At 70.1% G+C, this 228,811-nt stretch carries 198 protein-coding genes, 2 tRNA genes, 3 rRNA genes and 1 pseudogene (2 of these 204 running past the window's edge); 137 read left to right on the forward strand and 67 right to left on the reverse strand.

Annotated elements, in window-relative coordinates; translation table 11 throughout:
* Positions 1–429 carry the start of an ABC transporter permease gene (locus OG912_RS18525; protein WP_327710324.1) on the reverse strand. 1,200 nt of this gene lie to the left of the window's left edge, so only the first 429 of its 1,629 coding nucleotides appear in the window; the start codon lies at positions 427–429; its stop codon lies beyond the left edge, outside the window.
* Entirely contained in the window at positions 426–1,364 is a 939-nt protein-coding gene (locus OG912_RS18530) for an ABC transporter ATP-binding protein (protein ID WP_327710325.1), read from the reverse strand. The genes OG912_RS18525 and OG912_RS18530 overlap by 4 nt, the downstream gene beginning before the upstream one ends.
* A gap of 126 nt (positions 1,365–1,490) precedes the next feature.
* Here OG912_RS18530 and OG912_RS18535 point away from each other — a divergent pair, with 126 nt between their 5' ends.
* Positions 1,491–2,030 (forward strand): GbsR/MarR family transcriptional regulator, encoded by a 540-nt coding sequence (locus OG912_RS18535; protein ID WP_327710326.1) that lies wholly within the window; start codon positions 1,491–1,493, stop codon positions 2,028–2,030.
* A 128-nt stretch (positions 2,031–2,158) separates the two neighbouring features.
* Here the strand turns inward: OG912_RS18535 and OG912_RS18540 are convergent, their stop codons facing one another.
* Positions 2,159–3,019, reverse strand: coding sequence for a diacylglycerol kinase (locus tag OG912_RS18540; protein ID WP_327710327.1), 861 nt, complete (start codon positions 3,017–3,019; stop codon positions 2,159–2,161).
* Between the two features lie 186 nt (positions 3,020–3,205).
* Here OG912_RS18540 and OG912_RS18545 point away from each other — a divergent pair, with 186 nt between their 5' ends.
* Positions 3,206–4,489: an adenylosuccinate synthase gene (locus tag OG912_RS18545; protein WP_327710328.1), complete on the forward strand. Its 1,284-nt coding sequence runs from the start codon at positions 3,206–3,208 to the stop codon at positions 4,487–4,489.
* A gap of 63 nt (positions 4,490–4,552) precedes the next feature.
* Here OG912_RS18545 and OG912_RS18550 read toward each other — a convergent pair whose 3' ends face one another.
* On the reverse strand, positions 4,553–6,088 hold the full coding sequence (locus OG912_RS18550) for a substrate-binding domain-containing protein (protein ID WP_327710329.1): 1,536 nt from the start codon (positions 6,086–6,088) through the stop codon (positions 4,553–4,555).
* 239 nt (positions 6,089–6,327) lie between these two features.
* Here OG912_RS18550 and OG912_RS18555 point away from each other — a divergent pair, with 239 nt between their 5' ends.
* Together OG912_RS18555 and OG912_RS18560 are read left to right on the forward strand one after the other, a co-directional pair.
* Positions 6,328–7,206, forward strand: coding sequence for a glycoside hydrolase family 19 protein (locus OG912_RS18555; protein ID WP_327713469.1), 879 nt, complete (start codon positions 6,328–6,330; stop codon positions 7,204–7,206).
* 132 nt (positions 7,207–7,338) lie between these two features.
* Positions 7,339–8,232 (forward strand): glycoside hydrolase family 19 protein, encoded by an 894-nt coding sequence (locus tag OG912_RS18560; protein ID WP_327710330.1) that lies wholly within the window; start codon positions 7,339–7,341, stop codon positions 8,230–8,232.
* A gap of 93 nt (positions 8,233–8,325) precedes the next feature.
* Here the strand turns inward: OG912_RS18560 and OG912_RS18565 are convergent, their stop codons facing one another.
* The gene (locus OG912_RS18565; RefSeq protein ID WP_327713470.1) at positions 8,326–9,780 is read right to left on the reverse strand and encodes a helix-turn-helix domain-containing protein; all 1,455 of its coding nucleotides are present in this window, start codon (positions 9,778–9,780) and stop codon (positions 8,326–8,328) included.
* A 349-nt stretch (positions 9,781–10,129) separates the two neighbouring features.
* Between OG912_RS18565 and dnaN the strand changes: the two genes are divergently transcribed.
* Positions 10,130–11,254: a DNA polymerase III subunit beta gene (dnaN, locus tag OG912_RS18570; protein ID WP_327710331.1), complete on the forward strand. Its 1,125-nt coding sequence runs from the start codon at positions 10,130–10,132 to the stop codon at positions 11,252–11,254.
* Positions 11,255–11,369: 115 nt separating this feature from the next.
* Here dnaN and OG912_RS18575 read toward each other — a convergent pair whose 3' ends face one another.
* Entirely contained in the window at positions 11,370–13,355 is a 1,986-nt protein-coding gene (locus OG912_RS18575; protein ID WP_327710332.1) for an Ig-like domain repeat protein, read from the reverse strand.
* A gap of 281 nt (positions 13,356–13,636) precedes the next feature.
* A complete protein-coding gene (gene tnpA, locus OG912_RS18580) occupies positions 13,637–14,053 on the reverse strand; it encodes an IS200/IS605 family transposase (RefSeq protein ID WP_327710333.1) in 417 nt (138 codons plus the stop codon).
* A gap of 26 nt (positions 14,054–14,079) precedes the next feature.
* On the opposite strand from tnpA, the gene OG912_RS18585 reads away from it, so the two are divergent.
* Positions 14,080–15,297 carry an RNA-guided endonuclease InsQ/TnpB family protein gene (locus OG912_RS18585; RefSeq protein ID WP_327710334.1) on the forward strand — a complete coding sequence of 406 codons (1,218 nt, stop codon included), beginning with the start codon at positions 14,080–14,082 and terminating at the stop codon, positions 15,295–15,297.
* 98 nt (positions 15,298–15,395) lie between these two features.
* Here OG912_RS18585 and OG912_RS18590 read toward each other — a convergent pair whose 3' ends face one another.
* Positions 15,396–17,288 (reverse strand): serine/threonine-protein kinase, encoded by a 1,893-nt coding sequence (locus OG912_RS18590; protein WP_327710336.1) that lies wholly within the window; start codon positions 17,286–17,288, stop codon positions 15,396–15,398.
* A 323-nt stretch (positions 17,289–17,611) separates the two neighbouring features.
* On the opposite strand from OG912_RS18590, the gene OG912_RS18595 reads away from it, so the two are divergent.
* From OG912_RS18595 to OG912_RS18605, 3 genes are all read left to right on the forward strand, one after another.
* Positions 17,612–18,973, forward strand: a complete 1,362-nt coding sequence (locus OG912_RS18595) for an aspartate aminotransferase family protein (RefSeq protein WP_326737157.1) — start codon at positions 17,612–17,614, stop codon at positions 18,971–18,973.
* Between the two features lie 87 nt (positions 18,974–19,060).
* Positions 19,061–19,816, forward strand: a complete 756-nt coding sequence (locus tag OG912_RS18600) for a GntR family transcriptional regulator (protein ID WP_327710337.1) — start codon at positions 19,061–19,063, stop codon at positions 19,814–19,816.
* A 223-nt stretch (positions 19,817–20,039) separates the two neighbouring features.
* A complete protein-coding gene (locus tag OG912_RS18605; protein WP_327710338.1) occupies positions 20,040–20,690 on the forward strand; it encodes a hypothetical protein in 651 nt (216 codons plus the stop codon).
* A gap of 53 nt (positions 20,691–20,743) precedes the next feature.
* On the opposite strand, the gene OG912_RS18610 is transcribed toward OG912_RS18605, so the two are convergent.
* Positions 20,744–21,538 (reverse strand): SLATT domain-containing protein, encoded by a 795-nt coding sequence (locus tag OG912_RS18610; protein ID WP_327710339.1) that lies wholly within the window; start codon positions 21,536–21,538, stop codon positions 20,744–20,746.
* A gap of 378 nt (positions 21,539–21,916) precedes the next feature.
* Between OG912_RS18610 and OG912_RS18615 the strand changes: the two genes are divergently transcribed.
* The 9 genes from OG912_RS18615 (at position 21,917) to OG912_RS18655 (ending at position 31,422) form a co-directional block, all read left to right on the forward strand.
* On the forward strand, positions 21,917–22,252 hold the full coding sequence (locus tag OG912_RS18615; protein WP_326740667.1) for a YbaB/EbfC family nucleoid-associated protein: 336 nt from the start codon (positions 21,917–21,919) through the stop codon (positions 22,250–22,252).
* 141 nt (positions 22,253–22,393) lie between these two features.
* Positions 22,394–22,993 carry a recombination mediator RecR gene (gene recR / locus OG912_RS18620; RefSeq protein ID WP_266780167.1) on the forward strand — a complete coding sequence of 200 codons (600 nt, stop codon included), beginning with the start codon at positions 22,394–22,396 and terminating at the stop codon, positions 22,991–22,993.
* 101 nt (positions 22,994–23,094) lie between these two features.
* Entirely contained in the window at positions 23,095–23,754 is a 660-nt protein-coding gene (locus tag OG912_RS18625) for a DUF5063 domain-containing protein (RefSeq protein WP_326737153.1), read from the forward strand.
* 97 nt (positions 23,755–23,851) lie between these two features.
* On the forward strand, positions 23,852–24,442 hold the full coding sequence (locus OG912_RS18630) for a GNAT family N-acetyltransferase (protein WP_327710340.1): 591 nt from the start codon (positions 23,852–23,854) through the stop codon (positions 24,440–24,442).
* 149 nt (positions 24,443–24,591) lie between these two features.
* The gene (locus OG912_RS18635) at positions 24,592–26,679 is read left to right on the forward strand and encodes a LamG domain-containing protein (RefSeq protein ID WP_327710341.1); all 2,088 of its coding nucleotides are present in this window, start codon (positions 24,592–24,594) and stop codon (positions 26,677–26,679) included.
* Positions 26,680–26,898: 219 nt separating this feature from the next.
* Positions 26,899–28,170, forward strand: coding sequence for an aspartate kinase (locus tag OG912_RS18640; RefSeq protein ID WP_148019924.1), 1,272 nt, complete (start codon positions 26,899–26,901; stop codon positions 28,168–28,170).
* The gene (locus OG912_RS18645; protein ID WP_327710342.1) at positions 28,167–29,231 is read left to right on the forward strand and encodes an aspartate-semialdehyde dehydrogenase; all 1,065 of its coding nucleotides are present in this window, start codon (positions 28,167–28,169) and stop codon (positions 29,229–29,231) included. The genes OG912_RS18640 and OG912_RS18645 overlap by 4 nt, the downstream gene beginning before the upstream one ends.
* Positions 29,232–29,590: 359 nt before the next feature.
* Positions 29,591–30,166 carry a SigE family RNA polymerase sigma factor gene (locus OG912_RS18650; RefSeq protein WP_326740666.1) on the forward strand — a complete coding sequence of 192 codons (576 nt, stop codon included), beginning with the start codon at positions 29,591–29,593 and terminating at the stop codon, positions 30,164–30,166.
* A gap of 98 nt (positions 30,167–30,264) precedes the next feature.
* Positions 30,265–31,422 carry a hypothetical protein gene (locus tag OG912_RS18655; RefSeq protein WP_327710343.1) on the forward strand — a complete coding sequence of 386 codons (1,158 nt, stop codon included), beginning with the start codon at positions 30,265–30,267 and terminating at the stop codon, positions 31,420–31,422.
* Positions 31,423–31,530: 108 nt separating this feature from the next.
* Here OG912_RS18655 and OG912_RS18660 read toward each other — a convergent pair whose 3' ends face one another.
* Together OG912_RS18660 and OG912_RS18665 are read right to left on the reverse strand one after the other, a co-directional pair.
* The gene (locus tag OG912_RS18660) at positions 31,531–32,406 is read right to left on the reverse strand and encodes an SURF1 family protein (RefSeq protein ID WP_327710344.1); all 876 of its coding nucleotides are present in this window, start codon (positions 32,404–32,406) and stop codon (positions 31,531–31,533) included.
* Positions 32,407–32,500: 94 nt separating this feature from the next.
* On the reverse strand, positions 32,501–34,339 hold the full coding sequence (locus OG912_RS18665) for a S9 family peptidase (protein WP_327710346.1): 1,839 nt from the start codon (positions 34,337–34,339) through the stop codon (positions 32,501–32,503).
* A gap of 70 nt (positions 34,340–34,409) precedes the next feature.
* On the opposite strand from OG912_RS18665, the gene OG912_RS18670 reads away from it, so the two are divergent.
* Together OG912_RS18670 and OG912_RS18675 are read left to right on the forward strand one after the other, a co-directional pair.
* Entirely contained in the window at positions 34,410–35,258 is an 849-nt protein-coding gene (locus OG912_RS18670; RefSeq protein WP_327710347.1) for a class I SAM-dependent methyltransferase, read from the forward strand.
* 75 nt (positions 35,259–35,333) lie between these two features.
* Positions 35,334–35,735, forward strand: coding sequence for a nuclear transport factor 2 family protein (locus tag OG912_RS18675; protein ID WP_327710348.1), 402 nt, complete (start codon positions 35,334–35,336; stop codon positions 35,733–35,735).
* A gap of 198 nt (positions 35,736–35,933) precedes the next feature.
* Here the strand turns inward: OG912_RS18675 and OG912_RS18680 are convergent, their stop codons facing one another.
* Both OG912_RS18680 and OG912_RS18685 read right to left on the reverse strand, forming a co-directional pair.
* Entirely contained in the window at positions 35,934–36,728 is a 795-nt protein-coding gene (locus OG912_RS18680) for an SGNH/GDSL hydrolase family protein (RefSeq protein ID WP_326737144.1), read from the reverse strand.
* 311 nt (positions 36,729–37,039) lie between these two features.
* Positions 37,040–38,155, reverse strand: a complete 1,116-nt coding sequence (locus tag OG912_RS18685; RefSeq protein ID WP_327710349.1) for a cobalt-precorrin-5B (C(1))-methyltransferase — start codon at positions 38,153–38,155, stop codon at positions 37,040–37,042.
* Between the two features lie 11 nt (positions 38,156–38,166).
* Here OG912_RS18685 and OG912_RS18690 point away from each other — a divergent pair, with 11 nt between their 5' ends.
* Positions 38,167–38,922 (forward strand): cobalt-precorrin-6A reductase, encoded by a 756-nt coding sequence (locus tag OG912_RS18690; RefSeq protein WP_327710350.1) that lies wholly within the window; start codon positions 38,167–38,169, stop codon positions 38,920–38,922.
* Positions 38,923–38,934: 12 nt separating this feature from the next.
* Here OG912_RS18690 and OG912_RS18695 read toward each other — a convergent pair whose 3' ends face one another.
* Entirely contained in the window at positions 38,935–39,561 is a 627-nt protein-coding gene (locus OG912_RS18695) for a precorrin-8X methylmutase (protein WP_326737141.1), read from the reverse strand.
* A gap of 296 nt (positions 39,562–39,857) precedes the next feature.
* Here OG912_RS18695 and OG912_RS18700 point away from each other — a divergent pair, with 296 nt between their 5' ends.
* The 5 genes from OG912_RS18700 to OG912_RS18725 all read left to right on the forward strand — a co-directional run bounded on the left by OG912_RS18700 (position 39,858) and on the right by OG912_RS18725 (position 47,826).
* Positions 39,858–45,026, forward strand: coding sequence for a DUF5979 domain-containing protein (locus tag OG912_RS18700; protein WP_327710351.1), 5,169 nt, complete (start codon positions 39,858–39,860; stop codon positions 45,024–45,026).
* Positions 45,027–45,352: 326 nt separating this feature from the next.
* Positions 45,353–46,384 carry a LacI family DNA-binding transcriptional regulator gene (locus OG912_RS18710; RefSeq protein ID WP_327710352.1) on the forward strand — a complete coding sequence of 344 codons (1,032 nt, stop codon included), beginning with the start codon at positions 45,353–45,355 and terminating at the stop codon, positions 46,382–46,384.
* Between the two features lie 360 nt (positions 46,385–46,744).
* Positions 46,745–47,299 carry a hypothetical protein gene (locus tag OG912_RS18715; protein ID WP_327710353.1) on the forward strand — a complete coding sequence of 185 codons (555 nt, stop codon included), beginning with the start codon at positions 46,745–46,747 and terminating at the stop codon, positions 47,297–47,299.
* A gap of 73 nt (positions 47,300–47,372) precedes the next feature.
* Positions 47,373–47,501 carry a hypothetical protein gene (locus tag OG912_RS18720; protein WP_327710354.1) on the forward strand — a complete coding sequence of 43 codons (129 nt, stop codon included), beginning with the start codon at positions 47,373–47,375 and terminating at the stop codon, positions 47,499–47,501.
* Between the two features lie 67 nt (positions 47,502–47,568).
* Complete coding sequence (locus OG912_RS18725) at positions 47,569–47,826, forward strand: hypothetical protein (RefSeq protein WP_326737136.1); 258 nt, start codon at positions 47,569–47,571, stop codon at positions 47,824–47,826.
* A gap of 381 nt (positions 47,827–48,207) precedes the next feature.
* On the opposite strand, the gene OG912_RS18730 is transcribed toward OG912_RS18725, so the two are convergent.
* Both OG912_RS18730 and OG912_RS18735 read right to left on the reverse strand, forming a co-directional pair.
* Positions 48,208–48,281: transfer RNA gene (locus tag OG912_RS18730), tRNA-Pro, on the reverse strand.
* 93 nt (positions 48,282–48,374) lie between these two features.
* Positions 48,375–49,316, reverse strand: a complete 942-nt coding sequence (locus OG912_RS18735) for a metallophosphoesterase (RefSeq protein WP_327710355.1) — start codon at positions 49,314–49,316, stop codon at positions 48,375–48,377.
* Positions 49,317–49,395: 79 nt separating this feature from the next.
* Here OG912_RS18735 and OG912_RS18740 point away from each other — a divergent pair, with 79 nt between their 5' ends.
* A complete protein-coding gene (locus OG912_RS18740; protein ID WP_327710356.1) occupies positions 49,396–49,860 on the forward strand; it encodes a GatB/YqeY domain-containing protein in 465 nt (154 codons plus the stop codon).
* A gap of 93 nt (positions 49,861–49,953) precedes the next feature.
* Here OG912_RS18740 and OG912_RS18745 read toward each other — a convergent pair whose 3' ends face one another.
* A complete protein-coding gene (locus OG912_RS18745; protein WP_327710357.1) occupies positions 49,954–52,194 on the reverse strand; it encodes a transglycosylase domain-containing protein in 2,241 nt (746 codons plus the stop codon).
* A 398-nt stretch (positions 52,195–52,592) separates the two neighbouring features.
* Here OG912_RS18745 and OG912_RS18750 point away from each other — a divergent pair, with 398 nt between their 5' ends.
* Entirely contained in the window at positions 52,593–52,943 is a 351-nt protein-coding gene (locus OG912_RS18750) for a WhiB family transcriptional regulator (protein WP_018551136.1), read from the forward strand.
* A 30-nt stretch (positions 52,944–52,973) separates the two neighbouring features.
* On the opposite strand, the gene OG912_RS18755 is transcribed toward OG912_RS18750, so the two are convergent.
* Positions 52,974–54,476: an ArsA family ATPase gene (locus tag OG912_RS18755; RefSeq protein WP_327710358.1), complete on the reverse strand. Its 1,503-nt coding sequence runs from the start codon at positions 54,474–54,476 to the stop codon at positions 52,974–52,976.
* A complete protein-coding gene (locus tag OG912_RS18760; RefSeq protein WP_327710359.1) occupies positions 54,473–55,462 on the reverse strand; it encodes an ArsA family ATPase in 990 nt (329 codons plus the stop codon). Before OG912_RS18760 ends, OG912_RS18755 begins: the two co-directional genes overlap by 4 nt.
* 82 nt (positions 55,463–55,544) lie before the next feature.
* Between OG912_RS18760 and OG912_RS18765 the strand changes: the two genes are divergently transcribed.
* The 4 genes from OG912_RS18765 (at position 55,545) to OG912_RS18780 (ending at position 58,042) form a co-directional block, all read left to right on the forward strand.
* Positions 55,545–55,703, forward strand: a complete 159-nt coding sequence (locus OG912_RS18765) for a DUF4177 domain-containing protein (protein WP_095874066.1) — start codon at positions 55,545–55,547, stop codon at positions 55,701–55,703.
* Complete coding sequence (locus tag OG912_RS18770; protein WP_219573178.1) at positions 55,703–56,173, forward strand: RidA family protein; 471 nt, start codon at positions 55,703–55,705, stop codon at positions 56,171–56,173. The genes OG912_RS18765 and OG912_RS18770 overlap by 1 nt, the downstream gene beginning before the upstream one ends.
* 148 nt (positions 56,174–56,321) lie before the next feature.
* Entirely contained in the window at positions 56,322–57,215 is an 894-nt protein-coding gene (locus OG912_RS18775; protein ID WP_326737130.1) for an NUDIX hydrolase, read from the forward strand.
* Complete coding sequence (locus OG912_RS18780) at positions 57,212–58,042, forward strand: MBL fold metallo-hydrolase (protein WP_326737129.1); 831 nt, start codon at positions 57,212–57,214, stop codon at positions 58,040–58,042. Before OG912_RS18775 ends, OG912_RS18780 begins: the two co-directional genes overlap by 4 nt.
* Positions 58,043–58,119: 77 nt before the next feature.
* On the opposite strand, the gene OG912_RS18785 is transcribed toward OG912_RS18780, so the two are convergent.
* The gene (locus OG912_RS18785) at positions 58,120–58,794 is read right to left on the reverse strand and encodes a Crp/Fnr family transcriptional regulator (RefSeq protein WP_123460131.1); all 675 of its coding nucleotides are present in this window, start codon (positions 58,792–58,794) and stop codon (positions 58,120–58,122) included.
* Between the two features lie 516 nt (positions 58,795–59,310).
* Between OG912_RS18785 and OG912_RS18790 the strand changes: the two genes are divergently transcribed.
* The 5 genes from OG912_RS18790 (at position 59,311) to OG912_RS18810 (ending at position 64,968) form a co-directional block, all read left to right on the forward strand.
* Positions 59,311–60,306 carry a hypothetical protein gene (locus OG912_RS18790; RefSeq protein WP_327710360.1) on the forward strand — a complete coding sequence of 332 codons (996 nt, stop codon included), beginning with the start codon at positions 59,311–59,313 and terminating at the stop codon, positions 60,304–60,306.
* Between the two features lie 54 nt (positions 60,307–60,360).
* Positions 60,361–61,815 carry an MFS transporter gene (locus OG912_RS18795; RefSeq protein ID WP_327710361.1) on the forward strand — a complete coding sequence of 485 codons (1,455 nt, stop codon included), beginning with the start codon at positions 60,361–60,363 and terminating at the stop codon, positions 61,813–61,815.
* A 160-nt stretch (positions 61,816–61,975) separates the two neighbouring features.
* A complete protein-coding gene (nth, locus tag OG912_RS18800) occupies positions 61,976–62,809 on the forward strand; it encodes an endonuclease III (protein ID WP_327710362.1) in 834 nt (277 codons plus the stop codon).
* Positions 62,810–62,870: 61 nt separating this feature from the next.
* Entirely contained in the window at positions 62,871–63,674 is an 804-nt protein-coding gene (locus OG912_RS18805; RefSeq protein ID WP_443060988.1) for an NUDIX hydrolase, read from the forward strand.
* Between the two features lie 88 nt (positions 63,675–63,762).
* The gene (locus tag OG912_RS18810) at positions 63,763–64,968 is read left to right on the forward strand and encodes a MarP family serine protease (protein WP_326737124.1); all 1,206 of its coding nucleotides are present in this window, start codon (positions 63,763–63,765) and stop codon (positions 64,966–64,968) included.
* A 39-nt stretch (positions 64,969–65,007) separates the two neighbouring features.
* On the opposite strand, the gene OG912_RS18815 is transcribed toward OG912_RS18810, so the two are convergent.
* From OG912_RS18815 to OG912_RS18840, 6 genes are all read right to left on the reverse strand, one after another.
* Positions 65,008–65,211 (reverse strand): hypothetical protein, encoded by a 204-nt coding sequence (locus tag OG912_RS18815; RefSeq protein ID WP_327710364.1) that lies wholly within the window; start codon positions 65,209–65,211, stop codon positions 65,008–65,010.
* A 105-nt stretch (positions 65,212–65,316) separates the two neighbouring features.
* Complete coding sequence (locus OG912_RS18820; RefSeq protein ID WP_327710365.1) at positions 65,317–66,375, reverse strand: alpha/beta fold hydrolase; 1,059 nt, start codon at positions 66,373–66,375, stop codon at positions 65,317–65,319.
* A complete protein-coding gene (locus OG912_RS18825; RefSeq protein WP_326737121.1) occupies positions 66,372–66,902 on the reverse strand; it encodes a phage holin family protein in 531 nt (176 codons plus the stop codon). The genes OG912_RS18820 and OG912_RS18825 overlap by 4 nt, the downstream gene beginning before the upstream one ends.
* Before the next feature lie 39 nt (positions 66,903–66,941).
* On the reverse strand, positions 66,942–68,348 hold the full coding sequence (nhaA, locus tag OG912_RS18830; RefSeq protein ID WP_327710366.1) for a Na+/H+ antiporter NhaA: 1,407 nt from the start codon (positions 68,346–68,348) through the stop codon (positions 66,942–66,944).
* A 285-nt stretch (positions 68,349–68,633) separates the two neighbouring features.
* Complete coding sequence (gene acs / locus OG912_RS18835; RefSeq protein ID WP_327710367.1) at positions 68,634–70,631, reverse strand: acetate--CoA ligase; 1,998 nt, start codon at positions 70,629–70,631, stop codon at positions 68,634–68,636.
* Between the two features lie 222 nt (positions 70,632–70,853).
* Entirely contained in the window at positions 70,854–73,730 is a 2,877-nt protein-coding gene (locus OG912_RS18840; RefSeq protein ID WP_327710368.1) for a SulP family inorganic anion transporter, read from the reverse strand.
* 284 nt (positions 73,731–74,014) lie between these two features.
* Between OG912_RS18840 and OG912_RS18845 the strand changes: the two genes are divergently transcribed.
* Complete coding sequence (locus tag OG912_RS18845) at positions 74,015–75,358, forward strand: hypothetical protein (protein WP_327710369.1); 1,344 nt, start codon at positions 74,015–74,017, stop codon at positions 75,356–75,358.
* 250 nt (positions 75,359–75,608) lie between these two features.
* Here the strand turns inward: OG912_RS18845 and OG912_RS18850 are convergent, their stop codons facing one another.
* Complete coding sequence (locus OG912_RS18850) at positions 75,609–76,604, reverse strand: ATP-binding protein (protein WP_326737117.1); 996 nt, start codon at positions 76,602–76,604, stop codon at positions 75,609–75,611.
* A gap of 102 nt (positions 76,605–76,706) precedes the next feature.
* On the opposite strand from OG912_RS18850, the gene OG912_RS18855 reads away from it, so the two are divergent.
* Positions 76,707–77,531 carry an oxidoreductase gene (locus OG912_RS18855; RefSeq protein WP_327710370.1) on the forward strand — a complete coding sequence of 275 codons (825 nt, stop codon included), beginning with the start codon at positions 76,707–76,709 and terminating at the stop codon, positions 77,529–77,531.
* Between the two features lie 601 nt (positions 77,532–78,132).
* On the opposite strand, the gene OG912_RS18860 is transcribed toward OG912_RS18855, so the two are convergent.
* Positions 78,133–78,972 carry an HAD family hydrolase gene (locus tag OG912_RS18860; RefSeq protein ID WP_327710371.1) on the reverse strand — a complete coding sequence of 280 codons (840 nt, stop codon included), beginning with the start codon at positions 78,970–78,972 and terminating at the stop codon, positions 78,133–78,135.
* 564 nt (positions 78,973–79,536) lie between these two features.
* Here OG912_RS18860 and ssd point away from each other — a divergent pair.
* The 7 genes from ssd (at position 79,537) to OG912_RS18895 (ending at position 84,728) form a co-directional block, all read left to right on the forward strand.
* Entirely contained in the window at positions 79,537–80,601 is a 1,065-nt protein-coding gene (gene ssd / locus OG912_RS18865) for a septum site-determining protein Ssd (protein ID WP_327713471.1), read from the forward strand.
* Entirely contained in the window at positions 80,598–81,746 is a 1,149-nt protein-coding gene (locus tag OG912_RS18870; RefSeq protein WP_327710372.1) for a TadA family conjugal transfer-associated ATPase, read from the forward strand. The genes ssd and OG912_RS18870 overlap by 4 nt, the downstream gene beginning before the upstream one ends.
* A complete protein-coding gene (locus OG912_RS18875; RefSeq protein ID WP_443060989.1) occupies positions 81,743–82,624 on the forward strand; it encodes a type II secretion system F family protein in 882 nt (293 codons plus the stop codon). Before OG912_RS18870 ends, OG912_RS18875 begins: the two co-directional genes overlap by 4 nt.
* Complete coding sequence (locus OG912_RS18880) at positions 82,621–83,457, forward strand: type II secretion system F family protein (protein ID WP_327710374.1); 837 nt, start codon at positions 82,621–82,623, stop codon at positions 83,455–83,457. Before OG912_RS18875 ends, OG912_RS18880 begins: the two co-directional genes overlap by 4 nt.
* 101 nt (positions 83,458–83,558) lie before the next feature.
* Positions 83,559–83,756, forward strand: a complete 198-nt coding sequence (locus OG912_RS18885; RefSeq protein ID WP_326737111.1) for a DUF4244 domain-containing protein — start codon at positions 83,559–83,561, stop codon at positions 83,754–83,756.
* On the forward strand, positions 83,743–84,222 hold the full coding sequence (locus OG912_RS18890; RefSeq protein WP_443060990.1) for a TadE family type IV pilus minor pilin: 480 nt from the start codon (positions 83,743–83,745) through the stop codon (positions 84,220–84,222). The genes OG912_RS18885 and OG912_RS18890 overlap by 14 nt, the downstream gene beginning before the upstream one ends.
* Positions 84,219–84,728 (forward strand): Rv3654c family TadE-like protein, encoded by a 510-nt coding sequence (locus OG912_RS18895; protein WP_327710376.1) that lies wholly within the window; start codon positions 84,219–84,221, stop codon positions 84,726–84,728. The genes OG912_RS18890 and OG912_RS18895 overlap by 4 nt, the downstream gene beginning before the upstream one ends.
* Here OG912_RS18895 and OG912_RS18900 read toward each other — a convergent pair.
* A complete protein-coding gene (locus tag OG912_RS18900; RefSeq protein WP_327713472.1) occupies positions 84,625–87,237 on the reverse strand; it encodes a DEAD/DEAH box helicase in 2,613 nt (870 codons plus the stop codon). The two genes, OG912_RS18895 and OG912_RS18900, sit on opposite strands and share 104 nt — an antisense overlap.
* A gap of 105 nt (positions 87,238–87,342) precedes the next feature.
* Here OG912_RS18900 and OG912_RS18905 point away from each other — a divergent pair, with 105 nt between their 5' ends.
* From OG912_RS18905 to OG912_RS19010, 22 genes are all read left to right on the forward strand, one after another.
* Positions 87,343–87,696, forward strand: a complete 354-nt coding sequence (locus tag OG912_RS18905) for an STAS domain-containing protein (RefSeq protein WP_003967428.1) — start codon at positions 87,343–87,345, stop codon at positions 87,694–87,696.
* Between the two features lie 410 nt (positions 87,697–88,106).
* Entirely contained in the window at positions 88,107–88,580 is a 474-nt protein-coding gene (locus OG912_RS18910) for an ATP-binding protein (RefSeq protein ID WP_327710377.1), read from the forward strand.
* Positions 88,581–88,984: 404 nt separating this feature from the next.
* On the forward strand, positions 88,985–91,420 hold the full coding sequence (locus OG912_RS18915) for a sodium-translocating pyrophosphatase (RefSeq protein ID WP_326737107.1): 2,436 nt from the start codon (positions 88,985–88,987) through the stop codon (positions 91,418–91,420).
* A 279-nt stretch (positions 91,421–91,699) separates the two neighbouring features.
* Positions 91,700–92,344 (forward strand): small secreted protein, encoded by a 645-nt coding sequence (locus OG912_RS18920; RefSeq protein ID WP_327710378.1) that lies wholly within the window; start codon positions 91,700–91,702, stop codon positions 92,342–92,344.
* A gap of 153 nt (positions 92,345–92,497) precedes the next feature.
* Positions 92,498–94,033 carry a DUF7059 domain-containing protein gene (locus OG912_RS18925; RefSeq protein ID WP_327710379.1) on the forward strand — a complete coding sequence of 512 codons (1,536 nt, stop codon included), beginning with the start codon at positions 92,498–92,500 and terminating at the stop codon, positions 94,031–94,033.
* Positions 94,030–95,037: a helix-turn-helix domain-containing protein gene (locus tag OG912_RS18930; protein ID WP_327710380.1), complete on the forward strand. Its 1,008-nt coding sequence runs from the start codon at positions 94,030–94,032 to the stop codon at positions 95,035–95,037. The genes OG912_RS18925 and OG912_RS18930 overlap by 4 nt, the downstream gene beginning before the upstream one ends.
* A 110-nt stretch (positions 95,038–95,147) precedes the next feature.
* The gene (locus tag OG912_RS18935) at positions 95,148–96,272 is read left to right on the forward strand and encodes an ABC transporter ATP-binding protein (protein ID WP_327710381.1); all 1,125 of its coding nucleotides are present in this window, start codon (positions 95,148–95,150) and stop codon (positions 96,270–96,272) included.
* Positions 96,269–97,060, forward strand: a complete 792-nt coding sequence (locus OG912_RS18940) for an ABC transporter permease (protein WP_327710382.1) — start codon at positions 96,269–96,271, stop codon at positions 97,058–97,060. Before OG912_RS18935 ends, OG912_RS18940 begins: the two co-directional genes overlap by 4 nt.
* A gap of 72 nt (positions 97,061–97,132) precedes the next feature.
* The gene (locus tag OG912_RS18945; protein ID WP_327710383.1) at positions 97,133–97,987 is read left to right on the forward strand and encodes an ABC transporter permease; all 855 of its coding nucleotides are present in this window, start codon (positions 97,133–97,135) and stop codon (positions 97,985–97,987) included.
* 174 nt (positions 97,988–98,161) lie between these two features.
* Positions 98,162–98,359, forward strand: a complete 198-nt coding sequence (locus tag OG912_RS18950) for a hypothetical protein (RefSeq protein ID WP_326737100.1) — start codon at positions 98,162–98,164, stop codon at positions 98,357–98,359.
* 365 nt (positions 98,360–98,724) lie between these two features.
* Positions 98,725–101,595 carry a type I DNA topoisomerase gene (gene topA, locus OG912_RS18955; RefSeq protein WP_327710384.1) on the forward strand — a complete coding sequence of 957 codons (2,871 nt, stop codon included), beginning with the start codon at positions 98,725–98,727 and terminating at the stop codon, positions 101,593–101,595.
* Between the two features lie 497 nt (positions 101,596–102,092).
* Positions 102,093–105,377: a dTMP kinase gene (gene tmk / locus OG912_RS18960; protein ID WP_327710385.1), complete on the forward strand. Its 3,285-nt coding sequence runs from the start codon at positions 102,093–102,095 to the stop codon at positions 105,375–105,377.
* 260 nt (positions 105,378–105,637) lie between these two features.
* Positions 105,638–106,843 (forward strand): DNA polymerase III subunit delta', encoded by a 1,206-nt coding sequence (locus tag OG912_RS18965; RefSeq protein ID WP_326737097.1) that lies wholly within the window; start codon positions 105,638–105,640, stop codon positions 106,841–106,843.
* Between the two features lie 113 nt (positions 106,844–106,956).
* A complete protein-coding gene (locus tag OG912_RS18970; protein ID WP_327710386.1) occupies positions 106,957–108,507 on the forward strand; it encodes an alpha/beta hydrolase in 1,551 nt (516 codons plus the stop codon).
* A gap of 98 nt (positions 108,508–108,605) precedes the next feature.
* Positions 108,606–108,679 (forward strand) — tRNA-Thr (locus OG912_RS18975).
* A gap of 267 nt (positions 108,680–108,946) precedes the next feature.
* Entirely contained in the window at positions 108,947–109,144 is a 198-nt protein-coding gene (locus OG912_RS18980) for a hypothetical protein (protein ID WP_327710387.1), read from the forward strand.
* Positions 109,141–109,836, forward strand: a complete 696-nt coding sequence (locus tag OG912_RS18985) for a hypothetical protein (protein ID WP_327710388.1) — start codon at positions 109,141–109,143, stop codon at positions 109,834–109,836. The genes OG912_RS18980 and OG912_RS18985 overlap by 4 nt, the downstream gene beginning before the upstream one ends.
* Positions 109,837–110,353: 517 nt before the next feature.
* The gene (locus OG912_RS18990) at positions 110,354–111,349 is read left to right on the forward strand and encodes a SagB/ThcOx family dehydrogenase (RefSeq protein ID WP_327710390.1); all 996 of its coding nucleotides are present in this window, start codon (positions 110,354–110,356) and stop codon (positions 111,347–111,349) included.
* Positions 111,350–111,367: 18 nt separating this feature from the next.
* A complete protein-coding gene (locus OG912_RS18995; protein ID WP_327710391.1) occupies positions 111,368–112,642 on the forward strand; it encodes an MFS transporter in 1,275 nt (424 codons plus the stop codon).
* Positions 112,639–113,142 (forward strand): GNAT family N-acetyltransferase, encoded by a 504-nt coding sequence (locus OG912_RS19000; protein WP_327710392.1) that lies wholly within the window; start codon positions 112,639–112,641, stop codon positions 113,140–113,142. The genes OG912_RS18995 and OG912_RS19000 overlap by 4 nt, the downstream gene beginning before the upstream one ends.
* A gap of 615 nt (positions 113,143–113,757) precedes the next feature.
* Positions 113,758–114,549, forward strand: a complete 792-nt coding sequence (locus OG912_RS19005) for a TIGR03619 family F420-dependent LLM class oxidoreductase (RefSeq protein WP_443060991.1) — start codon at positions 113,758–113,760, stop codon at positions 114,547–114,549.
* Positions 114,550–114,878: 329 nt separating this feature from the next.
* Positions 114,879–115,163, forward strand: a complete 285-nt coding sequence (locus tag OG912_RS19010) for a hypothetical protein (protein WP_327710394.1) — start codon at positions 114,879–114,881, stop codon at positions 115,161–115,163.
* Positions 115,164–115,215: 52 nt separating this feature from the next.
* Here the strand turns inward: OG912_RS19010 and OG912_RS19015 are convergent, their stop codons facing one another.
* Positions 115,216–116,004 carry an SDR family oxidoreductase gene (locus OG912_RS19015; protein ID WP_327710395.1) on the reverse strand — a complete coding sequence of 263 codons (789 nt, stop codon included), beginning with the start codon at positions 116,002–116,004 and terminating at the stop codon, positions 115,216–115,218.
* Between the two features lie 64 nt (positions 116,005–116,068).
* On the opposite strand from OG912_RS19015, the gene OG912_RS19020 reads away from it, so the two are divergent.
* A complete protein-coding gene (locus OG912_RS19020; RefSeq protein ID WP_327710396.1) occupies positions 116,069–116,302 on the forward strand; it encodes a hypothetical protein in 234 nt (77 codons plus the stop codon).
* 25 nt (positions 116,303–116,327) lie between these two features.
* Here the strand turns inward: OG912_RS19020 and OG912_RS19025 are convergent, their stop codons facing one another.
* Complete coding sequence (locus tag OG912_RS19025; RefSeq protein ID WP_327710397.1) at positions 116,328–117,008, reverse strand: phosphotransferase; 681 nt, start codon at positions 117,006–117,008, stop codon at positions 116,328–116,330.
* 176 nt (positions 117,009–117,184) lie between these two features.
* Here OG912_RS19025 and OG912_RS19030 point away from each other — a divergent pair, with 176 nt between their 5' ends.
* Entirely contained in the window at positions 117,185–118,555 is a 1,371-nt protein-coding gene (locus tag OG912_RS19030; protein WP_327710398.1) for an alpha-lytic protease prodomain-containing protein, read from the forward strand.
* A 48-nt stretch (positions 118,556–118,603) separates the two neighbouring features.
* A complete protein-coding gene (locus tag OG912_RS19035; RefSeq protein WP_327710399.1) occupies positions 118,604–119,452 on the forward strand; it encodes a carbohydrate-binding protein in 849 nt (282 codons plus the stop codon).
* A gap of 110 nt (positions 119,453–119,562) precedes the next feature.
* Here the strand turns inward: OG912_RS19035 and OG912_RS19040 are convergent, their stop codons facing one another.
* Positions 119,563–121,272, reverse strand: coding sequence for a bifunctional 3'-5' exonuclease/DNA polymerase (locus OG912_RS19040; RefSeq protein WP_327710400.1), 1,710 nt, complete (start codon positions 121,270–121,272; stop codon positions 119,563–119,565).
* 115 nt (positions 121,273–121,387) lie between these two features.
* On the opposite strand from OG912_RS19040, the gene OG912_RS19045 reads away from it, so the two are divergent.
* From OG912_RS19045 to OG912_RS19055, 3 genes are all read left to right on the forward strand, one after another.
* Entirely contained in the window at positions 121,388–122,299 is a 912-nt protein-coding gene (locus OG912_RS19045; protein ID WP_326736981.1) for an NADP-dependent oxidoreductase, read from the forward strand.
* A 266-nt stretch (positions 122,300–122,565) separates the two neighbouring features.
* The gene (locus OG912_RS19050; RefSeq protein ID WP_327710401.1) at positions 122,566–123,744 is read left to right on the forward strand and encodes a DUF2786 domain-containing protein; all 1,179 of its coding nucleotides are present in this window, start codon (positions 122,566–122,568) and stop codon (positions 123,742–123,744) included.
* 150 nt (positions 123,745–123,894) lie between these two features.
* Positions 123,895–126,042 (forward strand): FUSC family protein, encoded by a 2,148-nt coding sequence (locus tag OG912_RS19055; protein WP_327710402.1) that lies wholly within the window; start codon positions 123,895–123,897, stop codon positions 126,040–126,042.
* Positions 126,043–126,075: 33 nt separating this feature from the next.
* Here OG912_RS19055 and OG912_RS19060 read toward each other — a convergent pair whose 3' ends face one another.
* Entirely contained in the window at positions 126,076–126,561 is a 486-nt protein-coding gene (locus OG912_RS19060) for a hypothetical protein (protein ID WP_327710403.1), read from the reverse strand.
* 251 nt (positions 126,562–126,812) lie between these two features.
* Between OG912_RS19060 and OG912_RS19065 the strand changes: the two genes are divergently transcribed.
* Positions 126,813–127,055, forward strand: a complete 243-nt coding sequence (locus OG912_RS19065) for a DUF397 domain-containing protein (protein ID WP_148019981.1) — start codon at positions 126,813–126,815, stop codon at positions 127,053–127,055.
* 107 nt (positions 127,056–127,162) lie between these two features.
* Here the strand turns inward: OG912_RS19065 and OG912_RS19070 are convergent, their stop codons facing one another.
* Positions 127,163–127,663, reverse strand: a complete 501-nt coding sequence (locus OG912_RS19070) for an ATP-binding protein (RefSeq protein WP_326736977.1) — start codon at positions 127,661–127,663, stop codon at positions 127,163–127,165.
* 332 nt (positions 127,664–127,995) lie between these two features.
* On the opposite strand from OG912_RS19070, the gene OG912_RS19075 reads away from it, so the two are divergent.
* From OG912_RS19075 to OG912_RS19085, 3 genes are read left to right on the forward strand one after another with little or no spacing between them, the layout of a single operon-like run.
* On the forward strand, positions 127,996–128,877 hold the full coding sequence (locus OG912_RS19075; protein ID WP_327710404.1) for a helix-turn-helix domain-containing protein: 882 nt from the start codon (positions 127,996–127,998) through the stop codon (positions 128,875–128,877).
* Positions 128,878–128,931: 54 nt separating this feature from the next.
* Positions 128,932–130,389 (forward strand): aldehyde dehydrogenase family protein, encoded by a 1,458-nt coding sequence (locus tag OG912_RS19080; RefSeq protein ID WP_327710405.1) that lies wholly within the window; start codon positions 128,932–128,934, stop codon positions 130,387–130,389.
* A gap of 49 nt (positions 130,390–130,438) precedes the next feature.
* Positions 130,439–131,074, forward strand: a complete 636-nt coding sequence (locus OG912_RS19085) for a PadR family transcriptional regulator (RefSeq protein WP_326736974.1) — start codon at positions 130,439–130,441, stop codon at positions 131,072–131,074.
* Between the two features lie 6 nt (positions 131,075–131,080).
* Here the strand turns inward: OG912_RS19085 and OG912_RS19090 are convergent, their stop codons facing one another.
* From OG912_RS19090 to OG912_RS19100, 3 genes are all read right to left on the reverse strand, one after another.
* Positions 131,081–132,505: a glutamate decarboxylase gene (locus tag OG912_RS19090; protein WP_327710406.1), complete on the reverse strand. Its 1,425-nt coding sequence runs from the start codon at positions 132,503–132,505 to the stop codon at positions 131,081–131,083.
* Between the two features lie 128 nt (positions 132,506–132,633).
* The gene (locus tag OG912_RS19095; protein WP_327710407.1) at positions 132,634–133,908 is read right to left on the reverse strand and encodes an ion channel protein; all 1,275 of its coding nucleotides are present in this window, start codon (positions 133,906–133,908) and stop codon (positions 132,634–132,636) included.
* Positions 133,909–134,083: 175 nt separating this feature from the next.
* Positions 134,084–134,449 carry a YbjQ family protein gene (locus OG912_RS19100; protein ID WP_327710408.1) on the reverse strand — a complete coding sequence of 122 codons (366 nt, stop codon included), beginning with the start codon at positions 134,447–134,449 and terminating at the stop codon, positions 134,084–134,086.
* 149 nt (positions 134,450–134,598) lie between these two features.
* Between OG912_RS19100 and OG912_RS19105 the strand changes: the two genes are divergently transcribed.
* Positions 134,599–135,312 (forward strand): DedA family protein, encoded by a 714-nt coding sequence (locus OG912_RS19105; protein ID WP_327710409.1) that lies wholly within the window; start codon positions 134,599–134,601, stop codon positions 135,310–135,312.
* Between the two features lie 33 nt (positions 135,313–135,345).
* Here the strand turns inward: OG912_RS19105 and OG912_RS19110 are convergent, their stop codons facing one another.
* A complete protein-coding gene (locus OG912_RS19110) occupies positions 135,346–137,043 on the reverse strand; it encodes a threonine/serine ThrE exporter family protein (protein ID WP_326736969.1) in 1,698 nt (565 codons plus the stop codon).
* Positions 137,044–137,210: 167 nt separating this feature from the next.
* A complete protein-coding gene (locus OG912_RS19115; RefSeq protein ID WP_123525235.1) occupies positions 137,211–137,705 on the reverse strand; it encodes an inorganic diphosphatase in 495 nt (164 codons plus the stop codon).
* A gap of 86 nt (positions 137,706–137,791) precedes the next feature.
* On the opposite strand from OG912_RS19115, the gene dacB reads away from it, so the two are divergent.
* From dacB to folE, 6 genes are all read left to right on the forward strand, one after another.
* Entirely contained in the window at positions 137,792–139,306 is a 1,515-nt protein-coding gene (gene dacB / locus OG912_RS19120) for a D-alanyl-D-alanine carboxypeptidase/D-alanyl-D-alanine endopeptidase (RefSeq protein WP_443060992.1), read from the forward strand.
* 49 nt (positions 139,307–139,355) lie between these two features.
* Complete coding sequence (locus tag OG912_RS19125) at positions 139,356–140,489, forward strand: zinc-dependent metalloprotease (RefSeq protein ID WP_327710411.1); 1,134 nt, start codon at positions 139,356–139,358, stop codon at positions 140,487–140,489.
* A 199-nt stretch (positions 140,490–140,688) separates the two neighbouring features.
* Positions 140,689–141,771, forward strand: coding sequence for a tRNA lysidine(34) synthetase TilS (tilS, locus tag OG912_RS19130; RefSeq protein WP_327710412.1), 1,083 nt, complete (start codon positions 140,689–140,691; stop codon positions 141,769–141,771).
* 99 nt (positions 141,772–141,870) lie between these two features.
* Positions 141,871–142,410: a hypoxanthine phosphoribosyltransferase gene (gene hpt, locus OG912_RS19135; protein WP_037777945.1), complete on the forward strand. Its 540-nt coding sequence runs from the start codon at positions 141,871–141,873 to the stop codon at positions 142,408–142,410.
* A gap of 196 nt (positions 142,411–142,606) precedes the next feature.
* On the forward strand, positions 142,607–144,631 hold the full coding sequence (ftsH, locus tag OG912_RS19140; RefSeq protein ID WP_326736965.1) for an ATP-dependent zinc metalloprotease FtsH: 2,025 nt from the start codon (positions 142,607–142,609) through the stop codon (positions 144,629–144,631).
* A 187-nt stretch (positions 144,632–144,818) separates the two neighbouring features.
* Positions 144,819–145,424 carry a GTP cyclohydrolase I FolE gene (gene folE / locus OG912_RS19145; RefSeq protein ID WP_327710414.1) on the forward strand — a complete coding sequence of 202 codons (606 nt, stop codon included), beginning with the start codon at positions 144,819–144,821 and terminating at the stop codon, positions 145,422–145,424.
* Positions 145,425–145,478: 54 nt separating this feature from the next.
* On the opposite strand, the gene OG912_RS19150 is transcribed toward folE, so the two are convergent.
* The 6 genes from OG912_RS19150 to OG912_RS19175 form a co-directional block, all read right to left on the reverse strand.
* Positions 145,479–145,961: a DUF3180 domain-containing protein gene (locus OG912_RS19150; RefSeq protein ID WP_326736963.1), complete on the reverse strand. Its 483-nt coding sequence runs from the start codon at positions 145,959–145,961 to the stop codon at positions 145,479–145,481.
* Between the two features lie 89 nt (positions 145,962–146,050).
* Positions 146,051–146,662 carry a 2-amino-4-hydroxy-6-hydroxymethyldihydropteridine diphosphokinase gene (folK, locus tag OG912_RS19155; protein ID WP_326736962.1) on the reverse strand — a complete coding sequence of 204 codons (612 nt, stop codon included), beginning with the start codon at positions 146,660–146,662 and terminating at the stop codon, positions 146,051–146,053.
* Positions 146,659–147,018 carry a dihydroneopterin aldolase gene (gene folB, locus OG912_RS19160; protein WP_326736961.1) on the reverse strand — a complete coding sequence of 120 codons (360 nt, stop codon included), beginning with the start codon at positions 147,016–147,018 and terminating at the stop codon, positions 146,659–146,661. The genes folK and folB overlap by 4 nt, the downstream gene beginning before the upstream one ends.
* Positions 147,019–147,229: 211 nt before the next feature.
* Positions 147,230–147,712 (reverse strand): nuclear transport factor 2 family protein, encoded by a 483-nt coding sequence (locus OG912_RS19165; protein ID WP_327710416.1) that lies wholly within the window; start codon positions 147,710–147,712, stop codon positions 147,230–147,232.
* Entirely contained in the window at positions 147,709–148,569 is an 861-nt protein-coding gene (gene folP / locus OG912_RS19170; RefSeq protein WP_443060993.1) for a dihydropteroate synthase, read from the reverse strand. Before folP ends, OG912_RS19165 begins: the two co-directional genes overlap by 4 nt.
* Positions 148,570–148,599: 30 nt before the next feature.
* Positions 148,600–150,441 (reverse strand): phosphatidylglycerol lysyltransferase domain-containing protein, encoded by a 1,842-nt coding sequence (locus OG912_RS19175; RefSeq protein ID WP_327710417.1) that lies wholly within the window; start codon positions 150,439–150,441, stop codon positions 148,600–148,602.
* A gap of 140 nt (positions 150,442–150,581) precedes the next feature.
* Between OG912_RS19175 and OG912_RS19180 the strand changes: the two genes are divergently transcribed.
* The gene (locus OG912_RS19180) at positions 150,582–151,703 is read left to right on the forward strand and encodes an alpha/beta hydrolase (RefSeq protein WP_327710418.1); all 1,122 of its coding nucleotides are present in this window, start codon (positions 150,582–150,584) and stop codon (positions 151,701–151,703) included.
* 24 nt (positions 151,704–151,727) lie between these two features.
* Here the strand turns inward: OG912_RS19180 and OG912_RS19185 are convergent, their stop codons facing one another.
* Positions 151,728–152,924, reverse strand: a complete 1,197-nt coding sequence (locus tag OG912_RS19185; RefSeq protein WP_327710419.1) for a betaine/proline/choline family ABC transporter ATP-binding protein — start codon at positions 152,922–152,924, stop codon at positions 151,728–151,730.
* 129 nt (positions 152,925–153,053) lie between these two features.
* On the opposite strand from OG912_RS19185, the gene OG912_RS19190 reads away from it, so the two are divergent.
* The 4 genes from OG912_RS19190 to OG912_RS19205 all read left to right on the forward strand — a co-directional run bounded on the left by OG912_RS19190 (position 153,054) and on the right by OG912_RS19205 (position 156,639).
* The gene (locus tag OG912_RS19190) at positions 153,054–153,767 is read left to right on the forward strand and encodes an ABC transporter permease (RefSeq protein WP_327710420.1); all 714 of its coding nucleotides are present in this window, start codon (positions 153,054–153,056) and stop codon (positions 153,765–153,767) included.
* Between the two features lie 4 nt (positions 153,768–153,771).
* Positions 153,772–154,446: an ABC transporter permease gene (locus OG912_RS19195; RefSeq protein ID WP_327710421.1), complete on the forward strand. Its 675-nt coding sequence runs from the start codon at positions 153,772–153,774 to the stop codon at positions 154,444–154,446.
* A gap of 70 nt (positions 154,447–154,516) precedes the next feature.
* A complete protein-coding gene (locus OG912_RS19200; RefSeq protein ID WP_327710422.1) occupies positions 154,517–155,503 on the forward strand; it encodes an ABC transporter substrate-binding protein in 987 nt (328 codons plus the stop codon).
* Positions 155,504–155,604: 101 nt separating this feature from the next.
* A complete protein-coding gene (locus OG912_RS19205) occupies positions 155,605–156,639 on the forward strand; it encodes a hypothetical protein (RefSeq protein WP_327710423.1) in 1,035 nt (344 codons plus the stop codon).
* A gap of 21 nt (positions 156,640–156,660) precedes the next feature.
* On the opposite strand, the gene OG912_RS19210 is transcribed toward OG912_RS19205, so the two are convergent.
* Together OG912_RS19210 and OG912_RS19215 are read right to left on the reverse strand one after the other, a co-directional pair.
* A complete protein-coding gene (locus tag OG912_RS19210) occupies positions 156,661–157,803 on the reverse strand; it encodes an NADH-quinone oxidoreductase subunit D (RefSeq protein WP_326736952.1) in 1,143 nt (380 codons plus the stop codon).
* A 57-nt stretch (positions 157,804–157,860) separates the two neighbouring features.
* Positions 157,861–158,862: an SAM-dependent methyltransferase gene (locus tag OG912_RS19215; RefSeq protein ID WP_327710424.1), complete on the reverse strand. Its 1,002-nt coding sequence runs from the start codon at positions 158,860–158,862 to the stop codon at positions 157,861–157,863.
* Between the two features lie 96 nt (positions 158,863–158,958).
* Here OG912_RS19215 and OG912_RS19220 point away from each other — a divergent pair, with 96 nt between their 5' ends.
* The 4 genes and pseudogenes from OG912_RS19220 to OG912_RS19235 form a co-directional block, all read left to right on the forward strand.
* Positions 158,959–160,173, forward strand: coding sequence for a sensor histidine kinase (locus OG912_RS19220; RefSeq protein WP_326736950.1), 1,215 nt, complete (start codon positions 158,959–158,961; stop codon positions 160,171–160,173).
* Positions 160,174–160,234: 61 nt separating this feature from the next.
* On the forward strand, positions 160,235–160,909 hold the full coding sequence (locus OG912_RS19225; protein WP_327710425.1) for a response regulator transcription factor: 675 nt from the start codon (positions 160,235–160,237) through the stop codon (positions 160,907–160,909).
* A 9-nt stretch (positions 160,910–160,918) separates the two neighbouring features.
* On the forward strand, positions 160,919–161,554 hold the full coding sequence (locus OG912_RS19230) for an AAA family ATPase (RefSeq protein WP_327713473.1): 636 nt from the start codon (positions 160,919–160,921) through the stop codon (positions 161,552–161,554).
* Positions 161,464–161,682, forward strand: a pseudogene (locus OG912_RS19235) (ATP-binding protein); the annotation flags it as partial. The gene OG912_RS19230 and the pseudogene OG912_RS19235, both read left to right, overlap by 91 nt.
* Before the next feature lie 15 nt (positions 161,683–161,697).
* Here OG912_RS19235 and OG912_RS19240 read toward each other — a convergent pair.
* Positions 161,698–162,816: a DUF5937 family protein gene (locus OG912_RS19240; protein ID WP_327710426.1), complete on the reverse strand. Its 1,119-nt coding sequence runs from the start codon at positions 162,814–162,816 to the stop codon at positions 161,698–161,700.
* A gap of 84 nt (positions 162,817–162,900) precedes the next feature.
* Positions 162,901–164,115: a threonine aldolase family protein gene (locus OG912_RS19245; RefSeq protein ID WP_327710427.1), complete on the reverse strand. Its 1,215-nt coding sequence runs from the start codon at positions 164,113–164,115 to the stop codon at positions 162,901–162,903.
* Positions 164,116–164,303: 188 nt separating this feature from the next.
* Here OG912_RS19245 and OG912_RS19250 point away from each other — a divergent pair, with 188 nt between their 5' ends.
* The 10 genes from OG912_RS19250 to OG912_RS19295 all read left to right on the forward strand — a co-directional run bounded on the left by OG912_RS19250 (position 164,304) and on the right by OG912_RS19295 (position 172,408).
* Positions 164,304–165,260 (forward strand): Rossmann-like and DUF2520 domain-containing protein, encoded by a 957-nt coding sequence (locus OG912_RS19250; RefSeq protein ID WP_327710428.1) that lies wholly within the window; start codon positions 164,304–164,306, stop codon positions 165,258–165,260.
* On the forward strand, positions 165,257–166,273 hold the full coding sequence (panC, locus tag OG912_RS19255; protein ID WP_327710429.1) for a pantoate--beta-alanine ligase: 1,017 nt from the start codon (positions 165,257–165,259) through the stop codon (positions 166,271–166,273). The genes OG912_RS19250 and panC overlap by 4 nt, the downstream gene beginning before the upstream one ends.
* Positions 166,270–168,009, forward strand: coding sequence for an L-aspartate oxidase (locus OG912_RS19260; RefSeq protein ID WP_327710431.1), 1,740 nt, complete (start codon positions 166,270–166,272; stop codon positions 168,007–168,009). Before panC ends, OG912_RS19260 begins: the two co-directional genes overlap by 4 nt.
* 2 nt (positions 168,010–168,011) lie before the next feature.
* Positions 168,012–169,055: a carboxylating nicotinate-nucleotide diphosphorylase gene (nadC, locus tag OG912_RS19265; protein ID WP_326736942.1), complete on the forward strand. Its 1,044-nt coding sequence runs from the start codon at positions 168,012–168,014 to the stop codon at positions 169,053–169,055.
* Positions 169,055–169,852: a type III pantothenate kinase gene (locus OG912_RS19270; protein WP_024493731.1), complete on the forward strand. Its 798-nt coding sequence runs from the start codon at positions 169,055–169,057 to the stop codon at positions 169,850–169,852. Before nadC ends, OG912_RS19270 begins: the two co-directional genes overlap by 1 nt.
* Before the next feature lie 137 nt (positions 169,853–169,989).
* Positions 169,990–170,565 (forward strand): hypothetical protein, encoded by a 576-nt coding sequence (locus tag OG912_RS19275; RefSeq protein WP_327713474.1) that lies wholly within the window; start codon positions 169,990–169,992, stop codon positions 170,563–170,565.
* A gap of 42 nt (positions 170,566–170,607) precedes the next feature.
* On the forward strand, positions 170,608–170,787 hold the full coding sequence (locus tag OG912_RS19280; RefSeq protein WP_326736941.1) for a hypothetical protein: 180 nt from the start codon (positions 170,608–170,610) through the stop codon (positions 170,785–170,787).
* 124 nt (positions 170,788–170,911) lie between these two features.
* Complete coding sequence (locus OG912_RS19285; protein ID WP_326736940.1) at positions 170,912–171,361, forward strand: BlaI/MecI/CopY family transcriptional regulator; 450 nt, start codon at positions 170,912–170,914, stop codon at positions 171,359–171,361.
* 9 nt (positions 171,362–171,370) lie between these two features.
* The gene (locus OG912_RS19290) at positions 171,371–171,928 is read left to right on the forward strand and encodes an amino-acid N-acetyltransferase (RefSeq protein ID WP_326736939.1); all 558 of its coding nucleotides are present in this window, start codon (positions 171,371–171,373) and stop codon (positions 171,926–171,928) included.
* Between the two features lie 144 nt (positions 171,929–172,072).
* Complete coding sequence (locus tag OG912_RS19295) at positions 172,073–172,408, forward strand: histone-like nucleoid-structuring protein Lsr2 (RefSeq protein ID WP_326736938.1); 336 nt, start codon at positions 172,073–172,075, stop codon at positions 172,406–172,408.
* Here OG912_RS19295 and OG912_RS19300 read toward each other — a convergent pair.
* Positions 172,387–173,007: an SCO3374 family protein gene (locus tag OG912_RS19300; protein ID WP_327710432.1), complete on the reverse strand. Its 621-nt coding sequence runs from the start codon at positions 173,005–173,007 to the stop codon at positions 172,387–172,389. The genes OG912_RS19295 and OG912_RS19300 overlap by 22 nt on opposite strands.
* Before the next feature lie 442 nt (positions 173,008–173,449).
* Between OG912_RS19300 and OG912_RS19305 the strand changes: the two genes are divergently transcribed.
* The 3 genes from OG912_RS19305 (at position 173,450) to OG912_RS19315 (ending at position 178,529) form a co-directional block, all read left to right on the forward strand.
* Positions 173,450–175,978 (forward strand): ATP-dependent Clp protease ATP-binding subunit, encoded by a 2,529-nt coding sequence (locus OG912_RS19305; RefSeq protein ID WP_326736936.1) that lies wholly within the window; start codon positions 173,450–173,452, stop codon positions 175,976–175,978.
* Between the two features lie 219 nt (positions 175,979–176,197).
* Positions 176,198–177,385, forward strand: coding sequence for an outer membrane protein assembly factor BamB family protein (locus OG912_RS19310; protein ID WP_327710433.1), 1,188 nt, complete (start codon positions 176,198–176,200; stop codon positions 177,383–177,385).
* Positions 177,386–177,803: 418 nt separating this feature from the next.
* Complete coding sequence (locus tag OG912_RS19315) at positions 177,804–178,529, forward strand: M23 family metallopeptidase (protein ID WP_327710435.1); 726 nt, start codon at positions 177,804–177,806, stop codon at positions 178,527–178,529.
* Positions 178,530–178,550: 21 nt separating this feature from the next.
* Here the strand turns inward: OG912_RS19315 and OG912_RS19320 are convergent, their stop codons facing one another.
* Entirely contained in the window at positions 178,551–179,135 is a 585-nt protein-coding gene (locus OG912_RS19320; RefSeq protein WP_327710436.1) for a TetR/AcrR family transcriptional regulator, read from the reverse strand.
* Positions 179,136–179,258: 123 nt separating this feature from the next.
* Here OG912_RS19320 and OG912_RS19325 point away from each other — a divergent pair, with 123 nt between their 5' ends.
* Positions 179,259–180,830 carry an MDR family MFS transporter gene (locus OG912_RS19325; protein ID WP_327710437.1) on the forward strand — a complete coding sequence of 524 codons (1,572 nt, stop codon included), beginning with the start codon at positions 179,259–179,261 and terminating at the stop codon, positions 180,828–180,830.
* A 77-nt stretch (positions 180,831–180,907) separates the two neighbouring features.
* Here the strand turns inward: OG912_RS19325 and cseC are convergent, their stop codons facing one another.
* From cseC to OG912_RS19350, 5 genes are all read right to left on the reverse strand, one after another.
* The gene (gene cseC, locus OG912_RS19330; protein ID WP_327710438.1) at positions 180,908–182,299 is read right to left on the reverse strand and encodes a two-component system sensor histidine kinase CseC; all 1,392 of its coding nucleotides are present in this window, start codon (positions 182,297–182,299) and stop codon (positions 180,908–180,910) included.
* Positions 182,296–183,000, reverse strand: a complete 705-nt coding sequence (cseB, locus tag OG912_RS19335; RefSeq protein WP_327710439.1) for a two-component system response regulator CseB — start codon at positions 182,998–183,000, stop codon at positions 182,296–182,298. The genes cseC and cseB overlap by 4 nt, the downstream gene beginning before the upstream one ends.
* Before the next feature lie 10 nt (positions 183,001–183,010).
* Positions 183,011–183,754 (reverse strand): hypothetical protein, encoded by a 744-nt coding sequence (locus tag OG912_RS19340; RefSeq protein ID WP_327710440.1) that lies wholly within the window; start codon positions 183,752–183,754, stop codon positions 183,011–183,013.
* On the reverse strand, positions 183,742–184,386 hold the full coding sequence (locus tag OG912_RS19345) for a SigE family RNA polymerase sigma factor (RefSeq protein ID WP_326736928.1): 645 nt from the start codon (positions 184,384–184,386) through the stop codon (positions 183,742–183,744). The genes OG912_RS19340 and OG912_RS19345 overlap by 13 nt, the downstream gene beginning before the upstream one ends.
* A gap of 219 nt (positions 184,387–184,605) precedes the next feature.
* A complete protein-coding gene (locus OG912_RS19350; protein WP_326736927.1) occupies positions 184,606–185,508 on the reverse strand; it encodes an A/G-specific adenine glycosylase in 903 nt (300 codons plus the stop codon).
* Between the two features lie 377 nt (positions 185,509–185,885).
* Here OG912_RS19350 and OG912_RS19355 point away from each other — a divergent pair, with 377 nt between their 5' ends.
* The gene (locus OG912_RS19355) at positions 185,886–186,683 is read left to right on the forward strand and encodes a hypothetical protein (RefSeq protein ID WP_327713475.1); all 798 of its coding nucleotides are present in this window, start codon (positions 185,886–185,888) and stop codon (positions 186,681–186,683) included.
* Between the two features lie 76 nt (positions 186,684–186,759).
* Here the strand turns inward: OG912_RS19355 and disA are convergent, their stop codons facing one another.
* On the reverse strand, positions 186,760–187,884 hold the full coding sequence (disA, locus tag OG912_RS19360) for a DNA integrity scanning diadenylate cyclase DisA (RefSeq protein ID WP_326736926.1): 1,125 nt from the start codon (positions 187,882–187,884) through the stop codon (positions 186,760–186,762).
* A gap of 123 nt (positions 187,885–188,007) precedes the next feature.
* Positions 188,008–189,420 carry a DNA repair protein RadA gene (gene radA / locus OG912_RS19365; protein WP_326736925.1) on the reverse strand — a complete coding sequence of 471 codons (1,413 nt, stop codon included), beginning with the start codon at positions 189,418–189,420 and terminating at the stop codon, positions 188,008–188,010.
* Positions 189,421–189,604: 184 nt separating this feature from the next.
* On the opposite strand from radA, the gene OG912_RS19370 reads away from it, so the two are divergent.
* Positions 189,605–191,551: a hypothetical protein gene (locus tag OG912_RS19370; protein ID WP_327710441.1), complete on the forward strand. Its 1,947-nt coding sequence runs from the start codon at positions 189,605–189,607 to the stop codon at positions 191,549–191,551.
* A gap of 14 nt (positions 191,552–191,565) precedes the next feature.
* Here OG912_RS19370 and OG912_RS19375 read toward each other — a convergent pair whose 3' ends face one another.
* On the reverse strand, positions 191,566–192,414 hold the full coding sequence (locus OG912_RS19375; RefSeq protein ID WP_327710442.1) for a hypothetical protein: 849 nt from the start codon (positions 192,412–192,414) through the stop codon (positions 191,566–191,568).
* Positions 192,415–192,499: 85 nt separating this feature from the next.
* Between OG912_RS19375 and OG912_RS19380 the strand changes: the two genes are divergently transcribed.
* The 9 genes from OG912_RS19380 to proC all read left to right on the forward strand — a co-directional run bounded on the left by OG912_RS19380 (position 192,500) and on the right by proC (position 201,113).
* Positions 192,500–193,450: a Ppx/GppA phosphatase family protein gene (locus OG912_RS19380; protein ID WP_327710443.1), complete on the forward strand. Its 951-nt coding sequence runs from the start codon at positions 192,500–192,502 to the stop codon at positions 193,448–193,450.
* 91 nt (positions 193,451–193,541) lie between these two features.
* Positions 193,542–194,366 (forward strand): sugar phosphate isomerase/epimerase family protein, encoded by an 825-nt coding sequence (locus tag OG912_RS19385; RefSeq protein WP_326736921.1) that lies wholly within the window; start codon positions 193,542–193,544, stop codon positions 194,364–194,366.
* Positions 194,363–195,046, forward strand: coding sequence for a TetR/AcrR family transcriptional regulator (locus OG912_RS19390; RefSeq protein WP_327710444.1), 684 nt, complete (start codon positions 194,363–194,365; stop codon positions 195,044–195,046). Before OG912_RS19385 ends, OG912_RS19390 begins: the two co-directional genes overlap by 4 nt.
* A 173-nt stretch (positions 195,047–195,219) precedes the next feature.
* The gene (gene ilvD / locus OG912_RS19395; RefSeq protein ID WP_327710445.1) at positions 195,220–197,070 is read left to right on the forward strand and encodes a dihydroxy-acid dehydratase; all 1,851 of its coding nucleotides are present in this window, start codon (positions 195,220–195,222) and stop codon (positions 197,068–197,070) included.
* 123 nt (positions 197,071–197,193) lie between these two features.
* Positions 197,194–197,766, forward strand: coding sequence for a hypothetical protein (locus tag OG912_RS19400; protein ID WP_327710446.1), 573 nt, complete (start codon positions 197,194–197,196; stop codon positions 197,764–197,766).
* A gap of 44 nt (positions 197,767–197,810) precedes the next feature.
* A complete protein-coding gene (locus OG912_RS19405; RefSeq protein WP_327710447.1) occupies positions 197,811–198,617 on the forward strand; it encodes a class I SAM-dependent methyltransferase in 807 nt (268 codons plus the stop codon).
* 80 nt (positions 198,618–198,697) lie between these two features.
* On the forward strand, positions 198,698–199,465 hold the full coding sequence (locus OG912_RS19410; RefSeq protein WP_326736917.1) for an ABC transporter ATP-binding protein: 768 nt from the start codon (positions 198,698–198,700) through the stop codon (positions 199,463–199,465).
* Positions 199,462–200,229, forward strand: a complete 768-nt coding sequence (locus OG912_RS19415) for an ABC transporter permease (protein ID WP_327710448.1) — start codon at positions 199,462–199,464, stop codon at positions 200,227–200,229. Before OG912_RS19410 ends, OG912_RS19415 begins: the two co-directional genes overlap by 4 nt.
* 74 nt (positions 200,230–200,303) lie before the next feature.
* Entirely contained in the window at positions 200,304–201,113 is an 810-nt protein-coding gene (gene proC, locus OG912_RS19420; protein ID WP_327710449.1) for a pyrroline-5-carboxylate reductase, read from the forward strand.
* Position 201,114: 1 nt separating this feature from the next.
* Here the strand turns inward: proC and OG912_RS19425 are convergent, their stop codons facing one another.
* On the reverse strand, positions 201,115–201,699 hold the full coding sequence (locus OG912_RS19425) for a cysteine hydrolase family protein (RefSeq protein ID WP_327710451.1): 585 nt from the start codon (positions 201,697–201,699) through the stop codon (positions 201,115–201,117).
* Between the two features lie 74 nt (positions 201,700–201,773).
* Here OG912_RS19425 and OG912_RS19430 point away from each other — a divergent pair, with 74 nt between their 5' ends.
* The 12 genes from OG912_RS19430 (at position 201,774) to OG912_RS19485 (ending at position 215,543) form a co-directional block, all read left to right on the forward strand.
* Positions 201,774–202,796 (forward strand): GlxA family transcriptional regulator, encoded by a 1,023-nt coding sequence (locus OG912_RS19430; protein ID WP_327710452.1) that lies wholly within the window; start codon positions 201,774–201,776, stop codon positions 202,794–202,796.
* Positions 202,797–203,448: 652 nt separating this feature from the next.
* A 16S ribosomal RNA gene (locus OG912_RS19435) occupies positions 203,449–204,974 on the forward strand.
* A 299-nt stretch (positions 204,975–205,273) separates the two neighbouring features.
* A 23S ribosomal RNA gene (locus OG912_RS19440) occupies positions 205,274–208,400 on the forward strand.
* A gap of 96 nt (positions 208,401–208,496) precedes the next feature.
* Positions 208,497–208,613: ribosomal RNA gene (rrf, locus tag OG912_RS19445) — 5S ribosomal RNA — on the forward strand.
* Together the 16S, 23S and 5S rRNA genes form the textbook arrangement of a ribosomal RNA operon.
* A gap of 73 nt (positions 208,614–208,686) precedes the next feature.
* Positions 208,687–209,331, forward strand: coding sequence for an HAD family hydrolase (locus OG912_RS19450; protein ID WP_326736911.1), 645 nt, complete (start codon positions 208,687–208,689; stop codon positions 209,329–209,331).
* Between the two features lie 42 nt (positions 209,332–209,373).
* Positions 209,374–210,576: an MFS transporter gene (locus OG912_RS19455; RefSeq protein ID WP_327710453.1), complete on the forward strand. Its 1,203-nt coding sequence runs from the start codon at positions 209,374–209,376 to the stop codon at positions 210,574–210,576.
* Positions 210,545–211,717 (forward strand): acetoin utilization protein AcuC, encoded by a 1,173-nt coding sequence (locus OG912_RS19460; protein WP_327710454.1) that lies wholly within the window; start codon positions 210,545–210,547, stop codon positions 211,715–211,717. Before OG912_RS19455 ends, OG912_RS19460 begins: the two co-directional genes overlap by 32 nt.
* Before the next feature lie 93 nt (positions 211,718–211,810).
* Positions 211,811–212,626 carry a phosphatase gene (locus OG912_RS19465; protein ID WP_327710455.1) on the forward strand — a complete coding sequence of 272 codons (816 nt, stop codon included), beginning with the start codon at positions 211,811–211,813 and terminating at the stop codon, positions 212,624–212,626.
* Between the two features lie 128 nt (positions 212,627–212,754).
* On the forward strand, positions 212,755–212,967 hold the full coding sequence (locus OG912_RS19470; protein ID WP_123460011.1) for a helix-turn-helix domain-containing protein: 213 nt from the start codon (positions 212,755–212,757) through the stop codon (positions 212,965–212,967).
* 110 nt (positions 212,968–213,077) lie between these two features.
* Positions 213,078–213,176 (forward strand): 30S ribosomal protein bS22, encoded by a 99-nt coding sequence (locus OG912_RS19475; protein ID WP_003948845.1) that lies wholly within the window; start codon positions 213,078–213,080, stop codon positions 213,174–213,176.
* 234 nt (positions 213,177–213,410) lie between these two features.
* Positions 213,411–214,499, forward strand: coding sequence for an NAD-dependent epimerase/dehydratase family protein (locus tag OG912_RS19480; RefSeq protein WP_327710456.1), 1,089 nt, complete (start codon positions 213,411–213,413; stop codon positions 214,497–214,499).
* A gap of 15 nt (positions 214,500–214,514) precedes the next feature.
* Positions 214,515–215,543 (forward strand): lysophospholipid acyltransferase family protein, encoded by a 1,029-nt coding sequence (locus OG912_RS19485; RefSeq protein WP_327710457.1) that lies wholly within the window; start codon positions 214,515–214,517, stop codon positions 215,541–215,543.
* A gap of 176 nt (positions 215,544–215,719) precedes the next feature.
* Here OG912_RS19485 and OG912_RS19490 read toward each other — a convergent pair whose 3' ends face one another.
* From OG912_RS19490 to OG912_RS19500, 3 genes are all read right to left on the reverse strand, one after another.
* Positions 215,720–216,925 (reverse strand): DUF5667 domain-containing protein, encoded by a 1,206-nt coding sequence (locus tag OG912_RS19490; protein WP_327710458.1) that lies wholly within the window; start codon positions 216,923–216,925, stop codon positions 215,720–215,722.
* Positions 216,926–217,311: 386 nt separating this feature from the next.
* Positions 217,312–218,088, reverse strand: coding sequence for an ECF subfamily RNA polymerase sigma factor, BldN family (locus OG912_RS19495; RefSeq protein ID WP_326736903.1), 777 nt, complete (start codon positions 218,086–218,088; stop codon positions 217,312–217,314).
* 354 nt (positions 218,089–218,442) lie between these two features.
* The gene (locus OG912_RS19500) at positions 218,443–219,408 is read right to left on the reverse strand and encodes an HAD family hydrolase (protein WP_326736902.1); all 966 of its coding nucleotides are present in this window, start codon (positions 219,406–219,408) and stop codon (positions 218,443–218,445) included.
* Positions 219,409–219,589: 181 nt separating this feature from the next.
* On the opposite strand from OG912_RS19500, the gene OG912_RS19505 reads away from it, so the two are divergent.
* From OG912_RS19505 to hemB, 6 genes are all read left to right on the forward strand, one after another.
* Complete coding sequence (locus tag OG912_RS19505) at positions 219,590–219,865, forward strand: glutaredoxin family protein (protein WP_326736901.1); 276 nt, start codon at positions 219,590–219,592, stop codon at positions 219,863–219,865.
* A 272-nt stretch (positions 219,866–220,137) separates the two neighbouring features.
* Complete coding sequence (locus tag OG912_RS19510; protein WP_326736900.1) at positions 220,138–220,911, forward strand: redox-sensing transcriptional repressor Rex; 774 nt, start codon at positions 220,138–220,140, stop codon at positions 220,909–220,911.
* Entirely contained in the window at positions 220,908–222,404 is a 1,497-nt protein-coding gene (locus OG912_RS19515) for a glutamyl-tRNA reductase (protein ID WP_327710459.1), read from the forward strand. Before OG912_RS19510 ends, OG912_RS19515 begins: the two co-directional genes overlap by 4 nt.
* Positions 222,401–223,387, forward strand: a complete 987-nt coding sequence (gene hemC, locus OG912_RS19520) for a hydroxymethylbilane synthase (RefSeq protein WP_327710460.1) — start codon at positions 222,401–222,403, stop codon at positions 223,385–223,387. Before OG912_RS19515 ends, hemC begins: the two co-directional genes overlap by 4 nt.
* Complete coding sequence (locus OG912_RS19525) at positions 223,384–225,051, forward strand: bifunctional uroporphyrinogen-III C-methyltransferase/uroporphyrinogen-III synthase (protein WP_326736897.1); 1,668 nt, start codon at positions 223,384–223,386, stop codon at positions 225,049–225,051. Before hemC ends, OG912_RS19525 begins: the two co-directional genes overlap by 4 nt.
* Positions 225,052–225,179: 128 nt before the next feature.
* A complete protein-coding gene (hemB, locus tag OG912_RS19530) occupies positions 225,180–226,178 on the forward strand; it encodes a porphobilinogen synthase (protein ID WP_327710461.1) in 999 nt (332 codons plus the stop codon).
* Between the two features lie 27 nt (positions 226,179–226,205).
* On the opposite strand, the gene OG912_RS19535 is transcribed toward hemB, so the two are convergent.
* The 3 genes from OG912_RS19535 to OG912_RS19545 all read right to left on the reverse strand — a co-directional run.
* On the reverse strand, positions 226,206–226,550 hold the full coding sequence (locus OG912_RS19535) for a hypothetical protein (protein ID WP_327710462.1): 345 nt from the start codon (positions 226,548–226,550) through the stop codon (positions 226,206–226,208).
* Positions 226,551–226,686: 136 nt separating this feature from the next.
* Positions 226,687–228,660, reverse strand: coding sequence for a transglycosylase domain-containing protein (locus OG912_RS19540; RefSeq protein WP_327710463.1), 1,974 nt, complete (start codon positions 228,658–228,660; stop codon positions 226,687–226,689).
* Positions 228,661–228,782: 122 nt separating this feature from the next.
* Positions 228,783–228,811 carry the 3' portion of a DUF4253 domain-containing protein gene (locus OG912_RS19545; RefSeq protein WP_327710464.1) on the reverse strand. The gene runs 760 nt beyond the window's last position, so 29 of the gene's 789 nt are visible here — the last part of the coding sequence; its start codon lies off the right edge, out of view — the gene reads right to left on this strand; the stop codon is at positions 228,783–228,785.

Consider the following 228,811-nt stretch of genomic DNA (forward strand, 5'->3'; position numbering starts at 1 on the left):
GAGCGGGGCCCGGCGGCCCACCATGGCGGAGGACAGCATCTCCTGACGGCCGGTCTCCTCTTCCTCCCGGGTGTGGCGCACGACGACGACCAGGCTCATCACCGCGGCCAGCGCGGCGCCGAAGGCGATCATGCGCCAGCTGACCAGCGCACCGACGGAGTCGCCGAACACGGGCCCGTACATCGCGCGCAGCGAGCTGTTGCCGTTCATCGAAGCGGCGAGCTCGGCACGGCTCCCGGCCGTGTCGTAGAGCGAGGAGATGGACGTCCCGACGGAGGAGAACGAGCCGCCGAGCACGATCACCCAGAGCGGCATGATGATCCGGTCGCGCCGCAGGGCGAGCCTCAGCAGGGCCCAGGTCCCGGCGAGCTGTCCGGTCCCGGCCCGGCGCCCGGTGCCGGCCGTCGCGGTCATGGTCAGGGCAGTCATCGCGCCGTCACCCCCGCGCCCTGCTCCGCGCTTTGTCCGCCATCCTGCTCCGCGTCCGCCGTGTAGTGCCGCAGGAAGAGCTCCTCCAGGGTGGGCGGCGTGCTGGTCAGGGACCGGACCCCGGAAGCGGAGAGCGACTTGAGGACGGCGTCCAGCTGATCCGTGTCGACCTGGAGCGTGACCCGACGCCCCTGGATGTCGAGGTCGTGCACCCCGGGCAGCCCGGCCAGTCCGTTGGGCTCGGCGGCCAGCTCGGCGGTGATGTTCGTACGCGTCAGATGGCGCATGCCGGCCAGTGAGCCGGTCTCCACGGTCCGCCCCTGCCGGATGATGCTGACCCGGTCGCAGAGCGACTCGACCTCGCTGAGGATGTGGCTGGAGAGCAGGACCGTCCGCCCGCGGTCGCGCTCCTCCGCGACGCAGCTCTGGAAGACCTCCTCCATCAGCGGGTCGAGCCCGCTGGTCGGTTCGTCCAGGATCAGCAGGTCCACATCGGAGGCGAACGCGGCGACCAGGGCCACCTTCTGCCGGTTGCCCTTCGAGTACGTCCGCCCCTTCTTCGTCGGGTCGAGCTCGAACCGGTCGACGAGGTCGGCACGCCGGGCGTCGTCGAGACCGCCGCGCAGCCGCCCGTACAGATCGATCACCTCGCCGCCGGAGAGGTTGCGCCACAGGGTGACGTCACCGGGGACGTAGGCCACCCGGCGGTGCAGGCCCACCGCATCGCGCCACGGGTCGCGGCCGAGCAGCTGGGCGGCGCCGGAGTCGGCCCGCAGCAGGCCCAGCAGGACCCGGATGGTGGTGGACTTCCCGGACCCGTTGGGCCCGAGGAAGCCATGGACCTCACCGGATTCGACGGTCAGGTCGAGCCCGTCCAACGCATGCGTCCGGCCGAAGGACTTGTGCAGTCCGGCCACGGTGATTGCCTTCGTCATGATTTTGAACGTACGCTACTTTCACAAATTTGTGAAGTTAAGGAAGCGTATAAAGTTGGAGGCATGGCGAGGGCCGGGGAATCGAGCCGGGGAATCAAACCGGGAACCAGGGGAGAAGACGGGTCGATGAGCAGCGAATCCGGAGAAGGCGCACGCGAGGTACGGGACGGGCGTGACCCGGAGGCGGTCGCGCGGTTCGTCGAGCGGTTCGCGTCCGAGATGACCGAGGCCGGGATGCAGCGGATGGCGTCCCGCGTCTTCGCCGCGCTCCTCGCGGACGACGACGCCTCCATGACCTCGGCCGAACTCGCCCTGGCCCTGCAGATCAGCCCCGCTGCCGTGTCCGGCGCGATCAACTACCTCACCCAGGTCAGCATGGTCGGCCGCGAACGTGAACCGGGCTCACGCCGCGACCGCTACCGCCTGCACAACGAGATCTGGTACACCACGTTCGCCAGTCGCGACCGGGTGCTCACCCGCTGGGAACAGACCCTCAGGGACGGGGCGCGCACGCTGGGGGAGCACACGCCGGCGGGCGCCCGGATCGCCGAGACGGCGGCGTTCTTCGAGTTCATGCAGTCGGAGCTGGGCGCCATGATGGACCGCTGGGAGGCCCACCGGAAAACCCTCGACCTCCCGACGGCCGACGGGTCCGCGAAGGCCTGACGGCGTCCGTCACCGACCCGGGCACGCCTGACGGCGCGCAGCGCCCCGGGCACGCCTGACGGCATCCGCCATCACGGGCCCGGCGCTGGGAGGGCTACTCGCCGTCACGGGCACCGGCACCGCGAGGGCTACTCCGCCACCACCGGCAGCATCAGCCCCCAGGCCCCCGCCCGCACCGTCCACGTCCGGGTCCGCACCGGACCGCCGACCTGTATGTCCGCCCGGTAGCGGAAGTCCGCGCCGGAGACCGTGACGGCTTTGGCCTCCGTGGTCACCGGATCCCCGTCCGGCGCGTGGATCGTCACCTCGGCGAGGCCGCCGCCGTCGCCGCAGCCCGAGGTCACCGTCACCGATTCGACCGGGCGGTCCAGATCGTTCAGCACGACACCGTCCGCCTCGACGCGCAGCCGGTGCGTGGCCGGCGCGGCAGCCGGCTCCGAGGGCGCGGGGCGCACCAGGGTGCGGACCAGGGAGCGGCAGGTGTCCCAGACCGCGGTGACGCCCGCGCGGTCCGACCGCGTGCCCGGGGCACCGCTCAGGGGCGGGATGCGCAGCGCGCCCAGGACGACGCCGTCGCTGTCGTCGACCAGCAGGTCCAGCCGGCGCACCGCCCCGTCCAGCGCCGTGCGCGCCGCCGCCACCGCGCCCTTCGGCACGCCGAGCGAATGCGCGAGTTCCAGCGCCGCAGCGGCGCCGACCGGGACGAGCGAAAGGGCGCTCATGGCTGGTTCTCGCTCCCGGTGGAGCAGGGTCACCGCGCGCCGCAGCGCCCGGTCGTCGCCTATCACCACCGGCCTTCGGGCACCCCGGCGGGACAGGGCCCGGGCGAACTCCTCGGGCCCGTCGGGGAGGCAGATCTTGGCGTGCGAACCGGCGCTCAACACGTCCTTTGCGATCCGGACGGACTCGCCGTCCATGCGGCGGGCAACCGGATCGATCACCACCAGCAGATGGGGCGCACCGTTACCGGGGGGCTGGGCAGCCGACACCTCGGTCCTTCCTCGGGTAGCATCTTGGTGCAAGAGCCCCTTGCGCTATTGCGCCAGGGGCTTCGTCTATTCCGGGGCACCCGGTTCGACGGTTCAGGCCTTGTCGTACAACGTCGTACGGCATGTACGACGTTTACGTACGCCCCCTGACCTTGGACATGCCCCGCCCGGAAGGGGTGTACGCCTGTGCCCGCACTTGTGCTGCTCGGTGCTCAGTGGGGTGACGAGGGCAAGGGGAAGGCCACCGACCTCCTCGGTGGATCCGTGGACTATGTGGTGCGCTACCAAGGCGGCAACAACGCCGGCCACACGGTGGTCGTCGGTGACCAGAAGTACGCACTTCATCTCCTCCCCTCCGGAATCCTGTCACCGGGGTGTACCCCGGTCATCGGTAACGGTGTCGTCGTCGACCCTGCGGTCCTGCTCTCCGAGCTGAGTGGGTTGAATGACCGCGGCGTGGACACGTCCAAGCTGCTGATCAGCGGTAACGCTCATTTGATCACCCCGTACAACGTCACGGTCGACAAGGTGACGGAACGGTTCCTCGGCAAGCGCAAGATCGGCACGACCGGCCGCGGTATCGGCCCGACGTACGCCGACAAGATCAACCGGGTCGGCATCCGCGTCCAGGACCTCTACGACGAGTCGATCCTGGAGCAGAAGGTCGAGGCGGCCCTGGAGCAGAAGAACCAGCTTCTGGCCAAGGTCTTCAACCGGCGCGCCATCGAGGCCGGCAAGGTCGTCGAGGACATGCTCCAGTACGCGGAGCAGATCAGGCCCTTCGTCGCCGACACGACGCTGATCCTGAACAACGCCATCGACGAGGGCAAGGTCGTCCTCTTCGAGGGCGGTCAGGGCACGCTGCTCGACGTCGACCACGGCACGTACCCCTTCGTCACCTCGTCGAACCCGACCGCGGGCGGCGCCTGCACCGGTTCCGGCGTGGGCCCGACGAAGATCAGCCGGGTCATCGGCATCCTCAAGGCGTACACCACGCGCGTCGGTGCCGGTCCGTTCCCGACGGAGCTGCTCGACGAGGACGGCGAGGCGCTGCGCAGGATCGGTGGCGAGCGCGGTGTCACCACCGGCCGTGACCGCCGCTGCGGCTGGTTCGACGCCCCGATCGCGCGGTACGCGACCCGGGTCAACGGCCTCACCGACTTCTTCCTCACCAAGCTGGACGTGCTGACCGGCTGGGAGCAGATCCCGGTGTGTGTGGCGTACGAGATCGACGGCAAGCGCGTCGAGGAGCTCCCGTACAACCAGACCGACTTCCACCACGCGAAGCCGATCTACGAGAAGCTGCCGGGCTGGTCCGAGGACATCACCAAGGCGAAGACCTTCGCCGACCTGCCGAAGAACGCGCAGGCGTACGTCAAGGCGCTGGAAGAGATGTCCGGCGCCCCGATCTCCGCCATCGGTGTCGGCCCCGGCCGCACCGAGACCATCGAGATCAACTCGTTCCTGTAGGCATACGGGAGCGGAGGAGGGCCGGGGCGGCACCAGCGCCCCGGCCCTCCGGCATGTCCGGGCTCAGTCCTCCCCGCAGATCCGCAGCCCTTCCGGAGTCGCGCACGGCAGATGGCCGTGGGTGCGGATGACGTCCTGCCCGCTGCCCCGGCTGAGGTAGGAGAGGAAGCCGGAGGCCAGCGAGTCGGCGGGCGGGCTGCCGTAGGTGTACGCGTACTCGATCTCCCGGTACGGATAGGTGCTCGTGCCGATCGTGTCGACGGACGGGGCGGCGCCGTCGATGGCGATCTGGTGCGCACCGGCCGGTTTGGTCCCCGTGCGCAGTTCGCTGTAGCCGATCGCGCCGTCGAGCCGGCCGACCTCGGTCAGGACCTGGTCGGTGGAGTCGAGTTCGCAGCGGATGACCGGGGCCTCGGGGTCGTCCTTCGTGGTGCAGTCGCGGGAGGACTGGGCCGGTTCGTTGCGGCCCAGGACGCGGCGCTGGAACACCTCGCGGGTACCGGAGTTGGCGTCCCGGCTGACCAGGAGGACGGGCAGGTCGGGGCCGCCGAGTTGTTTCCAGTTGCGGATGTCGCCGCGGTAGACGGCGCGGATGGTGCCGGTGGTCAGGTTCTTCAGCGGGACCTTGTCGTTGACGACCAGGCGGAAGAGCGAGACGGCGACGCGGTTCTCGCGCAGTTGCGGGAAGCCGCTCGGCTTGGGGCCGTCGGAGAGGGCCACGAGGGCGGGCGAGCCGGACTTCCCGGCCTTTGCGCCCCGTTCGGCCAGTTCTCTTATCCCGGCGGTGCTGCCGTGCGCGTCGACGGTGATCGTGGCGCCCTCGCACGCCCTGCCGTACTTCTCCGCCAGTTCGTCGAGGACGGGCTCGAAGGCGGTGGAGCCGGTCACGGTCAGCTCGCCGCGGGCGCAGCCGATCGGGGGCGGGGTGTCGTCCCGGACCAGGATGATGGAGGCCAGGGTGATGACGCAGACCGTCAGTGCCACGGTGATGAACCGGGCGGCCCGGCCGAACAGCGGGGGCTTCTCGTCCGGGCGGGCGGCGGTGTTCGGCCGCACCTCGCCGTCCCGGATGCCGCCGGTGATCCGGACGGGGCTGCCCACGCGTGAACCGGTGAGCAGGACCAGGAGTTTGAAGTGCTCGCCGCGGTTGAGCGGGACGCGCGGCAGCCGGATCAGGGAACCGCTGCCGCGGAGGCCCTCGGACGGGGTGAAGTGGTCCATGAGGTGGTCGGCGCCCGGGGAGTGGGTGACGGCGATGCCCCGGACCCGGCGTTCGGTGAACTCGACGACGAGTCCGTGGAGTTGTCCGTCCGGTCCGGTGTAGTCGCCGCGGTCGATGGACTGCGAGCCGTCGTTCTCGATGCGCAGCAGGACGAGGGTGGCGTCGGCCATGTCCGGGGTCTCGTCGAAGAGGCCGAGCCGCACGTTGGCCCGCGCCTGACTGACCTCGCTGCCGATGGGGGTGTCCATCTGCACCCGGTAGCCGATGCGTTTGCGGCGAGGGACGCGGCGCTCGTACCAGAGCACGCCCACGGAGGCGAGGACGCCCAGCACCGCGGTGAGTACGGCAACGATGTTCTCGGCGCTGAACCACTCCACGGCCCGTTCCCCCTCGGTTGCCGGACGTCTGTACGAGTGCGGGTCACCGTATGTGCCGTGGGGTGCGGGCGGCGGTGAGTACCTGCTCCCGTCGCCAGGTGTTCGCCCGCCGTTCGGCGACGAGGGCGCGACGATTGGTCCAGACCTTGACAGGTCCAGACCAATCGGGGTTGGGTGTCGGGATGCCCGGACGGTACGCCTGAGCCTGTCCGGGGCGCCTGTCGAAGGAGTGAGCAGCGCTGAACCGCATCAAGAGCCTTCTGACCGCACTGGGCGCCGTCGTCGCGACGGCGGCCTTCCTTCCTGCCCCCGCGAACGCCGCCGCACCCGTTGCCTCGGTCGCGTGTGCACCCCTCTGGAGCTCTTCGACCGCCTACGCGGCCGGCGGCACCGTCGCGCATCACGGCCGCAACTGGACGGCCAAGTGGTGGACGCAGAACGAGAATCCGGGGGCCACCACCGTCTGGTCCGACCGCGGCGCCTGTACGGGCGGGGTCTCCGACTTCGTCATCAGCGAGGCGGAGTTCGACGAGATCTTCCCGGACCGAGACCCCTTCTACACGTACCAGGGCCTGATCGACGCCCTGCACGCCTACCCGCGCTTCGCGAACACCGGAACCGAGGCGACCAGGAGCCGGGAGGCCGCCGCGTTCCTGACGCATGCCGACTTCGAATCGGTCGGCCTGCAGTACGTGAAGGAGATCAACGAGGCCAACTACTGGATCAAGTGCGACTACAGCCGGCCGTTCGGCTGCCCGGCCGGGCAGTCCGCGTACTACGGGCGCGGCCCGATCATGTTCAGCTGGAACTTCAACTACAAGGCCGCGGGCGACGCGCTCGGCCTCGATCTGCTGAACAACCCGTGGCTGGTGGAGCAGGATCCCTCGGTCGCCTGGCAGACCGCGCTCTGGTACTGGAACACCCAGAACGGCCCCGGGACCATGACCTCGCACGACGCCATGGTCGGCGGCGCGGGCTTCGGTGAGACGATCCGCTCGCTCAACGGCTCGCTGGAATGCAATGGCGGCAACCCCGCCTCGGTTCAGGCGCGGGTCGCCAAGTATGAGCGGATCACCGGCATCATCGGCACGAACCCCGGTTCCCGTCTTACCTGTTGACACGCGCGGGGGCGAAGGCTTCCTTATTAAGGTCTAGACCTTGACAGGTCCAGACCAACAACGCTTGAGTGTCGTCACCCCCCATGGCGGCGCACCGATGAGCTCGGTGCGCCGCGTCGAAGGAGTGATCACATGATCAAACGCATCATGGGCCTGCTCGCCGCGCTGGTCGCGGTCGTCGCGACGGTCGTCATCCTCCCCGCCACCACCGCCTCGGCGGCCGAGTGCGCGGCTGCCTGGAACTCCTCCTCCGTCTATACGGGCGGCGGCGCCGCCTCGTACAACGGGCACAACTGGACCGCCAAATGGTGGACCCAGAACGAGACCCCCGGCAGCTCCGACGTCTGGGCCGACCAGGGCAGTTGTGGAGGCGGCGGTACGGATCCGGGTGACCCGGGCTCCTCCGACGGCTTCGTCGTCAGCGAGGCGCAGTTCAACCAGATGTTCCCGGGCCGCAATTCCTTCTACACGTACAGCGGTCTGACCGCCGCCCTGAGCGCCTACCCGGGCTTCGCCAACACCGGCAGCGACACGGTGAAGAAGCAGGAGGCCGCGGCCTTCCTCGCCAACGTCAGTCATGAGACGGGCGGCCTGGTGTACGTGGTCGAGCAGAACACGGCCAACTACCCCCACTACTGCGACACCAGCCAGTCCTACGGCTGTCCGGCGGGCACGGCCGCGTACTACGGCCGTGGGCCGATCCAGCTCAGCTGGAACTTCAACTACAAGGCGGCCGGTGACGCGCTCGGCATCGACCTGCTGGGCAACCCCTACCTGGTCGAGCAGAACGCGTCCGTGGCCTGGAAGACCGGCCTCTGGTACTGGAACACCCAGAACGGCCCCGGCACCATGACGGCCCACAACGCCATGGTGAACGGCGCCGGCTTCGGCGAGACGATCCGCTCCATCAACGGCTCCCTGGAGTGCAACGGCGGCAACCCCGCCCAGGTCCAGAGCCGCATCGACAAGTACCAGGCCTTCGTGCAGATTCTCGGCACCACGGCCGGCTCGAACCTCAGCTGCTGACCGCTGAACTCCCCTGGAACGGGGGGTGTGTCGGGCCCGACGGCCCGGCGCACCCCCCGTTGCGGTCATCCGTCATCCGTCGTCCGTCATGCGTCATGCGTCGTCCGCGAGGTCCAGCGCCCGGAACGCCAGCCACAGGTCGTAGCGGGCGCTGGGCGTCCGCAGGAGTGAGCGCTGGAGTACGGTCTCCAGCCGGGTCAGCCGTTTGCGCGCCCCGGGCACGGAGATGCCCAGCGCCGCGGCGGCCGGGCCGAGTTGGGCCTCGCGTGCCAGCCAGGTGCGGAGTGTGGTGTACGGATCCGCACCCGGCTCGCCGAGCGGCCGCAGCTGCTGCATCGCCCACGAACGGACCGCCGGCAGGCGCAGGATCTCGTCCAGCGAGCGCACGGGCTCCGGCGCGGCCCCGGCCGGCCGGGCGGGCCGGGGCAGGGCGGGTGTGGCGCGGATGCGCAGGGCAAGGTCGAGCGCGGACTGGTCGGCGACCTTGTTCAGGTCCAGCTCCAGCAGCTCGCCGATCAGCCGCAGCCGCGCGGCCAGGGTGTTGCGGTGGATCTTCAGGTGGTCGGTCGCGTGCGAGGAGAACGCGAGCCAGGAGGCCAGCGTCGCCGCGAGTTCCTGGCTGCCCGGGTCCTGGCCGCGCCGCGGCAGATGGGCGAGCAGCGGGGCCAGCAGCGCGTCCGCCCACCGGGCGCCCTCGGCGCCGGCCACCAGGGCGGGTTCGGGCGCCGAGCCGAAGTGGGCGTACCGCTCCGGAAGGCCGCGGGCGACGGCGAGCGCGTGGAACGCCTGGCGGTACGCGGTCGCCGTGTCGGCCAGCGTCACGTCCTCGCTGACGCCGACGACGCAGTCGTCCACCACCGAGGCGACCTGCTGACCGAGCCGCCCGTCCGCCTGCCCGGGTGCCGCCGGGACGATGAGGATCAGATGGCGGGCGTACACCGGGCACCGCACGATCCAGGACCGCCCCCCGGAGAGGTCCGCGCAGACGCGGGCCACCTCGTCGCGGTCGCGGCCCCGGCACTCGACGACGCAGACCCGGACCGGGTCCGGCAGGCTGGGTTTCAGGGCGCCCGCCACCTGGTGAGCGATCGACAGCTGGCCGGTCATCAGTAGATGCAGCACCGCCTCCCGGCCGCGGGACTCCGCCAGATCGACGCGACGGCGTTTGCGTTCGACGGTCTCGGCCGCCCAGCACATGGCCAGCGGCAGGGCCGCGTCGGCGAGGAGCGTGGGCAGCCCCTCGGGCAGCGGGCGCCGGCCGACCACGGCGAGTACGGGCGCACGGACGTCGGGCGGCGCGTCCAGGGAGAACAGCAGGGCGGTGTGCGCCCCCTTTTCGAGGGAGAAGGAGCGGGCTCCGAGTGCGGTCAGCTCCTTGGCGCACTCGGTCGCGAGGGCGGCCGATGCGGCGCTCGCCGGATCGGGGACCCGGGCCACCCCGTGCAGGACGGTGCCGTCGCTGCCGAGCAGCCCCGCCCAGCCGTCCGCACGCCCCGACAGCCAGCGCAGCAGCTCCTGCGAGCCGCCCGACCGGGCCAGTCCGTGCATGCGCATGACGTCGTCCGCCCGCCTCGGTGCGTGCACCTTCGCGTCGCCCCCGTCCCCTGCCACCGGTGTTCCCGCCAAAAACCGGAGTGCAGCGTACCGGTTCGGCTGTGCGAACTGATACCTCTGCCCGAACACACCGTGCGAACTGATTCTTTCCCTCGTCTGCCCCGCGGCCTAGAGTCCGAACGCGGTTGCGGGCCTTTCGGGGGAGAGGCACGGGGGACGACGGCAGCGGCTCACGGGGGTGGCCGCTGTCGTCGGCCGCAGCCGCCTTCTTCGTGGCGTTGTCAGTGGTGCCCCTTAGCGTCGGAGACCGGAGACGGTCGGCGCACGAGGAGAGGTCACCACCATGGAGTTCCGGATCGAACGCGGCGAGCTCGCGGACGCGGTGGCCTGGGCGGCCCGGGTGCTGCCGACGCGGTCACCCGTTCCCGTGCTGGGCGGTCTGCTGCTGGAGGCGGCGGACGGCACGCTCTGCATTTCCGGCCTCGATTACGAGGCGTCCGCCCGCATCGAGGTACCGGCCGAGATCGTGCGGCCCGGCAAGGTGCTGGTCATGGGCCGCCGGCTGCTGGATGTGTGCCGGGTGTTGCCCGAGGGGGCGGTGGAGTGTGGGGTCGAGGGATCCCGGTTCACCGTGACGGGCAGCGGTGCCGGTTTCGGTCTGTCGGTGCTGCCGCTCGACGACTATCCGGCCCTGCCGCCGCTGCCCGGGGTGCTCGGGGCGGTGGACGGCCAGGAGTTCGCGGATGCGGTCGCCGATGTGTCGGTGGCGGCGGGCCGGGACGACACCCTGCCGACGCTCACCGGGATCCGGCTGGGGCTCGACGGGGACCGGATGACCCTGGCGGCCACGGACCGGTACCGCTTCGCGGTCCGCAGGCTGGCGTGGAAGCCCGCGGCGGCGGACGTCTCGGCCGATGTCGTCGTCTCGGCCCGCCGGCTCTCCGAGATCGCCCGCTCCTTCGGCCGGGCGGGCATGGTCAGCCTGGCGCTGGACAGCGGTTCGGCCGGCTTCGAGCTGGGCGGCATGCGGACCACGGTCCGGCTCCTGGACGGCCGACTGCCGCGCCACGACAAGCTGTTCGCGCTGGCGGACCCGGTCACGGCGGTGACCGAGCGCGAGCCGCTGGTGGAGGCCGTGAAGCGGGTCTCGGTGGTGGCGGACGGGGACAGCCCGCTCCAGTTCGCCTTCGTCGGCGACTCGGTGCTGCTCCAGGCCGGTTACGAGGACGATGTGGCATCCCAGCGACTGCCCGCCGAACTGACGGGGGCCCATGAGCTGACGGTCGCGTTCAACCCGTCGTATCTGATGGACGCGCTGTCCACGTTCGACACCCCGGTCGTCCGGTTCCAGCTGATGGGGCCCGGCCAGCGCGCCATGGTCACCGGGCATACGGACCGGGAGGCGGCGGCGGGCCCCCAGGAGCCGTCGCACCAACACCTGCTCATGTCGGTCAAGCCGCTGATGTAGGGGGCGGCCTCTTCCGCGCGGGCGGACGGCCGCGACCGCGGGGCCGGCCGAGTCGCGACACGACTGCGGGGCCGGGCTGTGTACGCCCGGCCCCGCAGTCGTTCGGCCTGCCTGGTTACTTGGTGAAGTAGAAGTACTTCCAGGCGCCGTGCGTCGTCGAGTTCACGTTGTCGCCCGACGCGTCGTTCACGTACGAGGCGCGGACACGCATCCGGTAACCCGTCTCATGCGTGCCGGTCAGCGTCACGATCGAGCCGGCGGTGCCGAGCGGGAAGTACTGCGAGCCCGCGTCGTACCACTTGCCCCCGTAGTAGAGCTCCAGCGAGAGCAGGTGGCTGCGGTTCTTGTAGTACGTCATCTTCGTGGTGAAGACCGGGTTGGTCGTCTTGTGGAAGTACGCGTACGAGGTGGAGCCGATCTTGACCGTCTTGTACTGCTTGGAGATGGTGGTCGAGACCGCCACCTTGGCGTACGCCGTGGAGGTGACCGTCTTGGGTGCGTAGCGGGCGTCACCCTTGAAGACGGCGGTGACGGTGGTGTCCCGCGTCATGTCGACCGTGGTGGACAGATTGCCCTTGGAGTCGACCGTGCCGGTCTTCGCCAGCTGCTTGGGCCTGTCATGTCCGAACGGATCCACCCACAGCTCGACGGCGCGGTTCTTGTACGTCGTGCCGAGGTGCGCCGTGAACGACACATCGGTGCCGTACGCGTACAGCCCCTTGTTGCGGTTCAGGGTCAGCGAGGAGGCCGCCCGGGAGACGGCGACCTTGTCGCTGCCCGACCCGGGGGAGTGGGTGGCGTCACCCGCGTACGACACCTTGTACGTGACCGTGCTGCCCGCGGGCGGCGTGTCGATGAAGTGGAACGCACCGTCCGGCTTCAGCTCCACCGGGGGCAGGACCTTGCCCGCGGGCGACTCCAGGTCGGTACGCGTCACCGTGGCCGTGGCACCCGCGGCGAACGGGGCGTTCGACTCCGCCCTGCCGGTGACCATGAGCTTCTTGCCGCGCTTCGTCTTCTCCGGGGCGTCGACCGTGACCGTGGTGACGGACCGGTTGGGGTCGGTGAGCACGCGCAGCGAGCGGTCACCGTAACTGTTCACGGTGACGGCGAACAGCCGGCTGGTGTCGGGCGCCCAGGCCAGGCCGGCCGGATCCAGGGTGTCCGCACCGCTGGAGTTCCCGGTGTTGGGGAAGTCGTACGTCCGGACCGGCTTGGCGGTGACGCCCTGCTTGTACACGTAGACATCCGGCTCGTACCAGCCGTCGATGCCGGCGGCGACCGTCCCGTCCGGGGCGATGTCGACAGCGTTGGGGTACGCGTCGGACGGGTACGAGATGTCGGGCGTGAGGTCGGAGGTCCGGTAGGCCTGGTGGTTGTACGGAGAGCCGCTGGCCACCACGAGCTGTGTGCCGTCCGGGCTCAGCGCGAGATCGCGCAGATTGGCCCCGGTGAACGTGGACGCGGTCCGCGTGGCCGTACCGGAGGACACGTCGTACGTGTCCAGTTCCGTCGGGCTCTGGCTCTCGACGCCGACTGCCAGCACGCCGGGTGCGCCGGGAGTGGAGGCCAGGGTCGGCGCCAGGTACCAGGTGCCGGCCGTCTCCTGGTCCACGTTCACGACCGGCTCGGGGCCGGTCAGGTCGAGCGAACCGATGTGGCCGGCGCCGGTCGGTCCGTATCCGAACCAGAGCTTGCCGCCCGCGAGCGCCGGGTACTTCGGGCCCGTGCCGATGCCGGTGTCGTACCGGGCCGACTCCGTGAGCGCCGCGGTGTCGATCGCGACGATGGCGTCGGCGCCCGGGACCGCGGCGTACACCGTGCCGGAATCGGCGGACAGGTCGAGCCCGGTCACTCCGGGAAGCGACGGGAGCGTCGCGACGAGCGCACCGTCGTAGTCGGTGACGAGGACCTTGCCGCCGGTCGGGTCGCTGATGAAGACGCGCTTGTGCACGCCGTCCGTGACGATGTCGCCGACGGATGCGGCAGGAAGAATCTTGCTGGAGTCGGCGGCGGCCGGGTTCGCCGCACCGCCGACCAGCACTACTGAGCTGAAGAGGACCGCGAGCGAGGTCGCGGTGGAGATTCTTCGCGTACGCATGATGATGACTTCTACCCCCACGGTGAAGGGGCCGCGTGACACCCGTAGACGGGACCGGGGTGCGGCCGAGGACCGTAGGGTATGCCATGAGCTTCACAGTAAGTGCACAATTCCCGGCCGGATGCGGCCGGTAACCGGCCGTCCGGACGGACCGGAGCCCGGCCGGCCCCGCCATGGCGATCCGGCGGCTGCCGTCGCTGCGGTGCTACCGGGACTAATCGCAATGCACCGGGCTTTATCCCGGTGGTGAAGCGATTCTCGGAACTGCTCTGACCCGCAGGTCACAGCGGACGATTCTGCTGCTCGATGTACTGACGGACGATCGACAGCGGGGCCCCGCCGACCGACCCGGCGAAGTACGAGCCGGACCACAGCCGTTGCGCCCGCCAGTAGTGCCGGACGAGTTCCGGGTGCTCCTGGCGGAGCCTGCGCGAGCTGACGCCCTTGAGGCTGTTGACCAGCTTGGACAGGGCTACCTTCGGTGGAAAGTTCACGAGCAAGTGCACGTGGTTGTTCTCGCCGTTGAACTCGACGATCTCGCACTCGAAGTCCTTCGCGACGTCCCGCATGATCTCTTCCATCCGGCGAAGGTGGGCGTCGGTGAAGACCTTGTGACGGAACTTCGTCACGAAAACCAAGTGGGCATGGAGGGCGAAAGTGCAGTGCCTGCCAGTACGGATGTTCTGATACTCAGCCATAGACCAATTGTCGTACGCTGATCATCATGCAGCTCAGGTACGCCTTCCGGATGTACCCGAACGGTCCGCAGCGCTCAGCGCTGGCCAGGGCGTTCGGGTGCTCGCGGGTGGTCTATAACGATGCGCTTCGCGCTCGTGAGACCGCCCGCATGGAAGGGCTGCCGTTCGTCACCTCGGCCGAGTTGTCGAAGCAGGTCACAGCGGCGAAGAAGGCCGGGGAACGGGCCTGGCTCAGCGAAGTCTCCGCCGTCGTACTCCAGCAGTCCCTTCGTGACCTGGACACCGCCTACCGGTACTTCTTCGACGGCCTCAAGGGCAAGCGCCCTCGCATGGGTGCACCCCGGTTCAAGAGCCGCAAGGACAACCGCCAGGCCGTACGGTTCACCGCCAACGCCCGCTGGAAGATCACGAACGGCGGCGGCCTGTCGTTGTCAAAGATCGGCGATGTCCGGGTGAAGTGGTCGCGCACGCTGCCGTCTGTTCCGTCCACGGTGACCGTGATCAAGGATGCCGCCGGCCGGTACTTCTGCTCGTTCGTGGTCGAGACCGGGACGGACGACACGTTGCCCGAGGTGGCCGGTCAGGCCGGTATCGACCTGGGGCTGACGCACTTCGCGATCCTCTCGGACGGCACGAAGATCGACAGCCCCCGCTTCTTGCGCCGGGCCGAGAAGAAGCTGAAGCGGGAACAGCGGCGCCTGTCCCGCAAGGCCAAGGGATCCAACAACCGCACGAAGGCCCGTATCAAGGTCGCCCGCGCTCACGCACGGGTGGCCGATGCGCGGCGCGAGTTCCATCACCAGCTCTCCACGAAGCTGATCCGCGAAAACCAAGCGGTCGCAGTGGAAGACCTGGCGGTCAAGGGGCTCGCCCGCACACGCATGGCCAAGTCCATCCATGATGCCGGATGGTCTGCATTCCTGACGATGCTGGAGTACAAGGCTGCCCGGTACGGGCGCACCCTCGTACGCATCGGACGCTTCGAGCCGACGTCTCAGGTGTGCTCGCAGTGCGGCGTCAAGGACGGCCCCAAGCCGCTGCACATCCGCGAGTGGGAGTGCTCGGCGTGCGGGGCCGTCCTCGACCGGGACATCAACGCGGCGGTCAACGTCGCCAAGGCTGCCGGACTGGCAGTGTCAGCCTGTCGAGCGCGGGTAAGACCGGGACTTGTCCCGGCGCAGCGCGAAGAAGCAGGAACCCGCCGAGACGGTCAGCCGACCGTGGTAGGAATCTCCTCCCTTTAGGGAGGGGAGCGGAAGTCAACTCCCGTACACCGCAGTCCTCACCGCGGTGGCCGTCCTGTGCGTGGGCGTCGGCCTCGTGGTGCGCAGTCTGCTCCGACTCAGCCCGACTTCGTGTACGTGAGCTTCTCGCCGGAGTCCGTGTTCACCCGGCTCAGGGTGCCGTCCGGGCGCAGGGTGAGGGTGGTGGCGCTGCCCGGGGTGCAGGACGTCATCGGTTCGCCCTGCGTCACCGCGGACGGGCCGAGGCTGACCGGTTCGCCGTCGGACGGCTCGGTCGCCAGGTCCGCCTCGAAGACGCAGTGGTAGGTGCCGCCGGTGTCCAGCGGTCCCTCTGCGGTGAGAGTGAGGACGGCCTCGCCCACCTGGCCCTGCTGGATGACCAGTTCGCGGGTGGAGTGGCCGGCGGCGTTGTCGATGCTGCCGGACCAGGTGCCCAGATACGCCTCCGGGACGGCTCCCTCGTCGTTGCCGTTCTGCCCGTCGTCCCCGTTCTGCCCGTCGTCGCTGGGCGACGGGTCCTGCGGGCCGTCGGGGGAGGGCGAGTGGGAGGAACCGTCCGACGGGGACGGGTCGGCCGGGCCTGCGGTGGATGCGCCGCGGTCGCTCATGAGCGCGTAGACGGACCCGCCCGCCCCGATGGCGACGAGTACCGCGATCGCGACGAGGGCGACCGTCGAACCGGCGCTCCGGCGGGCGGGGGCGGGGGCGGGCGGCTGGGCGCCGGCCGGGTGGGGCGGGCCGTACGGGGGCGTGGGGCCGAAGCCCGGCTGCTGCGGATAGCCGTACGCGTAGCCCTGGTTGGGGTTCTGCTGCTGCGGATAGCCGTACCCCTGGCCGGGGTGCGGCTGGGCGGGCAGTTGCGGATAGCCGTACGTGGGGGAGGGCGGACCGGGCGGTGGCGGTTCGGCCGGAGGGGCGGCGGGGGCGGGCGTGGGGGGCACGACCGCGGTGGGGAGCCAGGGGGCGCTGTCGGGCGCGGAGTGCTGCGGTGTGTTCCCGGGGTGCGCGGCGTCGAGGGGCGCGCTGTCCGGGGCCGCGTCGTCCGGCACCGCGTCCGTCGGGTCTTCCGAGTCCAGCAACCCCACGGCATGGCGGCCGAGTTGGGCGATGAGCGCGCCCGGCAGCCAGGGTTCCGCGCTGTCGCCCTCGTCCAGCCGCTCCAGGATCTCGTCCGTGGACGGACGGGCCCCGGGGTCCTTGCGGAGGCAGTCCTGGATCAGTTCCACGAGGTCGACCGGCACCCCGGTCAGGTCCGGTTCCTCCTGCGCGATCCGGAACAGCAGCGCGTGCACCCCGCTGGCTGCCGCACCGAACGGAAGCCGCCCTGTCGACGCGTACGCCAGCACCGACCCCAGGCAGAACACGTCGCACGCCATGGTCACGCGCTCGCCGCGCACCTGCTCGGGCGACATGAAGCCGGGCGAGCCGACCAGGGCGCCGGTGCGGGTGAGGCCGCCGTCGGTGACGGTGTCGAGGGCCCGGGCTATGCCGAAGTCGATGACGCGCGGGCCGTCGATCGTCAGCAGGATGTTGGACGGCTTGAGGTCGCGGTGGATGAGTCCCGCGGAGTGGATGGCCCGGAGGGCGTGGGCGAGACCGGCACCCAGTATGTGGACGGAGCGGTCGGGCAGCGGGCCGTACGCCCCGGGGGCCGGGCCCGCCGAGGTGCTCGCGCGCCCCGAGACGGTGGCCTGGAGGGAGGGGCCGGCGACGTAGCCGGTGGCGACCCACGGCACGGCGGCCTCGGTGTCGGCGTCCAGCACGGGGGCGGTCCAGGTGGAGCCGACCCGGCGGGCGGCCTGCACCTCCTTCCGGAACCGGTCGCGGAACTCCTGCTGTTCGGCGAGTTCCTCGCGGACCAGTTTGATGGCGACCACGCGTCCGCGGTCCGAGCGGGCCAGGTACACCTGGCCCATGCCACCGGCGCCGAGCCGGCCCAGCAGGCGGTAGGCGCCGATGCGTTGTGGATCGGTGGCCCCGAGCTTCTCCATGGTGTGCAGTCCTCCCCCGTACGGCGACACGCCGGACGGGGTCGAGAATAGCGGCGCGGTTTGCCCCGGCGGGTGCCGGTGCGCGGGGGAGGTCCGCCGGGCGCCTCGGGCGCGCGAGGGGCGCCGGGCGCCTCCGGGCCGGGCGGGTGCGGGGTGCGGGGCGTGTCCATGGCCTCGGACCATCGACCGGGCGATCCCGGGGACCGGCAGCGGCGTCGACGGCCCGGGGTCTCGCGAGGACCCGACACCCTGCCGAACCAGGCGGCCCACGCCATACAAGGTGGCCATACCCGCCGCCGCCCGCCGCCGCCTACGCTCGTCGCATGACCCCTCATCCCCCTGTCGACTCCGCCGCCGGCGCGGCCGTCAAGGCCGCCGACCGCGCGCACGTGTTCCACTCCTGGTCCGCCCAGGGCCTGATCGACCCGCTCGCCGTCGCCGGCGCCGAGGGGTCGTACTTCTGGGACTACGACGGCAACCGCTACCTGGACTTCACCAGCGGCCTCGTCTACACCAACATCGGGTACCAGCACCCCACCGTCGTCGCCGCGATCCAGGAGCAGGCGGCGAAGATGACCACCTTCGCGCCCGCCTTCGCGATCGAGTCGCGCTCCGAGGCCGCACGCCTCATCGCCGAGCGCACCCCCGGTGACCTGGACAAGATCTTCTTCACCAACGGCGGCGCCGAGGCCGTCGAGAACGCCGTCCGGATGGCCCGGCTGCACACCGGCCGTACGAAGGTGCTCTCCGCCTACCGCTCGTACCACGGCGCCACCTCCACCGCGATCAACCTGACCGGTGACCCGCGCCGCTGGGCGTCCGACAACGGCTCCGCGGGCGTCGTCCGTTTCTGGGCCCCGTTCCTCTACCGCTCGCCGTTCTACGCACAGACCGAGGCGGAGGAGTGCGCCCGCGCGCTCCAGCACCTGGAGGACACCCTCGCCTACGAGGGCCCGTCGACCATCGCCGCGATCATCCTGGAGACCATCCCGGGCACCGCCGGCATCATGACGCCGCCGCCCGGCTACCTCGCCGGCGTCCGCGAGATCTGCGACCGGTACGGCATCGTCTTCGTCCTCGACGAGGTCATGGCGGGCTTCGGGCGCACCGGCAAGTGGTTCGCCGCCGACCACTTCGACGTCACGCCCGACCTGATGACCTTCGCCAAGGGCGTCAACTCCGGTTACGTACCGCTCGGCGGCGTCGCCATCTCCGCCGAGATCGCCGCCACCTTCGAGACCCGCCCCTACCCCGGCGGCCTCACCTACTCCGGCCATCCGCTGGCCTGCGCCGCCGCCGTCGCCACCATCCACGTGATGGAGGACGAGAAGGTCATCGAGAACGCCGCCCACATCGGCGAGACGATCCTGGGCCCCGGTCTGCGCGAGCTCGCCGAGAACCACCCGTCGGTCGGCGAGGTCCGCGGCCTCGGCGCGTTCTGGGCGCTGGAGCTGGTCCGCAACAAGGAGACCCGCGAGCCGCTGGTCCCGTACAACGCGACGGGCGAGGCCAACGCGCCGATGGCGGCCTTCGGCGCGGCGGCGAAGAAGAACGGCCTGTGGCCCTTCATCAACATGAACCGCACCCACGCCGTTCCTGCCTGCAACGTCACCGAGGCCGAGGCCAAGGAGGGCCTGGCCGCTCTCGACGTGGCGCTGTCGGTGGCCGACGAGCACACCGCGTAGCGACGAGCACACCGCGTAACGCTGCCGCGCCCCTCCCTTTTCCCCTCGTCTAAGGTGACCCGAGGCCGAAACAGGGGAGGGGCGCCCATGCGCGCGAGCGGAGCGGTCACCCGCAGTACGCTGCGGCAGCAGATCGCGGACGCGTTGCGTGACGAGGTGCTGGCCGGGCGTTTGCTGCCGGGACGGGAGTTCACCGTCAAGCAGATCGCCGAGCAGTACGGCGTCTCCGCGACCCCCGTCCGCGAGGCGCTCTTCGATCTCTCCGCGCAGGGCCTGCTCGAATCCGACCAGCACCGCGGATTCCGGGTCCACGAGTTCACCGTCGCGGACTACCGCGCGATGGTGGAGGCCCGCACCCTGGTCATGGACGGGGTCATCCGCGACGTCTTCACGGGGGAGCTCCCCTCGCTGCCGGAGCAGGAGGCCTACCGGGACGCGCTCGTCTCCGTACGCCGCCGGGCCGAGGAGGCCTCCCGCGCGGCGCGCGGCGGCGATCTGGACATCCTCATCGGCTACGACCTGCGCTTCTGGCGCGAGCTGGGCGCGCTCGTCGGCAACAGCTACATCACCGACTTCCTCCACCGGCTGCGCGTCCAGGCCTGGGTGTTCGCCGTCCCGTACCTGCGCGGCGACACCGACGTACGCGACTGGCTGTGGAACGGGCACCCCGACCTCGTCACCGCGATCTCGCACCGCGACCGCGACGCCCTGCGCAGGGCCGTCGAGGACTACAACGGCCACGCCCTGACCTGGGCGGACCGGCTGGCGGCCGGAGACCCGGCCCATCCGGGACACGCACCGCGGCCGGACGGGCCGGCGGCCCAGGGGCGTCCGGGAACCTGACCGGTCCGGACAGACGGGCGGCAGAGGACGGACGGCAGACGGGCGGCAGACGGGCGGCAGACGGACGGGCGGCAGACGGGCGGCAGACGGACGGTCGGGCCGGACCGGTCGTGAACCGGTCGTGAACCGGTCGTGAGGGGCCACTGTCCGCGACGTCCCGACCGCATTACGCTGTCCCGACCATCGCACCACCGCACGCATCCCCGCATGAGAGCGAGACTTCGTGGCCTGTGACCTGTGGCTGGTCCCCCTCGTCGATGTGCTGTGCCACAGCCCCGACAACCCCTTCGCCGAAGAGATAGCCGTCTACGACAAAGCGCTCGGCGAGGCAGGGCTGCCGCCCGTGCCCGTCTACGCGTACATGCCCGGACTGACCGGTGACGTGGCCCCGGTCGCGGGCTTCGACTACGACGCGCTGCACTTCCTGCGCCGCGCCCACCTCCTCCGGCTCAGCGGCCTCGCCGTCACCCCCGTCGACGAACTGGGCGGCGACTACGAGCAGTTGCTGGAGATGTTCGAGCCGGCCGCCCAGCAGTCGCACCTGGTGTGGCACTACGACCACGCGGGCGCGTACGTCCCCGTGGACTTCGCCGTGCCGCTGTCCACCGACGCCCTGCTGGAGGGCGGCGGTCCGCTCGGTTCGGCGCACGGGCTGCTGCGGGAGCTGCAGTTCGTCGCCCCGTCCATCGGCATCGATCCGGCCAACCCGCCGCCCGCCCCGCTGCCGCCCGCCGCGCCCACCGCGCTGGAGGAACCGGCGCTGCCGATCCCCTACGACGACAACCCGTTCGCCCGGGAACGCCACGTCTGGCTCGGCCTGCACGCGGCGGTCACCCGCAGCCTCGCCCAGGGCTCGATGATCATTTTCAGCTGAGGGGCTGCCGGGCGCGGACCCCGCCGCTCCCCGCGGTGCTCACCGGTGACCGGTCACCGCGGGGACTCCGGCGGCCGCTGCCGCGGCATGTTCGGCCGGCCCATCGACTGCAGCGGAAACCTCCCCGGCTGCGCCCCCGGCTCCGTGCGCCCGCCGCCCGAACCGCCCGAGACCAGCGCCTGCATGCCCATCGGCGCGGGACCGGCCCGGAACTCCACCATCCAGTCCGCGGTCTCCGACCGTACGAGCTCCGTGATGTCCTCCGAGAAGCGCCGCAGCACCCCCAGGCACCGCTCGGCCGCCTCGCTCGCCGTCCCCTCGGCCGGGCCGAGCACCTCGCGCACGCACTCCGAAGCCCAGTCGAACTGGAGCACCTGGAGCCGTCGCTGTACGGCCTGTGCCGTGGCGAGATTCCTTATCCAGCCCGAGGTCAGCCCGAAGTACCGGTCGCACGCCATGCACGCGGCGCCCAGCAGCAGCGACAGATACCCCCAGCCGGCCGCGCCGTGCAGCGCGCCCGTCAGATCGAGCAGCGGCAGCGCGGCGCCCGCCACCGCCCCGGCCGCGGCCCCCATGCGCAGCGCCCTGGCGCCGCGCCGCTTCCACACCCGGTCGCCCAGATACCAGTCGGCGGTGCGCAGCGCATCGGCCTCGACCCAGCGGTACAGCTCGTCCAGCCGCTGGGCGGGTTCGCCCCAGTCGCCGAGCGGGAACGGCGTCCCGGTCAGGTCCCTGCCCTGCGCCTCACGGCTCCGAGCGCCGGAGCCCGCACCGGAGGAAGTGGCCGGACCGGGCACACCGGATTCGTTGCGGGGCGGCCCTTCGGGCTGCATCTCCGGCTGACTCACCGGGGTACTCCTCTGCATGCTGCATAGCGACGCGTGTTCTCGACCGCGTACTCGACGATGGGCGGATCTCTGCTCTCTGTGCACTCGCTGCTCACTGGCCCCGGTGCGACCCGCAGTCCCCCATGCGTAACCTTGCGTGACGGGAGATGTGCGTGCGTGTACCGGGACGCCCCCCTTCCTACCGCCGAATGGTGGGCCGTGGGGTCGAAATCGCGGTATTCCCGGGTGCACCGGGCTTCTGGTCAGGTATAGGAGTCCTGCCACCGCCCACCCGAACTCACTCGAAAGAGTTGCTCGCCAGTGGGTGGGGCGCGCTGCCCGGGGACCACGTAGGCTCGGCTTACCGAAACATTTGTCGTCGAAATGCCTGGAGTGACCGTGATTCCCGGTGGTGGTCAGCCCAACATGCAGCAGTTGCTGCAGCAGGCTCAGAAGATGCAGCAGGACCTCGCGGAGGCGCAGGAGGAGCTGGGCAGGACCGAGGTCGAGGGTCAGGCCGGCGGCGGCCTGGTGAAGGCGACGGTCACCGGCTCCGGCGAGCTGCGCGGCCTGGTGATCGACCCGAAGGCGGTGGACCCGGAGGACACCGAGACGCTCGCGGACCTCGTCGTGGCGGCGGTCCAGGCGGCGAACGAGAACGCCCAGCAGCTCCAGCAGCAGAAGCTGGGCCCGCTGGCCCAGGGCCTGGGCGGCATGCCAGGCCTCCCCTTCTGACCGCGGACGTACCGCTGACGAAGGGGTCCGTACCGCTGACGAAAGGGTCCGTACCGCTGACGACCGCGGACGTACCCAAGACCGTACGTACCCCCTACGGTACGTACACGACGAAGCCGACCCGGCCCGAAAGGCGTTCCGTTGTACGAAGGCGTGGTTCAGGACCTCATCGACGAGTTGGGCAGGCTGCCCGGCGTCGGTCCCAAGAGCGCGCAGCGGATCGCCTTCCACATCCTGCAGGCCGAGCCCACGGATGTGCGCCGTCTCGCCCATGCGCTGCTGGAGGTCAAGGACAAGGTCCGCTTCTGCGCGGTCTGCGGCAACGTGGCCCAGCAGGAGGAGTGCGGGATCTGCCGCGACCCGCGCCGCGACCGGACGGTCATCTGCGTGGTCGAGGAGCCGAAGGACGTCGTGGCGATCGAGCGGACCCGTGAGTTCCGGGGCCGCTACCACGTCCTGGGCGGGGCGATCAGCCCCATCGAGGGCGTCGGGCCGGACGATCTGCGCATCCGCGAGCTGCTGGCCCGTCTCGCCGACGGCTCCATCACCGAACTGATCCTGGCGACCGACCCCAACCTGGAGGGCGAGGCCACCGCGACGTACCTGGCGCGGATGGTCAAGCCGATGGGTCTGCGCGTCACCCGGCTGGCCAGCGGCCTGCCGGTGGGCGGCGACCTGGAGTACGCGGACGAGGTCACCCTCGGCCGCGCCTTCGAGGGGAGGCGTCTGCTCGATGTCTGATCGTCTTCCGGCCGTCGACCGGCGGTCTCACGGCGGCTTTACGTTCAGCGCAGCTATCTTCTACTCACCGTCTGCGACCGTGCCCACGGGAGGTCTCCTCGATGTCTGACGCCACGCTGAACACTGTCACGCAGGACCCCGACGACTTCGCGGTTCAGATCGCCGACCAGATCAAGACGTTCATCGTCGCGGTCACCGAGGTGTCTATGGTCGAGGAGCCGGAGGAGGCCGTCCCGGTCCTGCTCCTCCAGGTCTCCCAGCTCCTGCTGGCCGGCGGCCGGCTGGGCGCGTACGAGGACATCCTTCCCGACGAGCGCTACGAGCCGGACCTGGGCGCCGAGCCGGACGCGGACGGCCTGCGCGAGCGGTTCGCGGCCCTGCTGGCGCCGATCGATGTCTACTCCGAGGTCTTCGACCCGTACGAGCCCCGCAAGGCCCCGGTCCCGGCCCGCATCTCCGACGACCTGGCCGACCTGGTCACGGACCTGCGCCACGGCCTGGCCCACTACGAGGAGGACCGCACCACGGAGGCCCTGTGGTGGTGGCAGTTCTCCTACTTCTCCAACTGGGGCTCCACCGCCTCCGCCGCCCTGCGCGCACTCCAGTCCCTGATCGCCCACATCCGGCTGAACCAGCCCCTCCAGGAGCTCGACGGCCTGGACACCGACCAGGACGCGGGCGACGACGACCTGGCCGAGGAGGCGGGCCGCGTCATGGTCGAGGAGATCGCGGGCCCGCTGGGGCTGCGTCCGGTGAAGTAGCGGCTCCCGGGGCCCTGTCACAGCGGCTCACACAGCGGCTCCCGGGCGGTTCGAAAACAAGATCGCCGCGGGACCGCCCCGGATCTACCATCACCGGATGATTCAGGGCGAGCTGGTACGGCTCCGCGCGCTGCGCGCGGACGACGCGGAACATCATCTCCGGTGGCGCAACGACCCGGAGGTGGTGCACTGGGCCACGGGTGGCGACCCGATATTCGGTCCGGTCACGGCGGAGGCCGTCGGGCTCGCCTTCGACACGATGCTGCGGTTGATGCCGAGGGACTCGGCGGTCCTCACGGTCGAGGACCTCGGCAACGGCGCGGTGATCGGGATGGTGGACTACCGGGACCTGGACCCGTTCGCCGGGCTGGTCACGGTGGGCGTGACCATCGGCAGCCGGGACCACTGGGGCGGCGGGTACGGCTCGGAGGCGTTGAAGCTGCTGGTGGGGCACCTGTTCGGGGCGTTCGGGCTGCACCGGATCGAGCTCGACACCTGGAGCGGCAACGAGCGGGCCGTCCGTGCCTTCACCAAGGCGGGATTCCGCGAGGAGGGCCGGCGCCGGGAGACCGTACTGGTGGAGGGCAAGCGGTACGACACCGTGCTGTTCGGGATGTTGCGCGAGGAGTGGGCGGGTTCGGTCGCGCAGGGTTCGGGCCCACGAGAGGTGCGGGGAGCCGCCCGATAGCGACCCCTGCGGCGGTGAAAAAATGCCGGGCCCGTTGTCGGTGCCCGCTGTTAGCCTCCCCCAGCCCGTGATCACCACGGGCCTTGCAGGGGAGGGGACTCGAAAGCATGACAAGCGGGATAAGACGTAGGAGAGCCCGGTGGCTCGGAGTGCTGTCGGTCGGTGTGGCCGTCGTGCTGGCGGCGCCGAACGCGGCCGTGGCGGCGGACAATCTGCCGCCGCTCCAGCCGGTTGCCGCGGATCTGACGACGGGTTCGAAGCCGTGTGCCGCGGGAGTCGACCGGCCGTACGTGCCGGGGGCCCCGCGGGTGGCCGCGGTGCTGTCGGATCCGGTGGAGGATGACTTCGTCACCGGGGAGTTCGAGGCGTGGTGGACGGACGGGGACGGCGTCGAGCAGCGCCGGAGCTACCACCCCTCGACGCTGCTGCCGTCCGGTTCCACTGTGAGGTGGCAGCTTCCCTCGGACCTCCCGGCGTCGACGGTCATCTCATGGCGGGTGCGGGCCGATGACGGCGAGGCCGTTTCGCCGTGGAGCGCGGCCGATGCCAGTGGCGCAGCCTGCGAGTTCGTGATCGACGATGTGAGTCCGGAGAAGCCCACGGTCACTTCGGCCGAATACCCGGAGGACGTCTTCTGGTCGGACGGTGTCGGGGTCTACGGGACGTTCCACTTCGATTCTCCGTCGGACGACGTCGTCAGCTACACGTACGGCTTCGTCGGGGGTCCGTACGGGACGGTGCAGGCGGACGGGCCGGACGGTTCCGCGGAGATCCGCTTCATGCCGACGTCGAGAGCACCGGGCAGCCTTGAGGTCTCCGCGAACGACCGTTCAGGCCGTCGCAGTTCGACTACCTACTACCATTTCTACGTCCAGGCGGGCCGCTCCCCGGTCGGGCAGTGGACACTGGCCGACCCCGCGGGTTCCACGTCCGCCACACCCACGGCGGGGACCGCGGCCCGTGCCGGCACGGGAGTCACGTTCGGAGGCCCAGTGCCCTCGGGCACCTCGCTGACGTCCACGGCGACGCTCGACGGGACGGGACACGGCTTCCTGACGCCCGCCGCGCAGGTCGTCGACCCCGGGAAGACCTTCGCGGTCGGCGGCTGGGTACGGCCTGCGGCGCTGGACCACGACATGACGCTCGCCAGCCAGGACGCGGGCACCGCGCCCGGTTTCACGCTCGGAGCCCGTACCGGCGACGCTGAGCCGGTCTGGTCGTTCGGCATCGGCGGTACGCGCGTCAGCGGCGGCCGTCCCGAGGCCGGCGAGTGGGCCTATGTGCTCGGCCTGTACGACGCCGAGACGGGGCTGGCGCATCTGTACGTGAACGGCCAGGAGGCGGGCACCGCCACCGAGGCCGCACCCTCGACGGTCACCGGTGACTTCCAGATCGGCCGCGCACGCGGCAAGGCCGGCTATCGGGACCGCTGGCAGGGCGAGATCGGCGACGTCCGGACATACGACCGGGTCGTGGTCCCCGCCGAGGCCGCGGAGCTGGCCCTCCGCACCCCGCAGGAGCGGGGTCACTGGTCCCTGGAGACCGCGTCCGACGGTCTCAGCCCGGAGCTGCACGGTGGCGAGCCGCTGAAGCTCGCGGCCGGCGCTTCGGTCTACAACCTGCCTGCCGACGCGTGTGACCCGATTGCCGACCCGGAATGCGTGCCGCCCACCTATCCACTCGTCGATTCCGGGCAGCTGGATCTCGACGGGGCCGGCGGGTATGCCGCCACGGACAGCCCGGTCGTCGACACCGGTGACAGTTTCACCATCGGTGCGGTGGTCCAGTTCGCGGACCAGGAGCCCACTCGTCCTATGACGGTGCTCTCGCAGGGCGGGGAGCACGGTGACGCGTTCAAGGTGCGGTACGTGCCCTCTGCGCTGAGGTTCGAGCTTGTGATGAGCCATGCGGATGCGCAGGGAGCCGACGAGACGGTCGCCGGCATCATGGCGCTGGCGGACGACGGCGGATCGGGGGGACACCGCATCGCGGTCGTCCACGACGCCGCATTCGACCGGATCACGCTGTACGTGGACGGCCAGCCGAGTGAGGGCGTGGAATTCCGTTCGTCCTGGACGAGCACCGGCGGCCTCCAGGTGGGGCGCGGCCACACGGCTGACGGCTGGGGCGAGTACCTGCACGGATCGGTCGACGAGGTGCAGGCCTTCTCCGGGGCGCTGGGCGAGACCGCCGTCCACCAGCTCGGGCACGGCGCGGAGCCCTGCCTCACCTGCTGATCACGGCCTGATGTGGCCCAGCCCTCTCCGTGTGGGCTGGGCCACATAAGGGAGTGGGCGGGTGATCGGCGGGCAGCAGACTCCTACGAGCAGTTCGGGGCGACACGCCAATGATCACGTGGTGGGCGGGACATCTCAGCATGTGGTAGTAACGGGTCGTTTCCGGACTGCTCGTTAAACTGAGCCGACCGCGATAAATGGATTGAGCGAGGAGCGCACGTGGGCCTTGTCGTGCAGAAGTACGGAGGCTCCTCCGTAGCCGATGCCGAAGGCATCAAGCGGGTCGCCAAGCGAGTAGTCGACGCCAAGAAGAACGGCAACCAGGTGGTTGTCGTGGTGTCAGCGATGGGCGACACGACGGACGAGCTGATCGATCTCGCCGAGCAGGTATCTCCGATGCCGGCCGGGCGTGAGTTCGACATGCTGCTGACCGCCGGAGAGCGGATCTCCATGGCCCTGTTGGCGATGGCGATCAAAAACCTGGGCCACGAGGCCCAGTCGTTCACGGGCAGCCAGGCCGGTGTCATCACCGACTCGGTCCACAACAAAGCGCGCATCATCGATGTCACGCCGGGCCGCATCCGGACCTCGATCGACGAGGGCAACATCGCCATCGTCGCCGGGTTCCAGGGCGTCAGCCAGGAGGGCAAGAACATCACGACCCTCGGCCGCGGCGGTTCGGACACCACCGCGGTGGCGCTCGCGGCGGCGCTGGACGCCGAGGTCTGTGAGATCTACACCGATGTGGACGGTGTCTTCACCGCCGACCCGCGGGTCGTGAAGAAGGCCCGGAAGATCGACTGGATCTCCTTCGAGGACATGCTGGAACTGGCCGCGTCCGGTTCCAAGGTGCTGCTGCACCGCTGTGTGGAGTATGCACGCCGCTACAACATTCCGATCCACGTCCGTTCGTCCTTCTCGGGGCTGCGCGGGACCTGGGTCAGCAACGAGCCGCAAGGGGACCAGCAGGTGGAGCACGCCATCATCTCCGGAGTCGCCCATGACGTCTCCGAGGCCAAGGTCACGGTCGTCGGCGTGCCCGACAAGCCGGGCGAGGCCGCAGCGATCTTCCGCGCCATCGCGGACGCCGAGATCAACATGGACATGGTGGTGCAGAACGTCTCCGCCGCGTCGACCGGTCTGACCGACATCACCTTCACGCTCCCCAAGGCGGAGGGCCGCAAGGCCATCGACGCCCTGGAGCGCAGCAGGGCCGGCATCGGCTTCGAGTCGCTGCGCTACGACGACCAGATCGCCAAGATCTCCCTGGTCGGCGCGGGCATGAAGACCAATCCGGGCGTCACCGCGGGCTTCTTCGAGGCGCTGTCCGACGTCGGTGTGAACATCGAGCTGATCTCGACATCCGAGATCCGCATCTCGGTCGTCACCCGCGCCGACGACGTCAACGAGGCCGTGCGCGCCGTGCACACCGCCTTCGGCCTCGACAGCGACTCCGACGAGGCAGTCGTGTACGGGGGCACCGGCCGATGACCGCACGCCGCCCTTCGCTCGCGGTCGTCGGCGCGACCGGGGCGATCGGCGGCGTCATGCTCCAGATCCTCACGGAACACGCGGATGTCTGGGGCGAGGTGAAACTGATCGCCTCACCGCGTCTGGTCGGCCGCAAGCTGGTCGTGCGCGGTGAGGAGGTCGAGGTCCTCGGACTCACCGAGGACGTCTTCGACGACGTCGACGTGGCGCTCTTCCTGGTGCCCGACGAGGTCTCCGCGCGCTGGGCGCCGATCGCCGCGTCCAAGGGCGCCGTCGTCATCGACGACTCCGCCGCCTTCCGGATGGACGACGACGTCCCGCTCGTCGTCCCCGAGATCAACCCCCATGCCGTACGGATCAGGCCGCGCGGCATCGTCGCGAGCCCGAGCTGCACGACGCTGTCGCTGATCGTCGCGGTCGGCGCCCTGCACGCCGAGTTCGGGCTGCGGGAGCTCGTCGTCTCCTCCTACCAGGCGGTGAGCGGGGCGGGGCGCGACGGCGTCGCCGTGCTGCGTGAGCAGCTGTCGATGGTGGCCGGCACCGAACTCGGTACGAAGCCGGGCGACGTGCGCCGGATGGTGGGCGACACGGACGAAGGCCCGTTCGCCGCACCCGTCGCTCTCAACGTCGTGCCGTGGGCCGGTACGGACGCGGGCGACGGCTGGTCGTCCGAGGAGCTGGCGATCCGCGACGAGTGCCGCAAGATCCTTGATCTGCCCGCGCTGAGGGTCTCGGCGACCTGTGTCTACGTACCCGTGATCGCCACGCACTCGATGTCCGTGCACGCCCGCTTCGAGAACGAGGTCGCGGTCGACCGGGCCCACGAGATCCTGGCCACCGCACCGGGCGTCGTGCTGTACGACAACCCGGGAGCCGGAGATTTCCCCACCCCGTCCGATGTGGTGGGCACCGACCCGACCTGGGTCGGCCGGGTCCGTCGTTCACTGGACGACCCCAGGGCGCTGGAGCTCTTTCTCTGCGGCGACAACCTCCGCAAGGGGGCCGCGCTGAACGTGGCGCAGATCGCCGAAGCGGTGGCTTCCGAATTTCCTCGGTCCTGATCGAACCTGTTTTGTACGCTCTGTGAAAGCCCTGTGAGCAACTTGCTGGTCTGAACCTCTTGAGCTGGGGTATCGCGGTGGCAGACGATGACCTTTCGGCCCGTCGCAACCGCCGGCCGGGTGGCACGCGTCTCAGCGGTCACTTCCTGCGCGGCGTAGCGCATATTCGGGGCATTTGGGGAAGAGCGGGTACGTATGAAGGCATATCGCATGGTGTCAAACGCGGTGCCGTATGCGTACAACCCTGACGGGGGGAAACGTGTCCAACTGGCGTGGCAGAGGTTCTCGATATCACAGTGGTGGGCCCCCTGCGCGGCGCTTCGGTGCGACCGCTCAGACGGCCCCGCGCGTCCGGCGGTATGCCGGTGATCGCGCCCATGCCCGCAGCGCGGCCTGCGGGGCTGCCGTCGCAGCGCGAGGGCGCTGAGGAGGCCGTGGCAGCCGGAACCACCGTCGACCATCTCACCGAGACCTACCGCGCCCACTACCGTTCGCTGCTCGGCCTCGCCGCCCTGCTGCTGGACGACACGGCCTCCTGTGAGGACGTCGTGCAGGAGGCGTTCATCCGTGTTCATTCGGCGCGCAACCGGGTACGCGAGCCGGAGAAGACGCTCGCGTACCTGCGCCAGACCGTCGTCAACCTCTCCCGCTCCGCGCTGCGCCGCCGCATCCTGGGGCTGAAGCTGCTCTCCAAGCCGATGCCGGACATGGCGAGCGCGGAGGAGGGGGCGTACGACCAGCTGGAGCGGGACGCGCTGATCAAAGCGATGCGGGGGCTGCAACGACGCCAGCGGGAGGTGCTGGTGCTGCGCTACTTCGCAGACATGACCGAGGCGCAGGTCGCCGAGACGCTGGGGATATCCCTGGGCTCGGTGAAGGCGTACGGCTCCCGCGGTATCGCGGCGCTGCGCGTGGTGATGGAGGCGCAGGCATGAGCCGGCCCCATGACGACGATCACGAGCACGACAGTGGGAACGGAAACCGGCGTCCACCCGCGCGCGGACATCGAAATCACCGGACTGGAAACGGAATTGTGAACCTCGGGCCGGAGAACACCCCGCACACGGACCACGACGCAGGGGAGGGCGCGCACCCCGGTGGCGGCGCTGCCCCCTCCAGCGGGGTTTCCGGCCTCTTCGGTCCCGGGCCCCTCGGTGGTGAAGCTCTCGACGAGGCCGCGCTGCGCCGAATGATGCAGGGCGCCGTGCGGGACCTCGAACCGAGCGACGGCACCCTCGACCACCTGTTCCGCGCGGTGCCCGCACGGCGTGCGCGCCGTCGGCAGGCACTCGTCGGGGTGGCGGCGGCCGCGCTGCTCATCGGCACCGCGGTCCCCGCCTTCGTCCATGTCGCCAACTCCGAGGGCTCGACCACCGCCAGCCCCGCCATCGCCGGTCACGGCGAGCAGGCGCAGGGCGGCAGCGGCGAGGAACCCGGTGCGGTATCCGGCAACGGGGGCGGCACCGGCGGCGAGGGGCACCAGAGCGGTGCTCACGGCGTCCCGGACAGCACGGCCACTCCGTCGGACAGCAGCGGCCAGGACACGGACGAGAAGGTGGCCGGCGGTGCCTCGGACGGCCCGTCCGCCAGTGTGGAGGCCGCCACCATGCCGGCCTGCGCCCCCGACCAGCTCGGAGTCGCCTCCGCGAGCACCGGCACGGCCGGTGCCGACGGCACGGTGTACGGGAGTTTTCGCATCGCCAACGTGTCCGGCGAGAACTGCTCGGTGAGCAGCAGCGGCACGGTGGGCTTCGCGGCGACGGGTGCGGCCGACCCGACCAAGATCGTGGTCGTCCGGCACATCCAGGGGGATGCGGCGTCCGGACTGCCCGATCCTGCCCAGGAGGAGGCGACGGTGCTGCTAAAGCCGGCCATGACCTACGAGGTGCAGTTCGCCTGGGTGCCCCAGGACACCTGTCCGACCACGGGCGGTTCACCCTCCCCGACGCCTACGGACGGTGCGGCCGGCAGTACGGGGGTCGCGGCCGGGTCCACGACGGGCAGCGGAGCCTCGGACAGCGAGGCGGGTACCGAGACGCAGTTCGGCAGCGAGGAGGGCGACGGCACGGCACCGGGCGCCGTGTCCGTGCAGCACACGCCGGAACCGGGAGCGCCGGTCGCCGAGACGACGATCGCCAACGCCTGCGCGGGCACGATCTACCGGACGGGTGTGCTCGACCCCACTTCGTAGGAATAGGTGGGTGAGGCGGGGCCCGGCCCGGCGCGGGGGCCCCGATTCCAGGGAGCGCCGACGGGGCGGGCCGTTGGGACCGCCCCGTACTTCTCGGACCGCGGGCGGTCAGCCCGCGCGGGGGGCCTCGGTGTTCTCGGGGATGTCCTCGTCGGCGATCAGGCCGAGCTTCAGGTCCCGGGCGGCTTCGGCCTCGCGGCGGAGCAGCCGGAACCACATGAAGACCACGAACGCGGCGAAGACGAACCACTCACCGGTGTAGCCGAGGTTCTGGAACGCCTTCAGATCGAGCCCGCTGCCCTGGGCCGCGGCGGCCGGTACGGGACGCAGCTCACCGCTGCCCTTGCCCGGGGTGTCGGTGAGGGCGGCGTCGCCGGTCCCGGACGCGCCGGTCCCGGACGCACCCGTGCGGGCGTCGGTGTCCTGGAGCGTCACCCAGGCGTCGTAGACGTCGTACGGCACGAGGTTGACCAGGGAAGCGGCGCTGATCATGCCGACCTGGCCGTCGGGGAGTCCGCCCTTCGCGTCGACCCCGTCGGTGCCCGTGTTCTCCGAGGCCTGGAGGTCGCCGGTCACGGTGACCCGGCCGGTCGGCGCGGCCGGCACCTGGGTGTGTCCGGCCTTCCCGGGCAGCCAGCCGCGCACCACCGGCAGGGCCTTGCCGCTGTCGGTGCGCAGCATGTCCAGCACGTAGAAGCCGCTGCGGTCGTCCAGCTTCCGGCCGGGCACCAGGAACTGATCGGCGTACCGGCCGCTCGCGGTGGCGGGGCGGCCGGAGGTCACCGTGTCGACGGGCAGCAGCTCGTCGAGCGGCTCGGCGGCCATCGTGCCCGGCGCGGGCTGCTTCTCGGCGGCCTCGTGCGTCTGCACGCGGTCCTCGAAGCGGCCGAGCTGCCAGGTGCCCATGAACACGCAGAACGGGATGGCCAGCACGACGAAGAGGTTGATCCCCCACCATCGCGGGGTCAGCAGGAACCGGTACACCCCTCCACGGTACGGTCCCCGCTCCGGCCCGACGGAGCGGGGGCACCCGGGAAGCCCCTCTTTATCCGGCCCCTACGAGCCGTGCGCGCCGCGCCTACGCGCCGCCCCACGCGTCTCCCAAGTGGCGGCGCGCGAAGTCGAGCTCCAGACGGACCTGCTTGATCCGCTCCTCCACGACGAGCGAGCCGTGGCCCGCGTCGTACCGGTAGACCTCGTGCACGGCGTCGCGGCCCTTCAGCCGGTCGACGTAGTTCTCCACCTGGCGGATCGGGCAGCGCGGGTCGTTGACGCCCGCCGAGATGTAGACGGGCGCCCGCACGGCGTCGACGTACGTCAGGGGCGACGAGGCCTCGAACCGCTCGGGCACCTCTTCCGGACTCCCGCCCAGCAGGGTGCGGTCCATCGCCTTGAGGGCCTCCATCTCGTCGTGGTACGCCGTGACGTAGTCCGCGACCGGGACCGCGGCCAGGCCCATGGCCCAGTCGCCGGGCTGTGTGCCGAGGCCGAGCAGCGTCAGATAACCGCCCCAGGAGCCGCCGGCCAGGACCAGCTTCGCGGGGTCCGCGAGGCCGGACTTCACCGCCCATTCCCGCACCGCCGCGATGTCCTCCAGCTCGATCAGGCCGACCCGGTGCTTGAGCGCGTCCGTCCACGCCCGTCCGTAGCCCGTCGAGCCGCGGTAGTTGACCCGCACGACCGCATAGCCGTGGTCCACCCAGGCGGCGGGCCCGGCCGCGAAGGCATCGCTGTCGTGCCAGGTCGGTCCGCCGTGGATCTCGAACACGGTCGGGAACGGGCCCTCGGCCGGAGCGGCCGGGCGCTGGACGAGCGCATGGATGCGGCCCCCGGGCCCGTCCACCCACACGTCCTCGACCGGCACGGACACCGGGGCCTTCGCGCCGGGCGGATCGAGCACCACCGCACCGGTCGTGGAGCGCACGACGGGCGGCTCGGCGGCCGACGACCAGAGGTATTCCACCGTGCCGTCCGGCCGGGCCGTGGCACCCGAGACCGAACCGGCGGGCGTCTCCACCCGCACCAGGGCACCGCCGGCCGCGGCCGGCTCGTACCGCCAGAGCTCGCTGCGGGCCTCGAAGCCGTGCTCGACCAGCAGCGCGGAGCCGTCCGGATACCACTCGGCGCCGACATCGCCGGGCAGGTCGATGGCGAGGTCCGTCTGGGTGCCCGCCACCGGGTCCCAGATCATCGGCTCCCAGCGGCCGCGCCGCTGGTGCCCGACCAGCAGCCGGGTGTCACCGGCGACCGGTGCGAAGCCGAGGACCGCGAGGCCGAGCTCCTTCGTACCCCCCTCGGTGTCGTCCAGCTCCGCGACCGTGGTCCCGTCGGGGCGCACCACGCGCAGCGCGGAGTGCATCGCGTCGCCGTGCTCGGTGTGCTCCAGCGCGATCAGTGAGCCGTCGCGCGACAGGTCGCCGACCCCCGCCGACTCACGGTGGCGGTAGATCTCCACGGGCGCTGCCCCGGGCCGTACGACATGGACCGTCGTGCCGTCCTCGTCCGTCGAACGGCCGATCACCGCTGTCCCGTCCCGTCCGATCGCGAGCCCGGCCGGGTAGGAGGGATCGAGACCGGGAGCCGCGGGTTCGTCCCCCGCCGCCTCGTCGCCGGCGCGGAACGGCTGGCGCATCCACACCCCGAACTCGTCCCCGTCGGTGTCGCTGAACCACCACACCGCCTCGCCGTCCGGTGTCAGCACGCCGTCCGTCGTCCCGTTCGGCCGGTCCGTCACCTGGCGCTGCTCGCCCGTCGACCGGTCCCATGCGTAGAGCTCGTACGTCCCCGTCGCATTGGAGACGAACAGCGCGCGGTCCGGCGCATCCTCCGCCCAGTCGGGCAGCGACACCCGGGGGGCCCGGAAGCGCTGCTCCCACGCCGGAATGGAATCGCTCGTCGAACCAGTGGTCTCAGTCATGCCTCCATTCTGCGCCGGACGGCCGACAATCCGTTCGCGTCGTCCGCAGCCTGTGGATAACCTCGCCGGCATGCCTGTTCCGATACCTGCCGACTGGCGCGAGGCCAACCGCGCGATGTGGGATGAGCGTGTGCCCATCCACGCCGACAGCGACTTCTACGACCTCGACTCCTTCCGCGCGGGCAAGGACGCCCTGCGGGACTTCGAGCTGGCGGAGGTCGGGGACGTGACCGGCCGGACGCTGCTGCACCTGCAGTGCCACATCGGGGTCGACACCCTTTCCTGGGCCCGGCACGGCGCCGCGCAGGTCGTCGGCCTCGACTTCTCCGAACCGGCCGTCGAGACCGCCCGTGGGCTCGCCCGTGAGCTGGGCCTGGGCCCGGACCGGGCGGCGTTCGTCGCCGCTGACGTCCACGACGCGGCCGAGGCGGTGCCGGACTCCTCGTACGACATCGTCTACACGGGCATCGGTGCGCTGAACTGGCTGCCCGACATCGACCGCTGGGCCGAGACGGCGGCCTCGCTCGTCGCGCCCGGCGGGTTCCTCTACCTGGCGGAGTTCCATCCGCTCACCGACTGCCTCGACGACGAGACCGGTTCGACCGTCGTGCACGACTACTTCAGCCGCGACGCGTGGGTGGACGAGACGCCGGGCACGTACGCGGACTTCGACGCGCCGACTGTCCACAACCGCAGCGTCGAGTGGCAGCACCCGGTGGGGAGTGTGGTCTCCGCGCTGGCCGCGGCCGGTCTGCGGATCGAGTTCCTGCATGAGCACGACGCCTCGCTCTTCGCCCGCTTCCCGGTGCTGGAGCGCCGTTCGGACGGCTTCTACCGCTTCCCGGCGGAGCGGCCGCGGATTCCGCTGATGTACTCGATCAAGGCGACCCGGCCGGAGGAGCCGGGCAGGGGCCGGTAGCGCGGCGGAGCGGCCGGCGGGGGCCGTTCACCTGGGGCGGGACCGATTGTCAGTGCCGGGGTCCAGACTCGAACCATGACCACGACTGCTGATTCGAATGCTGATCTGCGTGCCACGGTCGAGAGTTACTGGACCGCGGCCGACCTCCGTGACTGGGACACCTTCGCGGCGACGCTCGCCGACGAGGTGGTGTACGACCTGCCGCAGACCCGCGAGCGCATTCGCGGCAAGGAGCGGTATCTGGTCTTCAACCGGGAGTACCCGGGGGACTGGCGGGTGCGCGTCGAGCGGATCGTGGCCGACCGGGCCGGGCGGCAGGCCGCCGTCCGGACGCTGTTCACGGACGGCGGGCAGGAGTCGTATGCCGTTCACTTCTTCACGTTCGACGCGCAGGGGCTGATCAGCGAGATCACCGACTTCTGGCCCGAACCGTACGAGCCCCCGGCAGGCCGGGAGCATCTCGTCGAGCGGTACTGAGCCGTGCGGTGCTGAGCCGTGCGGTGCTGAGCCGGGCGGTGCTGAGCCGTGCGGTGCTGAGCCGGGCGGTGCTGAGCCGGGCGGTGCTGAGCCGTGCGGCAGACGGTCGACGCCCGTACCTGAGCAGCACGGCGGCGCGGCACCGCTTCGGAGCCGGGAACTCCGGAGCGATGCCGCGCCGTTGCCTGCGTTCAGGCCCTACGCGACCGAGCGGAAGGCGGGCAGATAGCCGCCCGACTGCCCCGCGGCCTTGGGGTGGTACGAGTTGTACACCGGGATCGAGACGCTGTGGAGCCATGCGTCACCGGAGCACAGCTCGTGCCCGGTGAACTCGTCGACGACGCTGGAGAAGGTGAATCCGGCATTCGCCGCCTGCTTGGCGATGACGCCGTTCAGCACGTCGGACGCGTTGTTGATGGCGGTGCGTTCCTTCTCCGAGAGACCGGCGATGCAGCTGCCGCCGATCTTGTAGAAGCGCGGGTAGCCCAGCACCACGACATGTGCCTGCGGGGCCTTGGAGTGGATCGAGGTGTAGAGCGAACCCAGCCGGGACGGCAGCGTGTTGTTCATCTGCCCGACGGCCGCGTTCACGCCGGCGAGGCAGGCGGCCTCGCCGGACAGCACGCAGTCCTGCATGACGTCGGCGAACCCGACGTCGTTGCCGCCCGCGGTGACACTGACCAGCGAGGTCGACGAGCTCAGCGAGCCGAGCTGGCCGCTCGCCACGGAGCTCGTGGTGGCACCGGAACAGGCGACAAAGGCGAACGAGGAAGGGGAGTTCGCCGCCGCCCAGAGGTAGGGGTAGGCATTGGTGCTGCGGCGGCAGTCACCGCTGTCGGACAGATAGCTCCCGGCTCCGACACCGGACGAGTACGAGTCGCCCAGGGCGACATACCCGCCGGCGGCGGCCGAGGCCGGCTGGGCCATGCCGAGGGCAGCCGCGGCGGCGAGGAGCAGAGTGGATGCGGACGCCCAGAATCTCCGTACTGACATAGCTGTCGGCCCTCCGAAGTGTGGGGGGTGGGTGGGGGGTTGATGAGGCGTCACCTGTTGTAGCAGCTTCCGGTACCCGCCGGTAATGGTTGCGCGGGAACGTGCCGGAAATGCCCGAATGATCGTTCGGTAGCCGTAGCTCCGCGCGTAGATAAACCTGGAACTCGCCCTGAAACAAAGGTTTTACGACCACCTGCTCATCGCTTCACAGGTAATGGCACGAGAGCATTACAGAGCAGACGCCCCCGCCGAAGGCCGAAAGCCGAAAGCCGAAAGCCGAAAGCCGAGAGCCGAACACAGGGCGCGGGACCTCAGCGCACGCTGCTGCGCCCGACCACCACGCCGGCCCGGTCGATGCAGATGACGTCGACGGCGACCGGCGCGCCCCGCAGGACCGACAGCGCCTCGTCCCGTGCCGCCGAGGCCACCAGGTCCCCGAGCGGGACCCCGCGCGCCAGGCAGGAGCGGAGAGCCGCGAGTCCCGTGTTCGACGCGGCCACCTCGGCGGCCAGATCCTCGTCGGCCCCGCCCCGCCGGGCCAGGTCGGCCAGGAACGACGTGTCGACCTGGGAACGCCCCGAGTGCAGGTCGAGATGGCCGGCGGCGAGCTTCGACAGCTTGGCGAACCCCCCGCAGACGGTGAGCCGTTCCACCGGATGGCGGCGTACGTACTTGAGCACCGCGCCCGCGAAGTCCCCCATGTCCAGCAGGGCGATCTCCGGCAGCCCGTACTCGGCCACCACGGTCTTCTCCGAGGTGGAACCGGTGCAGCCCGCCACATGGGTCTGCCCGTCGGCCAGCGCCACGTCCACACCGCGGCGGATCGAATCGATCCACGCCGAGCAGGAGTACGGCACGACCACACCGGTCGTGCCGAGGATGGACAGGCCGCCCAGGATGCCCAGACGCGGATTCCAGGTGGAGCGGGCGATCTCCTCGCCGTCGTCCACGGAGAGCGTGATCTCCACATCCCCCGCGCCCCCGTGCGCCGTTGCGACCCTGCCGATGTGCTCCCGCATCATCCGGCGGGGCACCGGGTTGACGGCGGGCTCGCCGACGTCGAGCGGCAAGCCGGGCAGCGTGACCGTGCCCACCCCCGGTCCGGCCCTGAACACCACGCCCGAGCCGGGCGGCAGCACCCGCACGGTGGCCCGTACGAGAGCCCCGTGCGTGACGTCGGGATCGTCCCCCGCGTCCTTGACGATGCCGGCCGTGGCCCGCCCGTCGTGCAGTTCCTCCACCGCGAGCGCGAAGGCGGGGGTCTGGCCGCCGGGCAGGGTGATGGTCACCGGGTCGGGGAAGTCGCCGGTCAGCAGGGCCGTGTACGCGGCCGTGGTGGCGGCGGTCGCGCAGGCGCCGGTGGTCCAGCCGGGCCGCAGACCGGTGTGCTTGAGTTGGGCGCCGCGTCCGCCCGCCGCCTCACCCATGGAGGGATCCGATGCACGTCCTCGTACTCGGCGGCACGACGGAGGCCCGTCGGCTGGCCGAACTACTGGTGGCGGAGCTGCCCACGGGCGCCCGGGTGACGAGTTCGCTGGCCGGCCGGGTCACCGGACCGAGGCTGCCGCCCGGCGAGGTGCGCATCGGCGGTTTCGGCGGAGCCGAGGGCCTGGCCGCATGGCTGCGTACGCACCGGGTGGATGCGCTCATCGACGCCACCCATCCTTTCGCCGGGACCATCAGTTTCCACGCGGCCGCCGGTGCCGCTGCCGCCCATGTTCCCCTGCTCGCTCTGCGCCGTCCCGGCTGGGTGCCCGGCGCGGGCGACGACTGGCACCCGGCCGCCTCCCTGGAGGAGGCTGCGGCGGTGCTCCCCGCCCTGGGCCGGCGCGTGTTCCTCACGACGGGGCGCCTCGGCCTCGCCGCCTTCGCGGGGCTGGACGGCCTGTGGTTCCTGACGCGGTCGGTGGACGCACCCGCACCGCCGTACCCCGCGCGGATGGAGACGCTGCTCGACCGGGGCCCGTTCACCCTCGACGGGGAGCGCGAGCTGATCCGCCGCCATCGCATCGACGTCCTCGTCACGAAGGACAGCGGTGGCGCGGCCACCGCCCCCAAACTCGCCGCGGCCCGCGAGGCGCGGATCCCGGTGGTCGTGGTGCGACGGCCACCGGTCCCGGAAGGCGTGGCGGTGGCCGGCACCCCGGAGGAGGCCGTCACCCGGCTGCGCGACCACCTCGGCCACACGCCATGACCGGCCGGGTGTTCACTCCTCCTCGCTGGCGATCGCGTTGATGGCCGAGGCCGCCATCGCACTGCCGCCCCGCCGGCCCCGCACGATCAGGTGATCGAGCCCCGACGGGTGCGCGGCCAGGGCGTCCTTGGACTCGGCGGCACCCACGAATCCGACCGGCACACCGATGACGGCGGCGGGACGCGGTGCCCCCTCCTCGATCAGTTCGAGCAGCCGGAACAGCGCGGTGGGCGCGTTCCCGACGGCGACGACCGCACCGTCCAGCCGGTCGCGCCACAGCTCCAGCGCGGCGGCGCTGCGGGTCGTACCGAGCTCCGCCGCGAGACCGGGCACCGCCGGGTCGGAGAGGGTGCACACCACCTCGTTGTCCGCGGGCAGCCGCCGCCGGGTGATGCCACTGGCCACCATCGCCACGTCGCACAGGATCGGCGCACCGCCCCGCAGCGCCGCCCGGGCACGGCCGACCACGTCCGGGGTGAAGGCGAGATCGCGCACCAGGTCGACCATGCCGCAGGCGTGGATCATCCGGACCGCCACCTGGCTCACATCGGCCGGCAGTCCCGTCAGGTCCGCCTCTGCCCGGATGGTGGCGAAGGACTGGCGATAGATGGCCGGTCCGTCCTTCTCGTACTGGTGCACAGTGCTGTCGCTCTCTTCGTCTCTGCATCGGGGAACGGCCGTACGGGCTCGCCCGAGGCTACCCACCGTGCGGGTGATCCCCGCACGGCCGTCCCGATCACCCACATGGCGGAAATTCGTGACTGATCATCAGATCAACGGCGTGGCTGGCTCGGCCGTCCGAGTGTCACATGCCTACGTTCACTCACGGTAACTGTCTGGGGTCAGAGCCGACGGGGCTGTCGAGGACGGACGTCGGTGTGAAGGGAAGAGGCTGGTTCATGTCCGGACTGCGGCACAGGTTTGCCCGTCTACCTGTGGGAATCACAGCTGCACTGACCCTGTTGTTCGTCTCCCAGGGGGCCGCGATGCCGCTCGAGGCGGCGGCGGACGACCCCATGAGTTCCGTCGGGATCACCAAGACCAACAGCACGGGCGGTGATCCGCTGGAGCCCGGTGACGAGTTCATCTACACGCTCAACGGGCAGTGCTCGGGGCTGACGGTCGACTGCGTGGACTTCACCGTCACCGACACGCTGCCCGAGGGGCTGGACGTCACCAGCCTCCCGCAGTCCACCACCACCCGTGACGTCACGTACGACGAGTCGACGCGGAAGCTCACCGTCGTCTACAAACAGCCGCTGCAGAATCCCGAGGGCAAGACCGGTCTGCGGGCGGGGCAGGCGGGCGCCGTGGAGATCGGTATGCGGCTGCCTGCCGACACCCAGGCGGCGGACGGCACCACCATCAGCAACACCGCGGACGTCACGGCCGCCAACGCCGACCCGAAGTCATCGGCCTCCGATGTGACGGTCTCCATCCCGCGGGCGGTCAAGCCGGTGGCGACGAAGACCTGGGAGGACGGCTCCGCGGTCGCCGGCACCGGTGAGGAGTCGACGATCACGCTCGGGGTACGTAACAACTCCTCCTCGTCCGCCGAGGTCACCGAGCTGTCCGTGTCCGACACGAGTGCGGAGACCTTCGAGTACTTCGACTTCACCTCCGCCTCCGTGACCGCGTTTCCCAAGGGCGCCGACCAGGCGCACCTGGTGGTGACCACGGCCGACGGCGCCACGCACACCGGGGACGTCATCTCCTCGCCCGGCGAGCTGCCGCTGCCCGGTGGCGTCGCCGCGGGCGATGTCGTCGGGTTCGAGGTCGTGTTCACCAACAGCGGTGGTGACCCGCTGCCGTACGACGCGACCGGCGGCACCGTCGAGGTGGGGCTGAAGCTCCGCGAGACCAAGCGTTCGGACGGGTCGCCGCTGCGGCCCACCGACAAGATCACCGTCGACAACTGCGCGGTCCCGTCCGCCCAGGAGACCACCGACGGCAAGGTCGTCGGTACGCAGGCCTGCGACACGTACGACATCCTGCCGGACGTTCTCGTGCTCAACGGGTCCAAGAAGTTCTTCCCGGACTCCAACGGCAACTTCGCGCAGGACAACGGCGAACACGCCGTGATCGGCGTGGACTCCCCGGTCAGCATGATGGTCGACGTCAAGAACAACTCCCCGTTCCCGGTGAAGTCGATCACGATCACCGAGCCGGACGCGGACGCGGCCAGTGAGTTCGACAAGGTCGCGGTGAGCCAGGTCAGGCTGCGCCTCCCGGCAGGCGCCACCGAGGCGAAGCTGACCGTCACCTACGCCGACGGCACCAGCACCACGGACACGTACACCGAGAACCAGACCGTCGACGTGGCCAAGGACGGCACCTCCGTCACCAAGGTGGAGGTCGTGTACACCGGCGTCGACGGCGACGGGAACCCCACGATCGAGGCGGGCGCCGACGCGGGCCTGGACCTCCACGGCACGCTGACCGACGCCGTCACCGCGGACGACCTGCCCTCCGGCAGCAGCCCCGGCATCGCCAACTGCGCCGGGTTCAAGGGAGACGCCGGCCGCACCGACGGCAGCGGAACCGCGACGGGCACCGCATGCCAGGACCTGCCCATCGAGTCGCCGAACAGCTCCGGGTCCGGTTCCAAGACCGTCGACCAGACCGACGTGCCGCCCGGCCAGCCCATCCCGATGCATCTCAAGTTCAGCAACAACGGCAACAAGGCGCTGGTGGACCCGGTCCTCACCGACCCGCCCGCCGACGCGGACGGCAAGCCGACCGGCCCGAGCCCCTTCGACGTGCTGCAGATCGACTCCGTGTCGGTCTCCCCGTCCTCCGCCCCGGTCGCCATCGAGCTCTGGGACCCGACGGCGGGCGGCGGTGCGGGCGCCTGGGTCGCGTACGACGACTCCGACACCGCCCTGCTGCACCGGGCCACAGGCGTACGCGCCTCCTACGACGGGAACATGCCGCCCCAGTCCAGCTTCACGGTCGACCTCGTCACCGAGCGCCGCGAAGGCGTCGAGGACGGGGGGACGTTCAACAACTGCTACTCGATCTCCGCGGGCGGCGACTTCGTGGCCGGCGACCCGGTGTGCTCTCCCGAGCTCACCACCGGTCCCGCAGACGACTCGGCCTCCCTCAACAAGTCGATCAGCCCCGGTGAACTCCCCGAGTACGTCCCCGGACTGCCCCGGCAGCACGCGGACGCCTCGCTCACCGTGCGCAACACCGGCAACATGTCGGCCAAGTACCTGCAGATGACCGACCAGGACAGCGACTTCTTCGACGCCGTCGACCTCGTGTCGATCAAGTCGAACACGATGCCGGCCGGGGCCGACCGGGTGCAGATCGACGCCTACGTCGACGGAGCCTGGGTCAACGGCACACCTTCGGCCTCCGCCGCCCTGCCCTCGGGCGTGAACGCCGCGGACGTGACCGGCATCCGTGCCACGTACTCCTCGACCAGCGGATTCAACGACGGGTACACGATCACCCCGTGCGCCGAGACCGCCTGCTCCGGGGTGCTGGTTCTCGACGTCAGTCCGCGCCCGGCACTGCGTGACGGCGGCGGTCCCGTCCCCAGCCATCTGGAGGACACCCTGAGCGGCAGCTTCCTCACCAAGATCGAGGACGAGGACAAGCCCAAGGACATCGCCCCGGTCAGCGCCACCCTCGACCTGGTCAAGGGTGACCCGGTGCTGGACGTGAGCAAGACGCCCAACACCGCACTCGCGCCCGGCGAGGACGCGCCCTTCTACCTGAAGGTCACCAACACCGGTACGGCGAACGTCCCGAACCTCGTGGTGAAGGACGCGCTTCCTGAAGGCATCGCGTTCGTCGACACCTTCGAGGGCGACAACGGCGAGCCCTACAAGGTCATCGACACCAAGGTGCCCGACGGAACGCCTCCTGTCCCGACCCCCGTGTTCAACCAGACGACCGGTGACGGCCGTGTCTCGGCACTCAGCTGGGACTTCTCCAAGAACGCGGACGGCTCGGCATGGGTGCTGGCTCCCGGCGCCACCCTGACCATCGAGATCCACGTCCGGCTGGAGGCCGGCATCAACGCCGGTGACGTCGTCACCAACACGATGGGTGCCACCTCCTCCGACCAGGACATGACCTGCGAGGGCACCTCGCAGAACGACGGCTCCTTCGGGGACGGCCTGTACTGCGTCGCCGAGGCGACCCTGACCGCCAAGTCCGGCGCTGCCTTCATGGCTCGCAAGTGGGTCTCCGGCAACGACGAACTGGGCTGGTACAACACCCGCTCCGGCAAGGTCGTCGACGTGGGCGACGACTCCTGCCTGACCGCCACCGACGCCACCGGCCGCCGCTACACCGCCAACCCGTGCATCGCGCTGGTCGACCCCGGCGACCAGTACCACTACCTGATGCGCGTCCAGAACGCCGGCACGGAGTCCGGCACCGCCATGCGCATCGTCGACCGCTTCCCCGTCCAGGGCGACAAGGGCGTCATCCTCGACGAGCAGCGGGGCACCGCGTGGGACAAGCGGCCCACGCTCGCCTCCGAGCCGAAGCTGGACGGGCCGGGCACCATGGCCGTCGCCTACGAGAACGACGAGCCGCTGTGCACCGACGACCTCGACATGGGCGGCGCCGGTTCGAACGCGGAACAGTGCCCGTCCTCCACATGGGACGACGCCTACGGTGCCGCGGCGGTCGGCGCCCGGATGGAGCTCACGTTCAGCCCGGCGCTCGCCCCGGGCGGCACGGTCGACATCACGTACGCGATGGACACCCCGGTCGACGTCACCCACAACGGTGACCCGACGATCGCCTGGAACTCCTACGCGCACAACGAGACGACCGACCGGGCAGGATCCCCCCGGGTCCTCCAGGCCAACGAGCCCACCCAGGTCGGCGTCGCCCTCGCCTACGGCGGTCTGAAGCTGGTCAAGCAGCTCGGCGACCACCCCGACCAGCTGGACGGCCCGCTGAAGCGGATCCCGTTCCCGTACCACGTGACCTGCGTCATCGACCCGGAGGGCGGTGAGCCCCGTACGGTCCTCGACAAGGACTACCGGGTCTCCGTGAACAAGCCCGTCACCGTCGAGGACCTGCCGGCGGGTGCGCAGTGCTCGGTGTGGGAGACGTCCGCCCGCGGCGGCAGCGCCGACCACACCGCCGACAACCCCGTCGAGGTGACGATCGTGCCGGGCATCGGCACCGAGCCGGTGCAGACGGCGGAGATCACCAACACCTTCCGGTTCGGTGAGCTGACGCTCAAGAAGGACCTGGAGGGCGACGCGGCGGACTACGCCACGGACCGCACGTTCAAGGTCGATGTCTCCTGCACCCTGCCGGACGCGTCCGGTGCGGCCGGTGACCGTGTCCTGCACAAGACCTACGAGGTGAAGACGGGCGAGCCCGTCACCGTGAAGCCCCTGCCGGTCAACAGTCGTTGCTGGGCGGAGGAGGTGGACACGGGCGGCGCCGCCAAGGCGGTCGTCGACCACGGTTCGCCCGACAACCCGGCTGTGGTCACGGCAGAGGGACCGGAGGGCGAGGGGGCGGTCATCACCGTCACCAACACCTTCCCGGCCGCGAAGCTGACCGTCAGCAAGAAGGTGGTGAACGGCGGCTCGGGACCGTACGACTTCGGTCTCGCGTGCACCACGGACCAGGGCGACGTCGCCCTCGCGGCGGACGACAGCGCCTTCTCCCTGAAGGACGGCGATGAGCGCGAGATCAGCGTGCCCGAGGGCGCGGAGTGCACCGTGACCGAGCTGAACGTGCCCGAGGGGGACACGGTGACCGTCACCGCGTCCGACGACGGGACGGACGGCACGGTGGTCGTCGCCGGCGAGGCATCGGTCGACGTCACGAACACCTTCGAGAAGAAGCCGGACGGGGACGGCGGTGACAGCGGCGGCGGTGACCACGGTGGCGGTGACCACGGTGGCGGTGGCAACGGCGGTGGTGACCACAACGGTGGTGGTGCCAACGGTGGCGGCGACCAGCCGGGTCCCGACAACGGCGGCAAGCCGGAGCACGACAACGGCCACCTGGCCGACACCGGTGCCTGGACCTGGACCGTCCTCGGCATCCTGGCTGCCGCGCTGGCCCTCGTGGGCGGAGTGACGGCCCGCACGCTCAGCCGCAGGCGCGCCGGCTGAGCCGACGGCCCGCAGCACGGCAGGGCCCCGCACGAGAGCTCAAGGCTCTCGTGCGGGGCCCTTGCCATGCCCGCGCCTTCGCGGTCGGCGTACGCCGTCACCGTGGAAGCAGTGTCGGGCAGGGGCGATACAGTCGGCGTCGTGGTAAGTGCGCACACTCTGCTGAGAAACCTTCTCCTTCATGCCGACCGCCTCGCCCCGCACGCCGCGGCCGATCAGGGGCTGCGAACGCTGCTGCCCGGCGAGCAGGCCCGGCTCCGCGTGACCGGCGGCGGTTCCGCGGACGCGAAGAGGGCGCGGGCCGCCCTCTTGTGCGCGGACGCGAGGTGAACAGTCCCGCACGTGTGACGATCAAGGACGTTGCCGCCCGGGCGGGTGTGTCCAAGGGGGCCGTCTCGCTGGCGTTCAACCAGAAGCCGGGCGTCTCGGCTGCCACCCGCCAGAGGATCTTCGAGGCCGCGAAGGAGCTGGGCTGGGCGCCGAACCTCACCGCGCGCAGCCTCTCCAGCCAGCGGGTGGACATCATCGGCCTGGCCCTGTGCCGCCCCGCCCGGCTGCTGGGACTCGAACCGTTCTACATGGACTTCATCTCCGGTATCGAGAGCGTGCTGGCCGAGCGGTCGCACTCCTTGCTCCTGAGGCTGGTGCGGGATCTCGACGAGGAGACCGAGCAGTACAGGTCCTGGTGGCGGAGCCAGACGATCGCGGGCGCCATCCTGGTCGACTTCCACGAGGACGATCCGAGGGTTCCGTCGCTGGAGTCCATCGGGCTGCCGGCGGTGGCCGTCGGGCATCCGTCCCTCACCGGCTCGTTCCCCGCGGTGTGGACCGACGACGCCACGGCCGCGGCCGAGGCCGTCCGCTATCTGGCGGCGCTCGGACACCGGCGCATCGCCCGCGTCGGCGGTCCGGTCGGTCTCGGGCACAGCGCCATCCGGGCCACCGCCTTCGCGGCCACGATGCGGGAGCTGGGCCTTGAGGCAGGCCGGCAGATCGCGACGGGCTTCGACGGAAGCGAGGGGGCCAGGGCGACCCGGTCCCTGCTGATGTCGGCCGAGCGCCCCACGGCCATCGTCTACGACAACGACATCATGGCCGTCGCAGGAGCGGGAGTCGCCGCCGAGATGGGCTTCGTGGTCCCCGACGACCTGTCCCTGCTCGCCTGGGACGACTCGCAGCTGTGCCGGATCACGCACCCCACCCTGTCGGCCATGAGCCACGATGTGCACAACTTCGGAGCGCAGGTGGCCCGCACACTCTTCGCGGTCATAGAAGGCCGGCACACCGGATCCGTACAGGTACCGACCCCGTCCCTCACCCCGCGGGGTTCCACCGCGAAGGCGCCTTCCCGGAGTTGAGAGAAGCAGTGCCCCGCGCTGCTGCCGATATGGAACGGGGTGAAAGCCCGAACGGCTCCGAAGACGACCGAAAGGCAATCAGTGGCCTGATCCGCTGAGCGGATCAGGCGTCCGGGAAAACTTCTGCCATCACGGGATATGTACGGATCGCGGAGCCGTGACGTGCGTGCGAATGCCGTGAACGCGATGACTGATTCCTCCCATTCGGGCACCGCTGCGGCTGATTCAGCTCGATAGTCCCATTCAATGTCACATGCTGACCATTTCGCGACGGAAGTTTGGAATTCCTCGTGGCATGTGCATTCAATGCGATACTCTCCGCACGTCAGGATTACCTGACTGTCACTTGATGGGGGAAGAGTGAAGACTTCAGTAGGCTTTGCCGGAATCTGTGCCGTCCTGCTCGCTGCGACCGTGGCGGTGCCTGCCGCGTCGGCGGCCGACAGGTCCGAGCCGACGGGTAATACGTCGATTGCGACCGTGGATGTCAAGGGCGTTCAGGTCGACAAGCAGGCAAGTGACGCAACCAAGCAGATCGTTGCGGCCGATGCGAAGGTTGCCGCAGCCGCTGCCAACGTATGCGGAACCGGCTACACCATCTCCGTCAGTGCCGCCCGGTACGGCACGTACGGCACCACGTACACCTGGACCAACGGCAAGACGACAGGCAGCAGCTACTACGACAAGCCGATCTGCGCCGTGTTCTTCAACGACACCGGAGTCGCGCACTCCATGCGCCTCAAGCTGGCGGACAACTACACGGACACCGCCGACGTCGAGGACTCCGGAACGTTCAGCAGCTACGCCGGCCCCGTTTACCAGAACCGTGGCTATTGCGGCAAGGCGTACTCGTACATGAAGATCGGCACCAGCGTCGTCGTCGACAACTACCTCACCGTGGGTGCCTGTAACTGATGCAATTCCGCCGCACTGTGCTGCGCCCCGCCACCTGGGGCGCAGCACTGCTCATCACCGCGCTGGCCACCGGATGCTCGGACGGTACGAGTCCTTCGGCCGCCCCCTCGTCCTCTTCTGCTGCCCCTTCGTCGGCCCCTCCAGCCGCATCGAGCAGTACTCCGGGCAATTCGGGTACTCCGAGTACTCCGGCGACAACTGAGGCGAGTCCGGAACCGTCGCCGGTCATCAGTCACCAGGGCAAGACGAAGATCATTACGCTTGGTGATGTGGAGGTCCGGGTCACTCGCGGTGCGATCGGCTTCAATGTCGCCTGCAATGCCACCAATACCTATGACAGGACTCTCAACATCAGGGTCACCGTCAGCGTGGGAATCGGCGAGGACTGGGTGCGCGCCACTGAATTCGACTTCCCGAATGTGGCGGCAGGACAGACGGGCAGGGAGACCACTCTCGTAGGCGATTCCTACGAGGGTGAATTGCCGGACGAACCGAAGGTCTACATCGACTCGGTCATAAACTACTGAGAGATACGGCCGATGGCCGCCTGCGGCGAGGGTGCGGCCAGTAGGTGCTGGAGGCGTGGCGAGCCGCGGTTGATCCGTATTCGGCACCTCATGCTTTCAATTTGCCGAAAGTGCGCATTCTGTCCCGCGGATGCGGGCGGGGCCGAGGATCATGCGGCGGAGCCGGGCCATGGCCCGGCTCCGGTCGGCCATGGCCGAGGGTGAGGAACAGCCGGTTGCGGGCCTCGCCGTCCGAGACGCCGGTCCGCCGGTCCGGGCGGCGCGGATCTTGCCGGTCAGCCACAAGCGCGAGCACGGCCGCGAGCACCGAGCGATCTCCGGAAACGCAGGAAGGGCCTGATCCACTCAGTGGATCAGGCCCTTGACCTGGTCTTACGGCTGTCGGGGTGGCGGGATTTGAACCCACGACCTCTTCGTCCCGAACGAAGCGCGCTGCCAAGCTGCGCTACACCCCGATCGCCGCCGGTCTCCCGGCGACATCGATTACTTTAGCCCACCGGCGCCCGGAGACGAAATCCGCTTTTTGCCGATGGGGCGGGCGCCCCGGGTTACACGTCCCGCGCCGTCAACGTCAGCAGGGTCGCCTCCGGGGGGCAGGCGAAGCGGACCGGGGTGTAGCGGTTGGTGCCGCAGCCGGCCGAGACGTGGAGGTAGGCGCGGTGGCCCTCGGCCGTGTGGCTGGAGAGGCCCTTCACCCGGTCCGTGTCCAGGTCGCAGTTGGTGACCAGGGCGCCGTAGAAGGGGATGCACAGCTGGCCGCCATGGGTGTGGCCGGCCAGGATCAGCGGGTAGCCGTCCGCGGTGAAGGCGTCGAGGGAGCGCAGGTAGGGGGCGTGGACCACGCCGATGGAGAGGTCGGCGCCCGTCTCGGGGCCGCCCGAGACCTCGGCGTAGCGGTCACGCCGGATGTGCGGGTCGTCGAGGCCGGTGAAGGCCAGCTCCAGGCCGTCGAGCTTCAGACGGCCGCGTGCGTTGGACAGGTTCAGCCAGCCCGCGTCGTCGAAGGCGTCGCGCATCGGTTCCCACGGGTTGTGGACGACGCCGACCGCCGGGGCGTTCCCGTTGAGCCCGTGCTTGCCCGCCGCCTTGTCGAAGAGGTAGCGGGCGGGGTTGCGGAGCTTCGGGCCGTAGTAGTCGTTGGAGCCGAACACGTACACACCCGGGAACTCCATCAGCGGACCGAGCGCGTCGAGCAGTTCAGGGACCGCCTCCGGGTCGGAGAGGTTGTCGCCGGTGTTCACGACGAAGTCCGGGCGCAGCCCGGCCAGGGACTGCAGCCAGGCGCGCTTCTTGCGCTGGCCGCCGACCATGTGGACGTCGGAGACCTGCAGGACGCGCAACGGGCGTGCCCCGTGCGGGAGTACCGGGACGGTGACCCTTCGCAGACGGAACGAGCGGGCCTCGAATCCGGCTGCGTAGGCGAGACCGGCGGCGCCGGCCGCGGCGGTGACCGCCGTGATTTTCAGGGGTACTCCGTAGCGTGCGCGCATGCGCCCATCGTCGCAGACGGCGCGTGTCCACAGGAAAACCGGCGGGCGGCGGACACCCCGCACCTGCCACAATCACCCCATGACCACGCTCAAGTCCAAGCTCAAGGAAGACCTCACCACGGCCATGAAGGCGCGCGACGAGCTGACCTCGTCCACGCTCCGGCTGACCCTCACCGCGATCACCAAGGAGGAGGTCGGCGGAAAGACGGCCCGCGAACTCTCCGATGACGAGGTGCAGAAGGTGATCGCCAAGGAGGCCAAGAAGCGCCGCGAGGCGGCCGAGGCCTTCGCCAAGGGCGGCCGGACCGAGCAGGCCGAGCGGGAGAAGCGGGAGGGCGAGCTGCTCGACGCCTACCTCCCGCAGCAGCTGAGCGACGGCGAGCTGACCGCGATCGTGACGTCCGCCGTCGACGAGGCGAAGGCCGCCGGGGCCGAGGGGCCGCGTGCCATGGGCGCCGTCATGAAGATCGTGAACCCGAAGGTCGCGGGGCGCGCCGAGGGCGGCCGGGTGGCCGCCACGGTGAAGAAGCTCCTCGCGGGCTGAGTTCGCGCGGTTCAGCAGGCGGACATGAAGGTGGGGCGCCCCCGGCCGGGGGCGCCCCACCTTCATGTCCGGCGTACGCAGGGACCGGTCGGGTCAGGGGCCGTTGGTCCCGCCGTCGTTCTGACCGCGGCCGTTGCCGTCGTTTCCGCCGATCAGGCCCGGCGGAATGCTGATGCCGGGGAAGGGGGTGTCGTCGCCGGGCTTGTCGTCGCCCTGACCCGGCTTGTTCTTGTCCCGGTCCTTGTCCTTGTCCTCCTTCGGCTTCGCCCGCGGTACGTCGACCGGGGTGAAGGCCGGGGTTTCGGAGGCGTTCAGGGAACCGGTCATCGCCGTCCGCCAGATCGGACCGGGCAGACAGCCACCGCAGACGTCCTCGTAGTACTGGCCGCCGATGGTGATGTTGCTCATCGGGATCTGGTGGGCGCCGTCGCTGCCGACCCACACCGCCGTGGACAGGTTCGGCGTGTAGCCGACGAACCAGGCGTTGATGCGCTCGTCGGTCGTACCGGTCTTGCCCGCGTTGTCACGGTCGCTGAGACCGGCCGACTGTCCGGTGCCGTCCTCGACGACGCCCTTGAGCATCTGGTTGATGGTGTCGGCCGTGTGCTCGCTCATGGCACGGTTGCACGTCGACTTCGGTACGTCGATCTTCTTCCCGTTCGGCTTGGTCACCGACAGGATCGCGATCGGGGAGCAGTACGTGCCGCGATTGGCGAAGGTGGCGTAGACCGAGGCCATCGCCAGCGGCGTCGACTCCTGGCCGCCGAGGGTGGTGGCGGGGTTCTGCAGCAGCGGCTTGTTGTCGCCGCGGTTGTAGCCGACCTTCTTCGCCATCGTGAGGGTCTCGCAGAGGCCCGCCTTCTGCTCCAGCTTGGCGAAGTAGGTGTTGATCGACTTGCCCAGCGCGCTGGTCATGTCGAAGGTGCCCTTCTCCGACTCCATCTCGTTCTCGACGTTCCACGGGATGGTGTCCGCAGGCTCGTTCTCGCAGGTGCGGAAGCCGTCGGCGGGAAGAGTGATCTTGTAGTCCGTGGTGAAGCTCTGGGCCGGACTGATCCCCTTCTCCAGCGCGGCTGCCGCGGTGATCGGCTTGAAGGTCGATCCCACCTGGAAGCCGGCGTAGCTGCCGCCCATCTTGTGGTCGACGGAGAGGTTCAGCATGGTCTGGTGCTGGGACGCGTCCAGTCCGTAGGGACGGGACTGGGCCATCGCCATGATCTGACCGGTGCCGGGCTGTACCTGGACCACAGAGGCCGCGACCTTGTCGGTCTCGTCGACCCGGGAGGTGGCTGCCTCGTTGGAGGCGGCCTGGGAACGCGGGTCCAGCGTCGTCTTGATGGTCAGTCCGCCGGTCGCCCAGAGCTTGGCGCGGTCCTTCGCGGTCTTGCCGAAGGCCGGGTCGTTCATGACGACCTCGTATACGTAGGCGCAGAAGAAGCCGGAACCGCTGACCGCGGTGATGCAGCCGTTCTTCGGCCGCTTCACCTTCAGCTTGATCGGGGTCTCCTTGGCCTTGTCGGCCTCCTGCTGCGAGATGTCACCGACATCGGCCATCCGCTGGATCACGGTGTTGCGACGCTTGGTCGCCTCCTCCGTGTCGTTGACGGGGTCGTAGCGGCTGGGCGACTGCACGATGCCGGCCAGCATCGCAGCCTCCTCCAGCTTCAGGTCCTTGGCCGACTTGGAGAAGTACCGCTGGGAGGCCGCCTCGACGCCGTACGCCTGCTGGCCGAAGAAGGTGATGTTGAGGTAGTTCTCCAGGATCTTCTTCTTGCCGAGCTCTTCCTCGACCTGGATCGCGTACTTCAGCTCCTGGACCTTGCGGCCCAGCGTCTGCTGGGTGGCCTGCGCGACCTTGGTCGGGTCGTCGCCCGCCTCCTCGACGAAGACGTTCTTCACGTACTGCTGGGTGAGGGTCGACGCGCCCTGCGCGGTCCCGCCCGCCTGTACGTTGCGGTTCATCGCACGCAGGATGCCCTTGAGGTCGACCGCGCCGTGCTCGTAGAAGCGGGCGTCCTCGATCGCGATGATCGCCTTCTGCATGTACGGGGAGATCTTCGTCAACGGGACCACGGTGCGGTCCCGCGAGTACACCGTGGCGATCTGGCCGCCCTGGTTGTCCAGGATCGTGGTGCGCTGGCTCAGCGGCGGAGTCTTCAGGTTGGCCGGGATCTCGTCGAACCCGTCGACCGTCCCCTTGGCGGCGAGACCCAGTGCTCCGGCGGCCGGCAGCGCGATGCCCGCCAGGACCACTCCGGAGAGTGCGGCGACACCGAGGAACTTGGCGGCCTGCTGGGTCGTCGTGAGACCCCCGCCCGAGCGCTTCTTTGGCATGGGGGCAGCCTACGTTCTCATTCGCCGGACACACGTATATGCCTTGGCCTAAGCTGCTCTCAACTGTCACAGCAGTCCGGTTTTGTATCAACCCCCCTGCATGACCCTGTGCATGACCCGGCCACGAGTTCAGGCGCTCCCGAAATCGCCTCGTGTGTCATCGACCGTCCGTTATGACTCAGGTGGTCTGTCCCGATTCTGCCGGGATAGTCGCGCATGTCCTCACCTCACTCCCCTGGGTGATCTGCCGCATACGCATAGTCCGTTCGGGCCATTCAAGATTGGGCCCGAAGGGGGTGTTGTGCTGTCGCCACCTTCCGTAACGTCCTCAACTGGCAGCGGTGAATATGCCGCTACCGCCGTGGGGGAGCCTCGATTCGGGAGAGGACGGCGCCGGGATGGGCTGGGTAACCGACTGGAGTGCGCAGGCAGCCTGCCGCACTACCGATCCGGATGAACTGTTCGTACAAGGGGCAGCGCAGAACAGAGCCAAGGCGGTGTGCACCGGATGCCCGGTGAGGACCGAGTGCCTGGCCGATGCGCTGGACAATCGCGTCGAATTCGGCGTGTGGGGCGGAATGACCGAGCGGGAGCGTCGCGCACTGCTGCGTCGACGCCCGACGGTCACGTCCTGGCGCCGGCTGCTGGAGACCGCGCGCAGCGAGTACGAGCGGTCCACGGGCATCCTGCCCGTGGCGATCGGGCTGGAGGACGACGAACTGCACGAGACGTTCGCCGCCGTGGGGTAGACCCGGGCGGCAGGACGGACGACGGGGTGACTACGCAGCTCCGGCCGAGGCGGTACCGGTCGCGAGCCGGTCCCCGATGGCTCGCAGCCCTGCGAGGTCATGGACATCTCCGGGCAGCGCGGCCACCGCGGTCACGGCCACCTCGGGGTGCAGCGCGGTGAAGCGGTCGCGTGTGCGCTGTTCGCGCGCGACCACCTGCATCCGTTCGGCATGCAGACGCAGCAGACCGGCCGTCAGCTGTTCGACGGTTACGGCGTCTGCGGCCGGGGCGTTCGCGGCCACGGTGTCTGAGCTCGGGGCGTCTGCGATCGGGGCGTCTGCGATCGAGTCGGCTGTGGTCGAGTCGGCTGCTGCCGCGGCATCCGCGCCGGCATGGGCGTCAGGGATGTCGGCGGGCTCGTGTTCCGAGGCATGCTCGGACGGTTCGGGGGTGGCGGCTCCTGCGGTGTTCGGGGTCTGTGCGGAACCGGCCGCGGGGGATTCGGCGGGCTCACGAAGTCCAGCCTTCCCGGCCCCCTGATCCACAATGCCGTCGGCCTCAAGATTTTCCGCGGCGGCCAGCGCGCGCTCGGAGGAGAGCCGGGCGGCGTCACTGCCGTGGACCCGGTTGAGCACCAGGCCCGCCAGCGGCATGTCCTCCGCGGCCAGCCGCTCCACGAAGTACGCCGCTTCGCGGAGCGCGTCCCGCTCCGGCGTCGCGACGACGAGGAACGCCGTGCCGGGTGCCTGGAGGAGCTTGTACGTGGCATCGGCGCGGGTGCGGAACCCGCCGAACATGGTGTCCATCGCGGCGACGAAGGTCTGCACATCACGCAGGAACTGGCCGCCGAGCAGCTTGCCCAGCGTCCCGGTCATCATCGACATGCCCACGTTGAGGAACTTCATTCCGGCCCGGCCGCCCATTTTCGCCGGGGCCATCAGCAGCTTGATGAACTTGCCGTCCAGGAACGAGCCCAGCCGCTTCGGCGCGTCCAGGAAGTCCAGCGCGGATCGCGACGGCGGGGTGTCGACGACGATCAGGTCCCACTCGTCGCGCGCCCGCAGCTGACCGAGCTTCTCCATCGCCATGTACTCCTGCGTGCCCGCGAAACCGGCCGACAGGGACTGGTAGAAGGGGTTCTCCAGGATCGCGCGGGCCCGTTCCCCGTCCGCGTGCGCCTCGACGATCTCGTCGAAGGTCCGCTTCATGTCGAGCATCATGGCGTGCAGCTCGCCGGCGCCCTCGGTCCCGACACCCTTCACCCGGCGGGGGATGTTGTCCAGGGAGTCGATGCCCATGGACTGGGCGAGCCTGCGCGCCGGGTCGATCGTGAGGACGACGACCTTGCGCCCGCGCTCGGCCGCGCGTACGCCCAGGGCTGCCGCGGTCGTCGTCTTGCCGACGCCGCCCGAGCCGCAGCACACGACGATCCGGATGTCCGGGTCGTCGAGCAGGGCGTCGGTGTCCAGGGCGGGGGCCGTTGCGAGAGCCGCGGCCGTACCTGCGCCCGCGTCCGTACCGGTATCCGCTTCCGTGCCCGTGTCCGATGTCATGCACCCACCCCTTGTTCCGCCGCACCTTCGCCCGCGCCCTGCTTGCGCAGCTCCATCGCCAGCTCGTACAGCCCGGCCGGGTCCACGCCCTCGCCGATCAGCGGGAGTTCGTACCCCGGCAGTCCGAGCTCCGCCAGTACGGCGCGCTGCTCACGCTCCAGCTCCACCCGCTGGGCGTGCTCGGCCGCCTGCTCGACCAGGGGGCGCACGAGCCCTGCCGAGCCGGTCACGCCCGCCCGGGTGAGCGTCTTGGCGATCTCCTTGCGCCGCCCGCCCGCGGCGGTGCGCAGCGCGTCCTCGTCGAGCAGGTGCGGGCGCACCATGTTCACGATGACCCGGCCCACCGGCAGTTCGGCGGCCCGCAGGTCCGCGATGCCGTCGGCGGTCTCCTGGACCGGCATCTCCTCCAGGAGGGTCACCAGGTGCACCGCGGTCTCGGGGGACTTCAGCACCCTCATCACGGCCTGTGCCTGATTGTGTATCGGGCCGATCCGGGCGAGCCCGGCCACCTCGTCGTTCACGTTGAGGAAGCGGGTGATGCGCCCGGTCGGCGGGGCGTCCATGATCACGTAGTCGTAGACGAACCGGTTCCGCTTGTCCTTGCGGCGCACCGCCTCGCACGCCTTGCCCGTCAGCAGGACGTCCCGGACACCGGGCGCGATGGTGGTGGCGAAGTCGATCGCGCCGAGTTTCTTCAGCGCCCGGCCCGCGCTGCCGAGCTTGTAGAACATCTGGAGGTAGTCGAGGAGGGCGCGCTCGGCATCGATCGCGAGGGCGTACACCTCTCCGCCGCCGGGTGCGACGGCGATCTTGCGCTCCTCGTAGGGGAGCGAATCCGCCTCGAAGAGCTGGGCGATGCCCTGTCTGCCCTCGACCTCGACGAGGAGGGTGCGCCTGCCCTCGGTCGCGAGGGCGAGCGCGAGGGCGGCGGCGACCGTGGTCTTACCGGTACCGCCCTTGCCGCTGACGACCTGGAACCTGCTCACGTATTCGAGCCTAACCAGTCGCGCCGCAGGCTACGCACGAGGCTGCGCGTGCCAGGGATTGCCCAGGCATTACAGTCGGGCCATGACCAAGTGGGAATACGTGACCGTGCCTCTTCTCGTGCACGCGACCAAGCAGATTCTGGACACCTGGGGCGAGGACGGCTGGGAGCTGGTCCAGGTCGTTCCCGGCCCGAACAACCCCGAGCAGCTCGTGGCCTACCTGAAGCGGGAGAAGTCGTAGTGGCGGGCGCCGTCGAGGCGAAGCTCGCCGAACTCGGGCTGGCCCTGCCGGACGTCGTGCCGCCGCTCGCCTCGTACCAGCCGGCCGTGCAGTCCGGGGTGTACGTGTACACCTCGGGCCAGCTGCCGATGGTGGACGGCAAGCTCGCCGTCACCGGCAAGGTCGGTGCGGAGGTCACGCCCGACGAGGCCAAGGAGCTGGCGAAGACCTGCGCGCTCAATGCGCTGGCCGCCGTGAAGTCGGTCGCGGGCGACCTGGACCGGATCGCCCGTGTCGTGAAGGTCGTCGGATTCGTGGCCTCGGCCACGGACTTCACCGGCCAGCCCGCCGTGATCAACGGTGCGAGCGAACTGCTCGGCGCGGTGCTCGGCGACAAGGGTGTGCACGCCCGCAGCGCCGTCGGCGTCGCGGTGCTGCCACTGGACGCGCCGGTCGAGGTCGAGGTCCAGGTCGAGCTGACCGGAGCCTGAGCCGAAGCCGTACCGCTGCCGGGGTTCCGCCCCGCTTCCGTGGGGATCCCGTCCGGTCGTCATGACCGGGCGGGATCCTCTGTGTACGGGGCATGTACGGATCACCGCGCCCCTCGAACATCGACGCGGTTCCGGATAGCCTCCGGCCATGTCCAATGGTCAGTGGTACCCACCGGAATGGCCCGACCGGATCCGGGCCCTAGCCGCAGGCGAACTGACGGCAGCCACCCCCAGGCGGGCCGCCACCGTGATGCTGCTCCGGGACGCCGCCGCGGGTACCGGGGGCGGGCCCGCGGTCCACATGCTGCGCCGGCGCACCTCGATGGCCTTTGCCGGAGGGGCGTACGCCTATCCGGGTGGCGGTGTCGACCCGCGCGACGACGACCGCCTCGTCGGCTGGGCAGGACCCTCGCTGGAGGACTGGGCGAAGCGGCTCGGTGCCGGTACGCCGGCCGAGGCGCAGGCGATCGTCTGCGCGGCGGTCCGTGAGACGTACGAGGAGGCGGGCGTCCTGCTCGCGGGACCGACCGCCGGCACGGTCGTCACGGACACCACCGGTGCGGACTGGGAGGCCGACCGCGAGGCCCTGGTCGCGCGGGAGCTGTCGTTCGCCGAGTTCCTCGACCGGCGCGGGCTGGTGCTGCGCTCGGACCTGCTCGGCGCGTGGGCGCGCTGGATCACTCCGGAGTTCGAACCGCGCCGCTACGACACGTGGTTCTTCGTCGCCGCGCTCCCGGCCGGTCAGCGCACCCGCAACGCCTCGACGGAGGCCGACCGCACGGTGTGGATCGGTCCGGGCGAGGCCGCCGACGGATACGACCGCGGGGAGCTGACGATGATGCCGCCGACGGTTTCCACGCTGCGCGCGCTCAGGCCGTACGCCACCGCCGCGCAGGCGCTGGAGGCCGCATCGGGCCAGGACCTCACCCCCGTACTGGCACAGGCCCGTCTGGAGGGCGACGAGCTGGTGCTGAGCTGGCCGGGGCACGAGGAGTTCACCAAGCGCCTCCCCACGGGCGGTACGGGCGGTGGTTCCGCATGAGCGAGGCCGCAGCGCTGCCCGGACAGCCGCGCGGCGGGGTGCTGTCCGGGCCGGCCACGACCCGTACGGTCAACGTCCTCGCGCCCAACGCGTCGGCGATGACGCTGGACGGCACCAACACCTGGATCGTCGCCGAGCCCGACTCCGACCTCGCGGTGGTCATCGACCCGGGCCCGCTGGACGAGGCGCATCTGCGGGCTGTCGTCGACACCGCCGAGCGGGCGGGGCGCCGGATCGCGCTCACGCTCCTCACCCACGGGCATCCCGACCACGCGGAGGGCGCGGCCAGGTTCGCCGAGCTGACCCGTACGAAGGTGCGGGCCCTGGACCCGGAGCTGCGTCTCGGCGACGAGGGGCTGGGCACGGGGGACGTGATCACGACCGGTGGTCTGGAGATGTACGTGGTGCCGACCCCGGGCCACACCGCGGACTCGCTCTCCTTCCATCTGCCGGCCGACCGCGCGGTGCTGACGGGGGACACGGTCCTCGGGCGTGGGACGACGCTGGTGGCGCACCCGGACGGGCGGCTGGGGGACTACCTCGACTCGCTGCGGCGGCTGCGCTCGCTGACGGTCGACGACGGGGTGCACACGGTGCTGCCGGGACACGGCCCGGTGCTGGACGACGCGCAGGGCGCGGTCGAGTTCTACCTGGCCCACCGCGCGCACCGGCTGGCCCAGGTGGAGACGGCCGTGGAGTCCGGCTACCTGACGTCGTCCCAGGTGGTGGCGCATGTGTACGCGGACGTGGACCGGTCCCTGTGGCCTGCGGCGGAGCTGTCGGTGCGGGCGCAGCTGGAGTATCTGCGTGAGCACGGACTGATCTGACGGGCCCTGCCCCGGATACGTACGCGAGGGCCCCGCCGACATCGGCGGGGCCCTCGGGCGTTGCGTACGACGACGGGTCAGCGGGACCGCTTGGCCAGCCGCTCCACGTCCAGCAGGATCACGGCACGGGCTTCGAGCCGCAGCCAGCCGCGGCCGGCAAAGTCGGCGAGGGCCTTGTTGACCGTCTCGCGGGAGGCGCCGACCAGCTGGGCCAGCTCCTCCTGCGTCAGGTCGTGCACGACGTGGATGCCTTCCTCCGACTGGACGCCGAAGCGGCGCGACAGGTCGAGGAGGGCACGGGCGACACGGCCCGGCACGTCGGAGAAGACCAGGTCGGACATCTGGTCGTTGGTCTTGCGCAGGCGCCGGGCGACGGCGCGCAGCAGGGCCGTGGCCACCTCGGGGCGCACGTTCAGCCAGGGCTGAAGGTCGCCGTGGCCGAGACCGAGGAGCTTGACCTCGGTCAGCGCGGTCGCGGTGGCGGTACGGGGGCCCGGGTCGAAGAGCGACAGCTCACCGATCAGTTCGCCGGGGCCGAGGACCGCCAGCATGTTCTCGCGCCCGTCGGGGGAGGTGCGGTGGAGCTTCACCTTGCCCTCGGTGACCACATAGAGGCGGTCACCCGGGTCACCCTCGTGGAACAGCGCGTCGCCGCGCGCGAGGGTCACCTCACTCATCGAGGCGCGGAGCTCCGCGGCCTGCTCGTCATCGAGCGCCGCGAAAAGCGGGGCGCGCCGCAGAACGTCGTCCACGAGTTCTCTCCTTGTCGGCCTGTTCAGGGAACCGTGGTCCCCATCATGCCGGACGGTAAAACAGTGCGATCAATCACAAACCAGTTTGACGCACGCACGTGCCGGGGCGTGCGGCAGGGGGCCGATTGGGGGCCGATCGTCGCTGAGCGGGGTGGATGCCGGCGGCGGGCGCTGGGCCGGACGGGTGACCGGAACGCCGGTGGGAGCGCAGGTCAAGGGGGCTGACGGGGTATCGGCCGAGCGGAATTCCGCTGTGGGCGAACGGACCGCGAAGGGTCGGAGGAATGCCGCAAATGCCCCGGAGGGGGTGCGCGGGTCGGGCGGCCGTCGTCGCCGCCGGGGGTTTGGGGGGCCTTGCTGTCGAGTCGGGGCAGGCGTCGGCTCATATACCCCCACCCGGTACGTGGATTCCGGTTGACTGGATACCCCTAGGGGGTATCTACTGCGTGTGTCGCGACGCCCGCACGTTCCCTTCCGCACGTGTTCCCTTCCGTCCGATCCGCTGAGGAGTCCGCCATGAACACCGCACTGAAGATCACCGCCTTCACCGCCGGCCTCGCCACCGTCTTCGGAACCTCGTACGGCATCGGCCACGCCACCGGCGGCACGTCCCCGAAGCCGTCCACCGCCGCCCACGCGGGGCACACATCGGCCACCGCTCCTTCGGATCCGGCTCCCCCGGACGGCGACGGCGACGGCGCGTCGGGCGGCGCCGGTCACCTTCCCGGGGGCCTGCAGATCTCCGAGCGCGGCTACACGCTCAGCCTCGGCGACTCCTACGTCACCGCCGGCGCCCCCGTCGACCTGCGCTTCCGGATCCTCGGAGCGGACGGCAGTCCCGTCACCGCCTACCAGCCCGCGCACGGCAAGGAGTTGCACCTCATCGTCGCCCCGCGCGACCTCTCCACCTTCCAGCACCTGCATCCCACCCGCGCCGCCGAAGGCACCTGGCGCGCCACTGCCGCCGTGCCCGCCGCCGGCGAGTACCGCGTCTTCGCCGACTTCACCCCGGCCGGCGCCTCGCAGGGCCTCACCCTCGGCGCCGACCTGCACGCGGCCGGCGACCTGCGCCCCGTACCTCCGGCCGAGACGGGACGCACCGTCACCGTCGACGGCTACCGCGTCACCCTGACCGGCGACCTCACCCCCGGCCGCGCCACCCGTCTCAGCCTCGCCGTCGCCAAGGACGGCAGGCCCGTCACCGATCTCCAGCCCTACCTCGGCGCCTACGGCCACCTGGTCGCCCTGCGGGCCGGCGACCTCGCCTACCTGCACGTCCACCCGGACGGTGAGCCGGGTGACGCCGGCACCGAGCCCGGCCCGGACATCACCTTCACCACCACCGCGCCGAGCCGGGGCGGCTACCGCCTCTTCCTGGACTTCCGGCACGGGGGCGTGGTCCGCACCGCCGCCTTCACGGTCACGGCCGCCGACAGCCCGGCGAACGCAGCCGACCCGGCCACCCCGTCCGCGTCGGCGCCCGCGGAGCACGACGGCGACCACCAGCACTGAGGCGCCGCGCAGCCCGATCCGCTTCCCTCCCTTCCGGCATAGGAGTACACGGTCATGTCCGACCTCAACGCGCCAACCGCGCCTGCGCCCGCACCCAGACGCTGGACGGCACTCGCCCTGATCGCCCTCGCCCAGTTCGTGGTGATCATGGACACCTCGATCATCGGCGTGGCCCTGCCCGAGATGCAGAGGGATCTCGGCTTCTCGCAGGAGAACCTGTCCTGGGTCTTCAACGCCTACGTCGTCGCCTTCGGCGGACTGCTGCTGCTCGGCGGCCGCCTCTCCGATCTGTTCGGCGCCAAGCGGCTGTTCGTGGCCGGCTGGGTGGTGCTGGCCGTCGGGTCGGCGGTCGCCGGGCTGGCCGGCGAGGCCTGGACCGAACTGGTCGGCCGGGCCGTACAGGGCGCCGGTTCCGCGCTGATCGCACCCGCTGCGCTGACCCTTCTGATGACCCTGTTCGGCGGACGGCCCCAGGAGCTCACCAAGGCGTTCGCCCTGTACGGCGCGGCCGCGCCGGCCGGCGGCACCGCCGGCGTCTTCCTCGGCGGACTGATCACCCAGTACGCCAGCTGGCAGTGGGTCTTCTGGATCAACATCCCGGTCGCGCTCGGCGTCCTGCTCGTCACCCCCGGCGTGATGCCGGCCGCCGCCGCCCGCCGTGGCTCGGTCGACTGGCTCGGGGCCGTCACCGTCACCCTCGGCCTGGCCGTCACCGTCTACGGCGTGGTCCGCGCTCCGGAGACCGGGTGGGGCTCGGCGGACACCTGGCTCGTACTGGCCGGCGGCCTGTTGCTGATCGGCGCGTTCGTCGCCATCCAGGCCAGGCGTCGCGCACCGCTGATGCGACTCGGCATCTGGCGCAGCCCCGGCCTGGCCGGGGCCAACCTCGCCCAGCTGCTGATGGCGTCGGCATGGATCCCGATGTGGTTCTTCCTCAACCTCTACCTCCAGCAGGTGCTGGGACTCGAAGCGTTCGCCTCGGGCGCCGCGCTGCTGCCGATGACCGCCGCCATCATGCTGATGATGATCGTGCTGGCACCCCGGCTGATCGCCCGCTTCGGGCCGAAACCGCTCATCGTCACCGGGCTGCTGGCTCTGGCGGCCGGCATGGTCTGGCTCTCCTTCGTCCGGCCCGACGGCAGCTTCGTCGTGGACGTCCTGCCCGCCTCGCTGCTCGCCGCGGTCGGCATGTCGCTCGCCTTCATCCCCTCGCTGGGGACCGCGCTCGCCATCCCCGACCCGGCGGAGGGCGGCCTCGCCTCCGGCATCGTCAACACCAGCTACCAGGTCGGTTCGGCCCTCGGCCTCGCCGCGATGACCGCCGTAGCCGCCGCCAACGGGGCCGGCGAACTCGGCAACCCCCAGGCCCTCACCGACGGCTTCTCCGCGGCCTTCCTCGGTGCGGCCGCCCTGGCCCTCGCCGGGGCGCTCGCCTCCGCCCTCGCCCTGCGCACCCCGGATCGGGCCGCCGCAGCCCGTGTCGCCGGGGAACCTTCCTCCGTCGGCTGATCCCGGCAATCCTCAGGACGCCGCCCCGGAACCACGGGCCGGCGTCCTGACACATGCGGCCGGGACTCCCGGACCCGCGGTTGCGCACGGGACCTGCCGACATCGTGACCGGCTCATGAACCGGCCCCGTGGGTTCGCCCCGTCGGCGTAGCCTTCGTGCATGGCAGAGAGCAAGGTCCGGAAGCCCGCGGTCGAACCGGCGGTGAAGGCGGCTGCGAAGCCGAAGAAGCCGGAGTCGCACCTGGCGATGGTGCGGCGGGCGCGGAAGATCAACCGCGTCCTGGCGGAGACGTATCCGTACGCGCATCCGGAGCTGGACTTCGAGACGCCCTTCGAGCTGCTGGTGGCCACCGTGCTGTCGGCGCAGACGACGGACCTGCGGGTGAACCAGACGACGCCCGCGCTGTTCGCGAAGTACCCGACTCCGGAGGACATGGCGATGGCCGTCCCGGAGGAAATGGAAGAGATCATTCGGCCGACCGGCTTCTTCCGGGCGAAGACCAAGTCGCTGATAGGTCTCTCCGTTGCCCTCCGGGACCGTTTCGACGGCGAGGTGCCGGGGCGCCTGGCGGATCTCGTGACGCTGCCCGGGGTCGGCCGCAAGACCGCCAACGTCGTCCTCGGCAACGCCTTCGGTGTTCCGGGCATCACGGTCGACACGCACTTCGGCCGACTGGTCCGCCGCTGGAAGTGGACCGAGCAGGAGGATCCGGAGAAGGTCGAGGCCGAGGTCGCGGCGATCTTCCCCAAGAGCGAGTGGACGATGCTCTCGCACCGCGTCGTCTTCCACGGCCGCCGCATCTGTCACGCCCGCAAGCCCGCCTGCGGCGCCTGTCCGGTCGCCCCGCTCTGTCCCTCGTACGGTGAGGGCGAGACCGACCCGGAGAAGGCCCGGAAGCTCCTGAAGTACGAGATGGGGGGTCAGCCGGGGCAGCGGCTGAGTCCACCGGCGGACTACCCGGGCAGACCCGCCCCCGCCCTGGGCGCCGGCTGACACGGCGGACCGCGCCGGAACGAAATGCGTGAGGACAGGCGTTGTGAAGCGAGGGGTGCCTATGAAGACGCATGAACACAGCACGGACGCGGCCACCGCCGCGGCAGGGGCCGAGCCCGGTGCGGCGGCCGCACCGGGCGCGTCACACGACGCGCGCGAAGCCGCCCGCACCACCGCAGACGATGCCCGGGACGACGCCGCGATCGACGTCACGGCCGAGGGCCTGCCCGGCTGGCTGGACCCCGTCGCCCGAGCGGCGCGCACCATCGAGCCGCAGCAGCTCAGCCGCTTTCTGCCGCCCGCGAGCGGTGCCGGGCGGCAGTCCGCCGTGCTCGTCCTGTTCGGCGAGGGCGCACGCGGGCCGGAGCTGCTCCTGATGGAGCGCGCCGGAAGCCTGCGTTCCCACCCGGGCCAGCCGTCCTTCCCCGGCGGCTCCCTCGACCCGGCCGACGGCGACCAGGAGACGACAGGGCCGCTGCGGGCCGCGCTGCGCGAGGCGGAGGAGGAGACCGGTCTCGATCCGCACGGGGTGCAGATCTTCGGCGTGCTGCCCCGGCTCTACATCCCCGTGAGCAGCTTCGTGGTGACGCCCGTGCTCGGCTGGTGGCGTTCGCCCAGCCCGGTCGGGGTCGTCGATCCCGCCGAGACCGCCCGGGTCTTCACCGTTCCCGTGGCCGATCTCACTGATCCGGCCAACCGGGTGACCACGCGCCATCCCAGCGGCCATTGCGGCCCGGCATTTCTGGTCGAATCCGCACTCGTATGGGGGTTCACGGCCGGGGTGATCGACCGGATTCTGCACTTCGCGGGCTGGGAGCGCCCCTGGGACAGGGCCAAGCAGGTGCCGCTCGACTGGCGCGCATGACAGGCTGACTCCGTGCTCCGCTGCTCCGGGCCTTCCCGGTCACGGGGAGACGTACGGGCCCGGTGACGAATCTGCGAGGCAATAGACGGTGAACGTGCTGGACATCCTGCTGCTGGCCGGCGCCGTGTGGTTCGCGGTCATCGGCTACCGCCAGGGGTTCGTCGTCGGCATTCTGTCGGTGATCGGGTTCCTGGGCGGCGGTCTCGTCGCCGTCTATCTGCTGCCCATCCTGTGGGACCAGGTGACGGATGGCTCGGAGGTCTCGTCGACCGCGGCCATCGTCGCGGTCGTCATCGTGATCGTGTGCGCCTCGGTGGGCCAGGCCTTCACCACTCACCTGGGGAACAAGCTCCGCAGATACATCACGTGGTCGCCCGCGCGTGCCCTCGACGCGACGGGCGGCTCCCTCGTCAACGTCGTCGCGATGCTGCTGGTGGCCTGGCTGATCGGCTCCGCGCTGGCCGGTACGTCCCTGCCGACGCTGGGCAAGGAGGTCCGCAACTCCTCCGTCCTGCTCGGCATCTCCCGGGTCATGCCGCCCCAGGCCTCGACCTGGTTCACGGACTTCTCCTCGGTCCTCGCGCAGAACGGCTTCCCGCAGGTCTTCAGCCCGTTCGCCAATGAACCCATCACCGAGGTCAGGGCCCCCGACCCGGCCCTGGCCGGCAGCCCCGTCGCCGCCCGTGCCAAGGATTCGATCGTCAAGGTCGTCGGTACGGCCCCGAGCTGCGGCAAGGTCCTCGAAGGCACCGGATTCGTCTTCTCCGACCGCCGGGTGATGACCAACGCCCACGTCGTCGGCGGCGTCGACGAGCCGACCGTGCAGATCGGCGGCCAGGGACGGCTGTACGACGCGAAGGTCGTCCTCTACGACTGGCAGCGCGACATCGCCGTACTCGACGTGCCGGACCTCGACGCGAAGCCGCTGCGGTTCACCGACACCGACCACGATGCCGAGACCGGGAACAGCGCAATCGTCGCGGGGTTCCCGGAGAACGGCTCGTACGACGTACGCTCCGCGCGCGTCCGGGCCCGCATCGACGCGAGCGGGCCCGACATCTACCACCGGGGCACCGTCCGGCGCGATGTGTACTCGCTCTTCACGACGGTCCGTCAGGGCAATTCCGGCGGCCCGCTGCTGACGCCCGACGGCAAGGTGTACGGGGTCGTCTTCGCCAAATCGCTCGACGACCCCGACACCGGCTACGCCCTCACGGCCGACGAGATCCGCCAGGACATCACGCAGGGTCGTACGGCCAACCAGCAGGTCGACAGTCAGGGGTGCGCGCTCTAGGGGCCGAAGGTCCCGCCTGCGGGGTTGCGGGACCGTGGGTCATCCGCGCGGATGGCGCAGCCGCGCCGAGACCCAGCGGGCCCGGCGGCGGAGGATGCGCGGAATGCCGAGCCGGGGATCATGCAGAACATGCATAGTGTGCACCCGGCCCTGGAGGCCGCCCCCCTCATGAGTGCCCGGAGCCGCCGTGGCGGTCGAGCGACGATTGCGTGCTGTGTCACCGAAGTCGTGCGTCCAGCCCATACTCGGACGTCTGCCCGTGACGCATGGTCGGTAACCGCCCATCCGCCAGCCAATTGGCCTATGCGGCAGGCAAGTGGCTGTTCGTCGGACGCGTGTGCGCGTCGCCTAGCGATCGGGCTCGGAATCCTTGAGCCAGCTGATGAGTTCGGCGGAGAACCCGGCCGGATCCTCCTCGTGGGGGAAGTGCCCCAGACCGTCGAAAAGTCGCCAACGGTACGGCGCCTCGACGTATTCGCCGGACCCCGCCGAGCTCCGGGTTCGGACCGCCGGATCGAGTGAACCGTGCAGATGCAGGGTGGGCACCCGCACCGGCCGCTTCATGCGCCGGTTGAACTGGATGCCGTCCGGTCGAGCCAGCGAACGCACCATCCAGCGGTAGGGCTCGATCGAGCAGTGCGCGGTCGAGGGGATGGACATGGCGCGCCGGTAGACGTCCAGCGTCGCGTCGTCGGGGAACTCCGCCGTGCCCGGTCCGGCCCACTCGTGGATCAGCCGCCCCACCAACGCCGCATCGTCCGCCACGAGCTGACGCTCCGGCACCCACGGCCGCTGGAAGCCCCAGATGTACGAGCCCGCGCGCGACTGGGCGAAGTCGGAGAGCATCGAGGAGCGCCACCGGCGCGGATGCGGCATCGAGGAGACGACCAGCCGGCGCACCAGCTTCGGACGCATCACCGCGGCCGTCCAGGCCAGGTAGCCGCCCATGTCGTGGCCGACCAGCGCGGCGTCCGGCTCGCCGAGTGAGCGGATGACGCCGGTGATGTCGAGCGCCAGGTTGGCGGGGTCGTAACCGCGTGGCGTCCGGTCGCTGCCGCCCACTCCGCGCAGGTCCATCGCAACGGCCCGGAAGCCCGCGTCGGCGAGTGCCGGGAGCTGGTGGCGCCAGGTCCACCAGAACTGCGGAAAGCCGTGCAGGAGGAGGACCAGGGGCCCTTCCCCCATTTCGGCGATGTGGAAGCGGGCACCGTTGGCCGCGACGTCCCGGTGGGTCCAGGGGCCTTCGATGCGGACGGGGCCGCCGGCCGCGGCAGCGGGGCCCGACGGGCCACCTGGGGCCGGGGAGGCCGGGATGGGGGCGGGGCCCGCCGGACCGGCCGGCTTCTCGTGGCCTGCCCGGTCTTCCGGGCCCACAGGGCGGAATGCGCTGGAATCGGGGACCGTCATGTGGATGAGCGTGCCACAGCTGACGCCTTGTCCTGGACCGGACGGTTCTCGATGGCCTTGTCCGCAAGTGTGCTGCCGCCCACCGGCAGGATCGCGTCGGCGCCGACGGTCGCCCGCGGGTGCGGCTTGACGCCCTGCAGGACGGCGGCGGTCTGCTTGGCCGAGGCGATGGACTTCTCCGGCGGCTTGACCTTCTTGAACTTGGCGTAGCCGAAGAGTGCGAGCAGGATCCCCAGCAGGATGAACGCACCGCCCACGATCAGGAACGACCAGGCGAGCCCCAGTCCCAGGTTGTGGATTCCGTACGCGGCCGCGAAGCTCAGCACCGGGATGGCGAACAGAATCAGCACACCCGTGACGATGAACGCCACGCTGCCGATGACGCCGCGCTTGACGTCCTGTCGCACCTCGGCCTTGGCCAGGGCAATCTCGTCGTGCACCAGCGCCGACAGTTCGGCCGTCGCCGAGGCGACCAGCTGGCCGAGACTACGGTCGGCGCTGCCCGCGTAATTGCCGGGGTCGCTCATCCCTGACTCCCTCTCCTGTTCAACACATCCGATGTCAGATCATGCCGGACTGTCCGGCTTGCTGCTCGCTGCCCCCGCCAGTTGGGCAAGGCGGCGGTGCTCGGCCGCCTTCTTCTCGTACAGCGCGGCCATTCGCAGGTGGTACTCCGGATCGTCCTGCTCGTAGATGTCCGGGACCCCGGACGCGTCCTCGTCGAGTTCCTCGGCGTCGAACAGCTCCCGGTATCTGCGTACCCGCAGTTTGAGCAGTACACCGGAGAGTACGGCGGCAATCAGCGAACCGATGAGAACCGACGCCTTGATCTCGTTGATCATGTCGTCGTCGCCGACGAAGGCGAGCTCCCCGATCAGCAGCGAGACGGTGAAGCCGATGCCGGCGAGTGAGGCGACCGCGAATACATCGGCCCAGGCCAGGTCCTTGTTCAGCTCCGCCTTGGTGAACCGGGTGGCCAGCCACGTACCGCCGAAGATGCCGATGGTCTTGCCGGCGACGAGTCCCAGGACGACACCGAGCGTTTCGGGCCGGGTGAACACGCCGGCCAGCGCGCCGCCTGAGAGGGAGACCCCGGCGGAGAAGAGCGCGAAGAGCGGTACGGCGAAACCGGCGGACAGCGGGCGGACCAGGTGTTCGATGCGTTCGCCGGGGGAGTGGTCCTCGCCCTCGCGCCGGGTGCAGCGCAGCATCAGGCCCATGGCGACACCGGCGATGGTGGCGTGGACGCCGCTGTTGTACATCAGCCCCCAGATGACCAGGGCGAGCGGTACGTAGACGTACCAGCCGCGCACGTTCAGCCGCAGCAGCAGATAGAAGACGGCCAGACCGACGAAGGCGCCGATGAGAGCGATGAAGTCGATGTTCTCGGTGAAGAACACCGCGATGATCAGGATCGCGAAGAGGTCGTCGACGACGGCGAGGGTCAGCAGGAACGCGCGGAGCGCGGACGGCAGCGAGGTGCCGATGACGGCGAGGACGGCGAGCGCGAAGGCGATGTCGGTGGCCGTGGGGACGGCCCAGCCGTCCGTGGAGCCGTTGCCGATCACGTTCACCAGCGTGTAGACGACGGCCGGCACGGCCATTCCGCACAGCGCGGCGACGACCGGGAGCGCGGCCGCCTTCGGGTCGCGCAGCTCACCCGCGACGAGTTCGCGCTTGAGCTCGACACCCGCCACGAAGAAGAAGACCGCGAGCAGTCCGTCGGCCGCCCAGTGCGCCACGGAGAGATGGAGGCCGAGCGACCCGGGCCCGATGTGGAAATGGCTGACCGACGAGTAGCTCGATCCGAAGGTGTTCGCCCAGATGAGTGCGCCCACGGCGGCGACCAGCAGGATGACTCCGCCGACGGTCTCCGTGCGCAGGGCGTCGGTGAGGTAGTTGCGCTCGGGGAGCGGCAGGCGTCCCAGGAAGGTGCGACGCGGGGAGGGGGGTGCGGGGGTGGGCGTGGCCACGGGGGGAGACCTCCGGGTCGGTACGGCAGCGATGGCATGGCTGATGCACTTGCCGACCAGACTTCCCGGCACACCCTGTGGAGATTTCTTATCGTTTTATTGATCAGCTGCCACTGTACCCGGGGTGCGCGGGGCGGTGACCGGTGATCATCACCCTAAATGCCCGAAGGGCATCCGGCGCGTTGCCGGATGCCCTTCGGGGGGTGCACTGCTTCTCGGGTTCCTGAGGTGTCTCGGGTCCCTGGGGTCCCTGGGACCTCCGAGGATTCTGAGGTCCCTCGGGTCTCAGTCCTCGGAGGAGGACTGGGGCAGCTGGGTCTGGATGAGGTCCATGACCGAGGAGTCGGTCAGTGTGGTGACGTCGCCCAGGGCGCGGTTCTCGGCGACGTCGCGGAGGAGGCGTCGCATGATCTTGCCGGAGCGGGTCTTGGGGAGTTCGGCGACCGGCATGATCCGCTTGGGCTTGGCGATGGGGCCGAGGGTGGTGCCGACGTGGTTGCGGAGTTCCGCGACAAGGTCGTCGGAGGCGGTGGCGGTGCCGCGCAGGATGACGAACGCGACGATGGCCTGGCCGGTCGTCTCGTCGGCGGCGCCGACGACGGCGGCCTCGGCGACTGCCGGGTGCGACACGAGCGCGGATTCGACCTCGGTGGTCGAGATGTTGTGTCCGGACACGAGCATGACGTCGTCGACGCGGCCCAGCAGCCAGATGTCGCCGTCCTCGTCCTTCTTGGCGCCGTCGCCCGCGAAGTACTTGCCCTCGAAGCGGGACCAGTAGGTGTCGAGGAACCGCTGGTCGTCGCGCCAGATGGTGCGCAGCATGGAGGGCCACGGCTCGGTGAGGACGAGGTAGCCGCCTCCGCCGTCCGGTACCTCGCGGGCCTCGTCGTCGACGACAGTGGCGGAGATGCCCGGCAGGGCGCGCTGGGCGCTGCCCGGCTTGGTCTCGGTGACGCCGGGGAGCGGCGAGATCATCATCGCGCCGGTCTCGGTCTGCCACCAGGTGTCCACGATCGGGCACTTGTCGGCGCCGATGTGCTTGCGGTACCACATCCACGCCTCGGGGTTGATCGGCTCACCGACCGAACCCAGGACCCGGAGACTGCTCAGGTCGAACTTGGCGGGGATGTCGTCACCCCACTTCATGAACGTGCGGATCGCGGTCGGCGCGGTGTAGAGGATCGTGACGCCGTACTTCTGGACGATCTCCCAGAAGCGCCCCTGGTGCGGGGTGTCGGGCGTGCCCTCGTACATGACCTGCGTCGCACCGTTGGCCAGCGGCCCGTAGACGATGTAGGAGTGGCCGGTCACCCAGCCGATGTCGGCGGTGCACCAGTAGACATCGGTCTCGGGCTTCAGGTCGAAGACCGCATGGTGGGTGTAAGCGGCCTGGGTGAGGTAGCCGCCGGAGGTGTGCAGGATGCCCTTGGGCTTCCCGGTCGTGCCCGAGGTGTAGAGGATGAACAGCGGCTGCTCGGCCTCGAACGCCTCGGGGGTGTGCTCGGTGGACTGGCGCGCGGTGATCTCGTGCCACCAGACGTCGCGTCCCTCGGTCCACGCGGTGTCCTGGCCGGTGCGGCGGACGACGAGGACGTGCTCGACGCTGTCGATACGGGAGACGGCGTCGTCGACCGCGGGCTTGAGCGCGGAGGGCTTGCCGCGGCGGTAGCCGCCGTCGGAGGTGATGACGACCTTCGCGTCCGCGTCCTGGATGCGGGCGGCGATGGCGTCGGCGGAGAAGCCGCCGAAGACGACCGAGTGCGCGGCACCGATGCGGGCGCAGGCCAGCATCGCTACGGCGGCCTCGGGGATCATCGGCAGGTAGACGGCGACGCGGTCGCCCTTGCCGACACCGAGCTCGGTCAGCGCGTTCGCCGCGCGGGAGACCTCGTCCTTCAGCTCCGCGTAGGTGATGGCACGGCTGTCGCCGGGCTCGCCCTCGAAGTGGATGGCGACCCGGTCGCCGTTGCCCGCCTCGACGTGACGGTCCACGCAGTTGTACGCGACGTTGAGCTCGCCGTCCGCGAACCACTTCGCGAAGGGCGGGTTGCTCCAGTCGAGCGTCTCGGTCGGCTCGGTGGCCCAGGTCAGGCGGCGGGCCTGCTCGGCCCAGAAGCCCAGCCGGTCCGCCTTGGCCTGCTCGTACGCCTCCGCTGTGACGTTGGCGTTCGCGGCCAGATCGGCAGGCGGTGCGAACCGCCGCTCCTCACGAAGCAGATTGGCCAAGCTTTCGTTGCTCACGACATCTCCCAGTCCCAGGGTGTCCGTTGTGTCCCGGGGCATAGCTCATCAGGCCGGGGGCCGGGTGACAAGTGCCTACCGGGAATTGGTTTAGACCTGTGTCTTCGTGTATGGGGGCACGATCCCGCTTCCGCGGCGGGGTGATGCGGTGGTGCAGGTTCCTCGTGCGTGGTGCTGCTGCACAGTGGTGCGTGTGCGGTGTTGCGGTGGCGCGGTGTGCGGAAGCGGGACCACAAGGTCTCACGGGCCCGGAGGGGATGTGGTTCAGGCGCTGGTACGCGCCAGTTCGGCCGGATGGGATGGCCCAACCGGCTCAGCTGAAGGAAATGGATGGGACGGCCTGATCGGGTCGAACACCTCGTCGAGCCCGCTGCCGGCATTCGCGCCCTCTGTCAGCAGATACGACTGGGCCTCGGCCACATGGAAATACATGCCATGGAGTTGAAGGGTGCCTTCGGCGAGGCGTCGTGAAACCGACGTATGGGCCCGCAGATGGTCGAGCTGTTGGACGACGTTGGTGAGGCAGAGCTGCTCCACCGCATCGGCGGGCAGCCGGCCGGAGATCCGGGCCCAGGACCGGTCGCGCGAGGCCATCCGCTCCAGGCTGGGGAGCCCGTGCCGGAGCCAGCGCCAGAGAGCAGTCTCCGGGCCCTCCGGCCTGGTGCCCAGCAACGCGTTCATCGCGCCGCAGCCGGAGTGCCCGCAGATGGTGATCGACTCGACTCCCAGCACATCCACCGCGTACTCAATGGCCGCACCGACCGAGTGGTCGCCGGCCTCGGAATCGGGCGATGGCACGAGATTGCCGATGTTGCGGACCGTGAACAGGTCACCGGGACCGCTCGCCGTGATCATGCTCGTCACCAGCCGGGAATCCGCGCAGGTGATGAACAGCTGCGAGGGGCGCTGCCCCTCCTCGGCGAGTCTTGCCAGCTCCTCACGGACCAGCGGAGCCGTATTGCGCTGAAACGAACTGAGGCCGCTGACCAGCCGTTGACTGCCGGTCGGGCGCGGCCGGGCAGCCACATGATCCGGCGCGAACTCGCCCGCGCGATCCGGTGCGCGATCTGGTGCGTGGGCCGCTGCGTGGTCCGGTACGGGACCGGTCGTGTGTCCCTCGGCGTGACCGGGTGCCTCGGGGGCGAGGAGGGAGCCGGGCCGTGCCTCGGCGTCCGAGTCCTGGGCGTCCCGGTTTGTATGCACAGGTGTGGGCGCTGCTTGCCGTGCGCCTGTAGCGGGGTGGACGGGAACGGCGTCGGTCATGTCGGCCGCAGCCGCAGCGACATGAGTCACGGGCGTCGCTGCGCTCGTTCCCGTACCGCCGTCCGTACGTGTACCCGTACCCGTACCGCTGTCTGCATCCGCATACGTATGCGTACTCGCTCCCGGGCCGGCGACGGGCACATGCTCCGGCCGGTCGTGGCAGTGGTGGTTGCGCCAGGGGGTCCAGGGGCGGCAACAGGAATGCGCGGCAGAGGCGGGTTCGGCGATTCTGCCTCCGGACCTGCCGGTGAAGGCGACCCGGCCACCGTGGGCGGCATGAGCATTGCTCCAGTCATGGATCAGCTCGTATGCCGCGTGATCCATGAAGAAGCCGTCCAACTCGACGACCACGTCCGCGTCATGAGGCAGCTGGCCCAGCGCTCTGCTGAGACGGGGCACAGCGAGAAACGTCAACTGTCCCCGCACGATCACCAGATGCTTTCCATCACGGTCGGAAACGGTGATCCGGGTGCGGGCCAGCCGGTGCAGGGCGACGGCCACCGCCACGGCGATGCCGATCGCCACACCCTTGAGTACGCCGAAGAGCAGCACGCCGGTGATTGTCGCGCCGTACACCAGGAATTCCCGGTGCCTGTGAACGTTACGGATGTGGGCGAAGTTCACCATCTGGATGCCAACCACCATGACCAGCGCGCCGAGGGCGGCCAGCGGGATCCACTCCAGCGCGGTGACCAGCAGGCCGGTGGCGAGCAGGACCCAGACGCCGTGCAGCACGGTGGACGCGCGCCCGGTCGCTCCGGCCCGTACATTTGCCGAGCTTCGCACCGCGCCGCCGGAGACCGCCAGTCCGCCGAGCAGGCCGGATACGGCGTTGGCGATGCCCTGTGCGCGTAGCTCCCGGTCGAGGTCGGAGCGTTTGGCCCGGGGGGCGGCTGCGGCGGAACCCGTCTCGGAGGCATCGGCGGTGCGTCCGCCGGGATGACCGCTGTCGCTCTCGACGGCGGGCCCGGTCGACCGCTCGCGGTTCCGGTCGGCAGTCAGCTTGTCCACAGCGACAGCGGCGAGCAGCGATTCCAGACTGGCCACCAGCATCATCGTGAATACGGCGGTCGCCAGGCCGAGCACAGGTCCCTGGGGCATCTCAGGCAGTGCGTGCGAGCGCCAGGACGGCAGGTCGACCCGGGCGATCGAGGGCGCCGCGAGCGCGGCCACCGCAGTGGCCACGGCCACCGAGGCCAGGGCTGCCGGGACTCGCCGCATGATCCGTCCGGACCGTCCCGGGATTCGCGGCCACAGCACCAGGATCCCGACGGTGAGCGCGCCGATCAATGGTGCCGCCGGCCCTACGCGCTCCAACTGGGCGGGCAGATGAAGGGCGTTGGAGACGGCCGAGCTCTGCGGCGTACCGCCGAGCACGATGTGCAGTTGGGCGAGTGCGATCGCCACGCCGATGCCGGCGAGCGTGCCATGGACGATGGCGGGACTGACGGCCAGTGCGCTGCGCGCGGCCCGTAGAGAGCCCAGCACGATCTGCAGCAAACCTGCGCCGATGGTGATCGCACAGGTGGTGCGCCAGCCGTAGACCTGGATCAACTCGGCTGTCACCACGGTCAGTCCGGCGGACGGGCCGGAGACCTGCAAAGGGGTGCCGCCGAGCAGTCCGGCGACGATGCCGCCGACTGCGGCGGAGATGAGGCCTGCCTCCAGCGGGGCGTCCATGGCGACGGCCAGGCCGAGCGACATGGGGACGGCGAGCAGAAAGACAGTGATCGATGCGGACAGGTCGGCGCCAGCGATGCGGAATCGTCCGCCGCGGTGCGGCGGTGGCGGGCTGTGAGGGCGCTTGACTCCCGAGGATCGGGGAGGGCGCGAACTGCGGGATGAGTGGTCATGACGAGTGGGGACGCAGGCAGACATGTTTCCCGTCTCCTCCGGGGCAGCGCGGTCGCGGAACGTGGGGACGCGGCCGTGGGTCACGGCGTGCAGCGGCGGGATATCTCAACTCTCGGTAAACAGATCGTAATGGAGAGTAAAGATGCGTGTCCAGGATTAAGGGCAAATGGGCCATTCAAGCACCCGTTCCAGTGAATAGGCAGCTTTTCATGCGGCCTGTCGCCCGAATTTGTGTGCAGCGCGTGCGACTTTGACCGCGCCGTGTCGGCACTTCGGCGCAAGTTACCTGCAAGGAAGAGGGTGAGCGGATGATGGCCGCCACGAAGAGGTTCGCCTTGGGCGTCATCGCTGTTGCGCTGGTCGCGGGAGTGGCTGGCTGCACCGGGTCGGGTTCCGGTCCGGGCGGTTCTGGCCCCGGTGCCGCGAACGGCGCCGCAGGGGCCAAGAAGAAGGCGGCCGAAGCGGCCCCCAAGAGTGTGTTCCGGCTCATCGGCGACGGTTCGACCGCCTTCACGGGTGCCCAGCCGAAACAGCCGGCTGCGCGCCGCCTGGCACCTGGTCAGAAGCCCCCGCAGTTCGTGGTGTTCTCCTGGGACGGGGCAGGAGAGGACAGCCAGCGGCTCTTCTCGCACTTCCGCAAGGTGGGCAAGAAGTATCACGCGAACATGACGTACTTCCTCAGCGGCGTGTACCTGCTGCCGGAGGCGAAGCGCAAGCTCTATGACCCGCCGAAGCACAACGCGGGCAGTTCCGATATCGGCTTCAACGACACCGAGGGCATCCGGGACACCCTTGCCCAGGTCCGTGGTGCCTGGCTGGACGGCAACGAGATCGGCACCCACTTCAACGGCCACTTCTGCGGCAAGGACGGCGGTGTCGGCACCTGGTCCGTCGACGAGTGGAAGAGCGAGATCAGCCAGGCCAAGTCGTTTGTGAAGGGCTGGAAGAGCAACGATCCGGATCTCAAGGACGACAAGTCGCTGCCCTTCGACTACGACAAGGAACTGATCGGTGGCCGGACACCCTGCCTGGAGGGGCAGAAGAACATGGTTGCGGCGGCGCGCTCGATGGGCTTCCGCTACGACTCCAGCGGAGTCAACGACCAGGTCTGGCCGAAGAAGAAGGACGGCATCTGGGACCTCTCGATGCAGCTCGTGCCAGTGCCGGGGCGCGAGTTCGAGACCCTGTCGATGGACTACAACTTCATGTTCAACCAGTCCGGAACGACGCAGGGCGATCCGGACCAGCATGAATACTGGGGCGATCAGATGCGGGACGGCCTGATCCAGGCCTTCGATCGCGCGTACGACGGGAACCGTGCCCCTCTGATCATCGGCAACCACTTCGAGTCCTGGAACGGTGGCACGTACATGCGCGCCATCGAGGAGACGATCGAGACGGTGTGCACCAAGAAGGACGTGCGTTGTGTGTCGTTCAAGCAGCTTGCGGACTGGCTGGACGCGCAGGACCCGGCCACGCTCGCGAAGCTCGGCACGCTGAAGGTCGGCAAGGCGCCGACGACCAGTTGGGCGTCGTTTCTCGGCGGGGGAGTGAGCCCCGGCAGGGGCGAGGGCGAGGGCGAGGTGCAACGTCAGGGGCAGGCTGAGGCGAAGGCGCCCGCCGGATCTGCGGGGCACAAGGCCGACCGCTAGGGCCTCTCGCTTGGATCGTGCCAGGCTCGCAGTGCCCGGGATCCGGCCTGACCCAAACGAAGGACACCAGGTTGACCGTTGCGTCGACTGTTGAGCCGACCGCTATGCCGACAGCTATGCCGGCTGTTGGGTCGTCGGTCGTCGGGTCGTCGGGCCGACTGGGGCAGTGTCCCCTCGACTCATCCCGGAGCGGTCAATGCTCAGGGCCTGTCCGGCAGATCGAGACAGGACAGGCCCTGGCGGCGGACGCTCAGGCGGGCTGGGCGGCCCCGGCTCGCGCGTACCGCTCGTCGAGTACGAAGGCGGGGTCGATCTGGGCAGCCAGGTCGGCTCCCGTCTTCGCGTTGCCCCAGCTCTCCGCGTTCTTCAGATGGAAGTGCACCATCTGCCGCGTGTAGCGCTCCCAGTCCCGCTGTCCGTACGAGTCCTCCGCGGCGTTCTGAAGGAACTGGAGCGCCATCCGGTTGTCCGCCTCCAGCAGCTCGAAGCGGGCAGGGCGTCCCTTCTCCATGGCCCGCACCCAGTCGGAGTGTCCGATGGTGACCAGCAGATCGTCACCGACCTCGGCGCGCAGGAAGTCGAGGTCGTCCTCCCCTTGCACCTTGTTGCCGACAACCTTCAGCGCCACGCCGAAGTCCTGTGCGTACTCCTTGTACTGGCGGTAGACGGAGACGCCCTTGCGGGTTGGCTCGGCGACCAGAAACGTCATGTCGAAACGGGTGAACATGCCGGAGGCGAAGGAGTCCGAACCGGCGGTCATGTCGACCACGACGTACTCCTCGGGGCCGTCGACGAGGTGGTTGAGGCAGAGCTCGACCGCGCCGACCTTGGAGTGGTAGCAGGCCACCCCCAGATCGGATTCGGTGAACGGCCCCGTGACCATCAGCCGGATATCCCCGTCGTCGAGCCCGACTGTGCGGGCGCAGGCGTCGTAGACGGGGTTGTCCTCGCACACCCGTAGTAGCCGAGAGCCCTCGCCCGGCGGCGTTGTCTTGATCATCGTCTCGGCCGAAGCGATGCGAGGATTGCTGCCCCGCAGATACTCCTTGATCAGTGGCAGCTGCGCCCCCATGGCGGGCAGGGATGCTGCGTCCTTCTCGTCGAGGCCGAGTGCGGCCCCGAGATGCTGGTTGATGTCGGCGTCCACCGCGACGACGTGAGCTTCATTGGCGGCAAGGTGGCGGATGAAGAGCGAGGACAGCGTGGTCTTGCCGCTGCCGCCCTTCCCTACGAAAGCGATCTTCATGTTCACCTAGGGTAGTCGCATGATTGCGTTCCGCTGCCGAAGTTCGTGAAGAATGCCACTCGGGACCGGCAGGTGTGCAAGTGGCGCGTAGCCTCGCTACTTATGAGTACGACTTCCTCGGACCCGCTCGCCGCCCTGGGCGCCCTGCCAGGTGTGCCAGATGCGGTGGACTCCGTACGCAAGGCCGTCGACCGGGTCTATGGACACCGCGTCATGCGACGTCGCAGTAATGAGGTGACCGCCGAGGCGGCCCTCCGGGGTGCCCGCGGGTCGGCTGCGCTCTCCGGTGCTGACTGGAATCTTGAGGAGGTCCGCCGCCGCACCGACTTCAGCGGTGACGGTGAGGCGCACGTGATCGGGGCGGCGCTGCGATTGACGGCCGAGGCGGGTCAACTGCTCTCCATCTGGCGCCAGTCGCCCCTGCGAGTCCTCGCGCGACTTCACCTGGTGGCCGCCGGCGGCGCGGCACCCGAGGACGCGGTCGGACGGCCCCGGCTGGCGGGCGAGCCGGTGGACGAGCCGCTGATCGAGGCGCCCCTGCCGGACGCCGATGAGGTCGCGGGGCGACTTGAGGGGCTCAGTGGGCTCATTCTTTCGGGGAGTGCCGCTCCTGCCCTGGTGACGGCTGCCATCGTGCACGGCGAGTTGCTGGCTCTGCGCCCCTTCGGTTCGTACAACGGCCTGGTTGCGCGCACCGCTGAACGGATCGTGCTGATCGGAAGCGGGCTCGACCCCAAGTCGATTTGCCCGGCCGAGGTCGGCCATGCCGAACAGGGGCGGGCTGCTTACGTCGCTGCCTTTGAGGCGTATCTGTCGGGGACGCCGGATGGGATGGCCGCCTGGATCGCGCACTGCGGGCGGGCGGCGGAACTGGGCGTCAGGGAGTCGACGGCGGTATGTGAGGCGCTTCAGCGCGGAGCGGCGTAGGGGCGGCGACGTAGAGGCGTAACGGGTGGCTTGCCGGGGGTCGGCCTCCTGCTGGATCCCGTCGGCTTCGTCCGCTCGGCCGACCGGTGCGGGTTGCTTTTGCGTCCGGTGGCAAGGGTTGCGGCGGTACCGTCCTCGGTACCGCCGCTGGCACGTCCGCCCAGTTACCAAGCGTCCTCGATATATGCCCATCAGGTCGGGTGCTTTGCCCGTTCCTGGTGCGGCTGGCCCGTAATCGACGGGTCGACGTCGCGTGGGTGCCCGGCTTTCATGCGCGGTCCGTGGGGCCTTTTCTGCGTTACAGGTCATCCTCTCGGATGTCCTTGGTCTCGCGGGCCGTTGAGTCCTTTGTACTCCAGGGGCCGGTCGAGCGGAAGTGCTGGCCGGACTTCTTTACTTTTAGGTTCAATTACGGACGAATCGGTTCAAACGGGAAAGGGTGCGGTGGGGGTGTGGGGATGGGCTCGGCACCGGTGGGTGCGGTGCGCGGTGCCCGGCTCTTCCTCGGTGAGGGCCGGGGTGTGGCCTCCGCGCAGGTCGGCGAATTCGGCGGCCCCTGTGTGGGGCCCAGTCACGACGAGCCCAGTCACGACGAGCCCAGTTACGCCGACGTCATGGAGGCGCGACGGCGGGCGGTGTACCAGACGAGTCCGGCTGTGAGGGCTGCGGCTCCCACGGCCGCAGCGGCCATGAGTGCCGGCCGCGGTGGCATCGAGAGTGCGGGCAGGCGTTGCTTGAGTCGGACCGGTCGGTTGAAGACGAGAATCGGCCATTCACGCAGAGTCGCCTCGCGTCGCAGTGCGCGGTCCGGGTTGACCGCGTGCGGATGGCCGACGGATTCCAGCATCGGCACATCGGTGGCTGAATCGCTGTATGCGTAGCAGCGGGTGAGGTCGTAGCCCTCGGACACGGCAAGAGCCCTGATGGCCTCGGCCTTCGTCGGTCCGTAGGCGTAGTACTCCACCTCTCCGGTGAAGCATCCGTCATCGCCGACGACCATTCGGGTGGCGACGACGCGGTCGGCGCCCAACAGCTCACCGATCGGTTCCACGACTTCGGCGCCCGAGGTCGACACGATCACCACATCGCGGCCGGCGGTGTGATGCTCCTCGATGAGTGTCGCGGCTTCGTCGTAGATGATCGGGTCGATCAGGTCATGCAGGGTCTCGGCGACGATTTCCTTCACCTGCTGCACGTTCCAGCCCTTGCAGAGCGATGAGAGATATTCACGCATCCGCTCCATCTGGTCGTGATCTGCGCCCCCGGCAAGGAACACGAACTGTGCGTACGCGGTGCGCAGTACGGCTCGGCGGTTGATCAGTCCGCCTTGGTAGAAGGACTTGCTGAAGGTCAGCGTCGATGACTTCGCAATGACCGTCTTGTCCAGGTCAAAGAAGGCGGCCGTGCGCGGCAAGAAGCGGTTTTCCACAAGGCAGAGCATAGGGGCCCACCATTCGGCGTAAACCCCGGCGCGTGGGTTTGCCTGAGAAGGCTCTCGGGTACACCATGGAAGTCACGGATCGTTCGCGACCGTGCTAACCCGGTCCGACTCCTCCCCCCCCGAGTCGGCCGTGGGGACGACCCCCGCTCTCCCCCCCGGCGGGGGTCGTCGCATGTCCGGACGCGGTTCTGTCGCGGAATCAAGCATTTCTCCTCCTTCTCGGCCGTGATGGCCCGCCGCTGTGTCCGACTCTCACCAGCATGCATCGTCACGTTGCGTGATGGAAGGTGTGCTCTCGGAAGTCACCGGTGTGAGCGGCGGAGTTATTCACAACGGTGGAGTTGTCCACAGTTCTTGAGCAAGATCCACGCGATTTCCGGAAGCACTGCACCGTGATTCCACCCGTGAAGTCCACGGGTTCCGGAATCACCGTTTCTCGGAACGCGCCGAGAACGCCGCGAACCGCGGTGAAGGTGAGTGAAGAAGGGGGCGGAGATCGTGGCTGAATCCAGCGCACGGGATCGTCTGCCGGCCGCCGAGGCGCGGCAGGGCGGACCGCTGATCGTGACCGAGGATGTGGAACTGCTCGACGATCTGCTGAGGCTGTGCGCAGCCGCTGGGGCGGAGCCCGAGGTTCATCACACGCTGCCCGACCGTAGAGGGGGATGGGAGCAGGCGCCCATGGTTCTCGTGGGCGACGACGCGGCGGCGCGATGCCGCGGAGCGGCACGCAGGCGTGGCGTGATGCTCGTGGGACGCGACCAGGATGCCCCCGACGTGTGGCGCAGGGCGGTGGAGATCGGGGCCGAGTATGTGTTGCGTCTGCCCGATTCGGAGAACTGGCTGGTCGACCAGATCGCCAACGCGGCTGAGGGGTCCGGCCGGCCTGCGCTGACCGTCGGGGTGATCGGTGGCCGAGGCGGATCCGGTGCATCCACCCTGGCTTGTGCGCTGGCGGTGACGGCGGCGAGGACCGGGCGGCGGACCATGCTGATCGACGGCGATCCGCTCGGCGGCGGCATCGACGTGCTGCTCGGTGGGGAGCGGGTCGAGGGGATGAGGTGGCCTGATTTCGCCCATTCCAAGGGGCGGGTCGGTGGCGGGGCACTGGAGGAATCGTTGCCCGCGCTGCACGGGCTGCGAGTCCTCAGCTGGGGCCGTGACGACTGGGTGGTCATTCCGCCGCAGGCCATGCGGGCGGTCCTTGGCGCTGCGCGCAGGCTCGGCGGAGTGGTGGTGGTGGATCTGCCACGCCGGATCGACGAGGCGGTGGCCGAGGCGCTGGCGCAGCTGGACCTCGGGCTTCTGGTGGTGCCCGGGGAGCTGCGGGCGGTCGCTGCGGCGAAGCGGGTGGCGTCGATGGCCGGGATGGTGTTGGAGGACCTCCGCGTGGTGGCGCGCGGACCGTACGCATCCGGGCTCGACGAACAGTGGGTGGCGCACGCCATGGGGCTTCCACTCGCTGGTGAACTCCCGTTGGAGCCGGGGCTGCTTGCCGAACAGGACATGGGTGAGCCACCCGGTGGAAGCCCCCGTGGGTCCCTGGCCAGGTTCTGTTCGGCCTTCTGGGACCGGGCACTTGCGGGCGAGACGGCACGGGGACCGGCCACCAAGGGAGGTGTGTCATGACCGAGGCCCTGCTCGACGCGGTGCGGCAGCGGCTGGCGGAGAGTGGTGTGGCGCCGACGCCGGCTGGGGTGGCGGCCGCGCTGAGGGCCCAGGGGCGGTTGCTCGGGGACATCGAAGTGCTGGGTGCGGCAGACGAGTTGCGTGGCGAGCTGATCGGGACCGGCGTGCTGGAGCCGCTGCTTGCCGATCCAGCGGTCACGGATGTGCTGGTGTCCGCACCCGACCGAGTGTGGGTGGACCGGGGCCGCGGGCTCGAACTCACCTCGGTCGCCTTCGCAGACGCGGCGGCGGTCCGCAGGCTGGCGCAGCGGCTGGCGGCCGTTGCGGGAAGGCGCCTGGACGACGCCAGGCCTTGGGCGGACGCCCGCCTTCCGGACGGGACCCGGATGCATGCCGTGCTGCCGCCGGTCTCGGTCGGATCGACGTGCCTGTCGCTCCGGGTGGTCCGGCCCAAGGCCTTCTCGCTGCGGGAGCTCGTTGCGGCCGGGACGGTGCCGCCGGGCGGCGACCGGGTGTTGCGGGCTTTGGTGGAGGCCAGGGTCTCCTACCTCATCAGCGGAGGAACGGGAGCCGGAAAGACGACGCTCCTGTCCAGCATGCTGGGTGTGGTGGGGGAGCGGGAGCGGATCGTGCTCGCCGAGGACTCGGCCGAACTCCGGCCGGACCACCCGCACGTCGTGCGCCTCGAATCGCGCCCTGCGAATCAGGAGGGTGCCGGTCGGGTGACCCTCCGGGACCTGGTGCGGCAGGCCCTTCGTATGCGCCCCGACAGGCTGGTGGTCGGCGAGGTTCGGGGTGCCGAGGTCACCGAATTGCTGGCGGCCTTGAACACGGGTCATGAGGGCGGCTGCGGAACGGTTCACGCCAACGCCGCCGAACACGTTCCGGCCCGGTTGGAGGCGCTGGGGACTGCTGCGGGCCTGGACCGGAAGGCACTTCACAGCCAGCTGGCGGCGGCGTTGTCGGTGGTGGTCCATCTCGTACGGGACCGGGCCGGGCGGCGAAGGATCTCCGCGGTTCAGGTGCTGGAACGCGATGGAGCCGGGCTGGTGGTGACCGTGCCCGCGCTGCGCTGGGGGGCGGCCGGATTCGAGCGGGAGCGGGGCTGGGAGCGGCTGCGGGCGTTGATCGGGGGCGAGCGGTGAGTGGTGGTGATCCGACGGGCGTGCCGGAAGCGGCGTATGCGGCCGCGCTGTGCGCGGCAGCGGCTGCCGGGCTGGGGGCGGCCGGACGAAGTCAAGGCCGGCGGAGGGCGCGGGCTTTGTTCGGCGACGGAGTGAGGCATGCGCCTTTCCGGGAGAGCTGGGATACCGGTTTGAACCGGCTTTGCGGGTGGCTGAGGGGGCGGCGGGAGTGGTTGTGCCTGCCGGTGGCTCTGGTTCTGGCCGTCCTCGGTGGGTCCGTGCTGCCGGTGATTGCGGGGGCGGCCGCGGCTCCTGTGGTGCGGCGGTGGCTGCGGAGAAGGGAACTGCACAAGGAATGGGAGCGCCGGGCCGAGGGAGTGGTGGACCTGTGCGGCGCCGTGGTGGGCGAGCTGAGGGCCGGGCACGAGCCGGGGCAGGCACTGCTTGTCGCGGTGCACGGCACGGGCGTACTGGGTGCGGCAGGCCCCGGGGTGTCGGCCGCGGCGCGGTTCGGGGGAGATGTCCCGCGAGTGCTGGGGCAGGCGGCGTGCGAGCCGGGCCTGGAGGGGCTCGCAGGAGTGGCCGCCTGCTGGCGGGTGGCAGCGGATGGCGGTGCCGGTCTCGCGGCCGGTCTGGACCGGTTGGAGGGCGCGTTACGGGCCGAGCGGCGCCGGCGGGAGGAGCTGCGGGCCCAACTGGCCGGCGCCTGGTCGACGGTTGTGGTGCTGGCGCTGCTGCCGGTGCTGGGCCTGGGGCTGGGAGCGGCACTCGGGGCAGATCCGCTGAGGGTGTTGCTGCACAGTCCCGCTGGACTGGTCTGTCTGGTGATGGGCGGATCCCTGGAAACGGCCGGGCTGGTCTGGGCCGCCCGGATCGTCCGTAAGGGAGAAGTCGCATGAGCGCCCTGGCGGCTGAAGTTGTCCACAGGGTGGGGGTAGTGGGGCTGGTGCTGGGCGCGTGTGTCCAGTCGGCTCAGGTCCTGGCGCGACGCCGTACAGGGCAGCGGGTGCGGCGGCGAGGACTGACGCTCCTCGCTGTGTCTTCCGACGCTCCGACGCCCCTTGGCGGGCGGGTCGGCCTGCGTGCCAGCCGTATGCGGTGGCCGGTCTCCGGCGCCGACGCCAAGCAGTGGGCGGCGATGCTGGGCGCTCTTCTGGCGGGCTGGATTCTGGTGGGTGGCCCCGCCGGGTGGGCGGTCGGACTGGCGGCGGCCTGCGGTACGTGGAGGTGGCAGCGCTCGCGGCTCGGGCAGGCAGCGCGAGCCGCTGCAGATATGGCGGCGAGGGCGGCGGAGACCATGCGCCGACTTCCGCTGGCGGCAGATCTGTTGGCGGCGTGCATCTCGGCAGGGGCCGGCCCGCGCGAGGCCGCCGAGGCGGTCGGCGCGTCGCTGGGAGGGCCGGTCGGTGAGCAACTGGCGCGTACGGCGGCGGAGATCCGACTCGGCGGCGATCCCGCAGTGGCGTGGGGGAGATTCGGAGAGATACCGGGTGCTGCCGCGCTGGCGCGCTGTCTGGACCGGGCCGGGTCGACCGGCGCCCCTGCGGCGGAGCCGGTAACCAGGCTGGCCGAAGCGATGAGGGCCGAGCGTGCGAGTGCGGCGGTGGCGCGGGCGCAGCGGGCCGCGGTGCTGATCACTGCGCCTGTCGGGCTCTGCTTCCTTCCTGCCTTCCTCACCGTGGGCGTGGCGCCTGTGGTGATCGGGCTGGCGGGGGGACTGCTGCAGCCTTGATAGCCCAGAAGGACCAGAAGGACCAGAAGGACCAGAAGGACCAGAAGGACCAGAAGAAGGCTATTTATCCCAGAAGTATGGATTAACGGGGGTTCGGTGTGATGCGGAAAATGATGCGCTGGATGCGAACCGTGGCACGCAAGGTACGGGCAGACGCCGGAATGACGACGTCCGAATATGCGGTCGGAACGATTGCGGCCTGTGCGTTTGCCGCGGTGCTCTACAAGGTGGTCACCAGCCCGCCGGTCATGGCGCAATTGCAATCGCTGCTGAAGGACGCACTTGATGCGAAATTCTGATGGGGGAGCGGGGGCGGAAGGCTCAGGGGGAGGCGCCGGGCGGGAGAGACACGCCCGGGAGGGGGCGGGAGTGGTGGAGCGATGTGGTGACCGCGGGGCGGTGACGGCGGAGGCGGCCATGGCGATTCCAGTGCTGGTGATCTTCGCGCTCGCGCTGATGTGGGCGCTAATGGCTGCCTCGGCCCAGATCCGGTGTGTGGACGCGGCTCGTGCCGGCGCGCGGGCAGCAGCCCGCTCCGAACCGGAGGCACAGGTGAGGGAGGCCGCCCTTTCGGCGGCGCCCGACCGGGCCCGGGTGGATGTGGAGCGGGCCGGGGATCTGTGGCGGGTCGCCGTGGCGGCTCCGGCGCCCGGTCCCGGGCCGCTGGCCGTGACGCTGAGCTCGGAGGCCGTGGCGGCGGCCGAGGACGCGGTGGGGGCTGAGGGCGTGGCGGCGGCCGAGGACGCGGTGGGGGTGGCGCCATGACGTGGCCCGGCCCTCGGCGGCCGGCTCCGGGGCTGCGTCGGCTGGGTGTGTGCGGGAAGCGGCGGGATCGGGGGCTGGCGACCGTGTGGTCTGCGGTGACCGCGTCGGCGCTGTGCGCGGTCTTCGCGGTGGTTCTGGCTCTCGGGCAGGTGGTAGCGATCCGGCACCGTGCCGGGGGCGCGGCCGACCTGGCCGCGCTGGCCGCTGCCGACCGGGCTCTGGAGGGAGCCTCCGCTGCCTGCCGGTCGGCCCGGGAGGTGGCCGGGGCACAGGGAGCGGAGGTGGTGCGGTGCACCGTTCAGGGGGAGATCGCCGATGTGACGGCCAGGGTTCGGGGTGGGCCGTACGCGCCCGAGGTCAGGTCACGGGCGGGCCCGCCAGCAGCGGCGCCCACCCGGTCGCTCAGGCCTCCGGAGAACCTGGCTCCCCTGGAGAATCCGGTTCCTCCGGAGAATCCGCTTCCACCAGTGGGCCTGATTTCCCCCGAGCGCCGGACTGCTCCGTAGAGCCGGATTGCCACACAGGGCCTGACTCCGCAAGGCCTGACTCCTCCGAAGAGTCTGCCCCGTCTGCCCCGTGCGTCCGCCCCGGGCCGGGAGGGGCGGATCGGAGGAGTTCCGTGAGCAGGCGGACTGCGCCTCGCTTGTGCAGGGGTTCGTTGCCGTTGCCGCACTTGGGGGACTGGATGCACGAAGGGCAGCCCGCCTCGCACTCGCAGGATGCGATCGCCTGACGTGTGGCGGCCAGCCAGTCGTGGGCGGTGTGGAAGGCGCGTTCGGCGAAACCGGCGCCGCCGGGGTGGCCGTCGTACACGAAGACGGTCGGCAGCAGAGTGTCCGGATGCAGCGGTACGGACACTCCGCCGATGTCCCAGCGGTCGCAGGTGGCGAAGAGCGGGAGCATCCCGATCGACGCGTGTTCGGCGGCGTGCAGCGCGCCGCCAAGGATCTCCGGGTTGATCCGTGCCGAGTCGAGCTGGTCCTGGGTGACCGTCCACCATACGGCGCGGGTGCGCAGCGTACGGGGTGGAAGGTCCAGCTTGGTCTCGCCGAGTACCTCACCGGTGATCAGTCTGCGACGGAGGAAGGAGACGACCTGATTGGTCACTTCCACGGAGCCGTAGCAGAGCCGTCCGTCCCCCCAGGGGATCTCGGTGTCGGTCTCCAGGACGGTGATGGCCGTGGTGTCGCGGGCGGTCGTCGAGTACGGCGGACTGGCTTGCTCGACCAGCGCGACCGAGTCCTCCAGGTCCAGTTTCCGGACCAGATAGGTGCGGCCCTGGTGGAGGTGGACGCCGCCCTCGTGGACGGCGGTGTGCGCGGCGGACTCGTCGACGGTGCCCAGCAGCCTGCCGGTGCCCTCCTCGACGATCTGGACGGGACGGCCTCCCCCGCCCCGGATGTCGGTGAGGTCGGCGGCCCGTTCCCGCCGGGTCCAGTGCCAGCCCGAGGTCCGTCTGCGGAGCAGCTTCGCGGCCTCCAGTTGCGGCAGCAGCTCGGCCACGGCGGGACCGAAGAGGGCCAGGTCCGATTCGGTGAGCGGCAGCTCCGCGGCGGCGGCGCACAGATGGGGGGCCAGGACGTACGGGTTGTCCGGGTCGAGGACGGTCGACTCCACGGGCTGCTGGAACAGCGCTTCGGGATGGTGGACGAGGAAGGTGTCCAGCGGGTCGTCGCGGGCCACCAGGATGGCGAGGGCACCCTGGCCGGCCCGTCCCGCGCGGCCGGCCTGCTGCCACAGCGAAGCCCTGGTGCCTGGGTAACCCGCGATGACGACGGCGTCCAGGCCGGAGACGTCGATGCCGAGTTCGAGGGCGGTCGTGGCGGCCAGGCCGAGCAGGCTGCCGGAGTGCAGTGCGCGTTCCAGGGCGCGCCGTTCCTCGGGGAGGTAACCCCCGCGGTAGGCGGCGACCCGGGAGGGCAGAGAGCGGTCGATCTCGGCGAGGCGTTCCTTGGCGATGACGGAAATGAGCTCGGCGCCGCGCCGTGAGCGTACGAACGCGACGGAACGCACGCCCTGCACGGTCAGGTCGGTGAGCAGGTCGGCGGTCTCGGCCGTGGCGGTACGGCGCACGGGGGCGCCCTTCTCGCCGGACAGCTCGGTCAGGGGAGGTTCCCACAGGGCGAAGACCAGCTCGCCGCGCGGGGAGGCGTCGTCGGCGACCTCCGTGACAGTCAGGCCGGTGAGACGGCCTGCCGCGACGGAGGGCTCCGCAGAAGTGGCGGAGGCGAGGAGGAAGACCGGATCGGCGCCGTAGCGGGCGCACAGGCGGCGGAGCCGGCGCACCACCTGGGCGACGTGCGAGCCGAAAACACCCCGATAGGTGTGGCACTCGTCGATGACGACGTAGCGCAGAGCGCGCAGGAAGGAGGACCAGCGAGGGTGGGACGGGAGTATCCCGCGGTGCAGCATGTCGGGATTGGTGAGGACGTAGTTGGCGTACTGGCGTACCCATTCGCGTTCTTCGACCGGGGTGTCGCCGTCATACACAGCGGGCCGGATCGCGTGGCCCAGCGGAGCCGCGAGTTCCCTCACCGAGCGACGCTGGTCGGCCGCCAGGGCCTTGGTGGGGGCGAGGTAGAGGGCGGTCGCCCCACGGCCGTTGGGAGCCTCGGAGCCGTCCAGGAGGGCGCTGAGGACCGGGGCGAGGTAGGCCAGCGACTTGCCGGACGCCGTGCCGGTGGCGATCACGACCGACTCGCCGTCCAGCGCATGCTCCGCCGCGGCGGCCTGATGGGCCCAGGGATGGTCGATGCCGGCCTTCTGGATGGCGGCGATGACTTCCGGACGGATGCGATCGGGCCAGATGGCATGGGTTCCCGCACGCGGGGGCAAGTGCTCCGTATGAGTGATGCGCGCGGACCGGCCCGCCCCTGCGGCGAGCCGGTCGAGGACCACATCGGGAGAGGGGCGGGAACCCCCGTTCTCGGGCGGTCGACTGGGGCGGTGATTCTTGGCCATCGGCACCGAGTGTGTCACTGGCGAGACGGACAATGGTCCCAAGGCGTCGTGCATGGCTGCCCGTAAGTGATTGAATGCCATCGCGGCTGGCGATCCGTCCCCTGGCTCCGCCGGGGAGACCGAGGGGCGACCGCTCGATAGCAAGGTGCTGGAGGATCCGTGGACCTGTCCTTGTCGACTCGCAATGTGTCCGGCCCTGGTGGCGACCGTACGGTCGTCGAGGTCGGTGGCGAGATTGATGTGTATACCGCGCCCAAGCTGCGCGAGCAGTTGGTCGAGTTGGTGAATGACGGCAGCTACCACTTGGTTGTCGACATGGAAGGCGTCGACTTCCTCGACTCCACCGGCCTCGGCGTGCTCGTGGGCGGCTTGAAGCGTGTTCGGGCCCATGAGGGCTCGTTGCGACTGGTGTGCAACCAGGAGCGCATTCTCAAGATTTTCCGGATCACCGGTCTGACCAAGGTGTTCCCGATCCACACCACGGTCGATGAGGCCGTGGCGGCAACCGACTGACGTCACGTTCGCGGTCGGGCCGGCCTCAGGGCCGGTCCGGCGGCGGTCGGTGTGGCGCCGGTAGGCACCAGGACAGCCGAATCGGCGGTGGCCGGGAATCGGCGGCCGGTGGCTCGGCGGCTGGTGTGCGGCTGTTGTCCGGCGCTCTTCCGTCACTCGTTCGGCGGACTGCGGCTGACATTCATCTGCCGACCGGTGACCGGTCGCCATGCGATCGGATCAGCGGTTCGGCGATTGTCGGACGTGTCGCGCGCAGGTTGCGTGTCGGTTCCGCGTCGGCCGGATGGCCGGGGCGTCGTCGGCCCGGCGGGTCCGTCGGTCGGTCAGTGGTTTTCGCAGAATGAGTCAGGAGTACCGGGCCACGCGTCCGGCTCCTGTGGATGCACATACGTACGTTCGAGGGGGATCGCATGGCCACCGTTGAACTCCGCTTCAGCGCCCAGCCCGAACACGTCAGAACGGCCCGCCTCGTGGCGGCTGCCGTGGCGCGCCGGGCCGGGGTCGACGAGGCCGTGCTCGACGAGGTCAGACTCGCCGTGGGAGAGGCCTGCAGTCGGGCGGTCGGGCTGCACCGCAGCCACGGCATCACAGCGCCTGTCACGGTCGTCCTGATCGAGGAGGAGAAGTCCTTCTCCATCGAGGTCGGCGACGAGGTGCCCGGCCCGGGTGCCGACGGGGCCGTCCCCAGCGGTGTCTCCGGACGCCGCGACGCCGCGCCCGGTGTGGGACTGGACGAACCGGAACCGGACGCCGAGGGCGACGGCGAGGACGAGATGGGCCTCGCGGTCATCAGCGGCCTGGTCGACGACGTCGAGGTCAGGTCCGGTGCGGACGGCGGAGTGATCCGTATGAGCTGGCCGAAGACGCCGGCCACCGTGGTCTGAGCCGGTGGCAAAGCCGGGCATCGTGGTCTGAGCCGGTGGCGGACGTCGGCCATCGTGCGGCGAGTTGGCCGAAGGTGCCAGGCGTGGTGCCAGGCGTCCGGTCTTTGTTGAGGCGGCGTGAGTTCCGGGGTGGTTCGGTCACCCCGATGGCGTAGCCGGGGTGACCGAACCACCCCTGATCCAGATTCCGAGGCCCTGCTGAGCAGGGCCTTTTTTCGGTTCTGCCCGATGAGTGATCCTGCGGAAATGTATCTGCCCCATTACTGCATTCGGTCCAGGCAGAGAACTCGATCAATTGCCGTTCGGTGGATGGAGGTCAATTACATTTACCGCGCACTGTTTTGATCGTGTTCCGCTCCCTACAATCCGTCCACGTCTTGAGCGCTGAGCGTCAAGGAGGACGTATGGCGGGGTTCGGCACCACACCACTGGCAGAACTGACGCAGTTTTCCGCACTTTCCGACCCACCCACCACTCTCGCGGCCGCGGTACTCACCGATGACAACCGTGTCATCGTGATCGTCATCGCGGTCGTCGCTGTAGCCGCACTGGTAGTCGCCCGGCTGCTGGTGCGCCAGGTGCTGGCGGCGGGCGAGGGCACCGAGCGCATGAAGGAGATCGCGGCGGCGGTCCAGGAGGGCGCGAATGCCTATCTGGCCCGGCAGTTGCGCACCGTCGGCGCATTCGCCGTCGTGGTCTTCTTCCTGCTTCTGCTGCTTCCGGCCGACAACTGGTCGCAGCGCGCGGGCCGTTCGCTGTTCTTCCTGGTGGGTGCGCTTTTCTCGGCAGCCACCGGATACATCGGCATGAGGCTGGCCGTACGGAGCAATGTCCGAGTGGCGGCCGCCGCGCGTGAGGCGACCCCCGCGGAAGGCGAACCGGAAAAGGATCTCACCGAGGTTTCGCACAAAGCAATGAAGATCGCTTTCCGTACGGGCGGCGTGGTCGGCATGATCACCGTGGGGCTCGGGCTCCTCGGTGCCTCCTGCGTGGTCCTCGTCTACGCCGCCGACGCGCCCAAGGTGCTGGAGGGCTTCGGGCTCGGTGCGGCGCTGATCGCGATGTTCATGAGGGTGGGCGGAGGCATCTTCACCAAGGCCGCCGACGTAGGTGCCGACCTGGTCGGCAAGGTGGAACAGGGCATCCCCGAGGACGACCCCCGTAACGCCGCGACCATCGCCGACAACGTGGGTGACAACGTCGGGGACTGTGCGGGCATGGCTGCCGACCTCTTCGAGTCGTACGCGGTCACGCTGGTCGCCGCGCTCATCCTCGGCAAGGCCGCCTTCGGCGATTCGGGGCTGGCCTTTCCCCTGATCGTGCCGGCGATCGGTGTGGTCACCGCGATGATCGGTATCTTCGCGGTCGCCCCGCGACGCACCGACCGCAGCGGGATGACCGCCATCAACCGCGGATTCTTCATCTCCGCCGTCATCTCACTCGTACTGGTGGCCGTCGCGGTCTTCGTCTACCTGCCGTCCTCGTACGCGGAACTGGACGGGGTCACCGACGCGGCCATCACCTCGCACGGCGGGGACCCGCGGGTCTTCGCGCTGGTCGCGGTCGCCATCGGCATCGTGCTGGCAGCCCTGATCCAGCAGCTGACCGGCTACTTCACCGAGACCACCCGACGCCCTGTCAGGGACATCGGCAAGTCCTCACTGACCGGACCGGCCACCGTCGTGCTCGCCGGTATCTCCATCGGCCTGGAATCCGCCGTCTACACCGCGCTGCTGATCGGGCTCGGCGTCTACGGGGCGTTCCTGCTCGGCGGTACGTCGATCATGCTGGCTCTCTTCGCGGTGGCGCTGGCCGGTACGGGGCTGCTCACCACCGTCGGTGTCATCGTCGCGATGGACACCTTCGGCCCGGTCTCCGACAACGCGCAGGGCATCGCCGAGATGTCCGGCGACGTCACCGGCGCCGGAGCGCAGGTCCTCACCGACCTGGACGCCGTGGGCAACACCACCAAGGCCATCACCAAGGGCATCGCCATCGCCACCGCCGTCCTGGCGGCGGCGGCGCTCTTCGGCTCCTATCGTGACGCGATCGCCACCGCGGTCGACGACGTCGGCGCCTCGGCCGGGGAGATGGGGCTGAGCCTGGACATCTCCCAGCCCAACAACCTGGTCGGCCTGATCCTCGGAGCCGCGGTGGTCTTCCTCTTCTCCGGCCTCGCCATCAACGCGGTGTCCCGGTCCGCGGGCGCCGTGGTCTACGAGGTGCGGCGCCAGTTCCGCGAGCACCCCGGGATCATGGACTACACGGAGAAGCCGGAGTACGGGCGCGTCGTCGACATCTGCACCAAGGACGCGCTGCGTGAGCTGGCCACCCCCGGTCTGCTGGCGGTGCTGGCGCCGATCGCGGTCGGATTCACCTTCGGTGTCGGCGCACTCGGCTCGTATCTCGCAGGCGCGATCGGCACCGGGACGCTGATGGCCGTCTTCCTCGCCAACTCCGGCGGTGCCTGGGACAACGCCAAGAAGCTCGTCGAGGACGGTCACTACGGTGGCAAGGGCAGTGACGCCCATGCCGCGACCGTCATCGGTGACACGGTCGGCGATCCGTTCAAGGACACGGCCGGGCCGGCGATCAACCCCCTGCTCAAGGTGATGAACCTGGTGGCGCTGCTCATCGCACCCGCGGTAGTGCAGTTCAGCTACGGCGAGGACGCGAGCGCAGGAGTGCGTGCGGTGGTGGCGGTGCTGGCCATCGCGGTCATCGTCGGCGCGGTCTACGTCTCCAAGCGGCGGGGGATCGCGGTGGGGGACGAAGGCGATTCCGACGGCGGCGACGGGGAGGGTACGGCCAGGCCGGCCGACCCGGCGGCCGCTCAGTAAGCCGGATTCCGCACCGCGTACGCCGTCACTGGGCGACGCCTGATCAGGGCGCGGGCGGGCGAGGCATCCTGATGCCGCGTCCGCCCGTCGGTATGTCCGCACGAGTGGTGGATCGTTCGGGTGTTCCCATACTCCGGGGCCGTGCGGGTGAGTTGTATCTCCCTCATTTCCCTTGGTGCAAATGGCTGCAAAAGGCCATCCATCGGGCGCCCGGCACCCGGATGGGGGGCGCTCGGCGTGTAAGTTCCGGGGCCGAGAGCCTTGGAAGGGACCAATCCGGTGAACAAGAAGCTTGCGGCCGCGCTGTCCGGCGGTGCGGTACTGGTACTTACGCTGTCGGGCTGCAGCGACGACAGCGACAACAAGGTGAACGACTGGGCCAAGAAGGTCTGTGACCAGGTCCAGCCCCAGCTGCAGAAGATCGCGAACGCCAACGCCTCAATCCAGCAGCAGACCGCCGACAACAGCAAGCCCGCCGACGTCCAGAAGACCGACTCGGCCGCCTTCCAGCAGATCTCGCAGGCGTACAAGGCGCTGGGCACGGCCGTCGACTCGGCGGGTCCGCCGCCGGTCGACGACGGCGAGACGACGCAGAAGGAGGCCGTGAAGGAGCTCAACGCCTCCTCCGTGGCCTACGCGAATCTGCAGAAGAAGGTCGATGACCTGGATACGAAGGACCAGGCGAAGTTCGCCGACGGCCTCAAGGGCATCGCGGACGAGCTGAACAAGATCAGCACCAATGGTGACCAGGCGCTGAAGAAGCTCCAGTCCGGCGAGGTCGGTGCCGCGATGGCCAAGCAGCCGGGCTGCCAGAAGCCGAAGGCCTCGGCAGTGCCCTCGGCCGACTCCTCGAAGGACGCGAAGCCCTCGAAGGAGGCGACGCCGTCCAAGGAGGCGTCCGCCTCGCCCAGCAAGAAGTCGTAACCCGGCAGTTCCCGGCCTCGGCCGCGGGACCCTCACGAGCAGCTGTACGGCTGCCACAGCAGAGGTACGCCTGCCGTCCGGCCGGCGTACGAACGGCCCGGCGGCCCCTGGTGGGCCGACGGGCCGCTGCCGTTGTCAGTGGGAGCCCTCACAATGGGGCATGTGAGTATGACCAGCCTTCCCGCAGCAGACCACGCGACCCGGCTCCGCGAAGCCCTGCTCGCCGCCGCCTTCACCGCCGACGGGCTCCTCGACCTGCTCGGCGCACCCGCCTACGCCGCGCTCGCCCGCAGCGAGACGGTTCCGGCGCTGCGGGCCACCCGGGGTGACGCGCCGCTCGACACGCTCGTTCGCCTCTTCCTGCTCCAGCGCCCGGTCCCGGCCGGGCGGGCAGCCGCCGTGCTGCCGCTGGCGGAGTGCGTGGCGGACGGCTGGCTGACCGAGACGGACGGCGAGGTGCGGGCGACGGTCGACGTGCGGCCGTACAGCGGGCCGGAGGACCAGGACTGGTTCATCGTCTCCGACCTGGGCTGCGCAGTGGGCGGCGCGGGCGGGATCGGTTCGCACGAGGAGGGCGTCGTCCTCGGGATCGGCGGCGCTTCCACGACCCTCGCCGGGATCACCGTCCGCAGGCCCGTCGCCTCCGCCCTGGACGTCGGCACGGGCTCCGGCATCCAGGCCCTGCACGCCTCGCAGCACGGCACGCAGGTCACGGCCACCGACCTCAACCCACGGGCCCTCGACTTCACCCGGCTCACCCTCGCCCTGTCCGGCGCCGCCCCGGCCGACCTCCGCGAGGGGTCCCTGTACGAGCCCGTCGGCACCGAGACGTACGACCTCATCGTCTCCAACCCGCCCTTCGTCATCTCGCCCGGCGCCCGTCTCACCTACCGCGACGGCGGCATGGCGGGCGACGACCTGTGCCGGACCCTGGTGCAGCAGACCGGCGACCGGCTCAACGAGGGTGGCTACGCCCACTTCCTGGCCAACTGGCAGCACACCGAGGACGAGGAGTGGCAGGACAGGCTGCGGTCCTGGATCCCGTACGACTGCGACGCCTGGATCGTGCAGCGCGAGGTGCAGGACGTCACGCAGTACGCCGAGTTGTGGCTGCGTGACAGCGGCGACCACCGCACGGACCCCGCGGAGTACGCCGCGCGGTACGACGCCTGGCTGGACGAGTTCGAGGCCCACGGGGCGAAGGGCGTCGGCTTCGGCTGGATCACCCTGAGGAAGTCCGCTGCGGCTGCCGCCGGAGAACCCTCGATCGTGATCGAGGAGTGGCCGCACGCGGTGGAACAGCCGCTCGGACCGGCCGTCGAGGCGCACTTCGCCCGCCAGGACTACCTGCGGGAGCAGGACGACGCGGGGTTGCTGGCCGCGCACTTCACCCTGGCCGCCGAGGTCGTGCAGGAGCAGGTGGGGCTGCCGGGGGCCGAGGATCCCGAGCATGTGGTGCTGCGTCAGAACCGCGGTATGCGACGCGCGACGAAGGTCGACGCGGTCGGTGCCGGATTCGCGGGCGTGTGCGACGGATCGCTGCCCGCCGGGCGGATCCTGGACGCGATCGCCCAGTTGATGAACGAGGACCCGGTGCAGCTGCGCGACCGCACCCCGCAGGCCATCCGGCTCCTGGTCGAAGAGGGCTTCCTGGAGCCCCTGCCCCCGGCCGGGCGGATGGCCGGATGATCCGTATCGAGCTGGACGAGGCGTCGCTCGGCGCGACGCGGATCGCCATCAGCCCGCTGTGGGACGCGTTCTGCAGCCTGCATCTGGCCATGCCGCACCGCATCCCTTCCCGGCCCTACGAGGAGTGGGTGGCGCGCGCCCGCGAGGTGCTGCGGGAGGACGAGCGGACCGATGCGCTGCGGCTGTTGATCGACGGCCCGAACGGCTTCCCGGACTTCCTGCTGCCGCGTCCGGTCGGGGCCACTTCGGTCGAGGCGGAGCTGGAGACCGTCCGGGCGACGCCCGCCGATGTCGTACGGGCAGGAATCGCCGAGCACTATCCCGCGCTTGAGGACCACCCCCGCATCCGCCCGTACCTGGTGGACCCCGAGGCGGCCTGCTCGGCCCTCGCCGACGCGTACGCGGCGTACTGGGAAGGCGCGATGGCCGCGCACTGGCCCACCATGCGCCGGCTCGTCGAGGACGAGGTCCTCATCAGGGCCCGGACCTTCGCCACCGAAGGTATCGACGCGCTGTTCACCGGTCTGGAGAGCCGCGTCAAGTGGACGCCGCCGGTCCTTGAGCTGACGAAGCACATCGACGCGGAGTACTGGGCGGGTAAGCGCCGGCTGCTGCTCGTCCCGCTCGTCTTCGCCGAGGGCTGCCGGCTCTACTCCACCGACGACCCCGAGGTTCTGGCGGTCTCCTTCCAGGCCCGTGGCGCGGGTGCGCTGCGTGAGCGGCCGGTGGATCGCGCCGAGAGCGGTGACCGGCTCGGGCTGCTGCTGGGCCGGGGCCGTGCCTCGGTCCTGCGGCAGCTCGGCGGACCGCTCACCACGGCCGGGATAGCCGACCGGCTGGGTCTCGCGCCGAGCACGGTCTCGGAGCATCTGTCGGTCCTCGCCGAGACGGATGTCGTCACCCGGCACCGGATCGGCCGCAGCGTGTACTACCAGCTCACGGACACCGGCCGGGCCCTGCTCGCGCTGCTCTCCGGGGAGGACGTGCTGCGCGCGGTGTCCTGAGCGGGCATGCCGGTGGGGCGGCGGTTCAGTGCGGCGGGGGAGGCGAGGGACGATTCGGCGGCCCCCGAATTGATGGCGGGTGCGGTACGGCCGGGCCTAGCGTCCCCGCCATGCTTGCGATCGAGGCGAAGAACCTGCGCCGCACCTACACCAGCCGGACCGGCTTCCTGCGTCCGCGCCGCACCGAGACGGAAGCCGTGCGCGGGGTCACCTTCGAGGTGGCACGCGGCGAGCTCTTCGGACTCCTCGGCCCCAACGGCGCAGGCAAGACGACCACCATCAAGATGCTCAACACCCTGCTGCTGCCCACCTCGGGCACCGCCCGGGTCCTGGGCCACGACGTGGCGTCCGACCCCGTTGCCGTACGCCGCAGGATCGGCTACGTCTTCGGCGGCGACCGGGGCCTGTACGACCGGCTCTCCGCCCTCGACAATCTGCGCTACTTCGCCGAGTTGTACGCCGTCGAACCCCGGGAGCAGAAGCGGCGGATCGCCGAACTGCTCGATCTGGTGGGCCTCACCGGCCGGGAGAAGGAACGCGTCGAGGGGTACTCGCGGGGAATGCGGCAGCGGCTGCACATCGCGCGCGGACTTCTGCACCGGCCCGATGTCCTGTTCCTCGACGAACCGTCCATCGGTGTCGACCCGGTGGCGGCGCGCGACCTGCGGCGCACCGTCGCCGATCTGCGGGCCGGTGGCACCACCGTGCTGCTGACCACCCATTACATGGCCGAGGCGGATGAGCTGTGCGACCGGATCGCGGTCATCGCCGGCGGCACGATCCGTGCGCTGGGCACTCCGGACCGGCTCAAGTCCCGGGTCCAGGAGCGCGGCGTCCTGGAGATCGAGGCGTACGGGGCGGGCGAGGAGCACCTCGACCGGATCCGGGCGCTGGCAGGCGTGCACGGGGTGGCCGCCGAGGACCGGGGCAGCCGACAGGCCGTCATCGTGCAGACGGAACGCGGCGCGGAACTGCACGCGCAGGTGCTGGTGGCCCTCGACGGGGTGCGGGTCGGACGGGTCGTCACGCGTGAGCCCACGCTGGAGGACGCCTACATCGCGATCGTCGAGGAGGCGGAGAAGGGCGCCCCGATGGAGGGCCGGACCGACGCCCCGGTGGAGGAACGGAAGGACGTTCCGGTGGAGGGCCGGACGGACGCGGCCGTCGCACCGGCAGCGGCGGCCCAGGCTGCCGGGACGGTCCGGTCCACGACGGGCGACGGGGCCGCGGCGTGACCCCCGCCCGGGCCCTGCGCCTGATCGTCGTCGGCGTGCGGACCCACGTCTCGTACATGAGCCGTTCACCGATCGAAATCACCTTCGCCGTCCTCGTACCGCTGGTGTACGCGACCCTCGCCGTCTATCTCTTCCGCGCAGCCGACGACCCCGACCACCTGCTCACGGCGGCCGTCGGCGCCGGGCTGATGGGCATCTGGTCCTCGGTGCTCTTCGGTTCGGGCGGAGCCGTACAGAACCAGCGCTGGCTCGGCACGCTGGAGACCCTGGTCGCCTCTCCCACTCCGCTCTCTCTCGTACTGCTGCCGATCACCCTGGCCACCGCCGTCATCGGTACGTACGCCATGGGGGCGACGGTGATCTGGGGCGCCGTGCTCTTCGACGTGCCGCTCGACTTCGCGCACCCGCTGCTCTTCCTGATCGCCGTTCCGGTGTGTGTCCTGGCGCTCGGGATGATGGGGCTGTTGCTCGCCGCCACGTTCGTGCTGCTGCGCAACGCCAACGCGCTCGCCAACCCGCTCGACGCCCCCGTGTGGCTGCTGTCCGGGATGCTCGTGCCCGTCACCGTGCTGCCGGAGTGGACGCGTCCGGTTTCCTGGGCGCTGCCCACCACCTGGGGTTCGCGGGCGGTGCACGCGGCGACCTCGGGCGGGGCGGGAGCCGCTGAGGTGCTGGTTCCGATGGCCGTGGCCCTTGCCCTCGGCGCGGTGTACGCAGTGGTCGCCGTCCTGGTTCTGGGGCGGGTCGAACAGCGTGCGCGGGCCGCAGCCACCCTCTCCCTCGCCTGAAGCCGCTGAGCCGTTAAGCCGCTGAGCCGTCCGCCCCCAAGCGTTTTCGCCCCACAACAGGAGTTGCCCCACATGCCTGCGTACACACCGGTCCCGGCGTACACACCGGTCCCGGCCGCCGTAGCCCCCGGCCTGCGCCGGAGGACCGTTTCCGCTCTGCGGCTCGTCGTGATCGGTGGCGGCCTGTCCTACCGGGCCCTCTTCAACTGGACGACGCCGCCCATGTTCATCGGCACCCTGCTGGTCGGACCGCTGCTGCAACTGCTGTTCTTCGTCTTCCTGGGACGGCAGCTCCACGTCGCCGACGACCAGTTCTATCTGCTCGGCAACGCCGTCGTCTCCGCGTCGACCGCCTGCGTGTACGGCGGCACGATGGCGATCGCCAACGAACGCCGTTACGGGACACTCGGCGCCGTGCTGCTGAGCCCTCGGAACCGGGCTCCGCTCTGGTTCGGCCGCGCTCTGCCCTATGTACTGAACGGCCTTGTCATCAGCGTCTTCACGCTCTCTGCGGCCTGTCTGCTGCTCGGGCTCCGGATTCCGGTTGGAGCCTTGCCCGGGCTGGCCGCGGTCCTGCTCGCCGCTGCGGCGGGATGCTCCGCCTTCGGCCTGGCGCTGGGGGCGCTGGGGCTGCGGTTCCGTGATGTCTTCCTCATCTCGAACGTGGCCAGTTCCGGACTTCTGCTCCTGACCGGCGCGAACGTGCCGCGGGAGAACCTGCCGGAGTGGATGCGGGCCGTCGGGGACGTCCTGCCGATGACCCACGCGGCGGAAGCGGCACGCGAGTTGTCCGCAGGCGCAGGTCTCGACGGCCGGGGTATTGCCGCAGAGCTCGTGACGGGGGCGGGGTACGTCGTGCTCGCCGTCGTACTGCTGACGGTGTTCGAACGCGGCAGCAGGCGGCGAGCGACCCTCGACGTGATGTGAATTCGGCCATGGCCGCTGCCGCGCCTGCGCGCTGACGTGTCCACCGCGGCTCGGCTGTTCACCCGGCGTTCGCGTCGACGACGTTCCGCGGTGGGAGTCTCCCCCGGAACCGGGCGGCACCGGTACGGGCAGACCATCCCGGGCCGCGGCTGGGGGACAGGGAGGCGTACGGGTATGGAGAGCGGACCTGCTGTCTTCGCCGGAACGGTGTTCGCGCTGTTCGGCGCCGCATTGCTGCTGTGGACGGGGGCGCGCGTGCTGCATCGTGCGCCGGTGGCGCACGGGGTGAGCCCCGCCGTCTCCACCGCACTCGCCACCGTGTTCGGCGTACTTTTCCTCGTCCTCGGAGTGTGGTGCCTCACCCGCATCTGACATTCGTCCTCGTATCCGAGCCGGTATCCGAGCCCACATCTGCACCCGCATCCGAGCCTTCTGCGCCCCGGCCACCCGTACCCGCCCGGGAACACGCCCGGGCCGTCCGCCCCTCGCCCCCCGTACCCGCAGGGCAGCCACAGTGCCGCCGAAACCCGCAGGCAGCGGCCGTGCGCATGGCGGACGGAGCGGGCCGGGCGGCAGGAATGGCGGAAGTCGGGTTACCGTTCGAGTGGCCGTTGCGGGCTTTTGCCGTTTGACACGGGGGCGGGTTGTACCGTCACACTCCGCAGCGACAGCACTGTCGGCAGCGTCATCGCGCTGCCCTGATGCCCACCGAGCGTCGACCGGAGAGAAGAGCGAAGTTGTCCCCGACCAGCGAGACCGCACAGGGCGGCCGCCGACTCGTCATCGTCGAGTCGCCTGCCAAGGCGAAGACGATCAAGGGCTATCTCGGCCCCGGATACGTCGTCGAGGCGAGCGTCGGGCACATCCGCGACCTCCCGAACGGCGCCGCCGAGGTGCCGGACGAGTACACCGGCGAGGTGCGCCGCCTCGGCGTCGACGTGGAGAACGACTTCCAGCCGATCTACGTCGTCAATGCCGATAAGAAGGCCCAGGTCAGGAAGCTCAAGCAGCTGCTGGCCGAATCCGACGAACTCTTCCTCGCCACCGATGAGGACCGCGAGGGCGAAGCCATCGCGTGGCACCTGCAGGAAGTGCTCAAGCCCAAGGTCCCCGTCCACCGGATGGTCTTCCACGAGATCACCAAGGACGCGATCCGGGCCGCCGTCGCCAACCCGCGCGAGCTCAACCAGCGCATGGTCGACGCCCAGGAGACCCGCCGTATCCTCGACCGCCTCTACGGCTACGAGGTCTCGCCGGTCCTGTGGAAGAAGGTCATGCCGCGGCTGTCGGCGGGCCGTGTCCAGTCCGTCGCCACCCGCCTCGTCGTCGAGCGGGAGCGCGAGCGCATCGCCTTCCGTTCCGCCGAGTACTGGGACCTGACCGGCACGTTCGCGACCGGCCGCAGTGGTGACGCCTCCGACCCCTCGACGCTCACGGCCCGCCTCAGCGCGGTCGACGGGCGCCGGATCGCCCAGGGCCGCGACTTCGGTCCGGACGGGCAGCTCAAGGCCGGTTCCGCCCAGACCCTGCACCTGGACGAGACGAACGCCCGCGCCCTGGCTGCCGCGCTCGCCGACTCCACGTTCGCCGTACGATCCGTCGAGTCGAAGCCGTACCGCCGCTCCCCGTACGCCCCCTTCCGTACGACGACCCTCCAGCAGGAGGCGAGCCGGAAGCTGGGCTTCGGGGCCAAGGCCACCATGCAGGTCGCGCAGAAGCTGTACGAGAACGGCTTCATCACCTACATGCGTACCGACTCCACGACCCTCTCGGAGACCGCGATCACCGCGGCCCGGGCCCAGGTCACGCAGTTGTACGGGGCGAATTACCTGCCGGACAAGCCCCGCACGTACGCCGGCAAGGTCAAGAACGCGCAGGAGGCGCACGAGGCGATCCGCCCCTCCGGCGACCGCTTCCGCACTCCGGCCGAGACCGGTCTGACCGGCGACCAGTTCCGGCTCTACGAGCTGATCTGGAAGCGGACCGTCGCCTCTCAGATGAAGGACGCGGTCGGCAACTCCGTCACCGTCAAGATCGGCGGCCGGGCGAGCGACGGCCGGGACGCCGAGTTCTCCGCGTCCGGCAAGACGATCACCTTCCACGGCTTCATGAAGGCGTACGTCGAAGGCGCCGACGACCCGAACGCCGAGCTCGACGACCGCGAGCGCCGGCTGCCGCAGGTCGCCGAGGGCGACGCGCTGACCGCCGACGAGGTCACCGTCGACGGCCACGCGACCAAGCCGCCGGCCCGCTACACCGAGGCCTCGCTGGTCAAGGAGCTCGAAGAGCGCGAGATCGGCCGCCCGTCGACGTACGCCTCGATCATCGGGACGATCCTCGACCGCGGGTATGTGTTCAAGAAGGGCACGGCGCTGGTGCCGTCGTTCCTGTCGTTCGCCGTGGTCAACCTGCTGGAGAAGCACTTCGGCCGGCTCGTGGACTACGACTTCACGGCCCGTATGGAGGACGACCTCGACCGCATCGCGCGGGGCGAGGCCCAGTCCGTGCCGTGGCTGAAGCGCTTCTACTTCGGCGCACAGGCCGGGGACGATGCGGCCGGTGCCGGAAAGGCGTCCGACGCGGGCAACGGCGACGGCGACCACCTCGGCGGGCTCAAGGAGCTCGTCACCGACCTCGGCGCGATCGATGCCCGGGAGATCTCCTCGTTCCCCGTCGGCAACGACATCAAGCTGCGGGTCGGCCGGTACGGCCCGTACATCGAGCGCGGCGAGAAGGACTCCGAGGGCCACCAGCGCGCGGACGTCCCCGAGGAGCTGGCGCCCGACGAGCTGTCCGTCGAGTACGCGGAGGAGCTGCTGGCCAAGCCCAGCGGCGACTTCGAGCTCGGTGCGGACCCGGTCAGCGGGAACCAGATCATCGCCAAGGACGGGCGCTACGGCCCGTACGTCACCGAGGTGCTGCCCGAAGGCACCCCGAAGACCGGCAAGAACGCGGTGAAGCCGCGGACGGCCTCGTTGTTCAAGTCGATGTCGCTCGACACGGTGACACTGGCCGACGCTCTGAAGCTGATGTCGCTGCCGCGTGTGGTCGGCGAGGACGCCGAGGGTGTCGAGATCACCGCGCAGAACGGCCGCTACGGCCCGTACCTGAAGAAGGGCACGGACTCGCGGTCGCTGACCTCCGAGGACCAGCTCTTCGACATCACGCTCGACGAGGCCCTCGCCATCTACGCCCAGCCCAAGCAGCGCGGGCGGGCCGCCGCCAAGCCGCCGCTGAAGGAACTGGGCACGGACCCGGTGAGCGGTGCTCCGGTCGTCGTCAAGGACGGGCGCTTCGGCGCGTACGTCACCGACGGCGAGACGAACGCGACGCTGCGGAGCGACGACAGCGTCGAGGAGATCACGCCGGAGCGTGGTTACGAGCTGCTCGCCGAGAAGCGTGCCAAGGGGCCCGCCAAGAAGAAGACGGCGAAGAAGGCTCCGGCAAAGAAGGCGCCGGCCAAGAAGGCGACCGCGGCGAAGAAGACGGCCACGGCGGCCAAGAAGACTGCGGCGAAGAAGACGACTGCCGCGAAGAAGACGACCACTGCGGCGAAGAAGACTGCGGCGAAGAAGACGGCTTCTTCCTCGGCCTCCGCGGAGGACTGACCTTCCGGGGCCGCGACGGGTTCCTGAACGCCGGGTGGGCTGGACATGTATCCAGGCCACCCGGCGTTGCTGTGTTCCGGGGTGCCCGGCTGGGTGCGGGTGGGGCGCCTGCGGCGGGCCTTGTCCCCTGCCCGCCCCTTCCCGTGACCGGGGCTCCGCCCCGGACCCCGCTCCTCGAACGCCGGAGGGGCCGGAAGGGAACGCCGGAGGGGCTGGAAGTACCGAGGCGGGGCTGGGAGGCATGCGGGGAGGGGCGGGGGCGGGAAGTACGTGGGGGAGTGGCTGGGCGGTACGCCGGGGGCAGTACCCCGGCGCGGGGCTGTGGTGAGTGCCGGCTGGGCGGTACCCCTGGGGGCTGAGAGGGAGAGGTCCTGCGGGGGTCTGCAGGGTCCTGCGGTGTGGAAACCGTTCCGGGCGGCAGGCTGGATCGGTGAGTCTGCGGTCGTATGTTCGGACGCGGACTCCGGGCACTGCCTCGCTCCCGATAGGCTGGGCGGATGACGCGAGCCGAGCAGCCAACGGTCGTGAGCCCCACCTCCGACACACTTGCCGCAGACTCACGCGAGCGCGCCGTACGAGCCCTGTTGCGTGTTCCCCCGCTGAAGCGGTTGTGGAGCGCCCAGCTCGTCGGCAGTACCGGCGATGCACTCGCCCTTCTCGTGCTGGTGTTGCTGTCGCTGCAAGCGGCGGTCCTAGAGGGCTCATTCGGATCCGGATACCGCGGGGCGGCCTTCGCCGTCGCCGCCGTCTTCGGGGCCCGGATTATTTCCACCCTGCTCTTCGGAGCCGTACTCCTGGGGCCGCTGACGACCCTGACGGCCCCGGGAGGGCCGCTCGACCGGCGGTGGCTGATGATCGGCGCCGACGGGCTGCGGCTCGCGCTGCTGGTCATCGCGCCCCTGTGGATCGACTGGACGCCCGACAAGGCGCTCATGATGATCCTGATCACCGTCTTCGTCACCGGTGCGGGCGAACGCCTGTGGACGATCGCGAAGGACAGCGCCGCCCCCGCGCTGCTGCCCGCCCCGCCGATCGAGGGCGCCGCGGTGCGCCCGCTGCCGGACCACCTCGACGCGCTGCGCCGGCTCTCCCTGCGTACGGACTTCGCCGCTGTTCCCGCCGCCGCGGCCGTGCTGTTGGTGGCCACGCTGATCGGCAATCTGCTGGGCTCGGGCCTGGAGTGGTTCTCCTTCCACCAGGCGGCCCTCGGCTCGTACGTCGCGGCCGGACTGTTCTCCGCCTCCATCTCCACCCTGTACTTCCTGGAACTGCCCGGTACGCCGACGCCCCGTCCGCGCTCGCCCCTGGAGGGGCTGCGCCGGCCGTCCGCAGGCAGCGGACCGGACAAGGGCCGCACCGGCGCCGTCCCGCTGATCGTCGCGACCTGCGCCGCGGTAGCCGGAGCGATCGCGGCCGCGGCCGCCGTCGCCGTACTGCACGCCGCCGACCTCGGTGGCGGCCCCGCCACCTTCGCCCTGCTGATCCTCGCCCTGACCGGCGGTACGGGCGTCGGCATCCGCACCGCGCAGAAGGTGCTGCCGACCCTGTCGCGCCGGCGGCTGCTCTCCCTGGCCACCGCCGTCACCGGAGTCGCCCTCCTGGCGATGGGCCTGGTGCCGGACACGGCGACTGTCGTCCTGATCGCCGTACTCGCCGGATACACGGCGGGTGTCGCGGCGAACACCGGCCATGTGCTCGTCGACCAGGAGACCGAGGAGTTCCGCCGGGCCCGCACCACCGAGCACCTCCAGGCCGTCGTCCGGGTCCTGATCGCGCTCGGCGCGGTCGGCGGCCCGCTGGTGGCCGCCGCCATCGGCACCCAGCGCCTGACCGCGGGCGACTTCGTCTTCGCGCACGGCGGCGCCGCCTTCACCCTGATGCTGATCGGCGCCCTGCTGCTGCCGGTCGCCGCGATCGTCCTCGCGAAGACGGACGACCGTTCCGGAGTACCGCTGCGCCGCGATCTGCGCGAGGCGCTGCGCGGCGGCGACCCGGCGGTCGCCCCCGCCGCGACCGGCTTCTTCCTCGCCCTGGAGGGCGGTGACGGAGCAGGCAAGTCCACCCAGGTCGAGGCGCTCGCCGACTGGATCCGCGCCAAGGGCCACGAGGTCGTCGTCACCCGTGAACCCGGTGCGACCCCCGTCGGCAAGCGGCTGCGCTCGATCCTGCTCGACGTGTCGTCGGCGGGGCTCTCCAACCGGGCCGAGGCCCTGCTGTACGCAGCCGACCGCGCCGAACACGTCGACTCGGTCGTGCGTCCGGCGCTGGAGCGGGGCGCGATCGTCATCTCCGACCGCTACATCGACTCGTCCGTCGCCTACCAGGGTGCGGGCCGCGATCTCGCGCCGACGGAGATCGCCCGGATCTCGCGCTGGGCGACGAGCGGGCTCGTACCGCATCTGACGGTGCTTCTGGACGTCGACCCGCAGACCGCGAGGGAACGGTTCACCGAGGCGCCCGACCGGCTCGAGTCCGAGCCGCCCGAGTTCCACGCCCGGGTGCGCTCCGGCTTCCTGACGCTGGCCGCCGCCGATCCGACGCGTTACCTGGTGGTGGACGCCGGCCAGGAACCGGAGGCGATCACCACGGTCGTACGTCACCGGCTCGACCATCTCCTTCCGCTCTCCGAGGCCGAGATCAAGGCTCGGGAAGAGGCGCGCAAGGCCGCCGAGGAAGAGGCCAGGCGCCTCGCCGAGGAGGAGGCCGCGCGCAAGGCGGAGGAGGAGCGCCTGGAGCGCGAGCGGCAGGAGCAGCTCGCCAAGCTCCGTGCCGAGGAGGAGGAGCGCAAGCGCCGCGAGGAGGAGGAAGCGCGCCGCCGCGAGGCCGAACGGCAGGCGGAAGAGGCCCGGCAGCGTGCCGAGGAGGCCCGCCGGATCGCCGAGGAGGAGCGCGCCCGGATCGAGGCCGAGGACGCGGCCCGCGAGGCCGAGCAGGCACGGTTGCGCCGCCAGGCGGAGGAAGAGGCGCGGCTGCGGCAGGAAGCCGAGGCGAAGCGTCTGGAGAAGCAGCGCAAGGCCGAGGAGGCTCTGCTCCGGGCCGAGGCGGCTCGCAGGCAGGCGGAAGCCGATGCTGCTGTGGCAGCGGAGAGCGCCCGCGCTCGGGCGGCGGCCGCGCAGGCGGTAGCCGATGCCGAGGCGGCGGAGGCGGCTGCGGCCGCGAATGCGTCGCGTGCCCAGTCCTCGCGTGCCCAGTCCTCGCCGTCCGAGTCGGACAGTGAGCTGACGGTGCCGACCCCGATCGTCAACCCGAACGAGATCACGCAGCCGGTGCCGTCCCCGGTGGATCCGCAGTCCGGCTCCGGGCGGGCACGTAGCGCGTCGCCGTCCGCGCCCTGGCCTTCCGACGAGGCCGAGACGGCGATGATCCCGAAGATCTCCGACGCCTCCGGAACCCCCGGTGCGGCGGACGAGACGGCGGTGCTTCCGCCGGTACGGGACACGGGGCGGGACACGGGGCGGAACTCCGGCCGGAACTCCGGACGCGACGCCGACCCCGCGGACCGGGTGCCTCGTGGCATCTTCCGGGACGAGCACCCGGCGGGTTCCGTGCCGGAGGGCGAGAACGAGCGCACCCGTGAGCTGCCGCAGATCACCGACCCGCATGCGGACCCGGATGCGGACCGGAGCCGGCCGGAGTCGTCCGGACGGTCGCGGCGTCCGCGCCCGGACTGGGCGGAGGAGACCCCGCTGGACGACCTGCCCACGCTGGCGGACGAGCTGCTCGGCGACCACGACGACGAGGGCCCCGAACCCAAGGGCCGGGGACGCCGCCCGCGCCGCTGACCGGGTGTGCCGAGCCGATGGTCCTGCGCGAACGAACAGGCGCAGGACCATCGTCGTCCGGCCGCCGCGCTGCCGCCGTCCGTTCCCCGGGCGGCCGGAGCCCGTCCGCCGGTCTGCCGGGATTGTCAGACCCGTCCCCCACAATGGGAAGCCGGATCGACGAACGCCACGGCGACAGCCATGACGAGAACCACACAGGGCCGCGCCGCCGTTCCACGGAACGGCGGCGCGGCCGTACACCACCGGAAGGGCGGTGACCCATGTCCGTCTGGGACGACCTGGTCGGCCAGGACCGCGTGCAGGAGCAGCTCGGCGCCGCCGCCCGGGATGCCGACGCGCTGGTCACCGCCAATTCCACGGGGCAGCCGGTGCCACCCGGTTCGAGGATGACCCACGCCTGGCTGTTCACCGGCCCCCCGGGATCCGGCCGGTCCACTGCGGCACGGGCCTTCGCCGCCGCCCTGCAGTGCACCAGTCCGGACCGCGCTCTGGGCGGGGCGCCGGGCTGCGGTTTCTGCGACGGCTGTCACACGAGCCTCATCGGTACGCATGCCGATGTCGACGTGATCCGCACCGATCTGCTCTCCATCGGTGTGAAGGAGACCCGGGAGCTGGTCCGCCGCGCCCAGCTCTCGCCGGCCGTGGGGCGCTGGCAGGTCATCGTCATGGAGGACGCCGACCGCCTCACCGAGGGCGCGGGCAATGTGCTGCTGAAGGCGGTCGAGGAGCCCGCTCCGCGCACGGTGTGGCTGCTCTGCGCACCCTCGCTGGAGGACGTGCTGCCCACGATCCGGTCCCGCTGCCGCCACCTCACCCTCCGTACCCCGTCGGTCGAAGCCGTCGCCGATGTCCTGATCCGGCGCGACGGCATCGACCCGGAGCGGGCCGCGGCCGCCTCCCGCGCCACTCAGGGGCACATCGGCAGGGCCCGCCGCCTCGCCACCGACGAGCGGGCCCGTGCCCGCAGGGCTGCCGTCCTGAAGCTGCCGTTGCGCGTCGACGACATCGGCGGCTGTCTCAAGGCCGCGCAGGAGCTGATCGACACCGCCACGGATGACGCGAAGCAGGCGGCCGAGGATGTCGACGTCAAGGAGACGGAAGACATGAAGGCCGCGCTCGGTGCCTCCGCCGGGGGGCGGATGCCGCGGGGCACGGCAGGGGTGATGAAGGAGCTGGAGGACCGGCAGAAGCGCCGTAAGACCCGTACCCAGCGCGACAGCCTCGATCTGGCGCTCACCGAGCTGACCGGGTTCTACCGCGACGTGCTCGCCATGCAGCTGGGTTCCCGGATCGCCATCGCCAATGCCGACGCCCAGGACTCCCTCGACCGCATCGCCCGCTCGTCCACACCCGAGCGCACCTTGCGCCGGATCGAGGCCGTGACCGCCTGCCGCCGGGCGCTGGACCGCAATGTGGCCCCGCTGCTCGCGGTGGAGGCGATGACGATGGCGCTGCGAGCGGGCTGAAGCCGCCGGGCACGGCTGCACGGAGGTGACCGTCGCGCAGCCGGGCTGATCGCCGAATCACCCGAAAGAGCAGGGAAACGGGCGAGTCGCCGCCCGGCGGCTACGCTCCGGACATGCACACCAGGCGCCCGCTCCGCACCCTCGCCCTTGCGCTCGGCACTGCCGGCCTCCTCATCTCCGGCTGTAGCAGTGGGAGTTCGACGACAGGCGCCTCGTCGCCCGCGCAGGCGGCCTCGGCCTCGCCCTCCGCCGTACCGGCCGCGCTGAAGCCGTACTACGCCCAGCACCTGAGCTGGCGGGACTGCGGTGTGACCGGATTCCAGTGCACCACGATGAAGGCGCCGCTCGACTACGCGAAGCCGGACGGCGGCGAGATCAAGCTGGCGGTCTCCCGCAAGAAGGCCACAGGGCCCGGCAAGAAGATCGGCTCCCTCCTGGTCAATCCGGGAGGTCCCGGCGGATCGGCCATCGGTTATCTCCAGGGCTACGCCGCGATCGGCTACCCCGCCCAGGTGCGCGCCCGCTACGACATGGTCGCCATCGACCCGCGCGGGGTGGCGCGCAGCGAACCCGTCGAATGTCTCACCGGACCGCAGATGGACGCCTACACACAGGTCGACCAGACCCCTGACGACGCGGTCGAGGTCACGAAGCTGAGCGGCGCCTTCAAGAAGTTCGCCACGGGCTGCGAGCAGCGCTCGGGCGAGATCCTGCCGCACGTCTCCACCGTGGAGACGGCCCGCGACATGGACATCCTGCGCGCGCTGCTCGGGGACGATCAACTGCACTACGTCGGTGCCTCGTACGGCACCTTCCTGGGCGCGACGTACGCCGAGCTCTTCCCCGCGCGGGCCGGCCGGCTCGTCCTCGACGGCGCGATGGACCCCTCGCTGCCGTCGGTCGACATGAACCGCGACCAGACGGCAGGCTTCGAGACCGCGTTCCAGTCCTTCGCGGCGGACTGCGTGAAGAAGGCGGACTGCCCGCTCGGCACGGTGTCCGCCGCCGACGCGGCGACCAACCTGAAGAAGCTGTTCAGCGACCTCGACGCGAAGCCGATCGCCACGGGCGAGTCCCGCAAGCTCGGCGAGTCCCTCGCCACCACGGGCGTCATCGCCGCCATGTACGACGAGACGGCCTGGCCCCAGCTCCGCGAGGCGCTCACCGGTGCGAAGGCGGGTGACGGTTCGGGGCTGCTCTCCCTGGCGGACAGCTACTACGAGCGCGAGCCGAACGGTACGTACGCGAACCTCATGTACGCCAACGCGGCGGTGAACTGCCTGGACCTCCCGCCCGCCTTCACCACCTCCGAGGCGGTCACCCAGGCCCTGCCCACCTTCGAGAAGGCCTCGCCGGTCTTCGGGAAGGGCTTCGCCTGGGCCTCCCTGAACTGCGCCTACTGGCCGGTCCCCGCCACCGGCGCCCCGCACCCCATCAAGGCGGAGGGCGCCGCCCCGATCGTGGTCGTCGGCACCACCCGGGACCCGGCGACCCCGTACAAGTGGGCGCAGTCCCTCGCCGGCCAGCTCGCCTCGGGCACGCTGCTCACCTACGAGGGCGACGGGCACACGGCGTACGGCCGCGGCAGCGACTGCATCGACACGGCGATCAACACGTACCTCCTGGAGGGCACCGCGCCGGACGACGGCAAGAAGTGCTCCTGACCTGCGACTGAGGCGTGGAAACGGGGCGGTACGGAGCACCCCTCGAAACTGTGTAGACTTGGCGACGCTGCTGATCGCATCATGGTGCGACAGGGCGCGCCGCCTTAGCTCAGTTGGCCAGAGCAACGCACTCGTAATGCGTAGGTCTCGGGTTCGAATCCCGAAGGCGGCTCCGCTTAAGCCTCAGGACTCACTCGCCGTGACCTGGGGCTTTTGCTTTTTCCGGGGCGGAATCGGGCATGGAGAGCCGCACGGCGGGGACGCCGTGGAAGTGCTTGCGTGAGCGATGCGTGAGCGGATGGGCTTGGACGAGACACACCGCTGAGCGCTGTCGCTTGCGACTGGTACTCCTTCTCGTGCTGCCCCTGGTCGACTGCGATGTATTGGACCGGGCCGTCGGCAGCTGGCTGGCCGCGAGGCGTCCTCAGGCCGGCGGACGATGCTGCGAGCGATCTCGGTGGACGGCAAGTCCCTGCGCGGGACCGCCCATGCGCATGGCCGGAAGATCCACCTGTTGGCGGCCGTCGACCACACGACCGCTGTCGTCCTGGGGCAGGTCGACGTCGAGACCAGGACGAACGAGATCACCTGCTTCCAGCTCTGCTTGACGGCACCGAGCTGGCTGGAGCGGTCGTGACCAGCGACGCAATGCACACTCGGCGCGAACACGCCGAGTATCTGATCGGCCGGGACGTCCACTACATCGTGATCGTCAAGGGCAACCAGAAGAAGCTTCGCAAGCAGATGAAGTCCCGTCCCTGGAAGCAGATCCCGCTGCAGAACCGCACCACCGAGGAGGGGCACGGCCCAGGAGAGATCCGTCGGCTCAAGGTCTGCACCGTTGCCTCACAGCTTCGGACAGGCAACGCTTCCCGCGCCATGGCCACCTGGCGCAACCGCGCCATCGGAGCCCTCCGCCTCGCCGGCTGCCGCGGCATCGCTGCCGCCCTCAGGCAAAACGCCCGCGACGCCACCCGGCCACTACGCATCGGACATTCCATGATCAGAAAGCGGTCATACCCGCTTCATGCCAAGGCTCTGCCCGCAACCCGGCCATCGCGCCGGCTTGGTTCCGCCCTGGTCGGAACGGATACCCGCGCCGCGTCTGAAGAAATAGTAAAGCCCACTGCGCATCAGAGGCTTGGAGGAGTACGGCGTAGTGATCAATATGGGTCACTACTATTAGCTTTACCCCAAGTCGGATTCGCGTCGCCCGAGTGGAAATTTTCAGGCACATGTATATCGGCGAGTAAACGTTCCTCAAAATGGGCTTGTGGATATCGAGGCGGCCGGGTGATGATCACGGTGCCGGCAGGGGTCGGCGGTTAGATCCATAGGGGGTGAAATGCATGGAGGCCACCAACGAGACCCTCGTTGCCGTGGTGGAGAACGAGGGTGATTCCCTTCTCTGCTTCGACGACATTCCCGACTAAATCTGGATCACCAGTCGGCGTCGCTGCGAGGCAGGCGCCGACTGGTTTGCCTTCACTGTTGGCCATGAATAGGCCGCCGCGTAGTTCGTCGAGGCGGAGGTGCGCGGAAGCCTCGGATCCTCCTTTCATGACCAGCCCGGTCAAGCGGTAACCGCGCGGCGGTAGGGGTTCGCTGCCCGCCTCATGCATAGTCGACGCGAGGCGGCATGATTGACGGCGGTCGTACGGATCAACTCTCTTTTCGATAGCATCGAAGACGCCACTGTCTGCACATATTCGAGACCAAAACCGGGGACTAGGTAATAACCGCCATGCGGGTCCGTGTAGTTAATCCTGTATTCCTGAGTGTGGACGGGCCTGAGATATACGCCTCGTCCCCGATCGTATCCAAGCGCGTCCGCCTCCACTCCAGGATGGCGCAACTGGTGATGTCGGCCCGAGAGCCTGCGGATCTCGAATTGCTGACCGAAGGCGACCAGGCAGTGCGCGAGGCAGCACTGAACCTGCTTTCACTCGGATTTCTCGTCGAAGCAGACGACACGGAACGCCCGACAGTACCCCCGACCCCTTGGCGGGAGTGGGGAAACCTTGCATGGCAGTTCCATACATCAATCCGTAATGCCCCGTTCGTGCGGGGAGATGAAGAGAAGATACCCGAGTACTTCAAGCGGCTTGCGGAGAGGGGGGATAAGCCTCCCAACAGCAAGCCGCACGCAGACGATGAAGAAATCGTCTACCTGCCCCGCATCTGGGTCGACATGGACATCACCTTCAAGTCCGTGCTGGAAAAGAGAAGAACCCATCGCAGCTTCAACGACGAGCCCGTGGGTCTTGACGATTTCTCCACGCTGCTTCACTACACGTTCGGTCCGTTGAGGTTCATCGAATCCGGAAGTATGGGCGTGCTTCAGTTGCGTGCCAGCGCCTCGGGCGGCGCGCGCCACGAGGCGGAAGCCTACGTAGTGATCTTCAACGTGGCCGGGCTGCAGCCGGGCGTCTACCGTTACGACGCCATCCGTCACGGCCTGGCGCCGGTGGGCGCGGAAGTGCCGCGCGCGACGATCGAGCGACTGATCCACGAACAGACCATCGCTACCGGAGCGGCGTTCTGCGTCTTCACGACGGCGGTCGCCTCTCGGATGGCATGGAAGTACCCCCATCCGAGGGCCTACAAGATTCTCCTGCAGAATGTCGGCCACCTGTCGCAGGTCTTCTCCATGACCGCGGCAGCACTGGGACTGGGTGCGGCGTTGACCGGTGCCTTCCGTGATGACGAAGTCGAGGAACTCTGCAAGCTGGACCAGGTCGACGAGTTCCCAACTTTCTTCATGGCCTGCGGCGTACCTGTTCTGCAGGACGACGGCATGCCTATTCGCTACACGGCACCCCGCCGTCCCTCGAAGCAGTAGAAAACGAAAGCAGCAGACGTGGCCGCCGGCAAGTACTCCCTCCTCCCGCTGAAGCACGCGGCTTTCAAGAACGTCGCGGTCGGCCGCTTCATCAGCTTTCTAGGGAACGGGATCGCGCCTGTCGCGCTGGCCTTTGCCGTGCTCGACCTCACCGGCTCAGCAGCGCAACTCGGGCTTTTGGTCGCCGTGCGTGCCCTTGCCAGCACAGTCGTCATGCTCTACGGCGGTGTGCTGGCGGACAGGATGCCGCGGGCCCTCCTCATGCAAGGTTCAGCACTGGCGGCCGGAGGCGTCCAAGCCGCAGCCGGCATCTCCGTCGTCTGCGGCTTCTGCTCGATGCCACTGCTGACCACCCTGGCTGCCTTGAGTGGTGCCCTCTCAGCCCTGGCGATGCCCAGCAGTATGGCGGTCGTGGCACAGACCGTCCCGAAAGACCTGCTTCCGCAAGCCAATGCCCTGCTTCGCCTATCCACGAAGCTCGCCCTTGTCATCGGTTCGTCCGTTGGTGGCCTCCTCGTGGCAGCCTGTGGTTCCGGCTGGGGTCTGATCGTGGACGCCGCCACCTATGTTCTTGCCGCTTACCTCTTCAGCCGGGTGAAAGCATCGGGTCCGGTCAAGCTCCCCAAGCGAGGCACACTCGTATCGGACCTGCGCGAAGGGTGGTCCGAATTCGTCTCACACACCTGGCTGTGGATCGTCGTCCTGCAGGCCACCATCTGGCAGGCCGTGTGGGCGGGCGCAATCCAGGTCATCGGCCCCCTCATCGCCGTGAACCACATCGGCGAGGCGGCCTGGGGATTTGTCCTAGCCTCCTACGCTGCGGGAACCATTGTCGGCGGCTTGGTCGCCCTGCGCTGGAGACCCGAACGGGGAGTGGCGACAGGCGTCGCCATGACGGCAGTCAGCGGAGTCCTTCCTCTCACACTCGCCTTCAGCAGCCACCCGCCGGTGCTGATAGCCGCCGGCTTTCTCGCCGGCCTGTCGATGGAACAGGTCATGGTCGCCTCGAGCACGGCTGTTCAAAGCACCATCCCCCCAGCAAGGCTCGCCCGTGTCGCCTCGTTCCAGATCATCGGATCCTCGGCTGCGGTCCCTCTCGGGCAAGCACTCGCCGGACCACTGGCGAACAGCGTGGGAACGCGAAACCTTCTCATCGGCGGTGGGCTGATCATCGTCCTGGCCGCAACCTGCTCAGTCTCCAGCCGCAGCGTACGAGATGTGCGTACCACCCAAAGGCGGCAGGCAGTACCGGCGACCGTCAATGACAAGCCAGCCACCGAGAGGACACCATGACTGGCAACACCACTGGGCTCATCCTGATCCCGATGACGCTGCAGGACTACAGCGTCTATGTCCCTTACGTCGTCGCGGACTACGCAACCCGCACCATGGCCGCAGGTGTGGTGTCCCTCGAAGACGCGGAGGCCCGCGCCCACAAGGAGTTTTCCAGGCTCCTCCCCAACGGACTCGACACACCCGACAACATGCTCTGCACGATCGGCGTGGAAGAAGAAGAGAATCCCGTCGGGCGGCTCTGGTACGCGCTCCGCGGCGCGGGCGAAAGCCGCTATGCCATGATCCTCAATGTGGAAGTGGACGTTGAGTACCGCGGCCGTGGGTACGGCAAGGCAGTCATGCAGGCATGTGCGGTATCTGCTCGCGCACAGGGGGCCAGGAACCTGAGGATCAACCTGCTGGGCGAAGACATCGGCAACAAGAAGCTGTACGAGGCTCTCGGCATGACCGAGATGAGTGTGCTGATGAACTGGAACCTCACCACGGCCGACTCCTGACCGGCTTTGTTCACCTTCTCGTGGACACAGCCGCCGAGACGGGCTCATCGATCCACGCAAGGCAGCCATTTGAGGTTCCCCAGAGATGCCGAGGTGGGTGACAGAGGGGCAGATGGGTCCTATGAGAGGAACATCGACTATGGCTGCCCCCAGGAAGTACTCGCTGGAGTTGCGTGAGCGTGCGGTGCGGATGTATCGCACTTCGGATCCGAAACCGCAGATCAAGAACTCGCCGTCGACCTCGGCGTCCACCCCGAGGCTCTGCGTGGCTGGATTCGGCGGCCGAGGCGGATGCCGGAGCGTGATGACCGGCTGAGCACCGACGAACACGCCGAGTTGGTGGCCCTGCACAAGGAGAAGATCACCTGGTCGGTGAGAGGGAAGAAACTCGCTCGGCTTCCGACTTGGCCTTGCCCCAAGGGATTCTGACGCCAAGCCGGTGTGCGGCACCGGGTGGGTTCCGCTCAGCGGGATCGTGCGGGGAGACGCCGCCGGCTGCGGATAATCTCCCGCCGTCAACGGACTGTCGAAGGTGGTCTCACCCATGAAGTTCACGATCGCGATGGCCATGATTCCGCTGGACCAGCTCGTCCCGCTGGCGAGGACGGCCGAGGAGTGCGCATTTTCTGCCGTAGCGCTGCCGGACTCGGTGTTCTTCTCGGAGCGTGCCGCGGCGGAGACCCCTATACGTCCGACGGGCGGCGGATGTGGAACGAGGAGACTCCGTTCGACGACCCGCTGATCGCAGCCGCCGCGATGGGTGCCGTCACCGAGTCCCTCGTCTTCCGGACGAACGTGCTGAAGCTCGGCTCCCGTAACCCGCTGCTGCTGGCCAGGCAGGTCGGCACGGTCGCGAACCTCACCCGAGGACGGTTCGAGCTGGGTGTCGGGGTCGGCTGGGCGCCCGAGGAGTTCGAGTGGTGCGGGGTGCCGTACCGGCGCAGGGGTGCGCGGGTCGACGAGATGATCGAGGTGATCAGACTCGTCCTCGGTGGTGGCATGGTCGAGTACCACGGCGAGTTCTACGACTTCGACAGGCTCCGGATGAGTCCCGCTCCACAGCGCGAGATCCCCATCGTCGTCGGCGGCCACACGGAGGCGGCGCTGCGGCGGGCGGCCCGGATCGGCGACGGGTGGACCTCGGCGCTGATGCCGTTCGACGAGTTGGTCACGACCGTGGCGCGACTGCACGAGCTGCGCGCGGAGTTCGGTACCGCCGACCGGCCGTTCGATATCCAGGCGTCCGGCGCCGACCGTCAGGGAGTCGACGGCTATGCGCAGTTGGAGGCCACGGGTGTCACCAACGCTACGGTGATGCCCTGGGCGATGAAGGGGCTGGCGATGGACTGCCCGGTGGAGGCGAAGCAGGACGCCCTCAGGGAGTTCGCGGCCGAGTACATGGGGTGATCCGGGACGGCCGCGGTCCGGCGCTTCCGTCGGGCCGCGGGGCACCCGTACGTCCGGCGTGGGAGACACGCCGGACGCGGAGACGGAACCCGTAGTCAGTCCGACCCTTCGGCCGCATCCGGTCCGGTGATGCCCCGGGTGAGCGCGTCGGCGGTGAAGGCGATGAGGTCCGACGGATCGCCGGTGCGGGGCCCAGTTGTTGGCCGCAAGTTCCGGCCGCGGGCCAACGAAATCGTGGACTGGGGCCAGGACTTCTTCCAGAACGCCGGTGGCGATCCGACGATCTTCCACTCCACGGGTACTGGAAGCTCGCGCAGGATGAGGCGTGGGTGATCGAGACCGAGGTGCCGGACTGCGAATACTTCAACTTCGTACTGCAGAACTTCTGGGTGGAGTCCCTCGATTACCACCGCACCAACATCTACATCAACGACCACACGGCCGAACTCAACGACGACGGCACCCTGACCATCGTGGTGGCGGTGAAGGACCCGGGCCACGGCAACTGGATCGACACCGACGGACACCGTGAGGGCACCTTCGCGATGCGCTGGATCAAGGCCGACTCGCACCCGATCCCGACGTCGAAGGTCGTGAAGGTCATCGACGAGTAGGTCCTGCGGGCGCGGGGAGGAAGAGCCCTCCGGGTGCGGTCCGGGCGGCGGGTCAGGCCGATCCGCCGTTGCTCTTCAGCAGCTGGCCGTTGACCCACTGGCCCTGCGGCGAGCAGAGGAAGTCCACCAGGTGCGCGGTGTCCTGCGGGGTGCCGAGCCGGCCAAGCGGGGTGTCGCGTACGAGGATCGGGGACAGCTCCTCGTCGATCCATCCGGTGTCCACGGGCCCCGGGTTGATGACGTTGGCCGTGATCCCCAGGTGCGCCAGCTCGTGGGCGGCGGCCAGGGTGATGCGGTCCAGGGCGCCCTTGCTTGCGCCGTACGGGACGTTGCCGGCCGTGTGGTCGCTGGTGAGGGCGACGATCCGGCCGGACCCGGGTGCGGCACGGAAGCGGAGCCCGTACTCCCGGATCAGCAGCCAGGTGGCGCGGGCGTTTACGGCGAAGTGCCGGTCGAAGCTCTCGACGGTGGTGTCGAGGAGGCCGGAGTCGACCGACTCGGCATGGCTCAGGACGAGCGCGGTGACCGGCCCGATCCGGCGTTCGGCCTCGTCGAAGATGCGGGCCGGGGCGTCGGGGTCGACCAGGTCGGCCTCGATCGCGGCCGTGCGCGCGCCCCGGCCGACGAGGGATTCCGTGATGGCCTCGGACGCGCCCTGCTCCACGCCCCAGGCCATGCGCCGGTCGTACGGCGTCCAGTAGGTGAAGGCGATGTCCCAGCCGGAGGAGGCCAGTTGGCGGGCGATGCCCGCGCCGATGCCGATCGTGCGGCCGACGCCGGTGATGAGCGCGAGGGGGCGGGGCGGCACGGCGGGCTGAGTGCTCTGTTCGGCTGTGGTCACAGCGTGGAATCCTGCGTCATGGGTGCGCGTCCCGGCAATGCATTTGGAATGCCGGGGTGGCGGGGTGGCGGGGCGTCAGGAAGCCGTGGATGCCCTGCGGCGCAGCAGGGCGGCGCGCACTTGCGACGCCTCAGCCCCGCAGGTACGCCGGCACCCGGCGGTTCGTGGTGTCGTCCAGCGACAGGTCGAGCGTGCCGAGGATGCTGCCGAAGTGCTCCTGGCCGTGGTCTTCGCGGTGCTGCCCGCCTCGCTCGCGATGCGCACCAGGCCGGTCGAAATCGCCGGTGCGCGTGCGTAGTTCGGGTGGTCCGGCAGGCAGGGACTCAGCGTGAGAGTGAGGCGACCAGGGCCTCCGCATCGCCGATGAGTTCCAGTTCGGCCGGGCTCATCGTCGGATTGACCGCGCGGCGGGCCGCCGCGTCGGCGAGGTGGCGGGCCGGGATGCCGCCGTCCGCCGCGAGGCGCGGCATCAGCGCGGTGAGCAGCTCGCGTCCGCCGTCCGCCGCCGGGTTGTCCGGATCGACCGCCACCTGGGCCAGCATCAGCGCCGACATGGCCCGGTCCAGGGCGGGCGGGCCCTCCTCGGTGTTGCTCCAGTCGATCACCACCGGGCCGTCGGCCGTCAGGATCACGTTGTCCGGATGCAGGTCGAGGTGGAGGATCCGGTCCTCGGGATCCGGCGAGAGCCGGGCCGGGACGGTGTGCAGTTCGGCGAGCAGACGGGCGAGCAGGGCGGAGCCGTCGGCGGCGTCGATGTCGCCGCTGAGCAGGGACTCCAGCATGGTGGGACCGGTCAGCCGCTGCAGGACCAGATCGCCGGGTCCGGCCGACGGGGGCTGCGGGCCGAGCCGGGGCACCGGGTACCCCGAGGCCGATAGGTAGGACATGACAGGCAGTTCGGGGGCGGCGTCCAGCCCGCAACGGTAGCGGCGCAGGACCCATGCCTCGTCCAGTTCGTATACGTCGGCGTCACGTCCACTGCCCAGCAACTGGCCTATTCGCATGGGTGGAATCTACTCGTGACGGGCGCCCACGGGGAGACCGTTCGTGCGTGTCTCCCTGTATCGCCGCCGGTCACGACAGCCCCATAACGCGATGCGATGGGGTGGACGGGATCTCCTGGAGGTGATGTGTACGCGGCTACGTTGACGGCAATTCCCCCGAATCCAAGGAGAGTTCCATGGAGAGATCCATGCTCCGCAGGCGTGCACTGGCCGCGTGTGCCGCCACCGTGGCCGTCGGCGCGCTCGGGCTGGCCGGACTGACCGGCACCGCGTCCGCCGATCCTTCCCCCCGCCTGCCCGCCGCCGGGGCGGAGCAGCTTTCGCCCGGCCTGCTGAAGGCCATGCAGCGCGATCTCGGACTCACCGCCGACCAGGCGGGCGAACGGATCGGCAACGAGTCCCGTGCGGTGGCCGTGGCCGCCGGGCTGCAGGGTTCACTCGGCCATGGCTTCGCCGGGGCCCGGGTGAGCGGCGAGACGGCGGAGTTGACCGTCGCCACGACCGACGCGGCGGACACCGGCCGGATCGCGGAGGCCGGCGCCAGGCCCGTCGTCGTCGACCACAGCCTGGCCGAACTCACCGCCGCCAAGGCCGCCCTCGACCGGGTGGCGTTGCGCAGGGCGCCGAAGGACGTGCCCGCCTGGTACGTCGATGTCGCCACCAATCGCGTGGTCGTGCAGGCCGGCCGGGGCGCCGCCGCCGAGACCTTCCTCGCCGCGGCCGGTGTCGCCCACGATCTGGTGACGATCGTTCAATCCATGGACGTGCCACGGACGTTCGCCGATCTGCGCGGCGGTGACGCGTACTACATGAACGGTTCCGGGCGCTGCTCCATCGGCTTCCCCGTCAAGCGCGGCACCCAGGGCGGCTTCGTCAGCGCCGGGCACTGCGGAACCCCGGGTGTCAGCACGAGCGGTTACAACCAGCAGGCCCAGGGCTCCTTCCAGGGCTCCACCTTCCCCGGCCGCGACTACTCCTGGGTCGCCGCGAACACCAGCTGGACCCCGCGCCCGCTCGTGAACGGCTACGGCAACGGCGATGTGACGGTCACCGGGTCGACCGAGGCGCTGGAGGGGTCGTCGGTCTGCCGCTCCGGCTCCACGACCGGCTGGCACTGCGGCACGGTCCAGCAGCGCAACAGCAGCGTCACCTATCAGGAGGGCACCGTCTCCGGGGTGACCCGTACCAACGTATGTGCCGAACCGGGCGACTCCGGCGGCTCGTTCGTCTCCGGCAGCCAGGCCCAGGGCGTCACCTCCGGCGGCACCGGCAACTGCTCCCAGGGCGGTACGACGTACTTCCAGCCGGTGAACCCGGCGCTCCAGGCGTACGGACTGAACCTGGTCACCAGCGGCACCCCGACCGATCCGCCGACCGACCCGACGGATCCGCCGACCGATCCGGGCGGAACCTGGACGGCCGGCACGGCATACGCCGCCGGTGACGTCGTGACCTACGGCTCCGGCAGTTACCGCTGCCTCCAGGGACACCTGGCACAGCCCGGCTGGACACCCCCGAACGTCCCCGCGCTCTGGCAGGCCCTGTAGCCGGCCCGCTTCGCACGTGCCCTTCCCCACCACCCCGAGGAAGCAGCCATGACCCCCGACCCGACTGCCGGATCCGCCGGTGACCGGTCCATCAGCCGCAAGACCCTCCTCAAGGCCGCCCTGGTCGCGACCGCCGTCCCGCTGCTCGCCGGGGGCGGGGTCGCGCTGGCGCGGGACGCCGGTTCGGCCGGAGTGCCGCTCGCCCCGACGCCGGACTGCGACGACGGCGACGGCCCCACGCACGACCAGATGGAGGGCCCGTACTTCAAGCCCGACTCCCCGCTCCGCACCAGCCTGGTGACCGCCGGCACCCCCGGTGTCCCGCTCACGGTCAGCGGTTACGTCTTCGGCCGCGCGTGCCGGCCCGTCCCCGGAGTGCTGCTCGACTTCTGGCAGGCCGACACCAACGGCGCGTACGACATGAGCGGTTACGCCTTCCGAGGCCATCAGTTCACCGATCGGTCCGGCGCCTTCACGCTCACCACGGTCGTGGCGGGGCTGTATCCCGGCCGCACCCGGCACATCCACGTGAAGGCCCAGGCACCCGGCTCGGGCATCCTCACCACACAGCTGTACTTCCCGGGCGAACCCCGCAACAACACCGACACCCTGTACGACCCGGCGCTCCTGATGAACGTCCGGTCCGTGGGCTCGGGGAAGGAGGGGACCTTCGACTTCGTCCTCGACGTCGCCCAGGACCCGACGGACCCGACCGATCCCCCGACGGACCCGACCGACCCGCCGACCGGGCCGGGTGGCAGCTGGGCCGTCGGGACGCTCTACAACGCGGGCGACCGCGTCACGTACGGCGGGGGCACCTACCGCTGTCTGCAGGCTCACACCGCCCTGACCGGCTGGGAGCCGCCGAACGTCCCCGCGCTGTGGGAGCGCGGGTAGACGGGCGGACAGGCGGGGTACCACCGCTGCGCGCACACCCCGGGTCTCCTCCCGGGGTGTGCGCCGCGCCCGTCCCGTCGCGGGAGGGCTGAACAGGGTGACTGGTCAGGTCACTTCGCGTCCGCATACCGCTCCACCACCGCCGTGGTGAACGGGAAGCGCACCGGTGTCTCACCGAAGGCGGTCCGCCCGGCCAGTTCACCGGCCGCCCGGATCGCCTCCACGACGGTCCCGGCCTCCTCCTCGGGACAGTGCACGATCACCTCGTCGTGCTGGAAGAAGACCAGCTCGGCCCGGAGCCCGGCTGCCGCCATCGACTGCCGCAGCGCGGCGAGGAGCAGCAGCGCCCAGTCGGCGGCACTGCCCTGCACCACGAAGTTACGGGTGAAGCGGCCACGCGCACGGGCGTTGGAGGAGGCGTAACCCGGAGTGAACCCGCCGTCCGACCCTTCCGCACCGCCGGTCGCCGGATGCTCGTTCTCCTGCGGGATGCCGGCCTCCCCGTCGTCCCCGTGGCCCGCGGCGGGCGGGCTGGTCCGGCCCAGCCAGGTCCGTACGAGACGGCCCTCCTCGCCGGCCTTCGCGGCGTCGTCCACATAGGCGACCGCGTGCGGGAACCTCCGGCGCAGGGCCGCCAGATTCTTCAGGCCGTCCCCCGACGTCTGGCCGTAGACCGCGCCGAGCAGGGCGATCTTGGCGTGGTCGCGGTCGCCGTGGAAGGCGCGGTCGGAGAGCGCGGTGTAGAGGTCGCCGTCATGACCGGCCACCTCCATCAGGCCCCGGTCGCGGGAGATCGCGGCCAGCACCCGCGGCTCCATCTGGTCGGCGTCCGCGACGACGAGGCGCCAGCCCTCGTCGGCGACCACCGCCCGCCGGATCACCTTGGGGATCTGCAGCGCACCGCCGCCGTTGGTCGTCCAGCGGCCGCTGACCGTGCCGCCCGGCTGGTACTCGGGGCGGAAGCGGCCGTCGCGCACCCAGTCCTGGAGCCAGCTCCAGCCGTGGGCCGTCCAGATCCGGTACAGCTTCTTGTACTGGATGAGGGGCCGCACCGCCGGATGGTCCAGCTCCTCCAGCTCCCAGCGGCGGGTCGACCGCACCTTGATACCGGCCTGCGCGAAGGCCTTCACCACATCGGCGGGCAGATCCGGGCGGACCCGGCGGCCGAACGCGGCGGAGACCTCGTCCGCCAGCTCGGCCAGCTTCCGGGGCTCGCCGCCGCCCGCGTACCGCTCGCCGAGGAGCTCGTGCAGCAGCTCGCGGTGGACGTCGGCCCGCCAGGGCAGGCCCGAGCGGTTCATCTCGGCGGCGACCAGCATGCCGGCGGACTCGGCGGCCGTCAGCAGGCTCATCCGGCCCGGCCGGTCGGTGGCGTCGTGGCGGGCGAGCTGGTCCGCGTACACCCGGAGGAGGGCGTCGAACGGCAGGTCCGTCCCGGACTGCGGCTCGAACAGGGAGGACTGGGAGCCCGGTACGGCGGAGCGGGGCGGCGGGTCGGGCGGCACCGGGCCGTGCAGCAGACGGGCGTGGGCGGCAGCGGCGGAGCGGGGTTCGCCGAGCCGGCCCTCGTGCCCCAGCAGGAGGGATTCGGCGACCTCGATGTCGTAACACCGCGCGACCGGGACCCCGGCGGCCAGCAGCCGGGGGTAGACCTCGGCCGTCGAACGCCACACCCAGCGGGTGACATCGGGCCGGGAGCGGACGGCCTCGACCAGGTCCGGCTCGGTCACGACCGGGGCGGTGGGCCGGCCGGTGCGGTCCAGCGGGGCGAGGCGCGCGCCGCCGCTCTCCGTGACGGCCAGCGCCCAGCGTTCGGTCATATGGCCGAGTCTGGCACCCGGCACTGACAACGCAGCGTCGGGCGCGGGGCGGCACCGGCTGAAAGGATCGGAGGGCGGCTCATCCACCGCGGAGAACGAGGAGGCAGACGACACGATGGAAGCGATCGTTTTCGAGGAGTTCGGCGGGCCCGAGGTGCTGCATCCGGCCCGGGTCGAGGACCCGCATCCCGGTCCCGGGCAGGTGCGGGTGAAGGTCCGGGCCGCCGCGGTCAACCCGATGGACTACAAGATCCGGCGCGGCTGGATGGAGGACGTGTTCCCGACCTCGCTCCCGGCGATTCCCGGCGTCGAGTTCGCCGGGGTGGTCGATGTGACCGGTGAGGGAGTCACCGATGTGGCGGTGGGCGACGAGGTGCTGGGCTGGAGCGCCACCGGTTCCTACGCCGAGTACGCCCTGGCCGACGCCGCTCTCGTCGCCCGCAAGCCCGCGGAGCTGAGCTGGCCGGACGCGGCAGCCCTGACCATCGCGTCGAACACCGCGCAGCGCGTCCTGGACGAACTCGCCCTGGAGGCGGGGGAGACCCTGCTGCTGCACGGGGCGGCGGGAGCCGTCGGATCGGCCGCGGTCCAGCTGGCGGTGGCCCGTGGCGCGACCGTGATCGGCACGGCGTCCCCGGGCAACCACGACTACCTGCGGGTGCTCGGCGCCACTCCGGTGGAGTACGGGGACGGGCTGGTCGGCCGGGTGCGCGAGCTCGCTCCCCAGGGTGTGGACGCGGTCTTCGACGCGTCGGGGCGCGGCGCGCTGCCGGACTCCATCGAGCTGCGCGGCTCCACCACCGACCGGATCGTCACGATCGCCGACCCGGAGGCGGCGAAGTACGGCGTGTCCTTCTCCGGCGGTGGCTCCCGGTCCAGGGAACAGCTGGCCGAGCACGCCCGCCGCGCGGCCGACGGTGAGCTGAGGGTGCCCGTCGCCGAGACGTTCCCGCTCACCGAGGCGGCCAGGGCGCAGGAACTGAGCGAGGCGGGGCACGTACGGGGGAAGGTCGTCCTGCTGCCGTGACGGGAGGCGGGCCGGGATCCGGTGTGTGCGGGTGTTGCGGTCGGTGAAAGTTATCCACAGGGTGTGGATGAATTCTGTCGAGCCTGCCACGTGGATCCCGCCGGGCCCGCCATGTGGATCCTGCCGAGCCCGCCACGTGGATCTCGCCGAGCCCGCCACGTGTATCCCGCCGGGCCCGCCATGTGGATCCTGCCGGTCCAGCCGTGTGAGCCCCGTCGAGCCCGCCGCGTGAATTGCGCCGAGCCCGCCACGCCTACCCTGACCTCATGGAACCGGTGATCGACCAGGCCTTCGCGGCTGCCCTGTACTCGGACGGCGACGACGGCCTCGACACCGGCGCGTCCCTCCTCGCCGCCGACCCGGCGTCCGACGCGGAGCTGCTGCGCCGCGGCGAGGAGTTCGTCAGGCGCGCCTGGGGCCGTGGCTGGCTGCCCGCCGATCTCGTGCGCATCGTCCGCCGCGAACTCGACGAGCACGCGGCCGGTCTGGCCGCCGGGCTGATCGGCTCGGAGGTCCGGCGCTACGAGACGCTGCCGCCCCGCTGGCAGGGGCAGCTGGACGAGCTGCCCGCGGCGCCGCCGGCGGGGCGGCCGGACCGTTTCTCGTACTCCTCCGCAGTCCTGGGGCTCTACCGGCTGCTGCTCCGGCTGCCCGCGATCGAACCCGTAGGGCCCCCGCCCGGCGCCTTGCGCGACACCCTGCATCTGCCGCCCGCGCACGACGAGCCGCGCATGCTGACCCGGATCCGGGCGCTGCTGGCCAAGGCCGAGGCGACCGGATTTCCCGAAGAGGCCGAGGCGCTCACCACCAAGGCGCAGGAGCTGATGGCCCGGCACAGCATCGACGAGGCCCTGCTGGCGGCCCGTACGCACAGCGACAGCGTGCCGGGCGCCTGCCGGATCGGGGTGGACGCCCCGTACGAGACGGCCAAGGCGATCCTGCTCGACGCCGTCGCCTCGGCGAACCGCTGCCGGGCCGTGTGGAACGGCGACCTCGGCTTCTCGACCGTGATCGGATTCGAGCCGGACCTGGAGGCCGTGGAGCTGCTCCACACCTCTCTGCTGGTGCAGGGCACGGCGGCGATGACCCGGGCCGAAGCGGGCCAGCGGGCCGGCGGCCGGAAGCGGACCAAGACCTTCCGGCAGTCCTTCCTGATGGCCTACGCCCAGCGGCTGGGCCGCCGGCTGGCTGACGGCACCGCCCGCGCCACCGCCGAGGCCGACGCCGAGGAGGGCACGGCCGGTGCACCGTCCGCCGGGGCGGCGGGCCTGCTGCCCGTGCTGGCCGCCCGGGACGTGGCGGTCACGGACACCGCCGAGAAGATGTTCCCCGAGACCACGACCACCCGGGTCCGAGGTGCCACGGACCTGGACGGCTGGACCCATGGGACGGCCGCGGCGGACCGGGCCAGGATGGGCGGGCGCACGCCGGAGATCTCCGGCTGAGACCGGCGGCCTGCCCCGGTGGCCTCTCCGGGCCGGGTGGGTCCGGGGCGGGGGTGCTGCGGGTCCCGGCCGGGCTCGCAGCAGGTCCACGAGCCGGGAAGCCGGACCCGACAACTCGGGCATATCGGTAAATCCGGTTAGGCTCTGGGCATGAGCTGGCTCCGGGCGCTGAGGGAGACCGCCCGCTCGGGGCTGACGATCGAGAGGACGCGTCTCGAACCGCTGATCGCCATCCGCGGCGCGGCCGGTCTCGCCCTGGTGATCGGGGTGAGCCTCGCCCTCTTCGGGCCGGTGGTCGCCGCCAGCTCCGCGTTCGGCGCGTACCAGGCGGCGATCGCCACCTTCCAGCGCAGCTGGCGCCCCCGCCCGGTGCTCGCCCTGGTCTCCGGCTTCAGCCTCGGCGTATCGACGTTCCTCGGCTACGTCACCGGCTCCCATCTCTCGCTCTTCATGGTCCTGCTGGTGCTCTGGACCTTCCTTGCCGGGCTGGCCTGGGCGGCGGGTCCGACGGCCGGCATCATCGCCGCGTCCAACGTCGCGATCATGCTGGTGACGGTCACCCTGCCCACATCCGTCGCCGAGGCCGCCCTGCACGCCCTGATGATCACCTTCGGCGGGGTGGTCCAGGCCGCGCTGATCGTGATGTTCCCGGTCCGCAGATGGGGCGCCCAGCGAGACGCCCTGGCCGACGCGCTGGCCGCCGAGGCCGACTATGCCCGCAGGCTGCGCCACGACCCGGTCGCCCCCTTCGACCCGGTCCCCCTGATGGAGGCCCGCAGAGCCGCCGCCGTCACCGAGCGCCAGGCCCGCCGCCGCCCCGCCGAACTGCACGGCTCACGCGGGGCCGCCGAGCGCATCAGGCCGGTCCTCGCCTCACTCGCGGACCCGGCGATGGGCGTCCCGTCCGAGGGCCCCGAACGCGACCGGGTCCGCGAGCTCCTCGCCGCCGCCGGCTCCCTGCTCGACGCGGCCGCGCGGGCGATCCGCCACGGCGATCCGGTGCGGCTCCCCGGACCCGCCGTCGCCGCGCTGAAGACCCCCGACACCGGCGCGCTGTTCACCGGCCCCCCGCTCCGCGCGGCCGACCGGCTGGCCGCCCTGCTCTCCGACGTCATCGAGGCCGCCGAGGGCGACGGCACCAAGGAGGAGCGGGCCGAGGTCGAGGAGGCCGCCGACGCCATCGAGGCAGGGCGGGGCGGCAGGGTCCCCGCCGAGCACCACCGACGGCCCACCCTGCTGCGGCTGATCCCGGTGGTGCTCGGGTCGATGCGCCGCGAACTGCACCACGGCTCCCCGATCCTGCGGCACGCGATCCGGATCTCCGTCGTCGCCGCGGTCGGCTACCTGCTGGGTCTGGCACTGCCGTACGGGCACGGCTACTGGGTGCCGATGGCGGCCGTCATGGTGATGCGGCCGGAGTTCTCCCGGACGTACGAACGGTCCGTGGCGCGCTTCGGCGGCACCGTCGTCGGGGTCTTCGTCGCCAGCGTGATCGTCCAGGTCGCCGCCCCGCACGCGGGGCTGTCCGCCGTGCTTGCCGTGGCCTGCGCCCTGCTGATGTACCTGCTGATGCGCACCGGCTACGCCGTCGGCCAGGCCTGCGTCGCCGCGTATGTGGTCTTCCTGCTCGGCATGGCCGGCGACGACCTGTCGCAGACCGTCTTCGAGCGGGTCTTCCTGACCCTGCTCGGCGGTCTGCTCGCCATGATCTCGTACGCCGTCTACCCGGCCTGGGAGACCCCGCGGCTGCGCGGCCGGCTCGGCGACTGGCTGAAGGAGGACGGCCGTTACGCCGCCTCGGTCGTCGACCAGTACGCCGATCCGGCCGACCGCGGCCACGACGACGTCCGCCAGGCCCTGCTCGCCACCCGGAACGCCCGCGTCGCCTGGCAGGAGGCGGTGGCCACCGCGCAGCATGAACCGGTACGCCACCGCGGCCTGTCGCGCGCCGCCGCCGACGACACCCAGCACGCGCTCGCCCAGCTCGGCCGGGTCGCGATGCTGATGGAGGCGCACCTGCCGGAGGGCGGCGCCACTCCCGTACCAGCGGCTGCCCCGCTCGCCGAGGCGCTGCGCCGGGCCACCGAACAGGGGGCGAAAGCGGTGCGGGAGCGGCGCGTACCCGACTGGACGGCGGTGCGGGAGGCACTGGAGAAGTGGGACGAGGAGGAGCGGATGCGCGAAGGGAAGTCGGACCCCGTCGTGCGGAACGGGGCCGACCTCCTGCTCGAAGCCCTGGAGGAGTTCTCCCAGGGCCTGGACACCGGCTCGCGGTCCCGTGGATCCGACGACGACTGAGGCGGTGTCAGGATCCCGGCCGGGGCCCGCGGGTCATGGGGTCGGCAGGTCGGGCAGGCCCTCCAGGGAGTCGGCGTCGGTCTTGGCGAGCGTGTCCTTGGTGCCGCCGTCCCACGAGACGACGACGGTCTTTCCGTCGTTGGACTCGATGGCCCCCATGGTCCGGTCGGTGTCGCCGTCGGCACATGTCAGGGCCAGCATCGGCTTGTTGCCCATGTCCTTGGCGGTACCCGAGCAGACGTGGGATTCGGCGACGATCACGGCCTTCCCGGATGCGACGGAGAGCACGACGGCCTTGCCGTCGGTCTGCCCCGCCCAGGCGCCCTCCAGCGCCTTGAGGCCGCCGGTGGCGCCGTCCGCTCCGGAGCCGGAGTCGCTGCCGGCGGGTGCCGGGGTGGCGGAGGAGCCGGCTGCCTTGTCCGCGCCGTCCTTGTCACTGTCGCTGCTGCACCCGGTGAGGGCGAGCGCGGCCAGCAGTCCGGTGGCGACGACGGTGGCGGTACGTACGATTTTGTCCATGCTCAATTCCCCCTGGATGACGAATGACCGTCCAAGCTACCAGTGAGTCGCAACCGAGTCGGAGTGGTCAACTCCCGGAATCGGGAGCGGAACAGGCCGTTCGTTCGTCTTTCTCCTGCGGGGAGCTGTAACCGAGGGAACACCCCGCGTGCACGTGCATCTGCTCATGCATCCGCTCATGCATCAGAAAATGAACACAGCTATGATCCGAGACAGTTGACACTTGCACTTTGCAACTCGGGGAGCGTCCTGTGCACCACGTGTACAACGGCATGGCGGCCACAGAGCTTCGCGGAGTCGTATGGCAGAAGAGCAGGCACAGCAACTCCCAGGGATCCTGCGTGGAGTTCGCGAAGCTGCCCGGCGGCGATGTGGCGATGCGCAATTCGCGTCACCCCGACGGGCCGGCGCTCGTCTATACGCCTGCGGAGATAGAGGCGCTGCTGCTCGGCGTCAAGGACGGCGAGTTCGACCACCTCATAGCGGAGGCCTGAGCGCCTTCTGCGGGACATTCCGGAGCGTCATTCCTCGGCGACGCGGAGCAACCACGCCCGATCATGGACTTTCTGGCCGTGCGTCAGGCGGCCCTCCTGTCCGTGCGTCAGGCGGGGTCGGACAGCCGGAAGAGCGCCCAGACGACCTTTCCGCGCGGCGCCGGTCCGGAAGCGGCACTCTCCGTCGTCAATACGGGTGAAGGGTGCCAGCCCCAGCAGTCGCTGAAGGAGTCCACCAGGAACAGGCCACGGCCCGACTCCGCGGAGTCGGCGGCCTCGGCCGCGACGGGGCTCGCCTGGCTGGGATCGCGCACCGCGCACACCAGCCGCGAGGTCCAGCGCATCAGGTGCAGCCGGACGGGCGGGTCCTGGGGCTCGCGCGGGAGCTCGGCGGGCAGGGCGTGCCGCAGGGCGTTGGTGACCAACTCGGAGACGACGAGCGCGACATCGTCGAAGCGTTCGCTCAGACCCCAGCCGCTCAGGGTCGCCCGGGTGAACTGCCGTGCTCCACCGACGGCTTCGTAGCGGGCGGGCAGGGCGCAGGTGGCCGATCCGGAGACGTCGGAGGGATCGATGGGGGGGAGCCCCTGTCGTAAGGGCTCGAGCATCGTCGATCCATTCGTCCCCATGCGAGGCACTCCCGGGATTCGCGGCTGTATCGGTACTGCGGGTACACGGGTACAGCGGCACAACACGAACGAGCACGCAGGTGCGCGTGGCCCATGGTTCCGAATGCGCAGAGCAGATGCAAGGGCAGATGCACGTGCACGCGCCTGACCTGTCCGATACCGTGCCGGTTCTTGGTCATTTCTTCCTGTGTGGAGTTTCGGGACCTTCTGGAAGTCTTCCCATTTCCGTAATCGAATGAGTACGGGCTGAAGCGTTTTGATGGCAGAATCCGGCTCTTGGGGTTCGGGGGGACCCCGATGCCCAGGAAGCGATGGGGAGGGTTGGACCGGTGGCGGCAGGCGAGTCGAGTGGATCAGTGGTGCGGCGCATCCTGCTGGGCTCGCAGCTCAGGCGGTTGCGGGACTCGCGCGGCATCACCCGTGAGGCGGCCGGCTACTCCATCCGGGCTTCCGAATCGAAGATCAGCCGCATGGAGTTGGGACGGGTGAGCTTCAAGGCCAGGGACGTCGAGGACCTGCTCACGCTCTACGGAGTCACGGACGAGGCGGAGCGCGACTCCCTGCTCGGCCTGGCCCGGGAGGCCAACGTGGCGGGCTGGTGGCACAGTTACGGGGATGTGCTGCCCGGCTGGTTTCAGACCTACATCGGTCTGGAGGGTGCGGCCTCGCTCATCCGGATCTACGAAGTCCAGTTCGTGCACGGCCTGTTGCAGACCGAGGACTATGCGCACGCGGTCGTCTCGACGGGCATGCGCGGCGCCCCCGCCGCCGAGGTCGACCGCCGGGTCGCCCTGCGACTGGCGCGGCAGAAGGCCCTCGTCTCCGAACGGGCCCCCCGCTTCCATGCCGTACTCGACGAGGCTGCGCTGCGCCGCCCCTATGGCGGACGGGAAGTGATGCGCGCCCAATTGCGGCATCTGATCGAAATGTCGGAACAGCCGAACATTACGCTCCAGGTGATGCCGTTCAGTTTCGGCGGGCACGCGGGTGAGAGCGGCTCCTTTACGATGCTTCGATTCCCGGAATCCGATCTGTCGGACATTGTCTATTTGGAGCAGCTGACAAGTGCGCTCTATCTGGACAAGGCCGAAGAAGTCGCCCAGTACGAGAAGGCGATGGTTCGGCTTCACGAAGACAGTCCGGGTCCCGAGGAGAGCCGGGATCTCCTTCGTGGTCTTCTCCAACTCTCCTGATATGTCAGTACCATGACGTTCCGACAGGAGTCTGCACCTGCAGTAAGGGATCGCATGTCCTTCTTCCGCGAGCTGGCCGCCCAGTACATCGACGGTGAATGGCGCACCGGCACGGGCTCGTGGGACATCATCGATTTCAACCCCTACAACGGGGAAAAGCTCGCCGCCATCACCGTCGCCACCGCGGACGAGGTCGACCGCGCCTACCGCGCCGCCGAGCGCGCCCAGCGGGACTGGGCCGCCACAAGTCCGTACGAGCGCCGGGGCGTTCTGGAGCGGGCCGTGCGGATCACCGAGGAACTGGCCGACGACATCGTCGAGGCGGTCATCGACGAACTGGGCGGCACCCGGGCGAAGGCGCTGTACGAGCTGGGCGCCGCCCAGGACTTCCTGCGCGAGGCCGCCCACCAGGCGCTGCACCCCGAGGGGCGGATCCTGCCCTCCCCGGTGGACGGCAAGGAGAACCGTCTCTACCGGCTGCCGGTCGGCGTCATCGGCGTCATCAGCCCCTTCAACTTCCCCTTCCTGGTGACGATGAAGTCCGTCGCGCCGGCCCTGGCGCTCGGCAACGCGGTCGTCATCAAGCCCAACCAGAACGCGCCGGTGACCGGCGGCGGGCTGATCGCCAGGATCTTCGAGAAGGCCGGGCTGCCGGCCGGGCTGCTCAACGTCGTCGTCACCGACATCGCGGAGATAGGTGACGCGTTCATCGAGCACCCCGTCCCCAAGGTGATCTCCTTCGCCGGTTCGGACCGGGTGGGCCGCCATGTCGCCGCGACGGCGGGCGCCCTCTTCAAGCGCACCATTCTCGAACTCAGCGGCAACAGCGCCCTGGTGGTGCTCGACGACGCGGACATCGACTACGCCGTCGACTCCGCCGTCTTCAGCCGCTTCGTCTATCAGGGCCAGGTCTGCATGGCCGCCAACCGGATCCTGGTGGACCGCGCCGTCGCTCCCGAGTTCACCGGGAAGTTCGTCGCCCGGGTGGCCGCGCTCCGGACCGGTGACCCGCGTGACCCGCAGACGCAGATCGGCCCGGTCATCGACACCTTCCAGGCCGACGCGCTGACCGCCCTGGTCGACCAGGCGATCGCGGAGGGAGCCACGGCGCTGGTCCGGGGCCGCACCCGGGGCAACCTCGTCGAGCCCACCGTACTCACCGGGCTCCCGGACGGCTCCCCACTGCTCTCCCAGGAGATCTTCGGCCCGGTGGTGCTGCTGATCGAGTTCGACGGCGAGGAGGAGGCCGTACGGATCGCCGACGACAGCCCCTACGGACTCAGCGGCGCCGTGCACACCGCCGACGCCGAACGCGGGGTGCGCTTCGCCCAACGGATCGACAGCGGCATGTTCCACGTCAACGACGCCACCGTCCAGGACGATCCGCTGGTCGCCTTCGGCGGCGAGAAGAACTCCGGGACCGGCCGGCTGAACGGCGAGGCGACCGTGGAGGCGTTCACCACCCAGAAGTGGATATCGATCCAGCACGGCCGGAGTCCTTTCCCGCTCTGACCGGTGCACCACTACTCTCGTCAAAGTTGAGTAGAGAGGTGGGTGGGAGATGTCCGCGATCCGGTTGTTGGTCCTCTGCGCCGTGCGGCAGCACGGCCGGGCGCACGGCTATCAGATCCGCAACGACCTGGAGTACTGGGGCGCGCACGAGTGGTCGCACGCCAAGCCGGGATCGATCTACCACGCACTGAAGCAGATGGCGAAGCAGGGCGTCCTGCTCGCCCACGAGGTCGCCCCGAGCACGGTGGGCGGGCCGCCGCGTACCGAGTACGAGATCACCGAGCAGGGCAACGAGGAGTACTTCACGCTGCTGCGCGCGGCGCTGACCTCGTACGACCAGAAGCTGGACGTGCTGTCGGCCGGGCTGGGCGGGATCGTCGACCTGGAGCGGGCCGAGGCGGTGGCCCTGCTCAAGGAGCGGGTGGCCGGTCTCGCCCGGTGGCGGAGCTCCGTCACCGAGTACTACACGCCCGAGGCGGGGCCCGAGTCGATCGGTCACATCGGCGAGATCATGAACATGTGGGTGCACTCCGCGGACGCGGGGGCGGAGTGGACCCGGGGGCTGATCGAGCGCATCGAGGGCGGGGCGTACACCTTCGCGGGTGAGGGCGATCCGTTCGTCGGCGTGCTGGCCGAGGGCGAGAAGAACCCGTACGCGACCGGCGCCGCCGACGAGGACCGCTGACCGCCCTCAGTGGTGGAAGGAGGTCGCCGGGCCGTGCTCGGCGCTCAGCGGGTGGTCCTGGCCGCGCAGTTCGGGCAGCAGGAGCCGCAGGTCCTCCAGCAGCAGTTCCGCCAGGTCCGACGAGAAGCCGTTGCGGCACACGATCCGGAGCACGGAAAGGTCCTCCCGGTTGGCCGGGAAGGTGTACGCGGGCACCAGCCAGCCGCGCTCACGCAGTCGGCGCGACACGTCGAAGACGTCGTACGCCGTCACCTCCGGCTTGGTCGTCAGCGCGAAGACCGGTAGCTGGTCGCCCAGGGTGAGCAGCCGGAAGTCGCCGAGTTCCTCGATCTTCCTCGCCAGTCCCATGGCCACGTCCCGCGACGCCTGCTGTACGGCCCGGTATCCCTCCCGGCCCAGCCGCAGGAAGGTGTAGTACTGCGCCACGACCTGGGCGCCCGGCCGGGAGAAGTTCAGCGCGAAGGTCGGCATGTCGCCGCCCAGGTAGTTGACCCGGAAGACCAGCTCCTCGGGCAGTTCGGCGGGCGAGCGCCACAGCGCCCAGCCGACGCCCGGGTAGACCAGTCCGTACTTGTGCCCGGAGGTGTTGATCGAGGCGACCCGGGGGAGCCGGAAGTCCCACACCAGGTCCTCGTCCAGGAAGGGTGCCACCATCGCACCCGACGCCCCGTCGACGTGGACGGGGATGTCCAGGCCGGTGCGCTCCTGGAGGGCGTCGAGGGCCGCGCACAGCTCCGCGATGGGCTCGTAGCTGCCGTCGAAGGTGGAGCCGAGGATGCCGACCACGCCGATGGTGTTCTCGTCGCAGAGGTCGGCGGCGGCCTGCGGGTCGAGGTGGAAGCGGTCGCCCTCCATCGGGACGAGGCGCGGCTCGACCTCCCAGAACGTGCAGAACTTGTCCCAGCAGACCTGCACATTGACGCCCATGACCAGGTTGGGCCGGGCGGTCGCCGGATAGCGGTCGGCGTTCCTGGCCGCCCAGCGCCGTTTGAGCGCCATGGCGGCCAGCATGCAGGCCTCGCTCGACCCGGTCGTCGAACAGCCGACGGCCGTGGCGGGATCGGGGGCGTTCCACAGGTCGGCGAGCATCGCCACGCAGCGCCGTTCCAGTTCCGCGGTGCGCGGGTACTCGTCCTTGTCGATCATGTTCTTGTCGCGGCACTCGCCCATCAGCACGCCGGCCTGGGGTTCCATCCAGGTGGTGACGAAGGTGGCGAGGTTGAGCCGCGAATTGCCGTCGAGCATCAGCTCGTCATGGACGAGGCCGTAGGCGGTCGCGGGCGGCAGCGGTCCGTCCGGCAGCTTGTGCCGGGGCGGTGCGGACTCCATGCCGGCGGTGGGGTCGGCCTCCCCGAAGAACGGGTTGAGCGCGAGCTTGCGCTGTGCGTCGGACGGTTCGGTGGTGTGTGCGGAGCCCTTGTGGAGCGGCATCGCAGACCTGCCCTTCTCAGCTCTCAGCGACGAGACCGGATGAGTCCGGCGTTTCGGACGAATGTTGACGATACGGACAGTGGGGGCGTCCGGCGCGCCGGACGGGCGTCCGTGGTGCACCTTCCGGCTCAGCGCAGCGGCGTACCGTCCTCGCGCAGCTGCATCAGCGGCCGTCCGGTCACCAGCAGCCAGGCCGGCAGGGTGGCGACGCACAGCAGCGGGAGCAGGCTCATGTCGGAGGCCAGTACCGCCGCCGTGAACAGGCTCAGCCAGCCCTGCCGGGTGACGGCGAGCAGAATGCCGAGCACCCCGCACGTCACCGCGAGCGTCACCGGGATCCCGTCGACCAGGGCGTGGGCGCACAGGCCGAGCGCGACGCCGCAGAACACCGCGGGGAAGATCCGGCCGCCCCGGAAGCCGCAGGTCGCCGCGATCAGCAGGGCCGCGGTCTTCACCACCGCCATGCCCCCGAACTCGGCGGCCGACCAGCCGTCCGGATCGGCGGCGAGCGCCTTCACCTCGTCCAGCCCCTTGAACAGGGTGAGGTGTCCACCGAGGGCCCCGAGCAGCCCCAGCAGCAGCCCGCCCGCGGTCATGGCGAGGACCGGGTGCCCCAGGGCGCGGAAGGCGCGGTGCACATGGGGGAAGGCGTACACCGCCGCGAGTCCGAGCACGGCCCCGGCGGAGGCGATGACGACGGCGGAGAGCAGATCGCCCCAGTGGGCGCCCGGATAGTCGGGCAGGGAGAGGTCGAAGCTGGGGTGGGCGGCCAGGACCATGGTCAGTGCTCCCGCCGCCCCGGCCGCGAGCGGTCCGAAGAGCCGGTCCCAGAGTGCGCCCTTGCCGGGGGTGGCGGTGAGCGTCTCGGTGAGGATCAGTGCGGCGGCGACCGGGGTGCCGAAGAGTGCGCCGATGGTGCCCGCGGCGGCGAGCCCTAGCCACAGCTCGGCCGGGGCGCCCGGCACGAACCGGCGGCCCACCCAGTAGGCCAGTGCGATGTTGGCCGCGGTGATCGGATTCTCCGGCCCCAGGCTGACGCCGCCCGCCAGGGCCAGGACCGTCACCAGCAGCAGCCCCGGCACCACGCCCGGCGGCAGCGGCGGGTCGACCAGTCCCATGGTCGCCGGGTCGGGGCCGGCCCGGCCGGGCACCGCCCGGACGGCCAGGCCGGTCACCAGGCCGATCGAGGTGAGCATCACGATCATCCACAGCGAGGAGTACCGGCCGACCGACAGGGCGTCGGGCAGCGTCTCCCAGAGCACGTCCTGCAGCTGCTCGGCGAGCAGGCTGACGCCGAGCAGGACGAGCGCCGAGAGCACGCCGACGGCCAGCGCGGGCACGAGGAGCAGCAGCAGCCGGCGCGCGGGGGCCGGGCCGGCGGAGACAGCGGAATCGGTGGCCATCGGCTCACCATAGCGACGCAAAAGGCTTATAACCGCTCAAATGGTGCAGTGCGTGCGGTATTTCGGACGCGCACCTCACGGCACGTCGGGGCCGGGGCCCGGATGCGTATCCACCACACGGAAGCCCGGTGGGCGCAGCCGTGCGGGGGTGGGGTGCCCACCCCCGTCACGCCGTTCAGTTCCTGGTGATCACCGCGGCGGTTCCGTACGCACAGACCTCCGTGCCCACGTCGGCCGCCTCGCTCACGTCGAAGCGCATCATCAGCACCGCGTTCGCGCCGCGTGCCTTCGCCTGCTCGACCAGCCGTTCCATGGCCTGGTTGCGGGTCTCGACGAGCGTCTTGGTCAGCCCCTTCAGCTCGCCGCCGATCATGGATTTCAGCCCGGCGCCGATCTGGCTGCCGAGATGTCGGGAGCGCACGGTCAGGCCGAACACCTCGCCGATGACCTGCGTCACCTGATAGCCGGGTACGTCGTTGGTGGTGACGACCAGCACATCCGACTGTGCCGTCTGGCCGCCGCCGTAATCCTCAATGCCCATGGGGTGGCACCTCCTGGGACGAGTTTTGTCCCGGTTCACCCCGTGTGCATCTCCACGGGGGCCGGTGGAACCGGGAGGGACCTCGCGGCGTTGATAGCTTTGGGCGGCCACGCAGCCGCGCCATCGACCACATCCTGGAGCCCGGACCCTTGAATACGCTTGCGCTCGGACCCAGCTGGCTGGACCCGGACCATCTCATCGGGCAGTTCGGGCTGATCGGCGTGCTGGTCATCGTCTTCGCCGAGTCGGGGCTGCTGATCGGGTTCTTCCTGCCCGGTGACTCGCTCCTGTTCACCACGGGACTGCTGGTGACGACGGGCAAGCTGGACACCCCGTTGTGGCTGGTCTGCGTCCTGGTCGCCCTGGCGGCGATCATCGGCGACCAGGTGGGCTATCTCTTCGGCCGCAAGGTCGGCCCCTCGCTCTTCAACCGCCCGGACTCCCGCCTCTTCAAGCAGGAGAACGTCGAGAAGGCCCACGAGTTCTTCGAGAAGTACGGGCCGAAGTCGCTGATCCTGGCCCGCTTCGTGCCCGTCGTGCGGACGTTCACGCCGATCATCGCCGGTGTCAGCCGGATGAACTACCGCTCGTTCATCACGTTCAACATCATCGGCGGGGTCCTCTGGGGCGTCGGGGTGACGCTGCTCGGTGCGGCCCTGGGCAATGTCGAGTTCGTGCACCAGAACATCGAGGCCATGCTGGTCCTGATCGTGCTGATCTCGGTCGTCCCGATCGGCATCGAGTTCCTGCGCGCCCGCGGCAAGTCGAAGAAGGAAGCGGCCACGGACGAGCACGAGGACCAGGCCGCCGGTGGCAGCACGGCCGCCGGCCGCCGCGGCGGCGGCCGCCACGCCAAGCGCTGACACCGGCACCGCCTCGGAGTACAGCTCCCCGCGTCAGAAGCCGCGCGTCCGCTTGGCCGCGCGGCGGTTCGCTCCGCCGACCGCCCCCGGCACCCGCATGAACAGCCGGGAGATCTCGCTTCCCAGGTTCACCCCGATCGCGATGGCCAGCGCCGTCGCCACCGCGGTGGACAGCGAGGCGAGCCCCCGGTCCAGCTCGTTCTGCGCGACGCCCAGCAGACCGAAGTACGTGGCGGAGCCGGGCAGCAGCGGACCGATCGCGGCCGTGATGAACGGCAGCGACGAGGTGTAGCGGTAGCGCGAGAACAGCTGCCCGAACAGCCCGACGAGACCGGCCGCGGCGGCGGTGGCCGCCACCGGGGAGAGGCCGCCCGTCCGGGCCATCGCCCCGTAGATGACCCAGGCCACGCCCCCGTTGAGGGTCACCGCCAGCACCGTGGACCGCTCCTGCTGGAGCAGGATCGCGAAGGCCAGCGTCAGCACCATCGAGGCCAGGATCTGCACCACCGGCCGGTCATGGGAGATGAGCCGCGCCTCCGGGTCCAGCTCGGCGCCCAGCTGGAGACCCCCGTAGAGCGCCAGCAGCACCCCGGCGACGATCGCGATGAAGAAGTACATGACCTCCAGCAGTCGCGCCGACGCGGTGATGTAGTAGCCGGTCAGGCCGTCCTGCACACCCGCGACCAGCGCCCGCCCCGGCAGCAGCGCGAACAGTCCACCCGTGATCACCGCCGACGGCCGTACGTCCGACCAGTGGGTGAGGGTCAGTGCCACCCCCATCGCGGCGGGCGGCATCGCCGCCACGACGAACTGGTAGAACTCCGGCAGCCCGCGCCCGGCACACAGCCAGGCCAGCCGGTCACCGAGCATCGCCCCGAGCGCCGCGATCAGGAACACCAGCGGACCACCGCCGACCAGCACCGATGCCGCACCCGCCAGCCCACCGGCGGCCAGGGTGAGCACCCAGCCGGGGTACGGATGCCGGTTCCGGCGGATCTCCGCCAGGCGCCGGTAGGCCTCCTCCAGCGAGACCTCGCCCTCTTCGGTGGTGATGTCGTCGATGAGCCGGAAGACCGCGGCCAGCCGGGTGTAGTCGGTGCCGCGGCGGCGTACGGTACGGCTCGCCGTCACCGGGTCCTCGACCAGCGACGGCTGGTGCGAGATCGACAGCAGCGTGAAGGTGACGGTCGGTTCGCAGCGGTCGAGACCGTAGCTGCGGGTCACCGCGAACATCGCCGCCTCGACGTCCTCGGCCCCCTCACCGCCGGCGAGCAGCAGCTCCCCGATACGCAGGGTCAGGTCGAGTACGCGCGGCACCGCGGGGCCCGCGTCGTCGTGCTTCTGCACCGGCTCCGGTGCCGGGCGGTCGGCGACCGGCATCCGCAGCATCGTGCGCATCCGGTCCTGCCAAGGAGCCTCCTTGGTCAGCCGGATCATCGGGATGCCATGGGCCGGCGTGAAGGCGGGAGGGGAGTTCCGGGCGTCGTAGGTGCGTGGCGGGGCGAAGGCGGAGCCGATCGTGTCCGAACCGGAAACGGAACCTGATCCCGAGCCCGGCGCCGGCCCCTGTGGCTCAGGCGTCAGACCGGACGGCAGGGAGAACTCCGACGTCGGATGGTCGTCGTCCGACGGCGGCGCGGACCTCCCGACCCCGGCGGGCTGGGAGAAGGCGCTGCGCGCCTCGTCGGACTGGGGCTTCTGGTCATCGGGACCGCCCGGTTCCGCCACCACTCGACCTCGTTCCTCATCGACTGCGCGTCTTGGACCGACCGGCGATCGGGGCGGTCCCAGGCTGCGCTCCTGCCCAGTATGGCCACGCCCATGGGCGGTCACGCGAACGGGCGGCACACCCGTGAAGGTGTACCGCCCGTTCGCTGTTCAGAACCGCAAGCGGAACGTCAGTGCGCGCCGCCCTGCGCCTCAAGGCGCTTGTACGAGTTCTCGATCTCGGCCTCGGCCTCGACGCGGCCGACCCAGTCGGCGCCCTCGACGGACTTGCCGGGCTCCAGGTCCTTGTAGACCTCGAAGAAGTGCTGGATCTCCAGGCGGTCGAACTCCGACACGTGGTGGATGTCGCGCAGGTGCTCCACCCGGGGGTCGGAGGCCGGAACGCACAGCAGCTTGTCGTCGCCGCCGGCCTCGTCCGTCATCCGGAACATGCCGATCGCGCGGCACTTGATGAGGCAGCCGGGGAACGTCGGCTCCTCCAGAATGACCAGCGCGTCCAGCGGGTCGCCGTCCTCGCCGAGGGTGTTCTCGACGAAACCGTAGTCCGCCGGGTAGCTGGTCGAGGTGAAGAGTCGACGGTCCAGGCGGATCCGACCGGTCTCGTGGTCCACCTCGTACTTGTTCCGCGAACCCTTCGGGATCTCGATAACGACGTCGAACTCCACGGGTGGCTCCTCCATGATCAACACATACGACTGATGGTTAAGTGTCCCCCACGGAGTTGTGTGCTCGCGAAAGGGGCTGGTCAACGGTGGACGATCCGGTGAAAAGACCGTCGATCAATCCGTTGTCTCGCGTTGACAGGACGGCCCTCACGGACCGCCTGGGCATGCGCAACGGACTGAGCGACCGGCAGTTCACGGCAGTCTCCGCCGTCCTCGGCCTGGCGCTCGCAGCCGGCGCCGTCCTCGCCGCCGGTCCCTGGGACTCGGGTCAGCGTAAGGCCGAGCAGGACTGGGCGGCTGCCCGGGCCGGTACAGGTGGCGTACATCACGAGCCCGGCGCACCCTCCGGACCCGCCCCGGCGCCCAGCGCCCCGGCCGTACTCGCGGCGCTGGGCACCGGCACCGACCACGGCGACAACTCAGCGCCGGACGCCGCGGTTGCCCCGGACGGAGCAGCGGCCGGACTGAGTGCCGTGCTGGGCCCCCTGCTGAAGAACCCCGCGCTCGGCACCCGGCACAGCGCCGTCGTCATCGACACCGCCACCGGCAAGCGGCTGTACGGGCTGGGGGCCGACGCTCCCATGACGCCCGCGTCCACCGTCAAGATCGCCACCACGGTCGCGGCCCTGACCGCACTCGGCCCCGCCCACCGCATCCCCACGACCGTCGGGGCCTCCGCCGATCTGCGCACCGTGACGCTGGTCGGCGGCGGCGACCCCACCCTCGACCGGGCGGCCCTGCGCGCCCTGGCCGCCGACACGGCCCGCGCCCTCAAGGACGGCGGGGTCCGCTCGGTGCGGCTGCGGTACGACACCTCCGGCTACTCCGGACCCGCACTTCACCCGATCGGCCCCAACGAGAACATCGCTCCGGTGAGCGCCCTGATGATCGACGAGGGGCGGCTCGACGACACCTCCAGCGGACCCGCGCCGCGCAGCGAGGACCCGGCCCGCGACGCGGCGGACGCCTTCGGTGAACTGCTGGACGAGGCCGGGATCGACACCGGGGACGTTCCCGAGCCCGGCCGGGCGGCCGCGAAGTCCCGGCCCGTCGCCAAGCACCTCTCCGCCCCGCTGTCCGCGCTCGTCGAGCGGGCGCTGACCAACAGCGACAACGACATCGCCGAGGCACTCGCCCGGCAGACCGCGATCGCCACGGGCGAACCGGCCGACTTCAGCGGCGGGCGGCGGGCCGTCACCGCGCAGCTCAAGAAGCTGGGTCTGCCGCTGAAGGGCGTGGTCATCGCCGACGGCAGCGGGCTCAACCGCAAGGACAAGGTCACCGCCGCCCTGCTCGCCGGACTCCTCGCCCGCGCGGCCGACCAGGACCACGCGGAGCTGCGCCCGGTCCTCACGGGCCTTCCGGTGGCAGGCTTCAGCGGCACGCTGAGCGGCCGTTACACCACGAAATCAGGCGGCACCGGACTGATCCGCGCCAAGACCGGCACCCTCACGGGCGTCAACAGCCTCTCCGGAACGGTCGTCGACCCCCACGGCCGGCTGCTCGCCTTCGCCTTCCTCGCGTCGGGCACCACCGCCCCGTCCGAGGCGCAGTCGGCCCTCGACTCGCTCGCGACCGCACTGGCCGCGGGCAGGCGATGAGCGGCTCAACACCTCACCGCAACAAGGGCCGAGCACGTACGGTTGACGCATGACGAGCATCGGTGGTGCCGGGATGGTCGACTGGAATCTCGCGGTCGCGACCGCGACCCGGCTTGTGCGGCCGGGTCCCGAGATCAGCCGCGAGGAGGCCCGCGAGGTCGTCGCGGAGCTGCGCAGGCATGCCAAGGCGGCGGAGGAGCACGTCCGTTCCTTCACCCGGATGATCCCGGAAGGGACCGAGCCGGAGGACACCCCGGTCCTGGTCGTCGACCGGGCGGGCTGGATCAAGGCGAACGTCGCGGGCTTCCGGGAACTGCTCCGCCCCCTTTTGGAGAAGATGGAGGAGCGGCGCGGCGGCGGTACGGGCGGTGCCGTGCTCGGTGCGGTCGGCTCCAAGGTGACCGGCGTGGAGGTGGGGATGCTGCTGTCGTTCCTGGCCTCCCGGGTCCTCGGCCAGTACGAGACGTTCGCCCCCGCCACCCGCGAGCTCCCGGCCTCGGCCGACGGCGGAGGCCGGCTTCTGCTGGTCGCCCCGAACATCGTCCACGTCGAGCGGGAGCTGGAGGTCGACCCGCACGACTTCCGTCTCTGGGTAGCCCTCCACGAGGAGACGCACCGCACGCAGTTCACCGCGGTGCCCTGGCTCCGCGACCATCTGCAGGGCGAGATCCAGTCATTCCTCGACGAGACCGACGTCGACCCGATGACGGTGCTCGAACGGCTCCGCGAGGCCGCCCAGTCGCTGGCGGGCGGCCGGCCCGAGGGCGAGGAGGGCGAGGACGGCGGGCGCAGCCTCGTGGAAATCGTCCAGACGCCCGCCCAGCGCGAGATCCTCAGTCGGCTCACCGCGGTGATGTCCCTGCTGGAGGGACACGCCGACTACGTGATGGACGGTGTCGGCCCCGAGGTGGTGTCGTCCGTCGGTGAGATCCGGGAGAAGTTCCAGCAGCGCAGGGCGCGCGGCGCGAGCCGTCTCGACCAGGCGCTGCGCAAGCTCCTCGGGCTCGACGCCAAGCTGCGCCAGTACCGGGACGGCGAGCGGTTCGTGCGCGCCGTGGTCGACGAGGTCGGCATGGACGGCTTCAACCGGGTCTGGACCTCGCCCAACACCCTCCCGACCAAGGCGGAGATCGCCAAGCCGGAGGACTGGATCGCGCGGGTGCACCGTAAGGCAGAGTCATGATCACGGACGGTGCACAGGCCGGGGATCCGAGGGTAACGCGCCGGTAATCACCCATCCGAGGGACCGTAGGGGCATGGGAAGGCGTGCAATGCTCGATGAACGGGTTTGCTCTGTCACCATCGACGCACTCTGAGTGATGGCACTTTTCTTCGTCCCGGCACTCGGAGGCACCTCCAGAAGCTCACGAAGGGCACCGGACATGGGTCCCCATCCTGCGGTCGCGGCGATACGCCTGGCGGTCCGCCGCGTACTCCACGACGTACTCACCGAATTCGCCGATCAGACCGAACGCACCGCGCGCGCCCCGCACCCCGAGCTCGCCGAAGCCGGAGCGGGCAGGCGGCGCCCCGCGCTTCCCGAACGCACCGATACCCCCCTGGTACTGGTCGCATGCTCAGGCGGCGCCGATTCCATGGCGCTCGCCTCCGCCCTCGCCTTCGAGGCCCGCAAACTCGCCGTCCGGGCCGGCGGCATCACCGTCGACCACGGCCTCCAGAACGGCTCCGACACCCGCGCCACCGAGGTCGTCGGCCGCCTCACCGCCATGCACCTCGACCCGGTCGAGGCCGTCGCGGTGCGCGTCGGCCACGACGGCGGACCCGAGGCCGCCGCCCGTGACGCCCGCTACGCGGCCCTGGACGCCGCCGCCGAACGTCACGGCGCCACCGCCGTCCTGCTCGGCCACACCCGCGACGACCAGGCGGAGACGGTGCTGCTGGGGCTCGCCCGCGGTTCCGGCATCCGCTCCCTCTCCGGCATGGCCGCCGCATCCGGACCGGCCGGCCGCTACCGCCGCCCCTTCCTCCAGCTCGACCGGCAGACCGCCCGCACGGCGTGTCTGGCCCAGTCCCTGCCCGTCTGGGACGACCCGCACAACGTCGACCCCGCCTACACCCGCTCCCGGCTGCGCCACGAGGGCCTGCCCGCCCTGGAGAAGGCGCTGGGCAAAGGAGTCGTCGAGGCGCTGGCCCGTACGGCGCAGCTCTCCCGCGACGACGCCGACGCCCTGGACACCTGGGCCGCCGAGGCCGGACGTGACGTTCGCGACGACGCGGGCCGGCTGGAGTGCGCCAAGCTGCACGTCCTGCCGCCCGCGGTCCGCCGCCGCGTCCTGCGCCGTGCGGCCATAGAGGCGGGCTCTCCGGCAGGTTCCCTCTTCGCCCGGCACATCGAGGAAGTCGACCGCCTCATCACCGGCTGGCGCGGCCAGCAGGCCATCAACCTCCCCGGCCGCGTCGAAGCCCTGCGCCAGGGTGGCAGACTGGTGATTCGGCAGAGCTGACGCACAAGCGGCTGACATGCAGGCGAGCGGCCGCGCAGGTCCGGGACACCATCCCGGACCCGGCAGGCAAAGAAAGAGACGCGGGTGAACGAGAAGGACATGGGCACCGACCTTCAGTCGGTGCTCCTCACCAAGGAAGAGATCGACGCGAAGCTCGTCGAGCTGGCCGCGAAGATCGACGCGGAGTACGCGGGCAAGGACCTGCTCCTCGTCGGAGTCCTCAAGGGCGCGGTGATGGTCATGGCGGACCTGGCGCGCGCGCTGTCCACCCCCGTCACCATGGACTGGATGGCGGTGTCGTCGTACGGCGCGGGCACCCAGTCCTCCGGTGTCGTCCGGATCCTCAAGGACCTGGACACCGACATCAAGGGCAAGCACGTCCTGATCGTCGAGGACATCATCGACTCGGGCCTGACGCTGTCCTGGCTGATGTCGAACCTGGGCTCGCGTGAGCCCGCATCGCTGGAGATCTGCACCCTGCTGCGCAAGCCGGATGCGGCGAAGGTCGCGCTCGACTGCAAGTGGGTCGGCTTCGACATCCCCAACGAGTTCGTCGTCGGCTACGGGCTGGACTACGCGGAGAAGTACCGCAACCTCCCCTTCGTCGGCACCCTCGCCCCGCACGTGTACGGCGGCTGACGGCGGCGCCGGCGAACCCGCTCCGGCTCCGGGGAACCCTCACCGATTTCCCGCCGTTGAGCCTTCGAAGGCGGGTTTGACAGACGTCCTCGGCGGTCGTCGGTGACAATGCCGGTGTACCGTCCGAAGAACAGTCTTTACTCACAGCAGCATTTACCTACGGGCAGGAGGGACGGGGCGACTTCGCTCCGTATGGATGGACGTGAAGCGATACTTCCGTGGGCCGGTCATGTGGATCGTGCTGGCCGTCCTCGCCGTGGTCGTGTTGATGCAGGTCGTCGGCTCGGGTGGCGGCTACAAGACGGTGGACACCGGCAAGGTGATCCAGGCGATCAGTAAGAACCAGGTGGAGCAGGCCAAGCTGACCACCGGTGACGATCACATCATCAAGATCGAGCTGAAGGACGGCCAGAAACTCTCCGGCGAGTCCGGCAGCAAGTTCCAGTCGAGCTACATCGGCGACCAGGGCGTCCAGCTCGCCGACACGCTGCAGAAGAAGTTCGAGAGCGGTGACATCGACAAGGGCTACACCGTCTCGCCGTCGAAGCAGTCCCCGTTCGTCTCGATCCTCTTCTCGCTGCTGCCTTTCGTCCTCATCGTGGTCGTCTTCCTGTTTCTGATGAACCAGATGCAGGGTGGCGGCTCCAAGGTCATGCAGTTCGGCAAGTCCAAGGCCAAGCTGATCACCAAGGACACCCCGAAGACGACGTTCGCCGATGTGGCGGGGTCCGACGAGGCGGTCGAGGAGCTCTACGAGATCAAGGAGTTCCTCCAGGAGCCGGCGAAGTTCCAGGCCGTCGGCGCCAAGATCCCCAAGGGTGTCCTGCTGTACGGGCCTCCCGGTACGGGCAAGACGCTGCTCGCACGCGCCGTCGCCGGCGAGGCGGGCGTCCCGTTCTACTCGATCTCCGGTTCCGACTTCGTCGAGATGTTCGTCGGTGTCGGTGCCTCCCGTGTCCGTGACCTCTTCGAGCAGGCCAAGGCGAACGCCCCGGCGATCGTCTTCGTCGACGAGATCGACGCCGTCGGCCGGCACCGCGGTGCCGGTATGGGCGGCGGTCACGACGAGCGCGAGCAGACGCTGAACCAGCTGCTCGTGGAGATGGACGGCTTCGACGTGAAGGGCGGCGTCATCCTGATCGCCGCCACGAACCGTCCGGACATCCTCGACCCGGCGCTGCTGCGCCCGGGCCGTTTCGACCGGCAGATCGCGGTCGACCGGCCGGACATGCTGGGCCGTCTGGAGATCCTCAAGGTCCACCAGAAGGGCAAGCCGGTCGCACCGGACGTCGATCTCGGCGCCGTCGCCCGTCGTACGCCCGGCTTCACCGGTGCCGACCTGTCGAACGTGCTGAACGAGGCGGCGCTCCTGACGGCGCGCGGCAATCTGAAGCTGATCGACAACAACATGCTCGACGAGGCCATCGACCGCGTCGTGGCGGGTCCGCAGAAGCGGACCCGGATCATGTCCGAGAAGGAGAAGAAGATCACCGCGTACCACGAGGGCGGACACGCCCTGGTCGCGGCGGCCTCACCTCAGTCGGACCCGGTCCACAAGATCACGATCCTCTCCCGTGGCCGCGCCCTCGGTTACACGATGGTGCTCCCGGAGGAGGACAAGTACTCCACGACGCGCAACGAGATGCTCGACCAGCTGGCTTACATGCTGGGCGGGCGCGCGGCCGAGGAGCTGGTCTTCCACGACCCGACGACCGGCGCTGCGAACGACATCGAGAAGGCCACGGCAACGGCCCGCGCGATGGTCACGCAGTACGGCATGACGGAGCGGCTCGGCGCGATCAAGTTCGGCGGCGACAACACCGAACCCTTCGTGGGCCGCGAGATGGGCCACCAGCGCGACTACTCGGAAGAGGTCGCCGCGCTGGTCGACGAAGAGGTCAAGAAGCTCATCGAGACCGCGCACAACGATGCGTGGGAGATCCTCGTCGAGAACCGCGACGTTCTGGACGCCCTGGTTCTCCAGCTCCTTGAGAAGGAGACCCTCGGCAAGGCGGAGATCGCGGAGATCTTCGCTCCGATCGTCAAGCGACCGGCACGTCCGGCGTGGACCGGCTCCGCCCGGCGCACGCCGTCCACCCGGCCGCCGGTGCTCTCCCCGAAGGAGCTCGCCCTCACCAACGGCGCCACCACGGCGAACGGCTCGGTCACGGACACGGTTCCGGTGACCGAGGCGATCCCCGAGGAGCGTCCCGAGAGCTAGACACCGACCCCGGTGTGGCCCCTGTCACGGGGGCTTCACCGGGCCCGGAATGGATGCCGCGTCCCCCAGGTTTTAGCCTGTGGGGGCGCGGCTTTTCCCTTGGGCCCTGTCCGGCCCTGATCCGCCGGACAGGCGCCACACCTGCGCGGATGTCCACGCAGTGACAGTTCAGAGGAACGAGGCACAGATGACCGACCCGGTGACGCTGGACGGCCAGGGTTCGATCGGCGAGTTCGACGAGAAGCGGGCCGAGGCGGCCGTACGCGAGCTGCTCATCGCCGTCGGGGAGGACCCGGACCGGGAGGGGCTGCGAGAGACCCCGGGCCGGGTGGCGCGGGCGTACAAGGAGATATTCGCCGGCCTGTACCAGGAGCCCGAGGACGTCCTGACGACCACGTTCGACCTGGGTCACGACGAGATGGTGCTGGTCAAGGACATCGAAGTGTTCAGTACCTGTGAACACCACCTGGTGCCGTTCCGCGGAGTGGCGCACGTCGGGTACATCCCGGCGGCCAGCGGCAAGATCACCGGTCTGTCGAAGCTGGCCCGTCTGGTCGACGTCTACGCCCGCCGGCCGCAGGTCCAGGAGCGGCTCACCACGCAGATCGCCGAGTCCCTGATGGAGATCCTGGAGCCGCGCGGCGTCATCGTCGTCGTGGAGTGCGAGCACATGTGCATGTCGATGCGCGGGATCCGCAAGCCCGGGGCGAAGACGCTGACCTCGGCGGTCCGCGGACAGCTCCGCGACCCCGCGACGCGCGCCGAGGCCATGAGCCTGATCATGGCGCGCTGACGCACCGGCCCGGACAGGGCTGACGCACCGGCCCGGACAGGGGAGGGCGGCGTCCTACGCCGCCGCCGCGTTCTTGTTGTCGTCCTCGTCGTCCGGGAGCTTGCAGACGCGCTCCAGGAACAGGGCCGCCGCGATCACCGCGATGCCGGCCAGGACCGCGAAGCCCGCGTAGATGGCCTGATCGCGGCGGGCCGGCATGTCGAGGGAGCCGAGCAGGAAGACGCCGACGCCGCCGTACATCCCGGAGACCAGGGCGACGACGAGGGCGCTGGCCTGGCCGAAGACCACGGCACGGGCCGCCATCAGGGGCTCGACGCCCTTCGCGCCCGGCCGGCGCTCGCGCTGGGCGCGCAGCCGGGAGCGGAGGGAGAGCGCCGTCGCCAGCAGGACCACGGCGATCACCGCGAGCACGATGGGCGCGGCCAGCGGCACGCCGGGCAGGGTGCCGAGGGAGTCCCAGAGGCGGGCGCCGCCCCAGGACAGCACCCCGGCGGCGGCGAAGAGGCCGGCCAGTACTCCGAGCCGTAGTTGCTTCACCGGGTGAGCCGCCCTTCGCCGCCTGTGGATGTCAGGCCCGTGGTTGTTCCGGCCTGTGGATGTCCTGCTGTCTTCTTCGAGCCTAACGACTACTCGGGCAGCCGGAGTTCCAGGTCCGCCCGGGGCAGTACGCCGCCGCGTCCCACACCGGCCAGCAGGTCGGCGACCGGGCCGGCGCCGGGCAGCTGGGCCTCGGGATCCACGTCGTGCCACGGAGCGAGCACGAAGGCGCGCTCACGGGCCCGGGGGTGGGGGAGGGTGAGCTCCGGGTCGTCGGAGACGACGTCCGCGTACGCGACGATGTCCACGTCGATGGTGCGCGGCCCCCAGCGCTCCTCGCGGACCCGGTCGAAGGCCTCTTCGATGGCCTGGCCGCGCTCCAGGAGGGAGGACGGGGGGAGCGTCGTCTTCACGACGACGACCGCGTTGAAGTACGAGGGCTGGGAGCCGGGTTCGACGCCCCACGGCTCCGTCTCGTACACCGGGGAGACCGCCTTGACCCGAAGGCCGGGGGTGTCCTCCAGGGCGTCGATGGCGCCCTGGAGGGTCTCCAGGCGGTTGCCCAGGTTGGAGCCCAGGGAGATCACGGCGCGTTTGGGGTTGGAGAGGGTGATGTCCGCGGCGTCCACCTGCTCGACCACGGAGGCGGGAACCGGCTGTACGGTCGGGTCGCTCTGCCCCTCGGTAGAAAATGCAGTCATGCTCGGCTCCGGGTGATGGTGACGGTGACGTCGTCGAAGGGGACGGTGATGGGCGCATCCGGCTTGTGGACCACGACCTCCACCTCCTCGACGCCTTCGTGCTTGAGGCACTGCTGGGCGATGCGCTCCGCGAGCGTCTCGATCAGATCGACGGGTTCGCCCTGGACCACTGCGACGACCTCTTCGGCGACCACGCCGTAGTGCACGGTCTTCGTGAGGTCGTCGGCGGCTGCCGCGGGACGGGTGTCGAGGCCGAGCACCAGGTCCACGATGAACGTCTGTCCCTCTTCCCGTTCCCGGGGAAAGACGCCATGGTGCCCACGGGCCTTGAGGCCGCGCAGCGCGACACGATCCACGCGAATCACTCCTGCTGTTGTTGTCGAAGGGGTACGAACCACGTGCGGGTGGCTGCGTACCCTTTTCCGAATCTACCTGCGAGCGCCGACAGTCCTCCCCCGCGGGGGCTATGGACACGGCGGCACGGGGCTGGTAGCCGCTGATACCCCGCTGTGCCCCGTTCCAACCCCACCGAGCTGCCTTTCGGGCCTTCAACGGCCTTGTACCCACTCAGGAAGGGGAGTCCTCGTCCTCTTCCTCGCCGGTTTCGGCCAGTACGGGCGAGCCGTGGTGGGACCAGAGCTTCCAGCCGTCCGGAGTGCGGCGGAACACATTGGTCGCGACGACCAGTTGGCCGACGAGCGGCCCGAGCGAGCTGCCCTCCTCCGCGGGGCCGCCGCTGAGGATGTTCTCGGTGCAGGTCACCAGAGCGGTGTCGCCCGTCATGGAGACCCCGACATCCGTCAGGAAGAACTGGATGTACTCGGTGTTCGCCATGATCAGGGCGTAACTGCGCAGTACCTCGCCGCGTCCGGTGAGCACCGGCCAGCCGGGGTGGACGCAGGAGACGGTGAGGTCCTCCCCGGGCAGCCAGAGCCCGGTCAGCTCGTCCAGGTCGCCGCGCTCCATGGCCTCGTAGAACGCGGTGTTGGCCCGCTCGACCGCCTCGATGTCGTCGGCGGCGGAGGCCTGCTCGTCCTGCGGCTCGTTCACGCGGCTCCCTCGACCGCGCGGGCGACCCGGACGGCATCGGCGGTGGCCCGGACCTCGTGGACCCGGACGGCCCAGGCGCCGGCCCGGGCGGAGAGCGCGGAGACCGCGGCGGTGGCCGCGTCGCGCTCGCGGGCGGGCGGCGGGGCGGCCCCCTCACCGGCCAGCACATGGCCCAGGAACCGCTTGCGGGAGGCGGCGACCAGCAGCGGGCGGCCGAGGCCGTGCAGCGCGTCCAGGCGGGCGATGAGCGACAGGTCGTGGGCGGCGTCCTTGGCGAAGCCGAGGCCCGGGTCGATCACGATCCGTTCGGGGGCGACACCCCCGGCGACCACGGCGTCCATCCGGACCCGCAGCTCCTCGACGACCTCGGCGACGACGTCCCCGTACACCGCCCGGCTGTTCATGGACTCGCTGAACCCGCGCCAGTGCATGACGACGAACGGCACCGCGGCGGCGGCGACGACCGGGACCATGTCCGGGTCGGCGAGACCGCCGCTCACGTCGTTGACCAGGACCGCGCCCGCGGCGACGGCCTGCTCGGCGACCCGGGCCCGCATGGTGTCGACCGAGACCGTGACCCCTTCGGAGGTCAGGCCGCGGACCACCGGGACCACGCGCCGCAGCTCTTCCGACTCGTCCACCCGGCTCGCGCCGGGGCGGGTCGACTCACCGCCGACGTCGACCAGGTCGGCACCCTCGCCGACCAGGTCGAGGCCGTGCTTCACGGCGGCCGTGGTGTCGAACCAGCGACCTCCGTCGGAGAAGGAGTCCGGGGTCACGTTGACGACACCCATGACCGCGCAGCGGTCCCACTCCGGCAGGCCCTGCACCGAGCCTCGTCCATGCAACGTACTCATACGACCAGCCTAGGCCCGTCACGATGCCGGTCACGCCGGGCGGATGCCCTGTTCGCCGGTGGAGGCCCGTATGTGGGCGCAGGGGCGCGGGCCGCCCGCCCGCAGCCGGCGGGCCAGGGGGCGGGGGAGGGCGAAGCTCACGAAGCCCTCGGCCTGCATGGCGGCCAGCGAGATCCGGGGCAGGTCGCGGGCGGTGCGGTAGACCACGAACCGGGGCTCCCAGCGCGGCCGGAACTTGGCGTTGAACTTGTACAGGGACTCGATCTGGAACCAGCGCGAAAGGAAGACCAGCAGCCCGCGCCAGACCCGCAGCACCGGCCCGGCACCCAGCTTCTCGCCGCGGGCCAGGGCGGAGCGGAACATCGCGAAATTCAGCGAGACGCGGGTGATGCCGAGCCGGGGCGCGGCCTCCAGGGAGGCGACGATCAGCAGCTCGTTCATGCCCGGGTCGGCGGCGCGGTCGCGGCGCATCAGGTCCAGGGACATCCCGTCGGTGCCCCACGGGACGAAGTGGAGGACGGCCTTCAGATCGCCGTACGGGGAGTCGGCGTCCCGCTCCTCGGCCTGGTGGGCGGTGGCGACGAAGCAGTCGCGGTCGGCGCCGTCGCCGATCCGGCCGAGCGCCATGGAGAAGCCGCGCTCGTTGTCCGTGCCGCGCCAGTCGGCGGCGGCTCGCCGGATGCGGGCCAGTTCGGTCTCGCCGATGTCCGCCACGCGCCGGACCCGCGTCTCGTACCCGCCGCGCTCAATGCGTTTCACCATCTGGCGCACGTTGCGCATCGCGCGTCCGGCGAGCGAGAAATCCGCGACATCCACCACCGCCTCGTCGCCGAGTTCCAGGGCGTCGAGTCCGGTCTCGCGGGTCCAGACCTCGCCGCCGGTCTCGCTGCAACCCATCACGGCGGGGGTCCAGGAGTGCGCCCTGGCCTCGTCCATGAAGCGTTCGATGGCGCCGGGCCAGGCCTCCACGTCGCCGATCGGGTCGCCGCTGGCCAGCATCACCCCGGACACCACGCGGTAGCAGACGGCAGCCTTGCCGCTGGGCGAGAAGACCACGGCCTTGTCGCGGCGCAGCGCGAAGTGGCCCAGCGAGTCGCGGCCGCCGTGCCGCTCCAGCAGGCCGCGCAGCCGCGCCTCGTCGTCCTCGGTGAGACGGGCGGCCGGGTGCTCGGGGCGGAACGCGAGGTAGATCGTGGTGACGGCGGTCAGCAGCCCTAGCGCGCCCAGCGAGCAGCCCACGGTCCAGGAGGTGTCGCCGGCGTAGTCGACCGGGCCCTCGAAGCCGAACAGTCCGTACAGCACGTGCTGGAGCCGGTCGGCGATGCTGGGGTTCCCGACCAGGCGGCCCGGGTGGACGCTGACGATGACCAGGCCGAGGCCGAGCGAACCCGCGCCGAGCAGGACGAAGTTGGCCAGTGCCCTCCAACGGCTGCGCGGGTCGGGGAGCGCGGCGAATTCACTCCGGTGGCGTACCAGCAGGTAGCAGAGCGTCAGCGATACGACGGCGCCCAGGACCGAGTGCCGGTAGACGAACTGGGCCACCGCACCGGCCGGGAGCAGGACGACTGCGGCCCGCCAGGCCCGTCGCTTGTGCCGCTTCAGGCCGTGGGCCAGGAGCAGCAGCAGGACGCCGGCGCTCAGTGCGAGCGCGGCGGCGAAGGGGCCGAGGGCTCCGGGGAGCACCTCGGCGAGGGTGTGCATCCGGCTGTGCCGGAAGCGCGGGAAGACGCCCGCGGCGACGTCGATCAGGCCGACGGCGGCGCAGGCGGTGCCGACGAGGGCCGGCACGGTCTCGGGTCGCGGTCCGTATGCGAACTTGCGTACGCCCTTCGGAACCAATCCCGATTTATCCCCATCTAGCGTGACAGACATCGCTTCCCGTGGTTCCGCGAGAGATTCTTGGAGTCCGTCGGCCGGAGCCCTGCGGACGATGTGCGACCTCTAGGACGAGGCTTCCGGGCCATGGGTTCACCCATGAGCCGGAAATTTCCTGACAAGAAAGTTCAACCGCCATGGGCCTTACCGGTAACGCAGTTCTGATCCTGGCGATCGTGCTTGCCGTCGCGCTGTTCGCCGTCACGGTCTGGTTCTGGCCGAGGCTCGCCCGGCGCAGCGTCTCCGCGGTGTTCGGCAGGGTGGGTCTGCTGCTGGCCACCCAGGTGGCGGTCTTCGTCTCCGTCGGCCTGATGGCCAACAACTCGTTCCTCTTCTACGGCTCCTGGGCCGACCTGTTCGGCCAGAAGCAGGAGCTGGGCGTGGTGACCGACCACGCCCAGGGGACCCTGGCGGCGAAGAACATCGTCCGGGTGGGGACGCAGCGGCCCGACGTGCCGGGAGGCTCGCGGCCCGCCCTGGCCGGCCGGATCGACAAGGTCGTGATCGCGGGGCGGCACTCGGGGATAGAGACCTCGGCGTACGTATACCTGCCGCCGGAGTACTTCCAGGAGGCGTACGCCCGCCGGAAGTTCCCCGCGGTCGTGGTGCTCACCGGATACCCGGGCACCTCGGAGAACCTCATCAAGGGGCTCGCCTACCCCAAGACGTCGCTCGAACGGGTGCGGGCGGGCCGCTCCCAGCCGATGATCCTGGTGATGCTGCGACCGACCCTGGCCCCGCCGCGGGACACCGAGTGCGTGGACATAAAGGGTGGTCCGAAGACCGAGACGTTCTTCGCCGACGACCTGCCACGCGCGATCTCGGCCGGCTACCGGGTCGGGCGGCACGCCCGCAACTGGGGCATCATCGGCAACTCGACCGGTGGCTACTGCGCCCTGAAGATCGGCCTGCACCATCCGGCGCGCTACACGGCGAGCGCGGGACTCTCCGCGTACTACGAGGCGGCCGAGGACCCGACGACCGGTGACCTCTTCCACGGTGACCAGGGGGAGCGGGAACGTGCCGACCTGCTGTGGTCCCTGGACCACCTTCCGCAGCCGGACTCGTCCTTCCTGGTGACGACGTCACGCACGGGAGAGTCGAACTACGCCGACACACGGAAGTTCGTGGCCAAGGTGAAGCGGCCCGCCCAGGTCTCGTCGATCGTGCTCGACAGCGGCGGGCACAACTTCAACACCTGGCGCCGGGAGATCCCCGCGACCCTGGACTGGATGAGCAGCCGGCTCAGCGAGAACTGACCGGAGGCCTCGCGGCGGGCAGCCTCACTCCCCCGCGGTCTTCGCGACGCCCGCGACGCCCGCCACGCTCTCCACGGCCACCTCGGCGCGCGGTACGGCCCGGTCGTCCGCGTTGATGGAGCGGCGCAGCGCCTCGTGGAGGCGGGCCGGGGTGAGCACGCCCAGGAACCGGCCCTCGCTCTGCTCGTCGATGACCGCGATCCAGCCGGCGTCGTGCTGGAGCATGGTGGCGAACGCCTGCTTGAGCGGTGCGCCGACGGGCAGCCAGGCCTCCATCCGGCGGGCGTGCTCGCGGACCGTGCCCTTGGCGCCGGTGAGTGCGTCACCGGCCGGGATCCAGCCGTGAAGCTTGCCGTCGCCGTCCAGCACCACGGCCCAGCGCGCCCCGTCCGCGCGCAGCCGCTCGGTCGCCCTGTCCAGCGGGTCGTCGAGGTGGACGACCGGCGGCCGGTCGAGGTCGCTCTCCTCGACGGGGGTGACCGAGAGCCGCTTGAGCCCGCGGTCCGCGCCGACGAAGTCGGCGACGTAGTCGTTGGCGGGGGCGCCGAGCACGGTGGCCGGTGAGTCGAACTGCTCGATCGAGCCCTGTCCGTAGACGGCGATACGGTCGCCGAGCCGGACCGCCTCCTCGATGTCGTGCGTGACGAACAGCACGGTTTTGCGGACCTGGGCCTGGAGCCGCAGGAATTCGTTCTGCAGCCGTTCCCTGACCACCGGGTCGACCGCGCCGAAAGGCTCGTCCATCAGCAGTACCGGCGGATCCGCGGCCAAGGCCCTGGCCACGCCCACGCGTTGGCGCTGACCGCCGGACAGCTGTTCCGGATATCGGTCGCCATAAACGGAAGGATCGAGTCCGACCAGATCGAGGAGTTCCGCGGCGCGGGCACGGCCCTTTCCGCGTTTCCAGCCGAGGAGATGGGGGACGGTCGCGGTGTTCTCCAGCACCGTCCGGTGCGGAAACAGGCCGACCTGCTGGATCACATAGCCGATACGGCGCCGGAGTCGGACCGGATCGATGGTGGATATGTCGTCCCCGTCGAGGAATATCCGGCCCTCGCTCGGTTCGATCAGCCGGTTCACCATCTTCATGGTGGTCGTCTTGCCGCAGCCCGACGGTCCGACGAGCGTGACGAGTTCACCTTCGGCGACCTCGAAGGAAAGGTCGTCGACGGCGGTGGTGCCGTCCGCATACCGCTTGGTGACGTGCTCGAAACGGATCATGGTTCCCCATTGTGACGCGTGTTCTGTGAAGGACGTGTTGCTGGAATACAACGGCCTCGGCGATTGTCAGTGGTCGAGGATAGGCTCGCCGGACATCAGTACGAGAGGCGATCGGGAGGTGGGGGACGGATGGCCGGACAGAACTGCCTGGTGACGAACGACTGGATCTGCGGGGAGTACCTCCGCTCCCGCAGCCAGGAGTTGACCGATGCGACGGTGCAGCACATCTGGATCACCGCGGTATCGGTGGCGATCGGGGTCGCGGTCGCCTTTCCGCTGGCGCTGCTCGCCCGTCGCGGCCGGCACTTCGCCGGACCGGTTCTCGGACTGACGACGGTGCTCTACACGGTGCCTTCGCTCGCGATGTTCTCGCTCCTGCTGCCCCTGTTCGGGCTTTCCGCGGCGCTCGTGGTCACCGGGCTCGTGCTGTATTCGCTGACCATTCTCGTACGGAACATCCTGGCGGGTCTCCAGGCGGTTCCGCAGGAGGCGAAGGAAGCCGCCCGGGGCATGGGATACGGGCCGGTGCGTCTGCTCTGGGAGGTCGAACTCCCCCTTGCGATGCCCGCGTTGATGGCCGGGATACGGATCGCCACGGTGTCCACGATCGCGCTGACCACGGTCGGCTCGATCGTCGGCCGCGGCGGCCTGGGCAATCTCATCGAGGACGCCCTGCCGAGCTTCTTCAAGGCCCAGGTGCTGGCCGCCTCGGTGCTCTGTGTGCTGCTCGCGGTGGTCGCGGACGTGCTGCTGCTCGTCGTGCAGCGGCTGCTGACCCCGTGGACCCGAATACCGGCCACCCGCGATGCCGTGACCGCGGCCGGCCCGGCGAAGGCGGTCTGAGGTCATGGGAGTTCTCGGCGAAGCCTGGACCTGGCTCACCACCGGCGCCAACTGGTCGGGGGAGAGCGGGGTGGCCCACCGGCTCGGTGAGCATCTCTACGTCAGCGGGGTGGCGCTAGCCCTGTCCTGCGCCATCGCGCTGCCCATCGCGCTGTACCTGGGACACATCGGGAAGGGGGGCGCGCTGGCCGTCAACATCTCCAACGTGGGGCGCGCGATCCCGGTCTTCGCGGTGCTGGCCCTCTTCATGGTCTCGCCCCTGCGCAACGCGGGATACATACCGACGATCATCGCCCTGGTGCTGTTCGCCGTGCCGCCGCTGCTGACCAACGCCTACGTCGGGATGACGGAGGTGGACCGTGCGGTGGCGGAGGCCGCGCGGGGGATGGGCATGTCGGGCGGTCAGCTCTTCCTCCGTGTCGAACTCCCGCTGGCCTACCCGATGATCATGGCCGGGCTGCGTTCGGCCGCGGTACAGGTCGTGGCCACGGCGACGATCGCCGCGATGGTCGGCCAGGGCGGCCTCGGCCGCATCATCACCGCCGGATTCAACACGTACAACACCCCGCAGGTGGTCGCGGGCGCCCTGCTGGTCGCCGTGCTCGCCCTGCTGGTGGAGGCGGTACTGGTCGGCATCGACCGGCTGCTGTCACCGTTGCGCCGCCGCCGGACGGCATGAGCGTCCGGCCGGCTCACCCAACCGATCACGCCAGTCACCTATGGCCTCGTTGCCGTGGACGGAGAACATCATGAGCAGGACCTCGCGCATAGCCGGCGCGGTCATCGGCATCGTCGCGCTCGCGGGCTCGCTCGCCGCATGCGGTGGCGACAGCCTGGAGAAGGACAAGGACGGATCCGCCGCGTCCGCCGGGGACAACGACTCGGGGAAGAAGGGCTCACTGGTCGTCGGTGCCGCCGCCTTCACCGAGTCCAAGGTGCTCGCGGAGCTGTACGCCGGTGTGCTGTCCGACGCCGGATACAGCACGTCGATCACCACGGTGAAGAACCGCGAACTCTACGAACCCTCGCTGGAGAAGGGCGAGATCGACGTCGTCCCGGAATACGCGGCGACGATCGCGGAATTCCTCAACGCCAAGGTGAACGGGGCGAAGGCGGCCGAGTCCGAGCCGGTTGCCTCGGGCGACACCGCGGCCACCGTCGCCGCTCTGGAGAAGCTCGCGACTCCGCGCGGACTGAAGGTGCTGCCGGCCGGCAAGGCCGTCGACCAGAACGCCTTCGCGGTCACCAAGGAATTCGCCGACAAGAACAAGCTCAAGACCCTTTCGGATCTCGGCGCCTCCAAGATCAAGGTGAAGATCGCGGCGGGTGACGAGTGCGAGGTGCGGCCGTTCTGCGCACCCGGCCTGAAGAAGACGTACGGCATCGACGTCACCGGCATCGACCCCAAGGGGGTCGGCACCCCGCAGTCCAAGCAGGCGGTCAAGGACGGCAAGGACCAGCTGGTCCTCACCACCACGACGGACGCGGTGCTGGACACCTACGGCCTGGTCTTCCTGGATGACGACAAGAAGCTCCAGAACGCGGACAACGTGCTGCCCGTCCTCCATGCGAAGGACGCCGGTTCCCAGGACATCGCCGACGCACTCGGCAAGCTCACCGACGCACTCACCACGCAGGATCTGGCGGAGCTGAACCGCAAGGTCGACGCCGAGCGTGCCAAGCCCGCCGATGTCGCCAGGGAATACCTGGAGTCGAAAGGTCTGATCAAGAAGTAGCAAGGGCGGAACGAGCGATTCAGGGGCCGTCAGGTAACTGCCCGGGAACAGATTGCCGGGCGGCCCCCCAAGCGGCCCGTACGCACGGTAAATTTCGGGCCATGCCACGTGGACGCCACCGCCATTCGCCACCTCTGCACAGAATCCTTCCGCCTTCGGCCGTCGCCGGAGTCGCGGCCCTCTGTGCCGCGGGAGCCTGGCTGCTCGCCGAGCCGCTGGTCCTGCGCGGACTGGTCGCCGCCGCGGCGGCCGCCGCCGTGACCGGCGCGTATCTGATGCGCAGCTGGGACCGGGAGGCGGGCCGTCGCGTCGCGGAGCTGACGCGCGCCCGCGCGAGTGACGAATGGCGTGCCGAGGAACGCGTGGCGGAACTGGAAGCCGATCTGGAGGAGTCGCGCGAGCTGCGCGCCCGCCTGGAGACGAAGCTTCGCCGCAAGCGGGTGGAGCTCGCCGGACTGCGGGGCGAGCACGCCGCGCTGCTGCGGCGGTACGCCAACGCCGAGACCGAGCGCGCCAGCGTGCTGGAGAGCCGCCGACAGCTCGCGCTGGAGGCGGCCGCGCCGCCCCGCGAACTGCCCGCCGCGCGCAGCACCCCGACGCCGTCCGCGTATCTGCGTGCCGCCCAGGCCCTCGACGACCTCACGCGCAACGGCGCGCTCCAGGAGGCGCGGCGCACCGCCGAGCAGGCCAGGAAGCGCGATCTCGCGGAGCGCTCCAGGGAGCCGGAGGAGCCGCAGGGCAGGCACGCCGCGGCCGCCGGCTCGCAGGCGTCCGCCGGGCAGACGGGTGGAGAGCAGCACCGCCGCCCGCAGGCCGCCCTGCCCGCGACCAGGCAGTCCCCGGCGCTGCCCGCCCCGCGCCCGGTGCAGGCCGCCAGCGCGGTCGTTCCGTACGCGGCGTCCCGCCGTCACCTGGTGCCGCAGGGCAGCTTCGACTTCTTCGGTACGCAGAAGGCGCACGCCGCGATCGAGTCCGTACAGAACGAGGACCTCGCCGACGTGGTGGGCGAGGAGGCGCTGGCCGCGCACCGCACGGGGGCGGCCGAGAACCGGGCCGTCGGCAAGGTCATCGACCTGACCGCGCACGACGAGACCGAGCAGCTGGACGTGGCGGAGCTGCGCAGCGCGATCTCGTAGGACGGAACAGGCGGCAGCCGGTTACTTGTCGATGTCGCCGACGACGAAGAACAGCGAACCGAGAATCGCCACCATGTCGGCGACGAGCGTGCCCGGCAGCAGCTCGGTGAGCGCCTGGATGTTGTTGAACGAGGCGGAGCGGAGCTTCAGCCGGTACGGGGTCTTCTCGCCCTTGGACACCAGGTAGTAGCCGTTGACGCCGAGCGGGTTCTCGGTCCAGGCGTAGGTGTGGCCCTCGGGGGCCTTCAGCACCTTGGGCAGCCGCTGGTTGATCGGACCGGGCGCCAGATCGGCCATCCGGTCCAGGCAGGCGTCCGCCAGGTCCAGGGCGTTGTGCGTCTGGTCCAGCAGGCACTCGAACCGGGCCAGGCAGTCGCCCTCGGTACGGGTGACGACCTTCAGGGTGTCCTGGAGCTCCCCGTACGCGAGATACGGCTCGTCGCGCCGCAGGTCGAAGTCGACGCCCGAGGCGCGGGCGATCGGCCCGGACACCCCGTAGGCGTGCACCGCCTCGGCCGACAGCACCCCCACCCCGCGGGTACGGCCCCGGAAGATCTCGTTGCCCAGCACCAGCTTGTCGTAGACGTCCATCCGGGAGCGGACCGAGGCGACGGCGTCCCGGGCGCGGCCGAGCCAGCCCGCCGGGAGGTCCTCCTTGAGGCCGCCGACCCGGTTGAACATGTAGTGCATCCGGCCGCCGGAGACCTCCTCCATTACGGCCTGGAGCTCCTCGCGCTCCCGGAACGCGTAGAACACCGGGGTGATCCCGCCGAGTTCCAGCGGGTACGAACCGAGGAACATCAGGTGGTTGAGGACCCGGTTCAGCTCGGCGAGCAGGGTGCGCGTCCAGACCGCGCGCTCCGGCACCTCCATGGCGAGCATCCGCTCGACGGCCATCACGACGCCCAGCTCGTTGGAGAACGCCGACAGCCAGTCGTGGCGGTTGGCGAGCATCACGATCTGCCGGTAGTCGCGGGCCTCGAAGAGCTTCTCCGCGCCGCGGTGCATATAGCCGATGACCGGTTCGGCGTGCTGGATGCGTTCGCCGTCCAGGACGATGCGCAGACGGAGCACGCCGTGGGTGGAGGGGTGCTGGGGGCCGATGTTGAGCACCATGTCGGTGCTCTCCGCCGCGCCGCCGATGCCGACTGTCGTCTCCGTCATGGGGGACAGTATTGCCTGCGGCCCGGCTTCCCGGGGCTCCGCCCCGGACCCCGCTCCTCAATCGCCGGAGGGGCCGGACGGGGACGGGCCCGGGACCCGTTGCGTCAGCCAGCCGAAGTCGCCCAGGCCGCCCCGGGCCGTGAGCTCCGCCGCCTGGCCCGCGGACGCCAGGGCGCGCACGTATCCCGCCGGGTCGCCCGACGCCAGGGACAGCGGCGGGCGTTCACCACTGACGCCCAGCTGCCGCAGCGCCTCCCGCTGGCTGCGGATCTCCGCACCCGGGCCGCCCGCCGCCGCGCACGCGTCCAGGGCCACGTGCGAGGTGAGGTCGCAGCTGCCGTCCGGCACCGGGCGCACCTCCCGCCCCGCCCGGAAACCGGTCAGCGTGCCGAACGGCGGCCGCTCCTCCCGTACGTGGCAGTAGTCCACCGCCACCGCGAGCCCGGCGGTCAGCGTGGACACCGCGCCCGCCCACGCCTCGTCGCGCGGGCGGCCGATCTCGGCCCTGCTGCCCGGCCCCGCCGACGGCCACCAGCGGTGCAGCCATCGCGCGTCCGCCCCGCTCACCGGTTCACCCGGCCGCTCCGCGCCGTCCGCCGTCCGCACCAGGACGTACCGCTCGACGCCGTCCGCATCCGTCTCGGCGACCGGCACCGGCACGTTGTCCAGCCACTCGTTGGCGAACAGCAGCCCGCGCACCCCCTGCGGCGGCTCGGCGCACCACTCCACCCGCGGGTCCAGACCGGGCGGGCGGGCGGCGAGCTCGACGGCGTACGCCCGTACCGTGAGGCCGTCCCCGCCCTCGGCAGGCAGCGCGGCGAGCACCCCCGTCAACAGCTCTCCGCGCCCCGCCCCCAGATCCACCAGGTCCACATCCGAGGTCCCCAGTTCCGCGGCCGTCCTGACCAGCAGCCGGGCGACGGCCGCGGCGAACAGCGGGGAGGCGTGCACCGAGGTACGGAAATGCCCCGCAGGCCCTTCGGGGCTCCGGTAAAACCCCTCGTCCCCGTACAAAGCGGCCTCGGCCGCCTCCTGCCACCCACGCCACTCATCCGTCACGTTCCCAAGTCTCCACCTTGGGGAGTACGGTCTCCGGACCCGGATCGGCCCTTCGGCTGACCCCGGCACCCCTTGGCTTTCCCTACGCTGGGTCACGTGCAGCGCCTCTACGATTTCATCCGCAGACACCCGACGGGCGTCGACAGCTTCTGGGCCGTCTTCCTCCTCGGGATCTCCGGCATGACGATCGTGGTCGGCGGGGACGCGGACGGTGGCCGGGTACAGCGCATCGCCATAGTGCCGATCGTCATCGGCCTCTGCACCGTCGTCGCGCTGCGCCGGCGCGCACCCGAGAAGATGCTGCTGCTCGCCATCGCGATGGGCGTGGCCCAGCTGGTGATCGGGGTCAGACCCACCCTCGCGAACTTCGCCATGCTGGTGATCACCTTCACCGTGGCCACCGTCGGCGAACGCTGGGCGTCCCGGCTCTCCCTGGCCTGCAGCCTGTGCGCGGCGGGTGTCTCCCAGCTCCGCTGGCCGGAGCAGGAGGGGGCGCCGCGCGGCTGGGCGGAGTCGGTGTTCCTGGTCGTCGTGATGACGGTGCCGTTCGTCCTGGCCTGGGTGCTCGGTGACTCGATGCGGACCCGGCGGGCCTACTTCGACCAGCTGGAGGAGCGCGCCGCCCGGCTGGAGCGGGAGCGCGAGGCGCAGTCGAAGGTCGCGGTGGCGGCCGAGCGGGCCCGTATCGCCCGCGAACTCCACGACGTCGTCGCGCACAACGTATCCGTGATGGTGGTGCAGGCGGACGGTGCCGCCTATGTGATGGACGCGGCCCCCGACCAGGCCCGGCAGGCACTGGAGACGATCTCCAGCACCGGCCGGCAGGCGCTCGCGGAGATGCGGCGACTGCTGGGCGTGCTGCGCACGGGGGACACCCCGGAGACGGGGGAGTACGTCCCGCAGCCCGACGTCGACCAGATCGAGGACCTGATCGAGCACGTCAGGGCGGCCGGTCTGGCCGTCGACTTCAAGATCGAGGGCACCCCGCGCTCGCTGCCCAGCGGCGTCGAGCTGACGGCGTACCGCATCGTGCAGGAAGCCCTGACCAACACCCGCAAGCACGGCGGTCCGAACGCCGGGGCCAGCGTGCGACTGGTCTACTTCGACGACGGTCTCGGCCTGCTGGTGGAGGACGACGGCCGGGGTGCGGCGCACGAGCTGTACGAGGACGGCGGCGCCGACGGCGCGGGCCACGGCATGATCGGCATGCGCGAACGGGTCGGCATGGTCGGCGGCACGCTCGACGCCGGACCGCGCCCCGGCGGCGGATTCCGGATCAGCGCGCTGCTGCCGCTCAAGGCCGCGAACTAGGGACCCCAGGGTCTGTCGTACGCCGAAACCGACCGCAGAACGAACAGGAGACAGGGACCCCATGGCGATCCGCGTGATGCTCGTCGACGACCAGGCGCTGCTGCGCACCGGCTTCCGGATGGTGCTCGCCGCGCAGCCGGACATGGAGGTCGTCGCCGAGGCCGGCGACGGCGCGGAGGCGATCGAGAACCTCCGCTCCACCGCTGTCGACGTGGTGCTGATGGACGTACGCATGCCCCGGCTGGACGGCGTCGAGGCCACCCGCCGCATCTGCGCGCAGCCCGATGCGCCCAAGGTGCTCATCCTGACGACGTTCGACCTCGACGAGTACGCCTTCTCGGGGCTGAAGGCGGGGGCCAGCGGCTTCATGCTGAAGGACGTGCCGCCGGGCGAACTGCTCGCCGCGATCCGTTCCGTGCACAGCGGCGACGCCGTCGTCGCCCCGTCCACCACCCGCCGGCTGCTCGACCGCTTCTCCTCGATGCTGCCCAGCGGCACGTCCGAGCCCCAGCACAAGGACGTCGCCAAGCTCACCGAACGCGAACGCGAGGTGATGCTCCTGGTGGCCCAGGGCCTGTCGAACGGCGAGATCGCTGGGCGTCTGGTGCTCTCCGAGGCGACGGTGAAGACGCACGTCGGCCGCATCCTGACCAAGCTGCGCCTGCGTGACCGGGTGCAGGTCGTCGTGCTCGCGTACGAGACCGGGCTGGTGCGCGCCGGGGGCGGGGCGGGCTGACCGGTGGGCGTGCTCCTCTGGATCAACGGTCCCTTCGGCGGCGGCAAGACGCAAACGGCGTACGAGCTGCGGCGTCGGCTGCCCGGCAGCGTGGTCTGCGATCCGGAGCACGTCGGCTTCGGGCTGCACCGGACGCTGCCGCCCGCGCTGCGCGGGGACTTCCAGGATCTGCCGGCCTGGCGGCAGGGGGTGCGCGACATGCTGGATCTCGCCCTGCGCGGGCATCCGGGCACGGTCATCGCCCCCATGACCCTGGTCGACGCCGGCTACTTCGCGGAGATCGTCGGGCGGCTGCGGGAGGACGGGCACCCGGTGCACCACTTCGCCCTGCTCGCCGAGCGTGCGACGGTGCTGCGACGGCTGAGTGAGCGTGGGCTGGGGCGGGGCCCTCGGACCGACCGGCGCATGGGGGGCGGCGTCGCGGGTCTGGGCACGCGCATCTGCGGCGTTGTCGTCAATCAACAACGCTCCGCGTTGCCTCAATCCTCCGCCTTGCAGCTGCACGCACCCAGACCCGCTCCTTCTCCCGCCCCCCATGCGCCGGTCGGCCCGGGCGCGAGAGCTTCGCCGTCGCGAAACTGGACCACTGCCTGGAGCGGCTCGCGGGCCCGGAGTTCGCCGAGCACATCCGTACCGACCGGCTGACGGTCCCGCAGGTCGCCGACCGGATCGCCGCGTCGGCGGGTCTCACCCCGCTGCCGGACACGGACAGCGCGCTGCGGCACCGGGTGCGGCGGGCCTGGACGGGGATCAAGCACATCCGCCTCGACTGAGCGGGGGCGCCGGGCTCAGCGCAGGATCCCCTCCAGGAAGTCGCTGCCGAGCCGCGCCACCACGGTCAGGTCCAGCTGGTGCAGTACGTACCGGCCGCGGCGCCGCGTCGTGACCAGGCCGGCCTTCTTGAGCACCGTGAGATGGCGGGAGACCTCGGGAGAGGTGATCCCGTTCGTGTCGGCGAGCTCCCCGGTCGTGTACGGCGAGCGGGCGATGTTGCGGCACAGACGCATCCGCATCGGGTGGGCCAGGGCCTCCATCCGGAGCTGGAGCAGTTCCACCGAGGCGGGCGAGGGCAGCTCCGGCCGGTGCACGGGATAGTGGATCACCGGTCGCCAGCCCGGGGCGTGCAGCACCATCAGATGCGGCCAGCCGAAGCTGGTCGGGATGAGGGTGAGGCCCGCGCCGATGTCGGGGTCGGTGGCGTCGGTCGAGCCCTCGGTCAGCTTGTCGACGCTGATCCGCTTCCCGTCCTCGTCGACCGAGAGCGCGGGCGAGACCGCCCGCACGGCCTCGGCGAGCCCCTTGTGCCGCAGCAGATCCGTCTTGTGCCGCGCGTCGGCCGCCAGCTGGACCCGCACCCGCTGCCAGGTGTCCGCGAAGAACGCCTCGTCGCAGTCCTCGAGGAGGCGCCGGATCCAGCGGCGTACGGGGGCGGGGTCGGCCAGCAGCCGCTGGGTGAACTCCACCTGCTGCGGGCCGCGCGCCGCCGCCATGTCCAGGGCCCGCGCCCGCATGCCGGGATCGTGCAGGGGGGAGGCCGCGCCGGTCCCGTACAGGTTCGCGCAGGTGAACTCCAGGGCGGCGGAGACGAACCGCTCGTCGTCCAGCCGGTCCAGGATGTCCAGGTCCTCGGCGAGGTCGGCGCCCGTCCTGCCGTTGCCGCCGAGGACACCGGCGAACGGCATGAAGATGTCCGAGAACGTGTTCCGCCACAGGAAGTCGGCCTCGTGCAGCCGGTCGGCCAGGTCCGGCTCCAGAGACGTGGTGGTGGCCGTCGTCCAGCCGTGCAGCCCGGGGTGGTGTCCCGGCTCGGACAGCGCGTGCAGGGCGACCCCCAGCTCGACGAGGGGAGAGGTCTCGAAGACGACGCGGCCGGGGTCGAGCCCCGCGATGTCGATGGTTACGCTCACCCGTCCATGGTGCGGGGTGAACGGGGCGGTCCGGACCGCGATTGACGGACGGCGTCAATCGGCGGCCCGCCGGGTGTGCGCGCCCTACCGCCGGTCCACCCGCTTCAGGAACTCCGCCACTGCCGCACGGACGTCCGCCGCCGTCCACTCCAGCCCTGCCTCCGACACCGTGACCTCGGTGAACGACAGTCCGGGAGGGCCCGCGGCAGCCGGGTGCCACTTGCGGAAGAGGGCCACGCCCGTCTCCTCGGCCTGACGTACGGACGCCTCGCTCAGGGCGTCCGCCGGGTGGGGCAGCCAGACCTGGAACTGGTGCGTGTGCGGGGGTTCCGGGTGCACCCGGAACCACCCGGCACCGGCCTCCGTGAACCCTTCGGCCAGCGCCGCGGCCACCACCTTCGCGTGCGCCACGTACGACGGCAGCTTCGGCAGCTCCCGGTCCAGGCCGATCAGCGCGGCGAGCGCCGCCGGGAACTGCTGGAAGAGCTGACCCCCGTACCGGTGCCGCCAGGTGCGGGCCTCCTCGATCAGCGAGGCGGACCCGGCGAGCGCCGCCCCGGAGATTCCGCCGAGGGTCTTGTAGAACGACACGTACACACTGTCCGCGAGCGCCGCGATCTCCGGCAGTTCACGCCCGAAGCGGGAAGCGCACTCCCACAGCCGCGCCCCGTCGAAGTGCACCACCGCGTCGCGCTCGCGAGCCGCCGCCACCACGGCCTCCAGCTCCTCCCACGTGGGCAGGACGAAGCCGGCGTCACGCAGCGGCAGCTCCAGCATCAGGGTGCCGAACGGCTCCGCGAAGTCGCGGACCTCGTCGGCCGTGGGCAGCCGCGGCGCGGACGTCGGGTGGACGGTACGCAGTCCGCTGACCGCCGACAGGGCGCCGCGCTCGTGCACCTCGGGGTGGGCGAGCGGGTGCAGGGCCACCGTGGCGTTGCCGGTGCGGCCGGCCCAGCAGCGCAGCGCGACCTGCTGTGCCATCGTCCCGGTCGGGAAGAACGCGGCGGCCTCGGTGCCCAGCAGTCCGGCGATCCGCTGCTCCAGCTCGGCGACGACGCCGTCGCCGTAGATGTCCGCGGGCCGGTCCGGATCGGTGACCGTGGCCGCGCCCGCGGTCAGTGCCGCCAGCTGCTCGCCGAGCGAACGGTCCACCGGCGTCCGGGCCAGGATCCGGTCGGCCTGCCGCCACGCGCTGATGCGGCGCAGCCGCTGCGCGTCGGCATCCTCGTCCCCGTATCCGCGGGGGATCTGTGTCCCGTCCGCCGCCTCGTCGTGCACCTGCTCGTCTCTGTCTGCCATGGGACGATCATCACGCAGAACGCAGCCCCTGCCCACAGGGTATTGACGCCCCCGGCCCGCAAGGTGCCGCAGCGGTCCGGAGTTTCCCACAGCCTGTGGACAGCCGGGGGGTCGGACGAAACGCTGGCGTAGCATGCAGAGAAATCGTCCGGTACCCCCCGCGGACTGGAACGGAAGGCCACCGCCGCGTGAATGCAACTGCCCCCCAGGAGCCCCTCGACGCGAGGGACCGCCCCGCCCGGCTCACCGTCGGCGTCGTGGGCGCGGGCCGCGTCGGCCCCGCCCTCGCCGCAGCCCTGGCACTCGCCGGGCACCGCCCGGTCGCCGTGTCGGGCGTCTCCGACGCCTCGGTGCGCCGCGCCGCCACCCTGCTCCCGGACGTCCCCCTGGTGACGCCCGCCGAGGTCCTCGCGCGCGCGGAACTGGTCCTGCTGACGGTGCCCGACGACGCCCTGCCGGGTCTTGTCGAGGGCCTCGCGGAGACCGGCGCGGTCCGCCCCGGCCAGCTGATCGTCCACACCTCGGGCCGGTACGGGACGAAGGTGCTGGATCCCGCGCTGCGGGCCGGCGCCCTGCCGCTGGCCCTGCACCCGGCGATGACGTTCACCGGCACCTCCGTGGACGTCCAGCGGCTGGCCGGCTGCTCCTTCGGGGTGACGGCCCCCGAGCAGCTGCGGCTCGCCGCCGAGGCGCTGGTCATCGAGATGGGCGGCGAGCCCGAGTGGATCGCCGAGGAGGCCCGCCCGCTCTACCACGCGGCGCTCGCCCTGGGCGCGAACCACCTGGTCACCCTGGTGGCCCAGTCGATGGAGCTGCTGCGCACGGCCGGGGTCGCCGCCCCCGACCGGATGCTCGGCCCGCTCCTCGGCGCCGCCCTGGACAACGCCCTGCGCTCCGGTGACGCCGCCCTGACCGGCCCGGTCGCCCGGGGTGACGCGGGCACCGTCGCCGCGCACATCGGCGAGCTGCGCACCCATGCCCCGCAGACGGTGGCCGGTTACGTCGCGATGGCCCGCGCCACCGCCGACCGCGCACTCGCCCACGGCATGCTCAAGCCGGAGCTCGCCGAGGACCTGCTCGACGTCCTGGCCGACGGCTCGGGCGCCCCGGGCAGCGCCGGCACCGGACCGGAGGAATCCCGATGACCGCATCCGCCGCCACCCTGCTCCGTACCGCCGCCGAACTGACGGGGTACCCCCCCGAGGACGACCGGGCCGAGCGTGCCGTCGTCATGACGATGGGCGCTCTGCACGAGGGCCACGCCTCCCTGATACAAACCGCACGTGCGGTTGTCGGACCGGCCGGACAGGTCGTCGTCACCGTCTTCGTCAACCCGCTCCAGTTCGGCGAGAGCGCCGACCTCGACCGCTACCCGCGCACCCTGGACGCCGATCTCGCGGTGGCCGGCGCGGCCGGCGCCGACGTGGTCTTCGCGCCGTCCGTCGACGAGGTCTACCCCGGCGGCGAACCGCAGGTCCGGATCTCCGCGGGCCCGATGGGCGAGCGCCTCGAAGGCGCCTCCCGTCCCGGGCACTTCGACGGCATGCTCACCGTCGTCGCCAAGCTGCTCCACCTCACCCGCCCCGATGTCGCGTTCTTCGGGCAGAAGGACGCCCAGCAGCTGGCGCTGATCCGCCGCATGGTGCGCGATCTGAACTTCCCCGTGGAGATCGTGGGCGTGGAGACGGCCCGGGAGCCGGACGGCCTCGCGCTGTCCAGCCGCAACCGCTTCCTCGACCCGCACGAGCGCCACACCGCGCTCGCCCTGTCCCGCGCGCTGTTCGCGGCCCGTGACCGGCTCGCCGCCCAGCAGGCCCTGCACGCCCGCGCGCAGACCGCCGGGGCGACGGAGGGCCGGGCCGCCGGACTCACCCGGCTCGGCGAGGCCCGGCTGGCGGCCGACGCCCAGGCGGTCGCCCGGGCCCGGCCGGACGGCGGCCCCGCGGCCGTGCGCGCCGCCGCCCGCACGATCCTGGACGACGCGGCAGCCGAACAGCCCCCGCTCGACCTCGACTACCTGGCGCTCGTGGACCCGGCGGACTTCACCGAGATCCCCGACGACCGCACCGACGGCGACGCGATCCTCGCCATTGCCGGCCGGGTGGGCGCCACCCGCCTCATCGACAACATCCCGCTGACCTTCGGAGCCCCCGCGTGACCGGAATACGGCTGACCGCCCCCGCCCCCGGCTGGTCCATCGACGCCGATGTCGTGGTGGTCGGCTCCGGCGTGGCCGGACTCACCACCGCGCTGCGCTGCGCCGCCGCGGGCCTCGCCACCGTCGTCGTCACCAAGGCCCGGCTCGACGACGGCTCGACCCGCTGGGCCCAGGGCGGCGTCGCGGCCGCACTCGGTGAGGGCGACACCCCCGAGCAGCACCTGGACGACACCCTGGTCGCCGGCGCGGGCCTGTGCGACGAGGCGGCGGTACGCACCCTGGTCACCGAGGGCCCCGACGCCGTACGCCGGCTGATCGGCACCGGCGCCCAGTTCGACACCGCGGACGACGGCACCATCGCGCTGGGCCGCGAGGGCGGCCACCACCGCCGCCGCATCGCCCACGCGGGCGGCGACGCGACGGGCGCGGAGATCTCCCGCGCCCTGGTCGAAGCGGTCCGCGAAGCCGCCCTGCACACGGTCGAGAACGCCCTCGTGCTCGACCTGCTCACCGACGCCGAAGGCCGTACCGCGGGTGTCACCCTGCACGTCATGGGCGAGGGCCAGCACGACGGGGTCGGCGCGGTCAACGCCCCCGCGGTCATCCTCGCCACCGGCGGCATGGGCCAGGTCTTCTCCGCCACCACCAACCCGCCGGTCGCCACCGGCGACGGCGTGGCACTCGCGCTGCGGGCGGGCGCGGAGGTCTCGGACCTCGAATTCGTCCAGTTCCACCCCACGGTCCTCTTCCTCGGCGCCGGTGCCGAGGGCCAGCAGCCGCTCGTCTCGGAAGCGGTACGGGGCGAGGGCGCCCATCTCGTCGACGCACACGGCACGCGCTTCATGCTCGGGCAGCACGAACTGGCCGAGCTCGCCCCGCGCGACATCGTCGCCAAGGCCATCACCCGCCAGATGCAGCTGCACGGCACCGAGCACATGTACCTCGACGCCCGCCACTTCGGCGCCGAGATGTGGGAGCAGCACTTCCCCACCATCCTGGCGGCCTGCCGGGCCCATGGCATCGACCCGGTCACCGAACCGATCCCGATCGCCCCGGCCGCGCACCACGCCTCCGGCGGCATCCGCACCGACCTGCGGGGACGTACGACCGTGCCCGGCCTGTACGCCTGCGGCGAGGTCGCCTGCACCGGGGTGCACGGCGCGAACCGGCTGGCGTCCAACTCGCTCCTGGAAGGCCTCGTCTTCGCCGAGCGCATCGCGGCCGACATCGTCGCCCACCGGCCCCGGTCCTCCGCCGCCGCCGCCGTCGCCGACCACCCCGCGCCCTCCCCGCTGCTGCCTCCCGAGGCCCGGAGCACGATCCAGCGCATCATGACCCGCGGCGCCGGGGTCGTACGTTCCGCCGACAGCCTCGCCAGGGCCGCCGAGGAGCTGGAGGACCTGCACCGCAGCGCGTTCCTGAAGGCCGGGGCGGCCGAGCCCAAGGACGCGGTGCCCGGGGTCGAGGCATGGGAGGTCACCAACCTGCTCCTCGTCTCCCGGGTCCTGGTCGCCGCCGCCCGCCGCCGCGAGGAGACCCGCGGCTGCCACTGGCGCGAGGACCGGCCCGAGCGCGACGACGAGAACTGGCGCCATCACCTCGTCGTGCGGCTCACCCCCGACCGGCAGCTCGTCCTCCGTCGGACGGATACCGAGGCATTCGGGCCCGTACAGCCGTCCGGGGCACCAGACTGCGCAGCAACAGGAACCACCCACCCCACTCCCGAGGAGCCGTAACCGTGAGCACGCCCGAAGAGAATCCGCGCCCCACACCCGTGGACGTACCGCTGATCCAGATCGGCGCGCCCGCACCTGCCGCGGGCGGCTGCGGGGACGGCTGCGGCTGCGGCGGGGAGGACGGCTACGACCTGGACGCCCTGGAGTGCGGACTGGACCCCGCGCTCGCCCAGCTCCTCGCCGAGGCGGGCCTGGACCCGGTCACCGTCGAGGACGTCGCGCACGTCGCCATCGAGGAGGACCTCGACGGCGGGGTGGACGTCACGACCGTCGCCACCGTCTCCGAGGACGCCGTGGCCACCGGTGACTTCACCGCCCGCGAGGCGGGTGTCGTGGCCGGTCTGCGGGTCGCCGAGGCCGTTCTCTCCATCGTCTGTACGGACGAGTTCGAGGTCGAGCGGCACGTCGAGGACGGCGACCGTGTCGTCCCGGGCCAGAAGCTGCTGACCGTCACCACCCGCACCCGCGACCTGCTCACCGGCGAGCGCAGCGCGCTCAACCTGCTGTGCCGGCTCTCCGGTATCGCGACCGCCACCCGCGCCTGGGCCGATGTGCTGGAGGGCACGAAGGCCAAGGTCCGCGACACCCGCAAGACGACTCCGGGCCTGCGCGCCCTGGAGAAGTACGCGGTGCGCTGCGGCGGCGGCGTCAACCACCGCATGTCGCTGTCCGACGCCGCACTGGTCAAGGACAACCACGTGATCGCGGCAGGCGGGGTCGCCGAGGCGTTCAAGCGGGTCAGGGACGAGTTCCCGGACCTCGCGATCGAGGTCGAGGTCGACACGATGCAGCAGGTCACCGAGGTCCTGGACGCCGGTGCCGATCTGATCCTGCTGGACAACTTCACCCCGTCGCAGACGGCCGAGGCCGTCGCGCTCGTCGGCGGCCGCGCGGTCCTGGAGTCCTCGGGCCGGCTGTCCCTGGACTCCGCCCGCGCCTACGCCGAGGCCGGTGTGGACTACCTGGCCGTCGGCGCGCTGACCCACTCCTCGCCGATCCTCGACATCGGCCTGGACTTCCGCGACACCGACGGGGCCGGCGCCTGATGCTGCTCACCATCGACGTCGGCAACACCCACACGGTCCTCGGACTGTTCGACGGTGAGGAGATCGTCGAGCACTGGCGCATCTCCACCGATGCCCGCCGCACCGCCGACGAGCTGGCGGTGCTGCTCCAGGGCCTGATGGGCATGCACCCGCTGCTGGGCATGGAGCTGGGCGACGGCATCGAGGGCATCGCGATCTGCTCCACCGTGCCGGCCGTCCTGCACGAGCTGCGCGAGGTGACCCGCCGCTACTACGGCGACGTCCCCGCCGTCCTCGTCGAACCGGGCATCAAGACCGGTGTGCCGATCCTGATGGACAACCCGAAGGAGGTCGGCGCGGACCGCATCATCAACGCGGTCGCCGCCGTCGACCTGTACGGCGGCCCGGCGATCGTCGTCGACTTCGGCACGGCCACCACCTTCGACGCGGTCTCCGCCCGGGGCGAGTACACCGGCGGCGTCATCGCCCCCGGCATCGAGATCTCGGTCGAGGCGCTCGGGGTCAAGGGCGCCCAGCTGCGCAAGATCGAGCTGGCCCGGCCGCGCAGCGTGATCGGGAAGAACACCGTCGAGGCCATGCAGGCGGGCATCATCTACGGCTTCGCCGGCCAGGTCGACGGTGTCGTCGGACGCATGAAGAAGGAACTGGCGGCCGATCCGGACGACGTCACGGTCATCGCGACGGGCGGCCTTGCCCCGATGGTGCTGGGCGAGTCCTCCGTCATCGACGAGCACGAGCCCTGGCTCACGCTCATCGGGCTGCGCCTGGTGTACGAGCGCAACGTGTCGCGCCTGTAGCGACGCGGCCCTGACCGGGAGGTCCCCGGCGCGGTGGCTCATGGAGCCGCCGCGCCATCGACGGCCAGTTAAACGGATTTTGTCTATTTAGCACGTATTGTCGCGTTATGCCCACGCCCTACGGATCACGCGGCGGTATGGCGTTCAGCGCGGACGAGCTGCGAGTGCTCCGCCGTGCCCTCGCCATCGCCCTCCACCCCGCGCCCCTGCCCGACGAGGACGTCCAGGACTGCCTGCGGCTAGCGGGCGCAGTCGACGAGGCGGTCGGCGAGGCCGGACGGCTGCGCGCCTTCCTCCTCGCCGACCTCGTCCGCTACCGAAACGCCCTCCCCGGCTCCCTCAGCGGATATCTGGAGCGCCTCCAGGACGCGTTGGCCGCCGGGTACGACCCCCGCCCCGAGGATCTCGCCGCCCTGCGCGCCCTGCGTGGCGGAGCGGCCGCCGCAGCGCTTCTGGAGCGCTGTCAGGTGCTCGCGGAGCGCTCGGTGCGGGCCCGCCTCGCCGGACGCGCGGTGTCCGCGACGGCGCCCGCACCCCGCAGCCGGCTGCTCGCGCTGCCCGGCGGCCGCGCCGCGGAGCCGGAGAAGCCGACGACCCCGGTGGTCCCGGCCCGTCCGGCCCCGCCGTCCGAACGCCCGGCGCCGAAGCCCTCAGAGGTCTTCCCGCCCCGTCGCCGCCCGGTCCCGCCACCGCAGCAACGCGCCGCGGGGTAGGGCCTTTCACCGGGCGCGGCCGGGCTCGCTACTCTGGATGCCATGGACTACGTATCCGCGCTCGTGCCCCCTGTGGTGATGGCTGCCTTCTTCATCGGCCTGGTCGTGACGATCGTCAAGAGTCAGGGCGGACCGAACAAGGCCAAGGAGGACGCGGCCGTGGACGCGGCGATCAGCCGTGCGGAGTCCGCCCAGCAGGCGCCGCACGCCGGCGGGGTCTGACCTCCGGGTCCCGCGCTTCCCGCGCACCACACGCATACGAAGGGCGCACGGCTCCCGAGAGCCGTGCGCCCTTTGCTGTGTAAATAAACCGGCTATTCCAGACATCTGGCACTAAGGTGACGCTGTGCCCCGCCAATTGGGAGAGCTGGAAGACGCCGTGATGACGCGGGTCTGGCAATGGAACCGACCGGTAACCGTGCGGGAAGTCCTTGAAGACCTTCAGCAGGAGCGGTCCATCGCCTACACCACCGTCATGACGGTTATGGACAATCTCCATCAGAAGGGCTGGGTGCGCCGGGAAGTGGACGGCCGCGCATATCGATATACGGCGGTCTCGACCCGCGCCGCGTACTCGGCCGCACTGATGAACGAAGCCTGGTCGCAGAGTGACAACCCCGCAGCCGCCCTGGTCGCGTTCTTCGGCATGATGTCGGCCGAGCAGCGTGACGCCCTCAGGGACGCCATGCGGATCGTTCTGCCCACACTTCCCGAGGACGTCGCGCAGCCGGCCGGCGAAGGTTCCGGTGAAGGCGTCCAAGCGGCCGATGACGCGGAGCCGGACACCGGGCGATAGCGTCGGGGTATGTCCTCAGAGCTTCCGCATACCGATTTCCAGACCGATCCGTCTGTTATAAACCTCGCCATCACCGTCCGCCGCGCGAGGACGAGCGATGTTGCCTCGGTCCGGCGACTCCTCGACGGCTACGTGCGAGAAGGCATCCTGCTCGACAAAGCGACGGTGACGCTTTACGAGGACATCCAGGAGTTCTGGATCGCCGAACGCGACGAGGACGCCCGGGTCATCGGCTGCGGCGCACTGCACGTGATGTGGGAAGACCTGGCCGAAGTCCGTACTCTCGCTGTTGATCACAGCATCAAGGGCGCCGGAGTCGGGCATCAAGTGCTGGACAAGTTGTTGCAGACGGCCCGCTGGCTGGGTGTGCGACGGGTTTTCTGTCTCACCTTCGAAGTCGACTTCTTCGCGAAGCACGGCTTCGTGGAGATCGGCGAGACACCGGTCGACGGAGATGTCTACAGTGAGCTGCTGCGTTCCTATGACGAGGGAGTCGCGGAGTTCCTCGGTCTCGAACGAGTGAAGCCGAACACCTTGGGCAACAGTCGGATGCTTCTGCACCTGTGACCGCCGCAAGAAGCGCGATCCCTATGTCCGAATCGCGCACGTTTCCCGGCTTCTTGTGCTCCTGAACCTCTCCCGGGGGTTTGTGTTTTCCGGGGAAAAGCGGTTTCCTTTCCGCGTACTCCATTTTCGATGAAAGGAAATCCGGTGGCGCAGAAGGTTCAGGTCCTTCTTGTTGACGACCTCGACGGCGGCGAGGCGGACGAGACCGTGACGTTCGCTCTCGATGGCAAGACGTACGAGATTGACCTCACCACGGGCAACGCGGACAAGCTCCGTTCGCTTCTTGAGCCGTACGCGAAGAGCGGCCGGCGTACCGGTGGCCGCGCGGCGTCCGGACGCGGCAAGGGCCGTGCCGTTCCCGGCGGCAACAAGGACACCGCCGAGATCCGTAAGTGGGCGCGCGAGAACGGCCACAATGTGAATGACCGTGGCCGCGTTCCCGCGGACATCCGTGAGGCTTACGAGAAGGCCAACGGCTGATCAGCCGTTTCATCGGGGGACATCCCCGTCCGGGCACGCCTCAACCGGGCCCGGTGGCATTCCGTCGCCACGGCGTCCACGAGCCGGATGAGATCGGGAGCATCCCCACCCCTGCTCCCGAAGCCGGAGAGGGCCGGAAACACCGGTTCTCCCTCCTGCTCGTGCGTTGGACAGGGGGGCCGCAGCCATACGGCGGCCCCCGGCGGACCCGGCCGGCCAGGCGGCGGCGGTGCGGTGATCCGCCCGCCCGAGCCGACAGCGGTCAGTGCGAGGGCGACTCCGCCCCACTCCAGCCAGTCGAGCAGCCCGGGCAGCTCGTCGGCGCTTCCCGGCGCCACCAGCAGACTCATCCGCCGGCCCGTCAGCGCCACCGGACCGGTGCGACCCACTCGCCGCAGCGCCGCGTGGCCGGCGTCGGCGGGGACGACGAGCGCGTCGAACCGCAGCCCGGTCAGCAGCCGCACCGGTGCGCTGCCGGCCGTTGCCCAGCCGAGCTCCTGCTCGTACCACCGGGCGCAGGCGCTCCGTGACGCACCATCGGCACGGCTGCCCCGCTCTGCGGGGAACGCGGCGCGGGGCGGTGGGACGGTGAGGGTCATGACGAAAGAACTCCCGATCCGCGCCAAGGGTTACGCAGAGTCCATGATCGAATGCATAGTGTGTCCGGGTTAGGGGCGTACGGGCGCATTCGGGAGTACGAAGATGTTCGCCCGTAGCGGAGGGAACCCGCGTACGCCGCATGGACTGTCTGTAATTGCGGGTAAGACATCCCTAGTGGGAGGGGCGACACGCAAGCCACCGGACGTCTCACGTTCGCCATCGGCGTACTGGCGATAGGGGTATCTGCCTGGCCTGCGGGAACATCGTCTCGCACCATCGGGTTGGAGCAGTTGTCGGCGTTCGGGGCAGGAGATCCCCCCGGGAAGCAGGGCCGGGTGTCGGCAGTCGAAATGAGCGGTCCCCGCTTGCGGGACTAAGCTGCGGAAGGACAGGGAGGGGACCGACCCCTTACTGCCTGACCGCTCTGAGGAGCGATTAACGATGTTCGAGAGGTTCACCGACCGCGCGCGGCGGGTTGTCGTCCTGGCTCAGGAAGAAGCCCGGATGCTCAACCACAACTACATCGGCACCGAGCACATCCTCCTGGGCCTGATCCACGAGGGTGAGGGTGTCGCCGCTAAGGCCCTGGAGAGCCTCGGGATTTCGCTCGAGGCGGTCCGCCAGCAGGTGGAGGAGATCATCGGTCAGGGCCAGCAGGCCCCGTCCGGGCACATCCCCTTCACACCCCGAGCCAAGAAGGTCCTGGAGCTGTCGCTCCGCGAGGCCCTTCAGCTCGGCCACAACTACATCGGCACCGAGCACATCCTGCTCGGCCTGATCCGCGAGGGCGAGGGCGTCGCAGCCCAGGTCCTCGTGAAGCTGGGCGCCGACCTCAACCGGGTGCGCCAGCAGGTCATCCAGCTGCTGTCCGGCTACTCGGGCGGCAAGGAGGCGGCCACAGCGGGCGGCCCCGCGGAGGGCACGCCCTCCACGTCGCTGGTGCTCGACCAGTTCGGCCGGAATCTCACCCAGGCCGCTCGTGAATCCAAGCTCGACCCGGTCATCGGGCGCGAGAAGGAGATCGAGCGGGTCATGCAGGTGCTGTCCCGCCGTACGAAGAACAACCCGGTCCTCATCGGCGAGCCCGGCGTCGGCAAGACGGCGGTCGTCGAGGGCCTGGCGCAGGCCATCGTCAAGGGCGAGGTGCCCGAGACCCTCAAGGACAAGCACCTCTACACCCTCGACCTCGGTGCGCTGGTCGCCGGCTCCCGCTACCGCGGTGACTTCGAGGAGCGCCTGAAGAAGGTGCTCAAGGAGATCCGCACCCGCGGCGACATCATCCTGTTCATCGACGAGCTCCACACCCTGGTGGGTGCGGGTGCCGCCGAGGGCGCGATCGACGCGGCGAGCATCCTCAAGCCCATGCTGGCGCGAGGCGAGCTCCAGACCATCGGTGCCACCACGCTCGACGAGTACCGCAAGCACCTGGAGAAGGACGCCGCTCTCGAGCGCCGCTTCCAGCCCATCCAGGTCGCGGAGCCGTCGCTGCCGCACACCATCGAGATCCTCAAGGGTCTGCGCGACCGCTACGAGGCCCACCACCGCGTGTCCATCACGGACGAGGCGCTGGTCCAGGCCGCGACGCTGGCCGACCGCTACATCTCGGACCGCTTCCTGCCGGACAAGGCGATCGACCTGATCGACGAGGCCGGTTCCCGGATGCGCATCCGCCGGATGACCGCGCCGCCGGACCTCCGCGAGTTCGACGAGAAGATCGCGGGCGTGCGTCGCGACAAGGAGTCGGCCATCGACTCCCAGGACTTCGAGAAGGCGGCGTCTCTCCGCGACAAGGAGAAGCAGCTGCTGGCGGCGAAGGCCAAGCGCGAGAAGGAGTGGAAGGCCGGCGACATGGACGTCGTGGCCGAGGTCGACGGCGAGCTCATCGCCGAGGTCCTCGCCACCGCGACCGGCATCCCGGTCTTCAAGCTGACGGAGGAGGAGTCCTCCCGTCTGCTGCGCATGGAGGACGAGCTCCACAAGCGCGTCATCGGGCAGAAGGACGCCATCAAGGCCCTCTCGCAGGCGATCCGCCGTACGCGAGCCGGTCTGAAGGACCCGAAGCGCCCCGGTGGCTCGTTCATCTTCGCCGGTCCGTCCGGTGTGGGTAAGACCGAGCTGTCCAAGACGCTCGCCGAGTTCCTCTTCGGTGACGAGGACGCGCTGATCTCCCTCGACATGTCGGAGTTCAGCGAGAAGCACACGGTGTCCCGCCTCTTCGGCTCGCCCCCCGGCTACGTGGGGTACGAGGAGGGCGGCCAGCTCACCGAGAAGGTGCGCCGCAAGCCGTTCTCCGTCGTCCTCTTCGACGAGGTCGAGAAGGCCCACCCCGACATCTTCAACTCCCTGCTCCAGATCCTGGAGGACGGTCGCCTGACCGACTCCCAGGGCCGGGTCGTGGACTTCAAGAACACGGTCATCATCATGACGACCAACCTCGGGACCCGGGACATCTCCAAGGGCTTCAACCTGGGCTTCGCCGCCCAGGGCGACGTGAAGACGAACTACGAGCGGATGAAGATCAAGGTCAACGAAGAGCTCAAGCAGCACTTCCGGCCCGAGTTCCTCAACCGCGTCGACGACACGGTCGTCTTCCACCAGCTCACCGAGGAAGACATCATCCAGATCGTCGACCTCATGCTCGCCAAGGTGGACGAGCGTCTGCGGGACCGCGACATGGGCATCGAGCTGAGCCCGGCCGCCAAGTCCCTGCTGGCGAAGAAGGGCTACGACCCCGTGATGGGCGCCCGGCCGCTGCGCCGGACGATCCAGCGCGAGATCGAGGACATCCTCTCCGAGAAGATCCTCTTCGGTGAGCTGCGCCCCGGTCACATCGTGGTCGTCGGCACCGAGGGTGAGGGTGAGGAGCAGAAGTTCACCTTCCGCGGCGAGGAGAAGTCGGCTCTGCCCGACGTCCCCCCGATCGAGCAGGCGGCAGGCGGCGCCGGCCCGAACATGACGAAGGAAGCGTGAGCGGCGCCTAGCGTCCGAGCGTACGAAGGGGCGGCCCCGGACCGGTTCACACCGGTCCGGGGCCGCCCCTTTGCTGTTGCGTACACGGTGACGGGCATGTCACAGAGATGTCCCGGTCGGGTCCGTGCCGCGCAGGGGCGGAAAATCGCTGGCTAGTCTGGCCCGGCTCCGGACGCGTCGTCCGGGTGCGGACGAACAGCGAGGGGGACGAGGCGGATCATGCGCAGAAGCGACGTGTCACGCAGGCAGCTGGTGAAGCTGGCGGGAGCCGGGCTGGTGCTGCTGGGGGCCGGGGCATCGGCCTGCGGGCCGGAGGACGAGCCGGTCGCCACCGGACCGGACGGGCCGAGGCCCAGCACGCCGACGCCGGAGAGCAAGCCGAAGCCCTCCTGGCAGCACGCCTCGACGTACGACGGGCTGGCCTGGATCGACGCGGTCGCGGTCGTGGGCAACGTCGTCCTGGTCTCGGGCGATCCGCTGGTGGCCCGGGACATATCCACGGGCAAGGAGATCTGGTCCCGCGCCGAGGTCACCACTCCGGGCGCCACCATGCTCGTCGGCGACGGGACGCTCTACCTCCAGAGCGCCCGCTACGACGGGAACATCGTCGGGCTGGACGCGGAGACGGGCAAGGACACCTGGCGCAGCCACATGGGGAAGCAGTACTCCCAGCCCCGGCCCATCGCCGTGGACACGAACCGCCTCTACGTCGTCGCGGGAATCCTGGACGAGGAGTTCAGGACGCCGGAGAACGTGATCGCCGCGATCGACACCACCTCGGGCAAGGTCCTCTGGCGCGAGAAGCGTGACAAGGGCACGGAGGAGAACGGCATCACCGCGCGGGTGGCCGGCAGGCGTCTCGTCTACACGGACTTCCGGGAGAACCTCACGGTGCGCGACACCGTCACGGGCCACCAGATCTGGACGAAGAAGATCGGCCGGTCCAACAACCGCGGTTTCGTGGTCCACGACGGCCTCGCCATCCTCGCCAACGGGCAGCGGATGCGCGCCTTCGACCTGGCCGACGGCAAGGAACGCTGGTCCTTCAAGACCGAGGAGTTCAGCCGGTTCAACGATCCGGCGGTTCTGGACGGTGTCCTCTACGTCTCCGACAGCGCACACGGTCTCTGGGCGGCCGACCCCGCGACCGGGAAGGCGCACTGGCACGACAAGGGGAGCCTGGACGTAGCCGCCCCCTGGCAGTTCGCGAAGGTGGGCGACGTCCTCTACGGGGCGACGGAGTTCGACAAGGACGGCGGCATACAGGCCTACGACCCCAGCAACGGGAAGCTGCACTGGACGTACAACGACGGCAGCGGCGACCTTCAGCGGTGGTACCTGGCCGCAGGCAGCAACCAGCTGGTGGCTCTGCACGCGAAGAAGGTGACGGCTCTGCCCGCCGGGTAGCGCCCCCACACCCCGGGCCGAAGGTCCCGAAACGGACAGCCCTTGGTCCCACCGCCGGTGACAAGGCGCACAGCCCTTTCGGGGCCTACTAGGCGCGTTAGGAGGAAGCGCCCTGATCCCGGTCGGGACCTTCGGCCCGGTGCGCGGCGGGGCCTTCGAGGGTTTGGGGTGAACTGCCTGGATGGCGGGGCTGTGTCCGGTATGAACAGTTTGGAACTGGGGCTAAACCTGTCCTGGCGAAGACTTTCGGCAGCGGTCGAGGGGTGTGGGGCGGGCCCTGTGGCAGCGAATTCCCAGGCCTCCAGCTACGGCTTTTCTTCGTAGATGGGGGGTTTGAGTGCATCCGGGGTTGCGGGTTACCAAGGTATGGCCAGCCCGGCACGACGCCGGGTCCAGTCATCCCGGAGGTTCTCTGCTTATGTCGAAGCGCGTTACGTTCCAGACCCGCCGCCCGTCCGCTTCCCGTGTCCGTGGCGCCGTGCTGGCAGCCGGCCTGGGGACGTCGATGGTTCTCGGTGCGGGCGCTGCGTTCGCGGCCGGCACGGCGGGCACCACCGGTACTGCGAGCCTGGCGAGTGCGACCACCGCCGAGTCGGTCGCCCAGCAGGCGGCCGCGCAGGGCAAGGCGGCCGAGCACACCGCGGCGAAGAAGGCCGAGGCGTCCAAGAAGAAGGCCGCTGCCGCGAAGAAGAAGGCGGCCGCCAAGAAGAAGGCCGCCGCGAAGCTCCCGTGGGAGACCCCGGTCGACCACTACGAGCTGAGCGCCAGCTTCGGCAACGACGGCAGCCGCTGGGCGCACAAGCACTCCGGCCAGGACTTCGCCGTGCCGATCGGCACCAAGGTCGAGGCCGCGCACAACGGCACCATCGTGAAGGCCGGCCCCAACGGCGGCGGCGACGGTCCCGCGTACGGCAACGCCATCGTGATCAAGCACAGCAACGGCACGTACTCGCAGTACGCGCACCTCTCGAAGATCAAGGTGCACATCGGCGAGCACGTGAAGAAGGGCGAGAAGATCGCGCTCTCCGGCAACACCGGTAACTCCAGCGGTCCGCACCTGCACTTCGAGATCCGGACCACCCCGAACTACGGTTCGGCGGTCAACCCGGTCAACTACCTGCACAACCACGGCATCTCGGTCTGATCCGACCGCGACACCATCCCGCTACTGGGCGGAATCCGGGCCGTGGGCCCGGGTGACCAGTTCGACGGCGACTTCGAGGGCGGCCTTCCGCTTGTCCTCGGGGTCGCCGTCGACGTCTTTCAGCGCGAGCATGCCGGCGTGCAGGGTGAAGAGCGCACTGAAGCACCGCACCTGATCGGTGAGCGGTGCGTCGGGATCCTTGATCAGGTCCACCAGCGCCAGGACCCGGTCCTTGATCGTCACGCCGATGCTCAGGTCGCGCACGGTCGCCTGGTTCTCCTGCATGAAGCGGAAGAGCGGGGTGGCGCCGGCCAGGGCCTCGCTGTAGCGGCTGAGGATCTCCTTCTTCGTCTCCAGGGTGCGCGGCTGCGTCTCGCCCCAGGTGATCAGGTCCTCGACGGGTCGGTTGAGGTCCTCGAAGATGCTGACCAGGATGTCTTCCTTGGTCTTGAAGTGGTAGTAGAGCGCGGCCTTGGTGACATCGAGGTGCTCGGCGATCTCGCGCAGTGAGGTCTTCTCGTAGCCCTGCTCGGCGAAGAGGTTCAGGGCGACGTCCTGGATGCGCTGTCGGGTGTTGCCCCGGCGCGGCTGCGGCGTGCTGCCCATGGTGCTCTCCCAAAAACTTACTTGACGCCCGGCTAGTTACGGGGCTACCTTCCCCGAGTGTAGTCAACTAGCCGGGCGGCAAGTAAGGGCCCGGTGTACAGGGGAACCGGGGAGTTGGGGAACATGGCGGACCTGATGAAGGCGGCGGACGGAAAGGCGGAAGCACCGCCCGGACCGGCGGAGAAGCCCGCCCCGCGACAGCGCAGCGTGCGGGTGGTGGTGCTCGCCCTGATGATCGCCATGCTGCTGGCCATGCTCGACAACCTGATCGTCGGCACCGCGATGCCGACCATCGTGGGTGACCTCGGCGGTCTGGAGCACCTGTCCTGGGTCGTGACCGCCTACACCCTGGCCACCGCCGCCTCCACCCCCATCTGGGGCAAGCTCGGCGACATGTACGGGCGCAAGGGCATCTTCCTCACGTCCATCGTGATCTTCCTGATCGGCTCGGTCCTCAGCGGCATGTCCCAGGACATGGGTCAGCTGATCGGCTTCCGGGCGATCCAGGGTCTCGGCGCGGGCGGTCTGATGGTCGGCGTCATGGCGATCATCGGCGACCTCGTGCCGCCCCGCGAGCGCGGCAAGTACCAGGGCATGATGGCCGGCGTCATGGCGATCGCGATGATCGGCGGACCGCTGGTCGGCGGCACCATCACCGACCACCTCGGCTGGCGCTGGAGCTTCTACATCAACCTGCCGCTGGGCGCCGTCGCCCTGGCCATGATCACCATCGTGCTTCACCTGCCCAAGCGGGAACGCACCAAGGCGAAGGTCGACTACCTCGGTGCCGGGCTCCTGACGGTCGGCATCACCGCGATCGTCCTGGTGACCACCTGGGGCGGTTCGGAGTACGACTGGAACTCCGCGGTCATCATGGAGCTCATCGCCATAGGCGTCGCCGCACTGGCCGGCTTCCTGTTCGTCGAGACCAAGGCCGCCGAGCCGATCATCCCGCTGCACATCTTCCGCAACGCCAACTTCACGCTGATGTCCGTGGTCGGCTTCATGGCGGGCTTCGTGATGTTCGGCGCGGTGCTCTACCTGCCGCTGTTCCAGCAGTCCGTCCAGGGCGCGTCCGCGACCAACTCCGGACTGCTGCTCCTGCCGATGCTCCTGGCGATGATGATCGTCTCGCTGGTCGCCGGGCGGATCACCACCAGCAGCGGCCGGTACAAGATCTTCCCGATCGTGGGATCGGTCCTGATGGTCGCCGGACTCTTCCTGCTCTCGACGATGGACACGGACACCACCCGGTTCACCTCCGGCATCTACATGGCGGTGCTCGGTGCGGGCATGGGCTTCCTGATGCAGATCACGATGCTCGTCGCGCAGAACAGCGTCGAGATGAAGGACATGGGCGTCGCCTCGTCCTCCACCACCCTGTTCCGTACGCTCGGCAGCTCCTTCGGTGTCGCCATCATGGGCGCGCTGTTCACCGGCCGGGTGAGCGACGAGATGGCCGCCCGCGGTGGTGCGGGCGCCACCATGCACGGCGCCCAGCTGGACGCGGCGAGCCTGGCGAAGCTGCCGGTGCCGGTGCGCGAGGCGTACGAGTACGCGGTGGCGTCCGGCACCCACATCGCCTTCCTGGTGGGCGCCTCGGTCGGACTGGTCGCCCTGGTGGCGGCGCTGTTCGTCAAGGAGGTGCCGCTGCGGGGCACCGGACCGGAGAAGGCCCCGGTCGTGGAGGCCTGACCGTCCGCATCCGCAGACATGCCGAGGCCCCGGGGTGCGTGCACCCCGGGGCCTCGGCGCTGTCCTGCCCGGACGGCTCAGCGCTCGGGCCGACCGCCGCGCAGGTCCGCTTCGCCGCCCGCGGCCTTCCTGCCGCCGGGCGCCGGGCCGCGCTGTTCGCCCAACTGCAGCATGGGGAAGCTGCCGGTGTCCGTGGGTGCGTGCTCGGGCAGCCACAGGACGGCGATCGCCCCGCCGGCGCCCTCGGCCGCCCCCGCGGGAGCGGCGTTGCGGAAGGTGAGCCGGGCGCCGAGCACCCGCGCCTGACCGGCCGCGATCGTCAGCCCCAGTCCGTGCCCCTGCCCGGCCCGGTCGGTGGATCCGGTACGGAACCGGCTCGGCCCCTCCCGCAGCAGCGCCGCCGGGAACCCCGGACCGTGATCGCGGACCCGCACCACCCGGCCCTCGACGGTGACCTCCACGGGCGTGGAGCCGTGCTTGGCGGCATTGCCCAGCAGATTGAACAGAATGCGCTCCAGCCGCCGCGGATCGGTGCTGACCCACGACTCGTGGACCACCTGCACCCGCACCTCCGGGCCCAGCAGCGCCACCCGGCGGCTGACGAACTCGCCCAGCGCCAGCTGCTGCAGCTCGGCCCGCTCGGATGCGCTGTCCAGCCGCGCCACCTCCAGCACGTCCTCGACCAGCGTGCGCATCGCCTGCGCCCGGTCCCGTACGAGCTCCGACGGCCGTCCCGGCGGCAGCAGCTCGGCAGCCGTCAGCAGACCCGTCACGGGCGTGCGCAGTTCGTGCGCGATGTCCGCGGTGACCCGGCGCTCGGCCTCGATCCGTTCGTTCAGCGCGTCCGTCAGGGCGTCCACCGCGCCGGCCAGCTCATCGGTCTCGTCCCGCACGACCCCGCCGACGGCGTCCCCGACCCGTACATCGGTATGGCCCTGCGCCACCCTCCCCGCGGCGGCCGCCGCCTTGCGCAGCCGGCGCGAGAGCCGGCCGCCGATCAGCACGCCCAGCGCGGAGCCGCCGAGGACGACCGAGACCGAGCCGATGATCAGGGCCCGGTCGAGATCGCCCAGGATCGTGGTGGAGCGGTCGGCGAAACGGGTGTGCAGCGAGAGCACGTCGCCGCCGGGCAGCGGAACGGCCGCCCAGACGTCGGGTACCCCGCCGCTGTCCTCGACATGCGTCGCGCGCCGGTTGCGCCGGGTCTCCTGGCGCAGGCTCTTCGGCATCGTCGGATCGTTGAGCTTCGCGCCGAAGCGGGGATCGGCCTTCTTCGTCTTCGTCGCCTCGTACAGCAGCTGGGCGTAGGTCAGCCGTTCCAGCTGGACCTCGCGCGCGTTCTCCAGCATGGAGACCCTGGCGGCGTTGTGGACGACCAGGCTCAGCGCGACCGCGATCAGGGCGCCGACCGACGCGATCGCGATGCTGATCTTCCAGCGGACACCCGTCCGCAGGGCCGGGCGCCTCATGCCCTGAGTTTGTAGCCGAAGCCGCGGACCGTCTCGATCCGGTCCTGGCCGATCTTCGTGCGCAGCCGCTGCACATGGACGTCCACGACCCGGGTGTCCCCGCCCCAGCCGTAGTCCCAGACCCGCTCCAGCAGCTTGTCGCGGGAGAGCACCGTGCCGGGCGCGGACGAGAACTCCAGCAGCAGCCGCATCTCGGTCGGGGTCAGGCCCACCTGCTCGCCGCCCTTGCGGACTTCCATGCCCTCGGTGTCGACCTCCAGGTCGCCGAAGACCAGAACGCCGCCCTCGGGATGCGCCGCCGCCTCGCCGCCGCCCGCCCCGCTGCCCGAGGCATGGCCGAAGCGGCGGAGCACCGCCCGGATCCTGGCGACCAGGACCGCGCCGTCGAACGGCTTCGTGACGTAGTCGTCGGCGCCGGCCTCCAGGCCGAGCACCACGTCGATCGAGTCGGCCCGGGCCGACAGCATGATCACGGGCACCGTCGACTCGTCCCGGATGCGCCGGCAGAGGCTGACCCCGTCCAGGCCCGGCACCATCACGTCGAGCAGCGCGATGTCGGGCCGATCGGCCCGGAACGCCTCCAGGCCGCTGAGGCCGTCGGGCATCGCGGTGACCACGAAGCCGTCGCGCTCCAGCGCCAGCTGGGTGGCTTCGCGGATGACGTCGTCGTCCTCGACGAACAGGACATGGGTCTCGGCCATCGGACTGCTCTCAGTTCTTCGTCGGTTCCGTGGGCTCGGGGAAGTCCCCTTCTCCGGCTCCGACGGCTCTGTTGAAGTCGTTGTGCACCCGGTCCTGCTCGCTGAACCGGCTGCTTGCCCAGTGGTACGTGATCACTTCCTCGCCCGAGGGATAGGCGACCGCGTCCTTCTTCTCGTACACCTGCGTCGTCACCACCAGATCACCGCGGTCGATGGTTCCGTAGACGGCGGGCTGCTCGATGGTGAACACGTTCTCGTACGTGCCGTCGGACCGCGGCCGGTAGACATAGGTGCCCACACCGACGGAGTCGCCGCAGGTCATCACGTTCACCACCACGTCGGCGGAGGGGCCGTCGGTCAAGGAGCCGTACGAGGTGTCCACCGGGTACTCGTCACCGGTGCAGGGCCTGAGGTCGGTCCTGACCCGCTCGCTCACCTCGGCATCCGCCTTGAGCAGGGCCACCGCGTCGACCCGGGGCGTCGGCTTCGCCGTGGACGGGGTCATGGTGCTCGGCGTGACCTGGGCGACCGGCTGGGTACCCGCCGGGCCCTCGTCGCGCGTGCCCGTGCCGCCGGTGGAGCAGCTGACGGCGAACAGCGCGAAGACGGCGAGCCCGGCCAGTGCCGTGCTGCTCGCCGCCCAGCCGGTCAGCCGGCGTCCGCGCCCGGTACCGGCCCCGTCCCCCGTGGGTCCTCCGGTGACATCGCCGCCGCTTTCGCCGCCGCCCTCACCGCTGCCTGTCAGGCCGCGCACCGCTCCCGCCCCCGCTCGTCATGACGCCCCTCGCGGGGCGCCCCTGCCCGTGCCCGCGACCGCACCGGGTTCCGGGGCGCCGCGACGCGGACGTCCGCTCCCCGGTCCCCGTCCTCGCGGATGCGCTCCGCACGGCTCGCCGCTTCCCTGCTCTCCAGCTCCTGGCGCAGTCGCGCCAGGGCCCGGTGCAGCGTGCTCTTCACCGTACCGGCCGACATGCCGAGCGCAGCGGCCGTCTCCTCCGTGCTCATCTGCTCCCAGTGTCGCAGCACGACCACGCTGCGCTGCTTGGGAGCCAGCACGCCCAGGACGTCCATCAGCAGGGCGCGGTCGGCACGCTGCTCGGTGCCGTCCTCGACGCTGGCATCGGGGAGCTGCTCGGTGGGGACCTCGTCCAGCTTGCGCGCCCGCCACCACTCGGTGCGGGTGTTGATCATGACGCGACGCAGATAGGCGTCGGCCAGGGACTTGTCGGCGATGCCGTCCCAGCGGCCGTAGGTACGGGCCAGCGCGGTCTGCAGCAGGTCCTGTGCGTCCACGGGGTCGGGGACCAGCCGGCGCGCACTGCGCAGCAACGCGTCCTGCCGGGTACGTACGTACTCCTCGAAACCGAGCACCTCACCCTGCGCCATGACAACCGCCTCCGTCCCCGTGAAACCCCGTAGAACCACCGCCAGCCGCCTGGTCGTCGGGCTGACGTCGGTGACGCTACGGAGCAGTTGTCACGGGGCTGTGCGGAGCAGCCGTACGCCGACGCACGGCTGCCCATCGGTTGTGTAACAGCGCAGGAGGAGAGGGGCAAAGGACCCGGGGAAACGGAACGGGAAGCGGAACAGGGCCCGCCCGGTCCGTCAGGTCAGCGGCAGCCGGTACTGGCCGCCCGCGAGCGGTTCGACCAGGCCGTCGGCGACCAGGCCGTCCAGCGCACGGGCACGCTGCACCGGTTCCTCCCACACCGCGTCGAGCGCCGACTGCGGCACCGGGGTCACCGACTCGCGGAGCACCGCGAGGAGCCTGCCGCGCACCTGCCGGTCCGTACCGGCGTAGGTCTGGCCGCGGCGCGGCGGTCCCTGGTGTGCGGGCTTCCCGGCCAGCCGCCAGGCACACTGCCCGGCGATCGGGCAGCGCGAGCAGTCCTCGTTCTTCGCGGTGCAGACGAGGGCGCCGAGCTCCATCGTCGCGGCCGCCCACTGCGCCGCCTGCTCGTCCTCCTCCGGCAGCAGGGCGCGGGCGAGCTTGCGTTCGGCGGCGGTGGTCGCGTTCGGCGGGTACTGGATGCCGGTCGCGGCCCGGGCGAACACCCGGCGGACGTTCGTGTCGAGGACGGCGTGCCGCTGCCGGTAGGCGAACGAGGCCACGGCGGCCGCCGTGTACTCGCCGATCCCGGGCAGGGCGAGCAGCTGGGCGTGCTCGCTCGGCACGTCGCCGCCGTGCCGTTCCGTTATGGCCTGGGCAGCCCCGTGCAGGCGCAGGGCCCGCCGCGGGTAGCCGAGCCGGCCCCAGGCGCGGACCGCCTCGCCGGGCGGTTGTGCTGCGAGGTCGGCGGGTCGCGGCCAGCGGGCCAGCCACTGCTCGTACACCGGGAGGACCCGGTTGACGGGGGTCTGCTGCAGCATGAACTCACTCACCATCACACCCCAGGCGCCCGCTTCGGGGCGGCGCCAGGGCAGATCGCGGGCGTGCTGGTCGAACCACCCGATGACGGGAGTGTGGAGGGAGGTGGGGGGCGTCTGTGTCGCAGTTGTGGCAGTCATCGCATCGTCGATCCTGGCATGGAAGAGCAGACGGGCGTCAGGGGCACGGGGGTGTCGCCCCTCATAAGAGCCCTTGGAGTGATAGTGCCGCCCGTCTTTCCCTGCCCTGCCGGACCTGTGCTCCGGCAAGTGGCGGCACGCCCCGCGAGCCGTTGCGGCAACTGGCCCACGGATCGTCAATGGTCACTCAAAGTGGTTGTGTATTGACGCAGGGTGCCCATTGAGCAGGTCCGGAGCGGGAACGAGCCGTCCCGGGATGATGATCCGCAAAACTTGGAGGCCTGTGGCGGCGGGTGGGGCGGGAGTTGGCGCTGTTCTCTCGTACAGTTTGCGCCGTGGGATCTCTGCGTAATCCGATCGGGCCGCTTCCCTCCACCATCTACTGGCGACGGAGGGCAGTAGCGGCGACGCTGATTGCGCTGCTCGCGTTGCTGATCGTATGGGCCGTCACCTCCGGTGGCGGCAAGGGGAATCACGACGACTCGCGGGCCCCCGGCTCCGGTCCCGTCGACTCGATCACGCCGGGGCCCTCCGGTTCCGGCCCCGCGATCAGTGAACAGCCGGGCGGGCGCGACGAGTCGGGCGACACCGGCGGCAGCGGCGGGAGCAGCGGCGGGAGCAGTGGCGGAAGTTCGGACGCGGGCTCCGGCGCGGCGGGCTCCGGCGGTACGGGCGACGGCGCGGGCGACAACGGCAACGGCTCGGACACGGAAGCCGGTTCCGGATCGGGCGGCGGAACCGCGGGGCAGCAGGTCCCGGCCGGATCCGCACTTCCCGACTGTGTGCCCGGCGCACTGCGGCTGACCCTGAAGACAGACCTCCGCTACGGACCCGGCGAGAAGCCGAAGTTCCGGCTGATCGCCACCAACACCTCGTCCGCCGCGTGCAAGGCCGACTTCGGGCCGAAGGCCGCGGTGCTCACTGTCACCGAAGCGGGTGGTGACGACGAAGAGGTGTGGTCCTCCAAGGACTGCCCGCGCAACGCGGCCGCCGTGCTGCTGAAGGTGCCTGCGGGGGCGAGCGTCGAGCACGCCGTGGAGTGGGACCGCGCGAAGAGCGCCCCGAAGTGCGCGACACCGCCCGCGGGGGCTGCCGGCCCCGGTACGTATCTGGTCGAGGCCAAGGCCCCGGGCGAGCCCGTGCAGCGCGCCTCGTTCGTCCTCGCGAAGGACTGACGCGGCGCGGGGCACGCCGGGCGGGAGGCGGCCCCGGCCGCACATACTGCCTCCGCGTACCGCTTGGACGTACCGCTTACACGTACCGTTCGAGAATCGACGACTCGGCCAGCCGCGACAGCCCCTCGCGCACGCTGCGGGCCCGTGCCTCACCGACGCCGTCCACTGTCTGGAGATCGTCGACGCTTGCGGCGAGCAGCTTCTGCAGGCCGCCGAAGTGCTCCACCAGCCGGTCGATGATCGCCCCGGGCAGCCGCGGCACCTTCGCCAGCAGCCGGAAACCGCGCGGGGACACCGCCGAGTCGAGCGTCTCCGGGGAGCCGCTGTATCCCAGCGCCCTTGCCACGACCGGGAGTTCGAGCAGCTCGGTGTGGGAGAGCGCGTCCAGCTCGGTGAGCGCCTCCGCCACCGTGCGCGAGCGCTTCGCCGTCGGCTCCGGTACGTAGTCGCGCACGACCAGCTCGCGCTCCGGCTCCACTCCGGCGATCAACTCGTCCAGCTGGAGCGAGAGAAGCCGGCCGTCGGTCCCGAGCTCCACCACGTACTCGGCGATCTCGGTCGCGATCAGCCGGACCATCTCCAGCCGCTGGGCGACGGCCGTCACGTCCCGGACCGTCACCAGGTCCTCGATCTCCAGTGCGGAGAGCGTGCCCGCGACCTCGTCGAGCCGGAGCTTGTACCGCTCCAGCGTGGCGAGTGCCTGATTGGCCCGGGAGAGGATCGCGGCGGACTCCTCCAGGACCCGGCGCTCCCCGTCCACGTACAGCGCGATGAGGTGCATCGACTGCGAGACCGAGACGACCGGGAAGTTGCACTGCTTGGAGACCCGGTCCGCCGTGCGGTGACGGGTGCCCGTCTCCTCGGTGGAGATCGAGGCGTCCGGGACCAACTGGACACCGGCCCGCAGGATCTTGGTCATGTCCTTGTCGAGGATCAGTGCCCCGTCGAGCTTGGCGAGCTCACGCAGCCGGGTCGCGGTGAATTCCACGTCCAGCACGAAGCCGCCCGTGCACATCGACTCGACGGTTTTGTCCATGCCGAGCACGATCAGCCCGCCGGTGTTGCCACGGAGGATGCGCTCCAGGCCGTCCCGCAGGGCCCTTCCGGGCGCGACGGCGGTCAACGAGGCGCGCATCAGCGCCTCGTTACCGGTGCCTTGGCCGGACTTTCCGGGCGATGCTGCCCGGTCGCTGGCTGCCACTGCACTCCTCCGGTCACAGGTTTGCGGTGCCCTCAGGGCTTCCGTTCGGATCAGACCTGATCCGAACGAAGGACCCCATGTCCCTCATACCGTTCGTACGGACGGGCGAGACCAGGGCAAAGTCTACCGGCGTGCGCCGTCCTCCTGTGGGGCCTGTGCGCGAGAGCGGCGCGGGAGCACCCTCAGAGCGTCGCCCATGTTGGCGACTTCTGTGACCTTCATACCGGCCGGGACCTTCCCCGGATCGGTCGGAACCAGCGCGTGGGTGAAGCCCAGGCGGTGTGCCTCGGCCAGTCTGCGCTGGACCCCGGTGACCCGTCTGACCTCGCCCGCGAGACCCACCTCGCCGATCGCCACCAGGTTCTTCGGCAGCGGTGTGTCGCTTGCCGCGCTGGCCAGGGCGAGCGCGATCGCGAGATCCGCGGCCGGCTCGGAGAGCTTCACACCGCCGACCGTGGCGCTGTAGATGTCCCGCTTGCCGAGCGAGCTGATCTTGCCGCGCTGCTCCAGGACGGCCAGCATCATCGACACCCGGGACGTCTCAAGACCCGAGGTGGTGCGCCGGGGCGAGGGGATCTGGGAATCGACGGTGAGCGCCTGCACCTCGGCGACCAGCGGGCGCTTGCCCTCCAGGGTGACGGTCAGGCAGGTGCCGGGCACGGGCTCGTCCCGGCGGGTGAGGAAGAGGCCGGAGGGGTCGGCGAGGCCGGTGATGCCCTCGTCGTGGAGCTCGAAGCAGCCGACCTCGTCGGTCGCCCCGTAACGGTTCTTGACGCCGCGCACGAGCCGCAGCCGGGCATGCCGGTCGCCCTCGAAGGAGAGCACCACGTCGACCAGGTGCTCCAGCAGCCGGGGGCCGGCGATCGCGCCGTCCTTGGTGACGTGGCCGACCAGCAGGGTCGACATGCCGCGCTCCTTGGAGGCGCGGATCAGCGCTCCGGCGACCTCGCGGACCTGTGCCATGCCGCCGGGCGCGCCCTCGATCTCGGGTGAGGCGACGGTCTGTACGGAGTCCAGGACGAGCAGGGACGGCTTGACGGCGTCCAGATGGCCCAGGACCGCGGACAGGTCGGTCTCGGCGGCCAGATACAGATGGTCGTTGATCGCCCGGATCCGGTCGGCACGCATGCGGACCTGGCTGGCGGACTCCTCGGCGGTGACGTAGAGCGTGCGGTGCTCCTCGCTCGCCGCCTTGGCCGCCACATCCAGCAGCAGCGTCGACTTCCCGACGCCCGGCTCGCCCGCGAGCAGCACGACGGCACCCGGCACCAGCCCGCCGCCCAGCACCCGGTCCAGCTCGCCGACGCCCGTCGAGCGGGCGGTGGCCTGGCGGCTGTCGACCTGGCCGATGGGGAGCGCGGCGGTGGAGACCCGGCCTGCCGCCGTGGTCCGGACCGCAGGGGCTCCGCCGAACTCCTCGACCGTCCCCCACGCCTGGCACTCGAAGCAGCGGCCGAGCCACTTGGCGGTCGTCCAGCCGCATTCGGTGCAGCGGTAGGACGGCCGGTCCTTCGCGGATTTCGTACGGGCAGCCATGGCGCCACCGTATAGGTGAGGTCGGACAGTGCGGCCCGGCGCGGGGTGCGGGCGGGGGTCACACACTGCCGCCGTGGGCGGAATCGCGGATTCCTGTCCCTTATTGAGCGATACGTTCACCCGTAAGGGTTAAATGTCCTCAAGGGGTACGAGACGTATGCCCTGCCCTGCCTACGGTCGCAAGGTGACGAGCAGCAGGCTGGAGACCCCCACGAACACCCCCGGCGCACACCGGGGGCAGCACCGTGCGCCCCACTCCTCGCCGAAGCAGCCTCCCGCCCGTTACGAGCCGCATCTCGACGGCCTGTTCACGTACTGCCTCTCCGTGCTCTGCGACCACGACGCCGCCACCGAGGTGCTCGGCGGAGTGCTGGCACTGGCGGAGCGGCAGGGCGGCCGGTGCCCGGCGGACGAGGAGGAACGCAGAGCCTGGCTGTACGCACTGGCCAGGTGGATGTGTCTGCGCAGGCTCGGCGAGCAGAAGCAGGGCCGTCAGGCGCACCGCAGGCCCGACGGGGCGCAGGCGCGCAGGCAGCCGGTCAGGGGGCAGGACGCCCCTCGCGGTCCCGCCGTACCGGCAGCCCGAGCGGGACGGCGCGCGCCCGCGTCCGCGCACGCCTCGAAAGCCGCGGTCGCACCACCCCTCACGCCCTCCGCGCCCCGATCCGCCGTGCCGGCGTCCACGGTTCCGGCGTCCACGGTTCCGGCGCCCGCCATGTCCATCTCCGCGTCCGCATCCGTTTCCGTGGAGAGCCCGGCGGCCGCCGAGGCGCACCGCCGCGAGCTGGCCCAGCTGGCCTGGCCCGAGGCGGCGGGCACCACCCCCGAACAGCGTGAGGCGCTGGAGCTCGCGGTGCGCCACCGGCTCACCCCGCGCGCGGTCGCCGCCGTCCTCGGGCTGGAACCCGCGACCGCCCGGGAGCTCCTGGCCGCCGCCGCCTGCGAGGTGGAACGGACGAGGGCCGCCCTCGCCGTCGTCGAGAAGGGCAACTGCCCCGCGGTCGCCCGGCTCACCGGCGACCATCGCGTCCTGCTCTCCGCCACCCTGCGCCGCGAGCTCGTACGGCATGTGGACGACTGCCCGAGCTGCCGCCGCGCGGCCGAGCGGGCCGGCGCCCGGGACCCCTGGCCGGGGGCCGCGGTCACGCCCGTGGCCGCGCTGGCGGTCGTCGAGGCGCCGCGCCCCTCCGCCTATGTGGCGATGCTGCACGCCCAGAAGCATCAGAAGAATCGGTCCGCCACTCCCCGGTTCGACCGGGCGGGCTTCCCGATGGACCCGAAGGACCACGCCGCGCGCCGGGACCGGCTGCGGTCCAGGGTCATGACGACGACGGTCGTCGCCACGGTCGTCGCCGCCCCCGTGATCGCCCTGTGGTCCGCATACCGGGGCGCACCGCTCACCGGCGAGGGGCGCGACGGTTCGGCGGTCACCGCGACCGAGACGGACGACGGCCACGGGGCCGACGACCCGTACGACCACTACGAGAACGCGGGCAACGCCCGCCCCGAGCCCGGCCCCGGCTTCACGGACGGCGCCCGCCTCCCGGACGTCTCCGCCGAGGTCATCAGCGTGGGAACGGACCAGGACGGGGGAGGGTCCGCCGCGGGCCGCCTCACCGTCGAGGTCAGGTCGTCCGGCGGTGCGACGACGATCACGCTCACCGCGTCGAAGGCGGGCCCGGTCGTCTGGTCGGCCGGCACGGGCCAGTCCTGGCTGCGCCTGAGCAACACCTCGGGAACGCTCGCGGCGGGCGACAGCATCACGGTCCGCGTCCTCGTGGACCGCGCGCGCGAACCCGCCGGCTACTGGACCGCACGGGTCGCCGTCGCCCCCTCGGGGTCGGTCGTGTCGATGCACGGGTACGGGGGGCGCGCGCCGACCGGCACGCCCCGGCCGAGCGGGCCGTCCCGTCCGCACCCGCCCGTTCCGGAGGAACCGTCGCCGTCCTCCCCGGGCCCCGAACCGACACCCACGCCGACACCCACGCCGACGCCGACGCCCGACCCGACGGGCAGCACCCGGCCGCCGACGGACCCGGGCTCACCGAGCCCGTCCCCCGACCCGACGGACACCCCGCCGCCGACCGACCCGGGAGAGGGCGGCCCGAGCACCCCGCCGGCGGCGGACTGACGGGCCCCGGGGCCCTACGCCGGATTCACCGGGTCCGCCGGGTGCGGTGCCATCGGCAGCAGCGAGGAGAGCCGCTCCTCGCACAGCTCGACCAGCCGGTCGTACGCCTCCTTGCCCATCAGCTCCGTGAGCTCGGGCCGGTAGGACACGTACACCGGCTCCCCGGCACCGTGCGCCGACGTCGCCGACGTGCACCACCAGTGCAGGTCGTGGCCGCCCGGTCCCCAGCCCCGTCGGTCGTACTCACCGATCGTCACCTGGAGCACACGCGTGTCGTCGGGCCGGTCGATCCAGTCGTACGTACGCCGGACCGGAAGCTGCCAGCACACGTCCGGCTTGGTCTCCAGGGGCTCCTTGCCCTCACGCAGCGCCAGGATGTGCAGGGAACAGCCGGCCCCCGCGGCAAAGCCGGGACGGTTCTGGAAGATGCAGGACCCCTCCCAGCGCCGCGTCTGCCGCTCCCCGTCGTCATCGGTCTGGACCCAGCCCGTCTCCGTACCCACGTCGTGGAACTGCCACAGGTCCGGGGTGAGCCGGGCGACGTGACCGGCCACCCGCTTCTCGTCGTCCTCGTCCGAGAAGTGGGCGCCCAGGGTGCAGCACCCGTCGTCGGCGCGACCGGCCTGGATGCCCTGGCAGCCACTGCCGAAGATGCAGGTCCACCTGGACGTCAGCCAGGTCAGGTCACAGCGGAAGACCTGCTCGTCGTCGGCGGGGTCCGGGAACTCCACCCACGCCCGCGCGAAGTCGATCCCCGTCTCGTCGGACGCCTGGGGTCCCTCTGTCTGCGGCTGCTGCATCTCCTGCTTCGTCTTCTGTTTCTTCGTGGCTTTGCCCGGCTTCGCCTTTTTCGTCTTTGGCACGAGCCCAGAGTAAGTCGGACCGGCGCATGGGCGGGGCACCGTGCGCCGGTCCGCCCCCACCCGAAGCCGCAGTAGCGTTCTGCATATGAGACTCGGAGTCCTCGACGTGGGGTCGAACACGGTTCATCTGCTGGTGGTCGACGCGCACCCGGGCGCCCGCCCGCTGCCCGCGCACTCGCACAAGGCGGAGCTGCGCCTGGCCGAGCTCCTCGACGAGGACGGGGCGATCGGCCCGCTCGGCGTGGACCGGCTGGTGACGACGATCGCCGACGCGCTCCAGGCCGCCGAGGACAAGGGCTGCGAGGACGTGCTGGCGTTCGCGACCTCCGCGGTACGGGAAGCGAGCAACGCCGACAAGGTGCTGGCCCGGGTGCGCGACGAGACGGGCGTCGACCTCGCCGTCCTCAGCGGCACGGAGGAGGCCCGCCTCACCTTCCTCGCGGCCCGGCGCTGGTTCGGCTGGTCGGCGGGCAAGCTGCTGCTCCTGGACATCGGCGGCGGCTCGCTGGAGATCGCGTACGGCATCGACGAGGAACCCGACGCCGCCGTGTCGCTGCCGCTGGGCGCCGGCCGGCTCACGGCCGGCTGGCTGCCCGGCGATCCGCCGGACCCGGCGGAGGTGAAGGAGCTGCGCCGCCATGTACGGGCGCGGATCGCCCGCAGCGTCGGCGAGTTCACCCGCTTCGGCCGCCCCGACCATGTCGTGGCCACGTCCAAGACCTTCAAGCAGCTCGCCAGGATCGCGGGCGCCGCACGCTCCACCGAGGGTCTGTACGTGCAGCGCACCCTCAGCCGCAAGGCCCTGGAGGAGTGGGTGCCGAAGCTGGCGGCGATGACGGTCGAGGAGCGCGGGAACCTGCCCGGCGTCTCCGAGGGCCGGTCCGCCCAGCTGCTGGCGGGCGCGCTGGTCGCGGAGGGCGCGATGGACCTCCTGGGCGTCGAGGACCTGGAGATCTGCCCCTGGGCGCTGCGCGAGGGAGTGATCCTGCGACGCCTGGACCACCTGACGTCCACCGAGGACGTGGCCCTGAACTGACGGCTCCGCCCCGGCGCGTCACCGTCATGGCCCTTCTCACTTTCGGCCGGACGCCCTCGGCGACGCGCACCGCTGCCCGTACGCTGTCTGCGTGGCAGAACCAGTGGTGCGCATCCCGGATGCGAAGGTCGCCCTGTCGACGGCCTCGGTCTATCCGGAGTCGACGGCGACGGCCTTCGAGATCGCCGCGCGCCTGGGGTACGACGGCGTGGAGGTCATGGTCTGGACCGACCCCGTCAGCCAGGACATCGAGGCCCTGCGCCGGCTCTCGGACTACCACCAGGTGCCGATCCTGGCCGTTCACGCCCCCTGTCTGCTGATCACGCAGCGGGTCTGGTCCACCGATCCCTGGGTCAAGCTCCAGCGGGCCCGTGCCGCTGCGGAGAAGCTCGGCGCGTCGACCGTGGTGGTCCACCCGCCGTTCCGGTGGCAGCGCAACTACGCGCGTGACTTCGTCACCGGGATCTGGCGGATGGCGGACGAGACCGATGTGCGCTTCGCCGTCGAGAACATGTACCCGTGGCGCTACCGGGACCGCGAGATGCTCGCGTACGCCCCCGACTGGGACGTCACCAACGACGACTACCGACACTTCACGGTCGACCTGTCGCACACCTCGACCGCGCGTACGGACGGCATGGCCATGGTCGACCGGATGGGCGACCGGCTGGCCCACGTCCACCTGGCCGACGGCAAGGGTTCCGGCAAGGACGAGCACCTGGTGCCCGGCCGCGGCGACCAGCCCTGCGCCGAACTGCTGGAGCGGCTGGCCCGGACCGGCTTCGACGGCCATGTCGTCATCGAGGTCAACACCCGCCGGGCGATGTCCACCGCCGAACGCGAGGCCGACCTCGCCGAGGCGCTCGCCTTCACCCGGCTGCACCTCGCCTCCTCGGCGCAGGTGCCGCGCTCATGACCCCGGGCGGCGAAGCCCCGGTGCCCAGGCGCCGCGGCCGCCCCTCCCGCACGACGGCGACGGCCGGTCCGGATGCGCGCACCCGCATCCTGGAGGCCGCCCGCACCGAATTCGCCGACCGCGGCTACGACAAGACGTCGGTCCGCGGCATCGCGAAGGCGGCGGGCGTGGACCCCGCCCTGGTCCACCACTACTTCGGCACGAAGGACGAGGTCTTCGCCGCCGCGATCGAGCTCTCCTTCGAACCCGCGCTGGTGATCCCGGCCATTCTGGGCAGTGACAAGGAGGGCCTGGGGGAGCGGCTGGCCCGCTACTTCATCGCGGTCTGGGAGAACCCGGTGACCAGGACCCCGCTGCTGGCGGTCCTGCGGTCGGCCCTGACCAACGAGGCGGCGGCGAACGTGCTGCGCGGCTTCGTCCTGCGGCGACTGCTCGGACGGATCGCGGAACAGCTGGACGTACCCGACCCGACCTTCCGCGCCGAACTGGCCGCCTCGCACATGGTGGGCATCGCGATGCTGCGGTACGTGCTCCGGGCGGAGCCCCTGGCCTCGGCGCCCCCGGAGAAGATCATCGCGATGGTGGCCCCGACCCTCCAGCGCTACCTGACGGACAGCTCAAGCCCCAGCCCCTCCACCGATCCGGACGGCCCGGGCCGTTCAAGCCCCTCCGGCGATTGAGGAGCGGGGCCCGGGGCAGAGCCCCGAAACCCACCACGACCCGCACCCGCACCCCACCTCACCCCCGCCCACCCCCTGAGCACCCAATCCCGCATTCCGGACACCCTGTCCAGATCCTGGCACCGGAGGCGTACGCTCGAAGCCAGTCTTTTCTGTCGAAGGAGCGAGAGACGATGCCGCAGCTGAGGTCCCGCACTGTCACCCACGGCCGCAACATGGCGGGCGCGCGCGCCCTTATGCGCGCCTCGGGCGTAGCGAGCGAGGACATCGGCAAGCCGATCATCGCGGTCGCCAACTCGTTCACCGAGTTCGTCCCCGGCCACACCCACCTCGCCCCGGTCGGCCGGATCGTCTCCGAGGCGATCAAGGCGGCGGGCGCGGTTCCCCGCGAGTTCAACACGATCGCGGTGGACGACGGCATCGCCATGGGCCACGGCGGCATGCTCTACAGCCTGCCCTCCCGCGACCTCATCGCCGACTCCGTCGAGTACATGGTCGAGGCGCACTGCGCCGACGCGCTGATCTGCATCTCGAACTGCGACAAGATCACCCCGGGCATGCTGATGGCCGCCATGCGCCTCAACATCCCCACCGTCTTCGTCTCCGGCGGTCCGATGGAGGCCGGCAAGGCCACCCTCGTCGACGGCACGGTCCGCAAGCTCGACCTGGTCAACGCGATCAGTGACGCGGTCGACGAGAGCATCTCCGACGAGGACATCCTCCGTATCGAGGAGAACGCCTGCCCCACCTGCGGCAGCTGTTCCGGCATGTTCACCGCCAACTCGATGAACTGTCTGACCGAGGTCCTCGGCCTCTCCCTCCCCGGCAACGGCTCCGTCCTCGCCACGCACACCGCCCGCAAGGCGCTGTACGAGGACGCAGGCCGCACGGTCGTCGAGATCACCAAGCGCTACTACGAGCAGGACGACGAGACGGTCCTGCCGCGTGCCATCGGCACCCGCGCCGCGTTCGACAACGCGATGGCGCTGGACATCGCCATGGGCGGTTCGACCAACACGATCCTGCACCTGCTGGCCGCCGCCGAGGAGGCGGAGCTGGCGTACAACCTCGACGACATCAACGAGGTCTCGCGCCGGGTCCCGTGCCTCTCCAAGGTCGCCCCCAACGTGGCCCCCGGTGGTACGTACTACATGGAGGACGTCCACCGGGCCGGCGGCATCCCCGCCCTCCTCGGTGAGCTCCACCGAGGCGGCCATCTCAACGAGGACGTGCACTCGGTGCACTCCGACACGCTCGCCGAGTGGCTCAAGAACTGGGACATCCGCGGCGGCTCGCCGTCCCCCGAGGCCGTCGAGCTGTGGCACGCGGCCCCGGGCTGTGTCCGTTCCGCGACCGCCTTCTCGCAGTCCGAGCGGTGGGACACCCTCGACCTGGACGCGGCGGGCGGCTGCATCCGCGACGTGGCGCACGCGTACTCCAAGGACGGCGGCCTCGCGGTCCTCAAGGGCAACATCGCCGTGGACGGCTGCGTCGTGAAGACGGCCGGCGTCGACGAGTCGATCTGGACCTTCGAGGGTCCGGCGGTCGTCTGCGAGTCGCAGGAGGAGGCCGTCGACAAGATCCTCCGCAAGGAGATCACGCACGGCGACGTGGTCGTCATCCGTTACGAGGGCCCGCGCGGCGGTCCCGGCATGCAGGAGATGCTCTACCCCACGTCCTTCCTCAAGGGCCGCGGCCTCGGCAAGACCTGTGCGCTGATCACCGACGGCCGCTTCTCCGGCGGTACGTCGGGCCTGTCCATCGGCCACGCCTCGCCCGAGGCGGCGTCCGGCGGCGCGATCGCGCTGGTCGAGGACGGCGACCGGATCCGGATCGACATCCCGAACCGGTCGATCGAGCTCCTCGTCCCCGACGCCGAGCTGGCCACCCGCCGCGAGGCGCTGAACGGCGTGTACGCGCCGAAGAACCGCGAGCGCAAGGTCTCGGCGGCGCTGCGCGCCTACGCGGCCATGGCGACGAGCGCGGACCGCGGCGCCGTCCGCGACGTCTCCAAACTGGGCTGAGCCACACCGGTCCCGAGTCACCCCGGCTGCGGCCCCTCTCCGGAGGGGCCGCAGCCGCTTCCGGCTCGCGCCACCGCGCACGGGCTGTCCCGGTCCGGGGTCCGCTCCTGGATAATCGACCTCGTGAGCGAGAACAGCGACACCTCCGACGGCGCGGCCCCGGGCGCGGGCGAGTCCGGCACGGCGCCCACCGGTGCCCCCGCGACCGCCCCCGGCCCGCAGCCCGAGCCCATCCGCTTCTTCGGGACGACCTGGGTCGCCCACGACGGCAACTACGCGCTCCGCCGCGCCGGAGCCTCCCTCGGCTCGCTCGCCGCCGCGGTCGCCTCCTGCTTCGTGCTGCGCTTCGCCTTCCAGGGCCTGGAGATCGCCGACGTCGGCGGTTTCATCGGCCTGCTGGTCGTCCTGATGTTCGCCATCTGCAGCGCCGTCGCCTTCCGCAAGACGTGGGAGGGCTTCAGCCGCCGCCCGGCCGACCCGGGCCGCGAGGACACGCTGCGCGGCCTCAAGACCATCGGCTTCGTCGGCTCGCTCCTCGCGTACTTCTTCCGTACGTTCACCGAGGCACCGGGCGAGAAGCTCCGGCGCGCGGAGTACGAGGCGGCCCAGGCCCGGTTCGCGAAGCGCCGTTCGTCCCGGACAGGCAACCCGGCAGCCCGTAAGACGGCCAAGGCGAAGAAGGCCCGCCGCAAGTAGGGGGACCCCGTTCCGGGGCGGGACGCGGGCGGCACGATGGCCCCATGACCGCAACGGACTCCCCGGACACCACTCCGGAACACGCCCCGGACCCCGCAACCCCGCGCGCCCTGTCCTTCGACCGGGCGGCCGCCCAGTACGCCGAGGCCCGGCCCGGCTACCCGTCGGCCCTGTTCGACGCCGTCGAGGAGCTCGCCGGCCGCCCCCTGCGCGGCGCCCGAACCCTCGACGTGGGCGCGGGCACCGGCATCTCCACCCGCCGCCTCCATGACCGCGGCGCCCACGTCGTCGCCGTGGAGCCGGGCCCCGGCATGGCGGCGGAACTGCGCCGGTCCCTGCCCCGCGTCCCGCTGGTGCGGGGTGACGGCAACAGCCTCCCCTTCGCCACTGCCTCGGCCGACCTGATCACTTACGCCCAGTCGTGGCACTGGACCGACCGCGCCCGCTCCACCCCCGAGGCCCTGCGCGTCCTGCGGCCGGGCGGTGCGCTCGCCCTCTGGTGGAACGTCTCCGACCACACCGTCCCGTGGGTCGCCGACCAGGACGCCCGGCTGCGCCGCTTCTTCCGCGACGAGGCCGGTGCCGAGGACGAGAGCGCCCACGGCTCGCCCGCCCGCACCCGCGGTCTGCTGCCCGAGCTCGCCTTCGTACACCGTCGTATCCCCTGGACCCGGCGCATCCCGCTGACCGCCCACCTCGCCAACCTCGGCAGTCACTCCGCGTTCCTGGTCCTCGGCGCGGAACCCACCCGGCGCTTCCTCGCCGAAGAACGCGAGTACCTCGCGTCGCTCTTCCCGGACGGCACGGTCGAGGAGGCGTACATCGTCGACCTGAACGTGGCCGCCCGCTGACCGCACCGCACCGCACCGCACCGCGCCGCTGACGCGCGGTCCCTTGACGGCGGCGCCTGGCCGGGACCAGAATTCATCACATGATGAATTCTTCGGGCGTCGCCATCGAGGCCCGTGGCCTCACCGTCGTACGAGGCAGCCGCACCGTCCTGAAAGGACTCGACTTCACCGTCGAACCCGGCAGGATCACCGGACTCCTCGGCCCCTCCGGCTGCGGGAAATCCACCCTGATGCGGTCCGTCGTGGGCACCCAGGCCAAGGTCACCGGCACCCTCGACGTCCTGGGCAGCCCCGCGGGCCACCCCACCCTCCGCCCCCGCATCGGGTACGTCACCCAGGCCCCCTCCGTCTACACCGACCTCACCGTCCGGCAGAACCTCGACTACTTCGCGGCGATCCTCCAGCCGGGCCGCCGCCACCGGGACGCCCGCCGCGAGGCCGTGACCCGTGCCGTCACCGAAGTCGACCTGACCAGCCACGCCGACAACCTCGCGGGCACCCTCTCGGGCGGCCAGCGCACCAGGGTCTCCCTCGCGGTGGCGCTGCTCGGCACCCCCGAACTGCTGGTCCTCGACGAACCCACCGTCGGCCTCGACCCGGTGCTCCGACGCGACCTCTGGAAGCTCTTCCACCGCCTCGCCGCCGACCGCGGCACCACCGTGCTCGTCTCCTCCCACGTCATGGACGAGGCCGAGCGCTGTCACCGGCTGCTCCTGATGCGCGAAGGCGAGATCCTCGCCGACAACACCCCCGAGGCCCTGCGCACGGACTCCCGCACCGACACCGTCGAAGAAGCCTTCCTCCACCTGGTCGACGCGGCCGCCACCCGTCAGGAGAACGCCCGATGAGCACGACGACCGCCGGCACCTCACCCCTGAGCGCCGCCCGCACCCTCGCCACCGCGGCCCGCGTCCTGCGCCAGCTGACGCACGACCCGCGCACGATCGCACTCCTTCTGCTGATCCCGGTCGTGATGATCACGCTGCTGCGCTACGTCTTCGACGGGAGCCCGCAGACCTTCGACTCCATCGGCGCCTCGCTCCTCGGCATCTTCCCGCTGATCACGATGTTCCTGGTGACCTCGATCGCCACCCTGCGCGAACGCACCTCGGGGACCCTGGAGCGCCTCCTCGCCATGCCGCTCGGCAAGGGCGACCTGATCGCCGGCTACGCCCTCGCCTTCGGCGCTGTCGCCATCGTCCAGTCGCTCCTGGCCACGGGCCTCTCGGTCTGGGCCCTCGGCCTGGACGTCACCGGATCGCCCTGGCTGCTGCTCCTGGTCGCCCTGCTCGACGCACTGCTCGGCACGGCGCTCGGCCTGTTCGTCTCCGCCTTCGCGGCTTCCGAGTTCCAGGCCGTCCAGTTCATGCCGGCCGTGATCTTCCCGCAGCTCCTGCTCTGCGGACTCTTCATCGCCCGCGACCGGATGGCACCCGCCCTCGAAGCGATCTCGAACGTGCTGCCCATGTCGTACGCCGTCGACGGCATGAACGAGGTCCTCCACCACACCGCGATCACCGGAAACTTCGTCCGCGACATCGCGATCGTGGCCGGCTGCGCCCTCCTCGTCCTCACCCTCGGCGCAGCCACCCTCCGCCGCCGCACCGCCTGACGGGCCGGTGCGAGGATGACGGGGACGAGCACTGAGCACCGTGTACAGCGAGCACCGCCCGGAGGGTGAACCGCATGACCCAGACAGTTGCAGTCCTCGGCACCGGCAAGATCGGCGAGGCCCTGCTCAGCGGCATGATCCGGGCCGGCTGGCGCCCGGCGGACCTGCTGGTCACCACCCGCCGCCCCGAGCGTGCCGCGGAGCTCCACGACCGTTACGGCGTCGACGCGGTCACCAACGCCGAGGCGGCCAAGCGCGCCGACATCCTCATCCTGGCGGTCAAGCCCCAGGACATGGGCCGCCTCCTCGACGAGCTGACCCCCCACATCACCGCCGACCGCCTGGTCATCAGCGCCGCGGCCGGCATCACGACCGCGTTCATCGAGGAGCGCCTCACCACGGGCACCCCGGTGGTCCGTGTCATGCCGAACACCCCCGTCCTGGTGGACGAGGGCATGTCCGTCATCTCCGCGGGCAGCCACGCCACCACCGACCACCTCGCCACCACCGAGACGATCTTCGGAGGCGTCGGCAAGACCCTGCGTGTCCCCGAGTCCCAGCAGGACGCGGCCACCGCCCTCTCCGGCTCGGGCCCGGCCTACTTCTACTTCCTCGTCGAGGCCATGACGGACGCCGGCATCCTGCTCGGCCTGCCCCGCGCCCAGGCCCACGACCTCATCGTGCAGGCCGCCATCGGCGCCGCCGTGATGCTCCGCGACAGCGGAGAGCACCCGGTCAAGCTCCGCGAAGCCGTCACCAGCCCGGCCGGCACCACCATCAGCGCCATCCGCGAACTGGAGAACCACGGCGTACGCGCCGCCCTCATCGCCGCCCTGGAGGCGGCCCGCGACCGCAGCCGCGAGCTCGCCTCCGGCAACGGCTGACCTACTCCGCGGCAGCGATCAGCTCCGCACTGCGCACCACCGTCGCGAACCCACCGCCGTGCAGCGACACGGCGGTGGCCCGCGCCAGCTCTTCCGCGCCCAGCGTCCACCCCCACGGCCCCGCCCCGTCGAAGGTGTACGTCGCATCGAGCGCGAAGAACACCTCGTAACCCAGGTTCCCCGCCATCCGCGCCGTCGTCTCCGCGCACATATTGGTCTGGATCCCGGCCACCACGAGCTGGCGGATCCCAGCGGCACGCAGCCAGGCCCCCAGATCCGGCGTCCCGTAGAACGCCGAGTTCACGCTCTTCGTCAGAAACAACTCGGGCCCGCCGCCCTTCCCCCGCCGCTCCTCCACGTACGGCTTGAACGCGTTCCCCGGATATCCCACCCGCAACGGCGAATCGGGCTTGGGCGAGTCATGCCGTACGAAGACGACCGGCCGCCCGCTGGACTGCCAGGCATCGATCAGCCCGGCGATGTTCTCGTCCGCGGCGGGATTGTTCCGCGGCCCCCAGTACGCCTCCTCCTCGAACCCCTGCTGCACGTCCACCACGACCAGCGCTGTGTTCTCCGCGATCTCCATGGCCACGATCCTGCCGCCGGGAACCCCGACCGCCCAGAGGTCAGAAAGCCATCGACCGATGCTTTACTGCCACCATGGCCACGATCGACACGCCCCGCCCCGCCCCCACCCGGATCGCCCTCGTGTCCTTCCCCGGCGTCCGCGCGTTCGACGTCTCGGTCATCACGGAAGTCTGGGGCGTGGACCGCACGGACCGCGGCGTCCCGCCCTTCGTCCTGCACCGCACGGCGACAACCCCCGCCCCCATTCCCCTGCGCGGCGGACTCTCCCTGACCCCCGACCGCACGCTGAACTGGCTGGCCAGAGCCGACCTGATCGTCGTCCCCGGCCTTGACGACCATGTGACGCCGGCCCCGGAACCGGTCCTCGAAGCCCTGCGCCGCGCCCACGCCCGCGCCACACCGATCGCCGCCCTCTGCGGAGGCGCGTTCACCCTGGCCCAGGCGGGCCTCCTCGACGGCCGCCGGGCCGTCACCCACTGGAACCTCACCGACCTCCTGCGCACCCGCCACCCCGAGGTGACCGTCGTCCCGGACGCCCTGTTCGTCCACGACGACAACCTCTGGACGTCCGCCGGCACAGCAGCGGGCATCGACCTCTGTCTGCATCTCGTACGGAGGACCCATGGCGCCGAGACCGCGGCGACGATCGCGCGTTCGATGGTCACGGCCCCCTTCCGTACCGGTACACAGGCTCAGTTCATCGAGCACCCCACGCCGCACGCCGATCGCGACGCCGACACGCTCGCCGCCGTACGCACCTTCGCTCTGACCCGTCTGGCGGATCCGCACACCGTGGCAGAACTGGCAGCCCGGGCCGGCATGTCCTCCCGTTCCTTCGCCCGCCACTTCCAGGCCACGACCGGCACCACCCCACTGCGCTGGCTCATCACCCAGCGCATCGCCGCAGCTCAGAAGCTGCTGGAGCGCACGGACCTCCCCCTGCCCGAGGTGGCCCGCCGCACGGGCTTCGGCAGCGAGATCACCATGCGCCAGCACTTCGCCACCCACCTGGGCGTCAGCCCCCGCGACTACCGCCTCGCCTTCCACCGCACCCCGGCGAGGAGGGGGGTTGACACGCCCCCTCCGCATCCGTAGTGTGCTCCGAGTTGTCCGACGTGAGCGCCGACCCCGGTCGGTCCCCGGACAGCCATTCCGCAGTAACCACAACGAGCGAGCGACAGCAGTCGCCTGCCTCTGCGTGCGCATATGTGAAATGAGGAATCCGCGTTCGAAGGAACGTGACCCCGATTAGCGTCGGGGCCCTGGATTCCGCTAATGTCTCACTCGTCGGAACGGCCCAACAGCCGGGAAGACAAGCCCCGCTGACTGGGAATCAGGCCCGAAAGGATCTGATAGAGTCGGACTCGCCGGAAAGGGGAAGCGCGAAAGCGAAGAACTGGAAAGCGAAAATGCGAGGCCCGCTTCGACCGGGAATCGGACACGAAAGAGTCTGATAGAGTCGGAAACGCAAGACCGAAGGGAAGCGCCCGGAGGAAAGCCCCAGAAAATGTTCTGAGGGTGAGTACAAAGGAAGCGTCCGTTCCTTGAGAACTCAACAGCGTGCCAAAAGTCAACGCCAGATATGTTGATACCCCGACCTGCTTCGGCAGGTTCGAGGTTCCTTTGAAAGTCCTAACAGGCCTCTGGCCTGGTAGGCAATGCACACAGCGAGGATTCAGTGGACGACCGGTCATATTCCGACATGGTCGTTCCGCTCTCGTGGTGTCTACCCGATTACGGGAAAACATTCACGGAGAGTTTGATCCTGGCTCAGGACGAACGCTGGCGGCGTGCTTAACACATGCAAGTCGAACGATGAAGCCTTTCGGGGTGGATTAGTGGCGAACGGGTGAGTAACACGTGGGCAATCTGCCCTTCACTCTGGGACAAGCCCTGGAAACGGGGTCTAATACCGGATAACACTTTCCCTCTCATGGGGGAAGGTTAAAAGCTCCGGCGGTGAAGGATGAGCCCGCGGCCTATCAGCTAGTTGGTGGGGTAATGGCCTACCAAGGCGACGACGGGTAGCCGGCCTGAGAGGGCGACCGGCCACACTGGGACTGAGACACGGCCCAGACTCCTACGGGAGGCAGCAGTGGGGAATATTGCACAATGGGCGAAAGCCTGATGCAGCGACGCCGCGTGAGGGATGACGGCCTTCGGGTTGTAAACCTCTTTCAGCAGGGAAGAAGCGAAAGTGACGGTACCTGCAGAAGAAGCGCCGGCTAACTACGTGCCAGCAGCCGCGGTAATACGTAGGGCGCAAGCGTTGTCCGGAATTATTGGGCGTAAAGAGCTCGTAGGCGGCTTGTTGCGTCGGTTGTGAAAGCCCGGGGCTTAACCCCGGGTCTGCAGTCGATACGGGCAGGCTAGAGTGTGGTAGGGGAGATCGGAATTCCTGGTGTAGCGGTGAAATGCGCAGATATCAGGAGGAACACCGGTGGCGAAGGCGGATCTCTGGGCCATTACTGACGCTGAGGAGCGAAAGCGTGGGGAGCGAACAGGATTAGATACCCTGGTAGTCCACGCCGTAAACGTTGGGAACTAGGTGTTGGCGACATTCCACGTCGTCGGTGCCGCAGCTAACGCATTAAGTTCCCCGCCTGGGGAGTACGGCCGCAAGGCTAAAACTCAAAGGAATTGACGGGGGCCCGCACAAGCAGCGGAGCATGTGGCTTAATTCGACGCAACGCGAAGAACCTTACCAAGGCTTGACATATACCGGAAAGCATCAGAGATGGTGCCCCCCTTGTGGTCGGTATACAGGTGGTGCATGGCTGTCGTCAGCTCGTGTCGTGAGATGTTGGGTTAAGTCCCGCAACGAGCGCAACCCTTGTTCTGTGTTGCCAGCATGCCCTTCGGGGTGATGGGGACTCACAGGAGACTGCCGGGGTCAACTCGGAGGAAGGTGGGGACGACGTCAAGTCATCATGCCCCTTATGTCTTGGGCTGCACACGTGCTACAATGGCCGGTACAATGAGCTGCGATGCCGCGAGGCGGAGCGAATCTCAAAAAGCCGGTCTCAGTTCGGATTGGGGTCTGCAACTCGACCCCATGAAGTCGGAGTTGCTAGTAATCGCAGATCAGCATTGCTGCGGTGAATACGTTCCCGGGCCTTGTACACACCGCCCGTCACGTCACGAAAGTCGGTAACACCCGAAGCCGGTGGCCCAACCCCTTGTGGGAGGGAGCTGTCGAAGGTGGGACTGGCGATTGGGACGAAGTCGTAACAAGGTAGCCGTACCGGAAGGTGCGGCTGGATCACCTCCTTTCTAAGGAGCATCTAGATTCCGTAAGGAATCCAGAGCCACTACGCCGGCAAATGTTCGGCGGTGGTTAGCTCATGGGTGGAACGTTGACTATTCGGCACGGTTGGCTGGTTTTCGTAAGTACTGCTTCGGCGTGGAAAGCGTAAACGGGTTGATTGTGTCGGGCACGCTGTTGGGTATCTGAAGGTACGGCCGTAATGGTCGTCCTTCGGTTGCCGGCCCCAGTGAACTCATCCGGTAAGGGTGGGGTGATGGGTGGCTGGTCGTTGTTTGAGAACTGCACAGTGGACGCGAGCATCTGTGGCCAAGTTTTTAAGGGCGCACGGTGGATGCCTTGGCACTAGGAACCGATGAAGGACGTGGGAGGCCACGATAGTCCCCGGGGAGCTGTCAACCAAGCTTTGATCCGGGGGTTTCCGAATGGGGAAACCCGGCAGTCGTCATGGGCTGTCACCCACTGCTGAACACATAGGCAGTGTGGAGGGAACGAGGGGAAGTGAAACATCTCAGTACCCTCAGGAAGAGAAAACAACCGTGATTCCGGGAGTAGTGGCGAGCGAAACTGGATCAGGCCAAACCGTATGCGTGTGATACCCGGCAGGGGTTGCGCATGCGGGGTTGTGGGATCTCTTTTTCATGGTCTGCCGGCCGTGAGACGAGTCAGAAACCGTTGATGTAGGCGAAGGACATGCGAAAGGTCCGGCGTAGAGGGTAAGACCCCCGTAGCTGAAACATCAACGGCTCGTTTAAGAGACACCCAAGTAGCACGGGGCCCGAGAAATCCCGTGTGAATCTGGCGGGACCACCCGTTAAGCCTAAATATTCCCTAGTGACCGATAGCGGATAGTACCGTGAGGGAATGGTGAAAAGTACCGCGGGAGCGGAGTGAAATAGTACCTGAAACCGTGTGCCTACAAGCCGTGGGAGCGTCGCTGTATCGTGCTTGCACGATGCAGTCGTGACTGCGTGCCTTTTGAAGAATGAGCCTGCGAGTTTGCGGTGTGTTGCGAGGTTAACCCGTGTGGGGAAGCCGTAGCGAAAGCGAGTCCGAATAGGGCGATTTAGTAGCGCGCTCAAGACCCGAAGCGGAGTGATCTAGCCATGGGCAGGTTGAAGCGGAGGTAAGACTTCGTGGAGGACCGAACCCACCAGGGTTGAAAACCTGGGGGATGACCTGTGGTTAGGGGTGAAAGGCCAATCAAACTCCGTGATAGCTGGTTCTCCCCGAAATGCATTTAGGTGCAGCGTCGTGTGTTTCTTGCCGGAGGTAGAGCACTGGATAGGCGATGGGCCCTACCGGGTTACTGACCTTAGCCAAACTCCGAATGCCGGTAAGTGAGAGCACGGCAGTGAGACTGTGGGGGATAAGCTCCATGGTCGAGAGGGAAACAGCCCAGAGCATCGACTAAGGCCCCTAAGCGTACGCTAAGTGGGAAAGGATGTGGAGTCGCAGAGACAACCAGGAGGTTGGCTTAGAAGCAGCCACCCTTGAAAGAGTGCGTAATAGCTCACTGGTCAAGTGATTCCGCGCCGACAATGTAGCGGGGCTCAAGCGTACCGCCGAAGTCGTGTCATTCCAGCATGTACCCCCAACGGGGGCTGGGATGGGTAGGGGAGCGTCGTGTGCCGGGTGAAGCAGCCGCGGAAGCGAGTTGTGGACGGTTCACGAGTGAGAATGCAGGCATGAGTAGCGATACACACGTGAGAAACGTGTGCGCCGATTGACTAAGGGTTCCTGGGTCAAGCTGATCTGCCCAGGGTAAGTCGGGACCTAAGGCGAGGCCGACAGGCGTAGTCGATGGACAACCGGTTGATATTCCGGTACCCGCTTTGAAACGCCCAATACTGAATCAGGCGATGCTAAGTCCGTGAAGCCGGCCCGATCTCTTCGGAGTTGAGGGTAGTGGTGGAGCCGACGAACCAGACTTGTACTAGGTAAGCGATGGGGTGACGCAGGAAGGTAGTCCAGCCCGGGCGGTGGTAGTCCCGGGGTAAGGGTGTAGGCCGTGTGGTAGGTAAATCCGTCACACATTAAGGCTGAGACCTGATGCCGAGCCGATTGTGGTGAAGTGGATGATCCTATGCTGTCGAGAAAAGCCTCTAGCGAGTTTCATGGCGGCCCGTACCCTAAACCGACTCAGGTGGTCAGGTAGAGAATACCGAGGCGTTCGGGTGAACTATGGTTAAGGAACTCGGCAAAATGCCCCCGTAACTTCGGGAGAAGGGGGGCCATCACTGGTGATCCGATTTACTCGGTGAGCTGGGGGTGGCCGCAGAGACCAGCGAGAAGCGACTGTTTACTAAAAACACAGGTCCGTGCGAAGCCGTAAGGCGATGTATACGGACTGACGCCTGCCCGGTGCTGGAACGTTAAGGGGACCGGTTAGCTGACTTTCGGGTCGGCGAAGCTGAGAACTTAAGCGCCAGTAAACGGCGGTGGTAACTATAACCATCCTAAGGTAGCGAAATTCCTTGTCGGGTAAGTTCCGACCTGCACGAATGGCGTAACGACTTCTCGACTGTCTCAACCATAGGCCCGGTGAAATTGCACTACGAGTAAAGATGCTCGTTTCGCGCAGCAGGACGGAAAGACCCCGGGACCTTTACTATAGTTTGATATTGGTGTTCGGTTCGGCTTGTGTAGGATAGGTGGGAGACTTTGAAGCGGCCACGCCAGTGGTTGTGGAGTCGTCGTTGAAATACCACTCTGGTCGTGCTGGATGTCTAACCTGGGTCCGTGATCCGGATCAGGGACAGTGTCTGATGGGTAGTTTAACTGGGGCGGTTGCCTCCTAAAGAGTAACGGAGGCGCCCAAAGGTTCCCTCAGCCTGGTTGGCAATCAGGTGTTGAGTGTAAGTGCACAAGGGAGCTTGACTGTGAGACCGACGGGTCGAGCAGGGACGAAAGTCGGGACTAGTGATCCGGCAGTGGCTTGTGGAAGCGCTGTCGCTCAACGGATAAAAGGTACCCCGGGGATAACAGGCTGATCTTCCCCAAGAGTCCATATCGACGGGATGGTTTGGCACCTCGATGTCGGCTCGTCGCATCCTGGGGCTGGAGTCGGTCCCAAGGGTTGGGCTGTTCGCCCATTAAAGCGGTACGCGAGCTGGGTTTAGAACGTCGTGAGACAGTTCGGTCCCTATCCGCTGTGCGCGTAGGAATATTGAGAAGGGCTGTCCCTAGTACGAGAGGACCGGGACGGACGAACCTCTGGTGTGCCAGTTGTCCTGCCAAGGGCATGGCTGGTTGGCTACGTTCGGAAAGGATAACCGCTGAAAGCATCTAAGCGGGAAGCCTGCTTCGAGATGAGTATTCCCACCCTCTTGAAGGGTTAAGGCTCCCAGTAGACGACTGGGTTGATAGGCCAGATGTGGAAGCCCGGTAACGGGTGGAGCTGACTGGTACTAATAGGCCGAGGGCTTGTCCTCAGTTGCTCGCGTCCACTGTGTTAGTTCTGAAATAACGAACGGCCGTGACTGTATTTAATTAAATACAGTATCCGGTGTTGGTTAATTTCATAGTGTTTCGGTGGTCATTGCGTTAGGGAAACGCCCGGTTACATTCCGAACCCGGAAGCTAAGCCTTTCAGCGCCGATGGTACTGCAGGGGGGACCCTGTGGGAGAGTAGGACGCCGCCGAACTCCTTTTGATAGTTAAGCCCCGTGCCCTTGTGGCACGGGGCTTTTCTGCGTTCCGACCGTTTAAGGTCATGACATGCGCTACGAACTGGTCATCTTCGACAACGACGGTGTGCTCGTGGACAGCGAGCCGATCGCCAACACCATCCTGGCCGGCTACCTCACCGAGCTCGGACACCCCACCTCGTACGAGGAGTCCCTCCGCGACTACATGGGATCAGCCGTGCACCGGGTGCACGACCTCGTCGAGGAGCGGGGCGGGGACAAGCTGCCCGCGGACTTCGACGACACGCTCCACTCACGGATCTTCGCCGCGTTCCAGCGCGAGCTGCAACCGGTCCCCGGCGTGGAGGAGGTGCTGGGGGAGCTCGTCGCCGACGGGATTCCGTACTGCGTCGCCTCCTCCAGCAGCCACGAACGGATCCGCGTCAGCCATCGCGCGACGGGGCTCGACCAGTGGTTCGAGGAGGAGTGGATCTTCTCGGCGGAGGACGTGGGCCGGGGGAAGCCGGCGCCCGATCTCTTTCTCCTCGCTGCCGAACGGATGGGGGTGGCTCCGGAGCGGTGTGTCGTCATCGAGGACAGCCCGCTCGGGGTGGAGGCAGCCAGGGCCGCGGGCATGGATGTGTACGGGTTCACGTCGATGATGCCGGCGGACCGGCTGGCCGGGGTGACCGGGCATTTCTCCGACATGGGACAGCTGCGGGAATTGCTTGCCTGACGCGTCTACCCATGGGTAGAGACTGGCTCTACGCTCGCGCACATGACAGATGCACGTTTGCGGCACGGCAGAGCTTCCCTCGCGTTGAGCTTCTTCGTGCAGGGCGTCACCTTTGCTCTCCTTGTCACCCGGATCCCCGCGATTCAGGACCGGTACGGGATATCCGACGGCCTGCTGCCCGTGTTCCTCGCCGCCGTGCCGATCCTGGCCGGGGTGGGCAGCGTGGTCACCGAGAAGGTGGTCGCGCGGGTGCGGCCGAGGGTGGTCCTGCGGTGGGCGCAGCCGGTTGTGCTGCTTGCGCTGCTCGGCGTCGGTGCCGGGAGCGAGATGTGGGAAGCGGCCCTGGCGCTCGGTGTGTTCGGGCTGTCCGTCGGTGCGCTGGATGCCTCCATGAACATGATGGGGGTCAGTCTCCAGCGGGCGTACGGGCGTTCCATCATGCTCGGCTTCCACGCCGCGTACAGCCTGGGCGGGATCGCCGGGGCGTCCATGGCGTGGGCCGGGGCGCACTGGGATCTGTCGCTGCTGATCTCGTATCTTCCGGTCGTCGTGGTGCTGCTGCCCGTCGCGTTCTTCGGGAGCCGGTGGTACGTCGAGGGGAAGCAGCAGGAGGAGCTGCTGGGCGCGGAGCGGGGGAAGGCCGGTTCGGTCTCCTTCAAGCTGCTGATGCCGCTCTGTCTGGTGATGTGCTTCGCGTACATCGGGGATTCGACGGTCTCCAACTGGAGTGCGAAGTATCTGCAGGATGTGCTGGGGAGTTCGGAGCAGCTCTCGACCGTCCCGTACAACGTCTACATGGTGACGACGCTGCTGGGGCGGGCCGTCGGGGACTTCGGCGTGCGGCGGTTCGGGGCTGTGGCCGTGGTGCGGTCCGGGAGTGTGCTGGCCGCTGCAGGGTTCGGGGTGGTGGCCGTCGCCGGCGGCGCCTGGGTGGGGATGCTCGGGTTCACCATGCTGGGGCTCGGGCTCTGTGTGATCGTGCCGCAGACGTTCGCCGCCGCCGGGCGGATGTTCCCCGGGGCGAGCGATTCCGCCATCGCCCGGCTGAACATCTTCAACTACGTGGGATTCCTCGTGGGCTCGCCCCTGGTGGGGGCGCTCGGGGATGCGTGGAGCTATCGGGGCGCGATGCTCGTGCCGATGGTGCTGGTGCTTGCGACGCTCATGTACGCCAAGTCGTTCGGCGCGGAGCCTGCCCGATACGGTGGCGGGCATGAGCGGCCGCGCACAGTTGATGTGGGATGACGCAGTAACGGGATACGACTTCGGGGACAGTCATCCCATGGACCCGGTCAGGCTCGCCCTGACGATGGGGTTGGTGCGGGCGTTCGGTCTCGACCGGGCGGTGGACGTCGTGGCGGCCAAGGCGGCCGGGGATTCGACGCTGCGGCTCGTGCACCGGCCGGACTATGTGGCGGCGGTGCGGGCGGCCTCCGCCGACCCGCGGGCCGCGGACCAGAGCTACGGGATCGGGACGACGGACGATCCGGCGTTCGCCGGGATGCACGAGGTGTCGGCGCTGATCGCCGGACAGTCGGTGGCGGCGGCCGAGGCCGTGTGGCAGGGCAGGACCGGGCACGCCGTGAACTTCTCCGGCGGGCTCCATCACGCCATGCCCGGTGGGGCTGCGGGTTTCTGCATCTACAACGATCCGGCGCTCGCCATCGCGCGGCTGCTGGAACTGGGGGCGGAGCGGGTCGCGTACGTCGATGTGGACGTGCACCACGGCGACGGGGTGCAGGCGGCGTTCTGGGAGGACCCGCGGGTTCTGACCATCTCGCTGCACGAGCACCCGCGGACGCTCTTCCCGCAGACCGGGTGGCCGGAGGAGACCGGTGCCGGGGCGGGGGAGGGCGGTGCGGTCAATGTGGCGCTGCCGGCCGGTACGGGGGACGCGGGGTGGCTGCGGGCGTTCCATGCGGTGGTGCCGGAGCTGCTGGCGGACTTCCGGCCGCAGGTGCTGGTGACGCAGCACGGGGCCGATACGCACTTCGAGGACCCGCTGGCCCATCTCGCGGTGTCGCTGGACGCACAGCGGGCCGTGATGGCCGCCTGCCACGATCTGGCGCACGAGTACGCGGACGGTGGGCGCTGGGTGGCGCTCGGCGGGGGCGGTTATGCGGTGGTGGACGTGGTGCCGCGGTCCTGGACGCATCTGGTGGGGATCGCCGCGCACGCGCCCGTGGACCCGGAGTCGGTGATCCCGTCGTCGTGGCGCGACGAGGTGTACGCCCGGACCCGGCAGCTCGGACCGGCCCGGATGACGGATGGGCGTACCCCTTCGTGGAAGGCGTGGGAGGACGGCTACGACCCCGCGGACCGGCTGGATCAGGCGGTGCTCGCGACCAGGCGTGCGGTGTTTCCGCTGCGGGGGCTGCTGACCTGACGCCCGGAGTGCCGGGGGTGCGGGTTACGCCAACTGTGGGGCGTAATCCGGGTTTTGGCCCCTGGGCGCGGTGGGTGGGGGAGCATCGGCAGGGTGTTGAGCACCGGAGCGCTGCGTGCGCATCTGCTGGCGGCCCGGCTGGCCGGGCCCGTGGCCACCTCGCGGGAAGTGAGTCTGCGGAGCTATCGGCTGTTCGCGGCCAGGGATCCGCGGGTGACGCTCGGCCTCGATCCCGGACGGGTGTGGGGGGAGCGGGACCTGCTGCGGCTCATGGCCGACAGGTGCGGGGTCTCGGACGATCCCGCGCATGTCTCGGGTCCCGACGTGATCGATCCGGAGCGGACGGTGGCGGGTCTTGACGCGTTTGCCGAGCGGTTGTCGGATGCCGCGGTGCGGCAGGTGCCGGTCCTGTTCGGGACGGGGCATCCGCACCGACTGCTCGGCTTCTACGCGGCGCTGGCAGACGCCTTGTCGGCGGTGGGGTGTGCCGTGCTCACCCCCGCGCAGGGGCGACGTATCGACATAACGACCCGGTTCGGCGTACGTACGTACCACCTCGACTACGTACGGGGAGTCGCGATGGTGCGCGAACCCGGCGTGCGGGTGCCGGGTGGTGGCACCGGCGCACACACCCACTCACCGCTCCCGCTGAGGGTGGCGCTGGAGGCCGCCGTGGATGCCCGGGAGCCGCTGCCGGAACTCGTCGTGGGGGACCACGGATGGGTCTGCGGGGCAGGTCAGCTGGGTATCGAGGCGATCGGTCTGGCCGATACGGATGATCCGGCGCTGTTCGTCGGGGAGGCGGAGGGCCGGGTGTCGGTCGCCGTTCCGCTCGACGACGCCGTGCGGTCCGCGTACTACCTGCCGCTGACGCGCTATGTACTCAATCGGGCGTGTCTGTCACAGTAGGCGGCCGATCGTCTCTCCTCTTCCCCACTCGCATCACCCGCCCCTAATCTGGGGAGTGAGCGCACAGCGACGAAGAGTCACCGGAGGGGAAGCCGGTGCGCGTCTCGTGCGGAAGGTACAGGTGGGTCATGGCTGCTGACAGCGAGAGGCCTCTCAACGAGGTCAAGTTTCTGACTGTGGCGGAAGTCGCCTCGGTCATGCGAGTGTCGAAGATGACCGTGTACCGCTTGGTGCACAGTGGTCATCTGCCGGCGATCCGGGTGGGAAGGTCCTTCCGGGTGCCGGAGCAAGCGGTTCACGAGTATCTCCGCGAGTCCTTCGTGGGGGTGGGGACGGCCTGACGTTCCCCTCGGATTACGTACCTCACGCGGTGGCGGGTAGGCTAGGCCGACGTAGGTCGTGTGGGCCCAGACGCCCCGCACCAGTGAAGAAGAAGTGAGCGAGGGTAGTCGTGGGCTCTGTTATCAAGAAGCGGCGTAAGCGGATGGCCAAGAAGAAGCACCGCAAGCTGCTCAAGCGCACGCGCGTTCAGCGTCGCAACAAGAAGTAAGCGAACGCAGTTCGTGAAATCCGCAGCCCTCCCGCCGATCAGGCGGGAGGGCTGCGGTGCTGTACGGGGGGTATGCGCGAAGGGTGCGCACATTCGGGCCAAGACGCGGAACCCGGCCGCCGCGCAGGCGTCACGGGGCAACATCCACCCGCTACGGTGACGACCGGGGGAGTGCCTTTCTCGCGGGGCGCCCCTCTCACTCACCTCGCGGGAGACCGACGGAAGGCGCTGATCTTGGGGAAGGTCGTGCTCGTCACGGGAGCGGCCCGGCAGCTGGGTGGCCGGTTCGTGCGGCGCATCCAGCGTGATCCGGACGTGGACCGGGTGATCGCGGTCGACGCGGTCGCGCCCGGGCACCAGCTGGGCGACGCCGTCTTCGTCCGCGCGGACATCCGCCAGCCCGCCATCGCCAGAGTCCTCGCCGAGCACGCGGTCGACACGGTCGTCCACCTGGACGTCAGCGCCAAGGCGCTGGGGGCCCAGGGACGTACCGCGGTCAAGGAGACCAACGTCATCGGCACCATGCAGCTGCTCGGCGCCTGTCAGAAGGCGCCGTCCGTCCGGCGGATGGTGGTCAAGTCCAGTACGGGTGTGTACGGTTCCGCGCCCCGCGATCCGGCGGTCTTCCACGAGACCACCCCGCCCAAGTCCCTGCCCGGCGGGGGCTTCGCGAAGGACGCGGTGGAGGTCGAGGGGTACGTACGGGGCTTCGCGCGCCGCCGGCCGGACGTGGCCGTGTGCGTGCTGAGGTTCGCGAACATCCTGGGCCCCGATCCCGACTCGCCGCTCGCCGACTATCTGTCGCTGCCGGTGCTGCCGACGGTGTTCGGGTACGACCCGAGGCTTCAGTTCGTCCACGAGGACGACGTCCTCGACGTCCTCGGCATCGCCGCGGGCGAACCGCGGCGCGGGACGCTGAACAGCGGCACGTTCAACATCGCGGGGGACGGGGTGCTGCTGCTCTCGCAGTGTTCGCGGCGGCTGGGGCGGCCGACGATGCCGCTGCTGCTGCCCGCGGTCACGTGGGTCGGGCAGGCGCTGCGTACCGTCGGCATGACGGACTTCTCGCCGGAACAGATCCGGCTGCTCACCCATGGCAGGGTGGTCTCCACGGTCCAGATGCGCGAGACCCTGGGCTTCCGTCCGCGGTTCTCCACGGCGGAGACCTTCGCCGAGTTCGCGCGCAGCCGGGGGCCCGGGCTGCTGCCGCCCGCGGCGGTGGGCCGGGCCGTCGACAGGCTGGCCGCGATGCCGTTCGCCGGGGGGACCGGCGGGGCCCCGGGGAGCAGCGGCGACACACACCCGACTCCGAGCGTCAGGTAGAGGAGCGCACCGACGATGGCGGATGCCAAGGTCATTCCGTTCGACGACGACCGTTCGCGGTCCGGGGGCGTGCCGCGCGCCGCGCGCCGGCGGCCCTCGGGGCGCGGCACGGGGTCCGTCAGCGCCCTGCCCGGGCAGCCGGGGCCCGGGGTGCCACCGGAGGGGCAGGAGGAGGCTGTGGTGGCTTCTGAGGACATGGGAGGCGGCGGCTGGGACCGGCGGATCGCCGGCGGGCTCGCGTTCCTGCGGCGGCGGGTCACGGGCGAGTACGACGTCGACGAGTTCGGTTACGACGAGGAGCTCACCGACCAGGTCCTGATGTCGGTGCTGCGGCCGGTGTACGAGAAGTACTTCCGGGTCGAGGTGAAGGGCATCGAGAACATCCCGTCGGACGGCGGGGCGCTCATCGTGTCCAACCACTCGGGGACGTTGCCGCTGGACGGGCTGATGCTCCAGGTCGCGGTGCACGACAACCATCCGGCCCAGCGGCATCTGCGGCTGCTCGCGGCGGACCTGGTCTTCATGCTGCCGGTCGTGAACGAGCTGGCCCGCAAGGCCGGTCACACGCTGGCCTGTGCGGAGGACGCGGAGCGGCTGCTGCGGCAGGGCGAGGTCGTCGGGGTGATGCCGGAGGGGTTCAAGGGCATCGGCAAGCCGTTCGGCGAGCGGTACAAGCTGCAGCGCTTCGGGCGGGGCGGCTTCGTGTCGACGGCGCTGCGGGCCGGGGTGCCGATCGTGCCGTGCTCGATCGTGGGGGCGGAGGAGATCTACCCGATGATCGGCAACTCGAAGACGCTGGCGCGGCTGCTGGGTATCCCGTACTTCCCGATCACGCCGACGTTTCCGTGGCTGGGGCCGCTGGGGGCGGTGCCGTTGCCGACGAAGTGGACGATCCAGTTCGGTGAGCCGATTGCCACGGATGGGTATCCGGTGGAGGCGGCGGAGGATCCGATGCTGATGTTCAATCTGACGGATCAGGTGCGGGAGCAGATTCAGCACACGCTGTACAAGTTGCTGGTGCAGCGGCGGTCGGTGTTCTTCTGAGCTGCCCGGGCGTCCGGGCGTGGCGTTTTGTCCTCAAGCGCCGGACGGGCTGGGAATGGTTGGCCTCGGGTGCGCCGGGGCGGGCGTCATGTCCTCAAGCGCCGGACGGGCTTGGTTGTGCCGCGCGCGATTGACTGTGCCGGACGGGCTTGGATGTGCCCGTCCGGCGATGTGTGTCAGGTCTTGTCGTCCTCGGCGTCGATTCCGAGGCCGCCGATCAGGCCGGGGATCAGTGGCGGAAGGGTGATGTCCGGCGACGGGGTGGTGCTCGGTGTGTCCTGCGTCGGTGTGGTGGCGCCGGGTGAGGGCGGGTCGAAGAGTCCGTCCGTGCCGCCGCCGAGCAGGCCGTCCGCCGGGGTGCTGCCCGAGTCCGACGGCCGGGGCGAGGAGCTGGTTCCCGTACCGCTGCTGCTGTGCGTGCCGGTGGGGGACGAGGGCGACGGGGCGTGTGAACGGGAGGGCGGGGCGGAGTCGGTGCCGGTGCCGGTGGTGCCGGACTCCTGGGATCCGTTGCTCGCCTCCGGGGGGCGGGGGAGCAGGGACTGCAGCGGCTCGACCTCTTCGTCTATGGCCGCGAAGACCGAGCTCACCTGGTCGCCGACGTCGGTCAGCTGTACGGGGAGGCTGTCGCGGAGGCTGCTCCAGCTGTCGCGGTGTGCGCGGGAGAAGGTGTCCAGCGCCTGGATGGGGCCGATCGTGCCGTCGCGTTCATAGGCGGCGTGGAGCAGGCGGTGGCCCTCGGTGGCGTCGTGGGTCATGCCGTTGAGCGTGCGCCTGACCTCGCCGAGCTGTTCGTGGTCCAGGTCGCCCGAGCGGGCGCGCTCCATCAGCCTGCGGGCTTCGCTGAGCCGGGTCGAGGCCTGGTCCAGGTAGACCTCGCCGCGGTCCGCGTCGCCGTCGGCCAGGCCGAGGTGGATGTCCTCCATGCCGCGCTTGAGCCCGTAGAGCGAGTCACCGGGCAGGGCGTCGGAGCTGGCGGCGGCCACGCCGCCGAAGGCTCCTGCGGCCACACCGACGGTGAGCCCGCCGGCGGCGAGGCCCTTCGTCCAGCGCGATCTGGGGCGCAGTTTCCGGAGTGGCGAGGCCCGGTGGGCCCCCTTGCCCCGTTGTTCGGGCACCGTAGGGTCCGCGGCTGCGCCGCCCTCGGCGAACATGGCCTCCATGGCGGCGACGAGCTGGGCTCGCTGCACCACTTTGACCTCGGGATCCAACTCCGGCTTCGGTAGCTCACCGAGGCCGTTCGCCAGGGCCAACAGCGGTCCGGGGCCGGCCTGTTCGGCCGGGTCCTCGGGCTGTACGGCCGCCGCACCGCGGAGCGACTGCTCCTCCAGGGCCTGGGCGAAGGCGTTCGCCCGCCGGTGTGCCGAAACGTTTGCGATCACTGGCGGCACCTCCTCTCGTCATGACGGTCGACTCCCCTGTGGGTCCGGAAGGTTGCACACCTTGAGCGCATCCACACGAATGAGTGAGTGTCTGCGGACATGGGGTGACGACAGGGGGCCTGCAACCGGCACAACGAGCGGCGCGGCACTTGGGTTACGCACGAAAGATGATCGGACCAGTGCGTGATGAACACATCGCCGACAGTGATTCGGGTAGGGCCTTTCGTTTGGATCAGGCTGGATCAGGGAGCGGGGTCCGGTGCCTTGCATCGCAAGGCGGAGGAGGGAGTCATGGCGGAGCCATGGCGACCGACGACAACGCCGCGACGTGCGGTGCCGGACCCCGCGAGCCCAGCCTGATCCAAACGAAAGGCCCCGGGGGTGGGTCAGCGGGCGTCGTCCGGAAGGAGCCGGGCAAGGGTGCGGACGGCGCGATACTGCAGGGTCTTGATCGCGCCCTCGTTCTTGCCCATCGCCCGGGCGGTCTCGGCGACCGAGAGGCCTTGCAGGAAGCGCAGGGTCACGCACTCCTGCTGCTGGGGATTGAGTCGGCGCACGGCTTGCAGCAGTGCGGCATTGGAGAGGGACTCCAGGACGGAGTCCTCGGGGCTGCGCTCGACCTCGTTGGCGTCGAGCATTTCGCCGGTGGTCACTTCCAGTCGGAAGCGACTGGATTTGAAGTGGTCGGCGACCAGGTTGCGAGCGATCGTGACCAGCCAGGCACCGAAGTCACGGCCCTGCCAGGTGAAGGTGGAGATGCGCCGCAGGGCGCGCAGGAAGGTCTCACTCGTGAGGTCCTCCGCTGTCGCCTTGCCGCCCACCCGGTAGTAGATGTAGCGGTACACGGTGTCGCTGTACTGGTCATAGAGGCGGCCGAAGGCGTCAGCCTCACCGGCCTGTGCGCGCTCGACGAGATCCATCATGCGCGCGCTGTCGCTGTCGGCCGTCGGCCGACGAACGGTGGACGTGGTCGTTGCGCCGCGGTTGCTGCGTCTTCCGACCGCCGCGCCGCGTTCGGCCAGGGCGTAGCAGGGGCCGGCAGGTGCAGGGGTGGCAAAGGCGGGTACGGCGTACGCGGTGGGGACGAAGCCGCGCAAGCGGTCGGCGACCGTTGCGCGCAGCGTAGCCAGGCCCGAGGCGTCAACCCCGACGTGTGGGTACACGGGACTCCCAGAGGCAGAGCTTCCATCACGTGCAGTGCGAAACCGTCACTCGTCGTAGTGAGTGGTGGGTTCCGGAATGCGTCTGAGGAGAATAACGCTTCGTACAGGCAGTGCTACACCCAGTTGCTCAAATCACCGATTACGTCGCTTCCGTAGCGACTATTCGACGCATCAAGTAGCACATCGTGACCGGTTATTGATCGGATTACTTCGGGATCTGCCTGGAGTCGCGACAGGTTGTGGTCGAGTGCGGGTAACCCGACTGGCCGGAGCGGTCGGTGGGCAGGGGGTCCCGATTGGCGGCAGGGGGCCGGGCGTGGCCCGGCCCCGGGTCGGAGGCTGCCGGGTGGTCCGTCAGCGGCGGCGGCGGTGCAGGGCGACGGCCGCCGCGGTGCCGCCGGCGAGGGCGCCCACGCCGGCCGCGGCCGGGATGCCGACCTTGGCGGCCTTGCGGCCGGTCCGGTAGTCGCGCAGCCGCCAGTCCAGGGCGCGCGCGTGCTTGCGGAGCTTGGTGTCCGGGTTGATCGCGTACGGGTGCCCGACCAGGGACAGCATCGGGATGTCGTTGTGCGAGTCGCTGTACGCCGCGCAGCGGGCCAGGTCCAGGCCCTCCGCCGCGGCCAGCGCGCGTACCGCCTCGGCCTTCGCCGGGCCGTGCAGCGGTTCGCCGACCAGGCGCCCGGTGTAGACGCCGTCGACGGATTCGGCGACGGTGCCCAGCGCGCCGGTCAGGCCGAGCCGGCGGGCGATGATCGTGGCCGTCTCCACCGGGGCGGCGGTGACCAGCCAGACCTTCTGGCCGGCGTCGAGGTGGGCCTGGGCGAGTGCGCGGGTGCCGGGCCAGATGCGGTCGGCCATGTACTCGTCGTAGATCTCCTCGCCGATCGACATCAGCTCGGAGACGCGGTGGCCCTTGACGATGGACAGGGCGCTGTCGCGCGCGTCCTGCATGTGTTCGGGGTCCTCGACGCCGGCCAGCCGGAACCAGGCCTGCTGCCAGGCGAACCGGGTGAGCTCGCGGCGCTCGAAGAACTTCCGTTTGTACAGCCCGCGGCCGAAGTGGAAGATCGCCGCGCCCTGCATGACGGTGTTGTCGAGGTCGAAGAAGGCGGCGGCCCGGTCGTCGCCGACGACGGGGAACTCGGGTTCACCGTCCTGCGCGGCGGACTGCGTGCCGGAGGCGGCGCCGTCCTCGGCAGCGGCGGACTGCTCGGCGGCGAGCGAGGACTTCCGTGCTGCCTCCGCCGCTGCTTCGCCTGCCAGCACGCTGCGTGCTGTCGCGGAACGCCTACGCGGTGTGAGCCATCCAAGAGCGGCCATGCCGTGAGCATAGCCAGTTGCCCCGCCCCTTCCCGACCTGCCGGGATGCGGTGGCGTGAACTCTCGGAGACCGACGCGTTAAACGGGCGATTCCGGGCGTACCGGTTCAAGGCCGGTCCGGGGTCGGTCCTGGATCGGTTCAAGGCCGGATCCCGCCCGGGGGCGGCGCAGAATGAAAGGTATGAGTGCCCTGCTGCGTCGTACGAAGAAGAAGCCCGCCGACCGCGTGGTGACCCTGGTCGGGAAGCCGGGGTGTCACCTCTGTGACGACGCCAGGGCGGTGGTGCGGGCGGTCTGCGAGGAGACCGGCGCGTCCTGGGAGGAGAAGGACATCACCCGGGACGAGGAGCTGTACAAGGAGTACTGGGAGCAGATCCCCGTGGTCCTCGTAGATAACGAACAGCACACGTTCTGGCGGGTGGACCCGGCGAGACTGCGCAGTGCGCTGCTTTCCTGAGTGAAACCCGGTTACCATCATGGGCGTTTTGAGTGGTCTCGGGGGAGTGGCTGTGAGGAGTGTGTTCCGCTTTGCCCCCTTCGGGCCTGCAACGGGCTGATGCGATCCGCGGTTCCTGGATCGCCCGGCGAATGCGCGTGACCCCGGTCACTTTGACCGGACAAAACGGACACCATCTTTGTGCACGCGTTCACAAAGACATAGCCTGCATTCGACGGGGCGGTCTTGGGACATACGGCCGCCTGCAGCCCCGCTCATCCCGCAGGAGCACCGTGGCAACTGGCCGAAATCACCGACCGGCGACCCGTAGCCGAGGAATTCCCGAGGCCACCGTCGCCCGACTTCCGCTGTATCTCCGCGCACTGACCGCGCTCTCCGAGCGCTCGGTCCCCACGGTCTCCTCCGAGGAGCTCGCCGCGGCGGCAGGGGTCAACTCCGCGAAGCTGCGCAAGGACTTCAGCTATCTCGGCTCGTACGGGACGCGCGGCGTCGGCTACGACGTCGAGTATCTCGTCTACCAGATCTCGCGCGAACTCGGCCTCACCCAGGACTGGCCGGTCGCCATCGTCGGCATCGGCAACCTCGGCGCGGCGCTCGCCAACTACGGCGGTTTCGCCTCCCGCGGCTTCCGGGTCGCCGCGCTGATCGACGCCGACCCCGCGATGGCCGGAACGCCCGTCGCCGGGATCCCCGTCCAGCACGCCGACGACCTGGACCGCATCATCAGCGAGAACGGCGTCTCGATCGGTGTGATCACGACCCCGCCCGGCGCCGCCCAGCAGGTCTGCGACCGGCTCGTCGCCGCCGGCGTCACCTCCATCCTGAACTTCGCCCCGACCGTGCTCTCGGTGCCCGACGGTGTCGACGTGCGCAAGGTCGACCTCTCCATCGAGCTGCAGATCCTCGCCTTCCACGAGCAGCGCAAGGCCGGCGAGGAGGCCGCTGCCGCCGACAGCGGCCCGGACCCGGCCGCGCCGCCCGTGCGCGCCGCCACCAGCAGCCGGAAGGGACCCGACGGGGACATGCCCGCCGTGATGCCGGCATGAGTCTCCTTGTCGTAGGGCTGAGCCACCGCAGCGCCCCCGTCTCCGTGCTGGAGCGGGCCTCGCTGTCCGCCGACAGCCAGGCCAAGCTGCTCCAGGACACCCTCGCCGCGGAGCCCGCGGTCGAGGCCGCCGTCCTCGCCACCTGCAACCGCATCGAGCTGTACGCAGACGTGGACAAGTTCCACGCGGGCGTCGCCGAGCTGTCCACCCTGCTCGCCCAGCACAGCGGCGTCGGGCTGGACGAGCTCACTCCGTATCTCTATGTCCACTACGAGGACCGGGCCGTCCACCACCTCTTCTCGGTGGCCTGCGGACTGGACTCGATGGTGGTGGGCGAGGGCCAGATCCTCGGCCAGATCAAGGACGCGCTGGCACTGGGGCAGGAGCTCCACACCGCCGGCCGGCTGCTGAACGACCTCTTCCAGCAGGCCCTGCGGGTCGGCAAGCGCGCCCACAGCGAGACCGGGATCGACCGGGCCGGGCAGTCGCTCGTCACCTTCGGTCTGGAGCAGCTCGCCGACGGACGCGACACCGGGGCCTGGGCGAAGGGCAAGCGCGCCCTGGTCATCGGCGCCGGCTCGATGTCCTCGCTGGCCGCCGCGACCCTGGCCCGTACGGGCGTCGCCGAGATCGTCGTCGCCAACCGCACCCGCGCCCGCGCCGACCGGCTGGTCGAGATCCTCAACCAGGCCGGCGGTACCGGAGTGGCCGCCCACGCCGTGGAGATGGCCGCGGTCTCCGACGAACTGACACGTGCCGATGTCGTCGTCTCCTGCACCGGCGCCACCGGGCTCGTGCTGAGCGCCGAGGCCGTCGCCGGGGCGCTCGGGCTGGACTTCGACCCCGCCTGCGAGGCGCCCGCCGCGCCCGTGCCGGCGCCGCCCACCGCGCCGGACGAGCAGCACGCCGCGTGGGTGGAGAACGGTTCCGCCACCGCGATCGCGCAGGCCCAGGCCGTGCGCCGGATCCCGGCCCAGTCCACCGGACCCGTCCGGCTCGCCCTGCTGGACCTCGCCATGCCGCGCGACATCGACGGCGGCGCCGCCCGCCTCGACGGTGTGCGCCTCGTCGACATCGAGTCGCTCGCGGAGGCGTCCGCGGACGCCCCGATGGCCGCCGATGTGGACCAGGTGCGCACCATCGTGGCCGACGAGGTCGCCGCCTTCGGTGCCGCCCAGCGCGCCGCCCACGTCGCTCCCACCGTCGTCGCCCTGCGCACGATGGCTGCCGGAGTGGTCGCGGGCGAGATCGCACGGCTGGACGGACGCCTCCCCGACCTGGACGAGAAGCAGCGCGCCGAGATCTCGCAGACCGTGCGCCGCGTCGTCGACAAACTCCTGCACGCGCCCACCGTGCGGGTCAAGCAGCTCGCCAGCGAGCCCGGCGGCGCCGGGTACGCCGATGCGCTGCGGGAACTCTTCGACCTCGACCCGCAGACGGTCGCCGCCGTCTCCCGGGCAGACCTGAACGACCCGAATAGAGGGCGGTCATGACCGACAACTCACCCCTGGGCGCGGGGTCCACCCAGCCGCTGAGGCTGGGGACCCGGCGCAGCAAGCTCGCCATGGCGCAGTCCGGCCTGGTGGCCGACGCGGTCAGCGAGGTGACCGGGCGCGCCGTCGAACTCGTCGAGATCACCACGTACGGGGACACCTCCCGCGAGCACCTCGCGCAGATCGGCGGCACCGGCGTCTTCGTCGCCGCGCTCCGCGAAGCGCTGCTGCGCGGCGAGGTGGACTTCGCCGTCCACTCGCTCAAGGACCTGCCGACCGCGCAGCCCGAGGACCTCGTGCTGGCCGCGGTGCCGGTGCGCGAGGACCCGCGCGACGCGCTGGTGGCGCGCGACGGGCTGACCTTCGAGCAACTGCCGTCCGGCGCCCGCATCGGCACCGGCTCGCCGCGCCGCATGGCGCAGCTCAACGCGTACGCCCGCAGTCACGGCCTCGACATCGAGACCGTGCCGATCCGCGGCAACGTCGATACGCGTATCGGATTTGTGCGAAGCGGTGAACTCGACGCGGTGGTACTCGCCGCGGCCGGGCTCAGCCGCCTCGGACGGAGCGGTGAGGTGACCGAGTTCCTGTCGGTCGACACCGTTCTGCCCGCTCCCGGCCAGGGAGCACTGGCGATCGAGTGCGCTGCCAGCAGCGCCGACCTCGCCGCCGCGCTCGCCGAGCTCGACGACCCGTACACCCGGGCCGCCGTGACCGCCGAGCGTGCCCTGCTCGCCGCCCTGGAGGCCGGCTGCTCCGCACCTGTGGGTGCGCTGGCCGACCTCCTGGCCGACGGTCAGGCTGTCAACGAACTGCGCCTGCGCGGTGTCGTCGGTTCCACCGACGGTTCCTCGCTGGTTCAGCTGTCCACCACCGGTCCCGTCCCCACGTCGCACGACGACGCGGCGGCCCTCGGTCGCGAACTCGCGGCCGAGATGCTCGCCAAGGGTGCGGCCGGTCTTATGGGGGAGCGAGCACTTTGAGCCCCACCGGCCACGCCGCATCCGATTTTCCCGTCCTGTCCGCAGGGCACGTCACCTTCCTCGGCGCCGGTCCCGGCGACCCGGGACTGCTGACTCTGCGCGCCGTCGAGGCGCTTGCGAGCGCGGACGTTCTTGTCGCCGAGCCGGACGTTCTCGGCGTCGTCCGCTGCCATGCGCGGGCAGGCGTAAGCACGCCTGAGCTGACGGTTGTTGACGCACAGTCAACAGCCGCCGGTGTTCCCGTTCTCAGGGATGCGGTCAATCTTGTCATGGAGGCCGCGAAGGGCGGCAGGCGGGTCGTCCGTGCCGTCTCCGGTGATCCCGGTCTGGACGGCAACGCGGGCGGCGAGATGCTGGCCTGCGCCGCAGCGGGCATTCCCTTCGAGGTCGTGCCGGGTGTCGCCAACGTCGTGGGTGTGCCCGCGTACGCCGGGGTGCCGCTGCGCGACGCGCAGGGCGCGGACGTCCGCTTCATCGACGCCCGTACCGCCTCGGACCGCTGCTGGAGCGAGGTCGGCGCCAGCGACTCCACGTGTGTCATCTCGACGCAGCTCGACGCGGTGGCCGCGGCCGCCGGCGAGCTGGTCTCGGCGGGCCGCAAGCCCGACACCCCGCTGACCGTGACGGTCGCCGGTACGACGACGCGCCAGCGCACCTGGACGGCGACGCTCGGCACGATCGCCCAGGTCTTCAAGCAGGGCAAGATCCTGCCCTCGCCGGACGGGCACCAGCCCGTCATAGCCGTGGTCGGGGAGCGAAGCTCTGCCGCCCAGCGCGACCAGCTGGCGTGGTTCGAGTCCAAGCCGATGTTCGGCTGGAAGGTGCTCGTACCGCGGACGAAGGAGCAGTCCGCTTCTCTCTCCGACCAGCTGCGTTCGTACGGCGCGGTGCCGCACGAGGTCCCGACGATCGCCGTCGAGCCGCCGCGTACGCCCCAGCAGATGGAGCGCGCGGTCAAGGGCCTGGTCACGGGCCGCTACGAGTGGATCGCCTTCACCAGCGTCAACGCGGTGAAGGCCGTCCGGGAGAAGTTCGAGGAGTACGGGCTCGACGCGCGTGCCTTCGCCGGGATCAAGGTCGCGGCCGTCGGTGAGCAGACCGCAGCCGCGCTCGTCGACTTCGGTGTGAAGCCCGACCTGGTGCCCTCCGGTGAGCAGTCCGCCGCGGGTCTGCTGGAGGACTGGCCGCCGTACGACCCGGTCTTCGACCCGATCGACCGTGTCTTCCTGCCGCGTGCCGACATCGCCACCGAGACCCTGGTGGCCGGGCTGATCGAGCTGGGCTGGGAGGTCGACGACGTCACCGCGTACCGCACGGTCCGCGCCTCGCCGCCGCCCGCCGACACGCGTGAGGCCATCAAGGGCGGCGGTTTCGACGCGGTGCTCTTCACCTCGTCCTCGACCGTGCGCAACCTGGTCGGCATCGCCGGCAAGCCGCACAACGTGACGGTCATCGCGTGTATCGGCCCGGCCACGGCGAAGACCGCCGAGGAGCACGGTCTGCGCGTGGACGTCCTGTCGCCGGAGCCCTCGGTGCACAAGCTGGCCCAGGCCCTCGCCGAGTTCGGCGCGCAGCGCCGGGACGCGGCGAAGGAGGCCGGTGACCCGGTGACGCGGCCGAGCGAGCGCCGTCCGGGTGCGCGTCGGAGGCGTACGACGACCTGATCCGTCGTGACGAGTGCGGGGCCCGGCTGCTTCTTCGTGAAGCGGCCGGGCCCCGCCCCCGTTTTCCGCTGCTTTTCCCGGCACAGGTGTCGGCAAGAGCGTGATGTGTACGGGTCTAGTCTCGAAGGATGACTGTGTACGGAAACTTCCCCGGCTCTCGCCCCCGACGGCTGCGGACGACCCCCGTCATGCGGCGGATGGTCGCCGAGACCCGGCTCGACCCGGCGAACCTGATCCTGCCCGCGTTCGTGCGCGAGGGCATCGACGCGCCTGTCGCCATCTCGGCCATGCCCGGCGTGCAGCAGCACACCCTGGACACCCTGCGGAAGGCCGCGGTCGACGCGGTCTCGGCGGGCGTCTCCGGGATCATGCTGTTCGGTGTGCCGCTGGACGAGAAGAAGGACGCCCGCGGCACGGCGGGCACCGACCCGGACGGCATCCTGCAGCTCGGTCTGCGGGCGGTGCGCGAGGAGGTCGGTGACGACCTCGTCGTCATGTCCGACCTCTGTCTGGACGAGACCACCGATCACGGCCACTGCGGTGTGCTGACCGAGGACGGCCGGGTCGACAACGACGCGACGCTGGAGCGGTACGCCGAGATGGCCCAGGTCCAGGCCGACGCGGGCGCCCATGTGGTCGGCCCCAGCGGCATGATGGACGGCCAGGTCGGCGTGATCCGGGACGCCCTGGACCAGACCGGGTACGAGGACGTGTCGATCCTCGCGTACACGGCGAAGTACTCCTCCGCCTTCTACGGCCCGTTCCGCGAGGCCGTCGGGTCCTCGCTCAAGGGCGACCGCAAGACGTACCAGCAGGACCCGGCCAACCTCCGCGAGTCGATGCGCGAGCTGGCGCTCGACCTCGCCGAGGGTGCGGACATGGTCATGGTCAAGCCGGCCGGACCGTACCTCGACGTCCTGGCGAAGGTCGCCGACTCGGTGGACGTGCCGGTCGCCGCGTACCAGATCAGTGGTGAGTACGCGATGATCGAGGCCGCCGCCGAGAAGGGCTGGATCGACCGGGACGCGGCGATCCTGGAGAGCCTGACCGGGATCCGGCGGGCGGGCGCGCAGATGATCCTGACGTACTGGGCGACGGAGGTCGCGCAGAAGCTGGGGCGCCAGTAGGGCTCTTGGCCGCCGGATCGGCTGTTCTCAGGGCCAGTCGATCAGCGCGGCGAACGCCACGTAGGTGACGACCACCGTGGCGGGTGCGAGCACGGAGAGCTTGATGGCGGTGGGCCGCCGGCTGCTGCTGAGTATCCAGCTCGTGACCAGCAGGACCAGTGCCAGTACGAGGCCGGAGGAGAGCACGGGCCAGGCGGTGTCGAAGCTTGCGTCGAAGCGGTCGGACTGGCCGTCCGAGCAGGAGTCGCAGGCCATCGGCGAGAGCATGCCGAAGATCCGGGCGAAGAACGCGAGCGGAAGCGTCACGAGCGTCGAGATCAGCGGAGCGATCCAGGTGCGCGGACGGCGGGCAGTCAGGGTTTCCTCGGTCATGAGTACGAGTCAACTCGGTCCGGACGGCCACCACATGAGTTGTCGTACTCAGTTCCGCCCGGCCCGTGACGTACTCCGGGCCGGGCGGGACTTGTGCTCAACGGGTCCGGTTCGCCGGGCCGGTGGGCCGGTGGGCCTACTTTCCGGTGGCGTAGGAGGTCCAGATCCGGAGCGGGAGGGCATTGCCGCGCTCCGCGTCGTCGCCGCCGACGCCCTGCATTCCCAGCAGTTGAGGGGTGCCAGGCTTGTTGCGGAACATCGTCACGGCCGTGGTCAGTCCCTCGGCGTGGCCGATGAACCAGGCCGACCTCATCCGGTCGTCCCCGTCGGTCGCGCCGCCCGAGAGGTCGTCGAGCGCTTCGGAGCCCGACAGCGCGTCGAACTGCCGGTCCCGTGCCAGTGAGGTCCAGGCCGCGATCCCCAGGGTGTTGTTCACGTCGTTCGCCACCGAGGCGTCCATCGCGCGCTGCGGTTCCGGCTTCCCGAAGCCCTCGACCGTCTCGCCGTGCCGCGTCATTCCGGTCACCGAGTATGGGTCGGCCCTCGTACCGCCGTTGCTGAAGGCGCTGTACGCGTCCGCCATCCTGACGGCGCTCGGAGTGGACGTGCCCAGGGGGAAGGACTTGTCCAGGCGGGCCAGGCTCTCCTCGTGCAGCCCGGCCGCGACCGCCATCTCCTTCACCTTCTTCAGTCCGATGTGCTTGCCGAGTCGTACGAAGGTGACGTTGGCCGACCTGATCAGCGCATCGCGCAGGGTCGTCTCCACCGTGACCTGCACCGGGACGGGACGGGCACCCGGCCCGTCCGTGGGTGTCACCGCGAGCGGGGGCCTCGTGATCAGGCGCCCGGTGCTGTCGTACCCGCTGTCCAGGGTGATTCCGTCGCCGTTCTGAAGAGCCGCGGCCAGCACGAAGGGCTTGAAGGCCGAGCCGACGGGCACGCCCGTGGTGTCGGCGTTGTTGGCGAAGCGGGTGATCGCGTCGGTTCCGCCGTACACCGCGACCACGGCCCCGTCATCGGGCCGCACGGACGCGGCGCCGACCTCGACGTACTTGTCCTCGGGGCGCTTCCTGGGGTCGAGGTCGCGCTTGCGTACGCTCCGCACGGCCCGCTCCAGCTGTTGCACCCTGGCCTTCTCGAAGGTGGTGTGCACCCGGTAGCCGCCCCGGGCGAGGTCCTTGGCGGTGAGGCCGGAGCGCTTCTTGATGTACTTGTTGGCGATGTCGACGAGATAGCCGGTCTGGCCGCCGAGGCTGGTCGGCTTGACGGCCTTCCGCGGCTCGGGAAACTTCGTGTAGGCGGCCCGTTCGCCCTTCGTCATCATGCCGATCTCGACCTGCCGGTCCAGGATCCACTTCCAGCGGTCGACGGCCCGTTCGTGGTTGCCCTTGCCGCCGGCGGGGTCGTACTCCTCCGCGCCCTTGAGCAGCGACGCGAGCATCGCCGTCTGGCCGGGGTCGAGCTCTTTCGCGGGGATTCCGTAGTACGTGACCGCCGCCGCCTGGATGCCGTAGGCGCCGCGGCCGAACCAGCTGGTGTTCAGATATCCCTGGAGGATCTGCGCCTTGCTCTGCTTGTTGCTCAGCTTGAGCGAGATGAAGAACTCCCTGAACTTCCGGGTCGCCGACTGCTCCTGGCTGAGGTAGGTGTTCTTCACGTACTGCTGGGTGATGGTGGAGCCGCCCTGGGTCTCACCGCCCTCGACCATGCTGACGGCCGCGCGGGCGATCCCCGTCATCGATACTCCCGCGTCGGAGTAGAAGGTCTCGTTCTCGGCGGCGATGACCGCGTTCTCCATCGAATCGGGTATGTCGGCGAGCGTCACGTTCTGCCGGTTGACCGCGCCCACGCTCACCAACTGGCTGCCGTCCGCCCAGTAGTAGACGGTGCCCTGCCTGCGTGCGTCGATGTTCTCGTCGGGTATGTCGACGGACGCGTACATCGCGGCGAACAGCCCGGCGAGCGCACCGATTCCGAGCAGTGCCCCGCTCAGCACCAGTCGCCACGAGGGGACCCAGCGGCGCCAGTTGGTTCTCCCCCGGCGGGGGCAGTCGACCCGGCGCCCGTGCGGGAGTTTCGGGCGGATGGTGCGGATGAGGCGTCGGGGCATGCTTCAGCTCCTCGTTCACCGTCCGCAGCGGGGGTACGGACTTGTGAGAGGAGATGTTCCGGATCACGAGCAGGTTGTCTGGAACGTGACGGGAATCCGCCAGCCCAGGTCGCCGGTGCGCCTCAGTCCCACCAGAAGGACCACCCCTGCT

This window comes from Streptomyces sp. NBC_00464, from assembly GCF_036013915.1.
GTDB lineage: Bacteria > Actinomycetota > Actinomycetes > Streptomycetales > Streptomycetaceae > Streptomyces.

What these genes read in the sequence shown, in the direction of transcription:
- OG912_RS19050 (WP_327710401.1), top strand. Translation starts at nt 122,566, where the DNA reads ATGGAACCGGTGATCGACCAGGCCTTCGCGGCTGCCCTGTACTCGGAC.
- OG912_RS18820 (WP_327710365.1), bottom strand. Translation starts at nt 66,375, where the DNA reads ATGACGGTCCCCGATTCCAGCGCATTCCGCCCTGTGGGCCCGGAAGAC.
- nth (WP_327710362.1), top strand. Translation starts at nt 61,976, where the DNA reads ATGGCAGAGAGCAAGGTCCGGAAGCCCGCGGTCGAACCGGCGGTGAAG.
- OG912_RS19090 (WP_327710406.1), bottom strand. Translation starts at nt 132,505, where the DNA reads ATGCCGCTCCACAAGGGCTCCGCACACACCACCGAACCGTCCGACGCA.
- OG912_RS18880 (WP_327710374.1), top strand. Translation starts at nt 82,621, where the DNA reads ATGAGCGCCCTGGCGGCTGAAGTTGTCCACAGGGTGGGGGTAGTGGGG.
- OG912_RS19125 (WP_327710411.1), top strand. Translation starts at nt 139,356, where the DNA reads ATGACGAGCATCGGTGGTGCCGGGATGGTCGACTGGAATCTCGCGGTC.
- OG912_RS19180 (WP_327710418.1), top strand. Translation starts at nt 150,582, where the DNA reads ATGGGCCTTACCGGTAACGCAGTTCTGATCCTGGCGATCGTGCTTGCC.
- OG912_RS19485 (WP_327710457.1), top strand. Translation starts at nt 214,515, where the DNA reads ATGGCGGATGCCAAGGTCATTCCGTTCGACGACGACCGTTCGCGGTCC.
- OG912_RS18630 (WP_327710340.1), top strand. Translation starts at nt 23,852, where the DNA reads ATGATTCAGGGCGAGCTGGTACGGCTCCGCGCGCTGCGCGCGGACGAC.
- OG912_RS18720 (WP_327710354.1), top strand. Translation starts at nt 47,373, where the DNA reads ATGCTCGGACGGTACGAGTCCTTCGGCCGCCCCCTCGTCCTCTTCTGC.
- hpt (WP_037777945.1), top strand. Translation starts at nt 141,871, where the DNA reads ATGGGCACCGACCTTCAGTCGGTGCTCCTCACCAAGGAAGAGATCGAC.
- OG912_RS18650 (WP_326740666.1), top strand. Translation starts at nt 29,591, where the DNA reads ATGCCGGTGATCGCGCCCATGCCCGCAGCGCGGCCTGCGGGGCTGCCG.
- OG912_RS19100 (WP_327710408.1), bottom strand. Translation starts at nt 134,449, where the DNA reads ATGGGCATTGAGGATTACGGCGGCGGCCAGACGGCACAGTCGGATGTG.
- OG912_RS18765 (WP_095874066.1), top strand. Translation starts at nt 55,545, where the DNA reads ATGACCAAGTGGGAATACGTGACCGTGCCTCTTCTCGTGCACGCGACC.
- OG912_RS19380 (WP_327710443.1), top strand. Translation starts at nt 192,500, where the DNA reads ATGAGACTCGGAGTCCTCGACGTGGGGTCGAACACGGTTCATCTGCTG.
- OG912_RS19085 (WP_326736974.1), top strand. Translation starts at nt 130,439, where the DNA reads ATGTCCGCGATCCGGTTGTTGGTCCTCTGCGCCGTGCGGCAGCACGGC.
- OG912_RS19350 (WP_326736927.1), bottom strand. Translation starts at nt 185,508, where the DNA reads ATGACTGCCACAACTGCGACACAGACGCCCCCCACCTCCCTCCACACT.
- OG912_RS19245 (WP_327710427.1), bottom strand. Translation starts at nt 164,115, where the DNA reads ATGGCAGACAGAGACGAGCAGGTGCACGACGAGGCGGCGGACGGGACA.
- tmk (WP_327710385.1), top strand. Translation starts at nt 102,093, where the DNA reads ATGACGCGAGCCGAGCAGCCAACGGTCGTGAGCCCCACCTCCGACACA.
- OG912_RS19225 (WP_327710425.1), top strand. Translation starts at nt 160,235, where the DNA reads ATGGCGATCCGCGTGATGCTCGTCGACGACCAGGCGCTGCTGCGCACC.
- OG912_RS19325 (WP_327710437.1), top strand. Translation starts at nt 179,259, where the DNA reads ATGGCGGACCTGATGAAGGCGGCGGACGGAAAGGCGGAAGCACCGCCC.
- OG912_RS19025 (WP_327710397.1), bottom strand. Translation starts at nt 117,008, where the DNA reads ATGCGAATAGGCCAGTTGCTGGGCAGTGGACGTGACGCCGACGTATAC.
- OG912_RS19030 (WP_327710398.1), top strand. Translation starts at nt 117,185, where the DNA reads ATGGAGAGATCCATGCTCCGCAGGCGTGCACTGGCCGCGTGTGCCGCC.
- OG912_RS19305 (WP_326736936.1), top strand. Translation starts at nt 173,450, where the DNA reads ATGTTCGAGAGGTTCACCGACCGCGCGCGGCGGGTTGTCGTCCTGGCT.
- OG912_RS18845 (WP_327710369.1), top strand. Translation starts at nt 74,015, where the DNA reads ATGATGGCCGCCACGAAGAGGTTCGCCTTGGGCGTCATCGCTGTTGCG.
- OG912_RS18670 (WP_327710347.1), top strand. Translation starts at nt 34,410, where the DNA reads ATGCCTGTTCCGATACCTGCCGACTGGCGCGAGGCCAACCGCGCGATG.
- OG912_RS18945 (WP_327710383.1), top strand. Translation starts at nt 97,133, where the DNA reads ATGCCTGCGTACACACCGGTCCCGGCGTACACACCGGTCCCGGCCGCC.
- hemC (WP_327710460.1), top strand. Translation starts at nt 222,401, where the DNA reads ATGACCGACAACTCACCCCTGGGCGCGGGGTCCACCCAGCCGCTGAGG.
- OG912_RS19000 (WP_327710392.1), top strand. Translation starts at nt 112,639, where the DNA reads ATGACTGGCAACACCACTGGGCTCATCCTGATCCCGATGACGCTGCAG.
- dnaN (WP_327710331.1), top strand. Translation starts at nt 10,130, where the DNA reads ATGGAGTTCCGGATCGAACGCGGCGAGCTCGCGGACGCGGTGGCCTGG.
- OG912_RS18600 (WP_327710337.1), top strand. Translation starts at nt 19,061, where the DNA reads ATGCGCGCGAGCGGAGCGGTCACCCGCAGTACGCTGCGGCAGCAGATC.
- OG912_RS19470 (WP_123460011.1), top strand. Translation starts at nt 212,755, where the DNA reads ATGGCTGCTGACAGCGAGAGGCCTCTCAACGAGGTCAAGTTTCTGACT.
- OG912_RS18560 (WP_327710330.1), top strand. Translation starts at nt 7,339, where the DNA reads ATGATCAAACGCATCATGGGCCTGCTCGCCGCGCTGGTCGCGGTCGTC.
- OG912_RS19315 (WP_327710435.1), top strand. Translation starts at nt 177,804, where the DNA reads ATGTCGAAGCGCGTTACGTTCCAGACCCGCCGCCCGTCCGCTTCCCGT.
- OG912_RS18780 (WP_326737129.1), top strand. Translation starts at nt 57,212, where the DNA reads ATGAGCGAGGCCGCAGCGCTGCCCGGACAGCCGCGCGGCGGGGTGCTG.
- OG912_RS19035 (WP_327710399.1), top strand. Translation starts at nt 118,604, where the DNA reads ATGACCCCCGACCCGACTGCCGGATCCGCCGGTGACCGGTCCATCAGC.
- OG912_RS18805 (WP_443060988.1), top strand. Translation starts at nt 62,871, where the DNA reads ATGAAGACGCATGAACACAGCACGGACGCGGCCACCGCCGCGGCAGGG.
- OG912_RS19060 (WP_327710403.1), bottom strand. Translation starts at nt 126,561, where the DNA reads ATGGACAAAATCGTACGTACCGCCACCGTCGTCGCCACCGGACTGCTG.
- OG912_RS19275 (WP_327713474.1), top strand. Translation starts at nt 169,990, where the DNA reads ATGGCGTTCAGCGCGGACGAGCTGCGAGTGCTCCGCCGTGCCCTCGCC.
- OG912_RS19270 (WP_024493731.1), top strand. Translation starts at nt 169,055, where the DNA reads ATGCTGCTCACCATCGACGTCGGCAACACCCACACGGTCCTCGGACTG.
- OG912_RS19430 (WP_327710452.1), top strand. Translation starts at nt 201,774, where the DNA reads ATGGCCACGATCGACACGCCCCGCCCCGCCCCCACCCGGATCGCCCTC.
- OG912_RS19055 (WP_327710402.1), top strand. Translation starts at nt 123,895, where the DNA reads ATGAGCTGGCTCCGGGCGCTGAGGGAGACCGCCCGCTCGGGGCTGACG.
- OG912_RS19075 (WP_327710404.1), top strand. Translation starts at nt 127,996, where the DNA reads ATGGGGAGGGTTGGACCGGTGGCGGCAGGCGAGTCGAGTGGATCAGTG.
- OG912_RS19455 (WP_327710453.1), top strand. Translation starts at nt 209,374, where the DNA reads ATGACAGATGCACGTTTGCGGCACGGCAGAGCTTCCCTCGCGTTGAGC.
- OG912_RS19045 (WP_326736981.1), top strand. Translation starts at nt 121,388, where the DNA reads ATGGAAGCGATCGTTTTCGAGGAGTTCGGCGGGCCCGAGGTGCTGCAT.
- cseB (WP_327710439.1), bottom strand. Translation starts at nt 183,000, where the DNA reads ATGGCCGAGACCCATGTCCTGTTCGTCGAGGACGACGACGTCATCCGC.
- OG912_RS18665 (WP_327710346.1), bottom strand. Translation starts at nt 34,339, where the DNA reads ATGACTGAGACCACTGGTTCGACGAGCGATTCCATTCCGGCGTGGGAG.
- folK (WP_326736962.1), bottom strand. Translation starts at nt 146,662, where the DNA reads ATGACTGCATTTTCTACCGAGGGGCAGAGCGACCCGACCGTACAGCCG.
- OG912_RS18645 (WP_327710342.1), top strand. Translation starts at nt 28,167, where the DNA reads ATGACCGCACGCCGCCCTTCGCTCGCGGTCGTCGGCGCGACCGGGGCG.
- ftsH (WP_326736965.1), top strand. Translation starts at nt 142,607, where the DNA reads ATGGACGTGAAGCGATACTTCCGTGGGCCGGTCATGTGGATCGTGCTG.
- OG912_RS19200 (WP_327710422.1), top strand. Translation starts at nt 154,517, where the DNA reads ATGAGCAGGACCTCGCGCATAGCCGGCGCGGTCATCGGCATCGTCGCG.
- OG912_RS19195 (WP_327710421.1), top strand. Translation starts at nt 153,772, where the DNA reads ATGGGAGTTCTCGGCGAAGCCTGGACCTGGCTCACCACCGGCGCCAAC.
- OG912_RS18575 (WP_327710332.1), bottom strand. Translation starts at nt 13,355, where the DNA reads ATGCGTACGCGAAGAATCTCCACCGCGACCTCGCTCGCGGTCCTCTTC.
- OG912_RS18750 (WP_018551136.1), top strand. Translation starts at nt 52,593, where the DNA reads ATGGGCTGGGTAACCGACTGGAGTGCGCAGGCAGCCTGCCGCACTACC.
- OG912_RS18825 (WP_326737121.1), bottom strand. Translation starts at nt 66,902, where the DNA reads ATGAGCGACCCCGGCAATTACGCGGGCAGCGCCGACCGTAGTCTCGGC.
- OG912_RS18885 (WP_326737111.1), top strand. Translation starts at nt 83,559, where the DNA reads ATGCGGAAAATGATGCGCTGGATGCGAACCGTGGCACGCAAGGTACGG.
- OG912_RS19415 (WP_327710448.1), top strand. Translation starts at nt 199,462, where the DNA reads ATGAGCACGACGACCGCCGGCACCTCACCCCTGAGCGCCGCCCGCACC.
- folP (WP_443060993.1), bottom strand. Translation starts at nt 148,569, where the DNA reads ATGAGTACGTTGCATGGACGAGGCTCGGTGCAGGGCCTGCCGGAGTGG.
- OG912_RS19540 (WP_327710463.1), bottom strand. Translation starts at nt 228,660, where the DNA reads ATGCCCCGACGCCTCATCCGCACCATCCGCCCGAAACTCCCGCACGGG.
- OG912_RS18965 (WP_326737097.1), top strand. Translation starts at nt 105,638, where the DNA reads ATGTCCGTCTGGGACGACCTGGTCGGCCAGGACCGCGTGCAGGAGCAG.
- OG912_RS18755 (WP_327710358.1), bottom strand. Translation starts at nt 54,476, where the DNA reads ATGACATCGGACACGGGCACGGAAGCGGATACCGGTACGGACGCGGGC.
- OG912_RS18585 (WP_327710334.1), top strand. Translation starts at nt 14,080, where the DNA reads ATGCAGCTCAGGTACGCCTTCCGGATGTACCCGAACGGTCCGCAGCGC.
- OG912_RS19515 (WP_327710459.1), top strand. Translation starts at nt 220,908, where the DNA reads ATGAGTCTCCTTGTCGTAGGGCTGAGCCACCGCAGCGCCCCCGTCTCC.
- OG912_RS18855 (WP_327710370.1), top strand. Translation starts at nt 76,707, where the DNA reads ATGAGTACGACTTCCTCGGACCCGCTCGCCGCCCTGGGCGCCCTGCCA.
- folE (WP_327710414.1), top strand. Translation starts at nt 144,819, where the DNA reads ATGACCGACCCGGTGACGCTGGACGGCCAGGGTTCGATCGGCGAGTTC.
- OG912_RS19185 (WP_327710419.1), bottom strand. Translation starts at nt 152,924, where the DNA reads ATGATCCGTTTCGAGCACGTCACCAAGCGGTATGCGGACGGCACCACC.
- OG912_RS19425 (WP_327710451.1), bottom strand. Translation starts at nt 201,699, where the DNA reads ATGGAGATCGCGGAGAACACAGCGCTGGTCGTGGTGGACGTGCAGCAG.
- OG912_RS19500 (WP_326736902.1), bottom strand. Translation starts at nt 219,408, where the DNA reads ATGGCCGCTCTTGGATGGCTCACACCGCGTAGGCGTTCCGCGACAGCA.
- OG912_RS18530 (WP_327710325.1), bottom strand. Translation starts at nt 1,364, where the DNA reads ATGACGAAGGCAATCACCGTGGCCGGACTGCACAAGTCCTTCGGCCGG.
- OG912_RS19205 (WP_327710423.1), top strand. Translation starts at nt 155,605, where the DNA reads ATGCCACGTGGACGCCACCGCCATTCGCCACCTCTGCACAGAATCCTT.
- panC (WP_327710429.1), top strand. Translation starts at nt 165,257, where the DNA reads ATGACCGCATCCGCCGCCACCCTGCTCCGTACCGCCGCCGAACTGACG.
- OG912_RS19410 (WP_326736917.1), top strand. Translation starts at nt 198,698, where the DNA reads ATGATGAATTCTTCGGGCGTCGCCATCGAGGCCCGTGGCCTCACCGTC.
- OG912_RS19450 (WP_326736911.1), top strand. Translation starts at nt 208,687, where the DNA reads ATGCGCTACGAACTGGTCATCTTCGACAACGACGGTGTGCTCGTGGAC.
- OG912_RS19535 (WP_327710462.1), bottom strand. Translation starts at nt 226,550, where the DNA reads ATGACCGAGGAAACCCTGACTGCCCGCCGTCCGCGCACCTGGATCGCT.
- OG912_RS18535 (WP_327710326.1), top strand. Translation starts at nt 1,491, where the DNA reads ATGAGCAGCGAATCCGGAGAAGGCGCACGCGAGGTACGGGACGGGCGT.
- OG912_RS18685 (WP_327710349.1), bottom strand. Translation starts at nt 38,155, where the DNA reads ATGGGTGAGGCGGCGGGCGGACGCGGCGCCCAACTCAAGCACACCGGT.
- tnpA (WP_327710333.1), bottom strand. Translation starts at nt 14,053, where the DNA reads ATGGCTGAGTATCAGAACATCCGTACTGGCAGGCACTGCACTTTCGCC.
- OG912_RS19505 (WP_326736901.1), top strand. Translation starts at nt 219,590, where the DNA reads ATGAGTGCCCTGCTGCGTCGTACGAAGAAGAAGCCCGCCGACCGCGTG.
- OG912_RS18970 (WP_327710386.1), top strand. Translation starts at nt 106,957, where the DNA reads ATGCACACCAGGCGCCCGCTCCGCACCCTCGCCCTTGCGCTCGGCACT.
- OG912_RS18990 (WP_327710390.1), top strand. Translation starts at nt 110,354, where the DNA reads ATGGCGCAACTGGTGATGTCGGCCCGAGAGCCTGCGGATCTCGAATTG.
- ilvD (WP_327710445.1), top strand. Translation starts at nt 195,220, where the DNA reads ATGCCGCAGCTGAGGTCCCGCACTGTCACCCACGGCCGCAACATGGCG.
- OG912_RS19405 (WP_327710447.1), top strand. Translation starts at nt 197,811, where the DNA reads ATGACCGCAACGGACTCCCCGGACACCACTCCGGAACACGCCCCGGAC.
- OG912_RS18735 (WP_327710355.1), bottom strand. Translation starts at nt 49,316, where the DNA reads ATGCGCGCACGCTACGGAGTACCCCTGAAAATCACGGCGGTCACCGCC.
- OG912_RS18870 (WP_327710372.1), top strand. Translation starts at nt 80,598, where the DNA reads ATGACCGAGGCCCTGCTCGACGCGGTGCGGCAGCGGCTGGCGGAGAGT.
- OG912_RS19345 (WP_326736928.1), bottom strand. Translation starts at nt 184,386, where the DNA reads ATGGCGCAGGGTGAGGTGCTCGGTTTCGAGGAGTACGTACGTACCCGG.
- OG912_RS18930 (WP_327710380.1), top strand. Translation starts at nt 94,030, where the DNA reads ATGATCCGTATCGAGCTGGACGAGGCGTCGCTCGGCGCGACGCGGATC.
- OG912_RS18840 (WP_327710368.1), bottom strand. Translation starts at nt 73,730, where the DNA reads ATGTCTGCCTGCGTCCCCACTCGTCATGACCACTCATCCCGCAGTTCG.
- OG912_RS19210 (WP_326736952.1), bottom strand. Translation starts at nt 157,803, where the DNA reads ATGACGGAGACGACAGTCGGCATCGGCGGCGCGGCGGAGAGCACCGAC.
- OG912_RS18595 (WP_326737157.1), top strand. Translation starts at nt 17,612, where the DNA reads ATGACCCCTCATCCCCCTGTCGACTCCGCCGCCGGCGCGGCCGTCAAG.
- OG912_RS18625 (WP_326737153.1), top strand. Translation starts at nt 23,095, where the DNA reads ATGTCTGACGCCACGCTGAACACTGTCACGCAGGACCCCGACGACTTC.
- OG912_RS18980 (WP_327710387.1), top strand. Translation starts at nt 108,947, where the DNA reads ATGCTGCGAGCGATCTCGGTGGACGGCAAGTCCCTGCGCGGGACCGCC.
- OG912_RS18935 (WP_327710381.1), top strand. Translation starts at nt 95,148, where the DNA reads ATGCTTGCGATCGAGGCGAAGAACCTGCGCCGCACCTACACCAGCCGG.
- OG912_RS18895 (WP_327710376.1), top strand. Translation starts at nt 84,219, where the DNA reads ATGACGTGGCCCGGCCCTCGGCGGCCGGCTCCGGGGCTGCGTCGGCTG.
- tilS (WP_327710412.1), top strand. Translation starts at nt 140,689, where the DNA reads ATGGGTCCCCATCCTGCGGTCGCGGCGATACGCCTGGCGGTCCGCCGC.
- hemB (WP_327710461.1), top strand. Translation starts at nt 225,180, where the DNA reads ATGACTGTGTACGGAAACTTCCCCGGCTCTCGCCCCCGACGGCTGCGG.
- OG912_RS19070 (WP_326736977.1), bottom strand. Translation starts at nt 127,663, where the DNA reads ATGCTCGAGCCCTTACGACAGGGGCTCCCCCCCATCGATCCCTCCGAC.
- OG912_RS18775 (WP_326737130.1), top strand. Translation starts at nt 56,322, where the DNA reads ATGTCCAATGGTCAGTGGTACCCACCGGAATGGCCCGACCGGATCCGG.
- OG912_RS18925 (WP_327710379.1), top strand. Translation starts at nt 92,498, where the DNA reads ATGGGGCATGTGAGTATGACCAGCCTTCCCGCAGCAGACCACGCGACC.
- OG912_RS18900 (WP_327713472.1), bottom strand. Translation starts at nt 87,237, where the DNA reads ATGCACGACGCCTTGGGACCATTGTCCGTCTCGCCAGTGACACACTCG.
- OG912_RS19460 (WP_327710454.1), top strand. Translation starts at nt 210,545, where the DNA reads ATGAGCGGCCGCGCACAGTTGATGTGGGATGACGCAGTAACGGGATAC.
- OG912_RS19290 (WP_326736939.1), top strand. Translation starts at nt 171,371, where the DNA reads ATGTCCTCAGAGCTTCCGCATACCGATTTCCAGACCGATCCGTCTGTT.
- OG912_RS18815 (WP_327710364.1), bottom strand. Translation starts at nt 65,211, where the DNA reads ATGGGCTGGACGCACGACTTCGGTGACACAGCACGCAATCGTCGCTCG.
- OG912_RS18740 (WP_327710356.1), top strand. Translation starts at nt 49,396, where the DNA reads ATGACCACGCTCAAGTCCAAGCTCAAGGAAGACCTCACCACGGCCATG.
- OG912_RS19095 (WP_327710407.1), bottom strand. Translation starts at nt 133,908, where the DNA reads ATGGCCACCGATTCCGCTGTCTCCGCCGGCCCGGCCCCCGCGCGCCGG.
- OG912_RS18790 (WP_327710360.1), top strand. Translation starts at nt 59,311, where the DNA reads ATGAACACCGCACTGAAGATCACCGCCTTCACCGCCGGCCTCGCCACC.
- OG912_RS19300 (WP_327710432.1), bottom strand. Translation starts at nt 173,007, where the DNA reads ATGACCCTCACCGTCCCACCGCCCCGCGCCGCGTTCCCCGCAGAGCGG.
- OG912_RS18910 (WP_327710377.1), top strand. Translation starts at nt 88,107, where the DNA reads ATGGCCACCGTTGAACTCCGCTTCAGCGCCCAGCCCGAACACGTCAGA.
- radA (WP_326736925.1), bottom strand. Translation starts at nt 189,420, where the DNA reads ATGGCTGCCCGTACGAAATCCGCGAAGGACCGGCCGTCCTACCGCTGC.
- OG912_RS18850 (WP_326737117.1), bottom strand. Translation starts at nt 76,604, where the DNA reads ATGAAGATCGCTTTCGTAGGGAAGGGCGGCAGCGGCAAGACCACGCTG.
- OG912_RS18590 (WP_327710336.1), bottom strand. Translation starts at nt 17,288, where the DNA reads ATGGAGAAGCTCGGGGCCACCGATCCACAACGCATCGGCGCCTACCGC.
- OG912_RS18860 (WP_327710371.1), bottom strand. Translation starts at nt 78,972, where the DNA reads ATGCTCTGCCTTGTGGAAAACCGCTTCTTGCCGCGCACGGCCGCCTTC.
- OG912_RS18890 (WP_443060990.1), top strand. Translation starts at nt 83,743, where the DNA reads ATGCGAAATTCTGATGGGGGAGCGGGGGCGGAAGGCTCAGGGGGAGGC.
- OG912_RS18565 (WP_327713470.1), bottom strand. Translation starts at nt 9,780, where the DNA reads ATGCACGGACTGGCCCGGTCGGGCGGCTCGCAGGAGCTGCTGCGCTGG.
- OG912_RS18690 (WP_327710350.1), top strand. Translation starts at nt 38,167, where the DNA reads ATGCACGTCCTCGTACTCGGCGGCACGACGGAGGCCCGTCGGCTGGCC.
- OG912_RS19310 (WP_327710433.1), top strand. Translation starts at nt 176,198, where the DNA reads ATGCGCAGAAGCGACGTGTCACGCAGGCAGCTGGTGAAGCTGGCGGGA.
- OG912_RS19175 (WP_327710417.1), bottom strand. Translation starts at nt 150,441, where the DNA reads ATGTCTGTCACGCTAGATGGGGATAAATCGGGATTGGTTCCGAAGGGC.
- OG912_RS18745 (WP_327710357.1), bottom strand. Translation starts at nt 52,194, where the DNA reads ATGCCAAAGAAGCGCTCGGGCGGGGGTCTCACGACGACCCAGCAGGCC.
- cseC (WP_327710438.1), bottom strand. Translation starts at nt 182,299, where the DNA reads ATGAGGCGCCCGGCCCTGCGGACGGGTGTCCGCTGGAAGATCAGCATC.
- acs (WP_327710367.1), bottom strand. Translation starts at nt 70,631, where the DNA reads ATGCCCCGGGACACAACGGACACCCTGGGACTGGGAGATGTCGTGAGC.
- OG912_RS18915 (WP_326737107.1), top strand. Translation starts at nt 88,985, where the DNA reads ATGGCGGGGTTCGGCACCACACCACTGGCAGAACTGACGCAGTTTTCC.
- OG912_RS18795 (WP_327710361.1), top strand. Translation starts at nt 60,361, where the DNA reads ATGTCCGACCTCAACGCGCCAACCGCGCCTGCGCCCGCACCCAGACGC.
- proC (WP_327710449.1), top strand. Translation starts at nt 200,304, where the DNA reads ATGACCCAGACAGTTGCAGTCCTCGGCACCGGCAAGATCGGCGAGGCC.
- OG912_RS18680 (WP_326737144.1), bottom strand. Translation starts at nt 36,728, where the DNA reads ATGTCAGTACGGAGATTCTGGGCGTCCGCATCCACTCTGCTCCTCGCC.
- OG912_RS19320 (WP_327710436.1), bottom strand. Translation starts at nt 179,135, where the DNA reads ATGGGCAGCACGCCGCAGCCGCGCCGGGGCAACACCCGACAGCGCATC.
- OG912_RS19190 (WP_327710420.1), top strand. Translation starts at nt 153,054, where the DNA reads ATGGCCGGACAGAACTGCCTGGTGACGAACGACTGGATCTGCGGGGAG.
- OG912_RS19080 (WP_327710405.1), top strand. Translation starts at nt 128,932, where the DNA reads ATGTCCTTCTTCCGCGAGCTGGCCGCCCAGTACATCGACGGTGAATGG.
- OG912_RS19040 (WP_327710400.1), bottom strand. Translation starts at nt 121,272, where the DNA reads ATGACCGAACGCTGGGCGCTGGCCGTCACGGAGAGCGGCGGCGCGCGC.
- OG912_RS19390 (WP_327710444.1), top strand. Translation starts at nt 194,363, where the DNA reads ATGACCCCGGGCGGCGAAGCCCCGGTGCCCAGGCGCCGCGGCCGCCCC.
- OG912_RS18950 (WP_326737100.1), top strand. Translation starts at nt 98,162, where the DNA reads ATGGAGAGCGGACCTGCTGTCTTCGCCGGAACGGTGTTCGCGCTGTTC.
- OG912_RS18675 (WP_327710348.1), top strand. Translation starts at nt 35,334, where the DNA reads ATGACCACGACTGCTGATTCGAATGCTGATCTGCGTGCCACGGTCGAG.
- OG912_RS19280 (WP_326736941.1), top strand. Translation starts at nt 170,608, where the DNA reads ATGGACTACGTATCCGCGCTCGTGCCCCCTGTGGTGATGGCTGCCTTC.